Genomic DNA, 230,686 nt, shown 5'->3' on the forward strand with positions numbered 1-230,686 from the left:
GCGGCAACGGCGGGGGAGCGGTCCCCAAGCAGGTCATCCGCTTCCTGAACGAACCGCGCAACCGCTCGCTGCTCCGCGGCGTCATCGGCGCCGGCAACACGAACTTCGGCGAGGCGTACTGCCTCGCCGGCGACATCATCGCGCGCAAGTGCACGGTGCCGCACCTCTACCGCCTCGAAGTATTCGGAACCCCTGACGACGTCCGCGCCGTCGACGAAGGATTGGACACGTTTTGGACGCAGCAGTGATCGACGCTCCCCGCGACGCCGCACAGATGGACTACCACTCGCTCAACGCGATGCTGAACCTGTACGGCCCGAGCGGAGAGATCCAGTTCGACAAGGACCGCGAGGCGGCTCGCGAGTACTTCCTGCAGCACGTCAACCAGAACACGGTCTTCTTCCACACGCTCAAGGAGCGCCTCGACTACCTCGTCGAGAAGGAGTACTACGAGCAGGCCGTGCTCGATCAGTACTCGTTCGACTTCATCCAGGAGCTCAACGACCTGGCCTACTCGAAGAAGTTCCGCTTCGCGACCTTCCTCGGCGCCTTCAAGTACTACACGTCGTACACGCTCAAGACCTTCGACGGGAAGCGCTACCTCGAGCGCTTCGAGGACCGCGTCGTGATGACCGCCCTCGGCCTCGCCCAGGGCGACGAGAAGCTCGCGATCGCCCTCGTCGAGGAGATCGTCGCCGGCCGCTTCCAGCCCGCGACCCCGACCTTCCTCAACACGGGCAAGGCGCAGCGCGGCGAGCTCGTCTCGTGCTTCCTCCTGCGCATCGAGGACAACATGGAGTCGATCGCCCGCGGCATCAACTCCGCCCTCCAGCTCTCCAAGCGCGGCGGCGGAGTCGCCCTCTCGCTCTCGAACATCCGCGAGGCCGGCGCCCCGATCAAGCAGATCGAGAACCAGTCCTCGGGCATCATCCCCGTGATGAAGCTCCTCGAGGACAGCTTCAGCTACGCGAACCAGCTCGGCGCGCGCCAGGGCGCGGGAGCGGTGTACCTCTCGGCGCACCACCCCGACATCCTGCGCTTCCTCGACACCAAGCGCGAGAACGCCGACGAGAAGATCCGCATCAAGACGCTCTCCCTCGGAGTCGTCGTGCCCGACATCACGTTCGAGCTCGCGAAGAACAACGAGGACATGTACCTCTTCTCGCCCTACGACGTCGAGCGCGTCTACGGCGTGCCCTTCGGCGACGTGTCGATCTCGGAGAAGTACCGCGAGATGGTCGATGACCCGCGCATCAAGAAGACCAAGATCTCGGCGCGCGAGTTCTTCCAGACCATCGCCGAGATCCAGTTCGAGTCGGGCTACCCCTACATCGTGTTCGAGGACACGGTGAACAAGGCGAACCCGATCAAGGGCCGCATCAACATGTCGAACCTCTGCTCCGAGATCCTCCAGGTCAACACCCCGACGACCTACAACGAGGACCTGTCCTACGCCACCATCGGCAAGGACATCTCCTGCAACCTCGGCTCGCTCAACATCGCGCTGACGATGGACTCGCCCGACTTCGGCCGCACCATCGAGACCGCGATCCGCGGCCTGACCTCCGTCTCGGACCAGTCGCACATCACCTCGGTGCGCTCGATCGAGGACGGCAACGACAAGTCGCACGCCATCGGCCTCGGCCAGATGAACCTGCACGGCTACCTCGCCCGCGAGCGGATCCACTACGGATCCGAGGAGGGCATCGACTTCACCAACATCTACTTCTACTCGGTGCTGTTCCACGCCCTGCGCGCCTCCAACAACCTCTCGATCGAGCGCGGCACCACCTTCGAGGGCTTCGCCGACTCGAAGTACGCCTCGGGCGAGTTCTTCGACACCTACACCGAGAAGGAGTGGGCGCCCGCGACCGACCGCGTCGCCCGCCTCTTCGCCGAGGCCGGCATCGCCGTCCCCACGCAGGACGACTGGCGTGCGCTCAAGGCCTCGGTCATGGAGCACGGCATCTACAACCAGAACCTGCAGGCCGTCCCGCCGACCGGCTCGATCTCGTACATCAACAACTCGACGTCCTCGATCCACCCGATCGCGTCGAAGATCGAGATCCGCAAGGAGGGCAAGCTCGGCCGCGTCTACTACCCGGCGCCGTTCATGACGAACGACAACCTGGAGTACTACCAGGACGCGTACGAGATCGGCTACGAGAAGATCATCGACACCTACGCCGCGGCGACGCAGCACGTCGACCAGGGACTCTCGCTCACGCTGTTCTTCAAGGACACCGCGACCACCCGCGACATCAACCGCGCGCAGATCTACGCCTGGCGCAAGGGCATCAAGACCATCTACTACATCCGTCTCCGCCAGCTCGCGCTGGAGGGCACGGAGGTCGACGGCTGCGTCAGCTGCATGCTGTAGCGTCCACCGTCCGATCACCCCTCTTGCACGACCGATCCGCACGAAGAAGAGATCATGACTCCCCCTGAGAAGCTCAAGCTGGTCAGCCACGTCAACGCCATCAACTGGAACAAGATCCAGGACGACAAGGACGTGGAGGTCTGGAACCGCCTCACGAGCAACTTCTGGCTGCCCGAGAAGGTGCCGCTGTCCAACGACATCCAGTCGTGGAACACGCTCACCCACGACGAGCAGCAGCTCACGATGCGCGTGTTCACGGGCCTGACCCTGCTCGACACCATCCAGGGCACGGTCGGCGCCGTCTCGCTGATCCCCGATGCGCTCACCCCGCACGAGGAGGCCGTCTACACGAACATCGCGTTCATGGAGTCGGTGCACGCGAAGTCGTACTCGTCGGTGTTCTCGACGCTCTCGAACACGCAGGACATCGACGAGGCGTTCCGCTGGTCGGTCGAGAACCCGAACCTGCAGAAGAAGGCGTCCATCGTCATGGACTACTACCGCGGCGACGACCCGCTGAAGCGGAAGGTCGCCTCGACGCTGCTCGAGTCCTTCCTCTTCTACTCGGGCTTCTACCTCCCGATGTACTGGTCCTCGCGCGCCAAGCTCACCAACACGGCCGACCTCGTGCGCCTGATCATCCGTGACGAGGCCGTGCACGGCTACTACATCGGCTACAAGTTCCAGAAGGGGCTCGAGCTGGTCGACCAGGCCAAGCGCGACGAGATCAAGGACTACACGTTCTCGCTGCTCTACGAGCTCTACGACAACGAGGCGCAGTACACGCAGGACCTCTACGACCAGCTCGGCCTGACCGAGGACGTCAAGAAGTTCCTGCACTACAACGCCAACAAGGCGCTGATGAACCTCGGCTACGAGCCGATGTTCCCCAAGCAGGTCACCGACGTGAACCCGGCGATCCTGTCGGCCCTCTCGCCCAACGCCGACGAGAACCACGACTTCTTCTCGGGCTCCGGCTCCTCCTACGTGATCGGCAAGGCCGTGAACACCGAGGACGAGGACTGGGACTTCTAGGCGCACTCCGATCCGTCACGAAAGGCCCCTCCACCCGCGGGTGAGGGGCCTTTCGTGACGGATGGATCAGAGTGGCAGCCGCATCACGACGCGCGGGAAGCCCGCCAGTACCGAGGTCGTGTCGGCCGCCCAGAAGAAGCCGGCGCGCTCGAACAGGGCGCGCGTGCCGACGTAGGCCATCGTCTGCTCGACCTTCGCTCCGCGGTTGTCGACGGGGTAGCCCTCGATCGCCGGGGCGCCGTGGGCGCGGGCGAAGTCGACGGCGCCGGCGAGCAGGGCGTGCGAGGTCCCGCGGCCGCGGAAGCCGGGGCGGACGCGGATGCACCAGACGGTCCAGACGTCGAGGTCGTCGACGTGCGGGATCCTGCGGTTCTTCGCGTAGCTCGTGTCAGCGCGCGGGTGCACGGCGGCCCAGCCCGCGACGTCGCCGCCGTCGTAGGCGAGCACCCCGGGAGGCGGATCCAGCGCGACGAGCTCGCGCATCCGCTCGCCGCGAGCCGGTCCCCGCAGTGCGTTGTTCTCGGTCGACGAGAGCAGGCGGTAGCTGAGGCACCAGCACGAGTTCGCGTCGGGGCGCTTCGGACCGTTCATCGTCGCCAGGTCGTCGAAATCGGTGGCGGGTCGCACCTCGATCGTCATGGCGGCAGCCTCCCACCGGCCCGGCTCCCCGGCAAGGCGCCGATTCACCACTCCGGCGCATGAATCGCACCAGGACCCGCTGTTGGACGGCGCACAGGCGGCCCGCCTACCGTGGACGAGGTATCCAACGAAGGAGCACTCCCTTGAAGCACGTCCCCCTCGGCACCTCCGGTCCCGACTCCCCGAACGTCGTCCTCGGCGTCATGCGGATCCCCGACATGACCGACGACGCGATCCGCGACCTCGTCCGCTCCGCCCGCGACTCCGGCATCGACTTCTTCGATCACGCCGACGTCTACGGCAACTCTCTGCACCAGTGCGAGGAGCGCTTCGCCGAGGCCCTCGCGCTCACGCCGAGCGAGCGCAGCGAGATCGTGCTGCAGACCAAGGCCGGCATCGTCGGCGACGGCCCGTACTTCGACTTCTCGTACGAGCACCTGATCGAGTCGGTCGAGGGCTCGCTGAAGGCGCTGCGCACCGACTACATCGACGTGCTGCTCCTGCACCGGCCCGACGCCCTCGTCGAGCCCGACGAGGTGGCGCGTGCGTTCGACGAGCTGCACGCGGCCGGCAAGGTGAAGCACTTCGGAGTCTCGAACCAGACGCCGCTTCAGATCGAGCTGCTGAAGAAGTCGCTGAACCAGCCGATCGTCGCCAACCAGCTGCAGCTGTCGATCACGCACTCGCCGATGATCGCCCAGGGCGTCGCGTCGAACATGCTCGCCGAGGACCAGTCGACCATGCGCGACGCGGGCATCCTCGACTACTGCCGCCTGAACGACATCACGGTGCAGGCCTGGTCGCCGTTCCAGAGCGGGTTCTTCACCGGCGTCTTCCTCGACAACCCGCAGTACGCCGACCTCAACGCGGTCATCGACCGGCTCGCGAAGAAGTACGACGTGCCCGCGATCGCGATCGCGACGGCGTGGATCACCCGCCACCCGGCGAAGATGCAGGTCGTGCTCGGCACCACCAACGAGCAGCGCGTGCGCGACGCGGCGCTCGGCTCCGACATCCCGCTCACGCGGCCGGAGTGGTACGAGCTGTTCCGCGCGGCAGGACACATCGTCCCCTAGAGCTCCCACCCCGGAGAAGAAGCGCGTCGGCGCACGGGAGGCACGGATCCGCGAGGGTCCGTGCCTCCTTCTCGTGCTGCGTGTCGTCCGGGCTCAGCCGAGCGTCGGGAGGTCCGGCATCGGGGGAGCCGGGGGCATCTCGAGCGGCTTCACCGGAACCTCGATCCACTCGGGAGCCGCAGGTGCGGGTGCGGGCGCCTGCGCATCCTGATCGCTGAACTCCTCCTGTGCCTCCTCCTCGGCCTCGGACGCTTCGCGGGAGGCGATCTCCGCGCGAGCCTCCTCGACCCGCGCCGCGTGGGAGTCTCGAACGGCTGCGATTCCGGCGAGCGCAGCGGCGGTCGCCGTCGCTGCCTCTGCTCGCGCCGTGAGGGTGTCGCGGAGGGTCGCCGTTGCTGCGAGGAGTCCGTCTCGCGGGCCGGCGTCCGCCGAAGGACTCTCGTCGAGAGCGGCCTGCGCCAGTTCGACGACTCGACCCGAGACGACTTCGCGGGCGGCCACCACGGCGGCGATCGTGGCATCGAAGGTCGAGACGGCATCGGTGTCGAGCGCCGTTCGAAGAGGAGGGATCGCGGAGTCGAGGACCGAGCGTCGCTCCTCGTCCACGACGCCGGCTGACGCGCCGAGTACGGCCGCCGCGTCGGAGAGAAGCGCCTCGCCTCGGGCGCGCTGATCGGCGGAGAGGGTGGGAGCGGCGGTCGGAGCCGCAGCGGCCGTGGTGGTCGAGATCGCAGAGACGGTGTCGGTGGCCGACGGGGTGCAGCCGGCGAGCGCGGAGCCGGTCGAGGCGATCATGAGCACGAGAGCGATGCGGAGACGCGCGGAGGGCATGAGCAGATTCTAGGGAGGGCGCGGTCAACGATCCGACGCCACCGAGTCACGACGCGATGACGAGCCGCAGTCGCACCACGGAGTCGACCTCGACGTCCTCCGCGCGGCGCACGGCGGTCTTGATCGGCACGAGGAAGCCGCCGTCCTTCGGCCAGAGCGACGTCGTCCAGGTGCTCGCCCCGAGCGTCACCGTCGCCGGGATCATGCCCCAGCCGTACGTGACGTGCGCGGCGACGGAGGCGATCGCCCCCGCCTGCTCGCCCGGCACGCTCACGAAGTGCCAGGGCGCCGGCCCCCGCCAGAAGACGACGACGCCCTCGAACTCGAGTTCCACGGGCTCAGCGTAGGACCTCGGGAATAGGACGCCGCCCCCTGCGTTGAACTTGAGCGTAACCGACTCAACTCTCCAGGAGGACTGTTGCCCGACAACTTCAATGAGGCCGGAGCGAGCTCGTTCGACGACTTCCTCGCCCGCTACCTCGACGGTGAGCGCGCTCGCGCGGCGCGCTCGATCGACCTCAGCCGTTTCCTCACCGCGCGCACCCAGAGCATCCTGCAGGCCGCGGGACGCTTCACCCTCGAGCGCGGCCAGACCGAGCTCGACGCCCTGCACGTGCTGCGGGTCCTCGTCGACGACGAGGCCGTCGCACAGGCCGTCCAGCGCATCGGCGTCGACCCGGCTGCCATCGCGACCGCCACCGAGGCGCGCCTTCCGCAGGCGTCCGAGGCCGGCGCCTCGCAGAACGCCGCGACCATCACGAACAGCGCCCAGCGCGCCCTCTTCCACGCCTACCAGGTGGCCCGTTCGAGCGGCTCGACCTACATCGACCCCGAGCACGTCTTCTTCGCGCTCGTCCTCGGTCAGGACGCGCCCGCCGGCCAGGTGCTGGCCCGTGCCGGAGTGACGGCCGAGGCCCTCACGCAGGGCATGCGCGAGACGGTGCCGGCCGGCGTCTCCCCGGAGGAGCCCGCCGCGGCCGCGTCCGAGACCCCGATGCTCGACAAGTTCGGCACCGACCTGACCGAGCTCGCCCGCGAGGGCCGGCTCGACCCGGTGATCGGCCGCGCCGACGAGATCGAGCAGACCGTCGAGATCCTCAGCCGCCGCACCAAGAACAACCCGGTGCTGGTCGGCGAGGCCGGCGTCGGCAAGACCGCGATCGTCGAGGGGCTGGCCCGCGCGATCGTCGCGGGGGAGGTCCCGGAGCAGCTGCGCGGCAAGCGCGTCGTCTCGCTGGATCTGCCGGCGATGCTCGCGGGCACCCGCTACCGCGGCGACTTCGAGGAGCGCCTCACCACGACGATGGACGAGATCGCCGCCCACGCGGCCGAGCTCATCGTGTTCATCGACGAGATCCACACCGTCGTCGGCGCCGGCGGCGCGGGCGAGGGCGGCATGGACGCGGGCAACATCCTCAAGCCCCGCCTGGCCCGCGGCGAGCTGCACCTGGTCGGTGCGACGACGCTGAAGGAGTACCGCACCATCGAGAAGGACCCGGCGCTCGAGCGCCGCTTCCAGCCTGTGCGCGTGGGGGAGCCGGGTATCGAGGACGCCGTCGCGATCCTGCACGGCCTCCGCCCCGCCTACGAGGAGCACCACCGCGTGTCCTTCACCGACGAGGCCCTCCGCGCCTCCGTCGAGCTCTCCGCCCGCTACCTCACCGATCGCGTGCTGCCCGACAAGGCGATCGACCTGATCGACCAGGCCGGGGCGCGCCTGCGCCTGACGCTCGGTGCGGGGGTCGACACCACCGCGCTGCTCGCGAGGCTGGCGACGCTCGAGGCCGACAAGAACGCGGCCGTCTCGGCCGAGCACTACGAGGAGGCGTCGCGCCTGCGCGACGAGATCGTCGCCGTGCAGACCGAGCTCGACGCCGCGACCGGGCACGCGACTCCGGAGGCGGTCGTCGGCGAGACCGAGATCGCCGCGGTCGTCGCCCGCGCCACCGGCATCCCGGTGTCGCGGCTGACCGAGGGGGAGCGCGATCGCCTCGCGCACCTCGAGACCGAGCTGCACCAGCGCGTCATCGGCCAGGACGACGCGGTCACCGCGGTCGCCCGCGCCGTGCGCCGCAGCCGCACCGGTCTGGGCGATGCCTCGCGCCCGGTCGGGTCCTTCCTCTTCCTCGGCCCGACGGGCGTGGGCAAGACCGAGCTGGCGCGGACCCTCGCGGGCTCGCTCTTCGCCGACGAGCAGTCGGTGATCCGCTTGGACATGAGCGAGTTCGGCGAGCGGCACACCGTCTCGCGCCTGGTCGGCGCCCCTCCCGGGTACGTCGGCTACGACGAGGCGGGCCAGCTCACCGAGCGCGTGCGCCGGAACCCCTACTCGGTCGTGCTCTTCGACGAGATCGAGAAGGCGCACCCCGACGTCTTCAACCTGCTGCTGCAGGTGCTCGACGACGGACGCCTGACCGACGGCCAGGGCCGGACGGTCGACTTCCGCAACACGGTGATCATCATGACCTCGAACCTGGGGTCGGAGTTCCTCGCCTCCCGCTCCGGAGCGCTCGGCTTCGTCGCGCAGAGCGACGCCTCGGCCGAGGGCTTCGCCTCGGAGAAGGACCTGCGCGACCGCGTCATGGGGCGCCTGCGCGAGGCGATGCGGCCCGAGTTCCTCAACCGCATCGACGAGATCGTGCTGTTCCGCCGCCTCGGCCGCGAGCAGCTGCGCGAGATCGTCTCGATCGTGCTCGACGCCACCCGGGCCCGCCTCGCGTCGCGCGAGGTCTCGCTCGAGGTGACCGAGTCGGCGATCGACTGGCTCGCCGAGCACGGCTACGAGCCGCAGTACGGGGCCCGGCCGCTGCGCCGCCTGGTGCAGCGCTCGGTCGACGACCGCATCGCCGATCTGTTCGTGAGCGGCGACGTGACCGACGGAGGCGCGGTGCGCGTCGACGCGGTCGGCGGCGAGCTGATCGTCACCTCGGCAGCGCAGCTGCCGCTGGCGGCGTAGTCACCGGACGCCCCGGCCTGCTCCTCGAGCGGGCCGGGGCTTCTGCATGCCCCCTCCCAGGGGCCGAGCGCAATGCGTTGCGGGGGAGGGCGCGGGCGGATAGACACGGAGGGCACGAGAACCGGAGGCCCGATGTCGAACCCGCGCTACTACGACCCCGTGGGCCGGGCGATCCGGTCGCTGCTCTGGCTGAGCCTGGTCTGCTTCGGGCTCGCCATCGGATTCTTCGCCCTCGACGTCGTCACCCCGGGTTCGATGACCGACGCGCAGCGCCCCTACGCCGAGGCGAGCGGGGCGCTGGCGTGCTTCGGTATCTTCGGGCTGTTCGTCCACTTCGCCACGGTGGCGATCGTGGGCGCCATCCGCGGGCGCGGGCAGTAGGCCCGGCTCACCGTTCCTCTGAGCCGGAGCGCTACGGGCACTTCTTCGCCGCGACCGAGACCTTGAGCGCCGCGTCCGGAGCGACGGTCGAGCCGCCCGCCGGATCCTGCGCCGTCACCTGACCGGTGTCCGGCGCCTTCGGGTCCTCGGTGCACGAGAGCGTGATGCTCGCGAAGCCGGCGGCGCCGAACGCGGCCTTGGCCGCCTCCAGCTCCTGACCGACGACGTCGGGCACGGTCTTCTGGTTGCCGTTGCTGGTCCAGAGCGTGATCGCCGACCCGGCCTGCGCGGTGCCGGAGGGATCCTGCCGGGTCACGGTGCCGACCGCCGCATCGCTCGCCTCGGCGCCGCCGTCGACGACGCTGAAGCCCGCAGCCTCGAGCTTGGCCTTCGCGTCGGCGAGGGCGATGCCCGTGACGTCCGGGATCTCGATCTTGGGCACGACCTGGAGCGAGCCGTCCGCCTCCGGGAACGCCTCTCCGCCGTACTTCGCGTTGGCGGCGGCCATCACGACGGGCCAGATGCGGTGGCGGGCGGTCGCCGAGGATCCGGAGTCGAAGAAGTACTGCCTGCTGCGCAGGTTGGCGTCGCCCTGGATGTTGAAGACCCCGACCGCCGTCGCGACGCGGGTGCTCGCTCCGGTCATCCACGTGGCGACCGCGTCGTCGGTGGTGCCGGTCTTGCCGATCAGCGGGATGCTGTCGCGAGTGCGCGATGCGGTCGCCGTGCCTCCCGCGGTGAAGGTCGACTGCAGGGCGACCGCGGCGGTGGCGGCGACGTTGCGGTCGATCGACTGCCGGCAGTTCGCGGGCGGTACCGGCTGGTCGGCGCCCGCCGCGTCGGTGATCCTGTCGATCGCGATCGGGTCGCAGGTGATGCCGCCGGAGGCGATGGTCGCGTAGGCACCGGCCATCGAGAGCGGGGAGACGTAGTTGGTGCCGAGCACCGAGGACGGGTTGTGCTCGAGCTCGCCGTCGCTGCCCTGCACGACTCCCATCGCCGCCGCGGTGTCGCGGATCGCGCAGAGGTCGAGCTGGCGGGCCATGGCGACGAAGCCGGTGTTCAGCGAGGTCTTGGTGAAGGTCACGGGGGTGCCGACCTGGCCGTTGCCGCCCTCGTCGTTCCGAGTGCCGGGGGAGGGGCTGGTCACCGTGCCGCCGGCCTCGCACGAGTCGGTGAACGTGCCCCAGGTCGTCGTCCGGGTCCCGTTCACGGACTCGTTGATGCTGTGGCCCTCCTTCAGCCAGTCGACGAGCGTGAACAGCTTGTAGGTCGAGCCGGGCTGGATGCCGGCCGAGCCGCCGTAGGCCTTGTCGGTGCTGAGGTTGATGGCGCTGTAGGACGGATCCGCCGCGAGGACGTCCGGGTCCTGCGAGTACTTCTTGTTCTGCGTCATCGCCAGGACCCGGCCGGTGCCGACCTCGACGCTCACCGAGACGGCTCCCACGTCGAAGTTCCAGGTCTGGGGCACCTGCGAGTCGACGGCGTTGACGGCCGCGTCCTGCAGGTCGACGTCGAGCGTCGTGTAGACGTCCTGCCCACCGCGGCGGAAGTTGCTCCAGCGGGTGTCCTCGTCGGCGCCGAAGATCTCGTTGTTCTTGAGGACGTTCGTGACGTAGTCGCAGAAGAAGCCCGCGTTGCCGGCGGTCGAGCAGCCGGTGCTGGGCTGGGTGATCTGCGGCTCGACCGGCGTCGCGATCGCGGCGTCGTGGTCCGCCTGCGAGATCTTCCCCTCCTCCAGCATCTTGCCGATGATGTAGTCGCGGCGCTCCTTGTTGCGGGCGTAGCCGTTCGCGACGCCGTTGTCGACGTTGTCCGGCTGGTCGATGCGCAGCGCGGCGGGGTTGTTGACGATCGCGATGAGGCTCGCGGCCTGGGCGATGGTCAGGTTCGCAGCGGTGGTGTTGTAGTAGTAGTTCGCGGCGGTCTCGAGGCCGTAGGTCGTGCCTCCGAAGAACGCGATGTTGAGGTAGCCCTGGAGGATCTGGTCCTTCGTGTACTCCTTCTCGAGGCCGATCGCGAGCTTCATCTCTCGGAGCTTGCGCTCGGGGGAGGTGCGGGTGGCGTCGTCGATCGCGGCGGCGCGCTCGGCCTCGTCGGTGATGTTGCGGACGGCCTTCTCGACGAGGACGTTCTTGACGTACTGCTGGGTGATCGAGGATCCGCCCTGCACGTCGTTGCCGAGCACGTAGGTCTGCGCGACGGCGCGCAGGGTGCCGGGGAGGTCGACTCCGCCGTGCTCGTAGAAGCGGGGGTCCTCGCCCGAGACGGCGGCGTCCTTGGCGAACTGCGAGATCTGGTCCAGCGGGACCTCGATGCGGTTCTCGACGTAGAAGGAGGCGAGCAGCTGCGTCGATCCGTCGGAGCGCGTCGCGTAGATGTTGCTCTTCTCGGAGAGCTTGTCGACCTCGAGGTACTCGGGGAGGCCGTCGAAGACGCCGATCGACTGGTTGGCGGCGACGCCCGCGATGGCGACGGCGGGTGTCACGGTCGCGGTCACCAGGACGCCGGCGACGACGCTCATGCCCAGGAAGCCGACGATCGCCTTGATGACGCCGCCGGTGGTCCTACTGTCGGACGCCACGCATTCTCCTTCGGTTACCCCCTGTCTCGCGCCGATCTCTCCGACGCCCTAGCACGTTCTGCGCCAGGTCAACCTCGACAGACTAACCCGAGAGCTCCGGAAGGCGAAGGCCCGGTCCGGGGGCTGAACGGGGCCTGGGTCCCGGGTGTGCGGTGCTCGGACTGTCGCGGCTCCGCCGGGGGTGCCCGATCACCGCGGCTTCGACTGAGCATGGGATGAGAGAACGCTCAGGTCGAGGGAACGCCCCCGCTGGCGCGGTGACCCCGGGATCGGCGCGATCGCGGCGATGCGCGCGGCGCGGAGGGTCGTCACCGGGGTGCGGTCGTCGTTCCTCCACAGGCGGGTCCGGTTGAGGCATACTCGTGTGGAAACTACCGTGCGAGGAATTCTCATCCCCGACCACCGGAGGTCCTCATGTCCCTTCCCCGGCGCGCCAGCGCACTCCTCCTCGCCGCCTCGGCCCTCGCGACCAGCGCCCTCGTCGCTCCGGCGGCCTCGGCCTCCGAGAGCCAGTGCCCCACCGGCTTCAGCTGCGTCTGGACCGACTCGAACTACAGCAGCAACTACTCGGGCCGGGGGAACGCGGACTACACCGAGTGGTACTCCGTCGGCGGCTACGTCTTCAACGACACGATCTCGAGTCTGAAGAACCGGTACCCGGGCCGGAAGATCTGGTACGAGCACGCCGGTCGAGGGGGAGCGCAGCTCTGGATCACGACGAACTCCCAGATCTCGAATCTCCAGAACGCAGGGACGGGCCTCTCCAGCCATCCGAACTGGAACGACTTCATCTCGAGCGTCGACTGATGGCGGGGTTCCGTCGAGCCGCGAGAGCGGTAGTGGCCGCTGCCTGTCTGCCGCTCACCGCGTGCTCGGCGGGGCTCCCCTCCGGGGGCGCCTCCGGACCGCCCGACGACATCGACATCAGCGGGTACTCCGACGTCCACGCGGTGCTCGACCGATCCGAGGAGTCGATCGTCTATCCGATCGATGCGTTCTTCATCAGTCGTGACGACCTCGGCCGGGTCACCCGGGCGAACGACCTGCTCTGGGACGACTGCATGCGGGAGGGGGGACGCACCTACCCTCCGGCGTCGTTCGATCTGACGCACTCGGTCGACGCGCCGGACACGCCCTTCGGGATCTGGGATCCCGATGGCGCGGCGCGTCACGGGTACGCGCTCGACCCCTCCCTGGACGCCGAGCTCGAGGCTGCGAACGCGGCGATGGTGGCCGCGAGCCAGGCGGATCCGGGGTGGGACGCGGCGCTCGAGGCGTGCCTCGAATCCGTCGACCGCCTTCCCGAGCTCGGACGCGACTTCGCCTGGGAGACTCCGCAGGTCTCCGAGCTGCCGCAGTCGATCCGGAACGATGCCACCTCCCTCGCCATGGCGGACGAGAGGTGGGAGCCTGCCCGGCAGGCGTGGACCGACTGCCTCGTGGCGCGCGGGCTGGCCCTGCAGACCGACGTCGAGTCGCCGTGGGCGCCCCAGGTCCCCGAGGACCCGGAGGCGGCGATCCGGACGGCGGTGCTCGACGTGCAGTGCAAGGAGGAGACGGGCCTCGTCGAGACGCTCAGCTCGCTGCACGCGCAGTACCAGGCCGCCCTGATCGACCGGCACCGGGCGGCGCTCGACGAGGTCGCCGAGAAGGAGCGCGCGATCCTCGCGCAGGCCGACGAGATCATCGCCGGGCACCGGGCCGACCGGTGACGGGACCTGCGCGTGTCCGGCTTCCGGGAGTGGTCCGCCCCGGGATCCTCCTCGCCTTCGTCGTCGTCGTCGCCCTCGTCGGCGCGGCGGGATTCGGCCTCGGCGCGTCGATGCGCACGGCGGCGGCCGTCGACGAGGCGGCAGCGGAGGAACCGCCCGCGGTCGAGGCGGCGGTGGAGCGCCGCTCGATCTCGCCGCCGCGCACGATCCAGGGGGTGGTCGACGCGGGCGACACCGAGACGGTCGGCTTCACGGGGATCAGCGATCCCGCGGTCCTGCCGTACGTGACGGAGGTCGGCGCCGGTGCGGGGGAGGCGCTCGCGAACGGCGGACTGCTCCTCGCCGTGGCCGGGCGGCCGCGCATCGCGCTGCGGGTCTCCGCGCCTCTCTACCGCGACCTGCGCGTCGGAGACGTCGGCGCGGACGTCGAGTCGTTCGAGGCGGCTCTCCAGGCCGCGGTGGGCGGGGACTTCGACGTCGACGAGACGATGACCGCCCGCACCGCGGCAGCGGCGGAGGAGCTGTGGGCGAGCCTCGGCTACGACCTGCCCACCAGGACCGCGGCGGCGAGCGCGGAGACCACGACCCCCTCGAGCCGTGCCGCGCCCGAGCCCTTCGTCGATGTGCGGGAGATCGTGCAGCTCGCCTCCGACACGGTGACGGTCGCGAGCGTCCTCGCGGTCGGCGACAGCGCGACCGCCGACGCACCTCTGGCGACCCTGCAGACGAGCCCGAGGCGCATCGTGGCCCGCGCGACGGTGCTCGACGCCGAGGTGTTCCCGGCGGGGACGCCCCTCCTCCTGCGCGCCGACGGGCGGCCGGAGCAGACCGGTCAGGTCGGTCGTCTGGGCGACTTCGCCGACTCCGACGGGACGGCCGGGAGTGCTGCGGGGCGGGACGTGCACGTGGATCTCCCCGCGGAGTGGTCGGATCTGCCCGAGACGTCGACCGTCACGATGACCACCGTCGCGGCGGGCGAGCCCGTCCTCGCCGTTCCCCTCTCCGCGGTGCACGACGCGTCGACCTCGCCGTTCGTCGTCGTCGCCCACTCGACGCGATTCGCCCGCGGCGACGAGGTCCCGGTCACCGTGCTCGGGTCGGGAGACGGCTGGGTGCGGATCGACGAGGCGTCGGGGCTGGTCGACGGCGACACGATCGTGCTGAGCCCGTGACCGCTCCTCTCCTCTCGCTGCGCGGCGCGACCCGTCGCTACGCCGGCCCGACGGGCACCCGCGCGCTCGACTCCGTCGACCTCGACGTGCAGGCGGGAGAGTTCGTCGCCGTGATCGGCCGCTCGGGCGCCGGCAAGTCGACCCTCCTCAACGTCCTCGGCCTGCTCGACTCCGCCGATTCGGGGGAGTACCGGATCGGGGGCCTCGACGTCTCCGCTCTCTCCGAGACGGAGCGCGACGCCCTCCGCTCCCGGACCTTCGGGTTCGTGTTCCAGGACTCGTTCGTGCTGCCGAGCGAGAGCGTCGCCCGCAACGCGGCTCTCCCGCTCCGGATGCGGGGAGAGGGGCGCGGGAGTCAGATCGACGCCGTGGGCCGCGTCCTCGACGGGTTCGGACTGCTCCCGGTCGCGGAGCAGCCCGCCGGGACCCTCTCCGGCGGGGAGCGCCAGAGGACCGCCGTCGCCCGCGCCGTCGTCGGGCGACCGGCGGTGATCCTCGCGGACGAGCCCACCGGCAGTCTGGACGCCGACACCGGCGCGGGCGTGATGGAGATGCTCGTCGACCTCCACCGCTCCGGGGTCACGGTCGTGGTGATCACGCACTCGGCGGAGGTCGCGGCGATCGCCGACCGGTGCATCCGCCTCGCCGACGGACGCATCGACTCCGACACCGGAGCCGCCTCGTCGGGCGGGTCGCCCCCGGTGCCGCCGGCCGCCGACAGCGCGCCGACCCGATCGCCCCGACCTCGCCGCCGCTCCGGGTGGCTGTTCGGCGACGCCGTGTCGTCGCTGCTGCTCTCCCCGGCCCGCACCGCCGGCGTCCTCGCCGCCTTCGTGATCGCCGTCGCCGGACTCGTGACGTCGGTCGGGATGAGCGCGACGGCGGCCGGTCAGGTCTCGCAGCGACTCGACGCGGCGGCGCTCGACCAGGTGGTGGCGCGGCTCCCCGACACCTCGACCCGGGAGGACCTCCGGCGCGCCGCGGCCTCGGTCGCCGCGCTCGACGGAGTGCTCGCCGCCGGCGCACGCACGACTCTCGCGGCGACGGCCGCCCGGCCCGGGCGCTGGATCGGCGGCTCCGAGGTCTCGTCCGAGGCGCCGGTGCTCGCCGTCGACGCGGACTTCCTCGACGTGGAGCTCGCGTCGGTGGCGCCGGCGACCGCGGCGGCCTGGCTCGACGTCGAGGACGGAGTGCCGGTGGCTCTGCTCGGCGCGGGCGCCGCGGAGGATCTCGGCATCCCGACCACGCGCACCGGCGACACCCTCCGGATCGACGGCCAGTCCGTCGTCGTCGCCGGCTTCGTCCTCTCCTCACCGCGGGACCCCGCTCTCGCCGAGTCGATCCTGGTCTCGGCGACCGACTTCGCCGTCCCGCCGCAGTCGGAGCACCACGTCGTCGCGCGGACCAAGGCGGGGCGCCCCGCGGCGATCGCCGAGTCCGTCCCGCTCGCCGTCGACCCCGGGCACCCCGAGACCGTCGTGGTGCAGACCGTCGCGGATCTGCGGCGGCTCACCCGCGGAGTGAGCAGCGATCTCGCCGCGAACCTGCTCGTCGTCTCGGCGGTGCTCCTGCTCCTCGTCTGCGTCAGCAGCGCCACCTCGATGTTCCTCGCAGTGTCGGCGCGCACCCGCGAGATCGCCCTGCGCCGGGCGGTCGGGGCGACGCGGCGCGACATCCGAGTGCTCTTCCTCCTGGAGGGAACGGCGATCGGGGCCGCGGGCGGGGTCTCGGGACTGGCGCTGGGCACTCTTGCGACGGCGCTGCTCAGCGGGGCTCAGGGCTGGTCGCCGGTACTCGACCCCGTCAGCGCCCTGGTCGGAGTCGCCGCGGGGATCGGGGCCGGCGCCCTCTCGGCCGTCGGCCCCGCCCTCCGCGCCGCCCGCGTCGAGCCCGCGCTCGCGCTCCGAGCCGGGTGACCCGGCCGCGGCACCGGACGGCCACTCCGGCGTCACCGGGATGTCGACGGGGAGCCGTAGCGTCCGGGGCATGACCGGACTCCCCCTCCTCGCCACCGACGACGTCCAGCTGCGCTGGGCCCGTCCCGAGGTGCTCGATTCGTCGCGGCACCGGATGCTCCGCCTCCTCACCCTCGCCGAGCGCCTCCGCTACGAGGCGACCGGACGCCGCGAGACCCGCGACAGCTTCCTCCTCGGCCGGGTCCTCGTCCGCGAGCTCGCCGCGGAGACCCTCGGCATCGATCCGCTCGAGATCACTGTCGACGCCCGCTGCGAGCGCTGCAGCGGCCCGCACGGCCGCCCCGTGCTCGGCGGCGAGCACCCCGCGCTCGAGCGGATGCGGATCAGCATCGCGCACTGCGACGGCGCGGTCGTCGCCGCTCTCGCCACGGGGCGCGACCTCGGCATCGACGCCGCCCGCACCCGCACGGTCCGCGACCGGGTCGCGGCAGGCGACGCGACGGCGGAGCAGGTGCTGCACGAGCTCCGCTCCCAGGCGGTCGCGAAGGCCGACGGGCGAGGGGCGACGAGCGAGGAGCCGGTGCGCTTCCGCACCCGTGAGGGCGCGACGGAGGCGTGGATCGAGGGCTCCGAGCGCTACTTCGCGGTCTCGGAGCCGATCGTGCACTCGGCGCTCGTCGTCACCCTCGCCGTCGCGCAGGACTGAGCGTCCCGCCGCTCACTCGAAGAGCGAGAGGGTCAGCGTCGAGCGGTAGGCGCCGGGGGCGACCGAGCGCTCGGTCACCAGGCGCAGCTCGGCGGTCGCGGACGCCGTGACCGGGCCCTCGGACGCCGCGAGGAGGAGCGCGTCGCGGAGTCCGTCGCCGCCCTCGAGCACGGACGGGGCTCGCTCGCCCGCGCGGGCCCCTGCCGACTCGCCGACCAGCGACGGAGTCCAGCCGAGGTGGTCGGCGCTGATCCGGCCCGAGGCGCTCACGACATCCCCGGCCGAGGCGAGGACGTACCAGGCCCCGGAGGCCCCCGTCTCGCGGGTGTCGGTGACGGTGACCGTGGGGAGAGCGCCGCGGAACTCGCGCCGCTGCGGACCCGCCTCCGACTCGCTCAGCTGCGTCGAGGAGCCCGCCACCGTCAGGGCCAGCGCGCCGGGACCCGCCGTCGGGTCGATCGCGACGCCGACGTCGACGCCCTCGGCGTCCACGACGGCCTCCGCGGGGGCCTCCGACCCCGGGGTCCCGGTCGCGCGCGGAGCGGCGTCGCCGGTCGGCTCCCCGCTGCTCACCTCCGCGCCTCCGCAGCACGGGGTGACGCGCGGCGCCGTCTCGTCGCCCAAGACCGCGGACGTCGGAGTCGGTGTCGGAGTCGGCGTCGGCGTCGGTTCCGGCGTCTCGGCGACCACCGCCTCGGCGCTCGGCTCGGGAGCGGTCGCCGCCTCGGGCGCGAGTGCCGCCGAGGCGAAGACCACGGCCAGTGCCAGAGCGGCGGTGGGGACGGCGGCCGAGAGGGCTGCGCGGGTGGTGCGGATCACAGGGTCTGCCGTTCGTCGAGTCGGGAGGGGCACCGACCTGTGATTCCTATCAGCCGCTCGGACGGCGACGGCACCCCTCGTCCGGGTGGAGGCCGCCGGTGCGCGGGCACGCCGGAAGGAGGGACGGATCGGGACCCGTCCCTCCTCCTCGGCGCTCAGGTCAGCAGGTGCGCGAGGGGTACGCCACCTTCTGCTCGAGCGTGGCTCCGCCTCCTGTCGCGGTCACGACGACCTCGCCGGCCGGCATGCTCGCCTGACGCGTGGTGAAGCCGTGCGTCGCGTTCGACCCGGCGGCGACGGCGGTGAACGACTTCTGTCCGTAGGCCGAACCGAAGGTCATGCCGAGCGGGGCGGTCTCGCCGTTGGTCGCGGTCACCGAGAGGATCGCCTTGCCGGCCACGCACCGCGACGACACGGAGGCGGTGACCTTCAGGGCCGGCGCCGCACTCTCGGGGACCACGATCTCGGAGATCTTGAGGTACGAGTTCGGCGTCGAGAAGGTCAGCTTCAGTCCGGTCGCCGTCACCGCGGTGAAGGGGACGGTCGTCAGCGCTCCGTTCGCCGCCGGGGCGACGTTCTGGGCCGACGTCGGCTTCCACGTGCCGTCCGCTGCGCGGTACGCCACGCTCACCGAGGCGAGGGTGCCCTCGGTGTTGGTGAAGCTCAGACCCGCGACGCGGTGCGCCTCGGTGTTCGTCAGGGTGAAGTCGGCACTGCCCGCGAACGTCCCGTCGGTCCAGGTCGACCACGCGGTGGTGACGTTGCCGTCGCACGCGTTCGCGGCGGGGAGCGTCGCCCACTTCGTCTGGCTGAACGACGCCGAGACGGCGGCGCCCTTCACCCGGCAGACGTTGACCGGGGGCGCGGTGCCCCAGATCTGCACCTCCGAGATCGACTGCCAGGTGTTCGCGGTGCTCGTCAGGTGCAGGCGCAGCCCGGTGGTGTCGGGCAGCGACGACAGGTCGAGCACGACCGTCGGCGCGGCGTCGGTCGCGGCCTGCGAGAGGGTCGCGCCGACCGTGCTCGTGGTCCACGCCCCGTTCACCTGGTACTCCACCTCGATGCGCGAGGGCCAGGTGGCCGTCGCGCCGTCCTTGAAGGCGTGCACCGTCACGGAGTCGAGGTTCTGCGGCGTGCTCCACGAGAACGCGAGGCGGCTGTCGCGCGGGTAGCCCGAGCCCGACCAGTCGTCCCAGCCCTTCGCCTCCGTGTCCCCGTCGATGAGCTTCGGCGCGAGGTCGGCGCGGCTCGAGACCGTCACCGAGGCTCCGGGCGCGAGGTTGGCGATGCCCGGCTCGGCGACCTCGATGGTGCGGGTGAAGGTGCGTCCGGCCGCGAACTCGGAGTCGGCGGCGAGGACGCCGGTGACCTGCAGGGTGCCGAGGGCCGCGGGGCCGGTCGGCTCCCAGGTCACGGCGACGTCGCGCGTGCCGGTGCCGGTCTTCACCGACACGTTCGCGGGGAGCACGGCCGCGACGTCGGCGTTCCGCCGCACCGTGTCGGGCAGGCGGTCGTCGACGACCGACCAGGTGCCGGCTCCGACGCCCTTGTCGTCCCAGTAGGATGCGTCCCAGCCGTCCGCCCAGCGGGCCGGGTCCTCGACGGCGGGGTTGCGCATCTCGAGCCGGCCGTTCTCGCCGATGGTCATCGGGAGCCAGACGTAGGTGGAGTCGGAGGCGCCGTCGTTCCAGCGGTCGCCCATGTAGACGTACTTCCCGGGCGCGAGGGTCAGGACGTTCGTCGACTGCGAGCCGAAGGTGGTGGCCCGCGTGTCTCCGATCGACAGACGCCCGTCGCCGCCCTCGGGGATCGAGTTGTAGGCGACGTTCTCGTTCGCGTCGTCCTTCTCGACTCCGCGGATCCACGAGCCGAGGATCGAGTCGGCGGTGTAGTACGTCTGCTGGTTCGGCGCCCACCCCGTCGCTCCGGAGGCGATCGTGTAGTACTTCCCGCCGTTCGCGAAGATCGCCGGAGCCTCGAGGTGACCGCACTCCTTCACGATCTGGAAGTCGGTGCCGCGGACCGGAGCGCCGGCCTTCCCGTCGGCGAAGACGTAGGGGTACCTCCCGTCGGCCGAGTACTGGTTCGCGTCGAGGGTGTCCGTGGTGGTGGTGCGCTCGACGTTGGTGTAGCTCGCGTCGAGCTTGGCGACGTAGAGCGTGTAGTTCTCCTCGGAGGAGTAGGAGATGTAGGCGGTGCCGTCCCCGTCCTGGAACACGGTCATGTCGCGCGCCTGGCCGGGCACGGCCGACGAGGTGCACGCCTGGTAGTTCGAGCGGTTGTAGAGCCGGTAGACGCCCTGGAGCGTGAAGGGACCGGTCGGGCTGTCCGAGGTCGCGACTCCGGCCATCGACCGCGCGTAGGTGCTGCCGCCCGCCTCGGTGCGCCCGTCGGAGTGCCACCACATGACCCACTTGCCGGTCGTCTCGTTGAAGAGGACCTTGGGCCGCTCGAAGATCGCGGTGTTCGGCGAGGACTGGGTGGTGTCGAGGTGGTAGTCGAGCTCGGCGATGCGGTCGGCGCGGGGCAGGCCCGCATCGTCGACCGTGTCGTAGAGCGCGTCGAAGTACGGCTGCTCCAGATCCGACGGAGTCGAGACGCTGCGCAGCGCGGTGCCCTCGTTCTCCCAGTTGTGGCCGTCGGTCGAGCGGTAGACCGCGACTCCGGGGCTGTCCCAGTAGCCGTTGGTGCGGTCCTCGCCGTACCAGTACTGGACCTGCTGCCCGTCCTCCTCGACGGTGACGATCTGCCCGCCGTGCGCCTGGATGTGGCGGCCGTCGGTGTCGTACCAGTAGGGCTGGAAGTAGCCGGAGGCGCCGCGTCCCGGATCCTGGATCGCGGGATAGTCGGTGTAGACCGGCGGAGAGCTGGTGCGCGGGACCCCGTCGTCCGGGTCGGTCACCACCCCTGCCGCTGCGGCGGGCTGCGCTCCGACTCCGAGGAGTGCCGCGACCAGGAGGGCCGCCACCGCCGCTCCGGCCGATCGTGTACGAGACGTCATGCTGTGCTCCTTTGCACGGGACCTGCGCGGATGTTCACGCAAACATCCGCCTTCACCGTACATGGTGACGTCAACATGCGCGAGGGAGGCCGGCCCTCCTCCCTCAGCGCGGGGCGCACAGCGTCGCGAGCGACTCCTCGTGCAGCGGCACCGTCTCCCACCGCGCCGTGACCGTGCCGCCGGAGAGCGCGAGGTGCAGGCGGTGCGGCGTCTCGAGGAACACCAGGTCGACCAGCAGGACGCCGTCGGAGGATCGACCGGCGCTCGCCGCGATCGCCTCGGTCGTGGTCCACTCGCCCGAGCCCGGCGAGAGCAGCAGTCGGCCCTCGCCCTCGATCAGGGCGAGCGTCCAGCCGTCCGCGGCGGCCGAGACCTCGACGGCGGTGAGCGAGGGCGCGTCGGAGCCGGGCGCGGGCTCGAAGCGGCCGGGCGCGGGAGCCCCGGTGAGGCCCTCGAGCGGCGGGAGAGCGAGGGAGGCGAGGCGCGCGGTGAGGCGCTGGTCCGCCTCCGCCGACGACTCCCGGCCGATCGCGGGCAGCAGGTGCTGCCACACGAGCTGCAGGAGCGTCTCGGTCTCGGCGGTCTGACCCGTCACGGCGACCACGAGGCCGTGCTCGGGCACGATGAGGCTGAACTGCCCGTACGCCCCGTCGGCGCGGTAGCCGTGCAGCGACCGCCAGAACTGGAACCCGTAGCCCTGCTGCCAGTCGGGACCGCCCGCCTCCGCTGTCGCCACGTGCGCGGTCGACGCCTCGGCCACCCACTCCGGCGAGAGCAGCTGCCGCCCCTCCCACCGCCCGTTCTGCAGGTACAACTGCCCGAGCGCGGCGGCCGCCTCGGTCGTGGCGTGCAGCCCGCTGTAGCCGATCTCGCGGTCGGAGGCGTCGCGCAGCCACGCGGTCCGGCCGATCCCGAGCGGATCGAGCAGCCGCGGTCGCAGGTACTCGGTCAGCGAGCCTCCGCTCACCCGCGCGACGATCGCGGCGGCTGCGAAGGTGCACGGCTGGTTGTAGGCGAAGACGCTTCCCGGCTCCTGCTCGGGAGGCGTCAGCAGGAACCCGCGCACCATGTCGACCGGGTCGGCGTCGCGGGCGCGGTCGATGGTCTCGGCGGTGTGGCCGCTCGCCATCGCGAGCACGTGCCGCACGCGGATCGAGCGCGAGCGCGGATCGGTCACCTCGGAGTCGAGCTCGGGGAAGTAGGAGAGCACCGTCGCATCGAGGTCGACGAGGCCCTCGTCCACCGCGAGGCCGATCGCTGTCGCGGTGAAGCTCTTGCTCAGCGAGTAGAAGAGGTGCAGGCTCTCGGCGGTGTAGGGCGCCCACCAGCCCTCGGCGATCACGTGCCCGCCGTGCACGACCATCAGGCCGTGCAGCTCGACGCCGGCCGCGGCCTCGAAGGAGTCGACGAGGTCGAGGATCCCGATCGCGTCGACGGAGCGGGAGGAGGGGGTGCTTCTCGGCAGTGAGCGCGTCATGCTCCGATGCTAGGGCGGGGCGCGCGCTGGCCTCGGGTCCGGTGCCGCCCCGCCGTCGCTCAGCTCTTCTCGCTACGCTTCACCTGTGCCTCTTCCTGCCGCCCGATCCGCGCGCGCCCGCGCGTCGGTGTCGGCCGCCTTCCCGAACCGGCTCCTGCTGACCAAGCGCACCTCGGGGACCAACGGCTGGATGAGCCTGTGGGGGACGAACGCGCACGGCGAGATCGCCGGCTGCCCGCCTCCGCGCGCCTGATCCGCGACCGCCCCTCCTCGGAGCCAGCGGCCGCGCTTCCCCGCGCTCGCCCCCCTTCTTCCGAAACGGACGACCCCTTGGCTCACCACGACCTGCCCTCAGACCAGGCTCCGCACTCGATCTGGCGGGGCCTCCGCCAGACGCTGCGGAAGGACACCGTCGGAGGCGCGTTCCTCCTGACGGCGACCCTCCTCGCGCTGATCATCGCCAACAGCCCCGCCTCGGGCCTCTACGAGGCGGTGCGCGACTTCCGCTTCGGCCCCGAGGCGCTGCATCTGAACCTCAGCGTCGGCTCGTGGGCGGCCGACGGCCTGCTCGCGATATTCTTCTTCGTCGTCGGACTCGAGCTCAAGGAGGAGTTCGTCGCCGGCAAGCTGCGCGACCCGCGCACGGCCCTCGTGCCGATCGTCGCGGCCGTCGGCGGAGTCGCGGTGCCGGCGCTGATCTTCGTGGCCGTCAACCTTCCCCGCGGTGGTGCCGCGCTCGACGGCTGGGCGATCCCCGCCGCGACCGACATCGCCTTCGCCGTCGCGGTGATCGCCGTCGTCGGTCGATTCCTGCCTCCGGCGCTGCGCACCTTCCTGCTGACCCTCGCCGTGGTCGACGACCTCATCGCCATCACGATCATCGCCGTCTTCTACACCGCCGGGATCGACGTCGTGATGCTCGCCCTCGCACTGATCCCGCTCGCGGTCTTCGCGGTGTGCGTGCAGCGCGGGGTCCGCGCCTGGTGGGTGCTGATCCCGCTGGGCGTCGCGACCTGGGCGCTCGTGCACGCCTCCGGCATCCACGCGACGGTCGCCGGCGTCCTGCTGGGCTTCGTGGTCCCCGTGGTCGCGACGAAGCGCGCGCGGGTGCGGGTCGGCTCCGACGCCTCGGGCCGCCCCCTGTACGACGGCCTCGCGGCCCACTTCGCCGACCGGTGGAGCGTGCTGTCCACCGCCTTCGCCGTGCCCGTCTTCGCCTTCTTCTCGGCCGGCGTCACCGTGGGCGGCTTCTCGGGCCTCATCGAGTCGTTCCAGGACTCGATCGCGGTGGGCATCATCGCCGGCCTCGTGCTGGGCAAGGCGATCGGGATCACCGGCAGCACCTTCCTCCTCACGAGGTTCCGCGGGATCTCGCTCGATCCGACGCTCCGGTGGATCGACGTGATCGGGATGGCGTTCGTCGCGGGCATCGGCTTCACCGTGTCGCTCCTGGTCGGCGAGCTCTCGTACGGCGCGGGAAGCGAGTCCGACGACCACGTGAAGGTCGGCGTCCTCGCCGGCTCGTTCCTCGCGGCCCTCATCGGAGGCGGCATCCTCGCCGTCCGCAACCGGCACTACCGCCGGGTCGACGCCGACGCCCAGGACGTCGCGGTCGCGGAACCCGCCGACTGACGCGCTCGCCGAGCGGTCCGCGGGTCAGCTCCGGGAGGGATCGCCGATCGGGCCGCCGGTACCGGCCGCCCCGGGGAAGGGCCCGAGGCCCAGCAGGAACCGGAGGATCTCCTCGACGCCCTCGCGGACGGCGGGGCCCGATCCGAGCTCCCAGGTCGCGTCGACGGGCACGAGGGAGCGGCCGCGCACGGCGGCGCGGATGGCCAGAGGAGCGCGCTGCAGTCTGTCGAGGGCGACGGCGCCCGAGACCCGGTCGGGCAGCGCGACTCCGGTCGAGAGGGCGAGCTCGACGCGCACGACCTCGACCAGCTCGGCGACGCCGTGCGGGCCCTGGCCCGAGCGGCGCGCGGAGGCGAGGGCGGCCAGGGCGGAGGGGATCCCGGCGGGCGGGGGAGGGGACGACGCCTCGCGGGCGCCAAAGCGCGTCGCGAGGCGCTGACCGGTGCTGCTCGAGAGGCGCACCACGAGGTCTCCGAGCAGGGAGACGGCACTGGCCGCCTCACCCTCCGCGAGGGAGGGGGAGGCGGCCAGGACGGCGAGGCGGTCGAGCCGATCCGCCACGAGGGGGCGCCAGTCGTTGCTGACGCCCGACTCGTCGGCCGAGGGCCCGATGCTCAGCGGGAGGAACCGCGACCAGTCGGGCACGGGGCCTAGCGCCCGCCCGAGCGGCGCTTGTTGTAGACGTCGAAGGCGACCGCGAGCAGGAGCACGAGGCCCTTGACCGCCTGCTGCCACTCGATGCCGATGCCCATGATCGACATGCCGTTGTTCAGGACGCCGATGATGAGACCACCGAGGATCGCGCCTCCGATGGTGCCGACACCGCCCTGGACCGCCGCGCCGCCGATGAACGCGGCCGAGATGGCCTCGAGCTCGAAGCCGTCGCCCGCCTTCGGACCGGCGAGGTTGAGGCGCGCGGTGAAGACGAGGCCGGCCAGCGCCGCGAGGACGCCCATGTTGACGAACAGCCAGAAGGTGACGTTGCGGGTCTTGATGCCCGACAGCTCTGCGGCGTGCAGGTTGCCGCCGATCGCGTAGACGTGGCGGCCGAAGACCGAGCGGTTCATGACGACGCCGTAGACCAGCACGAGCACGGCCAGCACGATCAGCGTGACCGGGATGCCCTTGAACGAGGCCAGCGCGAAGGAGAAGGCGCCGATGACGAGCGCGACGAGCACGAGCTTCGTGACGAACCACGCGCCGGGCTCGACGCCCTGGTTGTACTGCTGGCGTCCGCGGCGGGTGCGGATCGACTGCACGGTGAACGCGATGATCGCGAGCGCGCCGACTCCGAGCGACAGCGGGTCGAGGGCGGTCTCGCCGAACAGGTCGGTGAGGAAGCCGTTGCCGAGCGCGCGGTACTCGACCGGGAACGAGCCGATGTTGGCGTTGCCCAGGACGACGAGCGCGAGACCGCGGAAGATCAGCATGCCCGCCAAGGTCACGATGAACGCGGGTATCCCCACGAACGCGATCCAGAAGCCCTGCCACGCTCCGACCAGCGCTCCGATGAGCAGCGACAGGATGATCGAGAGCCACCACGGGAGCCCCATGTTGACGGCGAAGACGCCCGACATGGCGCCGACGAACGCGGCGATCGAGCCGACCGAGAGGTCGATGTGCCCGGCCACGATGACCATCACCATGCCGATGGCGAGGATCAGGATGTAGCCGTTCTGGACGATCAGGTTCGAGATGTTCTGCGGGCGCAGGAGGATCCCGTTGGTCATGATCTGGAACAGCAGCACCACGACGATGAGGGCGAGGAAGATGCCGTTCTTGCCGAGGTCGCTGAGCACGTGGCTGATGCGCGCCGTGAACGCGTTCTCGACGGGCTTCACCTGCGCTCCCGCCGCGGTCGACGGTTCGTTCTGCAGATCGGTCATCGTTGCTTCTCCTGAGTCATGAGGGTGAGGACGGCCTCGGGCGTCGCCTCGGCGATGGGCAGCTCGCCCGTGATGCGGCCCTCCGACAGCGCGTAGACGCGGTCGCAGATGCCGAGGAGCTCGGGCAGCTCGGAGGAGATCACAATGATCCCCTTCCCGGCGGCCGCGAGCCGGTTGATGATCGTGTAGATCTCGTACTTGGCACCGACGTCGATGCCGCGGGTGGGCTCATCCAGGATGAGGACGTCGGGGTCGGAGTAGATCCACTTCGACAGGACGACCTTCTGCTGGTTGCCGCCCGAGAGCTTGCCGGTCTTGGCGAGCACGGTCGGCGACTTGATGTTCATGCTGCCGCGGTACTCGTTGGCGACCTCGAACTCGCGGTTGTCGTCGACGAGCCCGGTCTTCGACACCTTGTCGAGGGAGGCGAGCGAGATGTTCCGCTTGATGTCGTCGATGAGGTTGAGGCCGTAGTGCTTGCGGTCCTCGGTGGCGTAGGCGAGACCGTGCGCGATCGCCTCGGAGACGTTGCGCATCTTGATCTCCTTGCCGGCCTTGAAGACCTGGCCCGAGATCCGGCTGCCGTAGGAGCGGCCGAAGAGGCTCATCGCGAACTCGGTGCGCCCGGCGCCCATGAGCCCTGCGATGCCGACGATCTCGCCGCGGTGCACGTTGAGGTTCACCTTGTCGACCATCACGCGGGTGGGGTCCTGCGGGTGGTGGGCCGTCCAGTCGACGACGCGGAGGATCTCCTCGCCGATGTGCGGCGTGTGGTCCGGGTAGCGGTGGTCGAGATCGCGCCCGACCATGTCCTTGATGATCCGGTCCTCGGTGACGTCGTCGTGCGCGATCGTCTCGATCGTCTTGCCGTCGCGGATGACCGTGACGGTGTCGGCGATCTTCTTGATCTCGTTCAGCTTGTGGCTGATGATCAGCGACGTGATGCCCTGCTCCTTGAGGTGCAGGATCAGGTCGAGCAGGTGGTCCGAGTCCTCGTCGTTGAGGGCAGCGGTCGGCTCGTCGAGGATGAGCAGCTTGACCCGCTTGGAGAGCGCCTTGGCGATCTCGACGAGCTGCTGCTTGCCGACTCCGATGTCCTGGATCTTGGTGGTCGGGTTCTCGCGGAGGCCGACGCGGGCGAGCAGCGCCGCCGCCTCCTGGTTGGTCTTGTTCCAGTCGATCAGGCCCGCGAATCCGCGGACCTCGTTGCCGAGGAAGATGTTCTCGGCGATCGAGAGGTAGGGGCTGAGAGCCAGCTCCTGGTGGATGATGACGATGCCCTTCGCCTCCGAGTCGCGGATGCTGGCGAACTGCATCACCTCGTCCTCGAAGACGATGTCGCCCTCGTACGTGCCGTGCGGGTAGACCCCCGACAGCACCTTCATCAGCGTCGACTTGCCGGCGCCGTTCTCGCCGCAGATCGCGTGCACCTCGCCGCGCTCGGCGTTGAGGGTGACGTCCTGCAGCGCCTTCACGCCCGGGAACGTCTTGGTGATGCCGCGCATCTCGAGGATGTTCGTGGTCACGTACGCCTCCATTCCTTCATAGAGCCGGGCCCCCTCGCGGGGGCCCGGCGGTGTCTTACAGCAGCTTCAGTGCACGTCCCGTGTCGGAGACGTTGTCCGAGGACCAGTTAGCCGTTGACTTCGGCGTCGGTGTAGTAGCCACCGTCGACGAGCACGGACTGGATCTCGTCCTTGGTCACGATGACCGGCTCGAGCAGGTACGACGGGACGACCTTCTCGCCGTTGTCGTAGGTCTCGGTGTCGTTGACCTCGGGCTCGGTGCCCTCGAGGACGGCCTGTGCCATCGACACGGCCTCCTTGGCGAGCTCGCGGGTGTCCTTGTAGATGGTCGCGTACTGCTCACCCGAGATGATCGCCTTGACGGAGTCGAGCTCGGCGTCCTGACCGGTGATGATCGGGAAGTCGGTGCCCACGGTGTAGCCGGCGTCGGTGAGGGCGGAGATGATGCCGCGGCTCAGACCGTCGTAGGGCGAGAGGACGCCCTGGATCTTGGTGCCGTCGGAGTACGTCTTGGTGATGATGTCCTCCATGCGGCTCTGGGCGACCTCGGGGTCCCAGCGCAGCGTGGCGACGGTGTTGAACTCGGTCTCGCCGCTGGCGACGACGAGGGTCTTGTCGTCGATGTAGGGCTGGAGGGTGTCCATCGCGCCGTTGAAGAAGAACGTCGCGTTGTTGTCGTCGGGGCTTCCGGCGAACAGCTCGATGTTGAAGGGACCGGCGGGGGCGTCGGTCGCCTTGTTGCCCTCGAGGTCGGTCAGGCCTAGGCCCGCGAGGAGCGAGGTGGCCTGCTGGACGCCGACCTTGTAGTTGTCGAACGTCGCGTAGTAGTCGACGTTCGCGGAGTCGCGGATGAGGCGGTCGTAGGCGATGACCGGGATGTCGTTCGCGGCCGCCTCCTCGAGCACGCTCGTGAGGGTGGTGCCGTCGATGGAGGCGATGATCAGGGCCTTGGCGCCCTTGGTGATCATGTTCTCGATCTGCGAGACCTGGGTGGGGATGTCGTCCTCGGCGTACTGGAGGTCGACCTGGTAGCCGGCCTCCTCGAGCTGCGACTTCACGTTGTCGCCGTCGGCGATCCAGCGCTCGGAGGACTTGGTCGGCATCGCGACGCCGACGAGGCCGCCGTCGCCCGAACCGGAGCCCGAGTCGCCGCTGCCGGATCCGCCGGCGCAGCCGGCGAGGGAGAGGATCATCGCTCCGCCGGCGATGCCGGCGATGAGAGCGCGCTTCATTGTGGTCACTGTGATTCCTTCGTCATTGAATGCAGTGGGTGGTTCGCCACTGGGAGCAGGTGGGCGGCGATGTGATGGCCATGTGAGCGATCACATTGCGTCATGCTAGCCCCGCTGGCGGGTTTCGTGTCAACGGGTGTGTCTCGACTCGGTAACGGCCGCGCAGCTCGCATCCCCCGGTCCGTCCACGGACCCGTCCGGCGCCGCCGCATCGGCTGTCAAGCCCCGGCGATGAGGAAGCGGGCGGCCGCCGCCGGTGTTGTGGATGGCACTGTCGAAAGGACGAGAAGACATGACCAAGACCTGGTTCATCACCGGCGCCTCGAAGGGCTTCGGCCGCGAGTGGGCCGAAGCGGCACTCGAGCGCGGCGACAACGTCGCCGGCACGGCCCGCCGCCCCGAGACCCTCGACGCGCTCGTCGAGCGCTACCCCGACTCGTTCCTGCCGATCCAGCTCGACGTGACCGACCGCGCCGCCGACTTCGCCGCCGTGCAGCAGGCCGCCGAGCGCTTCGGCCGCCTCGACGTCGTGATCAACAACGCCGGCTTCGGCCACTTCGGCATGATCGAGGAGCTCACCGAGGACGAGGTCAGGGCGCAGCTCGAGACCAACGTGTTCGGCGCGCTCTGGGTCACCCAGGCCGCCCTGCCGATCCTGCGCGAGCAGCGCTCGGGCCACATCATCCAGGTGTCGAGCATCGGAGGCATCAGCGCCTTCCCGTCGATCGGCGCCTACCACGCGTCGAAGTGGGCGCTCGAGGGCTTCAGCCAGGCTCTCGCCGGCGAGGTCGCCGAGTTCGGGATCCACGTGACCCTCGTCGAGCCCGGCGGGTACTCGACCGACTGGTCCGGCGCCTCCGCCTCGCGCAGCGAGCCGATCGCGGCCTACGACGCGGTCCGCGACGCGGCCGCCCGCCGCCCCACCGCCTCCGCGAAGGGCGACCCGAAGGCCTCGCGCATCGGCATCCTCGCGGTCGTCGACGCGGCAGAGCCGCCGCTGCGGATCTTCTTCGGCCGCGCCCCGCTCGGCATCGCCACCGCCGACTACGAGTCGCGCCTGAAGACCTGGAACCAGTGGCAGGACGTGTCGATCGCCGCGCACGGCGAGTAGTCAGAGGCGCGCCGGAGCGGTGAGCGCCCGGGGCACCGCCGTCGATCCGCGGACGAACAGCTGCGGCTCGATCGGCGGTGCCGCCTCCGGCCGCTCGCCCTCGATCAGGCGCAGCAGCGCCGCGACGCAGCGCCGGCCGAGCTCGGCGAAGTCCTGCCGCACGCTCGTGAGCGGCGGCCAGTAGAACGCCGCCTCCGGGATGTCGTCGAAGCCGATCACGCTGACGTCCTGCGGCACGCGGATGCCGCGCTCGTGGAACGCGCTCATCAGGCCGAGCGCCATCTGGTCGTTCGCGGCGAAGACCGCGGTGAAGTCGAGGAACCGCGAGAGCTCGACGCCGACGCGGTGACCGCGCTCGGCGCTCCAGTCGCCCAGGATCGGCGGGCGCAGCGGCACGTTCCGGTGGTCGAGCTCGGCGAGGTAGCCGCGCATGCGCGCCTCCGCCTCGATCCAGTCCTGCGGGCCCGCGAGGTGCACGATCTCGGTGTGCCCCAGGTCGATCAGGTGCCCCGTCGCCATCCGGGCGCCCGCCATCTGGTCGACGTAGAGCGCGTCGTCGCGATCCTGGTCGCTCGTCTGCAGAGTCACGTTCGGGATGCGCAGGGCGACTCCCGAGAGGATGTCGAACACGCGGATCTGCGGCGCGATGACCACGAGACCCTCGATCGCCTGGTTGAGCAGGTGGCGGATCCCGGCCTGGATCGACTCGCCGTCGGTGCCGTCGACGTTCGCCGTGACGACCAGGTAGCCGGCGTCGCGGGCGGCGACCTCGATCGCCTGGATGCTCGATGCGGGGCCGTACTGGAGGCTCTGCGACGAGAGCACGCCGATGGTGCGCGTCCGGCTGGTGACGAGTGCGCGGGCCGCCAGGTTCGGCCGGTAGTCGAGCTCGGCCATCACCTCGAGCACGCGCTTCTTGGTCTCGGCGCGGAGGCTGGGGTGGTCGTTCAGGACGCGCGAGACGGTCTGGTGCGAGACTCCGGCGGCCTTCGCCACGTCGTAGATGCTCGGCGCGCGGGACGCGGGCTTGTCTTCCGGCATCGGGCACCGCGGCTTCCTGTGATCGGGCGGCGCCTCGAGCGGGGGCGTCGCGGCTCGCGGCAGTGCGGGGCCGCCCGTCCGCGGGGCGCGTGTGAGCACACTTTACGTCCCCTTCTCGTCGGCGAACCCCGGTGCGCCGGATCGACCGGCGCTACGGCTCGACGACCTCGTCGCCGTCGCGCGCGCCGGAGAAGGCCGGCTGCCCGCATCTGCTCGCGCGTCGTGGTGGTCCCCGTCGCGCCGCAGACCGTTCCGACGAATGGCGACGCCGGTTCATCACCAGGAGCCGGGAGAGGCACTCACGAAGAGACCGTGGAAAAAGTACCGGACGACTTGTCCGGAGACGCTCAGTGATCTGCGACAAGAGCCGTCCAGGGTCTTGTTCGGACTTCCGGAGAAGTGGCAGATGCGTCGAAAGGCGTTCCGCCGAGCGATGGCCCTGCTCGTCCCAGTGAGGGCGACGCTCAGCAGCGTTTTCTTCCGGGAAGACGGGGCGATTACGGGGAAGCCATCAGCGGTTCGAGGCTGCTTCGAGGACGGAGGAGCGGCCGGTGGTTGCATCGATATCTCCGGAGCGGTGAATCCACAGGGAAGCCCGGACGAAGAGATCCCGTGGTGATTCACCGAATGCTTCGGTGATGTCGGAATCACTTCGAAACACGCCGTGTTCATCGCCCTTAATGGGCGCAAGTCCTCCCTCTCATCTGCTGTGATCAGCTGGTCGAATCGGCCGAAGATCTCGCCGAGTTCGACAGCGAACAGTTCTCCGCCGCCCCGTTCTGCAGGCGTGTGAAGGACTTCGGCAGGAGACCGACCTTCACGGCCCCTTCGAGGCGGCGAGCCCCGGGGCGCCGGATCGACGGGCGCTACGACTCGACGACCTCGTCGTCGTCGTGGGCGCCGTAGAAGGCCGACTGCCCGCGCATCAGCTCGGGCATCGTGGTCGCCCCCGTCGCTCCGTAGACCGTGCCGACGAAGTCGAGCGTGCGCTGGACCGCCCAGATCTCGTCGTGGCGATCGGGGGGCAGGATGCTCGCCGGGGAGCCGACCGCGACCCAGCCGATCGGGACGACGGCGCCCGGCGCGAGCGTGGTGTTCACCTGCACCACGCCGTGGATGCGGACCTCGGCTCCGGCGCCGACGACGCTGCCGGGGAAGAGGGCGGCGCCCGTCGCGATGAAGGCGCCGTCGCCGACGGTGGTGCCGTTGAGATGCGCGTGCGGGCCGACCATCACGGCCGAGCCGATCGAGACCGGGTGGCCGGCGCGTCCGCGGACGACCGCGTTCTCCATGACGACCGTGTCCTCGCCGACGACGATCGCGCCGTCCTCGGCGGTGAGCACGGCGCCGTGCAGGACACGGGCGCCGGCGGCGATGCGGACGTCGCCGATCAGGACGGCGGTGGACGCGACGGACGCGTCGGGGTGGACGACGGGGGAGGCGTCGCGGTGGCGGATGAGCATCCCGGTCTCCGTTCGTCGCGGCCCAGGGTAGCGGGGCGCGGCGGGTAGCGTGGACGGATGCGCCTCCTCCTGATCCGCCACGGCCAGACCCCCTCGAACGTCGCCGGAGTGCTCGACACCCGGATCCCCGGGCCGGGCCTGACGGATCTCGGGCGCGAGCAGGCCGGGGCGCTGCCGGTCACGCTCGCGGGCGAGGGCATCGGCGCGCTCTGGGTGTCGACGATGGTGCGCACGCACGAGACGGCGGCTCCGCTCGCCGCGGCCCTCGGGCTCGAGCCGACCGAGCGCGCCGGCATCCGCGAGATCGCCGCGGCCGCGCTCGAGATGCGCGGCGACGAGGAGGCGGTGACCGAGTACATGGACACCGTGTTCCGCTGGGCGGGCGGCGAGACGTCGCTCCGGCTCGCGGGCGGCGAGACCGGCGACGAGTTCGCGGCCCGGTACGACGCGGTCGTGGCGGAGGCGGAGGCCTCGGGTCACGCTGTCGTCGCGCTGGTCAGCCACGGCGCGGCCATCCGCTGCTGGGCGGGGATGCGCTGCGTCGGGCTCGACGCCCAGTTCATCGCCGACCACCTGCTCGACAACACGGGCGTCGTCGTCGTCGAGGGCTCGGGGTCGAGCTGGGAGCTCGTGTCGTGGGAGGGCGAGCCGGTCAGCGGCGTCGGCGCGGCGGCTCCGTCCGGCCCGGCGGGCGAGACGACGGACTGAACCCGAGCCGCCCGCGCGCACGACGGGCCGCGGGATCCGCGGCTCGAGGCGCGGCGGAGGTCAGAACGGCGGCGGACCGTCCTCGAACCGCGGCCGCGGTGGTGGATCGGGCGGGCGTCCGGGCAGTGCCGGGGGTCGGGTGATGACGCGGCGGCCGGTCGGGGTGGTCCACTCCGCGGTGCCGTCGGGGTGGAGGCGGTAGGTCCAGCGGTCGCCGTGGCGGACGTGGTGGTGCGCCGTGCAGAGCGACGCCAGGTTGTCGAGGCTGGTGTGGCCGCCGTTGCGCCATTCGAGGGTGTGATCGGCCTCGACGGTGGAGGCGGGCCTGGTGCAGCCCGGGAAGCGGCAGGTCTGGTCCCGGAGCTGCAGGTGCAGGCGCATCCGCGAGGGTGGGACGCGGTGGGTGCGGCCGACGGAGACGACGCTTCCGGTGTCCGGGTCGGTGAGGATCCGAGTGAAGGAGGCGCCGACTCCGACGAGTTCGCGCGCGACGCCGGCGGGGATGAGTCCGTAGCCGTCGAGGTGCGCGGGGCTGTCGTCGACTCCGGTGGCGGTGCTCGCCGCGAGCGTCAGGCGCACCTCGGCGCGCACTCCGGGGACGAACGTGGGCGGGACTGTCGGGCCGTCGCCGTCCGGTGTGGTGCCGGCGATGTCGCCGTCGCAGAGCAGGTCCGCGAGGGCGTCGGCGCGCAGCTGAGCCAGGGTCCGCTCGTCGCCCGCGCCGTCGACGGTGGTGTCGCCGGGTGTGCCGTCCCGGAGGGTCCGGGCGATGCGGTCGATGCGATGGAAGGCACCCATCGCGACCTCGGCGGGTAGAAGAGCGCCGAGGGTGGCCATCCCGTCGACCTCCGGACTCACCCACACGCCCCGGTCCGCGCGCGCTCGGACGTGCCGGACGGCGAGGGGTTCGTCGTGCAGCTGGTCCCGCATCCGCGCGACGGCCCGCTGGAGTTGCGTCGGATTCGCGGTGAGCGCGACCTCGGCAGCGCGCTCGTCGAAGACGGCCCGGGATGCGGCCGGAAGAGTGCTCGCCGCGTCGCAGATCACCTGACTCGCCTCCCACAGGATCGCGCCGTCCGCGACCGCCGCGCGGGTGCGCGGGAGGTCCTCGTTCAGCAGCTGCCCGTGCTCGAGGATGCGCGACAGCCTCCGCTCCGTGGTCCGCATCGAGACCGCGAGGTCCGCGCGGATCGACCGCTCGAACAGATCCCGGGACTCGCTGCGGGACAGGCTGCCACCGCGGACGAACGCCTCCGGGATCAACCGCGCCGCGCGGTACGAGGCGTACAGCGCGGTGGCCTTCGCCAACTGCGCCAGCGAAGAGGTCACGTCGGCGCGCAGGGCGATGTCGGCGAGCGCCCTGACCGTGTCAGGCGTCACCTCCGCCGCTGCTTCCGCACCCGTTCTCTCCATACGCATATTGAATCAGGGACCTCCGACACGGAAGCGGCCCCAGCGCCCCAACGAGACAACTCGCCCCCGAATCGCGCCTGTGGAGGAGAGGGGTCGAGTCCGCCCCCAACCCCGTCGCCGAGTGCGGGCAGATCCGGGCATGCGCGGTAACGATCGGGCAACGATCCAGAAACACGCTCCGACCAGCCCTTCTCCAAACCATAGCCCGGCTCTGCACCGCTTCAGCACGCGCCACCGCGCCGCCGAGGTTTGCTCGGTCACCACCGCGCGGCTACCGTGGACGGCGGTCCTCGAGACCCCGATGAATCGGTCCGCGCTCGCGCGGCGTCCACCAGGGCGCGCCGCGAGCGTACGGTCAACGGGAGCGGAGGCGGCCCCGCGGTCGCCTCTCGGACACCGGAATCGCCTCCACCCGGCCGCCCCACGCGGCCCGCGGAGGCTCGACGTACGGTCGTCCCACGCCCCCGACCCGGCACCACGAGATGAGAGTGCAGGGATGCGTCCCTGCGCGCCGACGGAGTGCACGTGCAGCAGAACCACCAGTCCATCAGCGAGCCCGCGAGCGGAGTGACGGCGACCCCCGCCCTCGAGGCGAGGGGCCTGTTCAAGGTCTTCGGCCGACGACCGGAGGAGGTCGTGAAGCGCCTGCGCTCGGGCGCCGAGCGCAGCGAGCTCGCGAGCCTCGGCACGGCGGCCGTGATCGACACCTCGTTCGAGGTCCACCGCGGCGAGATCTTCGTCGTGATGGGGCTCTCCGGATCCGGCAAGTCGACGCTGATCCGCATGCTGAACGGCCTCCAGGAGCCCACGGACGGCGAGGTGCTGATCGACGGCTCCTCGATCACGGGGGTCTCGGAGGCGGAGCTGCGGCGGGTCCGCCGCTCGTCGATCTCGATGGTCTTCCAGCACTTCGCGCTGCTCCCGCACCGCACCGTGCTCGACAACGTCGCCTACCCGCTCGAGATCCAGGGCGTGCCCGCCGCCGAGCGGCGCGAGCGCGCCCTGGTCGCCGTGGAGCGCGCCGGCCTCGCGGGCTGGCACGAGAAGATGCCCGACGAGCTCTCGGGAGGCATGCGCCAGCGCGTCGGACTCGCGCGCGCACTCGCCGCCGACACCGACATCGTCCTCATGGACGAGGCGTTCTCGGCGCTGGACCCGCTGATCCGCCGCGAGATGCAGGAGCAGCTGATCGAGCTGCAGCACGAGCTCGGCAAGACGATCGTCTTCATCACGCACGATCTCAACGAGGCGATGTTCCTCGGCGACCGCATCGCGGTCATGCGCGACGGCCGCATCGTCCAGATCGGCACGCCGGAGGAGATCCTCACCGATCCCGCCAACGACTACGTCGCGCAGTTCGTGCAGGACGTCGACCGCGCCCGCGTGCTGACCGCTGCGGCCGTGATGGAGCCCGCGCGCTCGGTGGTCACCCTCGCGGCCGGCCCCCGGGCGGCGCTGCGCGGCATGCGCGATCTGCAGACCTCGGCGGCCTTCGTCGTCGGCAGCGGCCGGCGGCTGATCGGCACCGTCCGCGACCGCGACGTGATCGAGCAGGTGCGCCGGAGCGAGGTCGACCTCTCGGCCGTCGTCGTCTCGGACGTGGTCACCGTCTCTCCCGACACCGCGCTCAGCGAGATCATCGAGCCCGCCGTCGAGTCGGCGCTCCCCGTCGCCGTGGTCGACGCCGACGGGCGCCTGCTCGGGGCGATCCCGCGGGTGACCCTGCTCGCCGCGCTCGGCAACGTCAGCTCGCAGACGGGGGAGCAGCCGGTGATCGAGCCTCCGGCCACCGTCTCGACCGAGGTCGTCACCGCGACGCTGCACGCGACGGGCGGCCCCGTCGACGACTCCGTGCTCGTGACCGAGGGAGGCGTCCGATGAGCATCCGCCTTCCCCTCGGCGAGGCGGCCGAGTCCGCCGTCGACGTCCTGACCCAGACCTTCCAGCCGCTGTTCGACCTGATCCGCACCGTCTTCGGTGCGCTCTACTCCGGCGTCGACACCGTGCTCGCGACTCCGCCGTTCTGGGTGATCATCGCCTTCATCGCGGTCCTCGCCTACGCCGCGCGCGGCTGGCTGTTCGCGATCGGATCCGCGGCCGGTCTCCTCCTGATCGCGAGCGTGGACCAGTGGGAGAACGCGATGGACTCGCTCGCGCTCGTGCTCGTCGCCTCCGTGATCGCCATCGCCCTGAGCGTGCCGCTGGGGGTGCTCGCGGCGCGCAACCGCACCGCCTCCGCCGTCATCCGGCCCGTGCTCGATCTGATGCAGACCATGCCGGCGTTCGTGTACCTGATCCCGGCGCTGATCCTCTTCCGCGTCGGAGTCGTGCCCGGCATCGTCGCGACGATCGTGTTCGCGATGGCTCCAGGTGTGCGCCTGACCGAGCTGGGGATCCGCGGAGTCGACCCCGAGCTCGTCGAGGCCGGCGAGTCGTTCGGATCGTCGAAGTGGCGGATCCTGCGCCAGATCCAGCTGCCGCTCGCGCTGCCCTCGATCCTCGCGGGCCTCAACCAGGTCATCATGCTGTCGCTCTCGATGGTCGTCATCGCGGGCATGGTCGGCGCCGGCGGGCTCGGCGGCGACGTCGTGGAGAGCATCGGCCGGATCGACATCGCGCTCGGCTTCGAGGCGGGCATCGCCGTGGTGGTCCTCGCGATCATCCTCGACCGGATGACGGGCGCCCTCGGTGCGCCCTCGCCCGCCCGGGTCGCCCGCGCCGGCAGCCGCCGCGCCGTGCTCGCCACCCGCGCTGCCGTCGCGACGGTGTCGATCGCGGTCGTCGCCTCGCTCGGAGCCTCCGCGCTGGCGGCCCCGGCGACCAGCGCCTCCGTCGACAACGGCGACCGGGGCGATGTGACGATCGCGGTGTTCCAGGGCTGGGACGAGGGCATCGCCGTCTCGGCGCTCTGGGAGTCGGTGCTCGAGGAGGAGGGCTACGACGTCACGCTGCAGAACGCCGACGTCGCGCCCGGCTTCTCGGGGCTCGCGAGCGGCGACTACGACCTCGCCCTCGACACCTGGCTGCCGACCACCCACGGCAGCTACATCGAGCGCTACGGCGACGACATCGTCGACCTGGGCGCCTGGAACGACGAGGCGAAGCTGACCATCGCGGTCAACGCCGACGCTCCGATCGACTCGCTCGAGGAGCTCGCGGCGAACCCCGACGTCGTCGGCAACCGCCTGGTCGGCATCGAGCCGGGCTCCGGCCTCAATACGGTCACGTCCGAGGAGGTCATCCCCGGCTACGGCCTGGGCGGGATGGAGTACCTCACGTCCTCGACCCCGGCGATGCTGCAGGAGCTCGCGAGCGCGACCGCGGCGGGCGAGAACATCGCCGTGACGCTGTGGCGCCCGCACTGGGCCTACGACGCGTTCCCGGTGAAGGACCTCGAGGACCCGCTGGGTCTCCTGGGCGACGCCGAGGGACTGCACTCGTTCGGCTCCGCGTCGTTCGAGGCCGACTTCCCGACCCTCTCCACCTGGATGCGCGACTTCCGGATGGACTCGGACACGCTCTACTCGCTCGAGAACGCCCTCTTCAACGACGGCGCCGACGACCAGGACGCGGCCCTCGCCTCCTGGATCGACGAGAACCGCGAGTACGTCGACGGCCTCACGAGCTGAGGCACGAGGCGGGGGCGGTCAGCTCCGGGCCGCCGCGTACTGCTCGCGGATGACCGCGCGGTGGTCCGGCGCCGGCTCGGCCAGCGACGTGACCTCCCACGTCGGCCGCTCGCCGGTCAGCGCCCACGCCGCCTGCACCGCGGCGCCGTCGGCGACGTACTCGCCCGGCGTCGGCACGACGACCGGCACGTCGAACACCTGCGACGCGGCGAGCTGCACGGCGCTGTTCTGCGCCGCGCCGCCGATGAGGAGGATCCGCCGCGCCTCGACGCCCTGCGCCCGCACGGCGTCGAGGCCGTCGGCGAGACCGCAGAGCATGCCCTCGATCGCGGCACGCGCCAGGTTGGGCCGTGTCGTCGAGGCGATCGTCATGCCGTGCAGGCTCGCGGTCGCGTCGGGCAGGTTGGGCGTCCGCTCGCCCTCGAAGTAGGGGACGAGCACCAGGCCTCCCGCGCCGGGCTCGGCCTCGAGCGCCAGTGCGGCGAAGTCGTCGAAGCCGCTGCCGAGCAGCGCCGCGGTCGAGGCGAGCACGCGCGCCGCGTTCAGCGTCGCGACCAGCGGGAGGAAGCGCCCGCTGGCGTCCGCGAACCCCGCGACGGTCCCGGAGGCGTCGCGCACCGGCGAGTCGGTGACGGCGAACACGGTGCCGCTCGTGCCGATGCTGACCACCACGTCGCCCGGACCCGCGCCGAGTCCGAGGGCCGCGCCCGCGTTGTCGCCCGCGCCGGGGCCGACGACGACACCGCTCGGCGTGGTGCCCGCCGCCTCCGACGGGCCGAGTACGCGGGGCAGCAGCGGCCGGTGGCCGAGAGCGCGCTCGAGCAGCTCGAGGTCGTAGCCGTCGGCGCCCCAGTACGAGGTGCCGGAGGCGTCGGAGCGGTCGGTCGTGAGCGCCTCGAGGTCCGGTGCGTCGGGTCCGTAGCCGAGCAGGCGCCAGGTCAGCCAGTCGTGGGGGAGGGCGACGGCGGCGACGCGCGCCGCGTTCTCGGGCTCGGCGTCGCGCAGCCAGCGGAGCTTCGTGGCGGTGAAGGAGGCGACGGGCACGCTGCCGGTGCGCTGGGCCCAGGCCTCGGCGCCGAGCTCCTCGATGAGATCGCGTGCGGCTCCGGCGCTGCGGGTGTCGTTCCAGAGCAGCGCGGGGCGGATGACGCGGCCCTCGGCGTCGAGCACGACCATGCCGTGCTGCTGGCCGCCGACCGAGATCGCGGCGATGTCGTCGAGCCCGCCGGCGTCGGCGATGGCGAGCTGGAGCGCCTCCCACCACGCGGCCGGATCGACCTCGGTGCCGTCGGGGTGAGCGGCGCGGCCCGTGCGGACGACGGCTCCGCTCTCGAGATCGCGGACGACCACCTTGCAGCTCTGGGTGGAGGAGTCGATGCCTGCGACGAGCGTCATCGCCGTCACCTTTCCGTACGGGCGGAGGGGACGCCTCCGCCGGGAGACAGGAGAACGGACGAGACCCCGCGGCAGGCGCGGGATCTCGTCCGTGTCGGGGCCGGGGCCCCGGGGGAGTGGGTCAGCGGGCGCCGAGCAGGTGCTCGGTGGCCAGCTGCTGGAGGCGGACGAAGCCGAAGCCCTTGCCGCCCAGGTAGGCGTCGGTGTCGAAGGTCTCGTACGACGCGGAGTCGGCGAGCAGGTCGTCGTACGACTCGCCCTCGTTCAGCGTCGGCTGCGCGAGCTCGAGGACCTTGGCGGCCTGGAGCGCCTCCTGCACCTCGGGGTCGGCGCGGAAGGCCGCGGCGCGCTCCTTGAGCAGCAGGTAGGTGCGCATGTTGGCGGCGGCCGAGTCCCAGACTCCGGTCTCGTCCTCGGTGCGCGAGGGCTTGTAGTCGAAGTGGCGGGGGCCGTCGTAGGAGGGGACGCCGCCGGGGCCGCCGTTCTCGAGCAGGTCGACGAGCGAGAACGCGTTGTGCAGGTCGCCGTGGCCGAAGACGAGGTCCTGGTCGTACTTGATGCCGCGCTGGCCGTTGAGGTCGATGTGGAACAGCTTGCCGTGGTACAGCGCCTGGGCGATGCCGGCGGTGAAGTTGAGGCCCGCCATCTGCTCGTGGCCGGTCTCGGGGTTCACACCCACGAGCTCGGGACGCTCGAGCGAGTCGATGAACGCGATCGCGTGGCCGAGGGTCGGCAGGAGGATGTCGCCGCGGGGCTCGTTGGGCTTGGGCTCGATCGCGAAGCGGATGTCGTAGCCCTTGTCGGTGACGTAGTCGCCGAGCAGGTTGACGGCCTCGCGGTAGCGCTCGAGGGCCGAGCGGATGTCCTTGGCGGAGTCGTACTCGGCGCCCTCGCGGCCGCCCCACATCACGAACGTCTTGGCGCCGAGCTCGGCGGCGAGGTCGAGGTTGCGGAGCACCTTGCGCAGGGCGAAGCGGCGGACGGCGCGGTCGTTCGACGTGAATCCGCCGTCCTTGAAGACCGGGGCGCTGAAGAGGTTGGTGGTGACCATCGGCACGATGAGGCCGGTCGAGTCGAGGGCGCCCTTGAGGCGGTCGATCTGCGTCTGACGCTCGGCGTCGGTCGAGCCGAACGCGAAGAGGTCGTCGTCGTGGAAGGTGAGGCCGTAGGCGCCGAGCTCGCTGAGCTTCTCGACCGCGTGCACCACGTCGAGCGGCGGGCGGGTGGGGCCGCCGAACGGGTCCGCACCGTTGTAGCCGATGGTCCAGAGGCCGAAGGAGAACTTGTCCTCGCGGGTGGGGGTCAGAGACATGGAACCGATCCTTTCCGGCGACGTCGCCGAATTGTTGTTGCGCCCAACATATCGGGGGCGAGGGCGGCGCGCAATGACACGCGCACCGTGTCGCGACGATATGTGGTGCCGCCGAACGAATTCCTTGCGGAAGCGTTTCGACTGTGCGTACAGTGCACTGCAGCACGATCGGTCGAAGCGCTTCGAAGCGCCGGCCGCACCGACGACGAGGTCCGGCAGGAGGAACGATGGCGACCATCCACGACGTCGCCCGCGCCGCCGGGGTCTCGATCAGCACCGTCTCCTACGCCCTCTCGGGCAAGCGCTCGATCGCCGCCTCCACCCGCCAGCGCGTGGAGGACGCGGTCCGCCAGCTCGACTACCGGCCGCACGCCGGCGCCCGGATGCTCGCCGGGGCGCGGACCCACATCCTCGCGCTCTCGGCGCCGATGCGCGGCGAGCTGCACCTCCCGACCCATATGCGCTTCGTCACCGAGGTGCTCGAGCGGGCCCGCGAGTCCGACTACGACGTGCTGCTGCTGGTCACCGACGAGGCGTCGAGCGGCATCGGCCGCGTCTCGTCCTCCTCCCTCGTCGACGGCATCGTCCTGATGGGCGTCGACGACGACGACCAGCGGGCCACGCTCATCCGCGAGGCCGGCGTGCCCGCGACCTTCATCGGCGTCCCCTCCGACTCCCACGACCTGGCCTGCGTCGACCTCGACTTCGCCGAGGCCGCGCGGCAGAGCGTGCGCACCCTCGCCGAGAACGGCCACCGCTCGATCGGCCTGATCGAGCACCCGCAGTCGTACACCGACCGCAACGCCGGCTTCGTGCGGCGCTACGACGACGCGTTCCGCGGCGAGTGCGCGGCCCTCGGCCTCGATCTCGTCGTCGAGCGGCCGCACCTCGGCCGCGGCAGCGCCGTCGCGGCGATCGACGCGGTCCTCGCCGCCGCTCCCACGGCGCTCGTCCTGCACTGCAACGAGCCGGTGGCGGAGGCGGTGCTCGACCGCGTCCTCGAGCGCGGTCTGTCGGTGCCCGGCGATCTCTCCGTCCTCGCCGCCTGCGCGAGCTACGACGGCGCGACGCTGCCGGTCCCCGTCAGCTCGATCCCGCTGCCTCTGGACGCGATGTGCCGAGCGGCCGTCGCGCGGACCCTCCAGCAGATCGACTCCGGCCGCACCGTCGGCGTCGAGCTGCTCCCGCCCCACTACGTCGACCGCGGCTCCGTCGCGCTCGCTCCGACCGTCGCCCTGGCGCCGCTCGCCCCCTGACCCCCTCCGTCCGCTCCACCGATCCACGTCAATCGTCGAAACGCTTCGAAGCCTCCTCCCTCTGTGAGAGAGCGCTCCACTCGCCTGCACCTCCCACGCCACAGCCACGCGGCACCCATTCAAAGGAGAACACCCGCAATGTCGCTTCGTTCCAGCACTGCCTTCCACCGCCCCAGCGCCTCCTCGGTCGGCGCCCTCAGCCGTCGCGGCCTGATCGCCGGCGGCGTCGGCATCAGCGCCATGTTCGCGCTCGCCGCCTGCTCCGGAGGCGGCTCCGACGCCGGCTCCGACGCCCTCGCGACCACGGTCGACGGCGCGGGCCGCACCCTCACCATGTGGGACTTCGAGACCCCCGACAGCGACCGCGGCATCGCCTGGCTCGCCGCCCGCGACATCTTCACGAAGGAGACCGGAGCCGAGATCGCCTACGAGTTCAAGGCCTTCGAGCAGCTCCGCACCGGCGCCAGCCAGATCTTCAACTCCAACTCGGCCCCCGACGTCGTCGAGTACAACAAGGGCAACGCGACCAGCGGACTGCTCTCGAGCCAGGGCCTGCTGACCAACCTCGACGAGGCGGTCGAGTTCTACGGCTGGGACAAGCTCATCCCCGGCGCTCTCCAGACGACCGCCAAGTACGACGACAAGGGCATCATGGGCTCCGGCTCCTGGTACGGCATCCCCAACTACGGCGAGTTCACGTTCGTCTACTACAACGAGGACGCCTTCGCCGCCAACGGCCTCGAGGTGCCGACCAGCTACGACGAGTTCATCGCCGTGCTCGACGCCTTCGTCGCCAAGGGCATCACCCCGCTCGCCGAGGCCGGCGCCGAGTACCCGCTGCAGCAGCTCTTCTACCAGCTCGCTCTGCTGAAGGCCGACCGCTCCTGGATCACGGACTACCAGACCTACACCGGCGAGGTCGACTTCGAGGACGCGGCGTGGAGCTACGCGGCCGAGCAGCTCAAGACCTACGTCGACAAGGGCTACTTCTCGGCCGACGCCTCCGGGCTCAAGGCCGAGGACGCGGGCACCGCCTTCATCTCGGGCGAGTACCCGATCTTCTTCTCGGGCTCGTGGTGGTTCGGCCGCTTCAAGACCGAGATCACCGGCTTCGAGTGGAACACGTTCCTGTTCCCGGGCGCCGAGTTCACGATGGGCTCGGCGGGCAACCACTGGGTCATCCCCGAGACGGCGAAGAACAAGGACCTCGCCTACAAGTGGATCGACATCACGATGCGCCCCGAGATCCAGAACCTCATCGGCAACAACGGAGGCATCCCGCTGGTCGTCGACGAGTCCGCGATCACCGACGAGAAGAGCAAGGAGCTGCTGTCGCAGTGGAAGACGGTCGTCGACGGCGACCAGCTCTCCTTCTACCCCGACTGGCCCACCGCGACCTTCTACGACGACCTCGTCGCGGCGACGCAGGAGCTCATCAACGGGTCGAAGGACGAGGCCGACATGCTCTCCGAGCTCCAGGAGAAGTACGACGACGGGGTCGACGACATTAAGTAAGACCCCCTTCCGCGCGGGATGCCACTCCACGCCGGTGGCATCCCGCGCCCCCCTCTCTGCACACACCCCCGGACGAAGGACTACGACATGACGACGACCGCCCCGCGTCGCACGGAGAGCGCTCCGCCGCCTCCGGCCGCGAAGGCCCCGCGTGAGAAGCGCGCCGGCGGCTACTGGCTCTACCTGATCCCGGGGTTCGTGCTGTTCACGTTCATCGTGCTCATCCCGCTGATCTGGAACGTGTACATCAGCTTCACCTCGTGGCGCGGCATCAAGCCGCCGATCTTCATCGGACTCGACAACTGGATCGAGCTGATGGGGGACGACCAGTTCTGGACGTCCTTCCTCAACTCCGTCTACATGATCATCGCGATGGTGATCGTCCCGACGATCCTGGGCCTTCTGCTCGCCGCGATCCTGTTCGACCTGGTCGGCAAGAAGTTCGGCGGACGGCTCGCCAGCTTCCTCCGCGCCACCTACTACCTGCCGCAGATCCTGCCCACCGTGATCGCGGCGATCGTGATCGGCTGGATCCTCCGCCCCGACAACGGCGCGCTCAACTCGATCCTCGAGGCCGTCGGTCTCGGCTCGCTGGCGCACGACTGGCTCGGCAAGCCCGACACGGCGATGCTCTCGATCATGGTCGTGATGATCTGGGTGCAGCTCGGCTACCCGGTCGTCATCTTCATGGCCGCCCTCCAGCGCGTCGACCCCGAGCTCTACGAGGCCGCCGAGCTCGACGGCGCCAACTGGTTCCAGCGCTTCCGCTGGATCACCATCTCGATCATCCGCCCCGAGGTCTTCGTGGTCACCCTCACCTGCACGATCGCGGCGCTGAAGGTCTTCGGGCCCATCTACGCGCTGACCCGCGGCGGGCCGGGCGATTCGACGATCGTGCCGAGCTACTACTCCTACACCGAGTTCTTCCAGAAGCAGCAGGTGGGCTACGGCGCCACCATCGCCACCGCGCTCACGATCGTCATCGTGATCCTGGCCGTGCTGTTCATCCGCGCCCAGGAGCGCGTCGAGCGCAGCGAAGGAGCCCGCTGATGTCGGCCATCGAGACCCTGCCCCTCACCCAGGCCGGCACGGAGGACACCGATCTGACCACCCCGAAGAAGGCGCCCAAGGCCTCGAAGGGCACGACCAGGCGCACTCTCGGCGACTGGATGATCCTCCTCGTGGCGGTCGTGATCGGGCTCGTCATCATCAGCCCGGTGGTGCTGATCCTGCTCAACTCGTTCAAGTCCCCGGCCGACTACTCCGCGAACGGCCCGCTGTCGTTCCCGACCGGTCTCTCCTTCGACGGCCTCTCGACCTTCTGGGAGCGCGTCAACTTCCCCGAGAAGCTCGGCAACTCGATCCTGATCTCGGGCTCCGTCGCGATCCTCGCGGTCGTGCTCTCGGTGCTGAACGCCTACGCGATCGGGATCGGACGCGTCCGCGGCCGGAGCTGGATCATCATCCTGTTCCTGCTCGCGAACATGCTGCCCCAGGAGGCGCTGCTCTACCCGCTGTACTACATGTTCAAGGCGGTGGGCATCTACGACAGCCAGCTCTCGGTGATCATCATCTTCACCGTCATCCAGTCGGCGTTCGGCACCTATCTGCTCTCGAGCGTCTACGGGACCTTCCCGAAGGAGATCCTCGAGGCCGCGGCTCTCGACGGCGCCTCGAAGTGGCAGGTGCTCACCCGGGTCATCGTGCCGATCTCGCGGCCGACGCTCTCGGTGCTGATGATCTTCTTCTTCATCTGGACCTGGAACGAGTTCCTCATCCCGCTGGTGTTCCTGGTGAGCGATGCGACGCAGACCGTGCCCATCGCGATCTCGAGCCTGCAGGGCGACAAGATCATGGACGTCACGACGACCAGTGCGAGCGCCCTCCTGGGTCTGCTGCCGACGCTGATCTTCTTCCTGATCTTCCAGCGCACGCTGACCCGCGGCATCACCGCCGGCGCGGTCAAGTAAGACGGATCGCCGCGGGGCGGGCCCCTTCCTCGGGGCCGCCCCGCCGCGCTCGTGATTCGACGCGCTCCGACGCGCCACCACCGCCCCCAGAAAGGCACACGCATGAAGTTCACCGACGGGTTCTGGCAGACGAGGGCCGGATTCACGCCCCTCTTCGCGCAGGAGGCGTACGACATCCGCACCGACGGCTCGACGCTCGAGGTGATCGCCCCGACCAAGGTGATCCAGGGCCGCGGCGACGTGCTCAACCGGCCGACCCTCACCGTCACGATCTCGTCCCCCGCCGAGGGCGTCGCGAAGGTGCGCATCGAGCACTGGCGCGGCACCGCGACCCGCCCCGGCTTCGACCTGGTCGACGGCTCCGTCGGCGAGGCGAGCGTCACGGAGGCGGGCGGCGTGCTCCGCACGGGCGATCTCGAGGTCCGCCTCGCGCAGGGCGCACCCTGGTCGCTCGAGTTCTGGGACACCGCGACCGGCACCCGCCTCACCGGCTCCGGCCACAAGGCGCAGGGCTACCTGACCGGTCCCGACGGCGAGGCGTATGTGCACGAGCAGCTCGACCTCGGCGTCGGCGAGCTCGTGTACGGCCTCGGCGAGCGCTTCGGCCCGTTCGTCAAGAACGGCCAGACCGTCGACGTCTGGAACGCCGACGGCGGCACCTCCTCGGAGCAGGCCTACAAGAACGTCCCCTTCTACCTCTCGAGCCGCGGCTACGGCGTGCTCGTCAACGACCCGGGTCTGGTCTCGTTCGAGATCGGCTCGGAGGCGGTCGAGCGCGTGCAGTTCTCGGTCGGCGGCGAGGCGCTGGAGTACCTGGTCATCCAGGGTCCGACCAAGAAGGACGTGCTGCGCCGCTACACCGGGCTCGCCGGCCGCCCCGCGGTCGTCCCCGCCTGGACCTACGGGCTCTGGCTCACCACCAGCTTCACCACGAGCTACGACGAGGAGACCGTCAACTCCTTCATCGACGGCTTCGCCGAGCGCGAGCTGCCGCTGTCGGCGTTCCACTTCGACTGCTTCTGGATGCGCGAGTTCCAGTGGACCGACCTCGAGTGGGACCCGCGCACCTTCCCCGACCCCGAGGGCATCCTCGCCCGCCTGCACGAGCGCGGACTGCACACCTGCGTCTGGATCAATCCGTACATCGCGCAGGCGTCCGCCCTCTTCACCGAGGGACGCGAGAAGGGCTACCTGCTGCGCACCACGGCCGGCGACGTCTGGCAGTGGGACCTCTGGGTCGCCGGCATGGCGCTGATCGACTTCACCAACCCGGAGGCGACGCGCTGGTTCCAGGACAAGCTGCGCGTCCTCGTGCGCCAGGGCGTCGACTCGTTCAAGACCGACTTCGGCGAGCGCATCCCCTCCGAGGGCGTCGTCTGGCACGACGGCACCGACCCTGAGGCGATGCACAACTGGTACACCCAGCTCTACAACCGCGCCGTCTTCGAGGTGCTCGAGGAGGAGCTCGGCGAGGGCCGCGCCGCGCTCTTCGCCCGCAGCGCCACCGTGGGCGGCCAGGCGCTGCCCGTGCACTGGGGCGGCGACAACACCTCCTCCTACGTCTCGATGGCCGAGACCCTGCGCGGCGGGCTGTCGCTCGCGCTCGGCGGCTTCGGCTTCTGGGCGCACGACATCGGCGGCTTCGAGGGCACGCCCGACCCCGGCGTCTTCAAGCGCTGGCTCGCTTTCGGCCTGCTGTCCTCGCACTCGCGACTGCACGGCTCGTCGTCGGTGCGCGTGCCGTGGGCCTTCGACGAGGAGGCGGTCGAGGTCACCCGCCGCTTCACGATGCTCAAGCTCTCGCTGATGCCCTACCTCTTCGCGGCCGGGGCGGAGGCGGCGCGCGTCGGCACTCCCGTCATGCGCCCGATGACGCTCGAGTTCGAGGACGACCGGAACGCCGCTCACCTCGACACGCAGTACATGCTCGGCCACGACCTGCTGGTCGCTCCGGTGTTCACCGCCGACGGCTCGGTCGAGTTCTACCTGCCCCGCGGGCGGTGGACCAGCTGGTGGACCGGCGAGACGATCGACTCGACGGGGGAGTGGCGCCACGAGGTGCACGGCTTCGACTCGCTGCCGCTGTACGTCCGCGAGGGCGCGGTGATCCCGGTCGGCGCGCGCAGCGACGTCGCCGAGTACGACTACCTCGACGGGCTCGAGCTCCGGGTGTTCCCGGGCGGCGACGGCACGACCGAGGTGCGGGTCGTGGCGCACGACTCCCGGGCCGAGACCGTGTTCACGGTGACCCGGTCCGGAGGCGATGTGGCGGTCGACGCGCCCGCCGGTTCCTGGAGCTGGACCCGCGCCGGAGTCTGAGTCGCGCAACGTCAGCTGAGAGGGCCTCTCGCGCACCATCGTGCGTGACGACTCTTCTCAGCTGACGTTGTGCGCGGCGGGCGGCGTCCGGCCCGCCGATAGGCTGGCTCCGGCCAGCAGAGGAGACCGCGGAATGCCCGACCACGCGACGCGCGGCAACAACCTCGACCGGGTGCGGCGCCACAACCTCGCTGCGATCCTCCGCCTCGTCCACCGCGGCGGCCCGCGCTCCCGCTCGCAGCTGACGCGGGCGACGGGGCTCAACCGCTCCACGATCGCGGCCCTGGTCGGTGAGCTGGTCGAGCTCGGCATCGTCCGCGAGCGCGACCCCGACACCGTCAACCAGGTCGGGCGCCCGAGTCCGATCGTCGAGGCCGATCCGCGGATCGTCGCCCTCGCCGTGAACCCCGAGATCGACGCCGTCACCGTCGCGGTCGTCGGCTTCGACGCCGAGGTGCGCCGCCGCATCCGCCGCACCGCCTCCGTCCCGACCGCCGAGGCCGCCGCGCGCCTCGCGGCCGACGCCGTCGCCGAGCTCCTCGCCGAGCTGCCGGAGGACGCGCGGACCGTCGGGATCGGCGTCGCCGTCCCGGGCCTCGTCCGTGACGCCGACGGACTCGTGAGGGTCGGCCCGCACCTCGGCTGGACCGACGAGCCGTTCTCGCGCATGCTCGCCGAGGCGACCGGCCTGCCGGTCCTCTCGGCCAACGACGCCAACCTCGGCGCGCTCGCCGAGAGCGTCCTCGGCGCCGGCCGCGACGTCTCCCACCTCGTCTACCTCAACGGCGGCGCGAGCGGCATCGGCGCCGGCGTCATCGTCGGAGGCGCTCCGCTGCACGGCATCGACGGCTACGCGGGCGAGATCGGCCACACCCTGGTCAACAGCGCGGGCGTCGACTGCCACTGCGGCGCGATCGGCTGCCTCGAGACCGAGGTGGGCCGCGCCGAGCTGCTCACGGTGCTGGGGCTCGAGGAGAGCGAGCGGCTCGAGGAGGCGCTGGCCGCCTCCGACGACCCGGCCGTGCGCGCCGAGGTCGAGCGCCAGCTCGGACACCTCGCGGTGGCGCTGCGCAACGTCATCAACATCTTCAACCCGCAGCTCGTGGTCCTCGGCGGGTTCCTCGGGGCGCTCGTCGGAGTCGCGCCCGGGTTCCTCGAGGCGCGGCTCGCCCGCGGCGGCCCGTTCCGCGTCGCGCTCGACTCGGTGCGCATCGCCCGCACCGAGCTCGGCGGCGACCTGCTGATGCTCGGTGCCGCCGAGCTCGCGTTCGAGCACCTCCTCGCCGACCCGCTGACGGCGGCGCTGCACCCCGCCTGACGGAGGAGCCGGTCAGCCGGCGCCGACCTGCAGCTGGGTCATGAGGTCGAGCGTGTCGGCATTGAGCCAGTACTCGACGACCTGCCCGTTCGCGATGCGCAGGATGTCGGCGCCGTGGAAGGTCACCCCGGTGCCGACGGCCGCTGCCGCGCCGGGGACGCCTCCGCCGTAGTGCCCCGTCGCCGACCAGCGCAGCGCGATGTGGTCGCCGTCGGCGAGGGGCCCGACCTCGATCGAGAAGTCGAGGTCCGAAATCAGCGACCGCATCTGCGCGACGAACGCCTTCATGCCGGCGGGACCGCGCACGGCGCTGCCGTCGCCGCCGTCGAACATCGCGGCGTGCACGCGGTTGTGGTCCGAGATGATCGCGTCGGTGATCTCCTCGTCGCCGTTCCACATCGCGAGCCAGCTCGCGACCAGTGCGTCGACCTCGTCCCGGTCGGGGACGGTGGTGGGTGCCATGGTGATCTCCTCTGTGCTGGTGGGTGGGTGAATCTGATGGTGGGGGGATCTAGCGGGACGGCCGCGAGGCGGCGGTCTCGGGCCAGTGGTCGAGGGCGACGATGAAGCCCTGGACGAGCCGGTCGAAGCTGCGGTCGACGTCCGCGCTCCACCGGAACGCCCCGGCCGTCTCGTACGAGACGAAGCCGTGCAGGGTGGAGCGGAAGGCGCGGATCGCGTCGCCCGCGTCGTCGCCCTCGAGGCGGTAGGCGGCCAGGACGTCGGCGATCACCTGGATCGCGGCGACGGAGACGGCCTCGTCGTCGACGTCTCCGGGCGCCGGCATCAGGTTCGCCGCCTCGTACCGGGCGGGATGCTCCTTCGCCCAGTCGCGGTAGGCGTTCGACATCGACGCGATCGCGTCAGCCCCGGAGCGGCCGGCGGAGGCCCGGGCGAGGACCTCGCCCAGGGCGCGCTTGGCGTGCACGGCGATGTCGCGGTGCAGGCCCGCCATCGAGTCGATGTGCTTGTAGAGGGAGGGCTGGCGGACGCCGAGGCGCTCCGCGAGGGCCGAGAGGGTGAGTCGGGCGAGACCGACCTCGTCGGCCATCACGGCCGCCTCCTCCGCGATGCGGTCCCTGGTCAGTCCGGCCCTAGGCACGGTGGCCGGCGTTCGTCGAGTTCATGGTCCCGAGCATGCCCCACCATTCGGCTATAAGCAATAGCACACGGCTATTGACTATAGCTAAGCCCGGAGGCAGGCTTGCCCCATCACCCGCCGCACTCGAAGAACGGAAGCCACCATGAGCATCGTCCTCGCCACCACGGTCGACATCAGCGCCACCCCCGACGAGGTCTGGGAGGTGCTCTCCGACTTCTCCGCCTACGGCGAGTGGAGCAACTTCTCCCGCATCGACGGATCCCCGGAGCTCGGCACCACCCTGCGGATGCGGATGCCCGGATTCTGGTTCTCGTCGACGGTCACGGCCGTCGACGAGGGCCGCGAGCTGCAGTGGTCGGCGAAGCTCCTGTCCGCGGGGCTCTTCCTCGGCGAGCACTCCTTCCTCCTCAGCGTCACCGACGAGGGCACCACGCGGGTCCACAACACCGAGACGTTCTCGGGAGCCCTCACCAGGCCGTTCGAGGGCTTCTTCGCCGGGAACCACAGCGACGGTGGCTATGCGGCGTTCAACCAGTCGCTGAAGAGCCGGGTCGAGGCGCGCGTCCTGCAGGCGTCGAGGGCCGGGACCGCGGGTAGTCGAATGGATTCGATGAATCGGGAATAGACGGCTCGCCGCGCCGCTTTCTGTGAGGAGCGGCGCTGATCCGAGGGTCGGCCGCAGCTCCTCCGACCGCTCCGCACTGCCTCCGCGCAGGAAGGCCCTCGTGACCTCGACCACCACCACCTCGACCGCCGTGCACCGCCACCCGGGCGACGCGCTGACGAACCGCCAGCGCCTGATCTACGTGATCGTCCTCGGCGCGCTGACCGCCCTCGGCCCCTTCACGATCGACCTCTACCTCCCCGCGTTCCCCGCTCTGCAGAGCGAGCTGAACGTGTCGGAGGCGGCGGTGCAGCTCACGCTGACCGGCACCACCCTCGGCTTCGCCCTCGGGCAGCTCGTCGTCGGGCCCTGGAGCGATGTGGTCGGCCGGCGGCTGCCGATCCTCCTCGCGACCTCACTGCACGTGCTCGCCTGCATCGGCGCGGCGTTCGCCCCCGAGATCGTCTCGCTCGGCGTGTTCCGCTTCCTGATGGGCGCCGGCGCCGCAGCGGGCGGAGTCGTCGCCATGGCGATGGTCCGCGACCTCTTCGGCGGCCGCCCCCTCGTCAAGATGCTCTCGCGCCTCGCCCTCGTCTCGGGTCTCGCCCCGGTGCTCGCGCCCGTGATCGGCTCGCAGCTGCTGCTCGTGATGGACTGGCGCGGCATCTTCGTCTTCCTCGCCGCGTACGGCGTGCTCGTCATGACCGCCGTCGCGCTGCTGATCGTCGAGACCCGCCCCCGCGAGGCGCGCCGCGACAGCGACGGCCGCACGCTCGTGCAGCGCTACCGGGCCGTGCTCAGCGACCGCACCTTCCTGGGCGTCGCGGTGATCGGAGGCATGACCTTCGCCGGTCTGTTCACCTACCTCTCGAGCTCCGCGTTCCTCTTCCAGGGGCTCTACGGCTTCGACGCGCAGCAGTACGGGCTGCTCTTCGCGGTCAACTCGCTCGGCGTGGTCGCCGGCGTCCAGGCGTCCTCCTACCTGAGCCGCCGGGTCGGCCCGCAGTGGATCCTCGCCATCACCACGATCTCGCTCTTCGTGACCGCGGGGCTGATCGCCCTGTTCGACGTGCTCGACTTCGGCATCTGGGGCACGCTCGTCCCGCTGTGGCTCTTCATCGCGTCGTGCGGCTTCAGCTTCCCGTGCGTGCAGGTGCTCGGCCTCGTGAACCACGGCCGCGAGGCCGGCACCGCCGCCTCGCTGCTCGGCGCCGTCAACTTCGGCACCGCGGGACTGCTGTCGCCGATCTCCGGCATCTTCGGCGCCGAGTCCGCCGTGCCGATGGCCCTGGTGATGATGTCGACCGCCGCGGTGTCGATCCTGGCGCTCTGGCTGATCGTCCGGCCGCGGACGGTGCCCGACCTGCAGGACTGACCTCCCTCAGGCTCGTCGCGGCGACGCAAGCCCCTGCGGTGAACGGCGGGTGACGGCATCATGTCCGGATGGACCCCCGTGACGACCGCCTGTCGACCGAGCCCGGTATCGCCCGACCCGATGCCGTGCAGCGCCAGAGGCTCGGTGAGCTGGTGCCGTCCGAGGACGTCGCCGCCAAGGTCCTCTCGAAGGAGGCGGCGCACCGCGTCTCGCGCCGCTGGCCGCTGATCTCGGCCTCCATCGCGCTGCTCGTCACGATCGTGCTCGCGGTGTTCATCGCGTTCCGGCCCACGTCGGCGTTCGCGTTCGACGTCGAGTGGATGGACGAGGTCGTCGAGCACCGCTCCACCTTCTGGGACATCCCCGCGCTCGTCATGAACACCGTCGGCGCCGGCATCACGGGCACGGCGATCATCCCGCTGGGCATCGTCGTGGTCCTGCTCGTGTTCCGGAGGCGCTGGGCCGCGCTCTACTACGCGGTCGCCGCCCTCGCGAGCGTCGGTCTCACTCAGCTCATCAAGGAGCTGGTGGGGCGCGCCCGCCCCGAGGACATGCTGGTGACCAGCGACTACGGCTCGTTCCCCTCCGGCCACACCGCGAACGCGGCGACCACCGCCATGGTGCTCGCCCTCGTCTTCCCGCTGCTGTGGGTCTGGATCGCGGGCTTCCTCTACTCCGTCGCGATGATGGCCAGCCGCACCTATCTCGGTGCGCACTGGCTGACCGACACCATCGGCGGCCTGCTCCTCGGCGTCGGCGTCGCCCTCGTCGTCTGGGCCCCGCTGGCCGGCCGCCTCCGCACCGAGTCCGAGCTCCCGCACCCGCCGATCTGGGTGCGCGCCGACCGCTGACGCGCTCGAACCCGCGCAGCGGCGCATCGAGCACCCGCAGGCGTCGCCGCCGGACCCCGCTTCAGCCCCCGAACGCCCCCAGACCGTCGAGCTCGTTGAACGTGTACACGTGCAGACCCTCCAGCCGATCACCCGCCGCCGCCTCGAGGCGCCCGACGAACGCCGCCGGGTCGAAGCGCCGCCCGCGCAGCAGTCCGCCGGCCACCGACGAGCTGCGCTTCAGGAACCCGAGCGAGGACCCCACCCCGATCCGCGCCCCGAGGCTCAGGAGCCGCGCGCGCTCCACCGGCCCGGGCACCCCGGCCCAGACCCCGGCGGTGATGCCGCGGCTGCGCAGGCCGTCGGCGTAGCGCACCACCGCGTCGACGTCGAAGCACATCTGGGTGACGATGCTGCGGATGAAGGGCGCGCGCTCGAGCAGGTGCCGCTCGATGCTCTCGTCCGAGAGGTGCGGGTGCCCCTCCGGGTACCCGGCGATGTCGAGCGCGAGGCCGGGGGCGATCTCGACGGCGTCGCGGATGAGCTCGAGGCTCGTCGAGTAGGCGCCGACCGCGCTCGTCGCGTCGCCCGAGATCACGAAGGCCTCGTCGATCCCGGCGTCGCCCAGCCGGCCGAGCGTGCGCTCGAGGTCGGAGCGGCCGCCGAGGTTCCGGGCCGCGAGGTGCGGCACCACGCGGAAGCCGCGCGAGGCGAGGGCGAGCGCGGACTCGACGGTCCGCTCGGTCCCGTGCTTCGGGAGGCTCGTGACGGTGAGGGTGACGGTCGACGGATCCGGGAACGCCCGGGCCGCCCTCTCGCCGATGTCGTCGGTCGGGATGATCTCGAAGCGCGCCCTGGTCACCCGGTCAGCCTCGCACGCGCGGGCGATGTCGGCGGCTCCGCCTAGCCTGAGGGCGTCGTCGCACGACGGCACGGAGGGAGTCGGATGTTCGTCGAGGACGGCCGCGTCATCACCAGTCCCACCGATCTGTCCCTCTGGTCGGCCTGCGAGTGGGCGGTGCTCCGGCGCCTCGACGCCGCCCTCGGCCGTGCTCCGCGCGTCGTCGTCGAGGAGGACGACATGCTCGTCCGCACCGCGCGCCTCGGCGACGAGCACGAGCTCCGCTTCCTCGCCGAGCTCAAGGAGTCGCACCGCGTCGTCGAGTTCGAGCGGCCGGAGCGCTCCGGCTACGAGGCCGCCGCCGAGGCGGCCGTCCAGGCCATGCGCGAGGGCGTCGACGTGCTCTACCAGGCGACCTTCTTCGACGGCGGCTTCATCGGCTTCTCCGACTTCCTGCTCCGCACCGCCGACGGCGCGTACGAGGTCTACGACACCAAGCTCGCGCGCCACGCCAAGATCCCCGCCCTGCTGCAGCTCGCCGCCTACGCCGAGCAGATGGAGGCGCGGGGCGTCCGCGTCGGCCCGCGCGTGCACCTCGTGCTCGGCGACGGCTCGATCACGAGCCACGAGCTCGCGACGATCGCGCCCGTGCAGCGGGTCCAGCGGGCTCGGCTGCGCGCCGTCGTCCACGAGCGGCTCGCCGCCTCCGAGCCGCTCGCCTGGGGCGATCCGCGCTACGTCGCCTGCGGGCGCTGCGCCTACTGCACCCCCGAGGTGCACGCGCACCGCGATCCGATCATCGTCGCGGGGATGCGGGTCGACCAGCGCGCGAAGCTCGCGGCCGCCGGTGTCACGACGATCGACTCCCTGGCGGCGAGCACCGGCGCGGTGCCGGGCATCAGCGCGGGCACCCTCGAGTCTCTGCGCGACCAGGCACGGCTGCAGCTCGCCTCGGAGGCCGCGCCCGGGCGGCCCCCGGTCGTCGAGCTGCTCGACGCCTCCGTCCTCGACGCCCTCCCGCGCCCCGATCCGGGAGACCTGTTCTTCGACTTCGAGGGCGATCCGCTCCACTCGGAGGACGGGCACCAGTGGGGCCTGGACTACCTCTTCGGCCTGGTCGACGTCGACGAGCGCTTCACGGCCTTCTGGGCGCACGACCTCGCCGCCGAGCGCCGTGCCCTCCTCGACTTCCTGGCGCACCTGCGCGAGCGCCGCGCGCAGAACCCGGGTCTGCACGTCTACCACTACGCCTCCTACGAGCGCACGCACCTGCTCTCGCTCGCCCAGCGCCACGGAGTCGGCGAGGAGGAGGTGGACGCGCTGCTGCGCGACGGCGTCCTCGTCGACCTCTACCCGGTCGTCCGCCGGGCGCTGCGCGTGGGGTCGCCGAGCTACTCGATCAAGAAGCTCGAGCCGCTCTACATGGGAGACGATCTCCGCGACGCCGAGGGGGTCACGAACGCGGCGGACAGCATCAGCGCCTACGTCGAGGCGATCGCGCTGCGGAGCGGCCCCGATCCGGCGGAGGGTGAGCGCCGGCTCGCCGAGATCGCCGACTACAACGCCTACGACTGCCGCTCGACCCTGCGCCTGCGCGACTGGCTCCTCTCGCTCGCCCCGGAGCGCGACGATCCCCTGCCCCTCGTCGAGGTCGACCTCCCCGTCCCGCGCGAGCCCGACCCCGTCGCGGTCGCGCTCCTCGCCTCGATCGAGGGCGTCGAGCCGCGCGATCGCACCCCCGACCAGACCGCCCTCGCCCTCGCCGCCGCGGCGATCGACTACCACCGCCGCGAGGCGAAGACCTTCTGGCAGGAGCACTTCGACCGCCTCCGCCAGCCGCTCGACGACTGGGCCGACGCCCGCGACGTGGTCGTCGTCGACCGGGTCGAGGTCGTGCGCGACTGGTCGACGCCGCCGCGAGCGCGCACCCTCTCGCGCGAGCTGCGCGTGCTCGGCCGTCTCGCGCCGGGCAGCCGGCTGAGCGTCGGCGCCAAGCCGTTCCTCGTCTACGACTCGCCGGCGCCTCCCGGCGCGCCCTCGCCCGGCCCGGGGCTGCGAGGCGCCTCCGACCGCAGCGAGATCCTCGCTCTCCACGACGAGGACGACCGCGTCGTGCTCCTGCTCAAGGAGGGGCTGCGCGCGGGGGAGGAGCCGCACGACGATGCACCGGTCGCGCTCGCACCGGCGCCGCCTCCGCGCGCGACCCCGCAGCCCGAGGCGATCGCCGAGTGGGGAGGCGAGGTGCTCGACGCCCTGCCCGAGCTCCGACCCGACCCCGCCCTCGACGTGCTGCGTCGCCGGCCTCCCGCGCACGTCGTCCCCGTCGACGGGGGAGAGGTCGCCGACGCGGTCGTCGCCTCCCTCCTCGCCCTCGAGCGCGCGACCCTCGCCGTCCAGGGCCCGCCGGGCACCGGCAAGACCTTCGTCGGCTCCCACGTCGTCGCCCGCCTCGTCCGCGAGCACGGCTGGCGGGTCGGCGTCGTGGGGCAGTCGCACTCGGTCGTCGAGCACATGCTGGCGGCGATCGTCACCCGCGGAGTCGACCCGGCGCGTGTGCTCAAGGTGCCGAAGGCCGGCTCCATCGCCGAGGTGCTCGCCGCCGCGACCTGGACGCCGGTGAAGAACGGTGCGGCCCTCGCCGAGGCGGCGGCGGCCGACGGCGGCTGCGTGATCGGAGGCACCGCCTGGACCTTCGCGAACGACGGAGCCGTCCCGCGCCGCTCGCTCGACCTCCTCGTCATCGACGAGGCCGGCCAGTTCTCGCTCGCGCCGACCATCGCCGCCTCGACGGCGACGCAGCGCCTCCTGCTCCTCGGCGACCCGCAGCAGCTGCCCCAGGTGAGCCAGGGGTCGCATCCCGAGCCGGTCGACACCTCCGCTCTCGGCTGGCTCGCCGACGGGCACGACGTCCTGCCGCCCGAGTACGGCTACTTCCTCGCGCAGACCTACCGCATGCACCCCGCGCTCACGGCGGCCGTGTCCGAGCTCTCCTACGAGGGCGCCCTCCGCTCGAGGGCGCCCGGCGAGCGCCTGCTCGAGGGGGTCGAGCCGGGCCTGCACGCCGTGCCGGTCGAGCACCACGGAGACACGACCTCCTCGGTCGACGAGGCGCGGCGCGTGGTCGAGATCGCCCGGTCGATGATCGGCCGCTCCTGGGTCGACGAGCACGGCCCGCGGAGTCTCACCGCCGCAGACGTCATCGTGGTCGCCCCCTACAACGCGCAGGGCGGGCTGCTCCGTGCGGCGCTCGACGAGGCGGGTCTCGCCGAGACGATGGTCGGCACCGTCGATCTGTTCCAGGGCCGGGAGGCGGTGGTCGCCATCGTCTCGCTCGCGGCGTCCTCCGGCGCCGACGTCCCGCGGGGCCTCGAGTTCCTCCTGATGCCCAACCGGCTGAACGTCGCGATCTCGCGGGCGAAGTGGGCGGCCTACCTGGTGCACTCGCCGGCGCTCGCCGCCTCGCCGCCCCACTCGATGGTGACCCTCGAGCGGCTGTCCCGGTTCATCCGCCTCCTCGAGGGCGCGGTCGGGTGACGGAATCAGTGGCGACCACGGGTCGTCTGCCTCGTTCTGCTCCGTCCACGGTCTTCTCCGCGGTGGAATCCGTCGCTACGGTGGTCGCATGAGAATCCTCCTGGTCGGCGCCGGCGGCGTCGGCGACGCCATCGCCAAGATCGCCGCGCGCCGCTCCTTCTTCGAGCAGATCATCGTCTGCGACTACGAGCTCGACCGGGCCGAGCGCACCGTCGCCTGGATCGCCGAGCGCCACGGGCAGGAGGGGGTCGAGAACCGCTTCGTCGCCGCCCGCATCGACGCCTCCGACGCCGAGAGCGTCGAGACCGTCGCCCGCGCCCACCGGGCGACCCACGTGATGAACGCCGTCGAGCCCAAGTTCGTGCCGACCATCTTCGCCGGGGCGCTCGCGGCCGGCGCCGACTACCTCGACATGGCGATGAGCCTCTCGCGTCCGCACCCGCTCGAGCCGCACGCGCAGACCGGGCTGAAGCTCGGCGACGAGCAGTTCGCCGCCGCGGGCGCGTGGGAGTCGGCCGGGCGCCTGGCCCTCGTGGGCATGGGCGTCGAGCCGGGGCTCTCCGACGTCTTCGCGCGCTACGCCTCCGACCACCTCTTCGACGAGATCGACGAGCTCGGCGTCCGCGACGGAGCGAACCTGGTGGTCCGCGACGAGAGCGGCGCCGAGATCTTCGCGCCCTCCTTCTCGATCTGGACGACCATCGAGGAGTGCCTGAACCCTCCGGTGATCTACGAGGAGGAGCGCGGCTGGTTCACCACCCCGCCCTTCTCCGAGCCGGAGGTCTTCGAGTTCCCCGAGGGCATCGGCCCGGTCGAGTGCGTCAACGTCGAGCACGAGGAGGTGCTGCTGATGCCGCGCTGGCTCGACGCGAAGCGCGTCACCTTCAAGTACGGACTGGGCGAGGAGTTCATCGGCGTCCTGCGCACCCTGAACCTCCTCGGACTCGACCGCACCGAGCCGATCCGGGTGCGCTCCGCCGAGGGCCCGGTGATGGTCGCGCCGCGCGACGTCGTCGCCGCCGCCCTGCCCGACCCGGCGAGCATCGGCCCGCGGATGACCGGCAAGACCTGCGCGGGCCTCTGGGTCAGCGGCACGAAGGACGGCGCGCACCGCGAGGTGTACCTGTACCACGTGAGCGACAACGAGTGGACGATGGCCGAGTACGGCGCCCAGTGCGTCGTCTGGCAGACCGCGCTCAACCCGGTGGTCGCGCTCGAGATGCTGGCGACCGGTGCGTGGTCCGGCTCCGGGGTGCTCGGCCCCGAGGCCTTCGACGCGGAGCCGTTCCTCGAGCTGATGGCTCGGCCTCTCGCCGACGGCGGCTACGGCCAGTCCTGGCACCTCCGCGAGGACACCGGCGCCGCCGCGACGGCAGGGGGCGGAGCGGGAGCGAGCCGAGCCTAGGCTGGGCGCATGAGCAACGACGACGGGCTCGCCTCGGCGCGGGACGACGCGCGCGCGGCCCTGGAGGCCGCCCGTGCACTGCAGGCCCAGGCCGCGGCGGCACTCGAGCGGGCGGAGGCGGCAGCGGCGGCCCTCGAGGCCGTGAGCGGTCCGGAGGAGGCGGCGGCCGTCGTCGACGACGTGCGGCTGGTCGCAGCGGCCCCGGAGGCGCCTGCCGCGCCGGGCCCGCTCCCCGAGCCGGCGGTCGACTCCGTCCGCGCCGGCTACGCCTTCGCCGGCCCCGACCTCGAGCTCGGCGCCCTCGTCAACGGCGAGGCCCGCATCGACGTGCCGATCCGGATCCCGCTCGGGATGCTCAACCGGCACGGCCTCGTCGCCGGGGCGACCGGAACCGGCAAGACCAAGACGCTGCAGGTGCTCGCCGAGCAGCTCTCGGCGCACGGCGTCCCGGTCTTCGCCGCCGACATCAAGGGCGACCTCTCGGGTCTCGCGACGCCCGGCACCGCGAACGACTCCCTCCTCGCGCGCACCCGCACCATCGGCCAGGACTGGGTCGCGAAGGCGGCGCCCGCCGAGTACTTCGCGCTCGGCGGCATCGGCACGGGCGTGCCCGTCCGCGCGACCGTCACCGGCTTCGGGCCGCTGCTGCTCTCCAAGGTCCTCGGCCTCAACCACACCCAGGAGTCGAGCCTCGGCCTGGTCTTCCACTACGCCGAGTCCGCGGGTCTCCCGCTCGTCGACCTGTCCGATCTCCGCGCCGTCCTCACCTACCTCGTCGGCGACGAGGGCAAGGCGGAGCTCGCCGAGCTGGGCGGCCTGTCGAAGGCGACGGCGGGCGTGATCCTCCGCGAGCTGATCGCGTTCGCCGACCAGGGCGCCGACGTCTTCTTCGGCGAGCCCGAGATCGACACCGCCGAGTTCCTCCGCTCGACGCCCGAGGGCCGCGGGGTCGTCAGCCTGCTCGAGGTGCCCGGAGTCGCCGACCGGCCGGCGCTGTTCTCGACCTTCCTGATGTGGCTGCTCGCCGACCTCTTCAACGACCTGCCCGAGGTCGGCGACCTCGACCGTCCGAAGCTCGTCTTCTTCTTCGACGAGGCGCACCTGCTCTTCCGGGACGCGTCGAAGGACTTCCTCGCGGCGATCACCCAGACCGTGCGGCTGATCCGCTCGAAGGGCGTCGGCATCGTCTTCGTCACTCAGACGCCCAAGGACGTGCCCGGCGACGTGCTCGCCCAGCTCGGCTCGCGGATCCAGCACCAGCTGCGCGCCCACACGCCCGACGACGCGAAGGCGCTGCGCGCGACCGTCTCGACCTACCCCGAGTCCGACTACGACCTCGGCGAGATCCTGCAGGCCCTCCCGATCGGCGAGGCCGTCGTCACCGTGATGAACGAGCGCGGGGCCCCGACTCCGGTCGCATGGACCCGCCTGCGCGCACCGCAGGGCTCGATGTCGCCGACCCCCGAGGCCGAGCGCGAGGCGAGCGTCCAGCGCTCGCCGCTGCTCGCCCGCTACGGCACGCCGCTCGACCGCGACTCCGCCCGCGAGATCCTGACCCGCCGCCTCGACGCCGCCGCCGAGGCCGAGGAGGCGCGGACCGCCGCCGAGGAGCGCGCCGCCGAGGAGGCCCGCGCCGCGAAGGAGCGCGCCCGCGAGGAGGTCCGCCTCGCCAAGGAGCGCGCCACCGCCCAGCGCCGCGCCGACGAGGCCGCCGAGCGCTCCCGCCGCCGCACCGCGCCCCGCTCGACCTCCACCCGCACCCCGCGCCGCGACAAGACCGTCGTCGAGCAGGTCCTCGGCTCCTCGGCCGGCTCCACACTGCTCCGCGAAGTCGTCCGCGGCATCTTCGGCACAGCCCGCCGCCGTCGATGAGCCCCGCGGTCCCTCCTCCCGTTGCCTGCTGATCGAGTAGCCCGCGGAGCGGGCGTATCGAGATCCACCACCGCCGGCAGTCGAGTCGCTCAGCTCCGCCGCCCCACCGGCGCACCCCGCTAACGCCCGCGTGTTAGCGTCGGCAACATGATCGAGAGCCCGACGACCCGCGACCGCATCCTCCGGGCGACCGCCGAGCTCCTGGCCGAGGGCGGGCGCGACGCCGTCTCGACCCGCGCGATCAGCTCGGCCGCCGGCGTCCAGGCGCCCACCATCTACCGCACCTTCGGCGACCTCCGGGGCCTCCTCGACTCCGTCGCCGCCGCCGGGTTCGGCGCGGCGCAGGCCGAGTTCGAGCGCGTGGATCCGCCGGCCGACCCGGTCGACGCGCTGCGCGCCGCGTGGGACCACCACGTCGCCTTCGGTCTCGCGGAGCCCCACCTCTACGCGCTGATGTTCACCGCGCGCCCGGGGGAGGAGTCGGAGGCGGCCCGCCACGCCCGCGGCGTCCTCCTCGCGCACGTCCACGCCGTCGCCGAGGCCGGCCGCCTCACCGTCGACGTCGAGCGCGCGGCGCGCCTGCTGCAGTCCGCCGCCCTCGGCTGCACCCTGACCCTCACAGCCGACGGCGACGACGAGCTCTCGTCGCGCTCCCGCGAGGCGGTCCTCGCCGCGATCACGACCCAGGAGGCGGGCCCCGCCGATCCCGCGGCCCGCGCGGTCGTCGCCCACGCCGTCGCCCTGCGCACCGCCCTGCCGGCGATCGACGCCCTGAGCGCGGGGGAGCGGGGCCTACTCGAGGAGTGGCTCGACCGCCTGGCGCACTGAGCGCCCGGAAACAGCAAACGGCGCCGCGCGCTGGCGAGAGCGTGCGACGCCGTTCGGCGGAGGATGGGGGATTCGAACCCCCGAGGGCTTTCACCCAACACGCTTTCCAAGCGTGCGCCATAGGCCACTAGGCGAATCCTCCAGGCGCGACCGTGATCGCGACCTGAAGCACACTACCCGAAACCGACCGGCGCCGCTGACCACGAGCGTCCGCAGGCCCGCGCGATCGGGTTAGACTGTCTCCCGGCTCCCCGCGTGGCGCCATCCAGGCCAACTCCCCCAGGGCGGAAACGCAGCAAGGGTAACCGGGCTCTGGCGGGTGCGCGGGGGGTCTTCTTCGTTTCTGCGGGCGTCTCCGCGTGCTTCCTCCACAGTCCGCCTCGGCTGCACGCTCTCCCATCCCGGGGCGCCTGCCCAGCCACGCCCGAGGCCCCCTCGGTAGGCTTGCGCCGATGGTTCAGAGCATCTACATCTCGTCCGCCGAAGGTCATTCCGGCAAGTCCACGGTCGCCCTCGGCGTCCTCGACCTGCTCAGCAGTCAGGTGCAGCGGGTGGGCGTCTTCCGTCCGATCGCACGCTCCGCCTCCGAGCCCGACTACGTGCTCGAGATGCTGCTGGGCCACTCCGACTCGGGGCTCGCGTACGACGACTGCATCGGCGTCACGTACGAGGACGTGCACGCCGACGGCGAGGCCGCGCTCTCGCGGATCGTCGAGCGCTACAAGGGCGTCGAGGCGCAGTGCGACGCGGTCGTCATCCTCGGCTCCGACTACACCGACGTCGGCAGCCCCACGGAGCTCGGCTACAACGCCCGTGTCGCCGCCAACCTCGGAGCCCCGGTGCTGCTCGTGCTCACCGGCCGCGACCCGTCCCGCAGCGAGCAGCTCGGTCAGGCGCCGGCGCGCACTCCCGAGGAGATGCGCCAGATCACCGAGCTCGCCGCCGTCGAGCTGCGCACCGCGCACGCGACGCTCATCGGCGTCATCGCCAACCGTGCCGATCCCGAGACCGCTCCGGCGGCCGTGGAGGCGATCCGCTCCGCTCTCCCGGTCCCCGTCCCCGTCTGGGCGATCCGCGAGGACCCGTTCCTCGTCGCCCCGAGCTTCTCGCGCCTCGTCGAGGTCGTCGACGGGGTCGTGGTCGCCGGCGATCCCGACCTGCTCGGCCGCGAGGTGCTCGGCGTCGTCGTCGCCGGCATGTCGATGGTCAACGTCCTGCCCCGCCTCATGGAGGGCGGGGTCGTCATCGTCCCGGGCGACCGCCCCGAGGTGGTGCTCGCCGTGATCATGGCGCACGCCTCCGGCAACTTCCCGACGGTCTCGGGCATCATCCTCAACGGCGGCTTCGAGCTGCAGGAGCCGATCGTCCGCCTCATCGAGGGCGTCGACAACAGGCTCCCGATCGTGATGACCGAGCTCGGCACCTACGACACCGCGGTGCGCGTCACCGCCGCCCGTGGTCGCCTGGCCGCCGACTCGCCCCGCAAGCGCGACACCTCCCTCGCCCTCTTCGAGGAGGCGATCGACGCCGTCGAGCTGCTCACGCTCCTCGACGTCGGCCGCTCCGAGGTCGTCACTCCGCTGATGTTCGAGTACGGGCTCATCGAGCGCGCCCGCATCGCCGACCGGCACATCGTGCTGCCCGAGGGCGGCGACGACCGCATCCTCCGCGCCGCCGCGACCGTGCTCAAGCGCGGCATCGCCCGCCTGACGATCCTCGGCGAGGAGCCCGAGGTGCGCGGCCGCGCCGCCGCCCTCGGCCTCGACATCGACGCCGCCCGCGTGCTCAGCACGCACGACCCCGAGCACCGCGCGCGCTTCGCCGACGAGTACGCGAAGATCCGCGCGCACAAGGGCATCACCTACGACCACGCCTACGACACGGTCACCGACGTCTCGTACTTCGGCACGATGATGGTGCAGCTCGGCCTCGCCGACGGCATGGTCTCGGGAGCCGCGCACACCACCGCGCACACCATCCGCCCCGGCTTCGAGATCATCAAGACCAGCCCCGGCGTCTCGGTCGTCTCGAGCGTGTTCCTGATGGCGCTCGCCGATCGCGTGCTCGTCTACGGCGACTGCGCGGTCAACCCCGACCCCACCGAGGCGCAGCTCGCCGACATCGCCATCTCCTCGGCCGAGACGGCGCAGCAGTTCGGCATCGACCCGCGGATCGCGATGCTCTCGTACTCCACGGGCGAGAGCGGAGCGGGCGCCGACGTCGAGAAGGTCCGCGCGGCCACCGCGCTCGTGCGCGAGCGCCGGCCCGACCTGCTCGTCGAGGGCCCCATCCAGTACGACGCCGCGGCCGATGCGGCCGTCGCCGCGTCGAAGATGCCCGGATCCCAGGTCGCCGGCCGCGCGACGGTGTTCATCTTCCCCGACCTCAACACGGGCAACAACACCTACAAGGCCGTGCAGCGCTCCGCCGGCGCCGTCGCCATCGGCCCGGTCCTGCAGGGGCTCCGCAAGCCGGTCAACGACCTCTCGCGCGGCGCGCTCGTGCAGGACATCGTCAACACCGTCGCGATCACCGCGATCCAGGCGGCGACGCAGGCCATCGTGCCGCCGACCTCCGCCATCCCCGTCGTGCGCTGACGGCCACCCGCCCGAGCGCCCCACCCGACCCCGATCACCCCAGGAGTCCCATCGTGTCCGTCGTCCTCGTCGTCAACAGCGGTTCGTCGTCGTTCAAGTACCAGCTCATCGAGATGACGACGGAGGAGACGCTCGCCAGCGGCCTCGTCGAGCGCATCGGGGAGGAGACCGGTCGCACCAAGCACAGCCGCGACGGCGAGAGCGTCGAGTTCGAGACCCCGATCCCCGACCACACCGCCGGCTTCGACGCGATGATCCGCGCCTTCGCCGAGCACGGACCGAGCCTCGACGAGTTCCCGCCCGTCGCGGTCGGACACCGCGTCGTCCACGGCGGCAAGCGCTTCTACGAGCCGACGCTCATCACCGACCTCGTCAAGATCAACATCGAGGACCTCTCCGACCTCGCCCCGCTGCACAACCCGGCGAACCTCGAGGGCATCGAGGCCGCGCAGAAGGCCTTCCCCGACGTCCCGCACGTCGCGGTCTTCGACACGGCCTTCCACCACACGATCCCCGCGGAGGCGTCCGCGTACGCGATCCCCGCCGATCTCGCCGACAAGCACCGCATCCGCCGCTACGGCTTCCACGGCACGTCGCACAAGTTCGTCTCGGAGTCGGCCGCCGCGTTCCTCGGCCGTCGCCGCTCCGACCTCAAGACCATCGTGCTCCACCTCGGCAACGGCGCCTCGGCGTGCGCGGTCGACGGAGGCGAGTCGGTCGAGACCTCGATGGGCATGACCCCGCTCGAGGGCCTGGTCATGGGCACCCGCTCCGGCGACCTCGACCCCGCGGTCGTCTTCCACCTCGCCCGCAAGGCGGGGCTCTCGATCGACGAGCTCGACACCGTCCTCAACCGCCGCAGCGGCCTCCTCGGCCTCTCGGGCCGCGGCGACATGCGCGACGTGCAGGAGGCGGCCGAGGCCGGCGACGAGAAGGCCCGCGCCGCCCTCGAGGTCTACTACCACCGCCTCCGGCACTACATCGGCGCCTACTACGCGCAGCTCGGCCGCGTCGACGCCATCGTCTTCACCGCCGGAGTCGGCGAGAACGTCGCCGCCGTCCGCGCCGGAGCCCTCCGCGGCCTCGAGGGCCTCGGCATCGAACTCGACCCCGAGCGCAACACCGCCTCCGACCGCGGAGCCCGCCGCATCTCCACCGACGACTCCCGCGTCGCCGTCCTCGTCATCCCCACCAACGAAGAACTCGAGATCGCCCGGCAGTCCTTATCGGTCGTGTAGCGGCTCCGCCGCTACACGACTCGCGGTCGGCTATCAGGGGTGGTTGCGATTCGCAGAGCGGGGAGCGTCGGGCTGCCGGAAATCGCTCGCACGCGATTTCCGGTCGCGCCCTCTGCAGTGCCCATTCCCGAGCCGCTCCCTGCGCGGCTCGGCGCGGTCGGCCCGTTCACGTGGTGCGTTCCGCAGGGCGGGTTCCGTCGAGCTGCCTCGAAACGCTGAAACGCGTTTCTCGCTCGCGCCCTCCTCCGTTGCTGAGGACCGTTCGGGCCGCCCCGTGCCCGCGCATGCTGATCGAGTAGGCCGCGGAGCGGGCGTATCGAGATCCACCAGCGGCGGGAGGAAAGGCCCGGGGTCACCCTCCCGGCGAGCCACCGTTGCCGGCGAGGGAACCCCGAGCCGTCGAGGCCGCCGGGGAGGGCGGGCTCCCTCGACGGTCCGGGGTTCCCTCGGAGTCAGGGCAGGACGCGATCGGCGCCCGCGTAGAGGTTGAAGCCGGAGGCGCGGCTGAAGCCGAGGAGGGTCAGGCCCGACCGGCGCGCCAGGTCGACGGCGAGCGACGACGGCGCTCCGACGGCGGCCAGCAGCGGGATCCCCGCCATCACGGCCTTCTGCACCAGCTCGAACGACGCCCGCCCCGACACCTGCAGCATGCTCCCGCGCAGCGGCAGCCGCCCCTCCCGCAGCCCCCACCCGACGACCTTGTCGACCGCGTTGTGCCGGCCGACGTCCTCCCGCAGCACCAGCAGCGAGCCGTCGGCGTCGAACAGCCCCGCCGCGTGCACCCCGCCGGTCCGCTCGAACACCGCCTGGGCGTCCCGGAGCCGCTCCGGCAGCTCGACCAGCAGCTCGCGCGACACACGCAGCGGATCCTCCGCCACCGTCCACGCCGAGTCCGTCGTCACCGCGTCGAGGGAGGCGAGGCCGCAGACCCCGCACGAGCTCGTCGTGTAGACCGAGCGCTCGCGCTCGAGCAGCACGGCCTCGCGTCCGCCGCGCACGGTCGCGTCGACCACGTTGTACGTGTTCTCGGCGGGACCGGAGCCGCTCGCGCAATACCGCATCGCCGCGAGCTGCTCCGTCGCCGTGAGCACCCCCTCCGACACGAGGAACCCCGCGACGAGGTCGAAGTCGTCGCCGGGCGTGCGCATCGTGACGCTGAACCGGCGCCCGCCGACGCGGATCTCGAGCGGCTCCTCGACCGCGAGCACGTCCTCGCGGACCCGCGGCGGCGCCTCCGCTCGGACGGCGGTCAGGCGGGTGCGGACGACACTGCGGCTCATGGGGCTCCTCCGTGGGTGGGAGTCATCCTCGCACCGCAACCGGAGAGCCGACCGCGACGTACGATGCAGGAATGGTCGACGACGCCGAGCCCCGCGAGAGTCCGATCGACGAGAGTCGACTGACGGTCGCCCGTCCGAAGCGCAAGGCGGTCGGCATCCCCGGCGTCGCTCACGCTCTGCAGATCTCGCTGAAGCAGATGGGTCCGGTGCGCAGCGCCGAGACGCTGCTGCGCGTCAACCAGAAGACCGGCTTTGACTGCCCCGGCTGCGCCTGGCCCGAGGCCGACAAGCGCCACGTCGCCGAGTTCTGCGAGAACGGAGCGAAGGCGGTGGCCGAGGAGGCGACCCTCCGCACCGTCACGTCGGCCTTCTTCGCCGCGCACCCGGTCGCCGAGCTCGAGGAGTGGGACGACTTCGCCCTCGGCCAGCAGGGCCGCCTCACCGAGCCGGTGCTGCTCGACGCGGGGGCGACGCACTACCGCCCGGTCGGCTGGGACGAGGCGCTCGACATCGTCGCCGACGAGCTCCGCGCCCTCGACGATCCCGACCAGGCGATCTTCTACACCTCCGGCCGAACCTCGAACGAGTCGGCCTTCGTCTACCAGCTCCTCGTGCGCGGCTTCGGCACCAACAACCTGCCCGACTGCTCCAACATGTGCCACGAATCCAGCGGCTCCGCACTGACCGAGACCATCGGCATCGGCAAGGGGACCGTGAGCCTCCGCGACGTCGAGCGTGCGCCGCTGCTGATCGTCGCCGGCCAGAACCCCGGCACCAACCACCCGCGGATGCTCACCGCGCTCGAGCGCGCCAAGCGGGCGGGCAGCACCATCGTGGCCGTCAATCCGCTGCCCGAGGCGGGGCTGCTGCGCTTCGAGAACCCGCAGACCGTGAAGGGCATGATCGGCGGTGGCACCGCGCTCGCGGACCACTTCCTCCAGGTGCGCCTCGGCGGCGACCAGGCCCTGTTCCAGGGGCTGGGCAAGGCGCTGCTCGAGGCCGAGGAGGCGCGCGGCGACGTCTTCGACCACGCGTTCATCCGCGAGAGCACCGACGGGCTCGACGGCTACCTCGACGAGCTGCGCTCGACCCCGTGGTCCGAGATCGAGCGGGGCAGCGGGATCGACGAGACGCGCATCCGCACGATCGCCGAGCTGATCGCCGCGGCCGAGGGCACGATCGTCTGCTGGGCGATGGGGCTGACCCAGCACCGCCACTCCGTCGCGACCCTCAAGGACGTCGTGAACGTCCTGCTGCTCACCGGCAACATCGGCAAGCCGGGCGCGGGCGTCTGCCCGGTGCGCGGTCACTCGAACGTGCAGGGCGACCGCACGATGGGGATCTTCGAGCGGATGCCCGACTCCTTCCACGACGCCCTCGACCGGGAGTTCTCGTTCGCCTCCCCGCGCGAGCACGGCACCGACACCGTCGCGGCGATCCGCTCGATGCGCGACGGCACCGCCCGCGTCTTCGTGGGCCTCGGCGGCAACTTCGCCCGCGCGACGCCCGACAGCGGCGTCACGGAGGCGGCGATGCGCTCGCTCGCACTGACCGTGCACATCTCGACCAAGCTCAACCGCTCGCACGTGGTCACCGGCCGCCGCGCGCTGATCCTGCCGACGCTCGGCCGCACCGACTCCGACGTGCAGGCGACGGGCGAGCAGCGCGTCACGGTCGAGGACTCGATGAGTGCCGTTCACGCCTCGCGCGGGCGGTTGAAGCCCCCGAGTCCCGCGCTCCGCTCCGAGGTGGCGATCCTCACCGGCATCGCCGAGCGGCTGCTCGCCGGTCGCGAGAACGCGCCCGCGGTCGACTGGCCGGCGCTGCGCGGCGACTACCGTCTGATCCGCCGCCACATCGAGAACGTGGTTCCCGGCTTCGACGGGTTCGAGCGGCGGATCGACGTGCCGGGCGGCTTCGTACTCCCGAATCCGCCGCGCGACGCCCGGCGCTTCGCCACCCCGTCGGGTCGCGCTCAGTTCACCGCGAACGAGCTCGACTACCCGCGCGTGCCCGAGGGGCGCCTCCTGCTGCAGACCCTGCGCTCGCACGACCAGTTCAACACCACGATCTACGGCAAGGACGATCGCTACCGGGGCGTCCACGACGGCCGCCGCGTGGTCTTCGTGCACGCGGCCGACATCGCCGCGCTGGGCTTCGCCGACGGCGCGATGGTCGATCTCGTGTCGGAGTGGGAGGACGGCGTCGAGCGCCGGGCGGAGGCGTTCCGCGTCGTCGCCTACGACACTCCTCGGGGCTGCGCCGCGGCCTACTACCCCGAGACCAACGTGCTCGTCCCGCTCGACTCGACGGCTCGCGTCAGCAACACTCCCACCTCGAAGTCGGTGGTGATCCGGCTCGAGGCGGCCGCCTGAGCGGCCCGCCTCACCAGGGCAGGCGCAGCAGCGGCACCCGGTCGCCCGCGCACCCGCCCTCGGGCGGGACGACCGCGACGGCCTCGGACGCGGCGAGCCCGGTCAGCATGTGCGAGCGGATCCCCGCGGCCGCCCGCCAGCACCCGCCCTCGCGCCGCACGGGCACGAGGGTCGTCGTGCCGGGCCGCCCGAGGTCCTCGCCGAGCACGCCGTCCTCGAGGGACCCGCCGGCGACTCCGCTCGCCGCGTCGATCGCCGGCGGGAGGAACGACAGCGCCGCGAGCACCGCCGCGAGCGGGTTGCCGGGCAGCGCGATCACCAGCCGGTCTCCGGGCAGGGCCGCGACGAGCGTGGGGTGGCCGGGTCTCATCGCGACGCCGTCGACGATCGTGCGCCCACCTGCCGCGACGATCGCGCGCCGCACCGCATCCGCCCGCGAGCGCCCCGTGCCGCCGGTCGTCACGATGAGGGGAGCCGTGGGGCCGGTCAGCAGCGCGGTGATCGCCGCCTCGTCGTCGCCGAGGCGCGTCACGGAGTCGATCGTGCCGCCGAGGGCGCGCACGAGCGGCGGGAGGAGCGGTGAGAAGGCGTCGCGGACCCGCCCCGGCTCGGGCATCCCGGACGTGTCGATCTCGTCGCCGGTGAAGAGCAGGGCGACCGCGGGCCGAGGGCGCACCCGCACCGCGTCGTGGCCGGCGATCGCCAGCAGGGCGAGCTGCGGCGGGCCGAGACGCGTCCCCGCCTCGACGAGCACCGCGTCCGCCGCGGCCTCGTCGCCCGCGCGGCGGATGTGCCGACCCGGAGCGGGACGCCGCGCGGTCGTGAGGACGCCGTCCCGAGACGTCCCCTCCTCCAGAGGCACGACCGCCTCGCACCAGGCCGGGACGAGCGCGCCCGTGACGATCGGCTCCGCCGTCTCCCCGAGGGTCCACGGTCCGGAGCCGTGCACCGCCCAGCCGTCCATGGCCGATGAGTCGTAGTGGGGGAGCGGCCGGAGTGCGCGGACGGCCTCGGCGGTGACGCTGCCCTCCGCGTCGACCAGAGCCCTTCCGGCGACGGGAAGAGGGGCCGCGCCCTGCGCCACGAGTGCGCGGGCGCGGCCCCAGTCGGTCGCCCGGTGCCCGCTCATCCCCTCATTCTGAGGGGTGCGCGGGCGCCTGCTCAGCCGAGGTAGCCGTTCGGGTTGAGCACGAACTTCTTCGCCGCGCCCTTGTCGAAGTCGGCGTATCCCTGCGGGGCGTCCTCCAGCGGGATCGCCGTGGCCTGCACTGCCTTGGCGATCTGCACCTTGTCGTGCAGGATCGCCATCATCAGCGAGCGGTTGTACTTCATGACCGGGCACTGCCCCGTCGTGAAGGACAGCGACTTCGCCCAGCCGAGCCCGAGGCGGATCGAGAGCGAGCCCTCCTTCGCGGCCTCGTCGACTCCGCCCGGGTCACCGGTGACGTAGAGCCCCGGGATGCCGAGGGCGCCGCCGGCCGCGGTGATCGACATCAGCGAGTTGAGCACCGTCGCGGGTGCCTCGCTGCCCGAGTCGGGACCGTTGCCGTGCGCCTCGAAGCCGACGGCGTCGACTCCGCAGTCGACCTCGGGCACGCCGAGGATCTGCTCGATCTGCCCCGCCGGGTCGCCCTTGGACACGTCGACGGTCTCGCAGCCGAACGAGCGCGCCTGGGCGAGCCGCTCCTCGTTGAGGTCGGCGACGATGACGACGGCCGCACCGAGCAGCTGCGCGCCCACCGCGGCGGCGAGACCGACGGGGCCGGCGCCGGCGACGTAGACCGTCGAGCCGACTCCGACGCCCGCAGTGACCGCGCCGTGGAAGCCGGTCGGGAAGATGTCGGAGAGCATCGTCAGGTCGAGGATCTTCTCGAGCGCCTGGTCGCGGTCGGGGAAGACGAGCAGGTTCCAGTCGGCGTAGGGGACCATCACGTACTCGGCCTGGCCGCCGACCCAGCCGCCCATGTCGACGTAGCCGTAGGCGCTGCCGGGGCGATCGGGGTTCACGTTGAGGCAGATCCCGGTCTTGCGCTCCTTGCAGTTGCGACAGCGGCCGCAGGCGATGTTGAACGGCACCGAGACGATGTCGCCCACCTTCACGAACTCGACGTCGGGGCCGACCTCGACGACCTCGCCGGTGATCTCGTGGCCGAGGACGAGGTCGGACGGGGCCGTCGTGCGCCCGCGGACCATGTGCTGGTCCGAGCCGCAGATGTTCGTCGAGACGGTCTTCAGGATCGCTCCGTGCGGGAGCTTCCGACCGATGTTCGCGGGATTGACCCCCGGTCCGTCCTTCAGCTCGAACGTGGGGTAGTCGATGTCGATCACCTCGACGACTCCGGGGCTCTTGTAGGCGACGGCTCTGTTGCCTGACATGCGGTTCTCCTTCGATGAGGATGACCGCGGCGCGCTCGCGACCGCGGGAGCCGCGTCACGACGGGTCGCTCCCGGGGGAGCGAGGGGCCGCGGCGTCGGGGCTCGAGCGCACCGTACGGCTGCCGGATGTGAGGCAGCGGTGACCGTGCGCGGAAAGCCCGATGGACGGCGCGGACCGTCGCTCAGACGGGTCGCGGGTGGTGCTCGATCGCTCCGCCCGCGGCCTCGACGGCGCGCGCGAGGGCGTCGGAGCCGCCTCCGTCGAGCCCCGCGGCGTAGCCCACGAGGAAGGTGGTGAGCGGGGCGGCGGGGCGGACGACCCCGTGCGCGGCGTCGCCCGCGAGCGAGAGCAGGACGTCGGGGGCGATCGGGACGTCGCCCAGGCCGAGCGCGTCGGTCAGCTCGTTCCACCAGGCGGTGAGGGTCGTGTCGGTGTCAGTCATGAGTCGATTCTGCGCTCCGGGTCGATCCCGCGCCCGGAGTCGGCCGCGCCCGGATCGATCCGTCCCGGGATCGCGATGCCGTGCGCCCGTGCGTCCGCGGGGTCGTCGATGTCGTCGGTCGAGCCGGTCGGCACCGGGACGAGCACCGTCGCCAGCGGGCGGAGGAGGTCGCGGACGGAGGCGTTCTCGGCGCGCTCGAGCAGGCGGAGCGCACGGGCGAGCTCCCGGGTCCGGTGGAGGCCGAGGAGGAGCTGCGTGCGCGCCTCCGCATCGACGGCGAGGAGCGAGGCGGTCGTCGGCTCCGCCTCCCGAGCGGCCGACAGCAGCGTCTCGATCGCCGGCCCCGGGTCCACCAGATCGCCGGCCAACAGCAGCACCCACTCGGGTGCCGCGTCGCGCTCCAGGAGGGGGAGCGCCGCGGCCGCGGCGGCGACCGGACCGCCGAACGGGGGGTCCTCGCGCACCAGTGCGGCGCGTCCGAGCAGCGCGGCGGGCACCGGCGGCCCGACGACGACCACCCGGGCGGCGCCCGCCGTCGCGGCGAGAACCCGCTCGAGCAGGGTGCTCCCGTCGAGCAGGAGGAGCGGCTTCGCTGCTCCGTCCAGACGGCGTGCGCGGCCTCCCGCCAGGATCACCGCGTCGAACGCGCCCGCCGTGCTCTGCTCGGTCACGGTTCCGATCGTAGGCGGGGCCCCGTGCGTTCCGCCGCGAGCGGACCAGGCGTCGGTGTCGGAGGTCGCGGCTACTGTTATCGGGTGGTAGCAGCCCTGTATCGCCGGTACCGGCCCGAGACGTTCGCCGAGATGATCGGCCAGTCGCAGGTGACCGATCCGCTCATGACGGCCCTGCGCACCAACCGCGTCAATCACGCGTACCTCTTCAGCGGCCCGCGCGGCTGCGGCAAGACGACGTCGGCGCGCATCCTCGCCCGCTGCCTCAACTGCGCGGCGGGCCCCACCGACACCCCGTGCGGCGTCTGCGACAGCTGCGTCGAGCTCAGCCGCGACGGTCAGGGCTCGCTCGACGTGGTCGAGATCGACGCAGCGAGCCACAACGGAGTCGACGACGCGCGCGACCTCCGCGAGCGCGCCATCTTCGCCCCGGCCCGCGACCGCTTCAAGATCTTCATCCTCGACGAGGCCCACATGGTCACGCCGCAGGGCTTCAACGCCCTGCTCAAGATCGTCGAGGAGCCGCCGGAGCACGTGAAGTTCATCTTCGCGACGACCGAGCCCGACAAGGTCATCGGCACCATCCGCTCCCGCACCCACCACTACCCGTTCCGGCTCGTGCCCCCCGCGCAGATGCTCGACTACACGCAGGAGCTCTGCGAGCGCGAGGGCGTGAGCGTCGCGGCCGGCGTCCTGCCGCTCGTCGTGCGCGCCGGCGGCGGCTCGGTCCGCGACACGCTGTCGCTGCTCGACCAGCTGATGGCGGGCTCAGAGGCCGAGACGATCGAGTACGAGCGGGCCGTCGCCCTGCTCGGCTACACGCACGGCGCCCTCCTCGACGAGGTCATCGACGCTCTCGCCGAGCACGACTCGGCCGAGGCGTTCGGCGCGGTCGACCGCGTCATCCAGACGGGGCAGGATCCGCGGCGCTTCGTCGAGGACCTCCTCGAGCGCCTGCGCGACCTCATCGTCGTCGCGGCCACCGGAGGCGCCGCCTCCGCCGTCCTGCGCGGCGTCTCGCAGGACGAGCTCGACCGCATGGCCGGGCAGTCGCGCGCCCTCGGGCTCGCCGAGCTCTCGAGGATCGCCGACATCGTCAACGACGCGCTGACCGAGATGACGGGCGCGACCTCGCCGCGCCTGCACCTCGAGCTGATGATCGCGCGGACCCTCGTGCAGTCCGGGGGAGCGGTCGCCGCCCCGGCGCCGATCGCCCCTGCGTCGATCGCCCCCGCGCCGAGCAGGGAGGCGCCGCGGCAGCAGGCGCGCCCCGAGTCGCGACCGGCCGAGACCCGCGCGGCGGAGTCGCCCGTCCCCTCGCGTGCGCCGTCGCCCGCCTCGGTCCCGGAGTCGTTGGCCGCCGCGCCGCGCACCGAGGTCCCCGTCACCTCCGCCGCGGCCGTCGAGCGCGAGCCGGAGGCCGCTGCGGCCGCCGCCGAGCCCGTGACGTCACCGCCCGCTCCGGCCGCGCCCGCTCCGTCCGCCCCGGCCCCGGCCGTCGCGGCCGACGAGGCAGGCGGCGTCACCCTGCAGCGGATGAAGGACAGCTGGCCCGAGATCCTCGAGGTCGTGCAGAAGGCGCGGATGACGGCGTGGCTCGTCGCCTACACCGCTCAGGTCCGCGCCCTCAAGGACGACGTCCTCACGCTCTCCTTCCCGAGCCAGACCGACGTCGACTCGTTCAAGATGCCCGGCACGGCGGGGCAGCCCGGCGTCAGCGAGTACCTCCGCCAGGCGATCCAGCAGGTGCTCGGTCTGCGGGTCAAGTACATCGCTCGCGTCGAGCCCTCCGCCGTCGCCCCCGAGGCCGAGCGCGCCGCGGTCGAGGCTGCGCCCGCCGCTCCTGCGCCGCGGGCGCAGCCGTCCGAGGAGGCGTCGACCGGCTCCGACGGCTGGGCGACCGTCGCGATCCCCGCCGACCCGGTCGCGGCTCCCGATCCCGCGGACGCCGACTCCGTCGCAGCCCCCGAGCCCGCCCGCTCCGCGGCTCCCGCGCCCACCCTGGCCCCCGCCGCCTCCGACGCCCCTCCGTTCGACGAGGAGCCGCCCGAGGAGGACATGCCGCCCGTCGAGCCGCCGATGCCCGACTCCTGGGCGACCGTCGCCCCTCCCGGCGAGCCCGCTGCGGCTCCCGAGCCCGTGCGCGCCCCGGCGCCCGCCCCGGAGCGCCGCGCCCCGGCCGAGCGGCCCGCGACCCGCACCACCCGCGCCTCGACCGCCGACGGCCGGCAGCGCTACGGCGAGGCCGTCGTCCGCGAGATCCTCGGCGCCCAGTTCATCGAGGAGCAGCCGCACGTGCCGCGCGGCCCCCGCGTGACCGGCGCATGACCCGCACCACCGACCCCTCCCGAGAGGAGGCGACCGCATGTACGAAGGCATCGTCCAGGAGCTGATCGACGAGCTCGGCCGGCTCCCCGGCATCGGCCCGAAGTCGGCCCAGCGCATCGCGTTCCACATCCTGCAGACCGAGACGTTCGACGTGACCCGGCTTGCCGAGATCCTCCTCGAGCTGCGCACGCGCGTGCACTTCTGCGACATCTGCGGCAACGTCGCCGAGGAGGCGACCTGCGGCATCTGCCGCGACCCTCGCCGCAGCCGCGCCGTCATCTGCGTCGTCGAGGAGGCCAAGGACGTCCCCGCCATCGAGCGCACCCGCGAGTTCCGCGGCCTCTACCACGTGCTCGGCGGCGCGATCAGCCCGATCGACGGCATCGGACCGGATCAGCTCCGCATCCGCCAGCTCCTCCAGCGGCTCGCCGACGGCGAGGTGCAGGAGGTCATCATCGCCACCGACCCCAACCTCGAGGGCGAGGCGACCGCGACCTACCTCTCCCGCATGCTCGGCACCCTCGGCATCCGCATCACCCGGCTCGCCTCGGGTCTGCCGGTCGGCGGAGACCTCGAGTACGCCGACGAGATCACGCTCGGCCGCGCCTTCGAGGGCCGCCGCCTCGTCGAGAACTGACCGGCGCTCGCGGGGCACGACACATTGCCGCTCCCGCATGCGCCCGCCGGTAGACTCGTCCGTCGGGTCGCGACGGCCCCTGAGCCACTGACCCGGGAGTTGCGCGTGAGCCTGATCGTCCAGAAGTTCGGCGGATCCTCCGTCGCCGACGCGGAGAGCATCAAGCGGGTCGCGAAGCGCATCGTCGCCACCAAGCAGGCCGGCAACGACGTCGTCGTCGCGGTCTCGGCGATGGGCGACACGACCGACGACCTGCTCGAGCTGGCCCACCAGGTCACCCCGATGCCGGCGCCGCGCGAGCTCGACATGCTGCTCTCCTCCGGCGAGCGCATCTCGATGGCGCTGCTGGCGATGGCGATCAAGAGCATGGGCTTCGAGGCCCGCTCCTTCACGGGCAGCCAGGCCGGCATGATCACGGATGCTCAGCACGGCGCTGCGCGCATCGTCGACATCACGCCGGTGCGTCTGCGCGAGGCGCTGGACGAGAACGCCGTCGTCATCGTCGCCGGCTTCCAGGGCTTCAACCGCGACACGAAGGACATCACGACCCTCGGGCGCGGCGGCTCCGACACCACGGCGGTCGCTCTCGCCGCCGGCCTCGGCGCCGACACCTGCGAGATCTACACCGACGTCGACGGCGTCTTCACCGCCGACCCCCGCGTCGTGAAGCGCGCGCGCAAGCTCGAGCGCATCTCGAGCGAGGAGATGCTCGAGCTCGCCGCCGCCGGAGCGAAGGTCCTGCACATCCGCGCCGTCGAGTTCGCCCGGCGTCACGGGGTCACGCTGCACGTGCGCTCCTCCTTCAGCCCCAACGAGGGCACCATCGTCTACAACGCCGCCCCGGACGACGCCGCCGTCGGCACTGCCGTATCGGGCACCGAGAAGAATGGACAGACCGTGGAAGAGCCGATCATCGCCGGAGTCGCGGCCGACCTCAACGAGGCCAAGATCACCGTGGTCGGCGTGCCCGACATCCCCGGCAAGGCCGCGCAGATCTTCACGATCGTCGCCAAGACCGGCTCGAACATCGACATGATCGTGCAGAACGTCTCGGCGGCGGCCACGGGCCGCACCGACATCTCGTTCACCCTGCCCAAGGCCGACGGCCAGACCGTCCTGATGGCGCTCAACGCCGAGAAGGAGGAGGTGGGCTTCGAGTCGCTGCAGTACGACGACCAGATCGCCAAGCTCGCCCTGGTCGGCGCGGGCATGCGCACCAACGCGGGCGTCTCGGCGAAGCTCTTCCGCTCGCTCTTCGAGGCCGGCATCAACATCGAGATGATCTCCACCAGCGAGATCCGCATCTCGGTCGTGACCCGGGCCGACACCGTCGACGAGGCGCTGCGCGTCGTCCACACCGCCTTCGGGCTCGACGGCGAGGACGACGCGGTCGTCTACGCCGGCACCGGTCGCTGAGGGACAGCCTTCCCCGCGATCCTGCCGCGCGGCCCTGCACAGGCGGGCCGCCCGGTACCTTCTCTGTGAGAGCGGCCGCCGCGCCGCACGGACGAAAGAGCACAGCATGAGCAGCACCCCCCTCCACGTCGGCGTCGTCGGTGCGACCGGTCAGGTCGGGAAGGTGATGCGCCGCCTCCTCGAGGAGCGCGACTTCCCCCTCGCATCGATCCGCTTCTTCGCCACCGCCCGCTCGGCGGGCACGACGCTGTCGTTCCGCGGCGAGGACGTCGTCGTCGAGGACGTCGAGACCGCCGACCCGTCGGGCCTGGACATCGCCCTGTTCTCGGCCGGAGCGACGGGATCGCGCGCGCAGGCCCCCCGCTTCGCCGCCGCGGGCGTCACCGTCATCGACAACTCGAGCGCCTGGCGGATGGACCCCGAGGTGCCGCTCGTCGTCAGCGAGGTCAACCCGCACGCGATCGACGAGGCCGTGAAGGGGATCATCGCGAACCCCAACTGCACGACGATGGCCGCGATGCCCATCCTCAAGGTCCTCGACCGCGAGGCCGGCCTCACCCGTCTCATCGTCAGCACCTACCAGGCGGTCTCGGGCAGCGGGCTCGCGGGTGCCAACGAGCTCGCGCAGCAGGTCTCCGCCGCGGTCGCCGACGAGCACCTGCTCGACCTCGTGCACGACGGCTCGGCCGTCGCCTTCCCGGCGCCCGACAAGTACGTCGCGCCGATCGCCTTCGATGTGATCCCCTTCGCCGGGAACCTGGTCGAGGACGGCTCGAACGAGACGGACGAGGAGAAGAAGCTCCGCAACGAGAGCCGCAAGATCCTCGAGCTCCCCGGGCTGCTGGTCTCGGGCACCTGCGTGCGCGTGCCCGTCTTCACCGGGCACTCGCTCTCGATCAACGCCGAGTTCGCCTCCGCCCTCAGCCCCGACCGCGCTCGCGAGCTGCTCGCGGACGCCCCCGGTGTGGTGCTGCGCGAGGTGCCGACGCCGCTCGAGGCCGCAGGCAGCGACCCGAGCTACGTCGGGCGGATCCGCGCCGACGAGGGTGCTCCGGAGGGTCGCGGGCTCGCGCTCTTCATCAGCAACGACAACCTGCGCAAGGGCGCGGCGCTCAACGCGGTGCAGATCGCCGAGCTGATCGCCGCACGCCAGCCGGTCTCCTGAGCCCCGGCGGGTCCGTGCTCGCAGCGCGGACCCGCCGCTCGTGGAAAAGCCGCGAATTTGATGGGCGGGTCGCTCCCCGTCCCGCCTTCGCGGGGCGGCGCGACGGTAAACTCGACTCTCGTGAACTCCTCGGAACCGGTCGACGTCGCCCTCATCGGAGGCGGCATCATGAGTGCCACCCTCGGTGCCCTCCTCACCAAGCTCCAGCCCGACTGGACGATCGCCGCGTACGAGCGCCTCGGCGACGTCGCCCAGGAGTCGTCGAACCCGTGGAACAACGCGGGCACCGGCCACGCCGCGCTCTGCGAGCTGAACTACATGCCGGAGGCGGCTGACGGCTCCGTCGATCCCGCCAAGGCGATCCAGATCAACGAGCAGTTCCAGATCTCGCGCCAGTTCTGGTCGAGCCTCGTCGAGGCGGGCGACATCCGCGAGCCCTCGAGCTTCATCAACCCCGCCCCGCACATGACCTTCGTGCACGGCGAGGCGAACGTCGAGTACCTCCGCAAGCGCTACGAGGCACTGAAGGACCAGCCGCTCTTCGCCGGCATGGAGTTCACCGAGAGCATCAAGACCATCCACGAGTGGGCTCCGCTCCTGATGGAGCAGCGTCCCGCCGGCGGCGGACCCTATGCGGCCACCCGGATCCCCGCCGGGACCGACGTCGACTTCGGCTCGCTGACCCACCAGCTCTTCGACCACGTCGTGGCCCACGGGGGCACTCTCGACACCGGCCACGAGGTCACGAACGTCACCCGCCAGAAGGACGGCACGTGGCGCCTCGACCTCAAGCAGGTCGTCGGAGGCACCCCCAAGCGCGTCACGGCGCGCTTCGTGTTCGTCGGCGCGGGCGGCGGAGCCCTGCACCTGCTGCAGAAGTCGGGCATCCCCGAGATCAAGGGCTTCGGAGGCTTCCCGATCTCGGGCCAGTTCCTCCGCACCGACAACCCCGAGCTCGTCGCGAAGCACCAGGCGAAGGTCTACGGCAAGGCGGCCGTCGGCGCTCCGCCCATGTCCGTGCCGCACCTCGACACGCGCGTGGTCGACGGGCAGGCCTCCCTGCTCTTCGGCCCGTACGCCGGCTTCACGCCCAAGTTCCTCAAGCGCGGGTCGTGGCTCGACCTGCCGCTCTCGATCCGCCCGCACAACATCGGCCCGATGCTGGCGGTCGCCCGCGACAACCTCGACCTGATGAAGTACCTCCTCGGCGAGGTCCTCGCCGGCCGCTCGAAGAAGCTGAAGGCGCTGCGCGAGTTCCTGCCGACCGCGCGCTCCGAGGACTGGTACCTGATCACCGCCGGGCAGCGCGTCCAGGTGATGAAGAAGGACGAGAAGAAGGGCGGAGTGCTGCAGTTCGGCACCGAGGTCATCACCGGCGCCGACGGCTCGATCGCCGGTCTCCTCGGAGCCTCTCCCGGTGCGTCGACGGCCGTGCCGATCATGCTCGACATCGTCAAGCGCTGCTTCCCCGACCGCATGAAGGCGTGGGAGCCGCGCATGCGCTCGCTGGTGCCGAGCTACGGATCGACGCTCAACGACACCCCCGAGGTGGCCGAGCGGACCGTCAGCGCGACCTCGGAGGCTCTGGCGCTGAGCGCCTCCGTCTGACCTCTCGCGCACGGCGGGCGCCCCGGGCGTTCGAACGTATGTTCTAATGGCTCCATGAGGTGGAGCGGACAGTCGGTCGGAGCGCCGGACGACAGCGCCCTCCCCGGGCTGGTCCGGATCTCCGATCTCGTGCGGACGGTCCGGACACCGGAGTTCGACGGCATCACCTTCTACGAGATCCTCGCGAAGTCGGCGCTCAACCGGGTGCACACCTCGTCGAAGATGCCCTTCGGCTGGACCATCAATCCGATGCGGGGCTGCACGCACGCCTGCACCTACTGCTTCGCCCGCCCGACCCACGAGTACCTCGAGTTCGACGGCGGCCGCGACTTCGACTCGCAGATCGTCGTCAAGGTCAACGTCGCCGAGGTGCTCACCCGCGAGCTGGCGCGGCCGAGCTGGGAGCGGCACCCGGTCGCGCTCGGCACCAACACCGACCCCTACCAGCGGGCCGAGGGGCGGTACCGGCTGATGCCCGGCATCATCGCGGCCCTCGCCGCGTCGGGGACGCCGCTGTCGATCCTGACCAAGGGCTCGCTCCTCCGGCGCGACCTGCCGCTGCTGCGCGAGGCGGCCGAGCACGTCCCCGTCGACCTCGGGCTCTCGATCGCCGTCTGGGACGAGGATCTGCAGCACTCCCTCGAGCCCGGCGCGCCCTCGGCCGCCGCGCGGCTCGCCACGGTCACCGCCGCACGGGAGGCGGGGTTCGAGTGCTCGGTGTTCCTCATGCCGATCCTGCCCTTCCTCACCGACACGACAGCGCACCTCGACGAGGCTCTGCGCGCGTGCCGGGCGGCGGGCGCGAGCTCGATCATGTACTCGACCCTCTACCTCAAGCCCGGTGTGAAGGAGTGGTTCCTGCAGTGGCTCGCGCACGAGCACCCCGAGCTCCTCGACCGGTACCGCTCGCTCTACCCGGGGCGCTCCGCCTACGCTCCCGCCGAGTACCGCCGGTGGCTGTCCGCGCGGATCCGCCCGCTGATGCGCGCCCACCGGCTCGAGCAGGGCGAGGAGGACCCGGCGACGGGCTCCGTGCGCTCCTCGGCGCTCGGATCGCTGGGGACGCTCCGGACCCTCGGGGGAGAGCGGCGCTCGCTCCAGCACGACGGGCTCCTCGCCGAGGAGCTCGGAGCCGCCGGCGCGGCGATGCTGCCGGGGGTGGGCCAGCCGACGCTCTTCTGACTCCGGTGCGCCGACTCGACCGCGATTAGGATCGACGCATGGTCACCCGCTCCGGTGAGCCCTCGACGGGCTCCTCCGCCCGGAGCGCCGACGACGACGGGCCCCGCCCCGTGCGGCTCGGGCTCCTCGACGACCACGAGCTGGTCCGCGACAGCATGAGCAGCTGGATCGCGGCGCACGCCGTCGACTTCGAGCTCGTCGTCAGTGCGGGAACGTGGCTCGAGCTCGTGACGAGCACGGTGTTCCCCACGCAGCTCGTGATCATGGACTTCGAGCTGCGCGAGCCGATCTCGATCGAGGCGCGGATCCGCACCTGTCGAGCCGCGGGAGCGACGGTCGTCGTGATCTCCGAGCGCGAGGACGAGGAGACCCGCGAGCGCTCCCTGCGCGCCGGCGCCGCCCGGCACCTGACCCGGTCGCAGCCCATGCGCGAGGTGATGGAGAGCGCGCGGTCGGCGATGCAGATGCGCTCGGACGCCGGGACGACGAGCCAGTGGCGTCCCCTCCCGATCGGCGTCGCCGCACAGCAGCGACCGCGCCTGAGCGCGGGGGAGCTGGAGGCGCTGCGCCTCTACGTCGCGGGCGCGAGCACTCCGGAGGTGGCGGCGCGGATGAACGTGCAGTTCGAGACCGCGAAGACCTACCTGCGCCGCGTTCGCCAGAAGTACGTCAAGATCGGACGTCCGGCCAGTCGCCGGGCCGAGCTGATCCGGCGCGCCGCCGAGGACGGATTCCTCGAGTGAGGCTCCGGATCGGGCTGCGGCCGTCGCGAGAGATCTGAGGAGTCCGATGGCGAAGCTGTACTTCCGGTACGGGGCGATGAACAGCGGCAAGAGCACCTCCCTGCTGCAGGCCGCCTTCAACTACGAGGAGCGCGGGCACCGGGTGCTGCTCGCGAAGCCGGCGGTCGACACGAAGGGCGACGAGCTCATCGTGTCGCGCCTCGGCGTGACCCGTCCGGTGGACATCCTCTTCCACCCGGGCGAGGACCCGGTCGCCGTCTTCACCGCGGCACGGGCCCGCGTGCTCGCGGAATCGGCGCGCGACGTCAGCGCGCTGCTCGTCGACGAGGCGCAGTTCCTGCCCGAGGAGCACGTCGACGATCTGCTGCGGATCGCCATCCTCGAGAACGTCCCGGTGCTCGCCTACGGCATCCGGACCGACTTCAGAACGGCCGCGTTCCCCGGAAGCAGGCGGCTCCTCGAGATCGCGCACAGCCTCGAGGAGCTCAAGACCATCTGCCGGTGCGGGCGCAAGGCGATCTTCAACGGGCGCGTCGTCGACGGCCGTTTCGTCTTCGACGGTGACCAGGTGGCGATCGACGGAGCCGAGGTGACGTACGAGGCGCTCTGCGGATCCTGCTATCTGCAGGAGAGCCGCGGTCGCCTGAGAGGCTGACAGCTGAGGATCCGTCGAGTGCGCGACACCCACCCGAAACGAGGATGTGGGTAGCCTTGCGGGCGTGACATCACGGGAAACGGAAGCACCCCTCTCGCAGCAGCAGGAGGGCTCCGACCATCTCGAGCAGTCGGGTGAGCGCGCGAGGGCCGCTCGTCAGCACGTGAACGCAGGGGGATCGATGACGGCGCAGGGGATCACGCCGAGGCGCCGACCGTCATGGGAGCAGGACTACCGGAGACGGCTCCTCCTCTCGGACGTCATCGCGATCGTCGTCTCCGTCTTCGGGACGCAGCTCGTCTGGTTCGACCTCGACCTCAACTCCGACGTAGGCTTCAACAACCCCGTCGACATCGCCATCAGCTACACCTGGGTCTCCGTCGTCCTGTCGGTCGCCTGGCTGCTCGCACTGCAGGTCTTCGACACCCGCGATCGCCGCATCGTCGGCACCGGCTACGTGGAGTACCGCCGCATCGTCGACGCCTCCATCTGGCTCTTCGGCATCGTCGCGATCATCGCCTACCTGCTGCAGATCCTGCTGGCCCGCGGCTACATCGTCACCGCGTTCCCCTTCGGCATCGTCCTCATCTGCGCGGGCCGGCTGGGCTGGCGCTCGTGGCTCACCCGTCAGCGCCGGCAGGGCCGCTACGCCAGCCAGGTCGTCCTGCTCGGCTCCCGCGCGAGCGTGCTGCACACCGCTCGGGAGCTCCGCCGCGGGACCGAGGCCGGCTACAAGCTGGTGGGCGCCGTCTCGACGTCGCCGGGGGGTGCGGAGGCGCTCCGCTCGGAGGACGAGCTGTCCGGTCTCGCGCTGCACGGCTTCACGGGGATCGACGGCGTCCGCGCCGTGATGGATGCGACCGGCGCCGACACCGTGGTCGTCACGAGTTCCGACGAGCTCGCACCGCAGCGCATCCGCGAGCTGAGCTGGACCCTCGAGCCCGGTCGCGAGCACCTCGTGGTGGCGCCGAGCCTCACCGACATCGGCGGTCCGCGCATCCACACCCGGCCGGTCGCCGGCCTCCCGCTGATCCACGTGGAGACCCCGCGGTTCGACGGTCGTCAGCGCTTCGCGAAGCGCCTCTTCGACATCGCCGCGTCGACGCTGCTCATCATCCTCAGCGCCCCCGTGCTGGTCGTCGTCGCGGTCCTCGTCAAGGCGACGAGCCCGGGGCCGATCCTGTTCCGTCAGGAGCGCATCGGGCTGAACGGCGCGACGTTCGAGATGCTCAAGTTCCGCTCGATGGTCGTCGACGCCGAGGCGCGGCTCGCGGCCCTCGCGGCCCAGCAGCGCGACGAGGGCAACTCCGTCCTGTTCAAGATGGCGAAGGACCCCCGCGTCACGAAGGTCGGCACGGTCCTCCGCCGCTTCAGCCTCGACGAGCTGCCCCAGTTCCTCAACGTCTTCCGCGGCGACATGTCGCTGATCGGCCCGCGCCCTCCGCTGGGTCGCGAGGTCGAGCAGTACGAGGAGCACGTGCACCGGCGCTTCCTGATGAAGCCGGGAATCACGGGCCTCTGGCAGGTCAGCGGACGCTCGAACCTCTCCTGGGAGGACACCGTCCGCCTCGACCTGTACTACGTCGAGAACTGGTCGATGACGGGCGACCTCATCATCCTCTTCAAGACCGCGCGCGCCGTCCTCGCGCGGGACGGAGCGTATTGATCGGCACCACCACGGCCCTCCCGGTGCGGAGCATGTCGGTCACCGTCCTCGAGGTCCCCTTCCGGGTCGACTTCGGCTCCGGGCTCGACGACGCCGACGTCCGGCGGATCACCGCGAGCTGGTCGTCCTGCGCGAGCGCACCGGACGACGAGGCGCGCCTCGTGCACGCGGACGTCGTCGTCGACGGGTCGCACCGGCCGTCCTCAGGAGTCCGAGTGCTCACCCGCTCGGTCGAGCAGCTGGAGGAGTCCCTCACCTCGACGCTCACCGTCGAGGCGATCGGGGTCCGACGGCACGACCTGCTGATGCTCCACGCGTGCGGGATGGCGGCCGAGGACGGCCGGGTGCTCGCCTTCGTCGCCGCCTCCGGCACGGGGAAGACGACCATCGCCCGCGCCCTCGGCACGCGCTTCGGCTACGTGACGGACGAGACGGTCGGCGTGACGCCGTCGGGGCGCGTTCTGCCCTATCCCAAGCCGCTCTCGGTGAAGCCGCTCTCGGGTTCGGCGCCCAAGTCGCAGCTCGGACCGGCGTCGATCGGTCTCCGGCCGATCCCCGACGCGCCCCTGGTGCTCGCCGGCGTGGTGCTGCTCGACCGGCGCGAGCACGTCGAGACGCCGCGCCTCGAGCCCGTCGACCCGGTCGAGGCCGTCGACCTGCTCGTCCCGCAGACCTCCTACCTCTCGGCGCGACCGCGCCCCGTCACCGATCTGGTCGAGACGCTGCGCGCGCTCGGGGGAGTGTCCCGGCTCGTCTACTCGGAGGCGACCAGCGCGGTCGACCTGATCGAGACCGTCTTCTCGCACGGCCCCGCCCCCGCTCCCACCGCCTGGGACGAGATCCACGCGCTCGAGCTCTCCGATCCGCAGCAGGGCGGGACCCTCGTCCGCGCTCCGGTCGACGACGCGGTCCTCCTGGGCGACGGCGAGCTCATCGTGTTCTGCGACAACCGCCTCGTGCGCCTCGAGGGCATCGGACCGACCCTGTGGCATCTCGCGGGCCGGGCGCTCGGTCCCAACGACCTCGTCGAGGCCGTGCTCGCCGAGGTGGGTCCCGCTCCGGAGGGCGTGGATCCGAGGGCCGCGGTCACCGCCGCGATCGCCGAGCTGACCTCACTCGGCGTGATCGCGAGGACGCCTACCTCAACACCCACCCCCGATGGGGTGCACGCATGACGTGCCGGGAAACAGCGCCGATACACGCCTGTGCAATGATTCCAGAGCTATCCGCCCCCGAAGGCCGTACACCGCTCCGAACCAGTGAAGGAACTTGACACTGTGGAACTTAGAGACGTCCTCCGACTTCTCCGCGATCACTGGCTGGCGATCGTCGCGGCGATCCTCCTGGGCACTCTCCTCGCCTTCGGCTGGTCCCTGACGCAGAAGCCGCGCTACGTCGCCGACTCGCAGGGCATCGTCTCGGTGGACGTGGGCTCGGGTGACCCGAGCCAGGCCGTGTACCTCCGGCAGATCTCGGCGACGGTGGCCAACTCCAGTCTCAAGACCTACCTCCCTCTCGCGACCTCCCGCGACACCGCCGAGATCGCGATCGAGAACCTCGGCCTCGACATCAGCCCCTCGGCGCTCATCTCGGCGATCACGGTCGAGTCCGAGACGGACGCCCCGGTGATGAACATCACCGCCAGCGCCTCCACCGCGGAGGGCGCGCAGAAGCTCGCCGACGCCTGGGTGGCGGCGGTCGCGACGCGCATCCAGCAGGTCAACGCCGAGACGGGGGCCGGCGACACCGTCAGCCTCGCCGTCGTGCAGGCCGCCGCCCTCCCGGCGTCGCCGGCCTACCCCAACCTCCGCCTGGTGCTGGCGATCGGCGCCCTCGCGGGCCTCGTGCTCGGCCTGGTCTACGCCTTCGTGCGCAACACCCTCGACCGCCGCATCCGCACCGCCGAGATGGTCGAGCGGCTGTTCGACCTCCCCGTGGTCGGCACCCTCCCGGTCGACAAGCGACTGAACGAGACCAACCGCATCGTCCCCGAGGCGGACACCACCGACTACGTGAAGTCCGACGGCAAGCACGCGCTGGCCGAGGCGCTGCGCGAGCTGCGGACGAACCTGCAGTTCATGAACGTCGACAGCCCGCCGCGCATCATCGTCGTGACGAGCCCGCTGCCCTCCGACGGCAAGTCGACCGTCACGGCGAACCTCGCGGTCACGCTCGCCGCCTCGGGCCAGCGCACGGTCGTCGTCGACGGCGACCTCCGCAAGCCCACCGTCGCCAAGTCGTTCGGACTCGTCCCCGGCGTCGGCCTCACCGACCTGCTGATCGGCAAGGCCGAGCTCCAGGACGTCCTGCAGCCCTGGGGTCCCTCGGGCAACCTCTGGATCCTCGGCGCGGGATCCATCCCGCCGAACCCGAGCGAGCTGCTGGGCTCCAACGGGATGGACATCCTCCTGCACGAGATCGCCCGCGAGGCGATCGTGATCGTCGATGCTCCTCCGCTCCTCCCCGTCACCGACGGCGCCATCCTCACGGCCCGCACCGACGGCGCGCTCGTCGTGATCTCGGCGGGCAAGACCACGACCGACGAGCTCGGCAAGGCGATCCAGAACCTCGAGCGCGTCAGCGGTCACACGCTGGGCGTCATCCTCAACCGGGTGCCCCCTCGCGGTCAGGTCGGACGCGGCTACGGCTACTACTACACGAGTTACTACGGCTCCGAGCGCTCCGGCGCCCGGCCCGAGCCGGTGCCCGAGCCCGCTCCGAGCACCGTCTGAGCGGCGGGCGATGACCTTCCCCGGAGACGACGGCACCCGCCGGGCGCGGCGCGGCTGGCGTCCCTCGGAGCCGGTGGCCGTCTCCGACGCCCCCGTCTTCACCGTCCTCTCGGTGTGCACCGGCAACATCTGCCGCTCGCCGCTGTCCGAGCAGCTGCTGCGCACGGCGCTCGGCGACGACCTCTCGCCCCGCGGCGGAGCGCTCTTCGCCTTCCGCAGCGCGGGAGTCCAGACCCGCGACGGCTACCCGATGGACCCGAACTCGGCTCGGATGTCCACCCAGTACGGGGGTGATCCGACAGGGCACGCCAGCGCGCGGCTCACCGAGTCGCTCGTGCTCGAGGCCGACGTCATGCTCACGATGACGCGCGACCACCTGGTCGACGCCGCGAGGCGCTTCCCGTCGGTCCTCCTGCGCGGGTTCACGCTCCTGGAGTTCGCCCGCGTGCTGCCGTTCGTCGCCGCAGAGCTGCCGATCCCGGCCCTCGAGGATCCGGCCGCACGACTGCGCGCCATCGTGCGTCTCGCCGCCGCCAACCGGGGTCGTGCACCGGCGGGCGAGGGCGGCGACGACATCGACGACCCCATCGGCCGGAGCGAGGCCACGCACGCGCGGGTCGCCGCGGAGATCGCCGCCGCCGTCTCCAGCGTGGCGCGTGATCTGAGAGCATTGGCGCGGTGACGATGCCGAGCACGGCTCGCCGTGACCGGTCCATCGACAGCCTCCCCCCTTCCCGTCGCCGCCGCGACACCTCCCCGCCCACCATTCGGAGAATCCCCTTGAAGCTTGGAGAAGCACTGTGAAGCTTTCTGTCATCGGCTGCGGCTACCTCGGCGCTGTCCACGCGGCCGCGATGGCCGAGCTCGGTCACGACGTGATCGGCATCGACGTCGACCAGGCGAAGATCGACGCGCTCGCCGCCGGCACCGCTCCCTTCTTCGAGCCCGGTCTGCCCGAGCTGCTGTCCGCCGGCGTCGCCTCGGGCCGTCTGCGCTTCTCGACGAACACGGCCGATGCGGCTGACGCCACCGTGCACTTCGTCGCCGTCGGCACGCCCCAGAAGAAGGGCGAGAACGCCGCCGACATGACCTACGTCGACGCCGCGATCGACGGGCTCCTGCCGTTCCTCACCGCCGACTCCCTCGTGGTCGGCAAGTCGACGGTCCCGGTCGGCACCGCGTCCCGTCTCGCCGAGAAGGTCGAGGCGACCGGCGCGACGCTGGCGTGGAACCCCGAGTTCCTGCGCGAGGGCTTCGCCGTCCAGGACACCATCAGCCCCGACCGCCTCGTCTACGGCGTGCCCGCCGGTGATGCCGGGGCGGCCGCCAAGGCCACGCTCGACGAGGTCTACGCGACCGCTCTCGCCGCCGACACCCCGCTGGTCGTCACCGACTACGCGACCGCCGAGCTGGTCAAGGTCTCGGCCAACGCGTTCCTCGCGACCAAGATCTCGTTCATCAACGCGATCGCCGAGATCGCCGAGGTCACCGGGGCGGACGTCACGCAGCTCGCCGACGCGATCGGCTTCGACGCCCGTATCGGCCGCCGCTTCCTCAACGCCGGCATCGGCTTCGGCGGAGGCTGCCTCCCGAAGGACATCCGCGCCTTCGCGGCGCGCGCCGACGAGCTCGGCGTGGGCGAGTCGATCGCCTTCCTCAAGGAGGTCGACGCGATCAACCTCCGCCGCCGCCAGCGCGTCGTCGACCTCGTCGCCGAGGGCCTCGGGGGAGACGTGTCCGGCAAGAAGATCGCCGTCCTCGGCCTCGCCTTCAAGCCGGAGTCGGACGACATCCGCGACTCGCCGTCGCTCGACGTCGCCGCTCGCCTGCACGACCTCGGTGCGACCGTCGTCGCCACCGACCCCGAGGCGATCGAGAACGCCAAGCGCAAGTACCCGGAGATCTCCTACACGACCGACGTCGACGAGGCCCTCGCGGGCGCCGACGCCGTGGTCGTCGTGACGGAGTGGAAGCAGTTCCGGGCACTCGACCCGGCGACCGTCGGTGCCGCCGTCGCGCAGCGCTTCATCGTCGACGGCCGCAACTGCCTCGACCCGGCCGCCTGGCGCGCCGCGGGCTGGGAGTACCGCGGCCTCGGCCGCTGACCCCGATCGACTGAGGGCCGCCCGGGGCGGTCACCGATCACCGACGACGCCGGAGGAGCTGCGGAGCGGGATGTGCGCGAAAGCGAGATCCGACTCCGCCGCCCTCCGGCGTTCGCGTGCCGTCAGCCACCAGCGCAGGATCGCGCCGAGGGCGGCTCCGATCACGGCGCCGAGAGTGTTGGTCAGCACGTCCTGCGCGCTCGCGTAGCGGGCCGACAGCAGGAGCAGCTGCCCCGTCTCGATCGCGATGCTCGTCAGAGCGCCCAGTACGACCACCGCGGGCACCCAGCGGGCGCGCAGCAGCAGTGCGCCGAGCAGGCCGAACGGCACGAAGAGCAGGACGTTGGCGCTCGACTCGACGACTCCGTAGTCGATCCAGCCGAGGCCGTGGCGGCCCAGCCACCCGATCGCGCGCGCCAGGATCCCGGCCGCCGGAGCGTCGACGGGCGTCGGCCAGAACGCGATCGCCGCGAGCAGGCCGAGGTAGAGCACGCCGACGACGACGGTCAGGCGGGTGAGGGACCGGGGCACGGTGGCTCCTCTCGGCGGTCGTGGCGGCAGGCGGTCGTCGGCGACGCGACGTCCAGTCTGACGCCTCGAGCGGCGTGAGCACCGGGCGTTCGGAGAATCGGCGCGCAGCGTCCGCGCGGCGCCGGACGGCGGCCGGAGACGACGGCTCTCGACGTCGGAACGCGGCCGGATCGATGATCGAGTGGAGTTCCTCGGTGCCCTTAACGACGGAACCCGGCCGGATCGATGATCCAGCCGGGTTCCTCACCGGTCGGGGTAGCGGGATTCGAACCCACGACCTCCTCGTCCCGAACGAGGCGCGCTACCAAGCTGCGCCACACCCCGGTGGACTCGAGCGGCAGGACCGCTCACGAGCCTCGACAATGATAGCCGATTTCTGCGGGGCCGCCGCACACGCGGCCCCGAGCGGTCAGCCCACCGGCTCCAGGGTCAGGAGGGTCGCCTCGGGGCGGCAGGCGAAGCGCATCGGCGCGTAGATCGAGGTGCCGAGCCCGGCCGAGACGTTGAGGCGGGCGCTCCGGCGGCCGTTGTGCCACGTGCTGAAGCCCGCGACCTTGTCGCGCGGGATGTCGCAGTTGGTCACGAGGGCGCCGAAGCCGGGAACGCAGAGCTGACCGCCGTGGGTGTGACCGGCGAGGATCAGGTCCGCTCCGCGCGCCACGAAGTCGTCGAGGATGCGCTGGTACGGGGCGTGGGCGACGCCGATGCTGATCTCGGCCGCCTCGTCCTCCGAGGCCCGGAGCTCGTCGACGGCGCCCGCGACGACGTCGATCCTGTCGAGTCCGATGTGCGGGTCGTCGACGCCGAAGAACTCGACCCGGGTGCCGCGGATCGTGAGGCTCTCGGCCCGGTTGTTCAGATCCGTCCAGCCGAGGGAGTCGGCGAAGAAGCCGGTCAACGCCTCCGTGTCGAGATCGGCCTGGTTCGGCTTAGGGTTCCGCGAGGGGCCGCGGAAGTAGCGCAGAGGGTTCTTCACGCGCGGGCCGAAGTAGTCGTTCGATCCGTTCACGAAGACGCCGGGGATGCCGGCGAACGGCTCCAGGGCCCGGCGGATCCCGAGGATCCCGTCGCGGTGACCGAGGTTGTCGCCGGTGTCCACGATCAGGTCGGGTGCGAGGGCGACGAGGGACCGGATCCACTCCTGCTTCTTCGACTGCCACGGCGCCATGTGCAGGTCCGAGAGGTGCAGGATCCGCAGCGGAGGGGCTCCCGCGGGCAGCACGGGTGCCGAGACGCGGCGGACGGTGAAGAGCGTCCGCTCGACGCCGATGCCCCAGACGGCTGCGGCGGTGCCGGCAGCGGCGACGGTCGCGAGTGCGGTGGTCAGGGGGCGTCGGCTCATGTGTCCTTCTCTCGACGGGTCGGGGCTTCATTCTGCCGGACGGCGCCGAACGGACGGCGCCGCTCAGCCTCCGGGCGGAGGGGTGGACGGACCGGAGCTGATCTGCAGCGTGATCGCGGAGCCCCGCGACACTCTCGATCCGGCGGGCGGGTTCGTCTGCGCCACCGAGCCGGCGGGGCGATCGGAGGGGACCCGGTTCGGGTCGACCGTCACCGTGAAGCCGAGGCTCTCGAGCCGGGCCCGCGCGGCGGCGGGACCCTGCCCGGTCACCTCCGGCACCGCCTCCTGGGGTGCCTCGACCAGCGAGCGCTCGGGCGCGGGGAAGGCGGTGCCGCCGTACTTCGCGTCGGCGACCCGCATGATCCGCGGCCAGATCTGGTGGCGCACCTGGCCGGCGTTGACGCCGTTGAGGCGGAAGCCGCGCATGGAGGTGAAGCCGGTCACGTTGCCGACCCAGGTCGCGGTCGCCACCTCGGTGCTCGCGCCGACCATCCAGGTGTGCAGGGCGTCGTCGGTGGTTCCGGTCTTGCCGATGTGCGGCACGCCGGTCTTCGGGTTCGACGGCGTGCCGGTGCCGCCCGTCATCACCTGCTGCAGGGCGAAGCCGGCGGTCGCCGCGACCTGCTCCGACATGCCCTGCGTGCACGCGGAGGCGGGGGGAGCGACGTCCGCGCCGGACCGGTCCACGATGCGGTCGATCGCGATCGGGGTGCAGACCGTGCCCTTGTTGGCGAAGCCGGCGAAGGCGGTCGCCATGGTCAGCGGGGCGATCTCGTTGGTGCCGAGGATCGTCGGAGCGTACTTCTGCAGCTCGGTGCCGTCGGCGCGGTGGACCCCCATCGCGAGCGCGGTGTTGCGGATCCCGCACAGGTCGAGCTGCTGCGCCATCGCCGCGAAGGAGGTGTTGATCGAGCCGGTCGTCGCCTGGAGGGCCGTCGTGACGCCGCCGTTGCCGCCCTCGTCGTTGCCCGGGTTCCACGACTCGCCGTAGTAGACGCCGTCCGGCTCGCAGCTGTCGCGGAACGTCGTGTAGGCGCGGCGGGTGCCGTCGACGCTCTCGCCGAGCGAGCGCCCCTCCTGGAGCCACTCGGCGAGGGTGAACACCTTGTAGGTCGATCCGACCTGGAAGCCGGAGGAGCCGCCGTAGCCGAAGTCGGTGCTGTAGTTGACGCTCGTGTAGTTGGCGCCCGACACGTCGGGATCGTTCGAGTAGTCCTTGTTCTGCGTCATCGCGAGGATGCGGCCGGTGCCCACCTCGACCGAGACGCTCGCGCTGCCGATGTTGACGGTCGACATCGCCTTCGGCACCCAGGCATCGGTCGCCGCGACGGCGGCCGCCTGGAGCTCGGTGTCGAGCGAGGTGTAGATCTGGTAGCCGCCGCGCTTGAAGGTGGCGTCGCGCTCGTCCTGGCTCGCGCCGAACGCGTCGTCGTTCTTGATGACCCAGGTGACGTAGTCGCAGAAGAACGCCGAGATGCCGGCCGTCTGGCAGCCGGTGCTCGGCTCGGTGATCACGGGGGAGACGGGAGTGGCCGCGGCCTCGGCGATCTGCTCGGGAGTCGCCTTCGACTCGAGCCCCATGCGGCCGAGGATGTAGTTGCGCCGGTCGAGCGTCACGGGGTAGCCCGCAGCGGCGGGGTTCGCCTCGTCCGCGGGACGGTCGAAGCGGAACTTCTCGGGGTTGTTGACGATGGCGACCAGCGCGGCCGACTGGGCGAGCGAGAGATCGCGGGCGCTGATGCCGAAGTAGTACTTCGCGGCCGCCTCGATGCCGTACACCGTGCCTCCGAAGAGGGCGATGTTGAGGTAGCCGAGCAGGATGTCGTTCTTCGGGTACTCCTTCTCGAGCCCGATGGCGAGCCGCATCTCGGCGACCTTGCGCTCCGGGGTCGTCTCGGTGGCCTCGCGGTACGCGGCGTCGCGCTCGATGGGATCCGACAGGGCCTCGGCCTTCTGCACGAGCACGTTCTTGACGTACTGCTGCGTGATGGACGACCCGCCCTGCACGCTCCCGCCCATGGCCGTCGTCGCTGCGGCGCGCACCGTGCCGAGCAGGTCGATGCCGCCGTGCTCGTAGAAGCGCGGGTCCTCGGAGGCGACCACCGCGCCCTTCACGAACGGCGAGATGTCGTCCCAGCCCACCTCCACGCGGTTCTGCGCGTAGAAGGAGGCGAGCAGCACGTCGGCGCCGCTCGCGTCCTTCGCGTAGACGTTGCTCTTCTCGGCGAGCGTGCCGATCTCGAGGTACTCGGGGAGGTTGTCGAACATCTCGACGGTGTTGTTCGCCGCCATGCCGCCGAGGGCGATGGCCGGAGTGATCGACGCCGAGACGAGCACCCCTGCGATCACGCTCATCGCGACGATCCCGATGAGTCCGCCGACGGCGCCCCCGACCGACTTGACGACCCTGGTCCCGCGCGCCCCCGACATAGAATCAGCGTAGTCGGCGCACTCGGACGCCTCGCCGCGGCCCGTCCGCCTCTCGGCCCCGATCCGCGCCCCTGCCCTTGAGTACCCTGCCCCTGAGGAGAGCCATGTCCGTCCCCCGCTGGGAGTACGTCACCACACCGCTGATGATCCACAACACCACGGCGATCCTGAACACCTGGGGATCGGAGGGCTGGGAGCTCGTGCAGGTCGTGACCGGCCCCGAGGGCGGGCTCGTGGCCTACCTCAAGCGCCCGATCGCGGAGGCCGGCGCATGATCGCGGAGCGCCTCGCCGAGCTCGGCATCGAGCTCCCCGCCGTCGCCGCTCCGGCCGGCGCCTACGTCCCCGCGGTCGTGAACGGCGCGCTCGTCTTCACGGCGGGCCAGATCCCGTTCGTCGACGGTGCGCTCCCCGCCACGGGCAAGGTCGGCGACGGTGTCTCTCCCGAGGTCGCGAAGGACCTCGCGCGCGTGTGCGCGCTGAACGCGCTCGCGGCAGTGGCCGACGTGATCGGCTCGCTCGACCGCGTGACGCAGATCGTGAAGCTGACCGGCTTCGTCGCCTCCGCGCCCGGCTTCAACGGCCAGCCCGGCGTGATCAACGGCGCGTCGGAGGTGCTCGGCGAGATCTTCGGCGACGCGGGCAAGCACGCGCGCTCGGCCGTCGGCGTCGCCGAGCTGCCGCTCGACGCTCCCGTCGAGGTCGAGCTGATCGTCGCCTTCGCCTGAGCCGCCGGTCGCGGCCGCGCTCAGTCGGCCGCGACGGCGGTGGCGATCACCGACATGACCTGCGTGTCGGCGAGCGTCGTCGTGTCGCCGACCGAGCGGCCCTCCGCGACGTCGCGCAGCAGCCGGCGCATGATCTTGCCCGAGCGGGTCTTCGGCAGCTCCTGCACGAGGAAGATCCGCTTCGGCCGGGCGATCGCGCCGATGTGCTCGGCCACGTGCGCCTTCAGCGTCGCCTCGAGCTCGTCGTGCCCGCCGGCGAGGGCCTCGGCCTGACTCGCCTTCGCGATGACGAAGGCGACCACGGCCTGACCGGTGGTCTCGTCGGCGGCACCGACGACCGCGGCCTCCGCGACCACCGGGTGCGACACGAGCGCCGACTCGATCTCGGCCGTCGACAGGCGGTGGCCGGAGACGTTCATCACGTCGTCGACGCGTCCGAGCAGCCACAGGTCGCCGTCGCGGTCGCGCCGTGCGCCGTCGCCGGCGAAGTACCGGCCGGGGAACTTCGACCAGTAGGTCTCGACGAAGCGCTCCGGATCGCCCCAGATGCCGCGGAGCATCGACGGCCACGGCTCCGTGACCACGAGCAGCCCGCCCGAGTCGGCGCCGACCGGACGGCCCTGCTCGTCGACGACGTCGATCGAGATCCCGGGCACCGGCACCTGCGCGGAGCCCGGCTTCAGGGTGGTGACGCCGGGGAGCGGCGAGACCATGATCGCGCCGGTCTCGGTCTGCCACCACGTGTCGACGATCGGGGTGCGGCCGCCGCCGATGACGTCGCGGTACCAGATCCAGGCCTCGGGGTTGATGGGCTCGCCGACGGAGCCGAGGAGCCGGAGGCTCGAGAGGTCGAAGCGCTGCGGGATCTGCCGGCCCAGCTTCATGAAGGAGCGGATCGCGGTGGGCGCGGCGTAGAGGATGCTGACGCCGTACTTCTCGACGATCTCCCACCACCGACCGGGGTGCGGGGTGTCGGGGGTCCCCTCGTACATGACCTGGGTGGCGCCGTTGCTGAGCGGGCCGTAGACGACGTAGCTGTGGCCCGTGATCCAGCCGACGTCGGCCGTCGACCAGTAGACGTCGGTCTCGGGGTGGAGGTCGAAGACCGTGCGGTGCGTGTAGGAGACCTGGGTGAGGTAGCCGCCGCTGGTGTGCAGGATGCCCTTCGGCTTCCCGGTCGTCCCGCTCGTGTAGAGGATGAAGAGGGGCTGCTCGGCCGGGAACGCGCGGGCGACGTGGTCGGCGTCGACGGCGGTCATCTCCTCGTGCCACCAGAGGTCGCGGCCCTCGCTCCACTCGACGGCGTTGCCGCCGCGGCGGACCACGAGGACGTGCTCGACGCTCGAGCCGCCGCCCTCGAGTGCGAGAGCGGCGTCGACCGCGGGCTTCAGCGGGAAGACCGAGCCCTTGCGCCAGCCGCCGTCGGCGGTGATCACGAGCTTCGCCTCCGCGTCGTCGATGCGGGCGCGCAGGCTCTCGGCGCTGAAGCCGCCGAAGACGACGGAGTGGACGGCGCCGAGGCGGGCGACCGCGAGCATCGCGACGACCGCCTCCGGGATCATCGGGAGGTAGACCGCCACCCGGTCGCCGGCGCGGATGCCGAGGCTCGTGAGGAGGTTGGCGGCGCGCTTCACCTCGGCGGTCAGCTCGGCGTAGGTGAGGGAGCGACTGTCGCCGGGCTCGCCCTCCCAGTGGATCGCGACGCGGTCGCCGTGACCGGCGAGGACGTGGCGGTCGAGGCAGTTGTAGGCGACGTTCAGCTCGCCGTCGTCGAACCACTTCGCGAACGGAGGCTCGCTCCAGTCGAGGGTGCGGGTGAACGGGCGGTGCCAGTGGAGCAGCTCGCGGCTGCGCTCGGCCCAGAAGGCGAGGCGGTCCTCGGCGGCCCGGACTGCGAGCGCCGAGGCATCGGCGGCACCGGCCGCGAACTCGGCGGGCGGCGGGAAGCGGCGCGTCTCGTGGAGCAGGTTATCGATGGCCGACCCGGGGCGTCCGGTCTCGTCGAGGGGAGTGGACATCTGCGATTCGCTCCTTCGCGAGTGCACCGTGCGCCGACCGGCTCGGTCGACCTCGACCACCGTAGCGCCCGGGTCCGACACCGGGGGCGCGGTCCTCGAACCTGGCAGTGACTCCTGGTCCGGATAAGAGTTCGCAGAGAACGCCGATCGGGCTTGGTGATTCGGCCGGGTTCACGTACTCTTTCATACGGCCGAATGAAAGTTCGGTCTCAGCGGCGCAAGTGATTCCCCCCAATCCCGCGCCGCCGAGGCGGCACCTGTTCCCCCCAATGGGTGCCGCCCCCTTCTTCTTCTTCCGCGAGATCTCCGCTCGAGCACCGCCGCTCGCGAGGTCGTCGCCGAGGTGATCCGGCGCTGTTCCCTCGGCGTTCCGCCGAGTCGCTCCTCCACAGGGGCGGCGATCCCGAGCTCTCCACGGATCCGACCGCGCGGCCTCCTGGCGCCGCGGGCTGTGCCTACCGTTCCGGCATGACCGCTGACTTCGTGCCCCGCGTGCCCGACGCCTACCGCCGCGACGACCCGTCTCCCGGAGGCGAGGACCTCGCGCGCACCGCTGCCGTCCGGCCGGGAGCCGCCGCGCTGGGGCTCCTCGCGCCGTTCGCCGCCGATCCGGCGGTGACCGACCTGTTCGTCAACGGGGCCTCCGGGCTCTGGATCGACCGGGGGAGCGGTGCGGTGCGCGATCCGACCTGGACACTCGACGCCGCAGGGGTGCGTCGCCTCGCCGTCTCGCTCGTCGCGGCGGGCGGCCGGCACGTCGACGAGGCGAGCCCGTGCGTCGACGTCCGCCTGCGCCACGGCGTCCGCGTGCACGTCGTGCTGCCGCCGGTCGCGACCGGCGGCACGGTCCTCTCCGTGCGGGTGCCCCGCGCCGACGCCTGGAGTCTCGACGAGCTGCACGCCGCGGGGATGCTCGACGAGCAGGGCCGAGCGCTGCTGCGCCGCGCGGTCGACGCCCGGTGGAACCTCCTGATCTCGGGCGCGGGCGGCTCCGGCAAGACCACCCTCCTCGGCGCCCTGCTCGGCTTCGCGCCCCCGCACGAGCGCATCATCGCGATCGAGGACGTGGGCGAGCTGCGTCCCGCGCATCCGCACTTCGTCGCCCTCGAGTCGCGGCAGCCGAATCTGGAGGGCGCCGGGGGAGTGGGTCTCGACCGGCTCGTCCGCGAGGCGCTGCGGATGCGTCCGGACCGCCTCGTCCTCGGCGAGTGCCGCGGGGTCGAGCTGCGTGAGCTGCTCTCGGCGCTGAACACCGGGCACGACGGCGGCGCCGGGACCCTGCACGCCAACTCCCTCGCGGACGTGCCCGCGCGGCTCGAGGCGCTCGGCGCTCTGGCGGGGATGGGGCAGGAGGCGATCGCCCGCCAGACGGTGAGCGCGATCGACCTGGTCCTGCATCTCGAGCGGAGCGGTGCGAGGCGGCGCCTCGCGTCGTGGGGCCGCTTCGCCCTCGATCGCGACGGCCGCCTCCGGATCGAGGAGGGCGCGCTGCCATGGCGGTCGAGGTCGGGGGCGTGAAGCGGCAGGACGGCCTGGACGAGGTCGCCGCCGTCGTCCAGCGCCTCGCCGTGCTGCTCGCCTCCGGGGTGGCGCCCGGGTCGGCGTTCGAGCAGCTCGCCTCGTCCGCTTCCTCGACCGCGCCGGGTGCCGCCGCTCGGCGCCGCCTGCTCAGGGCGGTCGCGCTCGACGCCGCGCAGGGCGAGGACGTGACGGCGGCCATCCTCCGCGGTGCGCCGGCGTCGAGGGGGCGGCGGGAACGGCGTCGACGACGACGGGACAGCGGGGAGGAGGCGGGGTGGGCGGCGCTCGCCGCGTCCTGGCGGGTCGCGAGCGACTCCGGCGCGCCGATCGCCGCCGCGCTCGGCGAGCTCGCGGAATCGCTCCGGGAGCTGGCGCGGGCGCGGCGCGACATCGACGTGGCTCTGGCCGGTCCGGCGGCGACCGGCCGGGTGGTGAGCGCGCTGCCGCTGGTGGCGCTCGGGTTCGGCAGCCTCCTGGGCTTCGACGTCGCGGGAGTGCTGATCGGCACGGCGCCGGGGCTCGCGTGCCTCGGCGGTGGTGGGGTGCTGATGCTCGCCGCTCAGCTGTGGACGGGGCGCCTGGTGCGCGGGGCGGACCCCGGCGACCCGGCTCCCGGACTGGCTCTCGACCTGCTGGCGGTGGGGCTCGCGGGCGGCGGCTCCATCGACCGGGCGCGCGACCAGGTCGTCGCCGCGCTCGGCGAGTGCGCGCTGGTCGCCGATCCGCGGGCGCTGGAGGCGGCCGAGCCGGTCCTGGCGCTCTCGTCGGCCGCGGGAGTGCCTGCCGGCCGCCTTCTGCGCAGCGAGGCCGCGCTGACGCGGGTGCGGGCGGCGGGGCGCGCCCGGGAGCGGGCGGCGCGCCTCGGAGTCACCCTGATGCTGCCGCTCGGGGTCTGCGTGCTGCCCGCGTTCCTGCTGCTCGGGGTCGCGCCGCTGGTGATCTCGGTGCTGCTGTCGACGTTCTCGGTCGCGGGATGAGCGCGGTCTCGGGCTCCTCCACAGCCGGCGTCTCGCGCGGTCGTCCACCGTTCGGGCCGTCGCCCCTTCGGCGTCCTCGGGACTCCGGGATGCTCGTCGGACGGGGCGGACGATGCGGGGGCGGAGATGGAGCGGACTCGGATGGACGGCACGTGGACGGAGGGGATCCGGCGGAACGGGGCGGAGAGAGGGAACGGGGCGGCGAGAGAAGGAGCGGCACGGCGTGACGGCCTGGGGCGCTGGAGGAGCGGAGCGAGGCCGCCCGGCGACCGCGGAGGAGTGGGGCTGCCGGCCGGGTTCGGCGACGAGGAGGGATCGGCCACGGCCGAGTACGCGATCGCGACGATGGCCGCCGTCGGATTCGCCGGTCTCCTGGTGGTGATCCTGAAGGGGGACGAGGTGCGGGGGATCCTCACCGATCTGGTGACGCGGGCCCTCACCTCGGGCGGATGAGGGCGGTGCGCGGCTCCCTCCGCCGGCTGGCCGGGGCGGAGGGGTCGGCGACCGCGGAGTTCGCGGTCGTGCTGCCCGCGGTGGTCGTCGTGCTCGCGCTCTGCCTGGGCTCGGTGGCGGCGTCGGCGCAGTACGTGCGGCTCGTCGACGCCGCGGCCGACGGGGCGAGGTCGGCGGCGCGAGGCGACGAGGCGGCCCGGCCCGTGCACCGCGTCGATGCGGCGGCGTCGGTCGGCGTCGCGGAGGACGACGGGCTGGTCTGCGTGAGCGTCGAGGCGAGCCTCCGGCCCCTGCCCGGCGTCGCCGTCCCGGTGTCCGTCCGGTCGTGCGCACTCGGAGGCGGGCGGTGACCGGCGTCCCCTCGGGAGAGGAGGGATCGGCGGCGGTCGCGGCGATCTCGGTCGTCGCGGCGACGGTGCTGGTCACCGCGGCCGTGCTGAGCGGCTGCGGTGCGGTCGTCGCGCACCAGCGGGCGGTCGCGGCGGCAGACACGGCAGCGCTCGCCGCCGCGGACACCGCCTCCGGCCTGCTCCCCGGTGAGCCGTGCGCCGAGGCGTCGAGGCTCGCGACCGCGGGCGGTGCCGAGCTGACGACGTGCGCGCTCGACGGGGAGACGGCGAGCGTCGAGGTCGCTGTCGCCGTCGGTCCGCTCACCCTGCGGGCGAGGTCCCGCGCGGGGCCGCCGCCGTGAGCGGGAGCCTCCACCGCGGAGGCACCCCGGGTCGGCGTCGAGCCGGTACCGGCCGGGTCTCAGTCGGAGCTGAGCCGCTGGTACCGGTAGGCCGCAGCGGTCGGGAGTGCACCGGCGCCCTCGTCGTGCTCGAGAGCACCGGAGAAGAGGTAGATGTAGTGGGATCCGGCTCGTGCACCGGGGATCTCGAGGCGGGCGGCGGGAGCCGACGCGCCGTCGTAGGGGCGTCGGATCGTCTTGCCCTCGAGGGGCCCGTCGAGGAGCTTCGCGGTATAGGCGGTGGTGGTGGAGGTCGAGGTCGTGTGCGTCATTGCCATGCCCCTCATCATGCGCCGATCCGCGCTCGGCGTCACCGGCCGAGTCACCATCACGTGGTCGACGTTCACGCGGCGCCGGGCGCGCTCCCAGCCTTCGGGGGGCCGCCGACCGGGAGTGACGCCCGGAGTCAGTGTGTATGGTGTGGCTGTCGGGCGCCCGAAGCCGACAGCGAACCCCAGGCCGCCAGTGCACCGCTCGGACATCGGATCCGGACGGAGCGTGGACGGCGTACCGTTCCTCTCTGCGGTCGCCGCGCACCGCCTCCCCGAAGCAGGGGACCCGTCGGACTCCTGATCGTCCGACCCGACAGCATCAATCGAGGAGAACTGTGTCCGGCACGAAGAAGCTGGTGATCGTCGAGTCGCCGGCGAAGGCCAAGACCATCGCCCAGTACCTGGGCGACGGGTACGAGGTGCTCGCCTCCGTCGGCCACATCCGCGACCTCATCGAGCCCAAGAACCTCCCCCCGGAGCTCAAGAAGGGCCCGCTGGGCAAGTTCTCGGTCGACGTCGACAACGGCTTCGAGCCCTACTACGTCGTCTCGGACCAGAAGAAGAAGACGGTCGCCGACCTCAAGCGCGCACTCAAGAACGCCGACGAGCTCTACCTCGCCACAGATGAGGACCGCGAGGGCGAGGCCATCGCGTGGCACCTCCTCGACGAGCTCAAGCCCAAGGTCCCCGTGCACCGCATGGTGTTCCACGAGATCACGAAGGACGCGATCCAGAAGGCTCGCGACAACACCCGCGACATCGACACCTCCCTGGTCGACGCCCAGGAGACCCGCCGCATCCTCGACCGCCTCTACGGCTACGAGATCTCGCCTGTCCTCTGGCGCAAGGTCGGCCCCGGGCTCTCGGCCGGCCGTGTGCAGTCGGCCGCGACCCGGCTGGTCGTCGACCGCGAGCGCGAGCGCCTCGCCTTCGTGTCGGCGAGCTACTGGGACCTCGCGACGACGCTCGCCCCGGAGTCCGACGCCGACGCCGCGTTCGACGCGCGCCTCGCCCGGCTCGACGGCAAGCGCATCGGAAGCGGCCGCGACTTCGACGACCGCGGACAGCTCAAGGGCGACGTGACCGTCCTCGACGAGACCTCCGCCGCGTCCCTCGCCGATGCGCTGCGCGACTCCGCGACGACGGTGACCGTCTCGAACCTCGAGTCGAAGCCCTACTCGCGCCGCCCGGCGGCTCCGTTCACCACGTCGACCCTGCAGCAGGAGGCGGCGCGCAAGCTCCGCTTCTCGGCCCGGCAGACGATGAGCGTCGCCCAGTCGCTCTACGAGAACGGCTTCATCACCTACATGAGGACCGACTCGCCGAACCTCTCGCAGCAGGCGCTCAACGCCGCGCGCTCGCAGGCGACCGCCCTCTACGGCGCCGAGACGGTGCCCGACAAGCCCCGCCTCTACTCCGGCAAGAACAAGAGCGCCCAGGAGGCGCACGAGGCGATCCGCCCCGCCGGCGAGACCTTCCGCACCCCCGACCAGCTGTCGGGAACGCTGCGCGGCAACGACCTGCGCCTGTACGAGCTCATCTGGAAGCGCACCGTCGCCTCGCAGATGGCCGACGCCAAGGGCTCGACGGCGACGGTGACCCTCGAGGCGCACCCGGCCGGCGACCCGGACCGGCTCGCCGAGTTCACCGCCTCCGGCACCGTCATCACCTTCCGCGGCTTCCTGCTCGCCTACGAGGAGGGCCGCGACGAGGAGCGCCACGGCACCCGCGACGACAAGGACGCGAAGCTGCCCGTCCTCGAGGTCGGCCAGAGCCTCGTCGTCACCGACGTCGAGGCGAAGGGCCACGAGACCTCACCGCCCCCGCGCTACACGGAGGCGAGCCTCGTCAAGTCGCTCGAAGAGCTGGGTATCGGGCGCCCCTCCACCTACGCCTCGATCATCTCGACCATCGTCGACCGCGGCTACGTCACCCCGCGCGGCACCGCCCTCGTACCCAACTGGATCGCCTTCTCGGTGGTGCGGCTGCTCGAGGACTTCTTCTCGGACCTGGTGGAGTACGACTTCACCGCCGAGATGGAGGGCGACCTCGACAAGATCGCCGGCGGCGAGGAGGACCGGGTCGCCTGGCTCAACCGCTTCTACTTCGGCGGCGGCAACCAGCCCGGGCTCCGCCACGTCGTGGACAACCTCGGCGAGATCGACGCGAAGAGCATCAACTCGATCCGGATCACCGACGACATCACCCTCCGCATCGGCAAGTACGGCCCCTACCTCGAGGTCGCCGAGGAGGAGGGGCAGGAGACGCCCCGCCGGGTGAACCTCCCGCTCGAGCTCGCCCCCGACGAGCTGACGCCGGCCAAGGCGCAGGAGCTCATCGACGCACCCGTCCAGACCGACCGCGTGCTCGGCAGCAACCCCGACACCGGCAAGACCGTCGTGGTCAAGGACGGCCGCTTCGGTCCGTACGTGACCGAGACCGACCCGGAGCCCGACACGGTCGCCGACCCCGCCACGGGCGAGGTCGTCGAGCCGGCCCCGGCGAAGCGCGGAGCCAAGAAGCCCGCCGTCGTCAAGCCGCGCACCTCGTCGCTGTTCAAGTCGATGGACGTCGCCTCGATCGACCTCGCGACGGCGCTCCGCCTGCTCGACCTGCCCCGCACGGTCGGCGAGGACCCGGAGTCGGGCGAGCCGATCACCGCTCAGAACGGCCGCTACGGTCCGTACCTGAAGAAGGGGACCGACAGCCGCTCGCTCACGAGCGAGGACCAGATCTTCGAGGTCGACCTGCCCACCGCCCTCGCGGTGTTCGCCGAGCCCAAGTACGGCGCCCGCAAGGCGTCGAGCGCGCTGAAGGAGTTCGACGCCGACCCGGTCAGCGGCAAGCCCATCCGCATCCGCGACGGCCGCTTCGGCGCCTACGTGACCGACGGCGAGACGAACGTCACGATCCCCAAGACGCAGACGATCGAGGAGATCGACTTCGAGCAGGCGGTGCAGATGCTCGCCGACAAGCGCGCGAAGGGACCGGCCAAGAAGGCCCCCGCCAAGCGCGCGCCGGCCAAGAAGCCCGCAGCGAAGACGACCGCGGCGAAGGCCACGGCGGCGAAGACCACGGCGGCGAAGACGACGGCGGCGAAGACCACGGCTGCCAAGACCGCCGCTGCGAAGACCACCGCGGCCAAGACGACGGCGGCGAAGACCACCGCCGCCAAGACCACGATGACGCGGACGACGGCGGCCCGGAAGCCGGCCGCGAAGAAGCCCGCGGCGACGACGGGCGCGACGGAGTCGTGACCGGGCTGTTCGTCACCCTCGAGGGCGGGGACGGAGCGGGCAAGACGACGCAGGCCCGGCTGCTCGAGGAGTGGCTGGGCTCGCGCGGCCGCACCGTCGTGCGCACCCGGGAGCCGGGCGGCACCGAGGTCGGCGTCCAGATCCGCGAGATCGTGCTGCACCACCGCGGCGAGATCGACCCGCGGGCCGAGGCGCTCCTCTACGCTGCCGATCGCGCGCAGCATATCGGCACCCTGGTGCGCCCGGCGCTCGAGCGCGGCGACGTGGTGATCCAGGACCGCTACATCGACTCGTCCGTCGCCTACCAGGGCGCCGGCCGCGTGCTCGACTCCGGCGAGGTCCGCCGGCTGTCGGAGTGGGCGACCCGCGAGCTGCGCCCCGATCTCACCGTGCTGCTCGACCTCGATCCCGCGGCGGCCCGCACGAGGCTCGACGCCTCGCGCACCCGCTTCGACCGGCTCGAGGCCGAGAAGGAGGAGTTCCACGCGCGCGTGCGCCAAGCCTTCCTCGCGATCGCCGAGGCCGACCCCGAGCGCTTCCTGGTCGTCGATGCGAGCCGGCCGATCGAGCGGATCGCCGAGACGGTGCGGCAGCGCATCGCCGGGCTGCTCGATGATCGGCCCGCTGTCAGTGCTCGCGGCTAGCCTGATCCCGTGACCGTCTGGAGCCAGCTCGTGGGGCAGGAGCACGCCATCGGCGCCCTGCAGGACGCGTCGACCCCGCGCGACGGGCAGGGGCGCGAGTCGGCCGCGATGACGCACTCGTGGCTGATCACCGGGCCCCCCGGGTCCGGTCGCTCCAACCTGGCCTACGCGTTCGCCTCCGCCCTGCTCTGCCGCCGCGGCGGCTGCGGCGAGTGCCCCGACTGCCTGCAGGTCGCGGCGCGCTCGCACCCCGACCTCTCGGTGCTCACCACCGAGCGCGTCATCATCTCGATCGACGAGGTCCGCCGCCTGGTCGCGAGCTCGCAGTACTCGCCGTCGGTCTCGCGCTACCGCGTGATGGTGATCGAGGACGCCGACCGCATGGCCGAGCGCACCTCCAACGTCCTGCTGAAGGCGCTGGAGGAGCCGCCGGAGCGCACGGTCTGGATCCTCTGCGCCCCGAGCGAGGCCGACCTGCTGCCGACGATCCGCTCGCGGGTGCGCTCGGTGCGCCTCCGGGTGCCGAGCGTGGACGACGTGGCGGGTCTGCTCGAGCGCCGCGACGGAGTCGACGCGGCGACCGCCGAGCGCGCCGCCCGCCAGGCGCAGAGCCACATCGGCATGGCGCACCGCCTCGCGACGAACTCCGAGGCGCGGGAGCGGCGCGACGAGACCCTGCGGATCGCGCTCCGGCTGCGCGGAGTCTCGGACGCCGTGCTCGGGGCCGCACGGCTCGTCGAGGTGGCCACCGAGGACGCGAAGGCGATCACCCTCGAGCGCGACGAGGTCGAGCGCCAGCAGGCGCTGCGCTCGCTCGGCGTGGAGCCGGGCGGCACCGTGCCCCCGCAGCTCCGGTCGCAGCTGCGCGCCCTCGAGGAGGACCAGAAGCGCCGCGCGACGCGCAGCCTCCGCGACGGCCTCGACCGCATCCTCGTCGACCTGCTCTCGCTCTACCGCGACGTCGTCCGCCTCCAGCTCGGCGCCCCGGGCGGGGTCATCAACGAGGAGGTCCGCGCCGAGATGATCGCGCTCGCCGAGTCCACGACGCCAGAGCGGACGCTCGCGGTCCTCGACGCCGTCCAGGAGGCGCGCCAGCGGATCGACGCGAACGTCTCTCCGGTGCTCGCGCTCGAGGCGATGCTCGTCACCGCCGCGCGTCGTCCGGTGGCCGCGTGAGGCGCGCCCGGCGGGCGTCGGCCGTCGCCGTCGTCCTCGCGGCGTCCGCCCTGCTGACCGCGTGCTTCGCCCCCGGAGGCGCGTCGGCCGACCGCACCTCCACCCCCGCTCCGCAGACGGTCACCGCCGACCTCGAGCCCTACTACGGCCAGGTGCTGGTCTGGGACGACTGCGGCGACGGCGCCCAGTGCACCGACGCGACCGTCCCGCTCGACTGGAGCGATCCGTCGGCCGGCACCGCGTCGATCGCCCTGATCCGCCGGCCCGCGGCGAGCGGCACGGCGATCGGATCCCTCCTCGTGAATCCGGGCGGCCCCGGCGGCTCGGGCGTCGACCTCATCCGCGACAGCGCCGACTACGCGGTCGACGACGACCTGGCGGCCGAGTACGACGTCGTCGGGTTCGACCCGCGCGGTGTCGGGGCCTCGAGTGCCGTGTCGTGCCTCGACGCCGCGGGACTCGACTCCTACCTCTACGACATCGTCCCGGGCGAGCGCGGCAGCGACGAGTGGATCGACGCCCAGCGGGCCGGGTCCGCCGCGTTCGCCGCGGCCTGCCAGGAGCGCACCGGCGCCCTCCTCGGCGAGGTGGGCACCACGAACGCGGCGCGCGATCTCGACGTGCTCCGCGCCGCCCTCGGCGACGAGACGCTGAACTACCTCGGCTACTCGTACGGCACCTTCCTCGGCGCGACCTACGCCGGCCTCTACCCCGACCGGGTCGGGCGTCTCGTGCTCGACGGCGCGATCGATCCGGCCGCCTCCTCGCTCGACGTCGTCCGCGAGCAGTCGAAGGGCTTCGAGAGCGCGCTGCGCGCGTACCTCGCCGACTGCCTCGACTCGGAGGGCTGCCCGTTCACCGGGACCGTCGACGACGGCATGGCTCAGGTGCGCGAGATGCTCGACCGGGTCGACGCCTCTCCGATCCGCGCCGCCGACGGCCGGCAGCTCGGGTCGAGCACGCTGCTGACGGCGATCGTCTACCCGCTGTACGACGCCGCCGGCTGGAGCGCGCTCAGCGAGATGCTCGCCGACGTCCGGCGCGGCGGAGCCGAGATCGCCTTCCAGTACGCCGACGCCTACAACGGGCGCGACACCGACGGGTCGTACAGCGACAACTCGACGGAGGCCTTCCTCGCGATCAACTGCGTCGACTACGCGTACGACGGCGACACCGCCTCGATGCGCGCCGACGCCGCCGCGCTCGAGGAGGCGGCGCCGACGATCGGCTCGTACATGGCCTACGGCGACATCCTCTGCAGCGAGTGGCCGGTGGCCTTCGAGGGGTCGCGTGAGCCGATCGCCGCCGAGGGCGCCGCCCCGATCCTCGTCGTCGGCACGACCAACGACCCGGCGACGCCCTACGTCTGGGCGCAGGCGCTGGCCGGCGAGCTGGCCGACGGCCACCTCGTCACCTACACGGGCGAGGGTCACACCGCCTACAACAAGTCGAACTCGTGCGTGAACGACGCGGTCGACGCGTACCTGCTCGAGGGCGTCGTCCCCCAGGAGGATCCGAGATGCTGAGCGAACAGGGCCGACGAGCCGCGCGGACCACGATCGAAGGGGGAGCGCGGGAGCAGCCCGGCCTGCGCGAGCGCAAGCGGCTCGCCACCCGCCGGAGCATCGAGATCGCGGTCCTGCGTCTCGCGAGCGAGCGAGGACCCGATCGGGTGACGATCGAGGACGTCTCGCGGCTCGCCGACGTCTCGACCCGCACCTTCTTCAACTACTTCGCCTCGAAGGAGGACGCCCTCGTCGGCGGGCTCCCGGTGATCACCGACGAGACGGCGGCGGTGTTCCTCGCCGGCACGGGGCCCGTCCTCGACGAGCTGCAGGCGGTGTTCGTCTCCGCGATGGAGGAGCCGCTGGAGGAGGACCGCGAGCTGCACCTGCTGCGCCGCGCCCTGTTCCGCGACCACCCGCACCTCGTCGGCCTCAAGATCGCCGGCATGCGCGAGTTCGAGGTCGCCGTCGAGGGGCTCGTCGCCGAGCGCCTGCGCCGCGACGAGCCGGACCCGGAGCGGGTGCTGAGCCGGGCCCGGATGCTGACGCTCCTCGGCCTGGCCGCCATGCGGCACGCCTGGGCGGGCTGGGTCGACCACCACGGCCGAGACGCCCTGCCGGGGCTCGCGGCCCGCTCCTTCGACGAGCTGCGCGCCGCCCTCTCCTGAGGCGCGGAGGAGGCGGATCGCGGGATGCGCGCATCGGCCCGCGAGCAGGCTATGCTGTGTAATCGTGTCCGGGGCGAAGCCCCGTGTGCACGCCGCCTTAGCTCAGTCGGCAGAGCGTCTCACTCGTAATGAGAAGGTCGTGGGTTCGATTCCCACAGGCGGCTCCGTTCCCCGCACGCCGGGTCCTCCACAGCCGTGATCCGGACGGGCTCTCCCCGGTCCGGTCTCCCGCCCCAGGGTCCTCAGGACGGCCGCGGTTACCCTGAAGGGGATGACCGACACGCCTCCCCGCCGCCGGCCGTGGCTCCTCGTGGCCGCCGCCGTGCTCGCCCTCGCCCTCCTGGGTGCGGGCGCGTTCGGCGTGGGCACCGCCCTCGGGCGCGACGACTCGTCGAGCGGCACACCGACTCCGACCGCGTCGACGACGCCCTCGAGCACGCCGACGCCGACACCGTCGGTGCGGCCGACGGGGGCTGCGACGGCGCAGGCGCTGAGGACGTGCTCGGTCGCCGAGGCCGCCGCCGACACGCGGCTCGGGTCGATGCAGGCGCGCGTGGTCGACGCGGCGACCGGCGAGGTCCTCTTCGACCGCGGCGGCACGACGGCCTCGCGCACCGCCTCCGCCCTCAAGATCCTGACCGCGGCCTCGGCCCTCGCGGTCCTCGGGCCGGACACCCGCATCGCGACCACCGTCGTCCGGGGCTCCGAACCGGGGAGCATCGTGCTGGTCGGCGGGGGAGACCTCACCCTGAGCCGCCTGCCGAGCGGGCAGGAGTCGTTCTACGCCGGGGCCGCGCACCTCGACGACCTCGCGGCGCAGGTCGAGAGCTCCTGGGACGCGGACCCGGCGACGGCGGGGACGCCGATCACCTCCGTCGTCCTCGACGCCTCCCTCTTCTCGGGCGACACCTGGCAGCCCAGCTGGAACCGCAAGGAGCAGACCGACGGCTACATGCCCGAGATCACGGCGCTCCAGGTCGACGGCGACCGTGCCGATCCCACGGCCTCGACCTCGACCCGCGGCACCGACCCGGTGGGGCGGGCGGGAACGGCGTTCGCATCGGAGCTCTCGGGCGATCCGACCGTCTCCGCCGGAACGGCGCCGGCGGGCGCGACGGTGCTCGGCACGGTCGAGTCGGCGCCGGTGCGCGAGCTCGTGCAGCAGATGCTGCTCGTCTCGGACAACGCGATCGCCGAGATGCTCGCCAGACTCGTCGCGATCCGCACGGGGGCGGGCACCGACTTCGCCGCCGAGCAGGCCGGCGTGCTGCAGGGCCTCGCCGGCTACGGAGTCGACACCGCCGGCATCACGATCGCCGACGGCTCCGGGCTGAGCGACGACAACGCGGTGGCCCCCGCCTACTTCACCTCGCTCCTCCGCAAGATCCAGGCGCGGGAGGGCGAGCTCGGCATCGTCCTCGACGGCCTGCCGGTGTCGGGGCGGACCGGCTCGCTCTCCTACGCCGACCGCTTCGCGGGGGACAACGCCGTCGCCGACGGCGCGGTGCTCGCCAAGACCGGCTGGATCGACACCGGCTACACCCTCGCCGGCGTCGTGACCGCGCAGGACGGCACGGTGCTGACCTTCGCCGTCTACGCGCTCGGCGACGTCTCCGACTCGGCGAAGACCGCGATCGACACGCTGGTCACGGGCTTCTACCGCTGCGGCGGCTCGCTCTCCGACTCCTGACGACCCGACCCGACCCGCTCCCGACCCGATCCCGACCGAGAGGACCCCGATGACCACGGCACTGCTGATCGTCGACGTGCAGAACGACTTCACCGAGGAGGGGGCGCTCGCGGTCGCGGGCGGATCCCGGGTCGCGTCGGGTGTGAACGCGCACCTCATCGCCCACGGCGACCGCTACGACACGGTGCTCGCCTCGCGCGACTGGCACGACGGGGGCGACTCCGACAACGGGGGCCACTTCGCCGAGACCCCCGACTTCGTCGACACCTGGCCGGTGCACTGCGTCGCGGGTACCGCGGGGGCGGAGTACCACCCGAGCCTCGAGCTCGACGCGATCGACATCCACATCCGCAAGGGCCAGGGCCGCCCCTCGTACTCGGCGTTCGAGGGCACGACGACCGACGGCGAGGCCGTGCCGGCGCTGCTGAGCCGTCTCGGAGTGACGCGGCTGGACGTCGTCGGGCTCGCCACCGACTACTGCGTGCGCGCCTCGGCTCTCGACGCCTGGAGCGCCGGGCTCGAGGTGCACGTGCTCGACGATCTCGTCGCGGGCGTCTCACCGGAGGCGAGCGCGGCGGCCCTCCGCGAGCTCGCCGAGGCGGGCGTCGTCGTCGAGCCGTCGGCCTGACGAGGGCCGCCGTAGACTGAGGTCCCCTCCCGCGCGGTCCCGATCCGCGCGCGACTGCCCCCCGAGTCCCGCAGAGAAAGAGCGATACCGTGCCCGCTTCCGTCGAGGCCTCAGAGGCCGCCCTCCTCGCCCGCGTCCCCTCGCAGCTGTTCATCGGCGGAGCCTGGGTGGACGCGGCAGGCGGCGGCACGATCGACGTCGAGGACCCCGCGACCGGCGCGACCCTGCTCACCATCGCCGACGCGACCCCGGAGGACGGACTGCGGGCGCTGGACGCCGCGGTCGCGGCAGGGGAGGCGTGGGCCGCGACGGCGCCCCGGAAGCGCGGCGAGATCCTCCGCCGGGCGTTCGACCTGCTGCAGGAGCGCAAGGACGACTTCGCCCTGCTGATGACCCTCGAGATGGGCAAGCCGTTCGCCGAGGCGCTCGGCGAGGTGGCCTACGGAGGCGAGTTCCTCCGCTGGTTCAGCGAGGAGGCCGTGCGGATCCAGGGGCGCTACGGCGTGAACCCCGAGGGCACCGGCCGGATGATCGTCTCGCAGCACCCCGTCGGGCCCTGCTACCTCATCACGCCGTGGAACTTCCCGCTCGCGATGGCGACGCGCAAGATCGCCCCGGCGCTCGCCGCCGGCTGCACCGTCGTCGTGAAGCCCGCGGAGCTCACTCCGCTGACCACCCTGGCCCTGGCCGCCCTGCTCGCCGAGGCCGGCGTGCCCGACGGAGTCGTCAACGTGGTCACCACCTCGTCGGCCGCCGCGCTGTCGGAGCCGATCATGACCGACCCGCGACTGCGGAAGGTCTCGTTCACCGGATCGACCCCGGTCGGGCAGAAGCTGCTGCAGCAGGCCTCCGCGAACGTGCTGCGGACCTCGATGGAGCTCGGCGGCAACGCCCCGTTCGTCGTCTTCGAGGACGCCGACCTCGACAGGGCCGTGGACGGCGCGATGCTCGCGAAGTTCCGCAACATCGGCCAGGCCTGCACCGCGGCGAACCGCTTCTTCGTCCACGAGTCGATCGCCGAGGAGTTCGCGACCCGCCTCACGGAGCGGGTCGCCGCGCTCCGCGTCGGCCGCGGCACCGAGGACGGCGTGACCATCGGCCCGCTGATCGACGACCGCGCGGTCGAGAAGGCCGGCTCCCTCGTCGAGGACGCCGTCGGCCGCGGAGCGCGGGTCCGCATCGGCGGGCACGGCATCGAGCGCAGCGGTCACTTCTACGAGCCGACGGTGCTCTCGGACGTCGACGGCGCCAGCGAGATCCTGCGCACCGAGATCTTCGGCCCGGTGGTGGCGATCGTGCCGTTCCGCGACGAGGACGAGGCGGTCGCGCTCGCCAACGACACCGAGTTCGGCCTGGTCTCGTACGTGTTCACCCGCGATCTGGCCCGCGGGCAGCGGATGATCGAGCGCCTGGCCACCGGGATGATGGGGCTGAACGTCGGCGTCGTCTCGAACGCCGCGGCACCGTTCGGCGGAGTGAAGCAGTCGGGTCTCGGACGCGAGGGCGGACTCGAGGGCATCCACGAGTACCTCAGCACGAAGTACACGCTGACCCCCGACCCGTTCGCCTGATCCGGTGAACCCGACCGAGGTCCGCTCCCTCGAGGACCCCAGGCTCCGCGACTACGCCCACGCGACCGACGTCGCGCTGAAGAACGCGCGCGGCCCGCACGGGATCTACATCGCGGAGTCGGCGCTCGTGCTCGAGCGCGCGCTCGCCGCCGGCCACCGGCCGCGCTCGGTCCTCGCGCTCGGCGGCTCGGCGGCCGAGGCCGCACGCCTCGTCGACGGGTTCGACGCCCCCGTCTTCACCGGACCCGCCGAGATGCTGGCCGAGCTGACCGGCTGCACCCTGCACCGCGGCCTCATCGCGGCGATGGAGCGACCGCCGCTGCCCGACCCCGCCGAGCTCCTGGCCGGCGCGCGGCGGATCGTGGTGCTCGAGAACGTCGTCGACCCGACCAACGTCGGCGCGATCTTCCGTTCGGTCGGCGCGATCGGAGCCGATGCCGTGCTGGTCACGCCGCGCTGCTCCGACCCGTTCTACCGCCGCGCGATCCGGGTCAGCATGGGGACGGTGCTCCAGGTGCCGTGGACCCGCGTCGACGGCTGGGACGCCACGGCGGCCCTCCTGCACGCGGCGGGCTTCACGATCGCCGCGATGGCGCTCACCCCGGAGGCGGTGCCGCTGCGCGAGTTCGCGGCCTCGGCGCCCGAGCGGGTCGCCCTGGTCCTCGGCACGGAGGGAGAGGGACTGACCGCCGAGGCGCTCGCGGCCGCGGACGTCGCCGTGCAGATCCCGATGCGGCACGGCATCGACTCGCTCAACGTCGCGGCGGCCAGCGCCGTGGCGATGTGGGCTCTGGCGGCCCCCTCCTAGACGGGGTGCGCCGGATCGCGCCCGGCGGCCGCGGGGGACACGCCCTGCGGTACGCTCTCAGCCAATCCTGTCGGCGTCGAATCGAGCGAGGTCCCCGTGCTTGATCGAACCCGCGCACTCCTCGCGTCGTCACTCCTCGTGGCGGTCCTCGCGCTGACGGCCTGCGCCGCGCAGCCCGCGGACGTCCCCGACGACGCCGCGCCGACCACGGGGACGTCCGTACCGCGCGCCACCGTCGGGCCGACCGGCGGGGTGGTCCTCGAGGGCGACGATCTGACGCAGCGGATCACGCTCTGCCTCGCCCGCTACGGCCTCGGCGAACGCCCGTCGCTGCCGGCCGAGACAGCGAGCGCGGACGAGCAGATGTCGGCTCAGCAGGAGATCGACGCGTACGACGCGACCCTGACGAACTGCACGGCCGAGGCGATGGGCACGACCGTGCCGACCACCACTCCCTCCTCCTGACCATGCGGATCGACGGCTGCTCCGCGCTGGTCGCCGGCGGCGCCTCCGGGCTCGGCGCGGCCACGGCGATCGCGCTGCTCGACGCCGGGGCGCGCGTGACGGTGCTGGACCTCCCGGAGGCGGTCGCCTCGGCGACCCTCCCCGGCTCCGTCGCGCTGGTCGCGGGCGACGTGCTCGACTCCGAGGCCGTCGCGCGCGCGATCGAGGCGGCGGGGGAGCTGCGGGTCGCGGTCGTCTGCGCCGGCATCGCGACTCCCGGGCGCCTCCTCGGCCGCGACGGCCCGCTCGCGCTCGAGGCGTTCGAGCGGGTACTGCGGGTGAACACCGTCGGCACGCTGAACGTGCTGCGGCTCGCGGCCGCCTCGATCGCCGAGCGGGAGCCCGTGGACGGCGAGCGCGGCGTGCTCGTCACCACCTCGTCGGTCACGGCGTTCGAGGGGCAGATCGGGCAGGCGGCCTACGCGGCGTCGAAGGGCGCGGTCGCCGCGCTCACCCTGCCGCTCGCACGGGAACTGGCCGAGCGGCTGATCCGCGTCGTCTCGATCGCGCCGGGGACGTTCGACACCCCGCTGCTGGCCGGTCTCCCGGAGCGGGCCCGGACGGCGCTCGGGTCGGCGACGCCGCACCCGGCCCGCCTCGGCCGCCCGGAGGAGTTCGCCTCCCTCGTGCGTCACGTGGTCGAGAACCCGATGCTCAACGGCGAGGTCGTGCGGCTGGACGGCGCTCTGAGGCTGCCTCCGCGCTGACCCCGAACCGCTCAGACCAGGAGCTGGTGCTTCGCGAGATCGCGGTACAGCGGCGTCGACTCGACGAGCTCGGAGTGGGTGCCGACTCCGACGACCTCGCCCTTGCTGAGCACGATGATCCGGTCGGAGTCGACGACCGTCGAGAGTCGGTGGGCGATGACGAGCAGGGTGCGGTTCTCGGCGACGGCGTCGATCGCGAGGCGCAGGCGCTGCTCGTTCAGACCGTCGAGGCTCGAGGTCGACTCGTCCAGCAACAGGATGGGCGGCGCGGCCAGCAGCGCGCGTCCGATCGCGAGGCGCTGGCGCTCGCCTCCCGAGAGCATGACGCCGCTCTCGCCCACCGGGGCGTCGAGGCCGAGCGGGTCGCGCTCGAGCACGTCGGTGAGGTTCACGGCCTCGAGCACGCGGCGGCAGTCGGCGTCGTCGGCGTCGGGCCGGCCGAGGACGAGGTTCTCGCGGATCGTGCCGGCGAGGACGGGCGCGTCCTGCTCGACGTAGCCGATCTGCGCGCGGAGGGCGTCGCGGTCGATCGCGGTGATGTCGACTCCCCCCAGGCGGACGACGCCCGCCTCCGGGTCGTAGAAGCGTTCGATGAGGGCGAGGATCGTGCTCTTGCCGGCCCCGGACGGGCCGACCAGCGCCGTGCGCTTGCCGCGCGGAACGGTGAACGACACACCGTGCAGCACCGTGCGGTCGCCGTCGTGCTCGGTCGGCTCGGCGACGGCGCGGGGGTCGTAGGAGAAGACCACGTCGTCGAACTCGATCGCGTCGGCGGCCACTCCGGCTCCGAGACCGCCCGTGGACGCGTCGCCGTCGCCCTCGATGGGGAGGTCGATGATCTCCTGGATGCGTCCGAGCGCACCGAGGGCCGAGTTGACGGAGGTGATCGCCCCGATGAAGTTGCCCAGCGGCATCACCATCATGAAGAGGAACAGGATGAACGAGACCAGCTGGGCGATGTCGATGGCGCCGGAGGCGACCCGGTAGCCGCCGACTCCGAGGACCGCGAGGAACGCGACCTGCAGGGCGATGCCCGCGACGGGGACGACGAGCGCGGAGACGTGGGCGACGCGGAGGCCGAGGCGGTACGCCTCCGTCGCGTGGCCGTCGACCACGGCGATCTCGCGGTCGGTGGCGCCGGCGGCGCGGATGGTGCGGACGGCGCTGATGGCGCGCTCGACCGAGGCGGCGAGATCGCCGACCTTCTCCTGCGCCTGGCGGCTCGCGGTGCGGATGCCGCGGCCGAGGGTGAGGGCGAGGGTCAGGGCCGCGGCGACGACCGCGACGATGATGAGCAGGAGGACCCAGTCGATGATCGCCATGGCGATGATGGCGCCCACGAAGACGAGCGAGCCGGCGATCGAGTCGACGAGCCCCTGGGTGAGCACGGCGCGCAGGAGGGTCGAGTCGGAGCCGACGCGCGAGACGAGGTCGCCGGTGCGGCGGGCGTCGAACTCGCGGATGGGCAGGCGGAGGAGCCGTGCCACGATCCGGCGCCGGCTCGAGAGCACGATGCCCTCGCCGGTGCGCTGGAGGAGGTAGTGCGCGAAGCCCGAGATGAGTCCGGAGGCGACCACCAGGGCGACGAGGGCCCAGACGAGCGGCCCGAGGTCGAGTCCGCTCTGCACGCGGGTGATGACCTGGCCGACGATCAGCGGCTGCGCGAGGCTCGCCGCGGCGCCGATCAGGCTGAGGACGACGACGACGGACAGGATGCGCTTGTGCTCGAGCAGGTAGGGGACGAGCTGCGAGAAGGAGGCGCGCGGGCCGTCGTCCTTCTTCGGGCGGCCGGACCGCCTCGGGGTGGTGGTGCTCATCGCTCGTCCGTCCTCGCTCGTCGTGCCGTCGTCCATTCTGCCCGCTGATCGCTGCGAGACGGCGGGGTGCGCTCGTGCGGTGGCTCAGACTCGTCGTGCCCCGGAGACGGGTCCGGCCCTCCGGGTGCACCGACGGGCCGGACCGGCAGGAGCGGGTGCCTACGACACGTTGTCGTGGTACGCCGTGTGCTGGGTCTCCTTCGAGAGCAGCAGCGCGATCAGCGTCAGCACGCCGGCGCCGCTGAGGTAGAGGCCGACCAGCACGGGGCTGCCGCCGGCCGACTGCCAGAGCGCGACGGCGATGATCGGCGCGAGCGCCGCTCCGAGGATCGACGCCAGGTTGTAGGCCATCGCCGAGCCGGTGTAGCGGACGTTGGTCGGGAACAGCTCGGGCAGCACGGCGCCCATCGGCCCGAAGGTCAGGCCCATCAGCGTGAAGCCGAGGATGAGCACCGCCATGACGCCGACGAAGCCGCCGCCGAACAGCGGCACGAACAGGAGGCCGAAGACGATGATCGCGGCGGTCACCGTGAGCAGCGTCTTGCGGCGGCCGTACTTCTCCGCGAGCGGACCCGACACCAGCGTGAAGATGCCGAAGAAGACGACACCGACGATGAGCATGATCAGGAAGTCGTTGCGGGTGTAGCCGAGGCCCGGGGTGGGGCCGTCGGTCGCGGCCGTGCCGTAGGTCAGCGTGAACGTGGTCATCAGGTAGAAGAGCACGTAGGTCGCGAGCATGATGAACGTGCCCAGGATGAGCGGACGCCAGCTGGAGACGAAGACGCGGGCGAGGGGCAGCTTGGCCACCTCTCCGCTGTCGACGACCTTCTGGAACGCGGGGGTCTCGACCAGCTTGAAGCGGACGTAGAGGCCGATGATCACGAGCACGGCGCTCGCGAGGAACGGCACGCGCCAGCCCCACGCGGCGAAGGTCTCGTCGTCCATCGTGCTGGCGAGCACGAGGAAGAGCACGTTGGCGACGATGAAGCCGATCGGGGCGCCGAGCTGCGGGAAGGTGCCGTAGATGGCGCGCTTGCCGGCCGGCGCGTTCTCGGTCGCGAGCAGCGCGGCTCCCGACCACTCTCCGCCGAGGCCGAGGCCCTGGCAGAAGCGCATGACGACGAGCAGGAACGGGGCGAGGAACTCCCAGCCCGGCGTCAGCGCGGTCGGCAGGCAGCCGATCAGGAAGGTCGCGACGCCCATCGTGAGCAGGGAGGCGACCAGAGTGCCCTTGCGTCCGACGCGGTCGCCGAAGTGGCCGAAGATGATCGATCCGATCGGGCGCGCGATGAACGCGACTCCGAAGACGGCGAAGGAGGCGAGGAGCGCGACGGCCGGGTCCTCGTTCACGAAGAAGAGGGTCGGGAAGACCAGGACGGCGGCGGTCGCGTACGCGTAGAAGTCGTAGAACTCGATCGACGTGCCGATGAGGCTCGCGAGGATCACGCGTCCCCGGGAGTTCTGCGGGGCGGAGGGAGCGTCGGCTGTGGTGGATGAGGAAGACATGGAAGGCAGGGTGCTCCGGATGACGGGGGCTCCCCTGAACCGGCGGGCGAGGCGTCGATCGGGCGTCGCGGACCGCGGGGGTCGAGGGGGAGGAAGAGTAGAGCCGCTCGTGACGACCCGCCCACTTTACTCCGTGATCTCCCAGCTTGGGGCGGCGACGGCCCTACGAAGGGGGCCGCCGCCGCGGCGGGATCAGCCGCGCAGGTCGCGGAGGAGCAGCGCGGTGGCGACGGCGGCCTCCGCCGCCTCGCGGCCCTTGTCCTCCTTGGAGCCGGGGAGCCCGGCCCGGTCGATGCCCTGCTGCTCGGTGTCGAGGGTCAGCACGCCGAAGCCGACCGGCTTGCCGGTCTGGATCGAGACGTTCGTGAGGCCCGAGGTCGCCGCGTCCGACACGTACTCGAAGTGCGGGGTGCCGCCGCGGATGATCACGCCGAGGGCGACCACCGCGTCGGCGCCCGCCTCGAGCGCGACCTTCGAGGCGACCGGCAGCTCGAACGACCCGGGCACTCGCACGAGCGACCAGGAGGCCCCCGACTCGTCGAGCGCGCGGCTCGCGCCCGCGATCAGCCCGTTCGAGATCTGCTCGTGCCAGGTGCCGGCGATGACGACGATCCGCAGGCCGGAGCCGTCGACGGGGGAGGTGGTGGGTGCGCCGCTACCGGCCATGCTGCTGCTCCTTCGTGGTGGCGCCGGCGATCCCGGCGTCGAGGTGGTCGAGGTGGTCGATCGTGAAGTCGTGGCCCATCCGGTCGCGCTTGGTCGCGAGGTAGTCCTCGTTGAACGCGCCGACGCCGACGACGAGCGGGACGCGCTCGGAGACGGTGATGCCGCGGTCGGTGAGCTGGCGCACCTTCTCGGGGTTGTTCGTCAGCAGGCGGACGTCCGAGACCCCCAGATCCTCGAGGATGCCGACGGCGGCCCCGTAGTCGCGGGCGTCGGCGGGCAGGCCGAGCGCGAGGTTGGCGTCGAGCGTGTCGAGGCCGTCCTCCTGCAGGCGGTAGGCGCGCAGCTTGTTGATCAGGCCGATGCCCCGGCCCTCGTGCCCGCGGAGGTAGACGACGACTCCGCCGTCGCGCTGCACGGTGTCGAGGGCCGCATCGAGCTGCGGACCGCACTCGCACTTGAGCGAGCCGAAGGCCTCGCCGGTGAGGCACTCGGAGTGCACGCGGACGAGCGTCGGGCGCTCGCCGCCGACGGTGCCCGCCACGACGGCGACGTGGTCGGCGCCCGTCTGCCGGTCGCGGTAGGCGCGCACCCGGAACGGGCCGTGCGTGGTCGGCACCGTGGTCTCGACCTCGAAGCTCACCCGCGCGCTCTCGGGCACCGGCACCGCGAGGGGGACGTCGGTGTCGCAGTGGAACTCCTGCAGGTACGCGATCAGCGCGGCGACCGTGGTCACGGGGACCCCCTCGCGCTCGCCGAGGGCGATCAGGCCCGGGAGGCGCATCATCTCGCCGTCCTCCGCCACGATCTCCGAGATGGCGCCGACGGGGTAGAGGCCGGCGAGCTTCATCAGGTCGACCGCGGCCTCCGTGTGCCCGTCGCGCTCGCGGACGCCGCCCTCGACGGCGCGCAGCGGCAGGATGTGGCCGGGGCGGTGCAGTCGTGACGGCGTCGCGTCCGGATCGGCGAGGACCCGGAGCGTGTGCGCGCGGTCGGAGGCGCTGATGCCGGTCGAGAGGCGGTCGGCGGCGTCGACCGAGAGCGTGTACGCGGTGCCGCGCGGATCCTCGTTGTCGACGACCATCAGCGGCAGCTCGAGGCGGTCGGCGATCTCGTTGGTCATCGGCGCGCAGATGAAGCCGGAGGAGTTGCGCACCATCCAGGCGATCGTCTCCTGGCTCGCGAGCTGCGCCGAGACGATGACGTCGCCCTCGTTCTCACGTCCCTCGTCGTCGGCGACGATGACCGGCCGGCCGGCGCGGAGCGCCTCGACGGCCTCGGGGATGCTGGAGAGAGTCATTTCCCACCTCCGGGAAGAGTGACGGCGTGCAGGGCGAGCATCCGCTCGACGTGGCGGGCCAGGATGTCGGTCTCGATGTTGACCCGCTCGCCGACGGCGCGGGCGCCGAGGGTGGTGGCCGCGAGGGTCTCGGGGATGAGCGAGACCTCGAACCACTGGTCGGCCTCGGACGCGGGGCTGATCGCCGAGACGGTCAGCGAGACTCCGTCGACCGCGATCGAGCCCTTGTCGGTGACGAGGGGAGCCGCCTCGGGAGGCAGCGAGAAGCGCAGCACGCGCCACGCGTCTCCAGGGGTGATCGACAGCAGCGTCGCGGTGCCGTCGATGTGGCCCTGCACGATGTGGCCGCCGAGGCGGTCGCCGACCAGGGCGGCGCGCTCCAGGTTCACGGAGTCGCCGACCGTCACGCCGTCGAGCGTCGACATCCGCAGGGTCTGCGCCATGACATCGGCGGTGAAGCCGTCCGCCGACTGGTCGACCACGGTGAGGCAGACGCCCGACACCGCGATGGAGTCGCCGTGCCGCGCCCCCTCGACCGCGAGCGGACCGCGCACCGTCAGCCGGATGGCGTCGGGCCCCGTCTCGATCGCGGTGACGACGCCGATCTCCTCGATGATTCCGGTGAACATCAGGACTCCTTCTGCAGGACGGACTTGGGGCGGGCGGTGACCAGGAGGTCGTCGCCGAGGGTCTCCACGGAGCGCAGCGCGAGGCGGTGAGCGCCGCCGATGCTCTCCACGCCGAGATCGTCGAGCGCCAGGCGCGGGCCGCCGAGCAGCGCCGGCGCGAGGTAGACGAGGAACTCGTCGACGAACCCGCCGGCGACGAGGGCGGAGGCGAGGGTCGGGCCGCCCTCGACGTAGACGTGGCGCACCTCGGCGTCGTACAGGCGGTCGAGGACGGCGGAGAGGTCGCGGGTGCGCTCGAGGACCGGGCGGCGCGGGTGATCGAGCACGCGGGCGCCGGCGGGGATCGCGCGGGTGCCGACGACCACCGGGACGGGCTGATCGGCGAGCAGCTCGCCTCCGTCGCCCCTCGCGGTCAGGCTCGGATCGTCGGCGAGCACGGTGCCGGTGCCGACGAGGATCGCGTCGGCGGTGGCGCGCTGCTCGTGCACCCGCTGCCGGGCGGCGGTGCCCGTGATCCAGCGGCTGCTGCCGTCGGCGGCGGCGGTGCGGCCGTCGAGCGTCGACGCCCACTTGAGCGTCACCCAGGGGCGGCGCCGGCGGGTCGCGGCGAGCCAGACGTGCAGGAACTCCTCGGCCTCCTCGGCGAGGACGCCCTCGACGACCTCGACGCCGGCCGCGCGGAGGGTGTCGGCGCCTCCCGAGGACCGATCGCCCGGATCTCCCACGGCGTAGACGACGCGGGTGATGCCGGCGTCGATCAGGGCCCGGCTGCAGGGGCCGGTGCGGCCGGTGTGGTTGCAGGGTTCGAGCGAGACCACGGCAGTGGCGCCGTCGGCGGCTCCCGGGGCGAGCGCGGACAGGGCGTCGACCTCGGCGTGCGCGGTGCCGGCGCCGTGGTGCCAGCCCTCGGCGAGGGTGCTGCCGTCGGGCGCGAGGACGACGCAGCCGACGCGCGGATTCACTCCGCGGGCGGGCCCGTGCTCGGCGAGGGCGAGCGCCCTGCGCATCGCGTGCTCGAAGTCGATCGTCATTCCCGGTCTTCCGTTCGTCGCCGAACTCCGGGGGTGCGATCGGCGGTGCGCGGGCACCGTCGTTCGGCGCCGCGCTCGCGCGTGACGCTCGTGCTGCCTCCCATCCGGACTTTCACCGTCGGTCCCGGAGTTCCACCAGGTCAACCGCCTCCCACCGAAGTGGTCAGCGGCTCGCGGACTGTCACCGCCGGTTCGGACTCTCACCGACCCCGGAGCACGTTCTTTCGCGTTCAGCCTAGTCAACGCGCCTGGGAGCCCCGTATTCCGGCGTCATCGCGCCGTGCGGCGAGGGTCAGGGGTGGGCGCTACCCTCGGCCAGGTGGATGAGGACAGGTACGGGCGGGACGTGCTCGCGGGCGACTGGCGGGCGAGGAACAAGGTCGAGGTCGCGGTGGTCGAGGCCGTGCGCGATCTCGTGGTCGAGGAGGTCGCCTCCGGGTTCGTGGGCGCCGTGGTGGGCGTCGAGCTGCGGATGGTGAAGCTCGAGGACCGCTTCGGCAAGGTCCGCGTGTTCCCGATCGGCCCCGGGTTCCTCATCGACGGCAAGCCGGTGTCGCTGAAGGCGCCCGGCCTCAAGCGCGACGCGAACCTCGGACGCGCGCGCTCCGCCTCCGGGTCGTTCCACGTCGCCGAGGCGAAGGCGCGCGTCGCCCTGCCGAGCCGCATCTACGTCGAGGGCCGGCACGACGCCGAGCTCGTCGAGAAGGTCTGGGGCCACGACCTGCGCATCGAGGGCGTCGTGGTCGAGTACATCGAGGGCGTGGACAACCTCGACGAGCTGGTGCGCGCGTTCCGCCCCGGCCCCGGGCGCCGCATCGGCGTTCTCGTCGACCACCTCGTCCGCGGCTCGAAGGAGTCGCGCATCGCCGACGCCGTCGCGGCCGGGCCGCACGGCGCGCACGTCCTCGTCGTCGGGCACCCCTACGTCGACGTGTGGCAGGCGGTGAAGCCGGCGCGGGTCGGACTCGAGCGCTGGCCCGAGATCCCGCGCTCGGTCGAGTGGAAGCACGGCATCTGCCAGGCGCTCGGCTGGCCGCACGAGGAGCAGGCCGACATCGCTCGCGCCTGGCAGCGGATCCTCGGGCAGGTCCGCACCTTCCAGGACCTCGAGCCGGCGCTGCTCGGCCGGGTGGAGCAGCTCATCGACTTCGTCACGGAGCCGGCGTGAGCCGCCGGGCACGGCTCGGGCTCGGGCTCGACGTCGTGCTCGTGCTCGTCTTCGTGCTGATCGGGCGGCGGAGCCACGACGAGGGCTCCGAGGTCGCCGGGCTTCTCGTGACCCTCTGGCCGTTCCTCGTCGCGCTGCTCGCGGGCTGGCTGCTCTCGCGCTCGTGGCGCTCGCCCGACCGGCTGGTCCCCTCCGGGATCGTGGTCTGGGCGACGACGGTGATCGGCGGGATGCTGCTGCGGATCGCCTCCGGTCAGGGGGTGCAGTGGAGCTTCGTGGTCGTGACGACGCTCGTGCTTGCGCTGTTCCTGCTCGGGCGGCGGGCGCTCACGCGGCTCGTCGGACGGCGCTGAGGCTCAGCCCAGCACCCGGACCCCGAAGTGCTGCGCGAACAGCGGCAGCATGAGTCCGAGCTGCAGCTCGGTGAGCGCGGCCCCCCGCAGCCCGTCGAGCCCGCCGAGCACGTGCAGCTCGGCTCCGCGCAGGTCGAGGTCGTCGATCCGTGCGCCCGGCAGATCGAGCGAGCGGACGTCGCAGTCGACGAACGCCACCCGCGATCCGCTCGCACCGCCGAGGTCGAGCTCGTCGATGGTGCAGCGCTCGAACACGACATCGCGCAGGGTCGCGCCGCGCAGGTTCACGTAGCCGAGCTTGCAGTCGGCGAGGCGCACCTGCTCGAAGGTGCTCTCGTAGAGCTCGGCCGAGCCCAGGCGGGAGGCGAGCAGCTCGACCGAGCGCCAGCGACTCCGCGGTGCCGAGAGCCCCGGCACGTCGAGGCGCTCGAGGCGCGACTCGACGACGGAGGCGGCGCGCAGCTGGGCCCGGTCGAGCAGCGCGCCCTCGAGCACGCACTCGCTGAAGGAGGAGGCGGTCAGATCGACCCCCGAGAGGTCGACGTCGGTGAAGCGCAGCCCCTCCGCGTGCTCGCGGGCGCCGGTGTCGCCCGCGTACCCCTCGGCGAGGTCGTCGAGGACGAGCGGATCGAGTCGGGGAGCGGGGATCGCGGCGCGCACCCGGGGAGCCTACGCGCCTCGCGGGTCCGAGCGGTGGCACGATGTGGGGATGCCCCGACTCCTCGCCGTGTGCCGCGTCGACCGCCTGCTGCCGGACCCCGGCAGCGTGGGGGTGACCGCGATCGACAAGCGCCCCGTCGAGGGCCCCGTGGTCGTCCGCGATCTCGGTCTCTACGCGGATGTGCAGGCCGACCGCGCCCACCACGGCGGCGAGGCCAAGGCGCTCTACGCCTACGCGGCGGAGGATGCGCAGTGGTGGGGCGAGCGCCTCGGCCGTGACACGCCTCCGGGGTTCTTCGGCGAGAACCTGCGCACCGAGGGCATCGACCTCTCGGCTGCCGTGATCGGCGAGCGCTGGCGCATCGGCGAGCGCGTCGAGGTCGAGGTGACGATGCCCCGGACGCCGTGCGCCACCTTCCAGCGGCACCTCGACGAACCGCAGTGGGTGAAGCGCTTCGCCGAGGCGGGCCGCACCGGCGCGTACCTGCGGGTGCTGCACCGCGGCTCCGTCGAGGCGGGCGACCCCGTCGAGGTGCTCTCGGTCCCGTCGCGGGGCGTCGCGCTCCGCCGCTGGTTCGTCGAGCGCCGCGCCGACGACGCGCAGACCCTCCTCGACGCGGAGGCCGCGGGCGAACTGCGCCTCGCCGACGACCTGCGCCCGTACCTGCACCGCGCGCTGGCCTGACGCGCGATCCGACACGACTGGTCGTCGTCGGTCGGGTACGGCGACCATCCGTGACGGATCGGACTGCGCGGCCGGCCTGTGGAGAACGGCGGGGTCTGTGGAGAACGGTCCTCGGTGGCGCTGCTGGGGCACTGTGTCGGCATGCAGCAGCCTTCGCTCCTCCCGCACGGCCTCCGGGGGCGTCCCTTCACGGTCGCGGAGGCGTCGCGCGCGGGCGTCGCCCGCGGCCGGCTCCGCAGCGGAGACCTCCGTGCGCCCTTCCGCGGGGTGCGCACCGACGTCCTCGAGCAGGGTCTCGAGATCCGCGCGGAGGCGCTCCTCGCCGTCCTCGGGCCGGGTGCGGTCCTCAGCCATCTGACAGCGGCTCGGTTGTGGCAGCTCCCGGTGCCGCAGCCGCTCGGGTCCGAACTGCTCCACGTCAGCGTGCGATCGCCGGCACGGGCTCCCCGGCAGCCGGGGGTCGTCGGGCACGCGATCTCGGATCCGCGAGTGCGGCGCGTCCTCCGGCACGGGCTGCCGATCACCGATGGGGCGTCGGTGTTCTGCCACCTGGGCACGCTGCTCGACCTCGACGATCTCGTCGCGGTGGGTGATGCCCTGGTCCTCACGCCGGCGCGCGGCGATCCGCCGGATCCGCGCCCCTGGGTGCCCCTGGTCGAGCTCCAGGAGCGGGTCGCGTGCTTCCGGGGGCGTGGTTCCGCGCGACTCCGCGAGGCGATCGCGCTGGTCCGCGACGGGGCGGAGTCGCGTCAGGAGACGCGTTTCCGGCTCGCGTCGGTACGGGCGGGGCTGCCTGAGCCGCTGCTCCAGGTGCCGCTGTTCACACCGGCCGGAGTCTTCGTCGGGCGCCCGGACGGCTGGTACCCGCGGGAGCGGGTCTCGTGGGAGTACGAGGGCGACGGCCACCGGTCGAGCAACCGGCAGTTCGCCCGTGACGTCGGTCGCTACGACGACTTCCTGGCGAGCGGCGTGCATCCGGTCCGCATCGTCGCCGCCGAGTTCCTCCCGCACCCCGAGCGCTCCGTGGAGCGCCTCCGCCGCGCCCTCGCCGACCGATCCGTCACGAACGGCTCCCTGGAGTGATCCGAGACGACCATCCGTGACGAGTCGCCGCCGCGGAAGCGGGACGCGGCCGTGCTGACGAGCCGACCGCGCGGAGGGCCGGCGGGGACGCCCCTCCGAGGAAACTCCGGGAGGATGGAGGGATGACCCCGACGCTGCTCGAACGGATGCCGACGCCCGACGCCGACGGGCGCGTCGACGACGACGCGGTGTACCTGGCGTTCACCGAGTGGGCCGAGGCGCGCGGGCTGCCGCTGTACCCGGCGCAGGACGAGTCGATGATCGAGATCGCGTCGGGAGCGAACCTGATCCTGTCGACGCCGACCGGGACGGGCAAGTCGCTGGTCGCGATCGGGGCGCACGCGGCGGCGCTCGCGAACGGGAGGCGGAGCTACTACACGGCGCCGATCAAGGCGCTCGTGTCCGAGAAGTTCTTCGCGCTGGTCGACGTCTTCGGGGCCTCGAACGTCGGGATGGTGACGGGCGACTCCTCCGTGAACCCCGATGCGCCGATCATCTGCTGCACGGCCGAGATCCTCGCGAACCTGGCGCTCCGGCACGGGGCCGACACGGACGTCGACCAGGTCGTCATGGACGAGTTCCACTTCTACGCCGACCCCTCGCGCGGCTGGGCGTGGCAGGTGCCGCTGCTGACGCTGCCGCACGTGCAGTTCGTGCTGATGTCGGCGACGCTCGGCGACGTGACGGCGCTCGCCGCCGACCTCAGTCGGCGCACGGGGCGCGAGACGGCGACGGTCACCGGAGTCGAGCGCCCGGTGCCGCTGCACTTCTTCTACGAGATCGCGCCGATCCACGACTCGATCGAGGAGCTGCTGTCGACGAACCAGTCGCCGGTGTACGTCGTGCACTTCTCGCAGGCGGCGGCGCTGGAGCGCGCGCAGGCGCTGACGAGTGCGAACATCGCCAGCCGCGAGCACCGCGACCGCATCGCGGAGGTGATCGGAGGCTTCCGCTTCACCACCGCGTTCGGCAAGACCCTCTCGCGGCTGCTGCGACTGGGCATCGGCGTGCACCACGCGGGGATGCTGCCCAAGTACCGCCGCCTGGTCGAGCAGCTCGCGCAGCAGGGGATGCTGCGGGTCATCTGCGGCACCGACACCCTCGGCGTGGGCATCAACGTTCCGATCCGCACGGTGCTGCTCACGGCGCTGACGAAGTACGACGGCACCCGGATGCGCCAGCTCTCGGCGCGCGAGTTCCACCAGATCGCGGGGCGCGCCGGTCGCGCGGGCTACGACACCGCGGGGACCGTGGTCGTCCAGGCGCCCGAGCACGAGTCGGAGAACCGGAAGGCCCTCGACAAGATGGGCGACGACCCCAAGAAGCGGCGCAAGTGGGTCGCGAAGCGGGCGCCGCAGGGCTTCGTCAGCTGGGGCGAGCCGAGCTTCCGCAAGCTCGTGGACGCGGAGCCCGAGACGCTCACCTCGCACATGACGATCACCTCGGCGATGCTGCTGAACGTGATCGCGCGCGGAGGCGACGCCTACGCGCACGTGCACTCCCTCGTCTTCGACAACCACGAGCCGTGGCGGAGGCAGCTCCAGCTCGCGCGGCGGGCCCTCGGCATCTACCGCACGCTGCGCGAGGCGGGCGTGGTCGAGCAGAGCGTCGGCGAGGACGGCGTGGTGCGGATCCGCCTCACCGTCGACCTGCAGCCGAACTTCGCGCTCAACCAGCCGCTCTCACCCTTCGCGCTCGCGGTCTTCGACGTCCTCGACCCCGAGTCGCCGAGCTTCGCCCTCGACGTGATCTCGGTGCTCGAGGCGACGCTGGACGACCCGCGGCCGATCCTCGGCGCGCAGCAGTTCCAGGCGCGGGGCGAGGCGGTCGCCGCGATGAAGTCGGAGGGGATCGAGTACGACGAGCGGATGGAGCTGCTCGAGAGCGTCACCCACCCCAAGCCGCTCGAGGAGCTGCTCGAGGCGACCTTCGAGACGTACACGGCGGCGCAGCCGTGGGTGCGCGACTTCGAGCTCTCGCCCAAGTCGGTCGTGCGCGACATGTACGAGCGGGCGATGTCGTTCGGCGAGTACACCGCCTTCTACAAGCTCTCGCGGTCGGAGGGGCTCGTCCTGCGCTATCTGTCCGACGCGTTCCGCGCGGCCCGGCAGACCATCCCCGACGAGCTCAAGAACGAGGAGCTGCACGACCTGATCGAGTGGCTCGGCGAGCTCGTCCGGCAGGTCGACTCGTCGCTCGTCGACGAGTGGGAGGAGCTGATCAACCCGACGCTGCACGCGGCCGACCAGTCGATCGTGCCGCCGGCACCGCGCCGCCTCACCGCGAACCACCGCGCGTTCCGGGTGCTCGTGCGCAACGAGCTGTTCCGCCGGGTGACGCTCGCCGCCCTCGACGACCACGAGGCCCTCGGCGAGCTCGACCCCGGCTTCGGGGCCGACGCGTGGGGCGCCGCGCTCGACGACTACTACGACGAGCACGCTTCGATCGGCACCGACTCCGACGCCCGCGGCCCCTCGATGCTGCTGGTGACGGAGGAGCCGACCCGGTGGCGGGTCCGCCAGATCTTCGCCGACCCGGCGGGAGACCACGACTGGGGGATCTCGGCCGTCGTCGACCTCGCGGAGTCGGACGAGGCGGGCGCGGCGGTCGTCGTCGTCACCTCGGTCGGGCGACTGGACGGCGCGGTCTGAGCGCCCAGGCCCCCCGCCGGGGTGAATTCCTCCCTGGGCGAGGTGCCCCCATACTGGGCACCGTGGTCGGGGAAGCGGAGCAGGTGGCGGGAGCGCGCGAGCGTCTCGCCTGGGTCGACACCACCCGCGGACTCGGCGTCGTCGCGGTCGTCCTGTTCCACGTCCTGATCTGGAACTACGCCGGCCTCGTCGACGGCACCTCGGCCGTGGCCGCCGCCTGGGACCAGGTCGGCAGCTCGCTCGGCCGCATCCGGATGCCGATCCTGTTCGCCCTCTCGGGTCTCCTCGCGCACCGCGGACTCCTCCTCGGCTGGCGGGCCGGCACGGCGCGGCTGCGGCTGGTGTCGAACGCGTACCTCTACGTGGTGTGGGTCGTGCTGTACGGGGTCTTCTTCGCACTGCTCGCGCGCCCGGACTTCCCGCACTCGATCGACACGCTCGCGCAGTTCGCGCTGCAGCTCGTGTTCCCCACGACGACGCTGTGGTTCATCTTCGCGCTCGCGGTCTACCCGCTCGTCCTCGTCGGGCTCCGCGCGCTGCGGGTGCCGGACTGGGCGATCCTGCTGATCGGCGCCGCGGCGTGGTTCGTCGCCGCGAACCTCCGGGTGATCCTCTTCGGCGACGCGCTGCTGCAGAACTTCGTCTTCTTCGCCCTCGGCGTGCTGGGGGCGGAGCAGCTGCGCCGGTTCTCGCGCCCCGGGGTCGTGGTGCTCCTGGCTCCGCTGGGCGTCTTCCTGCTCGCGGTCCTCGGCGGGCACCTGGTCGACGGCTCGGCGGCCGACGTGTTCGGCTTCGTCGCGAGCACCGGAGCGATCCCGCTCGCGGTCGCGTCGGCCGCGCTCCTGTGCCGCTGGGCTCCGGCGGCCCGCCTCGGGTCGGCGATCGGCCGACGCACCCTGCCGATCTACCTCCTGCAGGTGCCGCTGCTCGGGCTGTGGTCGCTCCTCGCGGATCCGGAGGCGGAGTGGCTCGTCGCGCTGCTCCGGAACCCGCTCGCCGAGCTCGCCTACCCGCCGCTGGTCACCGCGGCGATCGTCGCGCTCTCGCTCGGGATCCGCAGCCTGCTCGCGAGGATCCCCTCCGATCCGCTGTTCTCGGTCCCCCGGGCGATCACCGCGCTGGCCCGCCCGACGCGGCGCGGCCGGCACGCCTAGGCGCGAGCGGCCCCGCTCGTCACACCCAGATGCTCGCCAGGTACTCGTCGGTGACCTGGGGGCTGCGCTCGTGCACCTCGTCGGCGCCCCACTCGAGGATGGACGGGTCGACCGTCCACTCGCCCGCGTCGGGGGCCGACGTGCCCTCGTAGCCGACCGTCGAGTCGGTGACCTCGGACCAGCTGGACGCGCCGATCGCTCCGATGAAGATGCTGTCGACGGCCGAGCAGCCCTGATCGGCACCGGGACCGTTCGAGGCGGCGAAGTTGCCCCCGGTGTCCGCTCCGTCCGGGAGCGGGAACACGCGGTGCACCACGTCGCCGCCGACGACCAGGCAGTGCTCGTAGCGCACGTTCGGCGCGGAGCCGATCTGGAAGGCCGTGTTGGTCGAGGCGAAGTCGATGCAGTCGACGCTGGTGAAGTCGCCGTAGTAGTTGTCGCCCTGACCCGAGAACTGGATCGTGTCGGTGTGGGCGTTGGAGTTCTTCTCCTTGTACCCGGGAGCGGTGTAGCAGGCCACGCGCCGCACGTAGCGCAGGCCGCCGTCGCCCTTCGTGGGGGTGCGGAGGCTCGTCACGTCCTCGTCGCGCAGCTGGGCCGCGGGGACCACGACCTCGACGACCTCGACGTTCTCGGTGTACGCGACGCCGTCGGCGCCGTGCACGTTGTAGGCGGCGTCCACCTTGATCCGGGCGAACGCGGATCCCGAGCAGCCGGACACGAGGAAGCCGCCGGTGGTGACGAGTCCGGCGATCGTGACGCCGTTGACGCGCAGCATGCGCCAGGAGTTGTCGGTCGTGACCGTCCCGTAGCCGTCGCGCGGGTAGACGAGGATGCGGTTCTCGCGGTCGAGCGATCCGACGTCCTGCATCACGGGGGTGGAGCTCGCGCCGGCGCCGCCGCCGGAGAGCGCGCCGGGCGCGACCAGGATGCGGATGGTGTCGGCGGGGCCGGCCGTCGTCAGGGCGGTCGTGATCGCCTCGGCGATGGCCGTCCACGAGCAGTCCACCTCGATCTCGGTGTCGACGTCGCCGGTGATCCACGGGGTGCCGGAGGGCCAGTGGGTGCCGTTCGGCCCGAACGACTGCACGGGCTGCGGGACGCCGGGGAGCAGATCGAGCTCCAGGGGCGGAGCGCCGGAGTCGCCCGGCACGCTGGGGGAGTCGTCGGGGCGGAACGCCTGGTAGGCGGTGTAGCCGGCTCCGCCGAGAGCGGCGACTCCCAGACCGGCGCCGACCGCTCCGAGGATCACGGCTCGCCGGCTCGGCCGCTTCCGCGGCGGCACTTCGTCGAAATCGAAAGGGGGCTGGGTGGAGTCGGCCAAAGGTGTCCAAACCGTCAGTGGGCGGTGCCGGAGGCGGAACGCCGCGGGTCCGGCGCGCCACGCTGTGCCGTGAGCGCCGCCGTCGGGTCGCCGGAGCGCTCCTCGGGAGACTAGCAGGCGCTCTCGGCGGTCCCCTGGGACCGGTCGGACTAGTGGCCGCGCAGCTCCCGCTTGCGCATCTCGGCGGCGATGTCGGCCTCGGTGATGTCCTTCTTCATCGGGCCCCAGGTGGACGCGGCCTGGCCGACCACTCCGATGCCGATGCCGATCATCGGCCAGATCGGCCAGAAGTAGCCGTCCGCGCCTCCTGCGACCCAGATGCCGGTGGTGATCGCCGAGACGCTGGCCCACCCGCCGAGGGTGCTGAAGAAGTCGCGGCGCTGCTTGAGGTGCCGGACGGCCTGCGCCCTCTCCGTGTCCTCGACGCGCGCCGGGCTGTCGGCCGTGCGCTCCGACGGCGCCGCCGCTCCGGCGGGCTCGACCTCTCTCCGGGCAGCGGGATCGGGGGATCCCCACACGTCGCTCATCCGGTTCCTCCGCCTGTCGTCGTGGTCAGCCTACGCAGGGGGAGACGGGTTCGCATCGGCGGACGAGCGCTCGTCAGGGTGCGGGCTGGCAGTGCGGGCACCACCAGGTGCGCCGGCGCTCGGGGTCGTCGGGGACCTCGGCCCGCACGAGCACCGTCGTGCCGCAGCGTCGGCAGGGGCGCCCCGCGCGCCCGACCACCCAGTGCCGCTCGCCCCGGCGGGTGTCGCCGGTCGTGGTCTGGAACATGCCGGGCACCGTGACGGAGGCGCGGAGGGCGCGCGCGGCGGTCGCGGTGAGCGCGCGGACGTCGAGCGAGCCGACCGGCCGCCACGGCCACGCACCGCGGAGGTAGCAGACCTCGTTCGCCCACAGGTTGCCCAGCCCCGCGATCAGGCGCTGATCGAGGAGGGCGGCGATCACGGGGCGCTCGGGCGTGAGGGAGAGGCGGCGGACCGCCTCCTCGGCGTCCCAGTCGGAGCGCAGCGGGTCGGGACCGAGGTGGCCGATCGCCCGGTGCTCCTCGCGGGTGGGCAGCAGCTCGACCACGGGGAGGTCGAGGCCCCAGACGGTCGTGTCGTCGTCGAGCCGGAGACGGACGCGGACGTCCTTCTGCAGGTGGCGGGGGACGGCGCGGCCGGGGGCCGTCACCGTCCAGGAGCCCTGCATCCGCAGGTGGGTGTGCAGGGTCGCGCCGCCGTCGAGGCGGGTCAGCAGGTGCTTGCCGTGGGTGACGTGCTCGAGGACCCGGAGGCCGGCGAGGTCGGTGCCCGCCGCGTCGCCCGAGCGCAGCTCGCCCGCGACGATCGTCCGCCCGTCCGCCGCCCGCCTGAGGCGGGCGGCGAGACGGTGGACGCTGTCTCCCTCGGGCATGTCCGCACTCTAGGAGGCGTGCCCGAGGGAGGGGCAGGGGTCGCGCAGGGCTCAGCGGGCGCTGTACGCCTGCTCGTAGGTGCGCTCGGTGCCGTCCTTCGCGGTGACCTCGATCGTGGCGACTCCGGCCTTGATCGGGCGCAGCAGCGTGACGTACGTGGTCGAGAACGACTGGCCGGGCTTCACCGAGCTCTTCGTCCTCGTGCCGTAGGGCGTCGCGATCTCGACGGCGACGGCCTCGGGTCCGTTGTTCACGGCGGTCACCGTCAGCGAGCGCAGGAGGCCGAGGCGCTTGGTCTGCGCACTCGTGGCGACGTCGATCACCGTCGCGGGCGCCGCCTCGGGCAGGTCGAGCCCGACGACGACCGGGTCGTGGTCGCTCGAGCGGAAGGCCGACGTGTCGTAGAAGATCGTCGCGTTGTAGTCGTAGCGGCTGTACTCGAGCGCCACCGACTCCCCGCTGTTGATGTTCCAGGTGTCGACCCCGGTCACCGTCGCGTCGGCGGCGGGGGAGGCGAAGACGTGGTCGAGCGAGCCGACCGCCCCGTCGAAGGCGTAGGAGTACTCGCCGTCCTTGGATCCCTGGTCGACGAAGCCGGCGTCGGTGATGACCGTCACCGGGTCCTCCTTCGAGTAGGCGTTGAAGTCGCCGAGGAGGTAGACGAGATCGGTCGCCTTCTCGGTCTCGAGGCGGTCGGCGAAGGCGACGAGCGCGGTGGCCTGCGCCACGCGCGAGGCGTTGGAGGCTCCCTGGCCGTCGCCCTGGTCGGCATCGGCGCCCTCTCCCGAGCCCTTCGACTTGAAGTGGTTGACGATCGCGACGAACTCGCTCTCGGCGTCGCCGATCAGGCGGAACTCCTGGGCGAGCGGCTTGCGCGCGTTCGAGAAGGCGGTGGAGTCGAGCAGGATCTCGGACTCGCCGACGGGCTCGATGACCGCCTTCTTGTAGATGAACGCGGTGCGGATGACGTCCTCGTCGGCGAGGGCCGGGAGGGCGGCGGGGGAGGGCACGTACGCCCAGACCTCCGAGCCGGCGGCGCTGTTGAGCGCGGCGGTCAGCGTGGCGAGGGCCTCGTCGCGCGGCTTGCCGAACTTCGCCGAGTTCTCGATCTCCTCGAGCGAGACGACTCCGGCGCCGAGGGTGTTGATCGCGGTGACGATCTTGGCCTGCTGGCGCTCGAGGTCGTCGGCGTTCGCCGCTCCGCGGGCGTCGCAGCCGGAGTTCACCGTGACGGGGTCGCCGTCGCGGTCGGTGTAGAAGGTGCAGCCGGTGATCGAGTCGCCCGTGGTGGAGAAGTAGTTGAGCACGTTGAAGGAGGCGATCGAGAAGTCGCCGCCGACGGCCTCGGGGGCCGCCTCGCGGGTGTCCGCGAAGGTCGCGGGCTGCACGGAGTCGGCGTTCTCGACGGTCAGCTGCGTCGTCGGCTGGAGGGCCCAGGCGCTGTTGCGGAAGTCGAGGACGACCGGCCGGGTGAACGTCGCGGGCGCTCCGACCCGGATCGGCTCGGTCGGGGTGAGGTAGGGCAGCGGGATCGCCTTGTTCGCGGCCGAGCCCAGGAAGTTGATCGAGGCTCCGTCGTCGAGCGTGATCGCGCGGGCGGCGTTGTCGGCGACGACGGCGGCCAGCTCGGGCGTGCCGGGGCGCGCGACCTCGGTCGGCGTGAGCAGCGGGGAGTCGCCGGCGGCCAGGCCGATCGAGCCGTAGCTGTTGAGGTCGTAGGTGTCGGTGACCGTGAAGGCGCCCTGGGGCGCGATCAGCATGCTCTCGAGCGTCTCGCGCTCCTCGGCGGTGCGGGGCAGACCGACGGCGGCGGGGACGGGCGCGGCGGCCGGGGAGTCGAGCGTGACGACGGTCGCCGCCGAGGTCGGCGTGAGCTCGGTGAGGCCGTTGAACTCGCTGACGGCGCCGGTGATCTGCAGGTGGTCGCCGATCGCGACCGAGCCGACCGAGGCGGAGGAGTAGACGAAGACGGCGTCGGAGGAGGTGCGGCCCTCGCCCTGCGCGCCCGTGCCGGCGGTCTGGACGACGTAGCCGTTGTAGCCGCCGGAGGGGTAGCGGGCGGTGACCACGCCGGTCGTGGTGACGGTCTGCCCGACGAGCGGGGAGGCGGCTCCGGTGCCCTGGATCTCGGCGATCGTCACCGTCGGCGCGCTCGTCGGGGGAGCGGTCGGGGTCGGGGTGGGGGTCGGGGTGGCCGTCGGGGTCGGCTCGGGCGCGGTGGCGCCTCCGCTGGACTCGGGGGTCATCGCGCCGACGCTGAAGTCGGCGGCGTTGGAGTCGGTGTCGCCGGTGGGCGTGTCGGCGCGCGCGATCGACTCGGTGAGCGTGGGCGCCGTCGCCGCGGCCGACTCGAAGGTGTTCGACGTGCCGTAGCCGAGGAGGTCGAGGACGGCGTCGGGCTGCGCCGCGGCTCCGGTCGGCGGTGCGACGAGGGTCGAGGTGCCCTCGACGAGGAAGAGGGTGCCGCCCGCAGCGGCGATGTTGAGGCCGTTCGCGGTCTGATCGGCTGCGGGGAGCGCGGCGCCGTTGCTGCCGTTGCTGGCGCCCTGGATCAGGAAGTGGCCGTCGGCCGGCACGGTGCCGGACAGCGCGACCGTCGTGGTCGGGTTCGCGGTGCCGGTCGCCGAGCGGTACTGCAGCGAGAGGCCCGAGAGGGCGATGTCGGCCCCGGTCGGGTTGAAGAGCTCGACGAAGCGGTGGGTGTACGCGGCGCCGGCGGACCCGCCGCGGGCGAAGACCTCGCTGATGACCAGCTCGTCGCCACCCGGTGCCGCGGTCGCGGGCGTGGCGACCAGCGGGGCGGCGGCGAGCGAGAGCCCGGCGAGGAGCGCCAGACCGAGACCGCGCCTCGGGCGGTGTCGCGTCGGTGCGGGGGCTGTCGACGCGGGTGCTGTCGACGCGGGGGCGTCCGGCATGGATGGTCCTCTCGATCGCCGCGCCCCGAAAGGGGCACGGAATAGCCACGCTAAGCAGTGCGGGTGCCCGGCACGTGAACCGGGTGTTTCATGAACGTAAACTCACCCACCGACATCGGCCCCGCCGATCGCTTCGCGGCCGACACCCGGGAAGGCGCGCGAGACTCGCAGGATGATCTCCTCCGAGCTGGCCAGGGCCCTGCGGACCGCGGGTGTGCGCTGGACGCCCGTCACCGGCGACCGCTTCCGCATCGAGCGCGAGGGGTTCGACGGCGACGTCTTCACCGTCAGCGACATGACCATCGAGGCGCACGAGTACCCCAGCGGCACGGTGCTCGGCTTCAACGGCACGACGGAGTGGGCGCTCGACTCCGTCTCGGTCGAGGACTCGCTGTGGCTGCCGCGGGAGGACCAGCTCCGCGAGCTGCTCCGGGGCACGTTCCGCTCGCTCCGCCGCACGGCCGGGGCCCGGTTCGAGGTCGAGGTCGAGCTCGGCGGGCGGCCCCGCGTGTTCGAGGACGACGCCGCCGAGAACGCCTACGCGGAGGCGCTGCTCGCGCTGGTCAGCTCGGTCGCGGTCGATCTCGACGACGTCGTCTGACGGGTACCTCTCCCCTCGGGCAGACGTGCCCATTCTTCGGAACCCGGCCGTTCTCCACGATCGGACTCGTCGGAACAGACACCCCGAGTCGAGGAGAACCCCATGCGAGACCTGCAGCAATCCACCCTCCGGCGCACCACCGGACTGATCGGCTCCGGCGGCGTCCCCGTCCCCGGATCCGAGACCGCCTACCGCCGCTTCCTCGAGCTCCGGCGCGAGGTCTACGTCGACGAGAACGGCTTCCTCCCCGCGGCGCGAGCGGCCGACGGGGGCGAGACCGACGCCGACGACGTGCGCTCGCTCGCCTTCGCGGTGGTCGAGGAGTCGGCGGGCGAGGTGCGGATCGTCGCCGCACTCCGCCTGATCGTCAAGGGCCGGGTCATCCGCTCGGTGCCGGACGACCGCCTCCCGGTCGAGCGCTACTGGCCGGAGGTCTTCGGCCCCCGGCCGGCGCCGCAGCCCTCGGTCGAGGTCTCGCGGCTCATCGCCCGCCACGAGGACCGCGCCCACCAGCACGAGAGCGTCCTGGAGCTGTACGCGGCGGTGCTCGCGTTCCTCGACGAGGCCGGGCTCCGCTCCGCCTACGGGCTGGTCGACCCGGTGCTCGAGCGGCTGCTCCGCCCCTCGCTCACCGCGACGAGGATCGGTGAGCGCCGCTGGATCGAGGCCTACCGGAGCGTCAACGTCGCGATCGTGATCGACGTCCCGCCGATCCGTCGGCTCAGCCGCTGGCTCCCCGGCCGCTACCTCACGGCGCGCGACATCCTGGTCGGGCTCGACGGCGATCAGGAGCTGGCGGCGTGAGCGTCGACGTCACGGCACCGAGGTACGCCCGGAACCTCGGCTTCTGGAGCGAGGCGGAGCAGATCGCCCTGTGCTCGGCGAGGGTCGCGCTCGCCGGCGTCGGCGGCGACGGCTTCCAGCTCGGCCTCAAGCTCGCGCAGATGGGAGTGCGATCGTTCTCGGTCGCCGACCCGGAGGTCTTCGAACCCGAGAACGCGAACCGGGTGCCCGGGGCCACGCGGGCGGCGGTGGGACGGAACAAGGCCGAGGTGTTCCGCGAGTCGGTGCTGGCGCTCGACCCGGACGCGACCGTCGACGTCTTCCCCGAGGGGGTCCTCCCGGACACGGCGCTCGAGTTCGCCCACGGCGCGGACCTGGTGATCGACGAGACCGAGGTGACGACCCCCGAGGTGGGCGTCCTGCTGGCGCGCACCGCCCGCGGGCTCGACCTGCCGGTGCTGTGGGTGATGAACGTCGGCTGGGCCGCGCAGGCGACCTCGTTCCACCCGCGCTCGCGGCGCACCGTCGAGCGGATGCTCGGCTTCACCGAGGAGCTGCCGCTCGACGAGATCGCGCGACGCCCGGCCGCGCTCGGCAGGACGCTGCCCGTGATCCCGCCCTACACCGACCTGCGGGTGCTGCGAGCCGTGACGTCGACGACTCCCGCGCCGCTGCCCTCGATCGCGCCCGGCGTCGACGCGGCCTCGGCGCTCGGCTCGGTCCAGGCGTTCCTGCACCTCACCGCCGGCGTCCGCAACCGCCGGCCGCGACCGACCTGGGCACCCGCGTTCGCGCACGTCGACGTCTACGGGCGGACCGCGGGCACCGTGCGTCGGCCCCGGCTGTCGGCGGCGCTCAGCCTCGCCCGGGCGGCGACCCGGGACGCGCTCGCGCTGAACCCCCGGGCCGAGTACACGGACGCGGATCGAGAGCGGCGGCTCGCGGCCTAGACCACCTCGAGGTGCAGGCCCGGCTCGGTGTCGGCCACGATGGTGGCGACCGTGCCGCGGCCGGGGGGCAGGAGCCGGACGGTGACCCGGCCGTAGCCGACCTCCTCGAAGGCGCGCGCGGCGGTGGCGGCGACGCGGTCGAGCGTGGGCTCGTCGAGATCGCCGTCCGAGTCGTCGAGGAGGACCACCTCGACGCCGCGCAGACGCGCCGCCCGGACGCTCGAGGCCAGCGGATCGCGCACGAGACCGAAGGCGCGCAGCCCGTCGCGGATCCCCGCCTCGACGTTCGCCGCGTCGCGGGCGAGGGCGGGGGAGTACGGCTCGCCGGCGGCCACTCTCGCCAGGAGCGGCTCGGCGAGATCCGCGACCAGGCGCACGCGCTTCTCCCGCTCGACGAAGCGCCCGTCGGCCTCGGCCGTGCGGGAGGCGAGGCGCTCGCGCTCGGCCCGCACCTCGCCCATCCTGGTGATCGCGTAGCGCAGGCCGAGCCGGAACAGGATCCCGCAGACGAGCAGGATCGAGTACCTCGACACCGACTCGACACCGACGAGCGCGCTGTGGCCGCCCGTGGGCATCCAGGCGAGGGTCACGGTGCCGACCGCGAGGTGCCCGAGGAGCGCCGCGAGGATCCGGCCGCGGAGGCAGAGGGCGAAGAGCGGGAAGGCGGTCCCGCCGAGGAACCAGGTGGCGAAGCTCCCCTCCCAGCCCCGGGGCTCGAGCGCCCACCAGCCGAGCGCGGTGGCGGCCGGCGCTCCGACCGCGATCACCAGGGTGCTCGGCAGTGGGAGGGGATCGCGGGGTCGGTGGACGACCAGCGCGACGAGGAGGGCGACGATCACCACGGCGGCGAGGGTGCCGGCCGGGCGGCGGGACCAGTCGAGGTTGAGGGCGGCGAGGAGGAGGTTGGCCCCGACGAAGAACACGCCGATCACGCGGACGTGGCCGCCGCCGAAGCCGAGCAGGTCGGAGACGTCGGTGCTCTGCTCGAGGCGCCGCCGGCGGGTCATCGGCGCCACTCCAGCCGGACGACGGTGCCCGCCTCGGCCGCGATCTGCGCGGTCGCACCGGCGATCTGCGCGACGCGGGCGAGGATGCTCGTGGTCAGTCCCATGCGGTCGTGCGGGACCGCGGCGACCACGAACCCTCCTCCGTCGTCGCTGACCTCGATCGAGAGACCGCGGTCGTCGACGACGATCGACGCGCGGACGGCGGCCGGGGCGCCCTCCGCGGAGCGGGCGTGCTGCACGGCGTTGCGCGCGGCCTGGACGGTCGCGTCGATGAGGGCGTCGGCCACGGGGGAGGGGACGGCGGTGGCGCCCGACTCGACGCGCGTGCTGATGGTCGCCAGCGGCGCGGCCTCCGTGACGCGGACTCCGGCGGCACGGACGAACTCGCCCGCGGTCAGCACGGCCCGGCTCGGCGTCGGGCCCGACGGGTCGGTCAGTCGGAGCTCGGCGAGGTGCGCGAGGGCGACCCGCGCCGCCGAGCGGGAGAGCTCGGCCGACTGGCTGATCCGCTCCACGTTGAGCAGGAACGACAGGATCTCGTCGTGCACGAGCGCCCCGACCCGGATGCGCTCGCTGCGCCGCCCGGATCGCCCGGCGGCGCGGGCGGCCGAGAGCACCGACTCCCGTGTCGCCCGCTCGAGCGAGCGACCGGCACCGAGGATCGCCTGGGCGAGCCCCGCGAACACCGTGCCGACCATCGCCATGTCGATCGCCTCCTCGATGGCCACGACGGGCGACCCCGACGTGGCGGCGCGGACGCCGAAGAGCAGCAGGCAGACGGCGGCCACGGCGAGCGGTACGACACGGGCGGGGAACGCGACAGCCGCGGCGGTCATCGCCACCGGGACCGCGTCGATGAGCCAGGACGTGACCGCGCTACCGCTCCCGCGCGGCACGGCGGGGACGAGCGCGAGGACGACGACGGCGAAGAGGACGACGTGCGCGCGGAGCACGATCCGCACGGCGCCGAGCGACCCGCGGGTGGCGACGATCAGGGTCACCAGCGGAGCCGGCAGCACCAGGACGGCGGCGGCGAGGGCCCAGAGCGGCGAGACGGCGCCGCCGTCCTCGGCGAACCCCAGCGCTGCGACGGCGTGGAACGCGATGCCGCCGATGCTGAAGGCGACGACGAAGATCCGCTCGAACCGGTCGCCGATGCCGTAGCTCGGCGCGTCCTCCGGCGCGGCGGCGCCCCGGCTCACAGCGGGCCTTCGAGCAGGCCGTCCTCGATCGCGCGGATGTAGAGCTCGACCTTCGTGCCCGCATGACGGCCGACCCGCGCGTACTTGGCGCGGATCCGCCCGACGTAGTGGGTGACCGTGTCGCGCGACAGCCCGGTGAGGTAGGCGACGCGCTGGGCCTTCTCGCCCGCCGCGTAGAGGGCGAGCACCTCGCGCTCGCGAGCGCTGAGGCCGGCGTCGGCGAGCTCGACGTCGGCGTCGAGCGCGGCGGCCCAGTCGGTCGAGGCGACCGCGACGCCTTGCGCCGCCGAGCGGACGGCGTCGAGGAGCACGGAGTCGTCCTCGGACTTGCGCACCATCCCCAGGGCGCCGGCCCGGGCGGCGGAGCGGACCGAGTCGGGATCGTCGCCGGCCGAGAAGATCAGGACGCGCGTGCCGCGGCGCATCAGCCGCGAGACGTTCTCGCCAGCCTCGCTGCCGTCGCCGAGCCGGAGGTCGAGGATGACGAGATCGAACGCGGCGGCGTCCTCCTCGATCTCGGCGACGGTGGAGGCGACCGCATCGGCCCGCAGATCGGCGGTGCCGCGCAGCAGCTCGGCGATCCCCGACCGCACGATGGCGTGATCGTCGATCACGCAGATCGAGCGCACGGGGTCGTCGGGGAGGGGCGGTGCTGATTCGGGGCTGCGGAGAAGGGTGCTCACGGCGGCGGGCATCGGTGTCCTGGGTCGTCAGGGGAGGGCGGGCCGTCGGGTGGTCGGCATCGGGTGGCCACAGTGTGCGTCTCGCGCCAATTCGTCACAAGGCGGAGAGACACGGCGTCTCATGTCGGGTCCGCGGTGCCTGCGGTGGTATGGGTCCCGCTGAACCGCGGGGGTGGTGCGGGTGGGCGTCCGGGGAGCGCGGGTGGCCGGGTGGTGGCGCGGCGGCCGGTGGGGGTGGTCCACTCCGCGGTCCCGTCGGGGTGGAGTCGGTAGGTCCAGCGGTCGCCGTGCCGGACGTGGTGGTGGGCGGTGCAGAGCGACGCGAGGTTCTCGAGGGAGGTGTGGCCGCCGTTGCGCCATTCGAGGGTGTGGTCGGCCTCGGCGGTGGACGCTCGTCGGGTGCACCCGGGGAAGCGGCAGGTCTGATCGCGCAGCTGGAGGGCGAGGCGCATCTGCGCGGGCGGGACGCGGTGGGTGCGGCCGACCGAGACGACGGCGCCGGTGCCGGGGTCGGTGAGGACGCGGGTGAACGTGGCGGCGACTCCCGCGAGTTCTCGGGCGACGGTCGCGGGGATCGCGCCGTACCCGTCGAGGTCGGCGGGGGCGTCGTCGACCCCGGAGGCGGTGCTCGCGGGAAGCGTCACTCGCACCTCGGCGCGCACTCCGGGGACGAACGTCGGCGAGGCCGTCGGGCCGTCGCCGGCCGGAGTGGTGCCGGCGATGTCGCCGTCGCAGAGCAGGTCGGTGAGGGCGTCGGCGCGCAGCTGGGCGAGCGTGCGCTCGTCGCCGGTGCGGCCGCCGTCGGCGACAGCGCCGTGCTCGTCGCCGCGGAGGGTCCGAGCGATGCGGTCGAGGCGGTGATACGCGCCGAGGGCGAGCGGCGCCGGCAGGTGCGCGGAGAGCGTCGCCATCCCGTCGATCTCGGGAGTGAGCCACACCGCGCGGTCCTGGCGGGCGCGTGCGTGCCGTTCGGCGAGGGGCGTCTCGTGCAGCTCGTCCCGCAGCCGCGCCAGGAGGCGTCGCAGCTGGGCGGGGGTCCTGGTCAGTGCCGCGTCGGCCGCGCGAGCGTCGAACTCGGCGAGGGACTCCTGGGGCAGGGTCGCCGCGACGGAGCAGATGACGATGCCGGTCGTCCACCGCATCCGCGCTTCGGCGAGGGCCGCCCGGGTGGCCGGGAGGTCCTCGACCAGCAGGTGCGCGCGCTCGAGGTCGTGGGCCACATCGCGTTCGGACACTCCGGACCCGACCGCCAGCTCCGCCCGGATCGACCGCTCCACGAGATGGTTCGACTCACGATTCGACAGGCCGCCGCGCGCGAACGAGAGCGGGATCGAGAGCGCAGCCCGGTACACCTGGTACAGGCGGATGTCGGAGGCGAGCAGTGACGGCGACGCCTCGCGGGCGAGCCGGCCGACCTCGTCGGCGCCCTCGCGGATCGCGTCGAGTGTCGCCTCCGCGGGTCTGATCTCTGCTGCTGATGCCATGCGGAGATCGAATCAGCGAGCACCGACACGGGACCGCCCTTCGCGCCACGATCGGACGACTCGTGCCCCGAGAGGACCTGCCGAGGAACGCTGCGATGTTGAGAGCCGCCCGAGGGCTCGGCGTCCGCGCGCCGCATCTGCGGGCGCTCGTGGGTCTCGATACGCCGCCTGCGGCGGCTACTCGACCAGCAGGCGTGCGGGTCGGTGTCTCCTTCTGCCCTCACCGCTGGGACCCGAGCGGCTTCTCCGCGCGACCGGCAGGGGTGACGGGAGCGCGTTCGCGCAGGCGCCCTCCTCCTCGTGGCGGGCTGGAGGGCGTGGCCCCTGGATGGGTGCCGCGAGAAGTGACGGATGGTGGTCGTCGGGGGCGGCGGTCACGATGAGCACGCTCCACCGGACGGTCCGATCCCGGCCCGGCCGACTCTGCTCCACTGCCCCGAGAGGACCGGTCCGAGCGTGTTCTCACGGCTGTCCCGCCGCACCCGTTCCGTCGCGTCCGTCGCGTCGGTGACCGCCGCAGCGCTCGTCGTCTCGACGATGGCCGTGCTCTACCAGGGCGTGACGACCCAGGACGTCGACCTCAACGACGCGGGCGTCTGGGTGACCAAGCCGACCTCACTGCTCGCGGGACGGCTGAACTACCCCTCCGAGGTCCTCGACGCGGGCCTGCGCACCCAGGGGACGAGCTTCGACGTCGCGCAGGAGGGGGGAACCGTCGTCATCCACGACGAGAGCAACGCCACGGCGTCGGTCGTGAACACCTCCTCGGTCACGCTCGGCGAGCCCGTGCCGGTGCCGGCCGACTCGTCCGTCACGCTCGGCGGCGGCGTCCTCGCGATCCTCGACGCGGCCACGGGAGCGCTCTGGGTGCGGGCCGCCGACGCGCTCTCCTCCTTCAGCGCGGAGTCGGACGATCCGACGGCCGAGCTCGGCGCCGATGCGACGGCCACGGTCGCGACCGACGGCACGGTCTTCGCGTACTCGCCCGCCGACGAGGAGCTCGTCACGGTCCGCCGCGACGGCGCCCCGTCGACCTCCACCGTCTCGGGGTTCGCCGACGGAGCCACCCCGGCGATCACCGCCGTCGGCTCGACCCCCGTCCTCCTCGACGCGCGCACCGGCGCGGTCTCGATCGGCGGCGCCGACCCCGTCCAGCTGGGCGCCACCGACGGCCTGACCCTCCAGCAGCCGAGCGCCGGAGGCGAGGACGTCGCGATCGCGACCAGCGGCGCCCTGCGCCTGCAGCCCCTCGACGGCTCGGCCGCGCGCTCCGTGGAGTCGGGCGGCACCGGGACCGCCGTCGCGCCGGTGCGGGTGAACGGCTGCACCTACGCCGCCTGGACCGGATCGGGGCGCTACGTGCGCGACTGCGGCGGGAGCGCGGACGACGTCGCACGAGACGTCCCGAACCTCGCCGGGGACCGGCAGGCCGTGTTCCGCGTGAACCGCAGCGCCGTCGTGCTGAACGAGCTGACCCAGGGCGTCGTCTGGCTGGTCAATCGAGACATGAAGGAGGTCTCGGACTGGGAGGACGTCACCCCTCCCGACGACGAGTCGGAGGAGGAGAACGAGAGCGACAGCAGCACCGAGCAGGTGCAGAACACCACCCCCGAGCGCTCCGCCGAGAACACGCCCCCGGTCGCCGAGGACGACGGGTTCGGCGTCCGGGCCGGGCGCAGCGTCATCCTGCCGGTGCTCGACAACGACACCGACCCCGACGGCGACGTGCTCACCGCCTCCGTCGTCGGCGCGATGCCCTCGATCGGCACCGTCGAGCCGATCTACGGCGGCGGCGCCCTGCAGATCACGGTGCCCGCGGAGGCGAGCGGGACCGCCTCCTTCGCCTACACGGCCGACGACGGCCGCGGCAGGACCGACGACGCCGTGGTCACGCTGACGGTGAAGCCGGCGGGCAGCAACGAGGCTCCCGAGCAGAACCGCGAGGGGCGGATCCTGCTCGAGCAGGGGGCGTCGGTCTCGTACAACGTTCTCCCCGACTGGATCGACCCCGACGGCGACGACCTCTTCCTCCGGTCCGCGACACCGACCAGCGACGACCAGGTCCGCTCGACGGCGGACGGACTCGTCACCTTCGACGCGATCGGCGCCGAGCTCGGCCGCAAGGACGTCGTCCTGATCGTCTCGGACGGCACCGACGACGTCGAGGGCGTGCTGCACATCGACGTCCGCGCGCCCGGGTCGACCGTGCCCGTGACCAACCCCGACCACGTCACGACGCTCGCCGACCGGACCGCGACCGTCGCGCCCCTCGGCAACGACCTGAGCCCGACCGGAGCGCCGCTGATGCTGGCCGACGTCGAGCAGCCCGCCGGCGCGACCGTCACGCCCGACTACACGGCCGGCACCTTCACCTTCTCGTCGCCGACGCCCGGCTCCTACTATCTGCAGTACCTCGCGAGCGACGGACCGAGCTCGACCCCGGGACTCGTCCGGGTCGACGTGCTCCCGGCCTCCAGCGAGGCCAGGGCCCCGGTCGCCGTCCGCGATGTCGCGCTCCTGCCCGCGGGCGGCACGGCCCTCGTCGACGTGCTGCAGAACGACTCCGACCCCAACGGCGGGCTGCTGGTCGTGTCGTCGGTGACGGTCGAGCCGGGAACGGGGGTCGCCGTGGCGATCCTCGAGCACGAGGTCCTGCGCGTCACCGACCAGCCGGGGATCACCGAGCCCGTCACCTTCACCTACACGGTCTCGAACGGCACCGGGACCTCGTTCGGCGAGGTGCTCGTCGTGCCGACTCCGGCCCCGGCGACCCTCCAGCCGCCGGTCGCGACCGATGACTCCGCGGCGGTGCGCGTCGGCGACACGGTCACGATCGACGTGCTCGCCAACGACGTCTCGCCCAGCGGCGACACTCTGACGGTGGTGCCGGAGCTCGTCGCACCCCTGCCCGAGGCCGTCGACGGAGTCGTGTTCGTCTCGGAGGACCGCGTGCGGTTCCGGGCGGGCGACACCGCGAAGACGGTGTACGTCACCTACGAGGCGATCGACAGCTCGGGGCAGAAGGACGCCGGGTACGTCAGCATCCAGATCCTGCCGATGAACCGCGAGGCGAACTCGCCGCCGCGACCCGAGAACCTCGAGGCGCGCACGCTCTCGGGCTCGACCATCTCGATCCCGATCCCGCTCGACGGCATCGACCCCGACGGCGACAGCGTGACGCTGGTCGGCCAGGCGAGCGCGCCGGGCAAGGGGCGGATCGAGGAGGTCGGCGCCGACTTCCTGACCTACACCGCCTTCGACGCCTCCGTGGGCACCGACTCGTTCCGCTACGAGGTCAGCGACTCGCTCGGTGCGCGGGCCACCGCGACGATCCAGGTCGGCATCGCGCCTCCGTCGACGCAGAACCAGGCGCCCGACGCGGTCAAGGACGTCGTGACGGCGCAGCCCGGTCGCAGCATCGCGGTCGACGTGCTCGCCAACGACACCGATCCCGACGGCGACACGCTCTCGCTCGTGGCCGACGGGGTCACGGCCCCCGAGGGCGTGACCGCCCGGCTCTCCGCGGGCCGCGTGCTCGTGACAACTCCGGAGGCGGAGGGCGACTACGCGATCCAGTACACGGTCGGCGACACCCGCGGCGCGACCGCGATCGGCAGCCTGCTGGTGACCGTGGCCGAGGAGGCGGCGCTGCTCGCCCCGATCGCCCGCGACGACTCGGTGACGACCGCGCAGATCACGACGGCCGAGACCGTCGAGGTGCCCGTGCTGAAGAACGACGAGGACCCCGACGGGGTCGCGAGCGAGCTCGAGGTGGCGCTGCTCGGCGAGCCGGCGGGCGCCACCGTCGGCACCGGCGGCGTGGTCACCGTGGTCCCCGGGGACCAGGCGCAGATCATCACGTACACCGCGACCGACGCCGACGGACTCGTCGGCACCGCGTTCCTCCGGGTGCCGGCGCTCAGTGCCACCGGCCCCGCGCTCAAGCCCGGAGTCGCCCCGCTCGAGGTGAAGGCGGGCGAGCAGGCGACCATCCCGCTGAGCGACTGGGTCATCGCCCCCGAGGGCAGGACCGCGCGGCTGACCCAGTCCGACCGGGTGTCGGCGCTGCACTCGGCCGACGGGGTCTTCGTGAAGGACGAGTCGACCCTCCTCTACACGGCGGCGCCCGACTACTTCGGCTCGGACGCGCTGACCTTCGAGGTCACCGACGGCGCGGGGCCCGACGATCCCGCGGGAGTGAAGGCGACGCTGAGCATCCCGATCACGGTGCTGCCGCCCGAGAACCAGCCGCCGACATTCGCCGGGGGATCGATGGAGGTGGCCCCCGGAGAGGAGCCGTCGACCCTCGATCTGCGCACGCTCTCGAGCGATCCCGACAAGGGCGACCTGGAGAAGCTGACGTACAGCGTCTCGGGCGCGCCGAGCGGGATCACGGCGACGGTCTCGGGATCGGTGCTGTCGGTCGCGGCCGACGAGTCGGTCGCGAAGGGCACGCAGGCCTCGCTCGACGTGACGGTGAGCGACGGCACGACGCCGCCCGTGCAGGGCTCGGTGTCGGTGCGGGTGACGGCCTCGACCAGGCCGCTGACGGTGGCGAACGACGACGTCGTCGCGAAGGCACCGCAGGGGAGGCCGACCACGGTCGACGTGCTCTCGAACGACGTGAACCCTTTCCCGGAGACGCCGCTGACGCTCGTCGGCGCGCCGATCGTGGACTCGGGAGCGGGCTCGGCGAGCGTCCAGGGCGACTCCGTCGTGGTCACTCCCGATGCGGACTTCGTGGGGACCATGACGGTGCGCTACCAGGTGGGCGACGCGACCGGAGACGTGGAGCGCCGGGTCTTCGGCACGATCCGGCTCACGGTGCAGGGCACGCCCGCCGCCCCCGGCACGCCGTCGGTCAGCTCGGTGCAGGACCGGACGGTGGTGCTCAGCTGGTCGGACGGCACGAACAACGGCGCCGAGATCACGACCCACACGGTGAAGTGGAGCGGAGGCAGCCAGGACTGCCCGGCGACCACCTGCACGATCACGGGGCTCACCAACGACCGCGAGTACACCTTCACGGTGACCGCGACCAACGAGATCGGCGAGTCGGACCCGTCGCCCGCCTCGGCGGTGGCCCGGCCGGACGCGCGCCCCGGCGCGCCGACGATCACGAGCCTCGACTACGGCGACGGCTCGCTCACGGTGACGTGGGAGGACGGGGCGAACCCGGGCTCGGCGGTGACCGGCTACACGATCCAGCTCAGCGGAGCCGGCAACGGCCAGGTCGAGGTGCCGGGCGGAACGCGCACCAAGCAGCTCACCGGGCTGACCAACGGCGCCAACTACACGGTAGCGGTACGGGCGTCGAACCGCTCGCCGGAGCCGTCGGACTGGTCGGGCCCGATGTCGATGAGCCCGGCGGGCTCGCCGAGCGCCCCGGGAGCGCCCAATGTCGGAGGGTCCGTCCAGCTGGGCACCCAGACGCAGCTCCCGGTGAATTGGAGCCCGCCCGAGACGGTGAACGCGGAGGCGCTGACGGGGTACACCCTGCTCGTGAAGCGGGGCGGTTCGATCGTCTCGACGAATGAGCTCGGAGCGAACGAGACGTCGCAGAACATCACGCTCGACAACTCCGAGTCGGGCTACACGTTCTCGGTGGCCGCGAAGAACAAGTCGACGGACGCAGGGAAGACGGATCCGCAGTTCAGCGCTGATTCCGCAGCACGGCGGGCGGTCGGCAATCCGGGCGCACCGACGATCGTCCTCGCCACCGAGGGGGACAACGCGATCACCGACTTCGAATGGTCGGCCGGTCCGGGCAACGGCGCCGCCGAAGGAGAAGTCGCCTACTTCTACGATCTCAACGGCGACGGAGTCGATCGACCGGCCTCGCCCGTGCTGACTCAGGGCATCTCGAACAACAACACCTACACCGTCCGGCTCCGTTCCATCGCGACCGTCGAGGGAAACGCGTATCCGAGCGAGTGGAGTGCTCCGACGGATCCTCTGGCGCCTTACGGCCGAGTCCAGACGCCGACGGTGTCGGCGGTGGGAGGCGCGAAGAACGTCACCTTCAGCTGGTCGCCTCCGGGACCCAATGGGCGAGCGATCACGAAGATGGTCATCAGCGTCGACGGTGGTGCCTGGGAGGAGCGTCCGGCGGCTTCGGAGTCCCGCTCGGTCGGCGATGCCTACAACCAGGCGCACTCCATCCGGGTCAAGGCGATCGATGCGAACGGCGACGAGAGCGCGGAGGCGTCGGCTCAGGCGACCAGCGGGCCGCAGCCTCCGCCGGTCGTCAGCGCGTCCTGGGGCGGGAGTGCGACTCCGGCCCAGGGCTGCTCCTCCAACAACTGCCCCTTCGTGAACGTGGACGTGGGCAACGCGACCCCCGGCCAGACCTATGACGTCGTCTGGCGCTGCGGTGCCGCGGCACCGGCAGCGAACTGCGGTTCCGGCAACGAGTTCCACAGGGAGTCGAGGACCGCGGACGGTGCGGGCAACTTCTCGATCTACAACAAGGCGTTCTTCGGCTACACCGGCCAGGTCTGGGTCACCATCTACGGCGACCGCGGGCCGGTCCAGTCCAACACTCTCTCCCGCTGACCCTCCGACCCCCTCCAGGAGAAACGACACCATGACCATGACACCCGACCAGGCCGCCTGGTTCGCCGCCACGTTCGACAAGCTCGTGCAGAACGTCGGGCAGGCCGTGCTCGGCAAGTCCGAGGTCGTCTCCCTCGTGCTCACGGCCATGCTCGCCGAGGGTCACGTGCTGCTCGAGGACGCGCCGGGGACCGGGAAGACGAGCCTCGCGAAGGCGATCGCGGCGACCGTGCAGGGCACCAGCAACCGCATCCAGTTCACGCCCGACCTGCTGCCCAGCGATGTCACCGGAGTGACGATCTACGACCAGAAGTCGGGGCGCTTCGACTTCCACCGCGGCCCGATCTTCGCGTCGATCGTGCTGGCCGACGAGATCAACCGCGCGTCGCCCAAGACGCAGTCGGCGCTGCTCGAGGTGATGGAGGAGTCGCGGGTCACGGTCGACGGCGTCAGCCACGAGGTCGGGCGCCCGTTCCTCGTGATCGCGACGCAGAACCCGATCGAGCAGGCCGGCACCTACCGCCTGCCCGAGGCGCAGCTCGACCGCTTCCTCGTGAAGACGTCGATCGGCTACCCCGACACCGCCTCGGCCGAGCGGATCCTCGCCGGGTCCGGCGAGCGCAATCCCTCCGCCGGGCTGCGCGCGATCATCACGACGCAGGCGGTCTCGGACATGGCCGATCTCGCGGCGACCGTGCACGTCGACCCGGCCGTCCTGCGCTACGTCGTCGAGCTGGCGGAGGCGACCCGCGCGGCGACCGAGACCCGCATCGGCGTCTCGGTCCGCGGCTCCATGGCGCTGATCCGCGCGTGCAAGGTGTGGGCCGCGGCCTCCGGCCGGCACTACGTGCTGCCCGACGACGTCAAGCAGCTCGTCGCGCCCGTCTGGCTGCACCGCTTCGTGCTCGATCCCGAGGCCGAGTTCGCGGGAGCCACGGCCGAGGCGGTGCTGGGCCGGATCCTCGCGCAGGTCGCCGCCCCGCAGTCGCGTCAAGCGGCATGAGCGTCGTCGGAGGGCTCCCGCGGGCGGAGCTGGCACGGCGGCTCGGCGCTGCCGTCGAGCGGTCGCGGCACGCGGTCGAGACGGCCGGTGTGCTTCTCGCCCCCGTGCGGGCCCGCGCTCTGCCCGTCGTCTCGGTGGCGAGCTCGTTCGCCTGGGTGCTCCTCGCTCTGGCCGGGGTGGCCTGGATCGTCGGCGCGACGCAGGGCTGGAGCGAGCTGGTGCTGATCGCGCTGCTCGCCCTCGCGGTGCTGGCGCTCGCCGCGCCGTTCATGATCGGCCGCTCCTCCTACTCCGTCGATCTCGATCTCGCCGCCACCCGCGTGGTCGCCGGTGAGCGGGCCGTCGGCCGGGTCGAGGTGCGCAACGCCTCCGCCCGCTCGCTGCTGCCCGCGCGGGTCGAGCTGCCGGTGGGCGGAGGTCTGGCCGTGTTCCCCCTCCCGCGGCTGGAGGCGTCGGCCGCGCACGAGGAGCTGTTCACCATCCCGACCGCGCGGCGCGGCGTCATCCGCGTCGGACCGGTCCGCTCGGTCCGCGGAGACGGACTCGGGCTCTTCCGCCGCGTCGTCCCGCACACCGTCCCGGGCGATCTCTTCGTGCACCCGCGGACCGTCGCCGTCGGCGGCTCCTCCTCCGGATTCCTCAAGGACCTCGAGGGCCGGCCCGCGCCGGAGCTCTCGAACAACGACGTCTCGTTCCACGCCCTGCGCGGCTACGCGCCCGGCGACGACCGCCGCTACGTCCACTGGAAGACCACCGCGCGCACCGGCACGCTGATGGTGCGACAGTTCGAGGAGACGCGGCGCTCGCACCTCGCCATCGGCCTGTCGCTGGACCCCGCCGACTACCGCGACGAGGAGCAGTTCGAGCTCGCCGTGTCGAGCTGCGCCTCCCTCGGCCTGCAGGCACTGCGCGACGGGCAGCAGCTGAGCGTGCTCGTCCAGGGCCGGACGCTGCACGCCGGCATCGGGAAGCGTCTGCTCGACGATCTCGCCGGGGTGGAGCTGGGCGGCGGGCGCGGCGACCTGGTCGGGCTCTCGCGCTCGCTCGCCCGGTCGGTGCCGCAGGCCTCGGTCGTGATCCTCGTCGTCGGGTCGGAGGCGACCGCGCCGCGGTTCCGCTCGGCGGCCCGGCAGCTGCCGCCGGACGCCCGCGTCATCGGGCTCAGCTGCGACGAGGCGCGGCCCGCGGGCCGCCGGAGCATCGGCGAGCTCGCGCTGCTCAGCATCGCGGACCTCGCCGAGCTGCCGGCGGCCGTGAGGCGGGGTGCCGCGTGAGGGGCCGCGCTCCGGCGGCCGTCGCCGTCGATCTGCTGGCCCTCGCGGTGCTGCTCGGTGTCGGAGTGGTCGGCTTCGGCCGGGTCTTCGCCGGCACGGACCACCTCGTCGCGGGCGGCCTGGGGATCGCGGCCGGACTCGCCGTCGGCGCCGTCGCCGCCCGGTACGGCTGGGGGCTGCTGGCCACGACCGGCGCGAGCGCCCTCGTCTACCTCCTCGTCGGCACCGCGGCGGCGTTCCGCTCGGTCGGACTCCTCGGAGTGATCCCGACCCTCGAGACCCTCCTCGGCCTGGCGAGCGCCCTCGTGACCTCGTGGAAGAGCCTGCTCACCGTCGAGCCGCCCGCGAACGGCTTCCCGGAGCTGCTGGTCGTGCCGTTCTGCGCCGCGCTGGTCTGCGCGGTGGTGGCGTCGACCGTGGCGCTGCGGGCGTCCCGGCCGGTCTGGGCGATCCTGCCCGCCGCCGTGCTGCTGCTCGTGTCGATCCTCTTCGGGACCGCGGAGGCCGTCGCTCCGCTCGCGCAGGCACTCGCCTTCGGCGTCGTCGCCCTGGCCTGGGCGGCCTGGCGCCGGCAGTCGGCCCGGACCTCGATCGCGGGTGACGGCGGCACGGCCGACCCGTCTGCGGTGCGCCAGCTGCGGCTGCGCCGGGTCGGCTCGGGAGCGCTCGTGCTGGCCCTCGCGGCGGCGGTCGTGGGCGTCTCGGCGGGCTCCGTCGCTCCGGAGGCCTCGCGCTCGACGCTCCGCGAGGACATCGTGCCGCCGTTCGACCTCGACGACTATCCCACTCCGCTCGCCTCGTTCCGCAAGACCGTCCGCGACCAGAAGGACGCGACCCTCTTCACCGTGTCGGGTCTGCAGGAGGGGATGCGCGTGCGCCTCGCGACGATGGACGCCTACGACGGCACGGTCTACAACGTGTCGGGAGGCGGCGGCGGGTCGGGCAGCTTCGCCCGCGTCGGCAGCACCATCGCCGGCGAGCACGAGGGCAGCAGCGCCACCCTCCGCTTCACCGCGGCCGACCTGGGCGGTGTCTGGCTGCCCGACGCGGGCCACCCGTCGTCGGTCGAGTTCGCCGGCCCCCGCGCCGACGCGCTGAGCGGCTCGCTGCACTACAACGACGAGACGCAGGTCGCGGTCGTGACCTCCCGGCTCGCGGCCGGGGACTCCTACACGCTGACCACCACCCTCCCGCCCGTGCCGAGCGACGAGGAGCTCGCCGACGCCGTCGCGGCTCCCGTCACCGTCCCGGCTCCGGTCGACGTGCCGGAGGCGCTGTCCGACGCGACGCTCACCGCGGTCGGCGAGGCGACGACCGTGCTCGCCCAGGTGCGGGCGATCGCGACCACGCTCTCGACGCAGGGGTTCTTCAGCCACGGCCTCGAGGGCGAGGCCCCCTCGCGGCCCGGCCACGGGTCGGAGCGCCTGCAGCTCCTGCTCTCGGCCGAGGAGGGCATGGTCGGCGACGACGAGCAGTACGCGACGGCGATGGCGCTGATGGTCGACGAGCTCGGACTCCCCGCCCGCGTGGTGATGGGCTACTACCCGGCGGCGGGAGCGGATCTCTCGGGAGACGTCGCCATCACCGGCGACGACGTGCACGCGTGGGTCGAGGTCGCTTTCGCGCAGCACGGCTGGGTCGCCTTCGACCCCACGCCGCCGGAGGACCAGATCCTGCAGGACCAGCGGCCCGAGCCGGCCTCGCAGCCGAAGGCGCAGGTCCTCCAGCCGCCGCCTCCTCCGCAGGAGCCGGCCGTGGTGCCGCCCGACGTCGTCCAGGAGGACGAGACCGAGGACGACTCCGGGATCGATCTGGCCTGGCTGGGCGCGGTGCTCGCGGTCGCGGGAGGGGTGCTCGGCATCGCCGCGGTGCTCTTCGGGCCCGCGCTGCTGATCGCGTTCCTCAAGCGGAGGCGCCGCCGGGCCCGAGCGGGCGCCGAGCGCCCGGTCGACCGCATCAGCGGTGGCTGGGACGAGGTGCTGGACCGCGCGGCCGACCTCGGGACCGTCGTCCCCACAGGGTCGACCCGCCGGGAGGACGCCGAACGGCTGCACTCCGAGTACCCCGGCGCGGGCGTCACCGTGCTGGCGCGCCGGGCCGACGCGGCGGTCTTCGGGCCGCGGGATCCGGCCGAGGCCGAGGTCGCCGCGTTCTGGGAGCAGACCGACGCCCTCATCGCCGAGCTGCACGCGTCCGTCTCTCCCTGGCAGCGCCTGCGGGCGCGCCTGTCCCTGCGCTCACTGCGGCCCGCGTGGCTCGCCCGCGCCTCCGCCGCCGCGACCCGCGGCTCCCGAACGAGAACGACGGGGCGACCCGCGAGGAACGAGGATCCCGATGCCTGACACGACGACCGCAGGCTGGGTCTGCACTCGGTGCTCGACGAGCATGGAGGCGAGCGCGGCGTTCTGCCGGGGGTGCGGGGCGCCCGCCGCGAGCGGCGCGGCGCAGGCGGCGCGGGCGCGGATCGGCGTCCCGGCGACGCTCGGTCGCCGCTTCGGTGCCTACCTGATCGACATGGGGATCGCGACGGCGATCGGGCTCCTCGTGGGCTCCGTGATCGCGCTCGTGGCCGGCTCGATGCTCGCGGGAGCCGCGTACGACGCCTACTACAGCGTCATCGTGTACGGCTCGATCGCTCAGAACGTGGTCGCCCTGGGCTACGGCATCTACTACGTCGCGTCGGTCGGCGGTCGCGGATCTCCCGGGATGCGGCTCCTGGGACTGCGACTGGTGATGTACACGACGGAGGAGGCTCCGGGCTTCTGGCGCGTGGTCGCGCGCAACATCGTGCTCTCGCTGACCGCCCTCATCATCGTCGGTCCGTTCTCGCCGCTGTTCGACAAGACCGGTCGGAACCGCGGCTGGCACGACCAGGCCACCGACACGTGGATGCTCGACATCCGCTCGGCAGGGGGTGCCCGGCCCGCCTCGACGGTCCGCGAGGCTCCTGCACCGACCTCCTCCGTCGCGGTGGTCGCCTCCGAGCTCGAGGCGCCGGCTCTCCCGCACACTCCGGGATCACCGGCCCTTCCGCACACCCCGCCAGCACCGGGCGGGCACTCAGCGCCCGCGGTCGCCGCCGCGAGCTTCACCGCCCCGCCTGCCGCCGGCGTGATCTCGGCCGTCCCCGGGTCGGCGGCCCCGGCTCGCGCGCACGAGCCCGAGGACCTCGAGCTCACCCGCATGAGCGTCGGAGCCCCCGCGCCGCAGCGGACGAGAGCCGTGCGGCTCCGCTTCGACGACGGCACCGTCGTCGTCGTCTCGGACACCGCCCTCGTCGGCCGCAACCCCGCGCCGCGCACCGGTGAGGCGGCCGGCGAGCTGGTGGCGCTCGCCGACACGACCCGCTCGATCTCGAAGACCCACGCTCGTCTGGAGTTCACCGGGGACGAGCTCTCGGTCATCGACCGGCACTCGACCAACGGGACCGCCGTGGTCGTCGACGGGACGGCGACGCCGGTGCCGCCCGGCGGGCGCGCCCCGGTCCCGGTCGGGGCGACGCTGACCTTCGGGGACCGCACAGCGACGGTGGAGTGGGCATGAGCGCGCCGGGGAGTCCGATCGTCGTCCAGTGGGGCAGCGCAACCGACCGCGGGCTGAAGCGGGCGATCAACGAGGACTCGCACGTCGCGGCGCCTCCGGTGTTCGTCGTCGCCGACGGGATGGGCGGGCACGACGCGGGCGAGATCGCCAGCGCCATCGCCGTCGACGCCTTCCGAGCCCTGGTCGGACACGACACGGTGCGCGTCTCCGAGATCGAGGACTGCTTCGCCGGCGCCCACACGCGCATCGCCGAGCTGTCGCTCAGCACGGAGCGCAGCGCCGGGACGACGGTCAGCGGTCTCGCGATCGCCGAGGTCGAGGACCTGGGCTACTGGCTCGTGTTCAACCTGGGCGACTCCCGCACCTACCGGATGGCGCGCGGCGCCCTCGAGCAGGTCAGCGTCGACCACTCGGTGGTGCAGGAACTCGTCGAGGCGGGCGAGCTGGAGGCCTCGGGCATGCAGTCGCATCCGCAGCGCAACGTGATCACCCGGGCGCTGGGCGCGGGGACCGTCGCCGCCCCCGACTTCTGGCTGCTCCCCGCCGCGGCGGGCGACCGGATGCTCGTCTGCTCCGACGGCCTCACCACCGAGCTCGACGACGCCCGCATCGCCCTGGTGCTGCGCGACGAGGCAGACCCGCAGGCCGCCGCGACCCGCCTGCTGCACGAGTCGCTCCTGCACGGCGGCCGCGACAACCTCACCGTGCTGGTCATCGACGCGACGGCGGTCACCGCCCCCTCCGATCTCGACCGCACCATCCCGAGCGACCGCCTGCCGCTCGCCACCGCCGTGAGCGACGACACCGTGCCGCGCGACATCGTGGCGGCGCCTCCCGCCGACGGCGCTCCCGACACCGAGGAGGCTCGCGCATGACCGGGATCCGCTACCGACCGGGCCGCTGGTTCGGCGTCGTCTCCGAGCACGGGATGGCGCTGCTGCCCGACGTGCTGGGGGAGGAGGGCGTCAAGCAGGTCTCGGAGGCGTTCGCCGAGGGCCGCGGCCTCGCGGGCGTCCTCGAGACGCTCACCGGGGTCTTCGGGGCGAGCCTCGTGGCGCTGCCGCCCTTCGCCGTCGTCGCGCTCGAGGGCGGGCTCTCGCGGGTCGCGGTCCGCGGCGACCTCCTGGTCGAGGTGGTCGAGGAGCTCGACGAGAGCGCCCCCGTCCTCGTCCTCTCCGGGGAGGGGGTCACCACCTGGAACGAGCGGATGATCTCCGCTCCCGTCTCGATCAGCCTCCGCGTGAAGGCGGGTCGGCGCGGTGCCGCGCTGAGCCTGCCCATCGGCAGTGGAGTCGTGCTGTGCTCGCGGCTGACCGCGACCTTCCGGGGGGCGACCCTCGAGGCGCAGCCGGTCGGGGCGGAGGCGCCGGAGGCGAGCGAGGAGGGGCCCGACGAGGAGGCGCCGGTGACCGGGGTCGAGGAGGCGCCGTCCGCGCAGCCGGCCGTCGGCGCGGCTCCGGAGTCGCTGCCGCCGGTTCCCGAGCCGCCCGTCGTGCCGTCGTCCGCGGCGCCGCTGCCGGTCGCGCCGCTGCTCGCCGAGCCGCTGCTCGCTGCCGCACCCGCCGCGCCGGCGCCCGCCGCGCCCGCACCGGTCGAGCGTGCTCCCGAGCCCGCCGCCGCCGAGACGGGCGAGCTCGACGAGTGGGGCTACGTCCGGCTCCCGGACGACGTCCCCCTGGTCGAGTCCGCCCGGGAGGCGGCACCCGAGATCCTCCGGCCGGCCCCCGGCCACGACGAGACCCGCGTGCCCGTCTCCGAGACGGTCCGCGCGGCCGACGACGAGTACGACCACCTCTTCGGCGAGACCGTCGCCCGTGTGGTCGAGGACGCCGCGGTCCGCGAGGCGGGGGAGGAGCCCGGGCTGATCGATCTCGTCCCGGTCGCATCGCCGGCCGCGGAGCCGAAGGACGGCGACCACGACGGGCACACCGTCTCGATCGCCGAGCTGCGCGCCCTCGCCTCGGCCCCTCCTGCTCCCGCACCGCCGCCCTCGGGCGCGATCGCGCGGCTCGAGCTCTCCACCGGCGACGTCGTCGAGCTCGACCGCCCCGTCGTGATCGGCCGCCGGCCCTCCGCCGGCCGCGCCGCCGCGCACGAGCTGCCGCACCTCGTCACGGTGCCGAGCCCGCTCCAGGACATCTCGCGCAGCCACGTCGAGGTGCGGGCGGAGGGCCGGTTCGTGGTGGTCCGCGACCTCGCCTCGGTGAACGGCACCGTCCTGCTCCGCTCCGGCCAGGCGCCGGTGCGCCTCACCGGGTCCGAGTCGATGGTGCTCGCCGGTGGCGACGTGCTCGATCTCGGCGACGGCGTCACCGTGACGGTCCGGGAGCGGGCATGAGCGCGCCCCGGTCGTCGCCGCCTCCCGCGATCAGCGGCTTCGAGTACCGCAGCCCGCTCGGCTCCGGCGGCTTCGCCGACGTGTTCCTCTACGAGCAGGCGAGGCCGCGGCGCACCGTCGCGGTCAAGGTGCTGCGCGCCGGGCTGACCACGGATCGCGAGCGCGACGCGTTCGAGGACGAGGCGAACCTCATGGCGTCTCTGTCGACGCATCCGTCGATCGTCACGATCTACCAGGCCGACATCGCCGCCGACGGCCGGCCCTACCTGGCGATGGAGTACTGCCCGAACCCGAACCTCGCGCTGCGGTTGAAGAGCGGCCGGCTGGCCGTGGCCGACGCGCTGCGGATCGGCATCCAGGTGGCGGGAGCGGTCGAGACCGTGCACCGCGCGGGGATCCTGCACCGCGACATCAAGCCCGCGAACGTCCTGGTCACCGCCTACGACCGCCCGGCCCTGACCGACTTCGGCATCGCGGGGGCGCTCCTGGACGGCTCCGCCGATCTCGCCGGTCTCTCGATCCCGTGGTCGCCGCCGGAGGCGTTCGGTGCCGAGATCCCGAACGACGTCGCCCTCGACGTCTACGCGCTCGGAGCGACCGTCTACTCGCTGCTCGCCGGACGCTCGCCGTTCGAGCTCCCCGGCCGCTCGATCAACTCGCACGAGCTGATCGAGCGCATCCGCTCGGCCCCCCTGCCTCCGCTCGACCGGGCCGACGCCCCGGCGTCGCTGGACCGCGTGCTCGCCGTCAGCATGGCCAAGGCGCCGCAGAACCGCTTCTCGACGGCCCTCGAGTTCGGCCGGGCGCTGCAGCGGATCCAGGTCGAGCTCTCCCTCGCCGTGACCACGGCCGACGTGCTCGACGACGCCGTGCCGCAGGAGCGGGTGGAGGAGGAGGACGACGGCAACACGCGCATCCGCGGCATCGTGAGCATCGACCCCGTGCCTCGCCCGATCGCGCCGCGGGCGGCGGCGGCTGCGCCCGCCGAGATCTCCGGAGTCCCGGCCTTCGACGTGGAGCGGACCGTGATGCGCGGGTCCGCCGCCGCCTTCGTCGCCCCCGCCCCGCGGTCGGGGCCGCTCCCTCCGAGCTACGAGGCGCCGCTGCCGCCGAGTGCTCCGGCTCCCGAGCGCCGTCGCCGGCCGTTCGTCCTCGCCGGGATCGCGGTGCTCGTCGCCGCCTCCGTCGCCGGCGGAGCCGCCCTGGTCGCCGGACTGCCGGCCTCGACCGAGGACCCCCGGCGCACCGCTCCGGCGGATGCGCCCGCCGACCCGATCGGGCAGGACGCCGTCCCGCCCGTCACCGGTCTCACCGGCGCGGCCGGGGCCGACGGCGTCACGTTCACCTGGACCAATCCGCAGCCGGAGGCCGGGGACCGGTTCCTCTGGGCCGTCGCCTCGACCGGTTCGATCCCCGATCCGCGAGCACAGGAGGAGAGCACCGTGACCGTCCCCGCCGACCCCTCCGGGACGACCTGCATCGAGGTGACCCTGCTCCGTCTCGACGGGCGGGCCTCGACCGAGACCACGGGGTGCGCGCCGTGAGCGGCACCGTGCCGATGCCGGTCGTCGCCGACGCCGAGCTGAGCGTGGAGTTCTGCGGCGAGTGGTTCCCCCTCGGCGACGAGCCCTTCGAGATCGGCCGCGAGGGCGCCCTGGATCTCGACGACAACCCGTTCCTGCACCGCCGGTTCCTCCAGATCGTGCGCGCCGAGGGACTGTGGTGGCTGTGCAACGTCGGGAGCCGGCTGTCGGCCACGGTCACCGACGGGTCGGGCGGGATCCAGGCGTGGCTCTCACCCGGCAGCCGCCTCCCCATCGTGTTCGGCACCACGATGGTCGTGTTCACGGCCGGCCCGACCACCTACGAGCTGACGCTGTACTCGAGCAGGCCGACCTTCGACTCCGTGCTGGCGCCGCGCGCCCTCACCGGCGCGACCACGATCGGCGTCACTCCGTTCACTGCGTCGCAGCGGCTCCTGGTCATCGCGCTGTGCGAGCCGATGCTGCGCCGGGAGGGCACGGGCACGAGCGTCATCCCGAGCTCGTCGAAGGCGGCCGCGCGGCTCGGCTGGACCCAGACCCGGTTCAACCGCAAGCTCGACAACGTCTGCGAGAAGCTCGCCCGCGTCGGGGTCCAGGGCGTGCGCGGCGAGACCGGTTCGCTCGCCACCCACCGGCGCGCCCGCCTGGTCGAGTACGCGGTCACGAGCCGCCTCGTGACCCGCGCCGACCTCCCGCTCCTCGACGCCCCGCAGGACGAGCCGGACGAGGACGGGACCGACTGATGCGCCTCAAGCTGACCCTCCGCCGTGCCTCCGGGACGGCCACGGACGTCGTCGTGACGGTGGACGCGACCGTCTCGGTCGGCGCGGTGGCCGCCGCCCTGCGGGACGCGGATCCCGAGCGCGCCGCCGGGGCCGACGCGACGCCCGTGACGCTCGACGTGCTCGGCGCGGGTGGCCTCGACCGTCCGCGCTCGATCCACCCCGACCTCGCGATCGTCGAGGCAGGGATCCGCTCCGGCGGGACGGTGCAGCTCTCGCGGGCGGCCCCGCCGGCCGCCGGCGAGGGCCGGGACCGCGGCCCAGCGGTGGCCGTCCTCCGGGTGCTGTCCGGTCCCGACGAGGGCCGCGAGTTCCCGCTGCCCGCCGGTGCCAGCCATCTGGGTCGCGAGCGCGGTGTCGACGTGCGGCTGTCCGACCCCCTGATCTCGAAGCGGCACGCCAGGGTGAGCATCGGCGAGACGGTCGAGATCGTCGACACGAACTCGGCGAACGGCCTCACCATGGGAGGCAGGCTCGTCCAGCGGGCGACGCTCACCCCCGCCGATGTCGTCGTGATCGGCGACAGCGCCGTGAGCGTCGTGCCCCTCGCCCGTCTCGGCGGCGCCCCGCCCAGCACGCCCGTGGTCGAGTTCACCCGCTCCCCGCGGGTCGTCGTGCGGTTCGCGGAGCGAGTGCTCGCCGCGCCCACGCCGCCGCAGCGGCCGTCGCCCCAGCGGTTCCCGCTGCTCGCGCTCGTCGCTCCGCTCGTGATGGGCGCCGTGCTGTACGTCGTCACGCAGCAGCTGCTGAGCGTGATCTTCGTCGCGCTCAGCCCGCTGCTGGCCATCGGCACCTGGATCGACCACACCGTCACCGCGCGCCGCACCAGAAAGGCGCAGATCGCGGTCTTCACGCGCTCACTCGACGCGCTCGAGGAGGACGTCCGCGCCGCGCAGGCCGTGGAGCGCGCCGTGCGCCTCGCCGAGCAGCCGTCGGCGGCGGACGCCGTCGCCGCGATCGCGCAGCGCGGAGAGGACCTGTGGACCCACCGCCCGGAGCACCGCGGCTTCCTCGCTGTACGGCTCGGGGTCGGCTCGCTCCCGTCGCGCTGCCGGATCGAGCTCGCCGGCGGCAACGACACCGAGCCCGAGTTCGTCCGCGAGCTCGCGGCGACCCTCGAGCGGCACCGCCTCGTGCACGGCGTGCCCGTGGTCGCCGAGCTGCGCAGCAGCGGCGCCCTCGGGATCGCCGGACCCGCCGCCGTGCGCGCCGACGTCGCCCGGGCGCTGGCCGTGCAGCTGGTCGGGACGCACTCGCCGGCCGAGCTCGCCGTCGCGGCCCTCACCTCGCCCGCCTCCCGCTCGAGATGGTCGTGGCTCGAGTGGCTGCCGCACACCGGCTCGGTGCACTCGCCGCTCGCGGGGGAGCACCTCGCCGACAACCCGGGATCCGGCGCGTCGCTGCTGTCGCGGCTCGAGGAGCTCGTCGAGCGGCGGTCGGAGGAGGGACCGGTCCTGCGCGGATCCGTCCGCGCCGACGAGCCCGATCGCCTCCCCGACCCCGTGACCCCGTCGCTGATCGTGATCGTCGAGGACGACGCCCCCGTCGACCGGGCCCGGCTGATCCGGCTCGCCGAGCGCGGGCCCGACGCGGGAGTCCACCTGCTCTGGTGCTCGGCGAGCATCGCCGAGCTCCCCGCCGCCGCCCGCAGCTTCCTGCTCGTCGCCGACCCGGGCTCGCCCGCGACGACGGGGCAGGTCAGGCTCGGCGAGCACTCGCACCCCGTGGTCTTCGAGACGGTCGACGCGAGCACGGCCCTCGCCCTGGCGCGCTCCCTCTCGCCCGTGGTCGACGGCGGAGTCCCGGTCGAGGACTCCTCCGATCTGCCCCGCGAGGTCGCCTACGCGGCGCTCGCCGGGCCCGAGATCATCGCGCAGTCCGGCGCGGTCATCGACCGCTGGCGCGAGAGCAACTCCATCACCGTGCGCGACGGGTCCGCGCCGGTGCGGCGCCGTTCCGCGGGCTCGCTGCGGGCTCTCGTCGGCTCGGCCGGCACCGAGCCGTTCTACCTCGACCTGCGCAGCCAGGGGCCGCACGCGCTCGTCGGCGGCACCACCGGCGCGGGCAAGTCCGAGTTCCTGCAGTCGTGGGTGCTCGGCATGGCCGCCGCCTACAGCCCCGACCGCGTCGCCTTCCTCTTCGTCGACTACAAGGGCGGCGCCGCCTTCGCCGACTGCGTGCAGCTGCCGCACACGGTCGGCCTGGTCACCGACCTCTCTCCGCACCTCGTCCGGCGGGCGCTGACGAGCCTCCGGGCCGAGCTGCGGTACCGCGAGCACCTGCTCAACCGCAAGAAGGCCAAGGACCTCGTCTCGCTCGAGAAGACGGGCGACCCCGAGACGCCCCCGAGCCTCCTGATCGTCGTCGACGAGTTCGCGGCGCTGGTGAACGAGGTCCCGGAGTTCGTGGACGGAGTGGTCGACGTCGCCCAGCGCGGCCGCTCGCTCGGTCTGCACCTGATCCTGGCGACCCAGCGGCCGGCGGGCGTGATCAAGGACAACCTGCGCGCGAACACCAACCTCCGCATCGCGCTGCGGATGGCCGACGGCGACGACTCCACCGACATCCTCGGCACGCCGATGGCGGCGTCGTTCGACCCGGCGATCCCGGGGCGGGGCGCCGCCAAGACGGGCCCCGGCCGGATCGCCGGCTTCCAGACCGGCTACGCGGGCGGACGGACCACCGGCGAGGCCCCGCCTCCGCGGATCGACATCGAGGAGATGGCGTTCGGCTCCGGCGTCGCGTGGGAGCAGAGCCGGGCCGAGGCCGAGGAGACCGGCGATCCGGGCCCGACCGACATCGCGCGCATGGTCGCGACCATCGGGCGGGCGGCGACCGAGGCCCGCGTCCCCGCGCCCCGGAAGCCCTGGCTCGACGAGCTGGCCCCCGCCTACGACTTCTCGCGGCTGCCGCACCCGCGCACCGACGACCGCCTCCTGCTCGGGGTCATCGACAGCCCGGAGACGCAGAGCCAGCCGACCGTGTTCTACGAGCCCGACCGCGACGGCAACATGGCCGTCTTCGGCACCGGAGGCTCCGGCAAGTCGACGGCCCTGCGCTCGATCGCGGTCGCGGCGGCCGTCACTCCGCGCGGAGGACCCGTGCACGTGTACGGGCTCGACTTCGGCGCGAACGGCCTGCAGATGCTCGAGGAGCTGCCGCACGTGGGCGCCGTCGTCCGCGGGGACGACGACGAGCGGGTCGTCCGCCTCCTGCGCATGATCCGCGACCTCGTCGACGATCGCGCCGCGCGCTTCGGGGCGGTGAAGGCGTCGACGATCGGGGAGTACCGCGAGCTCGCCGGCCGCCCGGACGAACCGCGCATCCTCCTGCTGGTCGACGGCATCGGCGCCTTCCGCGAGGCCTACGAGTACGCGGGGACCAACGCCTGGTTCAGCGTGTTCACCCAGATCGCGACCGACGGACGCCAGCTCGGGATCCACGTCGTCGTCGCCGGGGACCGGCCCAACTCGGTGCCGACCTCGCTCAACTCGACCATCCAGCGCCGCGTGGTGCTGCGCCTGGCGAGCGAGGACGACTACCTGCTCCTCGGCGTCCCCAAGGACGTGCTCTCGGCGACCTCGCCTCCCGGGCGCGGTGTGAGCGAGGGCAACGAGGTGCAGATCGCCGTCCTCGGCGGCGACGCGAACGTGGCGATCCAGGCCCGCAAGATCGCCAGCCTCGCCGAGGCGATGCGACGGCAGGGCGCCGCGCCCGCCCCCGGCGTCGGCCGGCTGGGCGACGTCGTGCCGCTCGCGGAGCTGCCGGCGACGACGCCCTCGGGAGTGTGCATCGGCCTCGCCGACGAGGACCTCGCGCCGATCGGCCTCGAGGCCGCCGGAGCGTTCCTCGTCGCAGGATCGCCGGGCGGCGGCCGCACGACGGCGCTCGCGACTCTCGCCGCGGCGCTGCGCCGCTCCCAGCGGGGAGCGCGCATCGTCCATCTCGCGGCGAGGCGGACGGGGCTCGGAGCCCGACCCGCCTGGAGCGCGAGCGTCGTGGGCGTCGCCGAGGTCGCCAGGGCGGCCGAGGGGCTCACCGGCGAGGTCGAGCTCGGGCGCTTCGGGCCACCGGGCAGCGCGATCGTGATCGAGGGCCTGACCGACTTCACGGGCACGGAGGCCGAGATGCCGACGGACCGCCTCGTGCGGGCGGCGGTGCGGGCCGGCGTGCTCGTCGTCGGCGAGGGCGAGTCGTCGACGTGGGGCCAGTCGTACACACTCGCGCAGCCCTTCAAGGCGGGCAGGAGGGGACTGCTCGTCGTCCCGGGCGAGATGGACGGCGACACCCTGCTGGGCACCTCGCTCGGCCGGATGCGCCGCGCGGATCTGCCTCCCGGCCGGGGATTCCTCGTCGGCCGAGGCCGCGCGATCAAGCTGCAGGTCGCCACCGATGCCGGCTGAACGGGGCGGCAGGAAGCGGTGGGCAGTGGTGCCCATCGACCCCCTGCACAGCCCTCGATAACTTCTCCACAGGTCGATCGGACCCCCGGGATCCGGGGGTCGGACGGCCGGGGAATCGTGACTCCGGACGCTCCGGAGCACTGACGAAAGGAAGAACACCATGGCCGTTTGGGGACTCGACGTCGAGCAGGTCCGCCAGCTCTCGAGCAAGCTCAACCAGGAGGCGACGGCGATCCAGCAGGTCCTGTCGACCCTCACGAACCAGCTCGGCAACACGCAGTGGACCGGTCCCGACGCGGAGCAGTTCCGCAACGACTGGTCGGGCACGCACACCGCGGCCCTGAACCGCGTCATCAACGCCCTCCAGGAGGCGTCGCAGAAGGCGTCGCAGAACGCCTCCGCACAGGAGAGCGTCTCGAACGGTTGACCTCGCGGGGGCGGGTGCGATCAGGCACCCGCCCCCGGTGGTCGTCCGCGGGAACCGAGGAGGAGAGAGCGATGAGCAGTGGGATGTACGGCGCCGACGTGGCGCAGCTGCGCGATCTGGCGCGACAGCTCCAGTCGGCGAGCGACCGTCTGAACGGAGCGAGGCAGCGCATCGGGAGCGGGATCCGCATCGCCGCCTGGGTCGGCCCGGTCGCCGTCCGCTTCAGGATGCTGTGGGACAGCGAGTACAGCAGGCAGGTGCAGGGGGCGTCCGACGCGCTCGAGCGGATCGCGCGCGAGATCCTGCGCAACGCGGATGAGCAGGAGCGGGCGAGCGCGCGCGACGGCGGGGCGGGGGGCCTCGGCGGAGGACCGTCGGGCCGGACCGCGGGTGGCGGGGTCTCGGTGGCGGACCTCTATGCGGCGATCAAGGCGCTCCTCGGAGTGCAGGGGCTCGTGTCCGACAGCGCCGACTATCTCGAGGCGATACGCAAGATCGGTCCTGGAGTGAGTGGAATCAAGTCGGTCGACGAAGTGCTCGCCGGCTTCAAATCGCTCGGCGGCGTCGCCAGTGCTGTCGGTTTCCTCTTCAACGCGTGGGATTTCGGTACCGCGCTCCGGGAGGGGGACACCGGCGGACAAGTGGAATCCGTCCTCGACGCGGCCGCCGGCGTCGCCGGCCTGTTCATCCCGGGTGCAGGTCTTGCCTGGGAGGGCGGCAAGTTCATCGGCACTGAGCTCTACGAGGGCGTGAACACCTTCTACGACAGCCCGGGAGGCGCTCTGAGCCAGGGTGCTCGTTTCATGTTCGGCGAGGACGCCCGACTGGACACCCTGACTCCGGAGCAGCACATCCAGCTCGCCGAGCGCTACGAGGGCATCGGCGGGTTCGGGCTGTCGATCGTCGACGGAGTGGCGGGGATGACGAACGACTTCTTCTACGCGATGGGGACGGGACGATGAAGACGATCAGTGCACTGTTCGTGCCGGAGCTCCTGTTCCTGGCCGAAGCCGAGGATCGGCGCGAGATTCTCGCTCCGGTGTTCACCAGCGGGCTTTTCGGCAGCGATCGGCTCGCCGCGCAAGCGGTCTCCGACGTGGGCGGGGCGTCACTCGACGCACGCAGTGCGCTCGGAGCGACAGTGGAGGACGCGGCGCTCATCGACGTGCGCTCGGCCCTCCGCGCCCTCCCCGACGCTCCCGATCGACTCCGGGTCGCGCGGGTGCTGGCGAAGTCCGGGACGCGCTCGACCATCCTCATCGGCCTCTCCTCGCGGGACGTTCCCGGCTGCCTCCTGCTCTTCTCGATGCGCCCGGACGGAGCCGTCGACGTCGTGCTCCCCGAGCCGGGCTCGGCCATCGCCTGGTCGACGATCTTCGCTCGATTCGAGAACCCGGAACTCGTCGTGCTCGAGCGCGCCGCGGGCAGGAGCTCCGACGCGTTCGCCTGGGCGAGCGGCATCGTCGGGCAACGCCGGTCCGGCGGCGACTGGGAGGAGAAGGGTCGCGGCGTCTCTCTGTCGAGCTACACCGAGCGCGCGATGTCACTGCTGGGCGAAGCGCGTGCCTGAGCTCGCACGATCGTCGGCCTGACATGGCCGGACGCGCCGTCGCTATCGGGCTCACCGCCGCAGTCGTCGCCCTCGTCGTGGCCGCCGGTGCCTGGGCGGCGATCTCGACGCCCTGGGGCAGCGCGGTCGTGCGCGATGTCGCCTCCGGAGTCGCGCCGGCGAGCCCGGCCGCCCTCACTGGCGACGAGACCTACCTCGCCTCGGAACTGGAGTCGCTCGTGGTCGGCGGAAGCGTGCTCGGCGTCGGAACGGCGGACGGCGAGCTGGGGATCGAGAGGACGACGGACTACCTGACGCCGAGGATCACTCCCGAGGGATGCGAGGCGCTGCTCGACGCCGCGCCGGTCTACCCGTCGGGGTACCGCTCCCGCACCGGGCCCGGCTTCGAGAGCGAGCTGCTCCTCCTGCCCACGGTGTCGGACGCCGCCGATCGGTACGGCGACCTGCTGCGCGCCTCCGGGCGGTGCTTCAGGATCGAGGAGAGATCACAGGCCGACGACCTCGTCCGGACGACCGTCTACACCGAGACGGCGACGGGCTCCGCACCAGTCGAGGGGACAGGAGGTGCGGTCCACTGGTTCGCCGGTGTCCGCACCGACGACGCCGGAGCCGAGACCGCCCTGGTCGTCGCGACCACGGGCAACGTGGTGCAGACCGTCCGCGTCGCGCAGCCGGCGGATGTCCCCGCCCTCGGCCCGGCGGTGGCCGAGCGTCTCGCCGCCTCGGCGCTCCGAACTCTGCAGGAGCGGGCCGACGGTGCGCTCGCCGAGGGCTACGCCTCAGGCACGCCGGTCGCGCCGGACCCGGAGCCCACGAGCCTCTGGGCGCTCGCGCGCGACGGCCTCTCCGACGCGCCTGCGGCCGCGCTCGCGCCCGGCTTCTTCTCTTCCGCTCCCGTGCCGGCGCTCTGCGACTTCGAGGCGGGGACGCTCGTCGACGGCGTGCTGCCGATCACGACGGGAGAGCCGGGCGGCGTGTACCTCCACGACGAGGGCGTGTCGACGGGTGCCCACTTCGCGATCGAGCCGGCGCCGACGGCCTCCGATGCCGCGGGCGTCTCGGTGATCGGCTGCAACCACGGCGGCGTCAACTGGCCCGACTCGCTCGTCTTCTACTCCGCGCACGGCCGCGTCCTCGACGCGATCGGCGTGCCCGAGATCGTCCCCGCCGGCTACCGCGATCAGGTCACCGATCTGACCGCGGTCGACGGCGGCTACCGCGTGGCCTGGTACTGGGAGGACCTCGACGGATCTCAGGCCACGCGTCCCGTCACCGCATCGATGCGCTGGGACGGCACCCGGCTCGTGATCAGCGACGTGCTGATCGGTGAGCGCACGTCATGAACCGAGCCCGATCCGGCCCGAACCCGAGGACACTCCGATGACCCCACGCTCCTCCGGCCCGAAGGCCTGGATGCTCGCGAGCGCCGCCGGCGCGCTCGTTCTTGCGACGATCACGACGGTCGCGGTCGTGACGGTCGTGCCGCTGCTCGGCGACGGCGCCCTCCCCTCGCTCGGCGCGGCGGTCGAGCCGTCGGTCGAGACGACTCCCGGGGCTCCGTCGGCCGACGATGTCCCGACCAGCGCCGCCGCCCCCGTCGCGGCCCCCGACCCCGGCGGCGTGCCGACCATGCTCATCCTCGACGCCTCCGGCTCGATGGTCCGCGACGTCCCGACCGGCGGGACGCGGATGGACGCCGCCCGCGCCGCCGCGACGACACTCGTCCAGGGGCTCGACCCGGCGACCGAGCTCGGGCTGACGGTCTTCGGCACGGGCACGGGCAACTCCGACGCGGAGCGCGCGGCGGGCTGCTCCGACGTCACCACGCTGCAGCCGGTCGGGCCCGTCGACGCGGCCGTGTTCTCGGCGGCGATCGCGGGCATCGCCGAGTCGGGCTTCACTCCGATCGGCCCGGCGCTGCGCTCCGCGGCCGATCAGCTGCCGGCCGACGAGCCCGCGACGATCGTCCTCGTCAGCGACGGCGTCGACACCTGCTCGCCGCCGTCGTCGTGCGAGGTCGCCGGAGTCGTGCTCGACGAGCATCCGCTGCTCTCGATCGAGGTGATCGGCTTCGCGGTCGACGCCGACGAGCAGGCGCAGTCGCAGCTGCAGTGCATCGCGACGCTCGGCTCCGGCAGCTACGTGGACGCCGCCGACGCCGATCAGCTCGCCGCGAGGCTGCGGGCGGCGACCGCGTCCGGCGACGTCGTGACGGCGGAGGGCTACGGCGCGGCGCGGCTCGGCATGACCCTCGAGCAGGCGCGCTTCGCGCTGGACGGCTTCGCGATCACCGAGCAGACGACCGAGATCGTGTACGTCGACTGCACCGACGCGACCCTCGAGTTCCGCTCGGGCGTCCTCACCCTGATCACCCCGAAGGCGACGACGTCGACCGCCGACGGGATCACGGAGGGAGTGGACGTCTCGGTCGCGACCGCGGTCTACGGGACGCCCTCCGCCCCGACCCGCGTCGACGACGGCTGGTCGGTCGACTACGCGTCGGCCCCGGGCAGCGCGACCGGTTACCGCATCGTCTACGACGGCCCCTCCGACAGCACGGTGTCCGGACGCATCCTGCGCATCGTCGTCTGCACCTGCGGGCCCGACGCCTCCGAGGCCAGCCTCACCAGCTCGCTGGTCTCGTCGTGGCAGGTGACGCTCGACGCCGTCGGCCCGATCCGGCTGGGCGAGTCCTTCGACGAGATCGGAGCCGAGATCCCGCTGCTCTCGGAGGGGCTGCCCGAGTACTGCACGTGGGCCCGCTACCTCGACACGGGGACGGACGCGGTGTCGGTCGATCTCGTCGCACGAGGCGACTCCACCGAGAACCGCGTTCTCATGATCGTGATCCAGGGCCCCTCCGCGTCCGCTCCCGCGCCGCGGAGCTGGCGGGACATCGGTTTCGGCTCGTCGCTCCCGCAGCTGCTCGCGGCACATCCGGACGCCTCGGTCATCCGCGACGAGAAGTACGGCGACTACGCGGTGGTGAGCGGTCCTTCCGGGAGCTCCCTGTTCTTCCACCTCGAGCAGGACTACGTCGACGGCATCACTCTCGCCGAGGGGTCGGAGCCGCCCTACGAGTGGTGCGTCTGACGCCGGCCGGGCGCGCAGCTCACGACGCGGCCTTCTTCTCCTCCACGGACTCCGACGCCGCCGCGGCGGGCTTCTTCGCCGACTTCTTCGCCGCCGGCTTCTTCTTCGGCGCGGCCTTCTCCGAAGGAGCCGCCTTCGCCGCAGAAGCGGCCTTCTTCGCGGGAGCCGCCTTCTTCTTCGGCGCCGGCGCCGCCTCCGCCGCCCCCGCCTTCGCCCCGCGGCTGCGCTCCACCGAGCGCTTCAGCGCCTCCATCAGGTCGAGCACCTCGCCGCCGCCCTCCTCCTCGGGCGCCTCGCCGAACGTGGCGGCCGTGTCGAGGGCGTCGCCCTGCTCGATCTTCGCGTCGATGAGGGTGCGCAGCTGCACCTGGTAGGCGTCGGTGAACTTCGCCGCGTCGAAGTCCTCCGAGTAGGAGTCCACGAGGTGCGACGACATCTCGAGCTCGCGCGCGGCGATGCGCGTCGTGCCCTCGAGGGAGGGGAACTCGACCTCGCGGACCTCGTCGGCCCAGAGCAGCGTCTGCAGCATCAGCAGCTTGCCGCGCACGCGCAGCGCCGCGAGCCGGGTCTTCTGCCGGAGGGCGAACTCGACGATCGCGGTGCGGTCCGTCTCCTCGAGCGTGCGCCGCAGCAGCACGTAGGCCTTGGGGGAGGAGGAGTCGGGCTCGAGGATGTAGGCGCGGTCGAACATGATCGGGTCGACCTGGTCGCTCGGCACGAACTGCACGACGTCGATCTCGCGGTCGCGCTCCTCCGGCAGCGCCTTGAGCTCGTCCTTGGAGAGCACCACGGTGCGCTCGCCGTCGTCGTAGGCCTTGTCGATGTGGTCGAAGCTCACGACCTCGCCGCAGATCTCGCACTTGCGCTGGTACCGGATCCGCCCGCCGTCGGCGTCGTGCACCTGGTGCAGGGCGATGTCGTGGTCCTCGGTCGCGCTGTAGATCTTCACCGGCACGTTGACCAGGCCGAAGGTGATCGCGCCCTTCCAGATGGCTCGCATGGGTTCAGTGAACACCGTGCGCCGTGGCGGCGGGAACCCCACCCGCGCCCGCACTCGACGTCCTCACGGCGGGCGGGTGTCGAATGGGTTCCCATGAGCGACGAGAACCGGCCCTCCGACAGGCTCCGCGCGGCCCTGGGCGCCCCCGACGCGTCCTCGAGACTGCAGGCGGCGATGAGCGCCGGCACCCGGCCCGCGGACGAGTACGCCGCGGTGCTGGTCGCGCAGTGCGCCGTCGAGACCGACTTCGGGGTCCGCGAGATGCTGACCTGGGCGCTCACCCGGCACGACCCGGCGGTCACCGTCGAGCTGCTCCTGCCCGAGCTCGAGTCGGAGTCGCCGCAGGCCCGCAGCCAGTCGCTGCACACGCTGTCGAAGGTGGGGGATCCGCGGGCCTGGCCGGCGATCACGCCGGCGCTGCTGCACGACGAGCACCCCGAGGTCGCCCGCGCGGCCTGGCGCACGGCCGCGCGGCTCGCACCCGAGAGCGAGCGGCCGGCACTCGCCCGGCAGCTCGCCGAGCACCTCGGCGAGGGCGACCGGCCGGAGCAGCGGAGCCTGACCCGCGCGCTGCTGATGCTCGGCGATGCGGCAGCCGAACCCCTCGAGGCTGCCGCGCACTCCCCGGAGCAGGCCCGGCGGTTCCACGCCCTCGCGACCCTCCGCCTCCTGGCCGACCCCGACGAGGACGTCGAGGAGGCGTTCGCCCTCGCCCGTCGTCCCTGACGACCCCGCACGAGGGAACCCCGGACCGTCGAGGCGACCAGCTGTAGCCGGCGGCCTCGACGGTCCGGGGTTCCTTCAGGCTGCGGGGCGTCAGCCGATCGGAGTCGGGTTCACCGGGTCCGGAGGCACCGGCAGCGATCCGTTGATGCGGTTCTGCGCCTGGCACTGGCTGGTGCAGTCGGTGGCGCCCTGCGAGAGCTCGATCGCGTCCTCGCCGAGCACGCCGCCGAGGCGGCCGCCGGGCGAGACGGTCCACGTGGTGACGGTGCCGCTCTGGGACGTCTTGGTGGCGACCTGCGGGCTGTCCTTGCCGAGCAGCATCTGGTGGTAGCCCGTCGCGCTCTGCGCGGGGGTCACCGCGTCGACTCCGTTGCCGAAGTTGACCTTGCCGGTGAAGCTGTTCACGAAGTAGAAGAGGCCGGGGCCGAGCGTGTGCACGAGCTCGACATCGCCGGCGAACTCCGGCTCCATCTGGAAGATGCCGCCCTGGGCGCCGTCCTTGGCCTGCACCTTGAGCTTGCCCGCGGCGGTGGTCAGGATCACGACGACACTGCCGTCCTTCACCTCGAGCGAGCTCAGTCGCGCGCCCGAGAGCTGCGCGGCGGTGAGCGTGGGCACCTTCGAGGCGAAGACGACGGTCGGGCTGGTGACCATGCGCTGCGTGTCCGGCGCGCCGGTCAGCGTGTAGTCGTAGACGCCGAGGGTCGAGGGGCGGATGTCGAAGCGGTTGTTCACACCGCGCACGGCGATCGTGCCCGAGACCGCGACGTCCTTGAGCTTCACGTCCTTGCCGGCGGCGGGGTTGTAGGTCGTGCCGTTGACGGTGACGGAGTAGTCGCCGCCGGCCGAGGTGGTCTTGGCCTGGGCGGGCGAGGCGACGAGGCCTGCCAGGAGCAGCGCCGCGGCGGCGACCGCCACGGTGCGGGCAGTGGTGCGGAGGGGGGACATCGGTGACCTTCCTGGTCGGGCGCGAATGCGGAGCGCCGGGGATGTGCCCACTCTCGACCGCGGCCGGGAGGCCGGCAATCGGACCTTGGTACTAGTACCCCGCGAGGTGGTCGCGCACCCAGAGCGCCGCGCTCGTCCGGTCGCGCACGCCGATCCGCGTGAACGCGTGCCCGACGTGCACCTTCACCGTCCGCTCGGCGATGCCGAGCCGCTGCGCGATGGCGCGGTTCGACGCTCCGGAGGCGATCAGCCGCAGCACCTGCTCCTCCCGCGTGCTCAGGGCGGGCAGCGAGGCCGCCTCCGCCCCGGGCAGAAGGGCCCGCGCCGCTCTCGGGTCGAGCGGAGCGTCCCCCGCGGCGGCCGAGCGGACGGCGTCGAGCACGGCGGCCGGGTCGGCGTCCTTCAGCTGGTAGCCCTGCGCCCCCGCGCGCAGCGCCGCCAGCACGCGAGCGCGGTCGTCGAACGAGGTGAGCACCACCACGCGGGTCTCGGGCCGCAGCGCCTTCAGCCGCGCGGTCGCCTCGATCCCGTCCATGCCGGGCATCGAGAGGTCCATCAGCACCACGTCGGGCTCGAGCGCCGGAGCGAGCTCCAGAGCCTCTTCGCCGCTCCCGGCCTGCCCCACCACCTCGAGGTCGGCGCTCGCCGCGACGAGGCCTGCCAGTCCGGCGCGGACCAGCGGGTGGTCGTCGACGATCAGCACGCGGATCATCCCTGCACCACCAGCTGCCAGTGCGTCCCCGCGCCCGGGGCTGTGAGCAGGCGCAGCTCGGCGCCGTGCTCGAGGGCGAGGTCGCGCAGGATCCGGAGGCCGAGGTGCCCCTCCTCCGGCTCGGCGAGGATCCGCGCCGCGTCGAAGCCCGCGCCGTCGTCCACGACGTCGAGGACGACGCGCTGCCCCGTGCGGTCGCGGAGGCGCCGCAGTCGGACGACCGCGCTCGAGGCCTCCGCGTGCTTCACCACATTGGCCAGCGCCTCGTGGGCCACGCGGAAGAGCAGGCGCTCGCCCTCCTGGTCGAGGCCGGTGGCGGCGGGGGCGTCGATCTCGACGGCGACGCCCCGGGCGCGGGTGGTCGCGGCCAGGTCCTGCAGCGCCGCGGCGAGCCCGGCGTCGGCGAGGCTCGGCGGGTAGATGTCGACGAGGAGCGAGCGGAGGCCGCCCAGCCCCGCGCGGATGGTGGCGGCGACGGTGCGCAGATCGTCGGCGAGCGCGGCGTCGCCGTCGGCAGCGGCCCGCTCGCCCCGGCCGTGCACGGCGAAGGACGCGGCCACGAGATCCTGCACGGCGCCGTCGTGCACGGTCGCGGCGATGCGCCGCCGCTCGTCAGCCGACGCGTCGAGAGCGCGCTGCAGCAGCGTCTCGCGATGGCGCCTCGACCGCCCGATGACGGCGAGCAGCCGGGCGAGCACGGGCAGCAGGAGGAGCACCAGCAGCACGGTGCTCGCGAGCGAGACCGCGGCGAAGCTGCGCCAGAGCTCGGTGCTGCGGTCGACGACCTCGTCGTAGCGGAAGTAGCTCTCGAAGAGCAGCGGCGTCCCCGACGGTGTCCTGACCGAGCGGTACGCCTCGAGCAGGCGCTCGCTGTCGCGCTCGTACACGTTCTCGGGCGCCTGCAGATCCGACACCTCGGCGTGCACGTCCTCGTCCTCGAAGGCCTCGAGATCCTCCTCGTCGAGCGCGAACGAACGGCCGGTCAGCCGGGGGTCGTCGGAGTAGAGGATGCGGCCGCTCGCGTCCCACAGCTTCACGCGCACCAGCGAGTCGTCGAGCACGTGGGCTCGGATCTCCCTGTCGACGGCGTCGATCGCGGCGGGATCGCCGGTCAGGATCCCGTCGGTGATCGCCGGCTGCACGATCACCTCGGCGAGCAGGTCGGCGGTGTCGGAGGCGTCGGCCACCGCCTCGGTCTCGGCGAGACCTCGGGCGGCCTGCACCTCGAGCGCACCGAGGGCGACCACGATCACGAGCGCGACGGCGATCACTCCCGCGAACAGCCGCCGGGGCCGGAACTCGGGCTCGCTCGTCCGCCCGCCCGGGGCGGCCACGACGATCCAGGGGGCATCCATCCATCGCGAGGCTATCAACGCCGCCGCGCCACCGGGTTCGCCGGGGTTGATGGACGGAGCCGCCCGCCCGTCGAGAGGATCGACGAGCGGGCGGCTCCGGTGCAGTGCTGCGGATCAGGCGCGGTCGCGCGCCTCCGAGCGCTGACGGCGGACCGTGGCGAGCAGGAGCCCGCCGATGCCGCCCGCGATCAGCAGGCCGCCGATGCCCAGCGGGAGGCCGGTCTCGGCACCCGTCGCGGCGAGGGTCGGCTTCGTGGGCTTCGCCGGAGCGTGCCCCGCGCCCGCGGTGGGCGTCGTGGTCGGGACGGGCGCGGCGGTCGGGGCCGTGGTGGGCTCCGTCGTCGGCTCGGCCGTCGGCTCCGCGGTGGGCTCCGCGGTCGGCTCGGCCGTCGGGGCGACGGTCGGCTCGGCGGTCGGCGTCGGAGTGGGCTCCGGCGTCGTCGGGTTCTTCTCGGCGTCGATGGCCGAGGTGTCCTCGGCGAACGAGGCGGTCACGAACGCGATGGCCTTCGAGGTGATGCCGAGCGCCTCCTGGTTGATGTTGGCGATGTCGTCACCGGCCGAGTGGTAGTTCGGGTCGTGCGTGATGCCGGCGGTTCCGCCGAACAGCGCGGCCTCCTCCTCGGTCTTGACGTCGTCGGCTCCGGTGAAGAGGCCGGACGCGGGGATACCGGCCGAGATGAAGCCGTCGTAGTCGCTGCGTCCGTCGAACGCGGTGTCGATCCACGGCTGGTCGATCGAGTCGAAGTAGTCGGTGAACGCCTTCTCGGTCGCGATCGAGCCCGCGGGGACCTCGACCGGAGCCTCGTAGGTGGACTCGTTCGCGTCGTAGACCGAGATCACGTAGTTGGGGGAGGCGACCATGTCGAAGTTCAGGTAGGTCGCGATCTTGTCCGCGTCCTCCTCCGTCAGCGAGTCGACGTAGGTGTACGAGCCGACGAGTCCGACCTCCTCGGCGCCCCACCAGGCGAAGCGCACCGCGTTGGTGGTCTCGCCCGCGTCGGCGAGCTGGACGGCGGTCTCGAGGAGCGTCGCCGATCCCGAGCCGTTGTCGTTGATGCCGGGGCCCTCGGGAACACCGTCGAGGTGCGCGCCGAGCATCACGACGTTGTCGTGGTCGCCGCCCGGGGTCTCGGTGATGATGTTGAAGGTGTCGGTGTCGGTCGTCGTCTGCTCGAGGACGAGCGTCGCCGTCGTCGGCAGCGCCGCGATCAGCGCCTGGCCCTCTTCGAGGGTGACGCCGACGGAGGGGATGTAGCTGTCGTCGGGCGCGCCCAGGGTCCCGTTGAGGGGCTCCGCGGCGACGTTGTTGTAGACGATGATCGCGGAGGCGCCGGCGGCTCCCGCGGCCGCGCTCTTCTCCGAGAAGCTGCAGGTGCCGCGGCTGACGAGGGCGACCTTGCCGGTCGCGTCCAGCCCGGCCCAGGCGTCGGCGTCGCAGCCCAGCGGGTCGATCGGCTGGATCAGCTCGCCGGTCACGCCGCCCTCGGGAGTGGAGGGGGTGAACGACATCGGGATGCCCTCGACCGCGGGGGTCGTGGTCAGCGAGAACTCGTCGATGGTCTGCGTCGTGGTGGTGAAGTCCTGACGCTCGGTGGTGTAGCCGGCCTCCTTCAGCACCGACTCGACGTACTGCCCGCTGAGCTCGTAGCCCTCGGTGCCGATGGCGCGGTTGCCGTCGTTGGCGTCCGCGATCGCCTGGAACGCCTCCAGGTGGGTCATGATGCCGTCGACCGTGACGGTCTCGGCGAAGTCGACCGGCTCGACGGCGCTCGCCGTCGGAGCGAAGGCGAAGCCGGCGACGATCGCGCCGGCTCCGATCATCGCGCTCGAGCCGATCAGTGAGCGTCGGCGCCGAGCGCCTCCGGCTCCGTGGGTGGTGTCCGCCACAGGTGGTCCCTTTCGTCGATGACAGGGGCCGTCGGATCGACGACCGGCGCCCTCCCGATCCTGGGATCGAGCCGCGCCCTTTGCGAGGCTATTCACAGGATCGGCGGAAGCACACCCTTTCGGGGCAGATTTCACAGGTCGGAAACACCCGGGGACCGCGGCTCAGCCCGTCGCCTCGCTCTCCGCCCACTCGCGGAGCATCGCGATCGTCTCGGCCGGGCGGTCGCGGTGCGGGCTGTGCCCCGAACCGGACACCACCGCGTAGCGGGTCCGCGGGTTGGCCCGGAGCACCTCGGCGGCGAGGCTCGGCGGGAGGAAGGTGAAGACCTCGGGGTCTCCGGCGAGCACGAGCACCGGCGCCCGCAGCGCGGGGACGTCGGCCAGCAGGTCCCACGGGTCGTTCTCGTCCACCGTCGCGGCGACGGCCGCCGGGTCGGCCGCGCGGGCCGCGGCGAGCTTCTCGGCGCGATCGCGCTCGTCCCAGTGCGGCAGCGTCTCGGCGAGCCGCTCAGCGGTCGTGCCGAGATCGGCGAGCTCGCCCTCGCGCACCTCCGCCCGCTGCGCCTGCCCGAGGCGGAGCACCGGATCGAGCAGCGCCAGCCGCTCGGCCCAGCCGGAGTCGCGCGCGGCGGCCCGCACCGCGATCGCCCCGCCGAGCGAGTGCCCGACGACGAGCCCCCACGCCCCGTCGTCGGGCCGCAGCGCGAGCGCGTCGTCGGCGTACGCGTCGTGACGGGAGGAGCCGCCGCGGGGTCCGGCGCCGTGGCCGCGCAGATCCGGGGCGCTCACCCGCCAACCGGCGGTGCGCAGCTCGTCGGCGAGCCGCCACCAGGTTCCGGAGGCGCCGCCGAGGCCGTGCAGGAGGAGAGCGTCGCGGTTCGTCATGCCGCCACGCTAGGGCGCCTCAGTCGAACCGCGGGTCGCGACCGGTGCGCTCTCCGGTCGCGAGAGCGCTGATTCCTGCCAGATCGTCGTCGTCGAGGGTGAAGCCGAGCACGTCGAGGTTCTCGACGATGCGCGCGGGCGTCACCGACTTGGGGATCACGACCACGCCGAGCTGCAGGTGCCAGCGGAGGACGACCTGCGCGGGCGAGACTCCGTGCTTGCCGGCGATCCCTGCGAGCACCGGCTCGTCGAGCAGCCGGCCGCGGGCGAGCGGCGACCACGCCTCGGTGACGATGCCGTGCGCCGCGTCGAAGGCGCGCAGCTCCTCCTGCGGGAGCCTCGGGTGCAGCTCGACCTGGTTGATCGCGGGCACGACCCCGGCCTCGCCGAGGAGCCGCTCGAGGTGCTCGATCGCGAAGTTCGACACCCCGATCGACCGCGCGCGCCCCTCCTGCTGGATGCGCTCGAGGGCGCGGTAGGTGTCGACGTAGCGGTCGCGGGAGGGGATCGGCCAGTGCACGAGGTAGAGGTCGACGTAGTCGGTGCCGAGCAGCTCGAGGCTCCGGTCGAAGGCGGCGAGGGTCTCGTCGAAGCCGTGGTCGTCGTTCCAGACCTTCGTCGTCACGAACACCTGCTCGCGGGGCACGCCGCTCGCACGGATCCCCTCGCCGACGCCGCGCTCGTTGCCGTAGAGCGTGGCGGTGTCGACGTGGCGGTAGCCCGCCTCGAGGGCGGTCGCGACGGTGCGGGCCGCCTCCTCGTCGCCGATCTTGTAGACGCCGAGCCCGATCTGCGGGATCGCGCGGCCGTCGTTGAGGGGGATCAGCGGAGTGCTCATGCCTCCATGCTGACACGCGGCACCGACGTCAGAGACTCCAGTCGAGCTCTCCGTGCGGCCCCACCCGAACCGTGTCCTCGATCAGCGCGGCGAGCCCGGCGACTCCGAACAGGAGGCGGCGCTCGGCCCGCGCCGCGCCGTCGCGCTCGGTGAGGTTCCGCACCGCGAAGTAGGAGTCGTGCCCCGGCTGGAGTCCCTCGACCGGGCCGTGGTCGCCGAGACCGAGGAGTCCGCGCGCGGGCCGACGCCCCGGCCCGGCGCCGAACCACAGCGATCCCGTCTCGAGGACGACCACGGTCGTCGACTCCGTGCCGCCCCCGGCGGTCTCGCGGTGCGCCGTGAGCTGCCAGCCGAAGCCGAGGTGGTGCAGCCGCACCGGGTGCGGTCCGCGCCACGCGTGCGCCGGGTCCTCGGCCCGGAAGTAGACGGGACTCGGGCGGAACGACCCCTCCCACAGGGCGGCCGCCAGCTCGCTGCACCACTCGGGCGTCTCGGGGTCCGCCCACGGCACGAGCACGTGAGCATCGGCCGCGGCGCGCTGATGCCGCCGGACGAGATCCTCCGCCTCTGCGCGCAGTCTCGTCATGCGCACCTCCGGCTCCCCCGTCATGGGGCCAACCCTAGAACGGTGCCCGGGGCCGGGCAACGGCGCGGCGGATCAGGTCGGCAGGTTCACGGGTTCGGTGTCGGGGAGGGGGCTCGCGTCGCGTCCGCGCAGGTCGGGGTGGTAGCGGCGGCCGAGGGCGGGCACGACGAAGCCGACGAAGGCGAAGGCCGCCGCGACGGCGATCGCGGCCGTCGGACCGGACTGGTCGATCTGCACTCCGGCGATCGCCGAGCCGAGCGCGGCGCCGATCAGCTGGCCCGTGCCGACCCAGCCGTACGCCTCCGCCGTGTCCGAGAAGCGCACGCTCGCGGCGGTGATCGTGAACAGGGCGGCGAGGGCCGGAGCGATGCCGACTCCGGCGAGGAACAGGGTCGCCGAGAGCCACCAGAAGTCGCTCGAGAACGCCGCGAGGCCCATGCCGACGGTCACGATCAGCATGCGCCGCGCGGTCGCCCAGCGGCTGATCGGGATGTGCCCGAGCGTCAGGCCCCCCACCAGCGAGCCGGCCGCGAAGATCGCCAGGACCACTCCGGACTCGACGCCGCCCTCGCCGAACACCGCGACGACTCCCGCCTCCACCGCCGCGCAGGCGCCGACGAGCAGGAAGCCGACGACGGTCGCCAGCAGCACCGGCGGCTTCGAGAGCACGACGCCGAGCTTGCGCTTGGAGCGCGGGATGCGCACGCGGCCGACTTCGGGCGACGCGATGAACCAGATGCCGCCCCCGATCAGGAACGCGGCGGCCGTGAGGATGCCGGCGACCGTCGAGATCTGGATCGACACGAACGTGGTCAGCACCGGGCCGAGGACCCAGATGATCTCCTGCGCCGAGGCGTCGAGCGAGAAGAGCGGCGTGAGCTGCGAGCTGGTGACCATCTTGGGGTAGATGGTGCGGACGGCCGGCTGGACGGGCGGCATGCTGAGGCCCGCGATCAGGGCGATGACCACGAACTGCCAGATCTCGAGGTCGAGCAGCGCCATGGCGATGATCGCCGCGGCGCAGACGATCAGGGTGAGGGTGAGCACCCGGCGCATGCCGAGGCGCCCCATCAGCCTGCTCGTCAGAGGGCCGGCGATCGCCTGGCCGATCGACATCGAGCCGAGCACCAGACCGGCCGCCGCGTACGAGTCGTGCACGCGCTCGACGTGGAGCAGGAACGCGAGCGAGAGCATCCCGAACGGGAAGCGCGCCGTGAGCTGTGCCGCGATGATGCGCCCCACGCCGGGGGTCTTCAGGAGTTCGGTGTAGCTGCCCACCGGACGACACTAGCGGCCCGCCCCGGCTCGGTGGACCTCAGCCCGCGAGCACCTTGCGGATGCGCTGCAGCGACACGCTCTCGGCCGTGCCGAGCCCCTGCGCGAAGAAGCTGACCCGCAGCTCCTCGATCATCCAGCGGGCGCGCGCGAGGTTCTCGGGCGCGTGCGGCGGCAGCGGGCGCACGCCGCCGGCCATGCGGTAGAGCTCCTGAGCCGCCTGCACCTCGTTGAGCCACACGCGGTCGCGGCCGACGTTCTCGCCGATCTTGCCGAAGCGCTCGGTGATCGCCGCGAGGTAGCGGGGCAGGTGGCGGAGGCGCTCGACGCCGGTCGCCGACACGAAGCCCGGGTAGACGAGGCCCGAGAGCTGCTCCCGCGCGTCGGTCAGCGCCGGCAGCAGGGCCATGCTCGAGGACGCCTTCAGCGCCTTCTCGACGCCGCGGGCGGTCGTCAGGATCGTGGTGACCGTCTTCACGGTCTCGAACATCGAGTCCATCACGCTCGCCGAGACGCGGTCGCGCACGGCGTCGAACTCGGCGCGGAGGAACAGCATCCCGTCGGGCTTCATCCGCCAGAGCACCGCGTCGACGCAGGCGAGCAGGCAGTCGGTGAACAGCGCCGTGGTGTTCTGGTACGGGCTCTGCGCGAGCACGAGCTTCTCGTGCGAGGTGAGGTGCTGCTGCACGTAGGCGACCGGGCTCGGCGTCGCGAGCAGCAGGAGGCGGCGGACGCCCCGCGGGTGCTCGCGCGCCTGGTCCTCGGCGGTCGCCAGCAGGCGGATCGACACCGAGTCGCCGTCGTCGATGAGCGCCGGGTAGGCGCGGATGGTGTTGCCGCCCTGCCGGGTGTCGGTCGTGCGGGGGAGCTCGGGCATGTCCCAGGTCTTCAGGCCCCGGCGCTCGAGCGCGTCGGGCACGCGCGCCTCGACGACGCGGGCGACCTCGTCGCGGACCCGGCCGCGCAGGCGCTCGGCCAGCGGCGCGAGCTCCTTGCCGGCGGCGAGGGTCCGCCCGCGCTCGTCCGCGATCGCGAAGGTCACCCGGAGGTGCGTGGGGATCCGCTCGAGGTCGAAGTCGGAGGCCTTCACCACGACGCCCGCCTCGCGCTGGATGGCGGCGGCGAGGGTCGCGGCGAACGACTCCGTCGGAGGGTTCGGGACGTCGTGGGGGAGCGCGGCCGTCAGCCGGCGGGCCCAGTCGTTCGCCGGGACGACGTTGCGGCGCAGGTGCTTGGGCAGCGCCTTGATCATGGCGGCCACCAGCTCGTCGCGGAGCCCGGGGACCAGCCAGTCGAAGCCCAGCGGCGAGACGCGGGGCAGGAGGGCGAGGGGCACGTGCACCGTGACGCCGTCCTCCTCGGTGCCCGGCTCGAACCGGTACGAGAGGCGCAGGCGCTGGTCGGCCTGGCGCCACTGGGTCGGGAACGCGGTCTCGTCGATCTCCTCCGCGTCCTCGGGCAGCAGGGTCTGCTGGGTCATCGTCAGCAGGTCGGGCTCGTCGTGCTGCGCCGTCCGCCACCAGGAGTCGAACGAGCGCACCGAGTGGATGTCGCGGGGGAGGCGGCGGTCGTAGAAGTCGAAGACGGCCTCGTCGTCGACGAGGAGGTCGCGGCGCCGGGTGCGCTCCTCGAGCCGTTCGAGCTCGGCGCGCAGGGCGCGGTTCTTGCGGTCGAACGCGTGACGCGACTCCCACTCGCCCTCCACCAGGGCGTGCCGGATGAACAGCTCGCGGGCGTAGGAGGGGTCGATCCGCGAGAACTGCACGCGCCGGCGGGCGATGATCGGCACCCCGAAGAGGGTGACCTTCTCGTACGCGACGGCGGCGCCCTGCGACTTCTCCCAGTGCGGCTCGCTGAACTGCCGCTTCACGAGGTCGCCCGCGATCGCCTCCGCCCACGCCGGATCGATCGCGGCGTTGGAGCGCGCGAACAGGCGACTGGTCTCGACCAGCTCGGCGCTCATCACGGCATCGGGCAGCTTCTTGGCGAGCGCGCTGCCCGGGAAGATCGAGAACTTGGCGTTGCGCGCGCCGACGTACTGCACACTCTGGCGCTCGCGGCTCTTCGCGGCACGCTGAGCCTGCTGCGAGGTGGTGTCCTTGATGCCGAGGTGCGAGAGCAGCCCCGCGAGCAGCGAGCGGTGGATCCCGTCGGGGTCGACCCTGGGCTCGCCGATCTCGAGCTTCAGCGGCCGGGCGAGCTGGCGCAGCTGCCGGAACACGTCCTGCCACTCGCGCACGCGCAGGTAGTTGAGGTACTCGGCCTTGCAGAGCCGGCGGAACGCGCTGGAGGAGAGCTCCTGCTGCTTCTCCTCCAGGTGGTTCCAGAGGTTCAGCAGGGTGAGGAAGTCGCTGGTCGGGTCGACGAAGCGCGCGTGCTGCTGGTCGGCCTGCGCGCGGCGCTCGAGGGGGCGCTCGCGGACGTCCTGGATCGTCAGCCCCGCGACGATCGCCATCACCTCGCGGCTGACGCCGTGCTTGCGCGACTCGATCACCATCCGCCCGAAGCGCGGGTCGATCGGCAGCCGCGCGAGGTCGCGGCCGATGCGGGTCAGCTGCGGCGCCGCGGGCGCGGTGCGCGTGCTCGACTCGCCCTGGGCGCGGATCGCGCCGAGCTCGGTGAGAAGGTCGAGGCCGTCCTTGATGCCTCGCGAGTCCGGAGGCGTCAGGAACGGGAAGGAGGCGATGTCGCCGAGCCCGAGCGAGATCATCTGCAGGATGACCGCGGCCAGACCCGTGCGGAGGATCTCGGGATCGGTGTACTCCGGGCGGCGGAGGTAGTCCTCCTCCGAGTACAGCCGGATCGCGATGCCCGCGCTGGTGCGGCCCGAGCGGCCGGACCGCTGGTTCGCCGACGCCTGCGAGACCGCCTCGATGGGGAGGCGCTGCACCTTGGAGCGCGCGCTGTAGCGCGAGATGCGGGCCGTGCCTCCGTCGATCACGTAGCGGATGCCGGGCACCGTGAGGCTCGTCTCGGCGACGTTCGTGGCCAGCACGACGCGCCGGCGGACGCCCGGGGTGCGCGAGCGCTCGAAGACGCGGTGCTGGTCGGCGGCCGACAGCCGGCCGTAGAGGGGGAGGACCTCGGTGCCCGGCAGGTTCCGGCCGCGGATCGCGTCCTCCGCGTCGCGGATCTCGTTCTCGCCCGAGAGGAAGACGAGCACGTCGCCCGCGTCCTCGCGGGCCAGTTCGGCGAGGGCATCGGCGATGCCCGTCATCAGATCGCGGCTGCCCGCGGTCGCGTCGGGAGTGTCGGTGTCGTCGTCCTCCTCCGGCTCCTCGGCCACCAGGGGGCGGTAGCGGATCTCGACGGGGTAGGTGCGGCCGGAGACCTCGATGACCGGAGCCGGCTTCCCCTCCGCATCGGCGAAGTGCTTCGCGAAGCTCGCGGGGTCGATCGTCGCCGAGGTGATCACGAGCTTCAGCTCCGGCCGCTGCGGCAGCAGGCGGTGCAGGTAGCCGAGCAGGAAGTCGATGTTGAGGCTGCGCTCGTGCGCCTCGTCGATGATGATCGCGTCGTACCGGCTGAGCATCCGGTCGTGGTTCATCTCGTTGAGCAGGATGCCGTCGGTCATCAGCTTGATCCGCGTCGAGGCGCTCGCCTTGTCGGTGAAGCGGACCTGGTAGCCCACGATCCCGCCGACCTCGTCGTCGAGCTCCTCCGCGATGCGCTCGGCGATCGTGCGCGCGGCGATGCGGCGCGGCTGCGTGTGAGCGATGCTGCCGAGGCCGAGCTCGAGCAGGATCTTGGGCAGCTGCGTCGTCTTGCCCGATCCGGTCGCTCCGGCGACGATCACGACCTGGTTGTCGCGGATCGCTGCCGCGATGTCGTCGCGTCGCGCCGACACGGGCAGTTCGGGCGGATAGCGGATGCTGAGGACGTCTGACATGAGCCCTCCATCCTACGGCCGCGTGCGAGAATGCTCCGGCCCACGATCAGAACGGACGACCCGCATGAACCCGCAGTCCCTGCTCGTGGTGCTCAACATCGTGCTGCTGCTGTTCGCGATCTCGGGAGTGCTCTCGAACCAGCGGCTGTCGAAGGTCGCGAAGGTGTCGTGGGTCGCGTTCATCGTGATCGCGCCGTTCCTCGGCAGCATCGCCTACCTCGTGCTCGGGAGGCGCGGCGGGCGCGGCGCGGGCGGCGGGGCCTCCGCGGGCCCGAGCCGCCCCAGCGGCTGGTTCTTCGAGCGCTGATCCACCCCTGTCTCAGGAGAGAACCGTGTCCCGCACTCCTCGCCCCTGGCTGATGCTCTCGCTCGGCGTCGGCGCCCAGGCCGCCACCACCGTCTTCGTCTCGGTGCCGCCGTTCCTGATCCCGCTGCTGCACACCGAGTACGGCTACTCGCTGGCGCAGGCGGGGCTGCTCGCCTCCGCGCCCAACGTCGGTCTGGTGCTGACCCTGGTCGCGTGGGGAGCGCTGGCCGACCGGTACGGCGAGCGCCTGGTGATCGCGATCGGAGTCGGCGCCACCGCGCTCGCGGCCGTCGCGGCGATGCTCACGGGCGATCTGATCGCGCTCGGTGCGTTCCTCCTGCTCGGAGGGATGGCCTCGGGCAGCGTCAACGCGGCCAGCGGGCGCGTGGTGATCGGCTGGTTCCCCCGCCACCGCCGCGGGCTGGCGATGGGCATCCGGCAGATGAGCCAGCCGCTCGGCGTGGCGGTCGCCTCGCTGTCGATCCCGCCGCTCGCCGCGGCCGCCGGCATCCCCGCCGCACTCGCGCTGCCGGCCGTGCTGCTCGCCGTGCTCGCGGTCGCGTGCGGCCTCGGCATCGTCGACCCGCCCCGGCCCGCGCGCGGAGAGGGCGCCCCGGCGGCCGTGAACCCCTACCGGGCGAACGGCGCGCTCTGGCGCATCCACGGCGTCTCGGCCCTGCTGGTGCTGCCGCAGTTCACGCTATCGACGTTCGGCCTGGTCTGGCTCATCGCCGACCAGAGCTGGGATCCGGTCGCCGCCGGCGTGCTCGTCGCGCTCGCCCAGTTCGCCGGGGCGTTCGGCAGGATCGCGGTGGGCGTGCTCAGCGACCGCGTCGGCTCGCGGCTGCGCCCGCTGCGGTGGGTCTCCGCGGTCGGCATCGTCGCCCTGCTGCTGCTCGCCGGCACCAGCGCGGTGCACGCGGGTGTCGCGGTCGCGGCGGTCCTCTTCATCGCCGCGACGACGATCTCGGTCGCCGACAACGGGCTCGCCTTCACCTCGGTCGCAGAGATCGCGGGACCCTCGTGGTCGGGGCGCGCGCTCGGCGCGCAGAACACCGGGCAGTTCGCGGCCGCGGCGATCGCCGCACCGGCCGTGGGGGCGCTGATCGGCCTGGTCGGCTACCCGCTGGCGTTCGCGGCGGTCGCCCTGGCCCCGGCGATCGCCCTCCCGCTGGTCCCGTCCCCGTCGCGCGAGGAGTCGCTGCAGAACGTCGGCTGAGGGCGCTCGTCGCGCGCGAGGGTGCCCGCGGCGCGGTCCCGGCCGGCGTTCTGCGCGCGGGCAAGCCCCTCGGCGCCGCCGACGACCCGGTCTAGCGTGGAGGAATGGCCGAACGACTGCGCTCGAGTGTCAGCCCCTACCTCCGCTCGCACGCGGACAATCCCGTCGACTGGTTCCCCTGGGGCGAGGAGGCGTTCGCCGAGGCGGTGCGCCGCGATGTGCCCGTGCTCGTCTCGATCGGCTACGCGACCTGCCACTGGTGCCACGTGATGGCCCGCGAGTCCTTCTCGGACCCGGTGCTCGCCGCACGGCTGAACTCCGGCTTCGTCGCCGTGAAGGTCGACCGCGAGGAGCACCCCGACGTCGACACGGCCTACCTCACCGCCGCGAGCGCGTTCACGCGCCACCTCGGCTGGCCGCTCACCGTCTTCACCACGCCCGGCGGCGAGGCGTTCTACGCGGGCACCTACTTCCCGCCGCGCGCGGTCGGCGGCACGCCCGCCTTCTCGGACGTCCTCGACGCCGTGTCCGAGGCGTGGCGCCTGCGCCGCGACGAGGTGCACGCGACCGCCGGCTCGCTGGCCACCGCCCTCCGCGAGGCCACCGCCGAGCGCCCCGCCTCGCCCGGCCTCCCCGACGACGCGGCGCTCGACGCCGCCGTCCGGTGGCTCGCGGAGGAGGAGGACCGCGAGCACGGCGGCTTCGGCGGCGCCCCCAAGTTCCCCGTCGCGCCGGTGCTCGGCTTCCTCGCCTCGCGGCCCTCGGGCGCCGCGCTGGCCGAGCGCACCCTCCTCACCCTCGCCCGCTCGCCGCTGCGCGATCGCGACGGCGGCTTCTTCCGCTACGCCACCCGCGCCGACTGGAGTGACCCGCACTACGAGCGGATGCTCTACGACAACGCGCTGCTCCTGGACGTCGCCGCCGTGCTGCTCGGCCGCGACGGCACCGACACCGCCGCGCTGACAGGGGTCGCGGAGGGGATCGCCTCCTTCCTGCTCACCACGCTCCGGCGACCGGGTGGCGGCTTCGCCAGCGCGCAGGACTCCGAGAGCCTCGTCGACGGGCAGCGCTCCGAGGGCGGCTACTACCTCGCGGAGGATCGCGACGGACTCGAGCCGCCGGCGCTCGACGAGAAGGTGGTCACCGGCTGGAACGGCCTCGCGATCCAGGCGCTGGCCCGCGCCGGCCGGGCGCTCGGCCGCGAGGAGTGGATCGACGCGGCCCGGGGTGCGGCCGACTTCCTCCTCGACCGGCACCTGGTCGACGGCGAGCTCGTCGTCCGCGCCTCCCTCGGCGACGCGGTGTCGGCCGCACGCCCCGCGCTCGAGGATCTGGGGATGCTCGCCGGCGGACTCCTGCGCCTCGCCGTCGCCGAGGGGTCGCCCCGCTACGCCTGCGCGGCGCGCACGCTCGTCGACGGCGCGCTCGAGGCGGCGGACTCGTGGCCGCCGTTCGCGCTGCCGGGCGGGGGCGATCCCGCGCTCACCGCGCGCGGCCTGCTGCTGGCGGCCGACCCGTCGGAGGGGGCGTACCCCTCCGGTCTCTCGGCCGCGGCCGATGCCGCCCACGAGCTGTACCTGCTGACGGGCGGGCTGCGCTACCGCGAGGCGGCGGAGGCGGTCGTCGCCGCGGTCGCGCCGGGGGCCGTCGCGCAGCCGATGGGCTTCGGAGCGGTGCTCGCGCTGGCGACACGGCTGGCGCGGCCCGTGACGCAGCTGGTGCTGGTCGCTCCGGGGGAGGCGGCCGGGCTGCTGACGGGCGCGCGTACCGCGGACCTCGGCATCGCGGTCGCCGTGTCGGACGAGGCCGCCGCCGCGTGGGCGGAGGCGGGTTTCGAGCTGTTCGAGGGCCGGGTGTCCCGCGACGCCCTGCCGACCGCCTACGCGTGCGACGCGTTCGTCTGCGCGCTGCCGACGACGAGCCTCCCCTCGGTGCTCAGGCCGCGGTGACCACGAGCGGCGCCTCGGGGTCGGCCGCCCACTCGTTGAGCGAGCCGTCGTAGATCACGACGTCGTCCCGCCCGAGCAGGCTCAGCGCGAGAGCGTCGGCGGCCGCGGCGACCCCGCCGCCGCAGTAGAGGACGATCCGCTCGGCGCCGAGCACATCGGCGAAGAGCTCGCGGAGGCGCGCGGCCGGCAGGATCGTGTTCGCCGTGCGGTCGACGAGGCGCGCCGCGGGCACGCTGACCGAGCCGGGGAGATGCCCCCGGCGCGGCCGCTGGCCGGCCTCGCCGGTGAACTCCTTGGGCGGCACCGCGCAGACGAGGGTGCCGGGCTCGTCGCCCTGCACGATCCGCTCGACGCCGGCCTTGTCGATCCAGAGCGGGCGCTCCTCGCGGACCGTGATGCCCGAGGACGGCGTCGGAGCGACGTGCCCCGTCTCGATCGGCCGCGACTCCTGCCGCCAGGCGGTGAGCCCGCCGTCGAGGACGGCGACGGAGTCGTGACCCGCGGCGCGCAGCAGCCACCAGAGCCGCGACGCCCACTGCCCCACGGCCGAGTCGTAGACCACGACGACCGCGTCGTCGTCGATGCCCAGCGCGCCGAGCGCCGCCGCGAAGCGCTCGGGGGCGAGGCGGCTGAACGGGTACGCCGCCTCGGCGTCCGAGAGGTGCTCGATCAGGTCGGCGAAGACGGCTCCGGGCACGTGGCCCTCGACGAGGTACTGGTCCTCACCGCTGAGGTAGCGGTAGCGGCCGTCGAAGCCGGGCACGAACAGCACGCTGGCGTCGATGACGACGAGGTGCTCGCGCCCCAGCTGGTCGGCCAGCCACTGCGTCGAGACGATCGGCCGGGTCAGGTAGGGCGAGCTGCTCATGCCCTCACGGTAGGCCGCACCCCCGACACCCGCACCCCGGCGCGTAACCCCGCTTCACGCACCGCCCCGCGCCCGCCGACGAGGTGCCGCGTTTCTGCCGAGACGCCGCTCTCGCAGTGGTGTCTCGGCGGCGAGCACGGCGCCTCGACACTTCGAGAGGCGCATGCCGTCGTGCCTCCACAGGTTCACGCCGTCCACAGCCTGCTGATCCGTGCTCCGGGCGCGCGGCAGCGGCGTCAGCATCGGTGCATGACCGAGCTGCCGCTGTTCTTCGTCCGTGATCTGCGTGCTCGTGGCGCCTCGACTGTGCTTGCAGACGCGGGGTGCTTCACGGCGATCCGGCGAGGTGTGCGGGTGCCTGCGGCGGCGTGGCAGGAGGCGGATGAGCGCGCTCGGCAGCACGCGCGCGCTCGAGCGGCGGTGGGGCTCAGACAGGAAGGCGTTCTCGTCGGCGAGTCGGCGGCCCTCCTGCACGGGATCCCCCTGATCGACGGACTCGACTCGCGAGTCCACGTGCTCGCTCGAGCAGGCGTGGGCAGCAGAAGCCGGAACGCCGTCCGGGAGCGCGAGTTCGCGATCGCGCCGGAGGAGGTGCTGGTGGACGGCGTCGTGGTGTCGTCGATCATCGACACGGTGGTCGATGTGGCCCGGTGCTCCGGGTTCCGGCGCGGCGTGGTCGCGGTGGACGACGTGCTGCACCGCGAAGCGCTCGCCGCTCGCGATCCCGAGGTGATGCGCGACCGCCTGACCGAACGTCTGTCGAGGTTCGGGTCGGCGCGCGGTGTCCGGAAGGCGAGAGAGGTGATCGCGTTCGCGGACGCGCGGGCCGAATCTCCGCTGGAGTCCGTCAGCAGGGTGGAGATGGCCGTCGCAGGTCTTCCCGCCCCGCGACTCCAGCATGTCTGGACACTCCCCGGAGGAGGGCGGGCCGTGACCGATTTCGACTGGCCTGAGCACGGCCTCGTCGGAGAAGCGGCCGGACGGGCGAAGTACTCGCTCGGGGCATCGGGGGTCACTGAGGCGATCTTCCGCGAGAAGCGCCGTGAGAACGCGCTGCGCCTGCTCGGCCCGCGCGTGGTCCGGTGGGAGTGGAAGGACGCGATCGCCGGAGCACCCCTGATCGCGCTGCTCCTCGCGGCCGGGCTGCCTCGGGAGCGATGACGGGTGCTCGAGACACCTGCTTCTTCAGCGAGGCGTCCCGGTCATCGTGGCGGCTCGGCGAGAACTGGCCGGTTCGGCGACAGGGTGACCGATCGTCAGCACTCGATGACGTTGACCGCCAGGCCGCCCTCGCTGGTCTCCTTGTACTTCGAGGACATGTCGATGCCGGTCTGCCGCATCGTCTCGATCACCGTGTCGAGCGAGACGCGGTGGATGCCGTCGCCGTGCAGCGCGAGGCGCGCGGCGCTGACCGCGGTCGACGCCGCGATCGCGTTGCGCTCGATGCACGGGATCTGCACGAGCCCGCCGACCGGATCGCAGGTGAGGCCGAGGTGGTGCTCCATCGCGATCTCGGCGGCGTTCTCGACCTGCCGCGGCGTGCCTCCGAGGACCGCGCAGAGCGCACCGGCGGCCATCGCGCACGCCGAGCCGACCTCGCCCTGGCACCCCGCCTCCGCCCCCGAGATCGACGCGTTCGTCTTGCACAGCGAGCCGATCGCCGTCGCGGTCAGGAGGAACCTCCGGACCCCAGCGCGATCTGCGCCCGGCACGAAGCGGAGGTAGTAGTGCGCGACGGCGGGGATGATCCCCGCCGCGCCGTTGGTCGGTGCCGTCACCACGCGCCCGCCCGCGGCGTTCTCCTCGTTCACGGCGAGGGCGAAGGCGTGCAGCCACTCCACCGAGGTGGCGCGGGCGCGGTCGAGCGGGTCGACCTCGAACGCCTCGAGCCGCTCGCGCATCAGCGACGCCCGCCGGCGCACCTCGAGCCCGCCGGGGAGCACGCCGTCGGTCGCGAGGCCGTGCTCGACGCAGGCGGCCATCGCGTCCCAGATGGCGTCCAGGCGCGCGTCGATGTCCTGGTCGGGATGCAGCGCCCGCTCGTTCGCGGCGGCGATCTCGTCGATGCTCGACCGGGTCCGGTCGCAGATCGCGAGCAGATCCACGGCCGAGACGAAGGGGTACGGATGCGCGGCCAGCGCCGCGAGGTCGGCGCGCTCTCCCGCGCGGCGGATGAAGCCGCCGCCGATCGAGTAGTACGTCTCCTCCCACGCCGGCAGCGCCTCGTCGCCCAGCCAGACGCTGAAGGTGAGCGCGTTCGGGTGCTCCGGGAGGCGGGTCCGCGGCTCGAAGGCGACGTCGTCGCGGGTCATCGGCAGCCGCTGCTCGCCGGCCAGCAGGATCTCGGCGTCCTCGTCGAGCCTCCGCCAGGCGCCGCGCACGGCGTCGGGGTCGCAGGTCTCGGGTGCGAGGCCCGACAGCCCGGCGACGACGGCGTCGGGGGTTCCATGGCCGATCCCGGTCGACCCGAGCGAGCCGTACAGCGTGCAGCCGACTCGTGTGACCGTGCCGAGCAGCCCCGCCGCGCGCAGGCGCTCAGCCAGCGCCAGCGCCGCGCGCATCGGGCCGACGGTGTGCGAGCTCGAGGGTCCGATCCCGACGCTGAACAGGTCGAGGACGGAGACGTAGGCACTCATGTCCCGAGACTACGCCGCCGCGCAGAAGGGGTCGTCGACGAGGTCGGACCGCCTCAGCGCAGCGTCTTGCGCGCCGTGATCTGCCCGGTGTCGAAGCCCAGCAGGTGCAGTCCGCCGTGGAACCGCGCGTGCTCGACCTTGATGCAGCGGTCCATCACGACCGTCAGGCCCTTCGACTCGCCGTACTCGGCCGCCTCCTGGTTCCAGATGCCGAGCTGCACCCAGACGGTAGGCGCGCCGATCGCGACGACGTCGTCGATCACCGAGGGGATGTCGCTCGCCTTGCGGAACACGTCGACGATGTCGGGGACGACGGGGAGATCCGCCAGGCTCCTGTAGACCGGCTGCCCGAGGATCTCGGTCGCGTTCGGGTTCACGAAGAACAGCTCGTAGTCGCTCGACTGCTGCAGGTAGGTCGAGACGAAGTACGACGAGCGCGCCGGGTTGGGCGACGCTCCGACGATCGCGACCGTCTTGGCGCGGCGGAGGATGTCGAGGCGCTGCTTCGCGTCGGGGCCGACCCAGGTGCGCTGCGACTTCAGCAGCTTCGCGAGCGGCGAGCTCGCGGGAACGGAGCAGCTCAGCCCGTTGGACAGCTGCGCGACGACGTTCTCATCGGTCGTGCTCATGCTCAGACCTCCACGGTGGGGGAGTCGATGGTGACCGAGACGTCGTCCGGCAACTCGGTGGGCGCCTCGGGGGTGCCGTGCTTCTCGACCGCGCGGGTCAGCGCCTGGTCGAGGTCGTAGATGATGTCGTCCGCGTCCTCGATGCCGACCGAGAGGCGCACGAGACCCGGGAGGACGCCCGCGTGCAGCAGCTGCTGCTCGGTGAGCTGCGCGTGGGTCGTCGAGGCGGGGTGGATGATCAGCGTCTTCGCGTCGCCGATGTTGGCGAGGTGGCTGGCGAGGTCGACCGACTCGATGAAGGTCTGCCCGACCTCTCGGCCGCCCTTCACCACGAAGCTGAAGACCGAGCCGGGGCCCTTCGGCAGGTACTTCTGCGCGCGGGCGTGGTGCGGGTGCTCGGGGAGGCCCGCCCAGTAGACGGCCTCGATCCGCTCGTCGGCGTCGAGCCACTCCGCGACGCGGCGGGTGTTGTCGACGTGGGCCTGGATCCGGTAGGGCAGCGTCTCGACGCCCTGCGCGAGCAGGAACGCCGAGTGCGGGGCGAGCACGGGGCCGATGTCGCGCAGCTGCTCGGCGCGCAGCCGCGTGAGGAAGCCGTACTCGCCGAAGTTGCCGTCCCACGACAGCCCGCCGTACGAGGCGACCGCGTCGTGCAGCAGCGGGAACTTCTCGTGCGAGTAGTGGAAGCGGCCCGACTCGACGACGACGCCGCCGAGGGTCGTGCCGTGCCCGCCGAGGAACTTGGTCGCCGAGTGGATGACGATGTCGGCGCCCCACTCGATCGGGCGCACCAGGTAGGGGGTGGCCACCGTCGAGTCGATGATGAGGGGGATGCCCGCGGCGTGCGCGACCTCGGCGAGGCCCTCGATGTCGGCGATCTCGCCGGAGGGGTTCGCGATGGTCTCGGCGTAGAGCACCTTCGTCTTGTCGGTGATCGCGGCCGCGTAGTCGGCCGGGTCGCTCGACTGCACGAAGGTGGTGTCGACTCCGAAGCGCCGCAGCGTCACGTCGAGCTGGGTGATCGAGCCGCCGTAGAGGTTGGCCGAGGAGACGACGTGGTCGCCGGCTCCGACGAGCGCCGCGAAGGTGACGAACTGCGCCGACAGGCCGGAGGCGGTGGCGACGGCGCCGAGGCCGCCCTCGAGGCTCGCGACCCGCTCCTCGAACGCCGCGACCGTCGGGTTCGACAGGCGGGAGTAGATGTTGCCGTACTTCTGCAGGGCGAAGCGGGCGGCCGCGTCGGAGGTGTCGTCGAAGACGAACGCGCTCGTCTGGTAGATCGGCAGCGCTCGCGCTCCGGTCACCGGGTCGGGGATGTTGCCCGCGTGGATCGCACGCGTCTTGAAGCCGTACTCGCGATCTGCCATGGGATCGACGTTAGCCGCCGCCACCGACACCCCGGGGCCTGCGGTGTCGCATCCCGTAACACTCACACCGAGGCGTGCACCGCCGCGAGCGCCATCGCCGCGATCGCCAGCCACGAGGCGAACGCGACGACCAGCGCGCGCCATCCCGTCGTGACGAGCGAGCGGAGCCGCACCGCGCTGCCGAGCGCGAACAGCGCGGCGGCCAGCAGCCAGGTCTGCGCGACGTCGGCGGCGTCGAGGACCCCCTGCGGCACCGGCAGGAACGACCGCACCAGCACCGCCGCGAGGAAGCCCACGACGAACAGCGGCACGACGGCGGGCCGGGGTCCTCCGCCGTCGCCCCCGCGCCGCGACACCGCCGCCGCGATCGCGACCATCGGCGCGAGCATCACGACGCGCGTCAGCTTCACGACGACCGCGATCGCGAGCGCCGAGGCTCCGGCGACCTGCGCCGTCGCGACCACCTGCCCGACGTCGTGCACCGACGCCCCCACCCAGTGCCCGAACGCGAGGTCCGAGAGCCCGAGCGGATGCTGCAACGCCGGCAGGATCGCGATCGCGAGTGTCCCGCACAGGGTCACCAGCGCGACCGGCACGGCCTGCTCCTCCTCCTTCGCGCGCGTCGCCCCGGCCATCGCACCGATCGCGGAGGCGCCGCAGATCGAGAAGCCCGCCGCGAGCAGCAGAGGCTCCCTGCCCGGCAGGCGCAGCGCCCGCCCGAGCGCATAGGTCAGGGCGAAGGTGGCCAGCACGATCGCGACGACGACGAGGATCGCGAGCCAGCCGAGTGCGGCGATGTCCACGAGCGAGAGCTTCAGCCCGAGGAGCACGATCCCGGTGCGCATCAGGGTCCGCGACGAGAACTTCAGCCCCGGGGACACTCGGCCGAGCGCGGGCCGCGCCGCCGGGACCTGCGCCACGAGGATCCCGAGGGCGACCGCCGCGGTCAGCATCGGCACCGCAGGCACGGCGGTGTGCACGGCGGACGCCAGCAGCGCGGCGAGCGCGCAGACCGCGACTCCGGGGGCGAGACGGCGGAGGGTCAGACCCACGACGGCAGCCACATGTGCGCCTGCCAGAACGCGAACGACGTCTGCTGCCCCGTCCACAGCGGGTAGAAGTAGGCCGTGAGCGCCGCGGCGGCCAGCACGAAGACGCCGACGATCACGATGCCGCGGGTGCGCCGCCTCCTCTCGTCACCGGGGGAGCCGAGCACGATCCCCGCGGTGAGGGCGAGCGCGAGCATCATGTAGGGCTCGAAGACCACGCAGTAGAACTGGAACACCGTGCGGTCGAGGTAGAGCATCCACGGCAGGTAGCCGGCGACGATCCCCATCAGCACGAACCCGGCGCGCCACTCGCGGTAGCGGGCGAAGCGGTAGAGGAGGTAGCCGAGCGCGATCACTCCGGCGTACCAGATCAGCGGATTCGCGACCGAGGTGATCGCCTCGTCGCAGCGCGCGGCCGTGCAGCCGTCCACTCCGGTCGCCTGGTCGACGAAGTACATGCTCGTCGGCCGCTGCATCAGGAGCCAGGTCAGCGGGCTGGCCTGGTAGGGGTGCGTGGCGCGCAGGTTGATCGAGTAGTCGTACATCTGCACGTGGTAGTGCCAGAGGCTCTGCGCCCAGTCCGGGACCCACGCGAGCGCGCCCGTCCAGGCGTTGCCCGGCGCCTCCGTCGCCCACTGCCTCGCCCAGCCTCCGGAGGTGCGGAGCCAGCCGAGCCACGTCGCGAGGTAGGCGACGAGCGCGATCGGGACGACGAGGAGGAAGGTGACCGGGCCCTGCTTGAGGACCGCGCCGCTGCCCCAGAACGGCACGCCCGCCCGGCGGCGCATCATCGCGTCGACGAGGACCGCGTAGAGCCCGTAGGCGCCGAGGAAGTAGATGCCCGTCCACTTCACCCCGGCGGCGAGGCCGAAGAAGACTCCGGCCGTGAGCAGCCACGGCCGCCACCACAGCACAGGACCCCAGCTCGGCAGTGCTCCGGCGGCGACCTTCTCGGCGAGCCGCAGCTCGGCCCAGCGCCGGTCGAGGAGGACCGCCGCGACACCGCAGAGGGCGACGAACATCAGGATGCCGTCGAGCAGCGACACCCGCGACATCACGATCGCGTGGCCGTCCAGCGCGAGGAAGACGCCGGCGAGCGAGGCGATGAGCGTCGAGCGGAAGAGCAGCTTCGCGATCACGATGACGAGAGCGACCGCGAGGATGCCCACGATCGCCGTCGAGATCCGCCAGCCGACGCTGTCGTCCGCACCGAGCGCGCCCATCCCGAGCCCGATGATCCACTTGCCCAGCGGCGGGTGCACCACGAACGAGGGGGCACCGGTGAACGTGTCCACGCTCCCGGCGATGAAGCCCGGGTCCGGGTCCTCGGGCCACGCGCCCTCGAAGCCGAGGTTCCAGAGCGTCCAGGCGTCCTTCACGTAGAAGGTCTCGTCGAAGACGAGCGAGCGCGGGTGGCCGAGGTTCCAGAGGCGGAGGAACGCGGCGAGCACGACGACCAGCAGCGGGAGCCCGAGGTCGTAGATCCGCCGGCGGGCCGGAGTGGCGGTGAGACGGCCGAAGACGTCGTCGAACCACGAGCCGCGGGGCACATCGGGGCGCACCCGCGGGGTCGACGCCGGAGCCTCGGCGGGAACGCGCGACTCCGATCGCGTCGATCCGGCGGAGTCGAGGAGCAGGTCGTCGAAGTCGCGCTGCGGTCGGTCCGTCACCCGGCCATGCTAACGGGGTGTCACGGCACGACGACGGCCCTTCCGCGCACGGTCCCGTCGTGCAGCCGCCGGTAGGCCTCCGGCGCCTCGTCGATCGAGAAGCGCTCGGTGTGCACCCGGACCAGGCCGGCGCGGGCGAGGTCGAGCACCTCCATCAGCTCGGTGCGGGAGCCCCAGTAGGGTGCGCGCACCGAGGCGCCCATGGGTGTCGAGAAGAAACCGGTGGGCAGGACGCCTCCGCCGATGCCCACGATCTGCACCTGGCCGTCGAGGGCGACGGCCTGCCGGGCGATCGCGAGGGTGGGCTCTGCGCCCACGAAGTCGAAGACCGCCTGAGCGCCCTCGCCGCCCGTGAGCTCGCGGATCCGGGAGAGGACGTCGGGGTCGTCGGAGCGGAGGGCCTCATCGGCGCCGACGTCGCGGGCGAGGGCGAGCTTCTCGTCCGAGAGGTCGAGCACGATCACGCGGGCGGGCGTGATCGCCTTCAGGATCTGGATGCCGACGTGACCGAGGCCGCCGCTGCCGATCACGAGCGCCGTCGAGCCGGGCACCAGCACCGAGGCACTCGAGCGGATCGCGTGGTACGGCGTCAGGCCGGCGTCGGTGAGCGACACCGACTCGACCGGGTCGAGGTCGCCGAGCGGCACCAGGTGACGCACGTCGTCGATGAGCACGTACTCGGCCATCGCGCCCGGCGCGCCCAGCCCGGGAGGGGTGATGCCGAGCTCGGCGGCGTGGGGGCAGTAGTTCTCACGTCCTGCGGCGCACGCGCGGCAGGTGCCGCAGCCCCAGGGCCCGTAGACGGCGACGGAGTCGCCCACGTCGACTCCGACGACGCCGTCGCCCAGCTCGGCGACGACTCCTGCGCCCTCGTGACCGAGGGTGAGCGGCAGGCCGTAGCTGTACTGGTCCTCGGGGAGGCCCATGACGAACGAGTCGGAGTGGCAGAGGCCCGCCGCGGTCACCCGCAGCAGCACCTGGCCCGGGCCGGGCACGGGCTTGTCGATCTCGACGACGACCGGCTCGCTGCCGATCTCGCGGTACTGCACTGCCTTCATGGCTCCCCTTCTCCCTCCGGCGACGTCGCCGGAGCCTCCAGAGTCGCCCCCGCGCCTGGACCGGAGGTGAACGCGCCGACCGCGCCGGCCCGCCCGCGGCTGGGAGGATGGCCGCATGATCATCCTCGCCGGCACGCCCATCGGAAACCTCGGCGACGCCTCGAGGCGGCTGGTGGAGGCGCTCTCGACCACGCAGCACATCGCGGCCGAGGACACCCGCGTGACGATCCAGCTGCTGCGCGCCCTCGGCATCGAGAACCGCCCGACCCTCTACGCCCTGCACGACCACAACGAGCGCGAGCGCTCCGCCGAGCTGGTCGAGCTGGCCCGGAGCGAGGACCTCCTCGTCCTCAGCGACGCCGGGATGCCCACGGTCTCGGACCCCGGCTACCACCTCGTCGAGACGGCCGTCGCCGCCGGGGTCGCCGTCACCGCGCTGCCCGGCCCGTCGGCGGTGCTGATGGCGCTCGCCGTCTCGGGCCTGCCGACGGACCGCTTCAGCTTCGAGGGCTTCCTGCCCCGCAAGCACGGCGAGCGCGTGTCGACCTTCCGGGCGCTCGTCGACGAGCGCCGCACCATGGTCTTCTTCGAGTCGCCGCATCGGATCGGCGACGCCCTCGCCGATCTCGTCGAGGTGATGGGCCCGGAGCGCCGGGTGGTCGTCTGCCGTGAGCTGACGAAGATGTTCGAGGAGGTGCGCCGCGGCCCGGCCGCCGAGCTCGCCGAGTGGGCGTCCGGCGGACTCCGGGGCGAGATCTGCCTCGTCGTCGAGGGTGCGCCGGTGCGCGAGGCGTCCCTCGAGGACGCGCTGCTCGCGGTCCTCGAGAGGGTCGCGGCCGGCGCCCGGCTCAAGGAGGCGTCGGCCGAGGTCGCCGAGCACACCGGCCTCTCGCGCCGCGCGCTCTACGAGGCGGCTCTCGCCTCGCGGCGGGGCTGAGAGCGCCCCCGGCCGCTCGGCGAGGGCTGTCCGCGCTCTCCTGAAGAAACCCTCAGAGCGCTGGACCTCGCCTCCATAGGCGTCCTATGGTCGACCCGTTGGCGTCGATGTTGACGTTAACATCGCAACGAAACCGGAGAAAACCATGCAAAGACGCAACCGTCACTCCCTTCGCTCGATCGCCCTCGCCTGCGCCGCCGCCCTGGGCCTCTCGATCGCCGCTCTCGGCGCTGCTGCTCCCGCGAGCGCCGCGCAGGGCGAGATCACCTACACGCTGCACCGCTCGGCGACGCCCACCGCCGACGAGCAGGACGCCTACAGCCGCATCACCGCGGCGATGGACGCGGCCGTCGGCCGCTACAACGCCGGCTCCGACATCACCAAGCAGATCGACGTCTACTACACGCCGGGCGTGCCCACCGCCGAGGCGAGCAACAACGGGACCCTCCGCTTCGGCGAGAACCGCAGCTACATGGTCGAGGGCACGGCCCTGCACGAGATCTCGCACACCATCGGCGTCGGCCAGAACGGCGGCTGGTACGAGCACTGCGTCAACGGTGTGTGGGACGGTGCCCAGGCGACCGCGGTCGTGCGCTCCTTCGACGGCGGCGGCGCCCAGCTCAACTGCGGCGGCTCGCACATCTGGCCCTACGGCCTGAACTACTCCAACGAGTTCTCGGACGCGGCCTTCACCCGCCACGTCGAGGTCGTCGAGGCGATGCTCGCCGACGGCATGTAGGAGGGACGGCGCCGGCGGCGGACTCGTCTCCCGCCGGCGAGGTCGGCCGCCTGCGACCGGTCCGTCACACGGGAGGAGGCGCACCGCGCGAAGAATAGGATGGTCGCCATGTCCGACGGCGCCTCCTTCTACCTCACGACCCCGATCTTCTACGTGAACGACGTCCCCCACATCGGGCACGCGTACACCGAGGTCGCGGCCGACGTGCTGACGCGCTGGCACCGCCAGGCCGGCGACGACACCTGGCTGCTGACCGGGACCGACGAGCACGGGCAGAAGATCCTCCGCACGGCGACCGCGAACGGCACCACCCCGAAGGAGTGGGCCGACCGCCTCGTGCGCACCGCCTGGCAGCCGCTGCTCGAGACCATCGACATCGCCAATGACGACTTCATCCGCACCACCGACGAGCGGCACGAGGTCAACGTGCAGCGCTTCCTCCAGAAGCTCTACGACGCCGGCGCGATCTACACCGGCGAGTACGAGGGCTACTACTGCGTCGGCTGCGAGGAGTACAAGCAGCTCTCGGACCTCGAGGAGGGGACAGGCGACTACACCGGGCAGTACGTCTGCAAGATCCACTCGAAGCCGGTCGAGCTGCTGAAGGAGAAGAACTACTTCTTCACCATGAGCGAGTACACCGAGCGCCTGCTCGCCCTGTACGAGGAGCGCCCCGACTTCATCCAGCCCGAGTCCGCGCGCAACGAGGTCGTCAGCTTCGTGCGGCAGGGGCTCGCCGACCTGTCCATCTCGCGCTCGAGCTTCGACTGGGGCGTGAAGGTGCCGTGGGACGACTCGCACGTCGTCTACGTCTGGTTCGACGCGCTGCTCAACTACATCACGGCGGTCGGTTACGGACAGGACGAGGCGGAGTTCGAGCGCCGCTGGCCCGCCACGCACATCGTGGGCAAGGACATCCTCCGCTTCCACGCGGTGATCTGGCCCGCCATGCTGATGGCCGCCGGGCTCGAGGTGCCCCGGCAGGTGTTCGGCCACGGCTGGCTGCTCGTCGGCGGCGAGAAGATGTCGAAGTCGAAGCTGACCGGCATCGCGCCCGAGCAGATCACCGACACCTTCGGCTCGGACGCGTTCCGCTACTACTTCATGCGCGCGATCACCTTCGGCCAGGACGGCTCGTTCTCGTGGGAGGACCTGTCGGCCCGCTACCAGGCCGAGCTGGCGAACGGATTCGGCAACCTCGCCTCCCGCGTGATCGCGATGCTGCACCGCTACTACGAGGGCGACGTGCCCGAGCCGGGTGCGCCGAGCGAGGCCGAGGAGCGCGTCCGGCGCACCGTCGCGGAGGCGGCGGCCGCGGCCGACCGCTCCATAGACGCCCTCGCGATCCACGACGCCATCACGGCGGTCTGGACGATCGTCGACGAGCTCAACGGCTACATCACCGAGCAGGAGCCGTGGGCCCTGGCGAAGGCGGGCGACCGCGAGCGCCTCGGCACCGTGCTCTACACGGCGTCCGAGGGCCTGCGCGCCCTCGCCGTGCTGCTCTCGCCGGTCGTGCCCCGCGCGACCACCCTGCTCTGGGAGGCGCTCGGCGTCGAGGAGTCGCTCGGCTCCCTCACCGCGCAGCGCCTCCGCGAGGCGGGGGAGTGGGGCCGCCTCCCCGTCGGGACGACGGTCGGCACCCTCGCCCCCCTCTTCCCCCGCATCGAGGCCCCGGTCGCCTGATCGCCGGGAGTCCAGCCCCGGCGGCCTGTCGGGCGCTCCCGCTAGCCTGGAGCGCATGACCGACAGCCAGCACGTCCGCGCCCGCGAGAACACCTCCGGTCGCGACCTGACGTACCCGCCGCTGCCCGAAGCGCTCGTGGTCCCCGTCTACGACAACCACACCCACCTCGAGATCGCGGACGGCCTCGAGCCTCTCGACTACCGCGAGCAGCTCGACCGCGCCTCCACCGTCGGGGTGCGCGGAGTCGTCCAGGTCGGCACCGACGTCGAGACGAGCCGCTGGTCGGCCGAGATGGCCGCCTCCGAGCCGCGCATGCTCGCCGCCGTCGCCATCCACCCCAACGAGGCGCCCGAGCTCGACGCCCGCGGCGAGCTCGACGACGCGCTCGCGGTGATCGCCGAGCTGGCGACGCAGCCCCGCGTGCGCGCCGTCGGCGAGACCGGGCTCGACTTCTTCCGCACGGGCGAGAGCGGCCGGGCCGCCCAGTACCGCTCGTTCGAGGAGCACATCCGCATCGCGAAGGAGACCGGGACGGCGCTGCAGATCCACGACCGCGACGCGCATCGCGAGGTCATGGACACGCTCCGCCGCGTCGGCGCCCCCGAGCGCACCGTCTTCCACTGCTTCTCGGGCGACGCCGAGATGGCGCGGATGTGCGCCGAGGAGGGCTGGTACCTCTCCTTCGCCGGCAACGTGACGTTCAAGAACGCGGAGCCGCTGCGCGAGGCGCTCGCCGCCACTCCGCGGCACCTGATCCTCGTCGAGACCGACGCGCCGTTCCTCACCCCGAGCCCGTTCCGCGGCCGGCCCAACGCGCCGTACCTCCTCCCGCACACCGTGCGGGCGATGGCGGCCTGCCTCGAGACCGATGTCGGCCACCTGGCCGCGACGATCGCCTCCAACACCGAGCAGGTCTACGGCGAGTGGGGCGGCGAGGTCGGCTCGGAGCCGACGGAGCCGGTCGGTCCGCTCGCATGAGCGGGCGCCACGCGGCCGAGCCGGCGCCCGTCGCGATCCCGCGGCTGCTCGGCCCGGCCGAGATCCGCGACCTCGCGCAGATCCTCGACGTCACGCCGACCAAGAAGCTCGGGCAGAACTTCGTCCACGACGCCAACACCGTGCGCCGCATCGTCAAGCTGGCCGGCGTGCAGGCCGGCGAGACGGTGGTCGAGATCGGTCCCGGTCTCGGCTCGCTGACCCTCGGTCTGCTGGAGGCCGGTGCCGGTGTGGTCGCCGTCGAGATCGACGGCCGCCTCGCCGAGCAGCTGCCCCGGACGGTCGAGCTGATGGCCCCGGGCGTCGAGCTCGAGGTGCTGCACGCCGACGCGATGCGCGTGCTCGAGCTGCCGGGAGAACCCGCACGGCTGGTCGCGAACCTCCCGTACAACATCTCGGTGCCGGTCCTCCTGCACTTCCTCGAGCACTTCGCGAGCATCCGCTCGGGCGTCGTGATGGTGCAGGCCGAGGTGGGTCACCGCCTCGCCGCCGCGCCCGGCTCGAAGGTCTACGGCGGACCGAGCGTGAAGGCGGCGTGGTTCGGCTCGTTCACCACCGGCGGCACCGTCTCGCGGCAGGTCTTCTGGCCCGTCCCCAACGTCGACAGCGTGCTCGTCGCGTTCGAGCGCGGGGAGGAGCCGGGCGACGAGACCCTGCGCCGTGCCGTGTTCGCGGTGGTCGACGCGGCCTTCGCCCAGCGGAGGAAGATGCTCCGACAGTCGCTCTCGGGCCTCTTCGGCGACAGTGCCGCCGCGATCGCCGCGCTCGAGGCCTCGGGCGTGCCGCAGACCGCTCGCGGCGAGGAGCTCGGAGTCGAGGAGTTCACCGCGCTCGGGCGCTCGCTCGACCCGTCGCGGGTGCCGGTGCGGGGCTCCTCCGCGCCCGCCGACAGCGACTCGGACGACGGCGACGAGGCCCTCCCGGGCCGGGACGAGACCCGCTCCGCCACCCTGTAGCGTGGGGGCATGGCCCCTCGCGCGACGTCGACCCGGGTCCACGCGCGGGCGCCCGGCAAGATCAACGTCTTCCTCAAGGTGGGCGCCGTCCGCGACGACGGGTACCACGAGCTCGCGACCGCGTTCCAGTCGCTGTCGCTCTACGAGGACGTCTTCGCCAGCGAGGCCCCCGACTTCTCGGTCGAGTTCTCGGGCTCCATCGACACGGCGGATCTCGTCACCGACGGCTCCAATCTCGCCATCAAGGCGGCCAGGGCCCTCGCCCGCGCGACCGGCTACCGCGGCGGAGTGCACCTCGAGATCGAGAAGAACGTGCCGATCGCCGGGGGCATGGGAGGCGGTTCCGCCGACGCCGCCGCGACCCTCCTCGCGTGCGATGCGCTCTGGGGCACCGCGTGCACCCGCGAGCAGCTGCTCGGCATCGCGTCGAGCCTCGGCGCCGACGTGCCGTTCTCGTTCACCGGAGGCACCGCGATCGGCGTCGGCCGCGGCGACGAGCTGAGCCCCGCGCTCGCCAAGGGCCGCTTCGAATGGGTGCTGGTGCTCTCGGAGGAGGGCCTGTCGACTCCCGAGGTGTACCGCGAGCTCGATCGGCACCGCGAGCGACACCTGCACGACTTCCGCCCGATCTCGGCGACCCCGAGCATCGACCCCAACGTGCTGCAGGCGCTGCGAGCGGGCGACGCGGCGATGCTGGCCGACGCGATGCACAACGACCTGCAGGCGCCGGCTCTGCACCTGCAGCCGGGTCTCGCGCGGATCCTCGAGCTGGGGGAGGGGCGCGGCGCGCTCGGCGGGCTCGTCTCCGGATCCGGGCCGACGGTGGCGTTCCTCGCCGCGGACGCCGACGCCGCCGAGGATCTGCACCGCGAGCTGAGCGGCGCGCGCCTGCGCTCCGTCCGGGTGACGGGTCCCGTGCACGGCGCCCGCATCATCTCCGGCTAGGCGAGCCGCCGGCACGATCCGCCGCCCCGCAGTCAAGGCCCGGACTCGTGGCCTAGAGTGCCGCTCATGCCCCCCAGACGAGCCGCACTCCTCGCGATCCTGTCCGGGATCGTCGCCGCCGCAGTCGCCCTCGCGAGCGCCGAGCTCGTCGCCGTGTTCACCGGCGCGGGAGGCAGCCCGCTCGTGGCCGTCGGCGGCTTCGTCATCGACATCGTCCCGCCCGGGGTGAAGGACGCCGTCATCTCTCTGTTCGGCACGGGCGACAAGGTCGTGCTCCTCGTCTCGGTCGGCTTCGGCGTCGCCCTCCTCGCGGTCGCCGCCGGACTGCTCGAGTTCCGCAGGCCTCCGCTCGGAGTGCTCGTGCTCGCGGTCGTCGCGGGCCTCGGTGCCCTGGCCGCCGTCACCCGCGAGGGTGCGCCCGGCCTCGCCGCCGCGCCGAGCGTCGTCGGGATGGTCGCGGGCGCGGCCCTCCTGCGCGCCGCAGCCGCGCGCCTCCGCGGCTGGGAGGAGGAGCCCGCGCGCGGGGCGACCGACCGCCGCTCGTTCCTCCGCCTCGTCGGGATCGCCGGGGCTGCGGCCGTCGTGGTCGGCGTGGGCGCCCGCGTGGTGACCGCCGCCTCCGCCGCCGTCACCGCCGTCCGCGAGGCCGTGAAGCTGCCGGCCCCGGCGAGCACCGCGCCCCCTGTCCCCGCCTCCGCGGTCCTCGACGACATCGAGGGCATCACGCCGTTCCGCACCTCGAACGCCGACTTCTACCGGATCGACACCGCACTGTCGGTGCCGTCCGTCGATCCGGCCGACTGGTCGCTCCGCATCACGGGCATGGTCGAGGAGGAGGTGACGATCACCTGGGACGAGCTGCTCGCGCTCCCGCTCGAGGAGCACCTCGTGACGCTCTCGTGCGTCTCGAACGAGGTCGGCGGCGATCTGATCGGCACCGCGCTCTGGCTCGGCTACCCGATCCGCGATCTCCTCGCCCGGGCCCGGCCGCTCGCGGGGGCCGACATGGTGCTCTCACGCAGCGTCGACGGCTTCACGGCGTCGAGCCCGCTCGAGGTCCTGCAGGACGAGGGCCGGCCGAGCATCGTCGCCGTCGGGATGAACGGCGAGCCGCTGCCCGTCGAGCACGGATTCCCCGCGCGCCTGGTCGTTCCCGGGCTCTACGGCTACGTGTCGGCGACCAAGTGGGTCACCGAGCTGAAGGTGACGACCTTCGCCGACGACGTCGCCTACTGGTCGACGCGCGGCTGGACCGAGCGCGGGCCGATCAAGATCGAGTCGCGGATCGACGTGCCGCGGCAGGGCCAGGCGATCGCCGCGGGCACGGTCGCGGTCGCCGGAGTCGCCTGGGCGCCGCACACGGGCATCGCGGCCGTCGAGGTGCAGGTCGACGGCGGCGCCTGGCAGCCCGCTCGGCTCGCCGAGGCGGTCACCGCCGACACCTGGATCCAGTGGGTCTACGAGTGGGAGGCGATCGCGGGCGACCACGTCCTCGTCGTGCGCGCCACCGACTCCGAGGGTCTCGTGCAGACCTCGGAGGAGGCGCCCCCGGCACCCGACGGCGCCTCCGGCCACCACCTCCGCACGGTCACCGTGGCCTGAGCGACCTCTCCCGCGCTCGTCCCGGCGGCCCGCACCGAGACTCCAGGAGTTGTCGCACCGGGGCGCCGAGTGCGACAACTCCTGAACACTCGCCGCGCACCCGCAGTGGTGGACCGGGTCGAGACTCCAGGAGTTGTCGCACTGGGGCGTCGAGTGCGACAACTCCTGGACACTCGGCGGGGCGAGCCCGGGCGCCGCGACCGCCGCCGCGACGCGAGCGCCTAGGCTGGATCCCTATGGCACATCTGCTGGGCGCCGAGGCGCTCCGACTCGAGTACCCCACGCGGGTCATCTTCGACGACGTCTCCCTGGGCATCGAGGAGGGCGACCGGATCGGGATCGTCGGACGCAACGGCGACGGCAAGTCGACGCTGCTCCGCCTCCTCGCGCAGCGCATCGACCCCGACAGCGGCCGCGTCACGCACCGCCGCGGCGTGACCCTCGGCATGCTCGACCAGGCCGACACCGTCGACGAGGAGCTGACCGTCGCGCAGGCGGTGGTCGGCGGACTCGAGGAGCACGAGTGGGCCGGAGACGCGCGCACCCGCGACGTGATCGCCGGACTGCTGCGCGACGTGCCGTGGGACGGCATCGTCGGATCCCTCTCCGGAGGCCAGCGCCGCCGGGTCGCGCTGGCGAAGCTGCTCGTCGGCGACTGGGACGTCGTGTTCCTCGACGAGCCCACGAACCACCTCGACGTCGAGGGCATCGCCTGGCTCGCCGAGCACCTGAAGCGCCGCTGGGCCGCCTCGTCCGGCGGGCTCGCGGTCGTCACCCACGACCGGTGGTTCCTCGACGAGATCTGCACCGCGACCTGGGAGGTGCACGACCGCATCGTCGAGCCCTTCGAGGGCGGCTACGCGGCCTACATCCTGCAGCGCGTCGAGCGCGACCGGATGGCGTCCACGATGGAGGCCAAGCGCCAGAACCTGATGAAGAAGGAGCTCGCGTGGCTCCGTCGGGGCGCTCCCGCCCGCACCGCGAAGCCCAAGTTCCGCATCGACGCGGCGAACCAGCTGATCGAGGATGAGCCTCCGGTGCGCGACTCGGTCTCGCTCTCGCAGCTCGCCGTCTCGCGCCTGGGCAAGGACGTCGTGGACCTCCTCGACGTCACCGTCCGCTACGGCGAGCGGACCGTGCTGAACCGCATCGAGTGGCGGATCGCCCCGGGCGAGCGCACCGGCATCCTCGGCGTGAACGGCGCCGGCAAGTCGACGCTCCTCGGGCTGGTGGCGGGCACCGTCGAGCCGACGGGCGGCAAGGTCAAGCGCGGCACGACGGTCAGGGTCGCGATCCTCGACCAGCAGCTGCGCGAGCTCACCGAGGTGCAGCACCAGCCGGTCCGCGAGATCATCGCCGAGCAGCGCACCAGCTACTCGATCGGCGGCAAGGAGATGACGCCGGGCCAGCTCCTCGAGCGCCTCGGCTTCTCCAGCGCCCAGCTCTCGACGCCGGTCAAGGACCTCTCGGGCGGGCAGCGCCGACGCCTCCAGCTGCTGCTCATCCTGCTCAGCGAGCCGAACGTGCTGATCCTCGACGAGCCGACCAACGACCTCGACACCGACATGCTGGCCGCGATCGAGGACCTCCTCGACTCCTGGCCCGGCACGCTGCTCGTCGTCTCGCACGACCGGTACCTGCTCGAGCGCGTCACCGACCAGCAGTACGCGGTGATGGACGGCGCGTTCCGGCATCTGCCGGGCGGAGTCGAGCAGTACCTCGAGCTGCGCCGCGCGCTCGAGAAGGGGGCGCCGGCGGCGTCCTCGGGAGGCGCACCCGCCGCCGCTCCGGGTCTCGCGGGGGCCGAGCGCCGCACCGCGACCAAGGAGGTGTCGGCGATCGACCGCCGCCTCTCGAAGCTCACGCAGCTGACGGCCCAGGTGCACGAGAAGATGGCGACGCACGACCAGGACGACTACGACGGCATCCTCGCGCTGAACGCGACGCTCCGCTCCTACGAGGACGAGACCGCCGAGCTCGAGCTGCGCTGGCTTGAGCTCTCGGAGCAGCTCGAGGCCTGAGGCCCGCGCAACATCAGCTGAGAGAGAGGTCCCTCGTCCGACAGAGGAGGGACCCCCCTCTCAGCTGATGTCGTGTGCCGCGCTCAGCCGAAGTCGAGGGAGAGCTTGCGGAGCAGCTGCGCGAGACGCTCCTGCTGCGCGTGCGTGAGCGCGCCGAGCAGCTCCTGCTCCGCATCGACCAGCCGGGTGATGGCCGCGTCCACACGCGCGAGACCGGACGGCGTCATCTGCACGAGCACGCCGCGGCCGTCGTTCGGATCGTCGAGGCGCTCGACGAGGTCGCGCTCGACCAGGCGGTCGATGCGGTTGGTCATGGTGCCGCTGGTGACCATGGTCGCCTGAAGCAGCTGCTTCGGGCTGAGCCGGTAGGGCGCACCCGCCCGGCGCAGCGCCGAGAGCACGTCGAACTCCCACGTCTCGAGCTCCGACCGGCCGAACGCGCTGCCCCGGGCGCGCTCGAGCTGCTTGGCGAGCCTGCGCATGCGCGAGAAGACCTGCAGGGGGGTGAAGTCGAGGTCGGGACGCTCGCGCACCCAGGCGTCGACGATCCCGTCGACCTCGTCATTCGCACTCACCCGTCCATTCTGACGGGTGGCGGGCCGGGAGGCGGCAGAGTGCGGAGCGGGGCGCGGTCGGATGGCAGGATGGACGGCGCGCACGAGCGCGGTCCGCCATGGTGTAACGGCAGCACGGCAGCCTTTGGAGCTGTCCGGTCCAGGTTCGAATCCTGGTGGCGGAGCAGGGGCCACCCACGCGGCGGGCCTCGGAGGAGGACGAGACATGGTCGACAGCACACTCGCGGTGGTGATCCTGGCCGCCGGTCAGGGCACCCGGATGAAGTCCCGCACCCCGAAGGTCCTGCACCGGCTGGCCGGCCGGCCGCTGCTCGGGCACGTCCTCGACACGGCGTCGTCCCTCGACGCCGCGCACGTCGTCACCGTGGTCCGCCACGAGCGGGAGCGGGTCGCGGAGGCGGTCCTCGAGCACAGCCCGGCGGCCCTCGTGGTCGACCAGGACGAGGTGCCCGGCACCGGCCGCGCCGTCGAGCTCGGCCTCGCCGCCCTCCCGGACGACTTCGTCGGCACCGTCGTGGTGCTCAGCGCCGACGTGCCGCTCCTGGACGCGCCGACCCTCCGGCGCCTCGTGGACGAGCACCTCGCCGCCGCGAACGCGCTCACGATGCTGTCGTGCGTGCTCGAGGACCCGACCGGCTTCGGCCGCATCGTCCGCGGCGGCGACGGCGGCTTCGCCTCCATCGTCGAGCAGAAGGACGCGAGCGACGCCGAGCTCGCCCTCACCGAGACCAACGCCGGCGTCTACGCGTTCGACGCCGCCGCCCTCCGCTCGGTGATCGGCGCGATCGGCACCGACAACGCCCAGCGCGAGAAGTACCTGACCGATGCGGCCGCCGCCCTCAAGGCCGCCGGCCGTGCGATCGAGGCGGTCCCCGTGCAGGACCGCTGGCTCGTCGCCGGCATCAACGACCGCGCGCAGCTCGCCGACGCGGCGCTCGAGCTCAACGCCCGCATCGTGCGGCGCTGGCAGCTCGAGGGCGTCACGATCCAGGATCCGGCGACCACCTGGATCGACGTGGACGCCGTCCTCGCGCCCGACGTCGAGATCCTCCCGGGCACCCAGATCAAGGGACCGACCGTGATCGCCTCCGGCGCGGTCATCGGCCCCGACACGACCCTCGACGCGTGCGAGATCGGCGAGGACGCCGTCGTCAAGCGCTCGGACGCGACCCTCGCCGTCATCGGCGCCCGCGCGCAGGTCGGACCCTTCTCCTACCTCCGCCCCGGCACCGTGCTCGGCGAGCGCGGCAAGATCGGCACCTACGTCGAGACCAAGAACGCGACCATCGGCGCCGGCTCCAAGGTGCCGCACCTGTCGTACGTCGGCGACGCGACGATCGGCGAGGAGTCGAACATCGGCGCCGGCTCGATCTTCGCCAACTACGACGGCGTCACCAAGGCCGCCTCGATCGTGGGGTCCCATGTGCGGGCCGGGTCGCACAACGTCTTCGTCGCCCCCGTTAGAATCGGGGACGGAGCGTACACGGGCGCCGGCACGGTCATCCGCAAGGACGTCCCCGCCGGAGCCCTCGGGATCACCGTCGCTCCGCAGCGCAACATGGCCGGATGGGTGCAGACCCACCGTCAGGGCACCGCGTCGGCCACCGCCGCCGAGGCAGCCCTTGCATCGGAACCCACGGGCACCGAGCCGGCCACCGGAGGAAGCGGAGCACAGTGACGGGCATCACCGCCAGCAACAAGAAGAGCCTGGTCCTCGTCTCGGGGAGGGCGCATCCGGCACTGGCGGAGGCGGTCGCCGCCGAACTCGGCACCGAGCTCGTCAACACCGAGGGACGCACCTTCGCCAACGGCGAGCTGTACGTCCGCTACGGCGACAGCGTCCGCGGAGGCGACGTCTTCGTGATGCAGTCGCACACCTCGCCGATCAACGAGTGGCTCATGGAGCAGCTCATCATGGTCGACGCTCTCAAGCGCGCCTCGGCGAAGCGGATCACCGTGGTCGCGCCGTTCTACCCCTACGCCCGCCAGGACAAGAAGGGCCGCGGCCGCGAGCCGATCTCGGCCCGCCTGGTCGCCGACCTCTTCAAGGCCGCCGGCGCCGACCGCATCATGTCGGTCGACCTGCACGCCGCGCAGATCCAGGGCTTCTTCGACGGCCCCGTCGACCACCTCTTCGCGATGCCCGTCCTCCTCGAGCACTTCCGTGAGAAGCTCGACCCGTCGACCCTGACCATCGTCTCGCCCGACATGGGCCGCGTCCGCGTCGCCGACATCTGGAGCGACAAGCTCGGCGTGCCGCTCGCGATCATCCACAAGCGCCGCGACCCCAAGGTCGCCAACCAGGTCTCCGTCCACGAGATCGTCGGAGAGGTCGCCGGCCGCGTCTGCCTCCTCGTCGACGACCTCATCGACACCGGCCGCACCATCGCCAAGGCGGCCGAAGCGCTCAAGAACGCCGGCGCCATCGGCGTCGTCGTCGCCGCCACCCACGCGGTCTTCTCCGACCCCGCCTGCGAACTCCTCAGCTCCGAGTTCATCGACTCGGTCGTCGTCACCGACACCCTCCCGCTCCCGGAGGAGAAGCGCTGGGACCGCCTGACGATCCTCCCGATCGCCCCGCTGCTCGCGCGGGCCATCCACGAGGTCTTCGATGACGGCTCCGTCACCTCCATGTTCGACGGCGACGCCTGAGCCCACCTCGGGACGGCCGCTCGCGGCGTTGTCCTCGGTTGCGATACCTCCGGTATCGCGCCCTCGTCCGCCTTGCGAGCGACCGCCCCGAGGCGCGCTCAGGAGTGCTGGTGGGGCTGCCGCTGCCTGCTGGTGAGGCTGCCGCTGGCTGCTGGGGAGGGCTGCCGCTGAGTGGTGGTGGGGCTGCCGCCGCCTTCGAGCGGGGAGCTACTGCATGCTGATCGAGTAGCCCTCGCAGAGGGCGTATCGAGATCGACCGTCGTCTGGAGAGGTGGGCCGAAGAGCGCTCGTGCTGGGGTCGGTGGGGTCTCGATGCGCCCTGCGGGCGACTCGACCAGCGGGCACACGGCGGTGGCCCCGTCCTCGTGGAGTTCGACGTGCATGCTGATCGAGTAGCCCGCGGAGCGGGCGTATCGAGATCGACCGTCGTCTGGAGAGGTGGGCCGAAGAGCGCTCGTGCTGGGGTCGGTGGGGTCTCGATGCGCCCTGCGGGCGACTCGACCAGCGGGCACACGGCGGTGGCCCCGTCCTCGTGGAGTTCGACGTGCATGCTGATCGAGTAGCCCGCGGAGCGGGCGTATCGAGATCGACCGTCGTCTGGAGAGGTGGCTCGAAGAGCGCTCGTGCTGGGGTCGGTGAGGTCTCGATACGCCCTGCGGGCTACTCGACCAGCGGGCACACGGCGGTGGCCCCGTCCTCGTGGAGTTCGACGTGCCTGCTGATCGAGTAGCCCGCGGAGCGGGCGTATCGAGATCGACCGTCGTCGGGAGAGGTGGCCCGAAGAGCGCTCCTGCTGGGGTCCGTGGGGTCTCGATACGCCCTGCGGGCTACTCGACCAGCGGGCACGCGGCGGTGGCCCCGTCCTCGTGGAGTTCGACCTGCATGCTGATCGAGTAGCCCTCGCAGAGGGCGTATCGAGATCCCGCTCGGAAGGGCGGGTGCCTCGACGGTGCGAGGTTCACTCGGTGCTGCGGTCGGCGAGGGCGAGGGTCGGGGGACCTACAGTGTGCGAGTGGCTGTAGGAGCGGATGAGACCCGGACGGGGGGTGCTGCGCGCGCGTCCGGCGAGCCGGTGTGGGCGGTGGGGCTCGCCGGGCTGTTCCTGGTGTGGGCGCCGGCCGCGCTCGAGGCCGGGTGGTGGCTGCTCCTCGGGCTGGGGATCGCGGTGGCGGCGGCCGCCCTCGGGATCGTCGCCGACGCGGGGCGCGAGGTGCGGGACGGGCCGACGGGGGAGTGGCTGGGACTCGCCGGGCGGGCCCTCGCCTCCGCTGCCGTCGCCCTGACCGCCGCGGAGTCGGTGCTCGGCGCGACCGCGCGGCCCGTGGCGTTCCTCCTCCTGCTCGCGGTGACGCTCTTCGTGGTCCGCGGCGGAGTCCTCCGCCCGCGCCTCGCCGTGACGCTCGGCGCTCTCGTCGGGCTGCTGCTCGCCGCGGCGGTCGTCGTCGTGCTGCTCTCGCCCCCTGCCCCCGCCTCGACCGACCTGATCCTCGGCGGTCCGGAGGGGTCCGTCACCGCCGCCGCCTACCTGCTGTTCCTCGTCGCCCCGCCCTCGGGCGGGCCGACGTCGACCCGCCGCTCCCTGGTCCGCCTCGCCGTCACCGGAGTCGTCGCCGCCCTGGTCGGCACCGGGCTGCTGCTGCTCGTCGGGCCGGAGGCGCTCGCGGCCGCCGCCACCCCGCTCCGCGCCGCCGTGACGGGCACCCCCGCCGCCGTTCCGGTCGCGATCGCAGCGGTCCTCGCCTCCGTGCTGGCGCTCGTCGTGCTGGCCGGGCGCGACGCCTCCGCCCTGGTCCGCCTCGCCGACGAGGGTGAGATCCCCGAGCCGCTCGCGCGCCGCAACCGCCGGACGGGGGCGCCGTCGGCGGCGCAGCTCGTCGTCTGCCTCGTCTCGGTGCTCGCCGTGGTGATCCTCGACGCGGAGGCACTGCTCGCGTTCGCCGTCGGCGCGGCGCTGGTCGCGTCGATCGTGCGCCGGCTCGAGCGGGGAGCCGCCGGTGCGCGCTGGCCGGCGATCGCCGCGGCGGCGGTGGCGCTGCTCCTCCTGCTGGCGCTGCCGTCGGCGACGGCGGCCGCGGTGGCGATCGTGCTGGCGGGCCTGCTGATCGTGCGCGCGTTCCGGCGCTGACCGGGCTCAGGCTCCGGCGGCCGTCACTTCGTCGAGAGCGCGGCCCGGGAGCCGCAGGGCGAGCGGATCGGCGCGCACCCGGTCGAGGCCCGAGCGCACGGCTCCGAGGGCGACGGCCTGGTCTCCGAGGGTCGAGGGGAGGATCCGGGGCGCCGGAGCGTGCACCCGCCCGACGAGCCGCTCCGCCACCTCGGCGAGCAGCGGCCCGGCGGAGGCGGCGAGCGCGCCACCGACGACGATGAGCGAGACGTCGAGCAGGTTCGCCAGGGTCGCCGCCACGTTGGTGAGGCGCTCGGCGAGCCGGTCGACGATGTCGCGGGCGAGCGCATCGCCCGCCTCGGCGGCCGCGAAGACCTGTTCGGCCCCGGGGGCGCCGCTGTGGTCGAGGAGGGTCGCCGGGTGCCCCGGGACGGCCAGCGCCTCGTGCGCCCAGAGCCGGGCGAGCGCCGCGATGCCCTCGGCCGAGCCGACGCCCTCGACGAGGTCGAGGTAGCGCATCTCGCCGGTGAGTCCGCGGGCGCCGCGCAGCAGCCGCCCGCCGAGCACGACGCCTCCGCCGAGGCGCTCGCCCGAGAGCAGGGCGACGTAGTCGTCCGAGGCGACGGCCGCGCCGCGCCAGCCCTCGGCGAGCGCGGCGAGATTCGCGTCGTTGTCGACGACCGCCTGCCAGCCCCGGTCCGCGAAGCGGTCGGCGAGCCCGGGGTTCATCACGCCCCAGAAGTCGTTGTCGCCCTGGGGCGACCGGCCGAGGGCGTCGACCGGAGCGGGGACGCCGAACGTGATGGCGAGGACTCCCGAGTCGGCGATCCCCGCCTCGGCCAGGGTGCGGTCGAGGACCCGCTCGATGTCGGCGAGGCGGCTCCGGCGCGTGACGTCCTCATGGGCGACGTGCTCCGTGCGCCGGGCGAGGGTCTCGCCGAGCAGATCGGCGACGAAGACGCCGACGCTGTGCTGACCCGCGTCGACGCCCACCACCACTCCGGCGTCGCGGCGGAGCGCGTAGCGGCGCGCGGGGCGTCCCTTGACGTAGTCGCCGGCCGCGCGCTGGTTCTCGAGCTCCTGGATCCAGCCGAGCTCGATCAGGTCGTCGCAGACGGCGATCACGGTCGAGCGGGTGAGTCCCGTGCGCTCGATCAGATCGGAGGCGGTGAGGGGCGATCCGCTCCAGGCCTGCCCGAGGACCTCGAGGGCGTTGCGGCGCCTCTGGAACGAGAACGAGGTGCCCTCGGACATCCGCTCCACCTCCCTCTTGACCCCGGACGGATCGGCTGCAACAGTACATCGCGTACTAGATTTTCTCATTAGATTTAGTCCGTTCAACAACTTATCCACGATCCACGGGAGACGACGACGTGCCCCTTGCACCCCCTACCGCCGGCGGACTCAGCCGGCGCGCCCTCCTCGCAGCGGCAGGAGCCGGCGCCGCCGCGCTCGGTCTGTCGGCCTGCGCCTCGCCCTCGGCCTCCGGTGGCGTGACCGAGATCACCTTCTTCCAGTCCAAGCCCGAGGTCATCGGCTACTTCGGCGACGTGATCGAGCGCTTCCACGCGTCGCAGTCGCGGATCCGCGTGGTGCACGACTTCTCCTCGAACCTCTCGGCCGGCTTCGTGCGGAGCAACCCGCCGGACCTCGGCTGCCTGAACTACAACTTCGAGGTGGCGCGCTTCGTCGAGCGTGGGGCGCTCAGCGACCTCTCCGATCTGCCGGAGGCGAAGCGGATCAACCCCGCGATCCAGCCGCTCATCGAGCAGACGGCGTCCTACCCCGATCGCACGAGCGTGCTCCCGTACTCGCTGATGATGGCCGCGGTGCTCTACAACCGCGACATCTTCGCCGCGCAGGGCCTGGAGGTGCCGACGACCTGGACCGAGTTTTTGGCGGTCTGCGACGCCCTCACCGCCGCGGGCATCACTCCGATCTACAGCACCTACAAGGATCCGTGGACGGTCGCGCAGGGCCTGTTCGACTACTCCGTCGGCGGCACCGTCGACCTCGACTCCTTCTTCACGCAGCTGAAGGAGCAGGGAGCCGACGTCGGAGCCTCCTCGCCCGTGTCGTTCGAGAAGGACTTCGCCGCCCCGGTCGACCAGATGCTGCAGGTCGCCGCCTACTCGAACCCCAACGCGGCCAGCCGCGGCTACGGCGACGGCAACCTGGCGTTCTCGAACGGCGAGGCCGCGATGCTCCTCCAGGGCCCGTGGGCGCTCAGCGAGATCGCGAAGACCGCGCCCGACCTCTCGATCGGCGCGTTCCCCCTGCCGATGACCGACGACCCGGACGACCGCCGGGTGCGGGTCAACGTCGACCTCGCGCTCTGGATCCCCGAGGCCTCCGACAAGAAGGAGGCGGCGCGCGAGTTCCTGGCCTTCCTGATGCAGCCGGAGATCATCGACGCCTACAACGCCGACAACAACGCGTTCGGAGTCACGACCGACGCTCCCGCGGTCACCCAGCCGACGCTGGTCGAGCTGCAGGAGTTCTACGACCGGGCCGCCTTCAGCCTCGGCGCCTCGCAGCTCGTGCCGCAGAACATCCCGCTGCAGAACTACCTCCAGGGCATCGTGCTCGGCTCCGACCCCGCGTCGACGCTGCGCACCATCGACGCCGACTGGGCGCGCATCGCGTTCCGCTCCTGACCCTCCCCGCTTTCCAGAACCTCCCCGCTTTCCAGAACCTCTCAGAGACGAGACACTCATGGCACTCTCGACACCCACCCGAGCGGAGGCGCGCCCCACCGAGGCGCCCCGCCCGGCCGCCCCGCACCGGCGCAGGCCGCGCACGGACAGGACCTTCCTCCTGTACCTGCTCCCTGCGCTCGTGCTCTTCACGCTTGCGATCACCCTGCCCGCGCTGATGGGCATCTTCTTCAGCTTCACCGACTCGATCGGCTTCGGCGAGTGGTCCTTCATCGGGTTCACGAACTACGTGGCGCTGTTCTCGGATCCGGCGATCGCCGCCTCCTACGGCTTCACGGTCCTGCTCGCCCTGGTCACCGTCCTGGCGGTGAACGTCGTCGCGTTCCTGCTCGCGATCGCTCTCACCTCGCAGATCCGCGGCAAGGTGGCCCTCCGCGCGGTGTTCGTGCTGCCGATGGTCGTCTCGGGCATCATCATCGCGTTCGTCTTCAACTTCCTCTTCTCGAACTCGCTGCCCGCCTTCGCCGAGTCGATCGCCTTCACCCCGCTCGCGAGCAGCATGCTCGCCGACCCGAACCTGGCCTGGCTCGCGATCGTGATCGTGACCGCGTGGCAGGCGGTCCCCTCCGCGCTGCTGATCTACATCGCCGGGGTGCTCTCCATCCCCGGCGACGTCTACGAGGCCGCCTCGCTCGACGGCGCCTCCAGCTGGGGCCAGCTGCGCTCGATCACGCTCCCGCTCGTCGCGGGCTACGTCGTGATCAACCTCGTGATCGGCTTCAAGAACTTCCTCAACTCGTACGACATCATCGTCGGCCTCACCGACGGCGGCCCCGGAACCTCGACCCGCAGCGTCGCGATGACGATCTTCACGGGCTTCACCAGCGGCGACTACGCCTACCAGATGGCCAACGCCACGATCTTCTTCCTCATCGCGCTCGTGATCGCGCTCGTGCAACTGCGCATCTCGCGCGGAAAGGCGGCCTTCTGATGACCAGCCAGGTCCCCCTCGCCCCGTCCCTGCCCGGCACCCGGGCGGCGGTCGACGCCGACGCCCGCCGCGGCTCCCGACGCACGCGCTCGAGCCTGATCCTCACGCTCGTGCTCGCGATCTGCGCCCTCTCGGTGATCGGCCCGCTGTGGGTCACGCTCACGATGGCGTTCAAGACCACCGCGCAAGCGGTCGACGGCAACGCCTTCTCGATCCCGCTGCCGTTCTCGGTCGACGGCTTCGTGCAGGCGTGGAACCTCACCGACTTCCCCCGCGGCTTCGCGATCTCGGTCCTCGTCTCGGCCATCACGGTCGGCGGCACGATCGTGCTCAGCGCCCTCGCCGCGTTCGCCATCTCGCGCAACTGGAGCAAGCGCTTCTACCGCTGGTCGTTCTTCTACCTGCTGGCGGCGATGTTCCTGCCGTTCCCGGTGCTCGCGCTCTCGCAGGTGTCGCTCACCGGCCTCGTCGGCCTCGACAACCCGATCGGCGTCGCGATCCTGCACGTGATGTTCCAGCTCTCGTTCAGCGTGATGCTGTTCACCGCGTTCCTCCGCTCGCTGCCGGAGGAGCTCGAGGAGAGCGCCCGCCTCGACGGAGCGACGACGAACCAGGTCTTCTGGCGGCTGGTGTTCCCGCTGCTCGCCCCGATGAGCGCGACCGTCGGCATCTTCGCCTTCCTCGCCTCCTGGAACGACTTCATGATGCCGTCGCTGATCACCTCCGACCCGTCGCTGCAGACGCTGCCCGTGCTGCAGAAGATCTTCCAGACGCAGTTCAGCAACGACTACAACGTGGCCTTCGCGTCCTACCTCATGGCGATGGCACCGGCGATCATCGTCTACCTCTTCACCCAACGCTGGGTCATGTCCGGCGTTACGCAAGGCGCGATCAAGTAAGGCTCGCGGGCCTCGGGGCGGCCATCTGCGGCGTTGTCGTCGGTCGCCGTAGCTCCGCTACGACTCCCTCCTCCGCCTTGCAGCTGACCACCCCGAGACCCGCGGGCTCGGCTCCGGGCGGGGGAGCAGGCCGCGCTGCGCGCGAGCCGGCGGGGGAGGGGGGCCGCGCTGCGCGCGAGCGGGCGGGGAGGGGGGGCCGCGCTGCGCGCGAGCGGGCGGGGGAGCAGGCCGCGCTGCGCGCGAGCCGGCGGGGGGAGCGGGGCGCCGCCTGCTGATCGAGGAGGCCGCGCGGCGGGCGTATCGAGATCGACCGGGTTCAGGACGGGCCTCAGGAGCCCGCCCCCCCACAAGACCAACCACACGAACGAGAATCAACGGAAGGAAACACGTGACCGAGACGGTGCTCAGCAGGAGCGGGACGAAGGACGACGCGCTGTGGTGGCGGCAGGCGGCGGTGTACCAGATCTATCCGCGGAGCTTCGCGGACGCGAACGGGGACGGGATCGGCGATCTGGCCGGGATCATCCAGCGCATCTCCTACCTCCGGGAGCTCGGGATCGACGCGGTGTGGCTCAGCCCGTTCTATCCGTCGGCGCTGGCCGACGGCGGGTACGACGTGGCCGACTACCGCGACGTCGACCCGCGGATCGGCACGCTCGCCGAGTTCGACGAGATGACGGCGCTGCTGCACGACGCCGGGATCCGCGTGATCGTCGACATCGTGCCGAACCACTCCTCCGATCTGCACCCGTGGTTCCAGGAGGCGCTCGCCGCGCCGAAGGGATCGCCCGAGCGGGAGCGCTACGTGTTCCGCGACGGCCGCGGCGAGTCGGGGGAGCTGCCGCCGAGCGACTGGGAGTCGGTCTTCGGCGGACCCGCGTGGGAGGCGGTCGGCGACGGCCAGTGGTACCTCCACCTGTTCGCGAAGGAGCAGCCCGACTGGAACTGGGACAACCGCGAGATCCGCGACGACTTCCTCGAGACCCTCCGCTTCTGGTCGGACCGCGGCGTCGACGGGTTCCGCATCGACGTCGCACACTCGCTGGTGAAGGACCTGACGGAGCCGCTCGCCGCCTCCGCCGACCTCGTCGAGCAGCGCCTCGACGGCAGCCACCCCTTCTGGGACCGCGACGCGGTGCACGAGGTGTACGCCGAGTGGCGCGCCCTCTTCGACTCGTACGACCCGCCGCGCACCGCGGTGGCGGAGGCGTGGGTCGACGCGTCCCGGCGCGCCCGCTACGCGAGCCCCGAGGGGCTCGGCCAGGCGTTCAACTTCGACCTGCTCGAGGCCGACCTCGACGCCGACACCTTCCGCCGCCTGATCTCGTTCAACCTCGAGCTGGCCGCGGAGTCGGGCTCGTCGACGACCTGGGTGCTCTCGAACCACGACGTGGTCCGGCACGCGACCCGCTACGGGCTGCCGTCGCAGGGCGGCGCTCCGGTGGCGCCCGCGAAGCAGTGGCTGCTGAGCGGAGGCGAGGAGCCGGCCCTCGACCGCGAGAAGGGACTGCGTCGCGCTCGCGCCGCCACCCTCCTGCTGCTCGCGCTGCCGGGATCGGCGTACCTCTACCAGGGCGAGGAGCTCGGCCTGCACGAGGTCGCCGGCATCCCCGACGCCGAGCGCCAGGACCCGACGTTCTTCCGCAGCGGTGGCAGCGACGTCGGCCGCGACGGCTGCCGTGTGCCGCTGCCGTGGGAGTCGACGGGCACGTCCTTCGGCTTCGGGCCGGGCGGCGCCCACCTGCCCCAGCCCGCCTGGTTCGCCGACGCCTCGGTCGCGGCCGAGGAGCTGCGGGAGGAGTCGACCCTGTCGCTCTACCGCCGCGCGCTCGCCCTGCGGCACGCGCTGCAGACCGAGGAGCAGCTGGAGTGGCGCGACAGCGAGGAGGGCGTGCTGGACTTCGCGCGCCCGAACGGCTGGCGCTCGGTGACCAACCTCGGCGGGACCGACGCCGCCCTGCCCGCGGGGGAGATCCTGCTGGCGAGCGGACCGGTCGACGGCGTGCTGCCTCCGGACACCACGGTCTGGCTGCACTGACCCGGACGACGAAGGCGCCCCCGCACCTGCGTGCGGGGGCGCCTTCGTCGTCGGTGGCGGCTAGTGGGTCGAGGGGTCCTGCTCGACCTCGGTGCGGTCGCCCGACCACAGCGTGTGGAAGGTGCCCTCCTTGTCGACGCGCTGGTAGGTGTGCGCGCCGAAGAAGTCGCGCTGGCCCTGCACGAGCGCGGCGGGGAGTCGCTTCGAGGCGAGCGAGTCGTAGTACGACAGCGCCGCACCGAAACCGGGGATCGGGACGCCCGAGAGCGCGGCGGTCGAGACGATACGGCGCCAGGCCGCCTCGCCGTTCGCGACGGCTTCGGCGAAGTACGGGTCCTCGAGGAGCGTGGTGATGCCCGCGTCCTCGGCGTACGCGTCGACGATCCGGTTGAGGAACTGGGCGCGGATGATGCAGCCCGCGCGCCAGATCTTGGCGACGGCGCCCTTGTCGATCTCCCAGCCGTACTTCTCGGCGCCGGCGATGATCGCGTCGAAGCCCTGCGAGTAGGCGACGACCTTCGAGGCGTAGAGGGCCGCACGGACGTCGTCCTCGAAGCCGTCGTAGAGGGCGACCGGGGTCGGGCGCGAGGTGACGCGCTTCTGCACCGCGGCGCGCTGCTCGGGCTTCGACGAGACGGCGCGGGCGAACACGGCCTCGGCGATGCCGCCGACGGGCACGCCCAGGTCGAGCGCGTTCTGCACGGTCCACACCCCGGTGCCCTTCGAGCCGGCCTGGTCGAGCACGACGTCGATGAAGGGGTTGCCGGTGTCGGCGTCGACCTGGCGGAGGACCTCGGCGGTGATCTCGATCAGGTACGACTCGAGGTCGCCCTTGTTCCAGGCGTCGAAGACCTCGGCGATGGCAGCGGGCTCGTGGCCGCCGACCGTGCGCAGCAGGTCGTAGGCCTCGGCGATGAGCTGCATGTCGGCGTACTCGATGCCGTTGTGGATCATCTTGACGAAGTGGCCGGCACCGTCGGTGCCGATGTGGGTGACGCAGGGCTCGCCCTCGGCGACGGCGGCGATCGACGAGAGGATCGGGCCGAGGGTCTTGTACGACTCGACGGAGCCGCCGGGCATGATCGAGGGGCCCTTGAGCGCGCCCTCCTCGCCGCCCGAGATGCCGGTGCCGACGAAGTGGATGCCGGTCTCGCGGACCGCCTTCTCGCGACGGATGGTGTCGGTGAAGAGGGCGTTGCCTCCGTCGACGATGATGTCGCCGGGCTCGAACACCTTCGTGAGCTGCTCGATCACGGCGTCGGTGCCGCGGCCGGCCTGCACCATGATGATCGCGGTGCGCGGGGTCTGCAGCGACGCGGCGAAGTCCTCGATCGTCTCCGAGGCGACGAAGCCGGCCTCGGGGTGCTCGGTGATCAGCGTCTCGGTGCGGCCGTAGGAGCGGTTGAAGACGGCGACGGTGTTGCCCTCGCGGCTGGCGAGGTTGCGGGCGAGGTTCGAGCCCATCACCGCCAGACCGACGACTCCGATGTTGGCGGTGGCGGTGGGCTTGTCAGACACGGTTCTCCTCGACGTACGCGTTCAGGGTCGGATTCAGGGTATCGCCGGGGTCCGCCGCGGAGCCCGCACGTCCGTCGCGAGCGGGTCGCACGGCTGTGCGCGCTGAGGGAACCCCGGACCGTCGAGGGAGCCCGCCTCGAGCGGCGGCCTCGACGGTCCGGGGTTCCCTCGGCGTCAGGCGCCGTGTCCGGCGGGCACGCGCTCCGAGGGGATCGGGGGCGGCGGAGGAGTGCCGTCGCCGAACGGGCGCCCGCCCAGCTCCTCGCGGCCCGAGGGCACGAGCCAGCCCGACAGGTCGGGGCCCTTGGGCACCACCCCGGTCGGATTGATGTCGCGCTGCACCTCGTAGTAGTGCGACTTGATGTGGGTGAAGTCGATGGTGTCGCCGAAACCCGGAGTCGCGAAGAGGTCGCGCGCGTAGCCCCAGAGCGCGGGCATCGCCGAGAGCAGGTTCCGGTTCGCCTTGAAGTGGCTGTAGTAGACGGCGTCGAAGCGCGCGAGGGTCGTGAAGAGTCGCACATCGGCCTCGGTGATCGTGTCGCCGACCAGGTAGCGCCGGGTCGACAGGCGCTCCTCGAGCCAGTCGAGCCGGGCCCAGAGGCGGTCGTAGGCCCGCTCGTACGACTTCTGCGAGCCGGCGAAGCCGCACTTGTAGACGCCGTTGTTCACGTCGTGGAAGACCAGCTCGGCCACCTCGTCGATCTCGTCGCGGTGCTCCTCGGGGTAGAGGTCCGGTGCACCGTCGCGATGGAACGCGGTCCACTCCGTCGAGAAGTCGAGCGTCATCACCGGGTAGTCGTTGGTGACGACCTCGCCGGTCGGGATGTCGACGATCGCCGGCACGGTGATGCCGCGCGGGTAGTCGGGGAACCGCTTGAGGAACGCGTCCTGCAGGCGGGGGATCCCGAGCACCGGATCCACTCCGCCGGGATCGAGGTCGAAGGTCCAGCTGCGCTTGTCGTGCGTGGGCCCGCAGATGCCCATCGAGAGGGCGTCCTCGAGTCCGAGCAGGCGGCGCACGATCACGGCGCGGTTCGCCCAGGGGCAGGCGCGCGAGACCACGAGCCGGTACCGGCCCGCCTCCACCGGGAAGCCGTCGCGGCCGTCGGCGGTGATGCGCGTGGGGATGTAGTTGGTGTCGCGGTGGAAGCCGTTCTTCTCCACGTACGAGCCGAAGTCGTCAGTCGTCATGCCCGCACGCTAGCCAGGCCGGCTGGGTGCGCGGCCCGAGCTGGCGGCGGGAGGCGATCGACGGTAGTGTCGGCAGCTGAACTTCGGCGAGGGATGCGCGAGTGCATCCGTGATCGACGCGGTGGAAGCAGGCGAAGCGCCCCGAGAGGGTCGCCCCGGACTTTTCCTCACGCTGACATGCGTTCGAGTCGAAACCCCGTCCGTGGCCGTCGGCCACGACCCGATCAGGCGGCGCGCTGCGCCGTCGAGGAGAACATCATGGCTGAACTGACCAACAAGGTCGTCGTCGAGGTCCGCACCTCGTTCGGCAAGGGAGCGGCCCGCAAGATCCGCGCCCAGAACAAGATCCCCGCCGTCCTCTACGGCCACGGCACCGAGCCGCAGCACGTCACGCTGCCCGGTCACCAGATCCTCCTGCTGACCCGCAAGGCGAACGCGATCCTCGAGCTCGACATCGACGGCGTCGCGCAGACCACCCTGGTCAAGGACATCCAGCGCGACCCGGTGCGCCAGATCATCGAGCACATCGACCTGGTCGTCATCCAGCTCGGCGAGAAGGTCACCGTCGACATCCCCGTGCACGTCGAGGGAGACGCCGCCCCCGGCACCCTCGTCTCGCTCGAGGCGAACACCCTCTCGCTCGAGGTCGACGCCACCAAGATCCCGCAGAACATCGTGGTCTCGGTCGAGGGCCTCGAGGAGGGGACCCAGATCCTCGCGAAGGACATCGAGCTCCTCGACAACGCGACGCTGCTCACCGACCCCGACGCGCTCGTGGTCAACGTGACCGCCGAGGTCGAGCAGGACCTGGGCGAGGGCGAGGACGAGGCGCCCGCCACCGGCGACGTCGTCGCCGAGACCGCCGAGTAGTCTCCAGCACTCACACCCGGACGGGCCCGCCGCGATCGCGAGCGGGCCCGTTCCGCGTCCGGGCTCCGGGCGCCACCACGAGAGCTCTGCTCACGAGAGGAACGACATGGGTGACACCTGGCTGGTCGTCGGTCTGGGCAATCCGGGCGCGCAGTACGCCCGCAACCGGCACAACGTCGGCCAGATGGTGCTCGACGAGCTCGCGACGCGGATCGGCGGCTCGTTCCGGCGGCACAACCGCGCGAACGCCGTGGTCGCCGAGGGCTTCCTCCGCCCCGGTGGTCCGAAGCTGGTGCTGGGCAAGCCGAACAGCTTCATGAACCTCTCGGGCGGACCGACGGCGCAGCTGCTCGACTTCTACTCGCTCGAGCCCGCGCGCCTGATCGTCGTCCACGACGAGCTCGACATCCCCTTCGACACCCTCCGGCTCAAGCAGGGCGGCGGGCACGGCGGGCACAACGGCATCCGCGACATCCTCGCGTCGACCGGCGGAGCCGACTTCCTCCGCGTGCGCGTGGGCATCGGCCGCCCACCCGGCCGCCAGAGCGCCGCCGACTTCGTCCTGAAGGACTTCGCCGGCCCCGAGCGCGACACGCTGCCGATCCTCGTCGCCGACGCGGCGGACGCGGTCGAGCTGATCGCCGAGTCGGGAATCGCCGCCGCGCAGCTGAAGTTCCACACGGCGTGACTGCGGGGAGCGCGGAGCGCTCCCCGTCTGCGCCGGTCCCAGCGCAGCGCAGCGCAGTCGGCCCGGTCGCGGTGTGCGTTCCGCAGGGCGGGTCGCGTCGGCTGCTCCGAATCGCTTCGCACGCGATTCGGAGTCGCGCCTCTTCCTCGGGCCGTGGCTGCACATCCCGCTTCACCCGTCCGGGAGAGGAAGCGTTCTCGCGCGCCGGGATCGCCTGCGCCGGTCGAGGTCGGTACCGTGGCCGGAGATCGAGGGGGTCGGGATGAGCGAGTCGTTCTTCCGGGAGGTCGAGCCGCGTCCGTACGACGAGGACGATCACCTTCCCGCGTTCGACATGCCCGCCTGGATCGGCCCGCCCTGGCACCGCGCACCGGGGATCAAGCTCCTCGACCACGAGCTCGGCCGCTCCGCCACGACCGTCGTCGCGCTCGAGTCCGCGCGCTGCTTCGATGAGGGCGTGCTGCTGCGGCTGACCGTGCGCGTCGCCGACACTGGTCGCCGCGCCCGGCAGCGCGTCGTCGAGTACCTCGAGCGCGCGCACGGCCGGGGGCAGCTGGACGAGCGCTTCGCCCCCGACGGCCTGCGCTGGGGAGTCGCGTTCGCCGACGGCCGCACCGTCACGACCCAGGACGAGTCGCCGTGGGCCGGGGCCGAGGACATCCACGACACCCGGATCGCGGGGCCCGTCCTCGAGGGCGGCGGCCGACCCTCCGTCTTCATGGACACGTGGTCGCGCGACGTCTGGCTCTGGCCCCTGCCGCCCCTCCCGACCCTCCGCGTCGCCGTCGAGTGGCCTGCCCGCGGTGTCGAGGAGACGGTCACCTCCCTCGAGGTCGCGCCCCTGCTCGAGGCCTCCGCCCGCTGCCGCCCCCTCTGGCCCGTGCCACCCGCCTGACCCGTGCGTCCTCGGACGAGTCACCCTGCGCGGGCGGTCACTCCGTCCCTCGCTGATCGAGTAGCCCGCGGAGCGGGTGTACCGAGATCCACCAGCTCCGCAGGGCGGGGTCGGACGGTATCCGTGCTGAAGTCGGTCGGTCTCGATACGCCCCTGCGGGGCTACTCGACCAGCGGGTGGGGGAACGGGCCCCGTCCTTTCCCCACCACGGAAACGACGTCGTCCGCCTCCGAGCCGACTCCGCACGTGAGGCTGCAACCCGACCGGCCCACCGAGAGGCGGGGTCGGAATCGCGTGCCGAGCGATTCGGAGCAGCCGACGCACCCCGCTCTGCGGAACGCACCACGCGCTCGAGCCGACTGCGCTGCGCCGGGCGGGGACCGGCGCGGACGACAGGCAGAGGCGCGACTCCGAATCGCGTGCCAAGCGATTCGGAGCAGCCGACGCACCCCGCTCTGCGGAACGCACCACGCGCTCGAGCCGACTGCGCTGCGCCGGGCGGGGACCGGCGCGGACGACAGGCAGAGGCGCGACTCCGAATCGCGTGCCGAGCGATTCGGAGCAGCCGACGCACCCCGCTCTGCGGAACGCACCACGCGCTCGAGCCGACTGCGCTGCGCCGGGCGGGGACCGGCGCAGACGGACCAGCGCAGCTGGTCCGCAGAAGCAATATCAGAGGTCCGCAGTACCATCGCACCGTGCCCCTCAACGAGATCATCTCGGCGCTTGCGCGCGCCTCCACGTTCGACGACGCTCTCGCGTACTCGGTGCGCGATGCCGATTTCTCCGTGGCCGACGGGCTCCGCGTGCCGCTGCTCGCAGGCCTCCTCGAGCGGCGGGCCGAGGCCGGGCGCCCACAGGCCGCCCTGGTCGTGACCGCGACGGGCCGCGACTCCGAGAACATCCGCGCCTCCCTCGGCTGCGTGCTGCCCGAGGCCGAGGTGGTCGAGTTCCCCGCGTGGGAGACGCTGCCGCACGAGCGGCTCAGCCCGAGCGCCGAGATCGTGGGGCGCCGGCTCGACGCCCTGCGCCGGATGAAGCAGTGGACGGGGGAGCGCCCGCTGGTGGTCGTCGCCTCCGTGCGCGCCGCCCTGCAGCCGGTCGCCGACAATCTCGCCGACATCGAGCCGATCCGCCTGGTCAAGGGCACCCGCGGCTACGATCTCGGCCGGATCGCCGCCGAGCTGGTCGATCTCGCGTACGCGCGCGTCGACATGGTGACCCGGCGGGGCGAGTTCGCCGTCCGCGGCGGCATCCTCGACGTGTTCCCGGCGGTCGCCGAGCACCCGAGCCGCGTCGACTTCTTCGGTGACGAGGTCGACTCGATCCGGGGCTTCTCGGTCGCCGACCAGCGCTCGCTGCCGGGGGAGTCCGACTCCGTCGTCCTGCCGCCGAGCCGCGAGCTGCTGCTCGTGCCCGCCGTCCGCCAGCGCGCTCGCGAGATGCTGCACGAGTTCCCGAGCCTCTCGGGCCTGCTCGCGAAGATCGCCGAGGGCATCCCGGTCGAGGGCATGGAGTCGCTCGCGCCCGCGCTCCTCGAGCGCCTCGTCCCGATCTCGCACTACCTCCCCGAGGGGGCGGCGGTCGCCGTCCTCGCCCCCGAGCGCGTCGCGACCCGCGCCATCAGCCTCGCCGAGACGAACCGGGAGTTCCTGCAGGCCGCGTGGAGCGCCGCGACCGCCGGCGCCGAGGCTCCGATCGACCTCGCCTCGGGCGAGTTCATCTCACTCGGCGCCCTGCGCGACGCCGTGAAGTTCAGCGCCCCCGGCGCCGCGGCCCCCGACCACCCGTGGTGGACCATGAGCACGTTCCGCCAGGGGCCGGCCGCGGGCGAGGCCGAGGTGCTCCCGGAGGATCTGGGGATCGACGAGATCCTCGCCGTCCGCGTCGAGGGCGAGCCCGTGCCCGGCTTCGGCGGCAACGTCGAGGGCGCGCTCGCGCACGTCCGCGCCCGCCTCGCCGACGGCTGGACCGTCGTCCTCACCGCGCCGGGACCCGGCACCGTCGAGCGCACCGATCAGGTGCTCGCCGAGCACGAGGTCGCCGCCCGCATCGTCGCCGACCTGCCCGGCACGCTCGACTCCGGTCTCGCCTACGTGCTGCAGGCGTCGGTCGATCACGGCTTCGAGGTCGCGGAGGCGAAGCTCGCCCTGCTCACGGACACCGAGTTCTACGGCCGCACGGTCGGCTACGACTCGCGCGCCGTCAAGAAGCTCGCGTCGCGGCGCAAGAACGTCGTCGATCCGCTGCAGCTCACGCCCGGCGACCACGTCGTGCACGCCACGCACGGCATCGGCAGGTTCGTCGAGCTCTCGCAGCGCGAGGTGTCCAGCGGCGGGCGCAACGCCGTCAAGACGCGCCGCGAGTACCTCGTGCTCGAGTACGCGCCCAGCAAGCGCGGCTTCCCGGGCGACAAGCTCCTCGTCCCCACCGACCAGCTCGACCTCCTCTCCCGCTACGTCGGAGGCGAGGCGCCGGCCCTCAGCAAGATGGGCGGCAGCGACTGGGCGCAGGCCAAGAGCAAGGCGCGCCGCGCGGTCCGCGACATCGCCGTCGAGCTCGTGAAGCTCTACTCCGCTCGGATGGCGTCGCGCGGGCACGCGTTCCCGCCGGACACCCCGTGGCAGCGCGAGCTCGAAGAGGCGTTCCCGTTCGCCGAGACCCCCGACCAGCTCACGGTGATCGACGAGGTGAAGGCCGACATGGAGCGGCCGATCCCGATGGACCGCCTCCTCTCGGGCGACGTCGGCTTCGGCAAGACCGAGGTCGCCGTCCGCGCCGCCTTCAAGGCGATCCAGGACGGCAAGCAGGTCGCGATGCTCGTGCCCACGACCCTGCTCGTGCGTCAGCACCTCGAGACGTTCCAGGAGCGCTTCGCCGGGTTCCCGGTGCATCTGCGCGCGCTGAGCCGCTTCCAGAGCGCGAAGGAGTCGAAGGAGACGATCGACGGCCTCGCCGACGGCACGGTCGACATGGTCATCGCGACGCACCGCCTCCTCTCGGACAGCATCGTCTTCAAGGACCTCGGCCTGCTCGTGATCGACGAGGAGCAGCGCTTCGGCGTCGAGCACAAGGAGAAGCTGAAGGCGCTGAAGAAGGACGTCGACATCCTCTCGATGAGCGCGACGCCGATCCCGCGCACGCTCGAGATGGCGGTCACGGGCATCCGCGAGATGTCGACGCTGGCCACGCCGCCCGAGGAGCGCCACCCGATCCTCACCTTCGTCGGCCCGTACTCCGAGAAGCAGATCTCGGCCGCGATCCGCCGCGAGCTGCTGCGCGAGGGCCAGGTGTTCTTCGTGCACAACCGCGTCTCGACGATCAACCGGGTCGCCTCGCAGCTGGCCGAGCTGGTTCCGGAGGCGCGCATCGCGGTCGCGCACGGCAAGCTCAGCGAGGCGCAGCTCGAGCGCATCATCGTCGACTTCTGGGAGCGCAAGTTCGACGTGCTCGTCTCGACGACGATCGTCGAGACCGGACTCGACATCCCCAACGCGAACACCCTGATCGTCGACCGCGCCGACAAGTACGGCCTCTCGCAGCTGCACCAGCTTCGCGGCCGGGTCGGTCGCGGGCGCGAGCGCGCCTACGCCTACCTGCTCTACGACGAGATGAAGCCGCTCAGCGAGACGGCGCACGACCGCCTGCAGACGCTCGCCGCCAACTCCGATCTCGGCGGCGGCATGCAGATCGCGCTGAAGGACCTCGAGATCCGCGGAGCCGGCAACCTGCTCGGCGGCGAGCAGTCGGGTCACATCCAGGGCGTCGGCTTCGACCTCTACCTGCGGATGATCGGCGAGGCCGTCGACACGTTCCGCGGCGATGTGGCGGAGGGGCAGACGGAGCTCCGGCTCGAGCTGCCGGTCGACGCGCGGATCCCGGAGGAGTACGTCGACAGCGAGCGGCTGCGCCTCGAGGCGTACCAGAAGCTGTCGGCCGCGACCTCGCCGAACGCGAAGGAGGGCAGCGTCGACCTCGTGGTCGAGGAGCTCACCGACCGCTACGGCGAGCTCCCGGAGGCGGTGGAGAACCTGATCCTGGTGTCGCGCCTCCGCATGCGCGCGCAGGCCGCCGGGCTCAGCGACGTCGTCGCGATGGGCTCCAACGTGCGGGTCGCCCCGGCGCACCTCGCCGACTCGATCCAGGTGCGCCTGCGCCGGATGTACCCGAGCGCGAAGTACCTCCAGCAGGCCAACGCGGTCGTCGTGCCGATGCCCGTGATCGACGGCGCGCCGCTGGGCGATCGCGCGCTGATCGAGTGGGTGCGCACGCTCCTCGACGCGCTGTTCCCGGAGCCGGCCACGGTCGCGAGCTGATCGCGCGGAGCCCGCTCGGGGGCGGTGCGGGCCTACTCTGAGCGGACCGCCGACCGAAGGACCAGCCATGCCGACTCCCGACGAGACCCCCGCACCGCACGTCCCCGCGCCCGACGAGCCGAGCATCCCGGAGATCGAGGTCGACGAGACGATCGCCCCGCGCCCCGAGGAGGAGGTCGCCGACATCGCCCGCGCCGAGCCCGACCTCGAGGACCGCACCCCCGACGCCTGATCGCTCCGGTGGGCCTGCGCCGCGTCGACGCAGGCCCACGGGAGTGGTGCCCGAGGGCCCTCAGTGCCCGAAGTGCGCCCGCACCTCCGCCTTCCAGCGGTCGCGGTCGGTCTCCGAGATGAACGCCGCGTCGAACGAGTTCAGCGCGAGCGTCTCGAGCTGAGCGTCGTCCATCCCGAGCTCCTCGACCAGAGCGCGGTAGTTCGCGTCGACGTAGCCGCCGAAGTACGGCGGGTCGTCGCTCGACACCGTCGCGATCAGCCCGGCCTCGAGCATCGCGGGCAGCGGGTGGTCCTTCATCGTGTCGACGGCGCGGAGCGCGACGTTCGAGAGCGGGCACACCGTCACGGGGATCCCCTCGACGCGGAGCATCGTCACGACCGCCGGATCCTCCATCGCCCGGATCCCGTGGTCGATCCGCTCGACCTTGAGCAGCTCGAGCGTCTGGGCGACCGTCTCGGGCCCGCCCTCCTCGCCGGCGTGCGCGACCAGGTGCAGCCCCTCCGCCGCGGCGCGCGCGTACACGTCGACGAACAGCTCCGGGCCGAAGCCGACCTCGTTCGAGTCGAGCCCGACTCCGATGATGTGCTCGCGGTAGGGGAGGATCGCGGTCAGCATCTCGTCGGCGGCCTCGGCTCCGAGGTCGCGCAGGAAGCACATGATGAGGTCGGTCGAGATCCCGTGGGTCTCCTCGCTCCGCCCGAGTGCGCGGGTGAGCCCGGCCATCACGACCTCGAGCGCCGTCCCGTTGCCGAGGTGCGTCTGCGGATCGAAGAAGATCTCGGCCCGGCGCACGTTGGCGAGCTTCGCGCGATCGAGGTAGCCGGTGGCGAGCTCGAAGAAGTCGCGCTCCGTCTTGAGCACGGTGAGGTTCGAGTAGTGCAGATCGAGGAACGAGCCCAGATCGGTGAAGGAGTAGCGCGCGCGCAGGGCCTCGAGGTCCTCCGTCGGCAGCGAGACGCCGTTGCGGCGCGCCATCTCGACGATGTGCTCGGGCTCGATGGTGCCCTCGATGTGGATGTGCAGTTCGGCACTCGGGGGTGCGCCCCGCTCGGAAGAAATGGTGTCGGGCACGGTGATCCTGTTCCTGGGCGCACGGCGCACCCGCCGACACGCTAGCGCTGCCGTGTTACGCGCCGATGACCGACGGGTGTCGCCCGCCGCGCGAGCACCGGTGGTGCCGCGACCGCGGACGTGGCCGAGGATGGTGGACATGCCCCCGCTCCTCGCCGCCCGCCGTCCGGCTCCGGTCCCGCCCGCCGGCGCTCCGCCGATCGACCTCCGGGAGGTCGAGGTGCGGACTGCCGAGAGCGTCCTGCTCGCCCCGGTCTCGCTGCGGGTCGAGCCGGGCGAGGTCGTCGCCGTGACGGGGGCGAACGGCAGCGGCAAGACGACGCTGCTCCGGGTGATCGCCGGGCTCGTCGCCCCGAGTGCGGGCACCGCGCTGATCGCCGGGCGCCCCGCCGACGAGCGCAGCGCCGCGCACCGCCGCACGGTCGCGGCGCTGGTGCAGACGCCTCCGCTCGAGCGCGACCTGACCCTCGAGGAGCACCTCGCGATGGTCGCCGTGTCGTGGGGCGCGAGGGTCCCGGAGGCGCGCGAGCAGGCCGTCGCCGCCCTCGCCGCCCTCGACCTCGCCCCGCTCGCCCGCCGCTTCCCGCACGAGCTCTCCTCCGGCCAGCGGCAGTCGTTCTCGCTCGCGCTGGTGCTCGCCCGCCCCTCCGACGTGCTGCTGCTCGACGAGCCCGAGCAGCGGCTCGACGCCGATCGGGTGCCGCTCGTCGTCGAGGTGCTCCGGGAGGCGGTGGCGGGGCGGGCCGTCGTCGTCGCGACCCACAGCCCCGTGATCACCGAGGGCCTCGCCACCCGCGTCCTCCGGCTGGGAGCGTCGTGACGATCGCCGCCGTCCGCTCGGCCCACCGCTCGCGGGCCGGCCGCCGTCGCGCGGGGGCCTACTCCGGCTACCTGGCCGCCATGCTCCTGCTCGTCGTCGTCCTGCCGACGGCACGGGCGGTCGCGATCGCCCTCGTCGACCCGGCGGTCGGCCGAGCCGTCGCGGCGGTCGACCTCGCCCCGCTCCTCTCCCTCACGCTGCCGGCCGCCGTCCTGCTCGGGCGCGCCCGGGGACCGGCCGTCGACGAGCCCCACCCGACGGCGCTGCTCCTCGCCTCGGCGGCGCGGCGCTGGCACGTCCTGCGGCGCGCGGTGGTCGTCTCGGGGGCCGTGGCCGCGGGAGCGGGCAGCCTCGCCGCCGCGGCACTGGCGCTGGCGTCCGGTTCGGACCTCGGCCCGGCGCTGACGGCCGGTGCCGCCGTCGGCGTCCTCCTCACGGTCGCCGCTCTGGCCGGTCAGTGCCTCCCTCCGTCACGGTCGGCGGCGCTCGCCGCCCTGCTCGCCCTCCCCGTGCTGCTCGTCGCCGTGCTCCCGGTGATCGCGCCGTTCACCCCCGGCGGCCTCGTCGCCCTCGCCGTCGCGGGCGCGCCGTCGGCGGCTCTCGCCCTCGTCGCGCTCGCGGTGCTCGTCACGCCCTTCGCGCCGAGGCTGCTCGACTCGGCGTCCGGTCCGTCGCTCCTGGCGCAGTCGCAGCGCTGGCGGTCCGCCGTGGCCGGCGCCGCCACCGGCGACGTCGCGGACGCCCTCTCGGGCTACCGCTCGCTCCCGCACCGCAACCGGAGGGTTCACGCGGTCCGGGTCGGCCCGTTCCCGGTGACGGTGCCGATCCGCGACGCCGTCGGCGCCCTGCGCACGCCCGGCCGCTCCGCCGCGGCGGGCCTCGCCCTCGTCGCCGCTGGAGTCGCGGTGGCCCTCGCGGCCGTCGCTCCGCCCTCGCTCCTCGCGATCCCGGCCGCCGCCGCCGGCGTCCTCGCCTATCTCGGCGCCGGAGTGTGGAGCGACGGCTTCCGCCACGCCGCCGAGACCGCGGGGCAGGCCGCGTTCGTCGCGCCGCCTCCGTTCGAGCTGCTCCTGCTGCACGGAGTGCTGCCGCTCGTGCTGGCGGTCGCCCTGATGACGGCGGGCGCGCTCCTCCTCCCGGCGGGCGCGCTCGCTCCCGCAGCCGCGGTGGCGCTCGTCGCCGTCGCCGCCCGGGCGATGGACGCCACCCGCGGCGCCCTGCCGCCGGCGCTCCTCTCGCCGATCCCGCTGCCGATCGGCGACGGAGCCGGTGCGGCCGTGCTGCTCTGGAACCTCGCCGCGCCCCTCGTCAGCGCGGGAGCGGCCGTCGCGGTCGTCGCCGCGCCGGCGCTCCTCGCGTCGGCTCCGCTCGTCGCCCTCGTCTGCCTCCTGGTCGCCCGTCACCGCCTCGCGAGCGCCTGACCGGCCTCCGAGGAGCGGATGCGAGGATGTCCCGGTGACCGCCCACCCCCGGCTCGACGAGCTCATCCGCACCGTCCACGTCCTCCGCGCTCCGGGCGGCTGCCCGTGGGACGCCGAGCAGACCCACGAGTCGCTCGTGCGCTACCTGATCGAGGAGTCGCACGAGCTGGTCGACGCGATCGAGGCGGGCGACCGCGCCGATCTCGTCGAGGAGCTCGGCGACGTGCTCTACCAGGTGCTGTTCCACGCCGATCTCGCCGCCGACGGCCCGGAGCCGTTCACCATCGAGGACGTCGCCGCGCACATGAACGCCAAGATGATCGGCCGCCACCCGCACGTCTTCGGCGACGCGACCGCCGAGACCGCCGACGACGTCATCGCCGTCTGGGACGAGCTGAAGAAGGTCGAGAAGCCGCACCGCACGAGCGTCCTCGACGGGATCCCGCAGGGCATGCCCGCCCTCGCCCTGGCCGACAAGGTGATCGGCAAGGCCACGACCCTCGGCATCGTCGACGCGGGGGAGGGGCCGCTCCCGATCGACTCCGAGGACGACCTCGGTCCGCTCCTGCTGGCGATCGTGGCCTCCTCCCGCGCCCGCGGACTCGACGCCGAGCGCGCCCTCCGCACCGCCGTCCGCGACCTGCAGGACGAGATCCGCGCGGTCGAGCAGGAGCGCCGCGAGGAGTGATCGCGCACGACGTCAGCTGAGCGGGGTCCTCGCGCGCGATCGTGCGTGAGCCGGCTTCTCAGCTGACGTTGCGCAGTGCTCAGGCGACCCGCCGCCCGCGGGGCAGGCGCGCGGCCGGCGTCGCCGTGCGCCGGATCGCGCGGAGGATCAGCGCGACCGCCAGCACCACCTGCAGCGCCAGCCCGACGAACCACGACGGCAGCGTCTCGTCGAACACCTCGGCGGGAGTGAGCGTCTGGGAGGAGGAGTAGTCGCTGCAGTCGATCTCGACGACGTCCTGCGGCGCGACCTGCGCCTGGCGCACGAGGAGCGAGATCCCCCCGAAGAGGTCCTCCGGCTCCCCGTACTCGCCGAACTCGGCGGGAACGGCGTCGGCCAGGACGACGAACGGGTTCACGGCGAGCAGACCCCAGTACCGGTCCGGCCGGGCGACCTGCGTCTCGTAGTCCTGCCCGCAGTAGCCCTCGTCACCCACCGTCGCCCCGAGGAACACGGTCCGCTGGGTCGTCGTGGTCACCGCGGTCAGCAGCCCGAACGAGATCAGCGACCCGACGCTCAGGGCCGCCACGACCAGGTAGGTCGTGACCACCGACATCAGCGGCCGGTCGAGGATCCCGCTCAGCCCCACGCCGATCGCTGCGACGACCCCCAGCTGCACCGAGAGGACGAGCACCGACACCACGGCCGAGACGGGCGACACCCCGCCGACCAGCACCGCGATCAGGAGGAACGGCACCGTGCTCGCGAGGAAGGCCAGCGCGACGAGCCACGCCGAGACGAGCTTGCCGATCACCAGCTGCCCCGTGGTGACGAGCGTCACCTGCGTCGTGGCGAGCGTGCCGGCATCGCGGTCGCCGTTGATCGCCGTGCCCGAGAGCGCGGGAGTCACCAGGCTGCCGAGCAGCAGCACGAAGTACATCAGGATCGAGTAGATCCAGCCGCCGACGCTCGCCCCGCTGCCGGTCAGCACCCCGGTCGCGACGATCAGCAGCGCGGTCACGGCGCCGACGAGCACGAAGAACAGCGCGAGCAGCACGAACGACGAGGTGCCGCGCACCCGCTGCGCGAGCTCGAGCCCCAGGACGATCCGCACCCCGCGCAGGAACGGCAGCGGGCGGGCGGTCGTGGCGCTCATCGCCCCTCCTCCGGGCTCGTGGATCGCGTCAGATCCGAGAACGTGTGCTCGAGCTCCCCGACGGCCGGGGCGAAGCGGCTCACCGCGACTCCGGCGGCGACCAGCCGGCCGAGCAGGAGCGCGGCGGCCGCGTCGTCGACGACCGGCACGAGCACGGCGTCGCGCTCGATCTGCACCTCCACTCCCGTCAGCTGCTCGACGGAGGCGGCCAGCTCGGCCCCGCGCGGCGAGACCGCGTCGATCCGCCAGGCGCGGAGCGACCGGGCCGCCCGGGCGACCGCCTCGCTCGTGGCCGTCGCTCCGGCGTCGAGGTAGACCGCCGCCGTCGCCATCTCGTCGAGCTCGGCGAGCACGTGGCTCGACACCAGCACGGTGCGCCCCTCGTCGGCGAGCCGGAGGACGAGGTCGCGCAGCGCGATCCGCGC

The 230,686-nt window shown here is 72.4% G+C and carries 185 protein-coding genes, 4 tRNA genes, 1 other RNA gene and 1 riboswitch (2 of these 191 cut by a window edge); of the genes, 120 read left to right on the top strand and 70 right to left on the bottom strand.

Annotated elements, in window-relative coordinates; all coding sequences use genetic code 11:
* The 3 genes in view from nrdI to nrdF are tightly spaced (at most 54 nt apart) and all read left to right on the top strand, a layout consistent with a single transcriptional unit that may run on beyond the window.
* A protein-coding gene (gene nrdI / locus GSU68_RS04685) for a class Ib ribonucleoside-diphosphate reductase assembly flavoprotein NrdI (RefSeq protein WP_159905921.1) crosses the window boundary here: on the top strand, positions 1-248 show its 3' portion. The gene continues 169 nt to the left of window position 1, outside the view; 248 of the gene's 417 nt are visible here — the last part of the coding sequence; its start codon lies beyond the left edge, outside the window; its stop codon occupies positions 246-248.
* A gap of 26 nt (positions 249-274) precedes the next feature.
* The gene (nrdE, locus tag GSU68_RS04690; RefSeq protein WP_159910129.1) at positions 275-2,380 is read left to right on the top strand and encodes a class 1b ribonucleoside-diphosphate reductase subunit alpha; all 2,106 of its coding nucleotides are present in this window, start codon (positions 275-277) and stop codon (positions 2,378-2,380) included.
* A gap of 54 nt (positions 2,381-2,434) precedes the next feature.
* Positions 2,435-3,415 (top strand): class 1b ribonucleoside-diphosphate reductase subunit beta, encoded by a 981-nt coding sequence (nrdF, locus tag GSU68_RS04695; RefSeq protein ID WP_056041725.1) that lies wholly within the window; start codon positions 2,435-2,437, stop codon positions 3,413-3,415.
* 66 nt (positions 3,416-3,481) lie between these two features.
* On the opposite strand, the gene GSU68_RS04700 is transcribed toward nrdF, so the two are convergent.
* Complete coding sequence (locus GSU68_RS04700) at positions 3,482-4,054, bottom strand: GNAT family N-acetyltransferase (RefSeq protein ID WP_159905922.1); 573 nt, start codon at positions 4,052-4,054, stop codon at positions 3,482-3,484.
* Between the two features lie 143 nt (positions 4,055-4,197).
* Here GSU68_RS04700 and GSU68_RS04705 point away from each other — a divergent pair, with 143 nt between their 5' ends.
* Positions 4,198-5,130, top strand: a complete 933-nt coding sequence (locus tag GSU68_RS04705) for an aldo/keto reductase (protein WP_279631054.1) — start codon at positions 4,198-4,200, stop codon at positions 5,128-5,130.
* Positions 5,131-5,223: 93 nt separating this feature from the next.
* Here the strand turns inward: GSU68_RS04705 and GSU68_RS04710 are convergent, their stop codons facing one another.
* Both GSU68_RS04710 and GSU68_RS04715 read right to left on the bottom strand, forming a co-directional pair.
* Positions 5,224-5,961, bottom strand: a complete 738-nt coding sequence (locus GSU68_RS04710; protein ID WP_159905924.1) for a hypothetical protein — start codon at positions 5,959-5,961, stop codon at positions 5,224-5,226.
* A gap of 46 nt (positions 5,962-6,007) precedes the next feature.
* A complete protein-coding gene (locus GSU68_RS04715) occupies positions 6,008-6,295 on the bottom strand; it encodes a DUF1905 domain-containing protein (protein ID WP_159905925.1) in 288 nt (95 codons plus the stop codon).
* An 84-nt stretch (positions 6,296-6,379) separates the two neighbouring features.
* Here GSU68_RS04715 and GSU68_RS04720 point away from each other — a divergent pair, with 84 nt between their 5' ends.
* Together GSU68_RS04720 and GSU68_RS04725 are read left to right on the top strand one after the other, a co-directional pair.
* Positions 6,380-8,917: an ATP-dependent Clp protease ATP-binding subunit gene (locus tag GSU68_RS04720; protein WP_159905926.1), complete on the top strand. Its 2,538-nt coding sequence runs from the start codon at positions 6,380-6,382 to the stop codon at positions 8,915-8,917.
* A gap of 132 nt (positions 8,918-9,049) precedes the next feature.
* Positions 9,050-9,298, top strand: coding sequence for a hypothetical protein (locus GSU68_RS04725; RefSeq protein ID WP_159905927.1), 249 nt, complete (start codon positions 9,050-9,052; stop codon positions 9,296-9,298).
* A gap of 31 nt (positions 9,299-9,329) precedes the next feature.
* Here GSU68_RS04725 and GSU68_RS04730 read toward each other — a convergent pair whose 3' ends face one another.
* Positions 9,330-11,882, bottom strand: a complete 2,553-nt coding sequence (locus GSU68_RS04730) for a transglycosylase domain-containing protein (protein WP_159905928.1) — start codon at positions 11,880-11,882, stop codon at positions 9,330-9,332.
* A 414-nt stretch (positions 11,883-12,296) separates the two neighbouring features.
* Between GSU68_RS04730 and GSU68_RS04735 the strand changes: the two genes are divergently transcribed.
* From GSU68_RS04735 to GSU68_RS04755, 5 genes are all read left to right on the top strand, one after another.
* Positions 12,297-12,689 carry a peptidase inhibitor family I36 protein gene (locus tag GSU68_RS04735; RefSeq protein ID WP_159905929.1) on the top strand — a complete coding sequence of 131 codons (393 nt, stop codon included), beginning with the start codon at positions 12,297-12,299 and terminating at the stop codon, positions 12,687-12,689.
* A 32-nt stretch (positions 12,690-12,721) separates the two neighbouring features.
* A complete protein-coding gene (locus tag GSU68_RS04740; RefSeq protein ID WP_159905930.1) occupies positions 12,722-13,594 on the top strand; it encodes a hypothetical protein in 873 nt (290 codons plus the stop codon).
* A gap of 29 nt (positions 13,595-13,623) precedes the next feature.
* Positions 13,624-14,766, top strand: coding sequence for a hypothetical protein (locus GSU68_RS04745; protein ID WP_159905932.1), 1,143 nt, complete (start codon positions 13,624-13,626; stop codon positions 14,764-14,766).
* Positions 14,763-16,682 (top strand): ATP-binding cassette domain-containing protein, encoded by a 1,920-nt coding sequence (locus GSU68_RS04750; protein ID WP_159905934.1) that lies wholly within the window; start codon positions 14,763-14,765, stop codon positions 16,680-16,682. Before GSU68_RS04745 ends, GSU68_RS04750 begins: the two co-directional genes overlap by 4 nt.
* A gap of 70 nt (positions 16,683-16,752) precedes the next feature.
* Positions 16,753-17,388: a 4-phosphopantetheinyl transferase gene (locus GSU68_RS04755; protein ID WP_159905936.1), complete on the top strand. Its 636-nt coding sequence runs from the start codon at positions 16,753-16,755 to the stop codon at positions 17,386-17,388.
* A 12-nt stretch (positions 17,389-17,400) separates the two neighbouring features.
* Here the strand turns inward: GSU68_RS04755 and GSU68_RS04760 are convergent, their stop codons facing one another.
* The 3 genes from GSU68_RS04760 to GSU68_RS04770 form a co-directional block, all read right to left on the bottom strand.
* A complete protein-coding gene (locus GSU68_RS04760) occupies positions 17,401-18,207 on the bottom strand; it encodes a hypothetical protein (protein ID WP_159905938.1) in 807 nt (268 codons plus the stop codon).
* Positions 18,208-18,367: 160 nt separating this feature from the next.
* Positions 18,368-21,208: a glycoside hydrolase family 43 protein gene (locus tag GSU68_RS04765; RefSeq protein ID WP_159905940.1), complete on the bottom strand. Its 2,841-nt coding sequence runs from the start codon at positions 21,206-21,208 to the stop codon at positions 18,368-18,370.
* 103 nt (positions 21,209-21,311) lie between these two features.
* Positions 21,312-22,685: a serine hydrolase domain-containing protein gene (locus GSU68_RS04770; RefSeq protein ID WP_159905942.1), complete on the bottom strand. Its 1,374-nt coding sequence runs from the start codon at positions 22,683-22,685 to the stop codon at positions 21,312-21,314.
* 85 nt (positions 22,686-22,770) lie between these two features.
* Between GSU68_RS04770 and GSU68_RS04775 the strand changes: the two genes are divergently transcribed.
* Complete coding sequence (locus GSU68_RS04775) at positions 22,771-22,938, top strand: hypothetical protein (RefSeq protein WP_159905944.1); 168 nt, start codon at positions 22,771-22,773, stop codon at positions 22,936-22,938.
* A gap of 77 nt (positions 22,939-23,015) precedes the next feature.
* A complete protein-coding gene (gene nhaA, locus GSU68_RS04780; RefSeq protein WP_208544651.1) occupies positions 23,016-24,317 on the top strand; it encodes a Na+/H+ antiporter NhaA in 1,302 nt (433 codons plus the stop codon).
* 24 nt (positions 24,318-24,341) lie between these two features.
* On the opposite strand, the gene GSU68_RS04785 is transcribed toward nhaA, so the two are convergent.
* The 4 genes from GSU68_RS04785 to chvE form a co-directional block, all read right to left on the bottom strand.
* Positions 24,342-24,962, bottom strand: a complete 621-nt coding sequence (locus GSU68_RS04785) for a hypothetical protein (protein ID WP_159905946.1) — start codon at positions 24,960-24,962, stop codon at positions 24,342-24,344.
* A 5-nt stretch (positions 24,963-24,967) separates the two neighbouring features.
* On the bottom strand, positions 24,968-26,203 hold the full coding sequence (mmsB, locus tag GSU68_RS04790; RefSeq protein WP_159905948.1) for a multiple monosaccharide ABC transporter permease: 1,236 nt from the start codon (positions 26,201-26,203) through the stop codon (positions 24,968-24,970).
* On the bottom strand, positions 26,200-27,729 hold the full coding sequence (mmsA, locus tag GSU68_RS04795; protein ID WP_056041756.1) for a multiple monosaccharide ABC transporter ATP-binding protein: 1,530 nt from the start codon (positions 27,727-27,729) through the stop codon (positions 26,200-26,202). The genes mmsB and mmsA overlap by 4 nt, the downstream gene beginning before the upstream one ends.
* A 107-nt stretch (positions 27,730-27,836) precedes the next feature.
* Entirely contained in the window at positions 27,837-28,961 is a 1,125-nt protein-coding gene (chvE, locus tag GSU68_RS04800; RefSeq protein WP_159905950.1) for a multiple monosaccharide ABC transporter substrate-binding protein, read from the bottom strand.
* 292 nt (positions 28,962-29,253) lie between these two features.
* On the opposite strand from chvE, the gene GSU68_RS04805 reads away from it, so the two are divergent.
* The gene (locus tag GSU68_RS04805; protein WP_159905952.1) at positions 29,254-30,072 is read left to right on the top strand and encodes an SDR family oxidoreductase; all 819 of its coding nucleotides are present in this window, start codon (positions 29,254-29,256) and stop codon (positions 30,070-30,072) included.
* Here the strand turns inward: GSU68_RS04805 and GSU68_RS04810 are convergent, their stop codons facing one another.
* Positions 30,073-31,113, bottom strand: a complete 1,041-nt coding sequence (locus GSU68_RS04810) for a LacI family DNA-binding transcriptional regulator (RefSeq protein ID WP_159905954.1) — start codon at positions 31,111-31,113, stop codon at positions 30,073-30,075.
* Positions 31,114-31,372: 259 nt separating this feature from the next.
* Between GSU68_RS04810 and GSU68_RS04815 the strand changes: the two genes are divergently transcribed.
* On the top strand, positions 31,373-31,732 hold the full coding sequence (locus GSU68_RS04815; protein WP_159905956.1) for a hypothetical protein: 360 nt from the start codon (positions 31,373-31,375) through the stop codon (positions 31,730-31,732).
* Between the two features lie 247 nt (positions 31,733-31,979).
* Here GSU68_RS04815 and GSU68_RS04820 read toward each other — a convergent pair whose 3' ends face one another.
* Positions 31,980-32,576, bottom strand: a complete 597-nt coding sequence (locus tag GSU68_RS04820) for a gamma carbonic anhydrase family protein (protein WP_159905958.1) — start codon at positions 32,574-32,576, stop codon at positions 31,980-31,982.
* A gap of 57 nt (positions 32,577-32,633) precedes the next feature.
* Between GSU68_RS04820 and GSU68_RS04825 the strand changes: the two genes are divergently transcribed.
* Entirely contained in the window at positions 32,634-33,284 is a 651-nt protein-coding gene (locus tag GSU68_RS04825; RefSeq protein WP_159905960.1) for a histidine phosphatase family protein, read from the top strand.
* A gap of 60 nt (positions 33,285-33,344) precedes the next feature.
* Here GSU68_RS04825 and GSU68_RS04830 read toward each other — a convergent pair whose 3' ends face one another.
* The gene (locus tag GSU68_RS04830) at positions 33,345-34,664 is read right to left on the bottom strand and encodes an HNH endonuclease signature motif containing protein (RefSeq protein WP_159905962.1); all 1,320 of its coding nucleotides are present in this window, start codon (positions 34,662-34,664) and stop codon (positions 33,345-33,347) included.
* A gap of 558 nt (positions 34,665-35,222) precedes the next feature.
* Here GSU68_RS04830 and GSU68_RS04835 point away from each other — a divergent pair.
* On the top strand, positions 35,223-36,578 hold the full coding sequence (locus GSU68_RS04835) for a glycine betaine/L-proline ABC transporter ATP-binding protein (protein ID WP_244259391.1): 1,356 nt from the start codon (positions 35,223-35,225) through the stop codon (positions 36,576-36,578).
* On the top strand, positions 36,575-38,326 hold the full coding sequence (locus GSU68_RS20110; RefSeq protein ID WP_159905964.1) for an ABC transporter permease/substrate binding protein: 1,752 nt from the start codon (positions 36,575-36,577) through the stop codon (positions 38,324-38,326). The genes GSU68_RS04835 and GSU68_RS20110 overlap by 4 nt, the downstream gene beginning before the upstream one ends.
* Before the next feature lie 18 nt (positions 38,327-38,344).
* On the opposite strand, the gene xylB is transcribed toward GSU68_RS20110, so the two are convergent.
* Together xylB and xylA are read right to left on the bottom strand one after the other, a co-directional pair.
* A complete protein-coding gene (gene xylB, locus GSU68_RS04845) occupies positions 38,345-39,721 on the bottom strand; it encodes a xylulokinase (protein ID WP_159905966.1) in 1,377 nt (458 codons plus the stop codon).
* Between the two features lie 121 nt (positions 39,722-39,842).
* On the bottom strand, positions 39,843-41,033 hold the full coding sequence (gene xylA, locus GSU68_RS04850) for a xylose isomerase (protein WP_159905968.1): 1,191 nt from the start codon (positions 41,031-41,033) through the stop codon (positions 39,843-39,845).
* A gap of 227 nt (positions 41,034-41,260) precedes the next feature.
* Between xylA and GSU68_RS04855 the strand changes: the two genes are divergently transcribed.
* From GSU68_RS04855 to GSU68_RS04880, 6 genes are all read left to right on the top strand, one after another.
* Positions 41,261-42,289: a LacI family DNA-binding transcriptional regulator gene (locus GSU68_RS04855; RefSeq protein WP_159905970.1), complete on the top strand. Its 1,029-nt coding sequence runs from the start codon at positions 41,261-41,263 to the stop codon at positions 42,287-42,289.
* 138 nt (positions 42,290-42,427) lie between these two features.
* Positions 42,428-43,804 (top strand): extracellular solute-binding protein, encoded by a 1,377-nt coding sequence (locus GSU68_RS04860; RefSeq protein WP_244259392.1) that lies wholly within the window; start codon positions 42,428-42,430, stop codon positions 43,802-43,804.
* Between the two features lie 87 nt (positions 43,805-43,891).
* Entirely contained in the window at positions 43,892-44,854 is a 963-nt protein-coding gene (locus GSU68_RS04865) for a sugar ABC transporter permease (RefSeq protein ID WP_159905972.1), read from the top strand.
* Positions 44,854-45,774, top strand: a complete 921-nt coding sequence (locus tag GSU68_RS04870; protein ID WP_159905974.1) for a carbohydrate ABC transporter permease — start codon at positions 44,854-44,856, stop codon at positions 45,772-45,774. The genes GSU68_RS04865 and GSU68_RS04870 overlap by 1 nt, the downstream gene beginning before the upstream one ends.
* 102 nt (positions 45,775-45,876) lie before the next feature.
* A complete protein-coding gene (yicI, locus tag GSU68_RS04875; protein ID WP_159905976.1) occupies positions 45,877-48,093 on the top strand; it encodes an alpha-xylosidase in 2,217 nt (738 codons plus the stop codon).
* 133 nt (positions 48,094-48,226) lie between these two features.
* Entirely contained in the window at positions 48,227-49,411 is a 1,185-nt protein-coding gene (locus GSU68_RS04880) for an ROK family transcriptional regulator (protein WP_159905978.1), read from the top strand.
* A 12-nt stretch (positions 49,412-49,423) separates the two neighbouring features.
* Here the strand turns inward: GSU68_RS04880 and GSU68_RS04885 are convergent, their stop codons facing one another.
* Positions 49,424-49,873, bottom strand: a complete 450-nt coding sequence (locus tag GSU68_RS04885; RefSeq protein ID WP_159905980.1) for an ester cyclase — start codon at positions 49,871-49,873, stop codon at positions 49,424-49,426.
* Positions 49,874-49,922: 49 nt separating this feature from the next.
* Positions 49,923-50,513, bottom strand: a complete 591-nt coding sequence (locus GSU68_RS04890; RefSeq protein WP_159905982.1) for a TetR/AcrR family transcriptional regulator — start codon at positions 50,511-50,513, stop codon at positions 49,923-49,925.
* Between the two features lie 142 nt (positions 50,514-50,655).
* On the opposite strand from GSU68_RS04890, the gene GSU68_RS04895 reads away from it, so the two are divergent.
* From GSU68_RS04895 to GSU68_RS04905, 3 genes are all read left to right on the top strand, one after another.
* Positions 50,656-51,138, top strand: a complete 483-nt coding sequence (locus tag GSU68_RS04895) for an SRPBCC domain-containing protein (RefSeq protein WP_159905984.1) — start codon at positions 50,656-50,658, stop codon at positions 51,136-51,138.
* 100 nt (positions 51,139-51,238) lie between these two features.
* Positions 51,239-52,492: a multidrug effflux MFS transporter gene (locus GSU68_RS04900; RefSeq protein ID WP_159905986.1), complete on the top strand. Its 1,254-nt coding sequence runs from the start codon at positions 51,239-51,241 to the stop codon at positions 52,490-52,492.
* A 68-nt stretch (positions 52,493-52,560) separates the two neighbouring features.
* Complete coding sequence (locus tag GSU68_RS04905) at positions 52,561-53,343, top strand: phosphatase PAP2 family protein (protein ID WP_167305275.1); 783 nt, start codon at positions 52,561-52,563, stop codon at positions 53,341-53,343.
* 61 nt (positions 53,344-53,404) lie between these two features.
* Here the strand turns inward: GSU68_RS04905 and GSU68_RS04910 are convergent, their stop codons facing one another.
* Complete coding sequence (locus tag GSU68_RS04910) at positions 53,405-54,184, bottom strand: methylenetetrahydrofolate reductase (protein ID WP_159905988.1); 780 nt, start codon at positions 54,182-54,184, stop codon at positions 53,405-53,407.
* 84 nt (positions 54,185-54,268) lie between these two features.
* Here GSU68_RS04910 and GSU68_RS04915 point away from each other — a divergent pair, with 84 nt between their 5' ends.
* The 4 genes from GSU68_RS04915 (at position 54,269) to GSU68_RS04930 (ending at position 61,802) form a co-directional block, all read left to right on the top strand.
* Positions 54,269-57,697 carry a bifunctional RecB family nuclease/DEAD/DEAH box helicase gene (locus GSU68_RS04915; protein ID WP_159905990.1) on the top strand — a complete coding sequence of 1,143 codons (3,429 nt, stop codon included), beginning with the start codon at positions 54,269-54,271 and terminating at the stop codon, positions 57,695-57,697.
* 88 nt (positions 57,698-57,785) lie between these two features.
* A complete protein-coding gene (locus GSU68_RS04920; RefSeq protein WP_159905992.1) occupies positions 57,786-59,102 on the top strand; it encodes a saccharopine dehydrogenase C-terminal domain-containing protein in 1,317 nt (438 codons plus the stop codon).
* A gap of 9 nt (positions 59,103-59,111) precedes the next feature.
* The gene (locus GSU68_RS04925) at positions 59,112-60,974 is read left to right on the top strand and encodes a helicase HerA-like domain-containing protein (RefSeq protein ID WP_159905994.1); all 1,863 of its coding nucleotides are present in this window, start codon (positions 59,112-59,114) and stop codon (positions 60,972-60,974) included.
* 147 nt (positions 60,975-61,121) lie between these two features.
* Positions 61,122-61,802 (top strand): TetR/AcrR family transcriptional regulator, encoded by a 681-nt coding sequence (locus GSU68_RS04930; RefSeq protein WP_159905996.1) that lies wholly within the window; start codon positions 61,122-61,124, stop codon positions 61,800-61,802.
* A gap of 57 nt (positions 61,803-61,859) precedes the next feature.
* Here GSU68_RS04930 and GSU68_RS04935 read toward each other — a convergent pair.
* A tRNA-Ser gene (locus tag GSU68_RS04935) sits at positions 61,860-61,944 on the bottom strand.
* 100 nt (positions 61,945-62,044) lie between these two features.
* Here GSU68_RS04935 and ffs point away from each other — a divergent pair.
* The 3 genes from ffs (at position 62,045) to GSU68_RS04950 (ending at position 65,637) form a co-directional block, all read left to right on the top strand.
* An RNA gene (gene ffs / locus GSU68_RS04940) (signal recognition particle sRNA small type) lies at positions 62,045-62,141 on the top strand.
* Positions 62,142-62,254: 113 nt separating this feature from the next.
* Entirely contained in the window at positions 62,255-64,399 is a 2,145-nt protein-coding gene (gene pta / locus GSU68_RS04945) for a phosphate acetyltransferase (protein WP_159905998.1), read from the top strand.
* A gap of 53 nt (positions 64,400-64,452) precedes the next feature.
* Positions 64,453-65,637, top strand: a complete 1,185-nt coding sequence (locus tag GSU68_RS04950; RefSeq protein WP_159906000.1) for an acetate kinase — start codon at positions 64,453-64,455, stop codon at positions 65,635-65,637.
* Between the two features lie 452 nt (positions 65,638-66,089).
* On the opposite strand, the gene fdhD is transcribed toward GSU68_RS04950, so the two are convergent.
* Positions 66,090-66,917 carry a formate dehydrogenase accessory sulfurtransferase FdhD gene (gene fdhD, locus GSU68_RS04955; protein WP_159906002.1) on the bottom strand — a complete coding sequence of 276 codons (828 nt, stop codon included), beginning with the start codon at positions 66,915-66,917 and terminating at the stop codon, positions 66,090-66,092.
* 71 nt (positions 66,918-66,988) lie between these two features.
* On the opposite strand from fdhD, the gene GSU68_RS04960 reads away from it, so the two are divergent.
* Positions 66,989-69,292, top strand: a complete 2,304-nt coding sequence (locus tag GSU68_RS04960) for an FdhF/YdeP family oxidoreductase (protein WP_159906004.1) — start codon at positions 66,989-66,991, stop codon at positions 69,290-69,292.
* A gap of 10 nt (positions 69,293-69,302) precedes the next feature.
* On the opposite strand, the gene GSU68_RS04965 is transcribed toward GSU68_RS04960, so the two are convergent.
* From GSU68_RS04965 to GSU68_RS04980, 4 genes are all read right to left on the bottom strand, one after another.
* On the bottom strand, positions 69,303-70,421 hold the full coding sequence (locus GSU68_RS04965; protein WP_159906006.1) for a molybdopterin molybdotransferase MoeA: 1,119 nt from the start codon (positions 70,419-70,421) through the stop codon (positions 69,303-69,305).
* Positions 70,422-70,453: 32 nt separating this feature from the next.
* Complete coding sequence (fdhA, locus tag GSU68_RS04970; RefSeq protein WP_159906008.1) at positions 70,454-71,668, bottom strand: formaldehyde dehydrogenase, glutathione-independent; 1,215 nt, start codon at positions 71,666-71,668, stop codon at positions 70,454-70,456.
* Positions 71,669-71,850: 182 nt separating this feature from the next.
* Positions 71,851-72,111, bottom strand: coding sequence for a DUF6457 domain-containing protein (locus tag GSU68_RS04975; protein ID WP_159906010.1), 261 nt, complete (start codon positions 72,109-72,111; stop codon positions 71,851-71,853).
* Entirely contained in the window at positions 72,108-72,782 is a 675-nt protein-coding gene (locus GSU68_RS04980; protein ID WP_159906012.1) for an NTP transferase domain-containing protein, read from the bottom strand. Before GSU68_RS04980 ends, GSU68_RS04975 begins: the two co-directional genes overlap by 4 nt.
* Positions 72,783-72,866: 84 nt before the next feature.
* On the opposite strand from GSU68_RS04980, the gene GSU68_RS04985 reads away from it, so the two are divergent.
* The 13 genes from GSU68_RS04985 to GSU68_RS05045 all read left to right on the top strand — a co-directional run bounded on the left by GSU68_RS04985 (position 72,867) and on the right by GSU68_RS05045 (position 89,019).
* Entirely contained in the window at positions 72,867-75,110 is a 2,244-nt protein-coding gene (locus GSU68_RS04985; protein WP_159906014.1) for a DNA polymerase III subunit gamma and tau, read from the top strand.
* 37 nt (positions 75,111-75,147) lie between these two features.
* Positions 75,148-75,747 (top strand): recombination mediator RecR, encoded by a 600-nt coding sequence (recR, locus tag GSU68_RS04990; RefSeq protein ID WP_159906016.1) that lies wholly within the window; start codon positions 75,148-75,150, stop codon positions 75,745-75,747.
* Between the two features lie 105 nt (positions 75,748-75,852).
* Positions 75,853-77,163, top strand: coding sequence for an aspartate kinase (locus GSU68_RS04995; RefSeq protein ID WP_159906018.1), 1,311 nt, complete (start codon positions 75,853-75,855; stop codon positions 77,161-77,163).
* Between the two features lie 106 nt (positions 77,164-77,269).
* Positions 77,270-78,328 carry an aspartate-semialdehyde dehydrogenase gene (locus GSU68_RS05000; RefSeq protein WP_159906020.1) on the top strand — a complete coding sequence of 353 codons (1,059 nt, stop codon included), beginning with the start codon at positions 77,270-77,272 and terminating at the stop codon, positions 78,326-78,328.
* Positions 78,329-78,388: 60 nt separating this feature from the next.
* A complete protein-coding gene (locus GSU68_RS05005; RefSeq protein ID WP_159906022.1) occupies positions 78,389-79,936 on the top strand; it encodes a malate:quinone oxidoreductase in 1,548 nt (515 codons plus the stop codon).
* A gap of 54 nt (positions 79,937-79,990) precedes the next feature.
* Entirely contained in the window at positions 79,991-81,118 is a 1,128-nt protein-coding gene (locus GSU68_RS05010) for an Rv2578c family radical SAM protein (RefSeq protein ID WP_159906024.1), read from the top strand.
* 38 nt (positions 81,119-81,156) lie between these two features.
* Entirely contained in the window at positions 81,157-81,861 is a 705-nt protein-coding gene (locus tag GSU68_RS05015) for a DNA-binding response regulator (RefSeq protein WP_159906026.1), read from the top strand.
* 46 nt (positions 81,862-81,907) lie between these two features.
* Complete coding sequence (locus GSU68_RS05020; RefSeq protein ID WP_159906028.1) at positions 81,908-82,516, top strand: thymidine kinase; 609 nt, start codon at positions 81,908-81,910, stop codon at positions 82,514-82,516.
* Positions 82,517-82,580: 64 nt separating this feature from the next.
* Positions 82,581-84,182: a sugar transferase gene (locus GSU68_RS05025; RefSeq protein WP_244259393.1), complete on the top strand. Its 1,602-nt coding sequence runs from the start codon at positions 82,581-82,583 to the stop codon at positions 84,180-84,182.
* On the top strand, positions 84,179-85,357 hold the full coding sequence (locus GSU68_RS05030) for a hypothetical protein (RefSeq protein ID WP_159906030.1): 1,179 nt from the start codon (positions 84,179-84,181) through the stop codon (positions 85,355-85,357). The genes GSU68_RS05025 and GSU68_RS05030 overlap by 4 nt, the downstream gene beginning before the upstream one ends.
* Positions 85,358-85,459: 102 nt before the next feature.
* On the top strand, positions 85,460-86,914 hold the full coding sequence (locus GSU68_RS05035) for a polysaccharide biosynthesis tyrosine autokinase (protein WP_159906032.1): 1,455 nt from the start codon (positions 85,460-85,462) through the stop codon (positions 86,912-86,914).
* Positions 86,915-86,924: 10 nt separating this feature from the next.
* The gene (locus tag GSU68_RS05040) at positions 86,925-87,596 is read left to right on the top strand and encodes a hypothetical protein (protein ID WP_159906034.1); all 672 of its coding nucleotides are present in this window, start codon (positions 86,925-86,927) and stop codon (positions 87,594-87,596) included.
* 118 nt (positions 87,597-87,714) lie between these two features.
* Positions 87,715-89,019 carry a UDP-glucose/GDP-mannose dehydrogenase family protein gene (locus tag GSU68_RS05045; RefSeq protein WP_159906045.1) on the top strand — a complete coding sequence of 435 codons (1,305 nt, stop codon included), beginning with the start codon at positions 87,715-87,717 and terminating at the stop codon, positions 89,017-89,019.
* A 30-nt stretch (positions 89,020-89,049) separates the two neighbouring features.
* Here GSU68_RS05045 and GSU68_RS05050 read toward each other — a convergent pair whose 3' ends face one another.
* From GSU68_RS05050 to GSU68_RS05065, 4 genes are all read right to left on the bottom strand, one after another.
* On the bottom strand, positions 89,050-89,550 hold the full coding sequence (locus GSU68_RS05050) for a VanZ family protein (protein WP_159906047.1): 501 nt from the start codon (positions 89,548-89,550) through the stop codon (positions 89,050-89,052).
* Positions 89,551-89,800: 250 nt separating this feature from the next.
* Positions 89,801-89,874, bottom strand: a tRNA-Pro gene (locus GSU68_RS05055).
* An 85-nt stretch (positions 89,875-89,959) separates the two neighbouring features.
* Positions 89,960-90,892, bottom strand: coding sequence for a metallophosphoesterase (locus GSU68_RS05060; RefSeq protein WP_159906049.1), 933 nt, complete (start codon positions 90,890-90,892; stop codon positions 89,960-89,962).
* A 63-nt stretch (positions 90,893-90,955) separates the two neighbouring features.
* Positions 90,956-93,322, bottom strand: coding sequence for a transglycosylase domain-containing protein (locus GSU68_RS05065; RefSeq protein WP_159906051.1), 2,367 nt, complete (start codon positions 93,320-93,322; stop codon positions 90,956-90,958).
* Between the two features lie 104 nt (positions 93,323-93,426).
* Here GSU68_RS05065 and GSU68_RS19610 point away from each other — a divergent pair, with 104 nt between their 5' ends.
* Positions 93,427-93,597 carry a hypothetical protein gene (locus GSU68_RS19610; RefSeq protein WP_167305276.1) on the top strand — a complete coding sequence of 57 codons (171 nt, stop codon included), beginning with the start codon at positions 93,427-93,429 and terminating at the stop codon, positions 93,595-93,597.
* Positions 93,594-94,049 (top strand): RidA family protein, encoded by a 456-nt coding sequence (locus GSU68_RS05070; protein ID WP_159906053.1) that lies wholly within the window; start codon positions 93,594-93,596, stop codon positions 94,047-94,049. The genes GSU68_RS19610 and GSU68_RS05070 overlap by 4 nt, the downstream gene beginning before the upstream one ends.
* A gap of 20 nt (positions 94,050-94,069) precedes the next feature.
* Here GSU68_RS05070 and acs read toward each other — a convergent pair whose 3' ends face one another.
* Entirely contained in the window at positions 94,070-96,067 is a 1,998-nt protein-coding gene (gene acs, locus GSU68_RS05075; RefSeq protein WP_159906055.1) for an acetate--CoA ligase, read from the bottom strand.
* 468 nt (positions 96,068-96,535) lie between these two features.
* Between acs and GSU68_RS05080 the strand changes: the two genes are divergently transcribed.
* From GSU68_RS05080 to GSU68_RS05100, 5 genes are all read left to right on the top strand, one after another.
* On the top strand, positions 96,536-97,585 hold the full coding sequence (locus GSU68_RS05080) for a TadA family conjugal transfer-associated ATPase (RefSeq protein WP_159906057.1): 1,050 nt from the start codon (positions 96,536-96,538) through the stop codon (positions 97,583-97,585).
* A complete protein-coding gene (locus GSU68_RS05085) occupies positions 97,561-98,565 on the top strand; it encodes a type II secretion system F family protein (RefSeq protein WP_159906059.1) in 1,005 nt (334 codons plus the stop codon). Before GSU68_RS05080 ends, GSU68_RS05085 begins: the two co-directional genes overlap by 25 nt.
* Before the next feature lie 279 nt (positions 98,566-98,844).
* Entirely contained in the window at positions 98,845-99,018 is a 174-nt protein-coding gene (locus GSU68_RS19855; RefSeq protein ID WP_244259394.1) for a DUF4244 domain-containing protein, read from the top strand.
* A 5-nt stretch (positions 99,019-99,023) separates the two neighbouring features.
* On the top strand, positions 99,024-99,368 hold the full coding sequence (locus GSU68_RS05095) for a TadE family type IV pilus minor pilin (protein WP_244259395.1): 345 nt from the start codon (positions 99,024-99,026) through the stop codon (positions 99,366-99,368).
* Entirely contained in the window at positions 99,365-99,709 is a 345-nt protein-coding gene (locus GSU68_RS05100; protein ID WP_159906065.1) for an Rv3654c family TadE-like protein, read from the top strand. The genes GSU68_RS05095 and GSU68_RS05100 overlap by 4 nt, the downstream gene beginning before the upstream one ends.
* A gap of 59 nt (positions 99,710-99,768) precedes the next feature.
* Here the strand turns inward: GSU68_RS05100 and GSU68_RS05105 are convergent, their stop codons facing one another.
* Positions 99,769-100,026, bottom strand: coding sequence for a hypothetical protein (locus GSU68_RS05105; RefSeq protein ID WP_244259396.1), 258 nt, complete (start codon positions 100,024-100,026; stop codon positions 99,769-99,771).
* A gap of 329 nt (positions 100,027-100,355) precedes the next feature.
* Between GSU68_RS05105 and topA the strand changes: the two genes are divergently transcribed.
* From topA to GSU68_RS05165, 12 genes are all read left to right on the top strand, one after another.
* Complete coding sequence (gene topA / locus GSU68_RS05110; RefSeq protein WP_159906067.1) at positions 100,356-103,277, top strand: type I DNA topoisomerase; 2,922 nt, start codon at positions 100,356-100,358, stop codon at positions 103,275-103,277.
* On the top strand, positions 103,274-103,921 hold the full coding sequence (gene tmk / locus GSU68_RS05115; RefSeq protein WP_159906069.1) for a dTMP kinase: 648 nt from the start codon (positions 103,274-103,276) through the stop codon (positions 103,919-103,921). Before topA ends, tmk begins: the two co-directional genes overlap by 4 nt.
* Before the next feature lie 9 nt (positions 103,922-103,930).
* The gene (locus tag GSU68_RS05120; RefSeq protein ID WP_159906071.1) at positions 103,931-105,097 is read left to right on the top strand and encodes a DNA polymerase III subunit delta'; all 1,167 of its coding nucleotides are present in this window, start codon (positions 103,931-103,933) and stop codon (positions 105,095-105,097) included.
* Positions 105,094-106,623, top strand: a complete 1,530-nt coding sequence (locus GSU68_RS05125) for an alpha/beta hydrolase (protein ID WP_159906073.1) — start codon at positions 105,094-105,096, stop codon at positions 106,621-106,623. The genes GSU68_RS05120 and GSU68_RS05125 overlap by 4 nt, the downstream gene beginning before the upstream one ends.
* Positions 106,617-107,270, top strand: a complete 654-nt coding sequence (locus tag GSU68_RS05130; protein WP_159906075.1) for a TetR/AcrR family transcriptional regulator — start codon at positions 106,617-106,619, stop codon at positions 107,268-107,270. The genes GSU68_RS05125 and GSU68_RS05130 overlap by 7 nt, the downstream gene beginning before the upstream one ends.
* A 91-nt stretch (positions 107,271-107,361) precedes the next feature.
* Positions 107,362-107,434 (top strand) — tRNA-Thr (locus GSU68_RS05135).
* A 107-nt stretch (positions 107,435-107,541) separates the two neighbouring features.
* Positions 107,542-108,960 (top strand): D-alanyl-D-alanine carboxypeptidase/D-alanyl-D-alanine-endopeptidase, encoded by a 1,419-nt coding sequence (gene dacB / locus GSU68_RS05140; protein WP_159906077.1) that lies wholly within the window; start codon positions 107,542-107,544, stop codon positions 108,958-108,960.
* A gap of 49 nt (positions 108,961-109,009) precedes the next feature.
* Positions 109,010-109,588 carry an isochorismatase family protein gene (locus GSU68_RS05145; RefSeq protein ID WP_159906079.1) on the top strand — a complete coding sequence of 193 codons (579 nt, stop codon included), beginning with the start codon at positions 109,010-109,012 and terminating at the stop codon, positions 109,586-109,588.
* An 89-nt stretch (positions 109,589-109,677) separates the two neighbouring features.
* On the top strand, positions 109,678-111,159 hold the full coding sequence (locus tag GSU68_RS05150; RefSeq protein WP_159906081.1) for an NAD-dependent succinate-semialdehyde dehydrogenase: 1,482 nt from the start codon (positions 109,678-109,680) through the stop codon (positions 111,157-111,159).
* A gap of 4 nt (positions 111,160-111,163) precedes the next feature.
* On the top strand, positions 111,164-111,967 hold the full coding sequence (locus GSU68_RS05155; protein WP_159906083.1) for an RNA methyltransferase: 804 nt from the start codon (positions 111,164-111,166) through the stop codon (positions 111,965-111,967).
* 96 nt (positions 111,968-112,063) lie between these two features.
* Positions 112,064-112,432 carry a hypothetical protein gene (locus GSU68_RS05160; protein WP_159906085.1) on the top strand — a complete coding sequence of 123 codons (369 nt, stop codon included), beginning with the start codon at positions 112,064-112,066 and terminating at the stop codon, positions 112,430-112,432.
* Between the two features lie 2 nt (positions 112,433-112,434).
* Complete coding sequence (locus tag GSU68_RS05165) at positions 112,435-113,178, top strand: SDR family NAD(P)-dependent oxidoreductase (protein WP_159906087.1); 744 nt, start codon at positions 112,435-112,437, stop codon at positions 113,176-113,178.
* 11 nt (positions 113,179-113,189) lie between these two features.
* Here GSU68_RS05165 and GSU68_RS05170 read toward each other — a convergent pair whose 3' ends face one another.
* From GSU68_RS05170 to ribD, 6 genes are all read right to left on the bottom strand, one after another.
* Positions 113,190-114,995, bottom strand: coding sequence for an ABC transporter ATP-binding protein (locus GSU68_RS05170; protein WP_159906089.1), 1,806 nt, complete (start codon positions 114,993-114,995; stop codon positions 113,190-113,192).
* A gap of 159 nt (positions 114,996-115,154) precedes the next feature.
* On the bottom strand, positions 115,155-116,501 hold the full coding sequence (locus GSU68_RS05175) for an MFS transporter (protein WP_159906091.1): 1,347 nt from the start codon (positions 116,499-116,501) through the stop codon (positions 115,155-115,157).
* Between the two features lie 192 nt (positions 116,502-116,693).
* A complete protein-coding gene (ribH, locus tag GSU68_RS05180) occupies positions 116,694-117,167 on the bottom strand; it encodes a 6,7-dimethyl-8-ribityllumazine synthase (RefSeq protein ID WP_159906093.1) in 474 nt (157 codons plus the stop codon).
* Positions 117,157-118,464, bottom strand: a complete 1,308-nt coding sequence (gene ribA / locus GSU68_RS05185) for a GTP cyclohydrolase II (protein WP_159906095.1) — start codon at positions 118,462-118,464, stop codon at positions 117,157-117,159. Before ribA ends, ribH begins: the two co-directional genes overlap by 11 nt.
* Entirely contained in the window at positions 118,461-119,093 is a 633-nt protein-coding gene (locus tag GSU68_RS05190) for a riboflavin synthase (RefSeq protein ID WP_159906097.1), read from the bottom strand. Before GSU68_RS05190 ends, ribA begins: the two co-directional genes overlap by 4 nt.
* Positions 119,093-120,124 (bottom strand): bifunctional diaminohydroxyphosphoribosylaminopyrimidine deaminase/5-amino-6-(5-phosphoribosylamino)uracil reductase RibD, encoded by a 1,032-nt coding sequence (ribD, locus tag GSU68_RS05195; protein ID WP_244259397.1) that lies wholly within the window; start codon positions 120,122-120,124, stop codon positions 119,093-119,095. Before ribD ends, GSU68_RS05190 begins: the two co-directional genes overlap by 1 nt.
* Positions 120,125-120,211: 87 nt before the next feature.
* A riboswitch (FMN riboswitch) is annotated at positions 120,212-120,345 on the bottom strand.
* Positions 120,346-120,443: 98 nt separating this feature from the next.
* Here ribD and GSU68_RS05200 point away from each other — a divergent pair.
* Entirely contained in the window at positions 120,444-121,292 is an 849-nt protein-coding gene (locus GSU68_RS05200) for a DUF3097 domain-containing protein (RefSeq protein WP_167305277.1), read from the top strand.
* Positions 121,289-121,645, top strand: coding sequence for a DUF3054 domain-containing protein (locus GSU68_RS05205; RefSeq protein ID WP_159906099.1), 357 nt, complete (start codon positions 121,289-121,291; stop codon positions 121,643-121,645). Before GSU68_RS05200 ends, GSU68_RS05205 begins: the two co-directional genes overlap by 4 nt.
* Positions 121,646-121,648: 3 nt before the next feature.
* Here GSU68_RS05205 and GSU68_RS05210 read toward each other — a convergent pair whose 3' ends face one another.
* The gene (locus GSU68_RS05210; RefSeq protein ID WP_159906101.1) at positions 121,649-122,305 is read right to left on the bottom strand and encodes a pentapeptide repeat-containing protein; all 657 of its coding nucleotides are present in this window, start codon (positions 122,303-122,305) and stop codon (positions 121,649-121,651) included.
* A gap of 49 nt (positions 122,306-122,354) precedes the next feature.
* Between GSU68_RS05210 and GSU68_RS05215 the strand changes: the two genes are divergently transcribed.
* The 4 genes from GSU68_RS05215 to GSU68_RS05230 all read left to right on the top strand — a co-directional run bounded on the left by GSU68_RS05215 (position 122,355) and on the right by GSU68_RS05230 (position 127,878).
* On the top strand, positions 122,355-122,990 hold the full coding sequence (locus tag GSU68_RS05215; RefSeq protein ID WP_159906103.1) for an MOSC domain-containing protein: 636 nt from the start codon (positions 122,355-122,357) through the stop codon (positions 122,988-122,990).
* 141 nt (positions 122,991-123,131) lie between these two features.
* On the top strand, positions 123,132-124,073 hold the full coding sequence (locus GSU68_RS05220; RefSeq protein ID WP_159906105.1) for a hypothetical protein: 942 nt from the start codon (positions 123,132-123,134) through the stop codon (positions 124,071-124,073).
* 122 nt (positions 124,074-124,195) lie between these two features.
* Positions 124,196-126,724, top strand: coding sequence for a DEAD/DEAH box helicase (locus GSU68_RS05225; RefSeq protein ID WP_159906107.1), 2,529 nt, complete (start codon positions 124,196-124,198; stop codon positions 126,722-126,724).
* 62 nt (positions 126,725-126,786) lie between these two features.
* Positions 126,787-127,878 carry an acyltransferase family protein gene (locus tag GSU68_RS05230; RefSeq protein ID WP_159906109.1) on the top strand — a complete coding sequence of 364 codons (1,092 nt, stop codon included), beginning with the start codon at positions 126,787-126,789 and terminating at the stop codon, positions 127,876-127,878.
* A gap of 19 nt (positions 127,879-127,897) precedes the next feature.
* On the opposite strand, the gene GSU68_RS05235 is transcribed toward GSU68_RS05230, so the two are convergent.
* The 4 genes from GSU68_RS05235 to GSU68_RS05250 all read right to left on the bottom strand — a co-directional run bounded on the left by GSU68_RS05235 (position 127,898) and on the right by GSU68_RS05250 (position 133,516).
* Entirely contained in the window at positions 127,898-129,130 is a 1,233-nt protein-coding gene (locus GSU68_RS05235; RefSeq protein ID WP_159906111.1) for a hypothetical protein, read from the bottom strand.
* A 221-nt stretch (positions 129,131-129,351) separates the two neighbouring features.
* Entirely contained in the window at positions 129,352-129,729 is a 378-nt protein-coding gene (locus GSU68_RS05240; protein ID WP_159906113.1) for a 2TM domain-containing protein, read from the bottom strand.
* 73 nt (positions 129,730-129,802) lie between these two features.
* Positions 129,803-130,600, bottom strand: a complete 798-nt coding sequence (locus GSU68_RS05245; protein ID WP_159906115.1) for a DNA-formamidopyrimidine glycosylase family protein — start codon at positions 130,598-130,600, stop codon at positions 129,803-129,805.
* A gap of 51 nt (positions 130,601-130,651) precedes the next feature.
* Complete coding sequence (locus tag GSU68_RS05250) at positions 130,652-133,516, bottom strand: ExeM/NucH family extracellular endonuclease (protein WP_159906117.1); 2,865 nt, start codon at positions 133,514-133,516, stop codon at positions 130,652-130,654.
* Positions 133,517-133,688: 172 nt separating this feature from the next.
* Here GSU68_RS05250 and GSU68_RS05255 point away from each other — a divergent pair, with 172 nt between their 5' ends.
* The 3 genes from GSU68_RS05255 (at position 133,689) to GSU68_RS05265 (ending at position 135,850) form a co-directional block, all read left to right on the top strand.
* Positions 133,689-134,117 carry a pilus assembly protein CpaE gene (locus tag GSU68_RS05255; RefSeq protein WP_159906119.1) on the top strand — a complete coding sequence of 143 codons (429 nt, stop codon included), beginning with the start codon at positions 133,689-133,691 and terminating at the stop codon, positions 134,115-134,117.
* 102 nt (positions 134,118-134,219) lie between these two features.
* Positions 134,220-134,921, top strand: a complete 702-nt coding sequence (locus GSU68_RS05260) for a hypothetical protein (RefSeq protein ID WP_159906121.1) — start codon at positions 134,220-134,222, stop codon at positions 134,919-134,921.
* Positions 134,918-135,850, top strand: coding sequence for a ThiF family adenylyltransferase (locus GSU68_RS05265; RefSeq protein WP_159906123.1), 933 nt, complete (start codon positions 134,918-134,920; stop codon positions 135,848-135,850). Before GSU68_RS05260 ends, GSU68_RS05265 begins: the two co-directional genes overlap by 4 nt.
* On the opposite strand, the gene GSU68_RS05270 is transcribed toward GSU68_RS05265, so the two are convergent.
* The 4 genes from GSU68_RS05270 to GSU68_RS05285 all read right to left on the bottom strand — a co-directional run bounded on the left by GSU68_RS05270 (position 135,847) and on the right by GSU68_RS05285 (position 140,226).
* Positions 135,847-136,857 (bottom strand): hypothetical protein, encoded by a 1,011-nt coding sequence (locus tag GSU68_RS05270; RefSeq protein WP_159906125.1) that lies wholly within the window; start codon positions 136,855-136,857, stop codon positions 135,847-135,849. The two genes, GSU68_RS05265 and GSU68_RS05270, sit on opposite strands and share 4 nt — an antisense overlap.
* Positions 136,854-138,059, bottom strand: a complete 1,206-nt coding sequence (locus tag GSU68_RS05275) for a hypothetical protein (RefSeq protein WP_159906127.1) — start codon at positions 138,057-138,059, stop codon at positions 136,854-136,856. Before GSU68_RS05275 ends, GSU68_RS05270 begins: the two co-directional genes overlap by 4 nt.
* Positions 138,056-138,754 (bottom strand): response regulator transcription factor, encoded by a 699-nt coding sequence (locus tag GSU68_RS05280; RefSeq protein ID WP_159906129.1) that lies wholly within the window; start codon positions 138,752-138,754, stop codon positions 138,056-138,058. Before GSU68_RS05280 ends, GSU68_RS05275 begins: the two co-directional genes overlap by 4 nt.
* A 107-nt stretch (positions 138,755-138,861) precedes the next feature.
* Positions 138,862-140,226 (bottom strand): HNH endonuclease signature motif containing protein, encoded by a 1,365-nt coding sequence (locus tag GSU68_RS05285; RefSeq protein ID WP_159906131.1) that lies wholly within the window; start codon positions 140,224-140,226, stop codon positions 138,862-138,864.
* 507 nt (positions 140,227-140,733) lie between these two features.
* Here GSU68_RS05285 and GSU68_RS05290 point away from each other — a divergent pair.
* The 15 genes from GSU68_RS05290 (at position 140,734) to GSU68_RS05360 (ending at position 166,758) form a co-directional block, all read left to right on the top strand.
* Positions 140,734-146,781: an Ig-like domain-containing protein gene (locus GSU68_RS05290; protein ID WP_159906133.1), complete on the top strand. Its 6,048-nt coding sequence runs from the start codon at positions 140,734-140,736 to the stop codon at positions 146,779-146,781.
* 31 nt (positions 146,782-146,812) lie between these two features.
* Positions 146,813-147,784, top strand: coding sequence for a MoxR family ATPase (locus GSU68_RS05295; RefSeq protein ID WP_159906135.1), 972 nt, complete (start codon positions 146,813-146,815; stop codon positions 147,782-147,784).
* Positions 147,781-149,058 carry a DUF58 domain-containing protein gene (locus tag GSU68_RS05300; protein WP_159906137.1) on the top strand — a complete coding sequence of 426 codons (1,278 nt, stop codon included), beginning with the start codon at positions 147,781-147,783 and terminating at the stop codon, positions 149,056-149,058. The genes GSU68_RS05295 and GSU68_RS05300 overlap by 4 nt, the downstream gene beginning before the upstream one ends.
* A complete protein-coding gene (locus tag GSU68_RS05305) occupies positions 149,055-151,400 on the top strand; it encodes a transglutaminase domain-containing protein (protein WP_159906139.1) in 2,346 nt (781 codons plus the stop codon). Before GSU68_RS05300 ends, GSU68_RS05305 begins: the two co-directional genes overlap by 4 nt.
* The gene (locus tag GSU68_RS05310; protein WP_159906141.1) at positions 151,393-152,601 is read left to right on the top strand and encodes an RDD family protein; all 1,209 of its coding nucleotides are present in this window, start codon (positions 151,393-151,395) and stop codon (positions 152,599-152,601) included. The genes GSU68_RS05305 and GSU68_RS05310 overlap by 8 nt, the downstream gene beginning before the upstream one ends.
* The gene (locus tag GSU68_RS05315) at positions 152,598-153,476 is read left to right on the top strand and encodes a protein phosphatase 2C domain-containing protein (protein ID WP_159906143.1); all 879 of its coding nucleotides are present in this window, start codon (positions 152,598-152,600) and stop codon (positions 153,474-153,476) included. Before GSU68_RS05310 ends, GSU68_RS05315 begins: the two co-directional genes overlap by 4 nt.
* Positions 153,473-154,939, top strand: a complete 1,467-nt coding sequence (locus GSU68_RS05320) for an FHA domain-containing protein (RefSeq protein WP_159906145.1) — start codon at positions 153,473-153,475, stop codon at positions 154,937-154,939. The genes GSU68_RS05315 and GSU68_RS05320 overlap by 4 nt, the downstream gene beginning before the upstream one ends.
* The gene (locus GSU68_RS05325) at positions 154,936-156,483 is read left to right on the top strand and encodes a serine/threonine-protein kinase (protein ID WP_159906147.1); all 1,548 of its coding nucleotides are present in this window, start codon (positions 154,936-154,938) and stop codon (positions 156,481-156,483) included. Before GSU68_RS05320 ends, GSU68_RS05325 begins: the two co-directional genes overlap by 4 nt.
* Positions 156,484-156,497: 14 nt before the next feature.
* Positions 156,498-157,226, top strand: coding sequence for a hypothetical protein (locus GSU68_RS05330; protein ID WP_159910138.1), 729 nt, complete (start codon positions 156,498-156,500; stop codon positions 157,224-157,226).
* Positions 157,226-161,668, top strand: a complete 4,443-nt coding sequence (locus GSU68_RS05335) for an FtsK/SpoIIIE domain-containing protein (RefSeq protein WP_159906149.1) — start codon at positions 157,226-157,228, stop codon at positions 161,666-161,668. Before GSU68_RS05330 ends, GSU68_RS05335 begins: the two co-directional genes overlap by 1 nt.
* Positions 161,669-161,828: 160 nt before the next feature.
* The gene (locus GSU68_RS05340) at positions 161,829-162,095 is read left to right on the top strand and encodes a WXG100 family type VII secretion target (RefSeq protein ID WP_159906151.1); all 267 of its coding nucleotides are present in this window, start codon (positions 161,829-161,831) and stop codon (positions 162,093-162,095) included.
* A 71-nt stretch (positions 162,096-162,166) separates the two neighbouring features.
* Positions 162,167-163,057 carry a hypothetical protein gene (locus GSU68_RS05345; RefSeq protein WP_159906153.1) on the top strand — a complete coding sequence of 297 codons (891 nt, stop codon included), beginning with the start codon at positions 162,167-162,169 and terminating at the stop codon, positions 163,055-163,057.
* A complete protein-coding gene (locus GSU68_RS05350; RefSeq protein ID WP_159906155.1) occupies positions 163,054-163,665 on the top strand; it encodes a hypothetical protein in 612 nt (203 codons plus the stop codon). Before GSU68_RS05345 ends, GSU68_RS05350 begins: the two co-directional genes overlap by 4 nt.
* A 23-nt stretch (positions 163,666-163,688) precedes the next feature.
* A complete protein-coding gene (locus tag GSU68_RS05355) occupies positions 163,689-165,008 on the top strand; it encodes a hypothetical protein (protein WP_159906157.1) in 1,320 nt (439 codons plus the stop codon).
* A gap of 37 nt (positions 165,009-165,045) precedes the next feature.
* Positions 165,046-166,758, top strand: coding sequence for a VWA domain-containing protein (locus tag GSU68_RS05360; RefSeq protein WP_159906159.1), 1,713 nt, complete (start codon positions 165,046-165,048; stop codon positions 166,756-166,758).
* Between the two features lie 19 nt (positions 166,759-166,777).
* Here GSU68_RS05360 and GSU68_RS05365 read toward each other — a convergent pair whose 3' ends face one another.
* Positions 166,778-167,758 (bottom strand): Ku protein, encoded by a 981-nt coding sequence (locus GSU68_RS05365; protein WP_159906161.1) that lies wholly within the window; start codon positions 167,756-167,758, stop codon positions 166,778-166,780.
* A gap of 93 nt (positions 167,759-167,851) precedes the next feature.
* Between GSU68_RS05365 and GSU68_RS05370 the strand changes: the two genes are divergently transcribed.
* Entirely contained in the window at positions 167,852-168,484 is a 633-nt protein-coding gene (locus GSU68_RS05370) for a HEAT repeat domain-containing protein (RefSeq protein WP_159906163.1), read from the top strand.
* Between the two features lie 90 nt (positions 168,485-168,574).
* Here the strand turns inward: GSU68_RS05370 and GSU68_RS05375 are convergent, their stop codons facing one another.
* The 9 genes from GSU68_RS05375 to hrpA all read right to left on the bottom strand — a co-directional run bounded on the left by GSU68_RS05375 (position 168,575) and on the right by hrpA (position 180,862).
* A complete protein-coding gene (locus GSU68_RS05375) occupies positions 168,575-169,432 on the bottom strand; it encodes a hypothetical protein (protein ID WP_159906165.1) in 858 nt (285 codons plus the stop codon).
* Positions 169,433-169,523: 91 nt separating this feature from the next.
* Positions 169,524-170,144, bottom strand: coding sequence for a response regulator transcription factor (locus tag GSU68_RS05380; protein ID WP_159906167.1), 621 nt, complete (start codon positions 170,142-170,144; stop codon positions 169,524-169,526).
* Positions 170,141-171,499: an ATP-binding protein gene (locus GSU68_RS05385; RefSeq protein WP_159906169.1), complete on the bottom strand. Its 1,359-nt coding sequence runs from the start codon at positions 171,497-171,499 to the stop codon at positions 170,141-170,143. The genes GSU68_RS05380 and GSU68_RS05385 overlap by 4 nt, the downstream gene beginning before the upstream one ends.
* Before the next feature lie 114 nt (positions 171,500-171,613).
* Positions 171,614-173,389, bottom strand: a complete 1,776-nt coding sequence (locus tag GSU68_RS05390; RefSeq protein WP_244259398.1) for a M28 family peptidase — start codon at positions 173,387-173,389, stop codon at positions 171,614-171,616.
* A 162-nt stretch (positions 173,390-173,551) separates the two neighbouring features.
* A complete protein-coding gene (locus tag GSU68_RS05395; RefSeq protein ID WP_159906171.1) occupies positions 173,552-174,274 on the bottom strand; it encodes an alpha/beta hydrolase in 723 nt (240 codons plus the stop codon).
* Between the two features lie 19 nt (positions 174,275-174,293).
* Positions 174,294-175,112 carry an aldo/keto reductase gene (locus tag GSU68_RS05400; protein ID WP_159906173.1) on the bottom strand — a complete coding sequence of 273 codons (819 nt, stop codon included), beginning with the start codon at positions 175,110-175,112 and terminating at the stop codon, positions 174,294-174,296.
* 28 nt (positions 175,113-175,140) lie between these two features.
* The gene (locus GSU68_RS05405; protein ID WP_159906175.1) at positions 175,141-175,722 is read right to left on the bottom strand and encodes a hypothetical protein; all 582 of its coding nucleotides are present in this window, start codon (positions 175,720-175,722) and stop codon (positions 175,141-175,143) included.
* A 48-nt stretch (positions 175,723-175,770) separates the two neighbouring features.
* A complete protein-coding gene (locus tag GSU68_RS05410; protein ID WP_159906177.1) occupies positions 175,771-176,976 on the bottom strand; it encodes an MFS transporter in 1,206 nt (401 codons plus the stop codon).
* 37 nt (positions 176,977-177,013) lie between these two features.
* Positions 177,014-180,862, bottom strand: a complete 3,849-nt coding sequence (hrpA, locus tag GSU68_RS05415) for an ATP-dependent RNA helicase HrpA (RefSeq protein ID WP_159906179.1) — start codon at positions 180,860-180,862, stop codon at positions 177,014-177,016.
* 64 nt (positions 180,863-180,926) lie between these two features.
* Between hrpA and GSU68_RS05420 the strand changes: the two genes are divergently transcribed.
* The 3 genes from GSU68_RS05420 to GSU68_RS05430 all read left to right on the top strand — a co-directional run bounded on the left by GSU68_RS05420 (position 180,927) and on the right by GSU68_RS05430 (position 184,337).
* A complete protein-coding gene (locus GSU68_RS05420; RefSeq protein ID WP_159906181.1) occupies positions 180,927-181,169 on the top strand; it encodes a PLDc N-terminal domain-containing protein in 243 nt (80 codons plus the stop codon).
* Between the two features lie 25 nt (positions 181,170-181,194).
* Positions 181,195-182,388 carry an MFS transporter gene (locus GSU68_RS05425; RefSeq protein WP_348272513.1) on the top strand — a complete coding sequence of 398 codons (1,194 nt, stop codon included), beginning with the start codon at positions 181,195-181,197 and terminating at the stop codon, positions 182,386-182,388.
* Between the two features lie 104 nt (positions 182,389-182,492).
* A complete protein-coding gene (locus GSU68_RS05430) occupies positions 182,493-184,337 on the top strand; it encodes a DUF255 domain-containing protein (protein WP_159906183.1) in 1,845 nt (614 codons plus the stop codon).
* Here the strand turns inward: GSU68_RS05430 and GSU68_RS05435 are convergent.
* Entirely contained in the window at positions 184,324-185,205 is an 882-nt protein-coding gene (locus GSU68_RS05435; RefSeq protein ID WP_159906185.1) for a rhodanese-like domain-containing protein, read from the bottom strand. The two genes, GSU68_RS05430 and GSU68_RS05435, sit on opposite strands and share 14 nt — an antisense overlap.
* Positions 185,206-185,454: 249 nt before the next feature.
* Here GSU68_RS05435 and GSU68_RS05440 point away from each other — a divergent pair, with 249 nt between their 5' ends.
* Entirely contained in the window at positions 185,455-186,366 is a 912-nt protein-coding gene (locus tag GSU68_RS05440) for a hypothetical protein (protein WP_159906187.1), read from the top strand.
* A 95-nt stretch (positions 186,367-186,461) separates the two neighbouring features.
* Here GSU68_RS05440 and GSU68_RS05445 read toward each other — a convergent pair whose 3' ends face one another.
* The 6 genes from GSU68_RS05445 to GSU68_RS05470 all read right to left on the bottom strand — a co-directional run bounded on the left by GSU68_RS05445 (position 186,462) and on the right by GSU68_RS05470 (position 193,614).
* Positions 186,462-187,841 (bottom strand): L-serine ammonia-lyase, encoded by a 1,380-nt coding sequence (locus GSU68_RS05445; protein WP_159906189.1) that lies wholly within the window; start codon positions 187,839-187,841, stop codon positions 186,462-186,464.
* 53 nt (positions 187,842-187,894) lie between these two features.
* Positions 187,895-188,470, bottom strand: a complete 576-nt coding sequence (locus tag GSU68_RS05450) for a CoA-binding protein (protein ID WP_159906191.1) — start codon at positions 188,468-188,470, stop codon at positions 187,895-187,897.
* 2 nt (positions 188,471-188,472) lie between these two features.
* Positions 188,473-189,837, bottom strand: coding sequence for an O-acetylhomoserine aminocarboxypropyltransferase/cysteine synthase family protein (locus GSU68_RS05455; RefSeq protein ID WP_159906193.1), 1,365 nt, complete (start codon positions 189,835-189,837; stop codon positions 188,473-188,475).
* Between the two features lie 62 nt (positions 189,838-189,899).
* Positions 189,900-190,901, bottom strand: a complete 1,002-nt coding sequence (locus tag GSU68_RS05460; RefSeq protein ID WP_244259399.1) for a putative sulfate exporter family transporter — start codon at positions 190,899-190,901, stop codon at positions 189,900-189,902.
* Positions 190,880-192,556, bottom strand: coding sequence for a phospholipid carrier-dependent glycosyltransferase (locus GSU68_RS05465; RefSeq protein ID WP_244259400.1), 1,677 nt, complete (start codon positions 192,554-192,556; stop codon positions 190,880-190,882). Before GSU68_RS05465 ends, GSU68_RS05460 begins: the two co-directional genes overlap by 22 nt.
* 20 nt (positions 192,557-192,576) lie before the next feature.
* Positions 192,577-193,614, bottom strand: coding sequence for an NAD(P)-dependent alcohol dehydrogenase (locus GSU68_RS05470; protein WP_159906195.1), 1,038 nt, complete (start codon positions 193,612-193,614; stop codon positions 192,577-192,579).
* Between the two features lie 115 nt (positions 193,615-193,729).
* On the opposite strand from GSU68_RS05470, the gene rsmI reads away from it, so the two are divergent.
* From rsmI to GSU68_RS05510, 8 genes are all read left to right on the top strand, one after another.
* Positions 193,730-194,551, top strand: coding sequence for a 16S rRNA (cytidine(1402)-2'-O)-methyltransferase (gene rsmI, locus GSU68_RS05475; RefSeq protein WP_159906197.1), 822 nt, complete (start codon positions 193,730-193,732; stop codon positions 194,549-194,551).
* Positions 194,552-194,696: 145 nt separating this feature from the next.
* Positions 194,697-195,290, top strand: a complete 594-nt coding sequence (locus GSU68_RS05480; protein ID WP_159906199.1) for a hypothetical protein — start codon at positions 194,697-194,699, stop codon at positions 195,288-195,290.
* Between the two features lie 108 nt (positions 195,291-195,398).
* Positions 195,399-196,976 (top strand): methionine--tRNA ligase, encoded by a 1,578-nt coding sequence (gene metG / locus GSU68_RS05485; protein WP_159906201.1) that lies wholly within the window; start codon positions 195,399-195,401, stop codon positions 196,974-196,976.
* A 55-nt stretch (positions 196,977-197,031) separates the two neighbouring features.
* Positions 197,032-197,955, top strand: a complete 924-nt coding sequence (locus tag GSU68_RS05490; protein ID WP_159906203.1) for a TatD family hydrolase — start codon at positions 197,032-197,034, stop codon at positions 197,953-197,955.
* A complete protein-coding gene (rsmA, locus tag GSU68_RS05495) occupies positions 197,952-198,929 on the top strand; it encodes a 16S rRNA (adenine(1518)-N(6)/adenine(1519)-N(6))-dimethyltransferase RsmA (protein ID WP_208544652.1) in 978 nt (325 codons plus the stop codon). Before GSU68_RS05490 ends, rsmA begins: the two co-directional genes overlap by 4 nt.
* Positions 198,930-198,938: 9 nt before the next feature.
* Positions 198,939-199,874 (top strand): 4-(cytidine 5'-diphospho)-2-C-methyl-D-erythritol kinase, encoded by a 936-nt coding sequence (locus tag GSU68_RS05500; RefSeq protein WP_159906205.1) that lies wholly within the window; start codon positions 198,939-198,941, stop codon positions 199,872-199,874.
* A 66-nt stretch (positions 199,875-199,940) separates the two neighbouring features.
* Positions 199,941-201,476: a molybdopterin-dependent oxidoreductase gene (locus GSU68_RS05505; RefSeq protein WP_159906207.1), complete on the top strand. Its 1,536-nt coding sequence runs from the start codon at positions 199,941-199,943 to the stop codon at positions 201,474-201,476.
* Positions 201,477-201,712: 236 nt separating this feature from the next.
* On the top strand, positions 201,713-203,497 hold the full coding sequence (locus tag GSU68_RS05510; protein WP_159906209.1) for an ABC-F family ATP-binding cassette domain-containing protein: 1,785 nt from the start codon (positions 201,713-201,715) through the stop codon (positions 203,495-203,497).
* 83 nt (positions 203,498-203,580) lie between these two features.
* Here GSU68_RS05510 and GSU68_RS05515 read toward each other — a convergent pair whose 3' ends face one another.
* A complete protein-coding gene (locus GSU68_RS05515) occupies positions 203,581-204,072 on the bottom strand; it encodes a MarR family transcriptional regulator (RefSeq protein ID WP_094742810.1) in 492 nt (163 codons plus the stop codon).
* A 92-nt stretch (positions 204,073-204,164) separates the two neighbouring features.
* On the opposite strand from GSU68_RS05515, the gene GSU68_RS05520 reads away from it, so the two are divergent.
* The 4 genes from GSU68_RS05520 to GSU68_RS05535 all read left to right on the top strand — a co-directional run bounded on the left by GSU68_RS05520 (position 204,165) and on the right by GSU68_RS05535 (position 208,849).
* Positions 204,165-204,236: transfer RNA gene (locus GSU68_RS05520), tRNA-Gln, on the top strand.
* A 41-nt stretch (positions 204,237-204,277) separates the two neighbouring features.
* Positions 204,278-205,750, top strand: coding sequence for a bifunctional UDP-N-acetylglucosamine diphosphorylase/glucosamine-1-phosphate N-acetyltransferase GlmU (gene glmU / locus GSU68_RS05525; RefSeq protein ID WP_159906211.1), 1,473 nt, complete (start codon positions 204,278-204,280; stop codon positions 205,748-205,750).
* On the top strand, positions 205,747-206,724 hold the full coding sequence (locus GSU68_RS05530; protein ID WP_159906213.1) for a ribose-phosphate diphosphokinase: 978 nt from the start codon (positions 205,747-205,749) through the stop codon (positions 206,722-206,724). Before glmU ends, GSU68_RS05530 begins: the two co-directional genes overlap by 4 nt.
* A 1,012-nt stretch (positions 206,725-207,736) precedes the next feature.
* Positions 207,737-208,849: a hypothetical protein gene (locus tag GSU68_RS05535; protein WP_159906215.1), complete on the top strand. Its 1,113-nt coding sequence runs from the start codon at positions 207,737-207,739 to the stop codon at positions 208,847-208,849.
* Between the two features lie 6 nt (positions 208,850-208,855).
* Here the strand turns inward: GSU68_RS05535 and GSU68_RS05540 are convergent, their stop codons facing one another.
* Positions 208,856-210,082 carry an ROK family protein gene (locus GSU68_RS05540; RefSeq protein ID WP_159906217.1) on the bottom strand — a complete coding sequence of 409 codons (1,227 nt, stop codon included), beginning with the start codon at positions 210,080-210,082 and terminating at the stop codon, positions 208,856-208,858.
* A gap of 119 nt (positions 210,083-210,201) precedes the next feature.
* Between GSU68_RS05540 and GSU68_RS05545 the strand changes: the two genes are divergently transcribed.
* The 4 genes from GSU68_RS05545 to GSU68_RS05560 all read left to right on the top strand — a co-directional run bounded on the left by GSU68_RS05545 (position 210,202) and on the right by GSU68_RS05560 (position 215,413).
* The gene (locus GSU68_RS05545; RefSeq protein WP_159906219.1) at positions 210,202-211,485 is read left to right on the top strand and encodes an extracellular solute-binding protein; all 1,284 of its coding nucleotides are present in this window, start codon (positions 210,202-210,204) and stop codon (positions 211,483-211,485) included.
* A gap of 58 nt (positions 211,486-211,543) precedes the next feature.
* Positions 211,544-212,476 (top strand): sugar ABC transporter permease, encoded by a 933-nt coding sequence (locus GSU68_RS05550; RefSeq protein ID WP_159906221.1) that lies wholly within the window; start codon positions 211,544-211,546, stop codon positions 212,474-212,476.
* Positions 212,476-213,375 (top strand): carbohydrate ABC transporter permease, encoded by a 900-nt coding sequence (locus GSU68_RS05555; protein WP_159906223.1) that lies wholly within the window; start codon positions 212,476-212,478, stop codon positions 213,373-213,375. Before GSU68_RS05550 ends, GSU68_RS05555 begins: the two co-directional genes overlap by 1 nt.
* 388 nt (positions 213,376-213,763) lie before the next feature.
* Positions 213,764-215,413, top strand: a complete 1,650-nt coding sequence (locus GSU68_RS05560) for an alpha-amylase family glycosyl hydrolase (protein WP_159906225.1) — start codon at positions 213,764-213,766, stop codon at positions 215,411-215,413.
* A 60-nt stretch (positions 215,414-215,473) separates the two neighbouring features.
* Here GSU68_RS05560 and gndA read toward each other — a convergent pair whose 3' ends face one another.
* Together gndA and GSU68_RS05570 are read right to left on the bottom strand one after the other, a co-directional pair.
* Positions 215,474-216,931, bottom strand: coding sequence for an NADP-dependent phosphogluconate dehydrogenase (gene gndA, locus GSU68_RS05565; protein ID WP_159906227.1), 1,458 nt, complete (start codon positions 216,929-216,931; stop codon positions 215,474-215,476).
* A gap of 174 nt (positions 216,932-217,105) precedes the next feature.
* Positions 217,106-218,122, bottom strand: a complete 1,017-nt coding sequence (locus tag GSU68_RS05570; RefSeq protein WP_159906229.1) for a glutathione S-transferase C-terminal domain-containing protein — start codon at positions 218,120-218,122, stop codon at positions 217,106-217,108.
* A gap of 258 nt (positions 218,123-218,380) precedes the next feature.
* Between GSU68_RS05570 and GSU68_RS05575 the strand changes: the two genes are divergently transcribed.
* From GSU68_RS05575 to GSU68_RS05595, 5 genes are all read left to right on the top strand, one after another.
* A complete protein-coding gene (locus tag GSU68_RS05575; RefSeq protein ID WP_159906231.1) occupies positions 218,381-218,992 on the top strand; it encodes a 50S ribosomal protein L25/general stress protein Ctc in 612 nt (203 codons plus the stop codon).
* Positions 218,993-219,098: 106 nt separating this feature from the next.
* Positions 219,099-219,680 (top strand): aminoacyl-tRNA hydrolase, encoded by a 582-nt coding sequence (gene pth, locus GSU68_RS05580; protein WP_159906233.1) that lies wholly within the window; start codon positions 219,099-219,101, stop codon positions 219,678-219,680.
* A 262-nt stretch (positions 219,681-219,942) separates the two neighbouring features.
* Complete coding sequence (locus tag GSU68_RS05585; protein ID WP_159906235.1) at positions 219,943-220,575, top strand: hypothetical protein; 633 nt, start codon at positions 219,943-219,945, stop codon at positions 220,573-220,575.
* 698 nt (positions 220,576-221,273) lie between these two features.
* On the top strand, positions 221,274-224,891 hold the full coding sequence (mfd, locus tag GSU68_RS05590) for a transcription-repair coupling factor (RefSeq protein WP_159906237.1): 3,618 nt from the start codon (positions 221,274-221,276) through the stop codon (positions 224,889-224,891).
* Positions 224,892-224,958: 67 nt separating this feature from the next.
* Positions 224,959-225,123 carry a hypothetical protein gene (locus GSU68_RS05595; RefSeq protein WP_159906239.1) on the top strand — a complete coding sequence of 55 codons (165 nt, stop codon included), beginning with the start codon at positions 224,959-224,961 and terminating at the stop codon, positions 225,121-225,123.
* Positions 225,124-225,183: 60 nt separating this feature from the next.
* On the opposite strand, the gene GSU68_RS05600 is transcribed toward GSU68_RS05595, so the two are convergent.
* Positions 225,184-226,197, bottom strand: coding sequence for an adenosine deaminase (locus GSU68_RS05600; protein WP_244259401.1), 1,014 nt, complete (start codon positions 226,195-226,197; stop codon positions 225,184-225,186).
* Between the two features lie 139 nt (positions 226,198-226,336).
* Here GSU68_RS05600 and GSU68_RS05605 point away from each other — a divergent pair, with 139 nt between their 5' ends.
* From GSU68_RS05605 to GSU68_RS05615, 3 genes are read left to right on the top strand one after another with little or no spacing between them, the layout of a single operon-like run.
* Positions 226,337-227,017, top strand: coding sequence for an ATP-binding cassette domain-containing protein (locus GSU68_RS05605; RefSeq protein ID WP_159906243.1), 681 nt, complete (start codon positions 226,337-226,339; stop codon positions 227,015-227,017).
* Complete coding sequence (locus tag GSU68_RS05610; RefSeq protein WP_159906245.1) at positions 227,014-228,438, top strand: hypothetical protein; 1,425 nt, start codon at positions 227,014-227,016, stop codon at positions 228,436-228,438. Before GSU68_RS05605 ends, GSU68_RS05610 begins: the two co-directional genes overlap by 4 nt.
* Positions 228,439-228,472: 34 nt before the next feature.
* Entirely contained in the window at positions 228,473-229,126 is a 654-nt protein-coding gene (locus GSU68_RS05615) for a MazG family protein (protein ID WP_159906248.1), read from the top strand.
* Positions 229,127-229,205: 79 nt separating this feature from the next.
* Here GSU68_RS05615 and GSU68_RS05620 read toward each other — a convergent pair whose 3' ends face one another.
* Both GSU68_RS05620 and GSU68_RS05625 read right to left on the bottom strand, forming a co-directional pair.
* Positions 229,206-230,261 (bottom strand): ABC transporter permease, encoded by a 1,056-nt coding sequence (locus GSU68_RS05620; protein WP_159906250.1) that lies wholly within the window; start codon positions 230,259-230,261, stop codon positions 229,206-229,208.
* Positions 230,258-230,686, bottom strand: partial view of an ABC transporter ATP-binding protein gene (locus GSU68_RS05625; protein WP_159906252.1) — the 3' portion only. 522 nt of this gene lie beyond the right edge of the window; only the last 429 of its 951 coding nucleotides appear in the window; its start codon lies beyond the right edge, outside the window; its stop codon occupies positions 230,258-230,260. Before GSU68_RS05625 ends, GSU68_RS05620 begins: the two co-directional genes overlap by 4 nt.

The sequence above is a fragment of the Rathayibacter sp. VKM Ac-2759 genome, assembly GCF_009834225.1.
Classification (GTDB): Bacteria; Actinomycetota; Actinomycetes; order Actinomycetales; family Microbacteriaceae; genus Rathayibacter.

Coding starts and splice junctions, on each gene's coding strand:
- nrdE (WP_159910129.1), top strand. CDS start 275: ATGGACTACCACTCGCTCAACGCGATGCTGAACCTGTACGGCCCGAGC.
- nrdF (WP_056041725.1), top strand. CDS start 2,435: ATGACTCCCCCTGAGAAGCTCAAGCTGGTCAGCCACGTCAACGCCATC.
- GSU68_RS04700 (WP_159905922.1), bottom strand. CDS start 4,054: ATGACGATCGAGGTGCGACCCGCCACCGATTTCGACGACCTGGCGACG.
- GSU68_RS04710 (WP_159905924.1), bottom strand. CDS start 5,961: ATGCCCTCCGCGCGTCTCCGCATCGCTCTCGTGCTCATGATCGCCTCG.
- GSU68_RS04725 (WP_159905927.1), top strand. CDS start 9,050: ATGTCGAACCCGCGCTACTACGACCCCGTGGGCCGGGCGATCCGGTCG.
- GSU68_RS04735 (WP_159905929.1), top strand. CDS start 12,297: ATGTCCCTTCCCCGGCGCGCCAGCGCACTCCTCCTCGCCGCCTCGGCC.
- GSU68_RS04755 (WP_159905936.1), top strand. CDS start 16,753: ATGACCGGACTCCCCCTCCTCGCCACCGACGACGTCCAGCTGCGCTGG.
- GSU68_RS04765 (WP_159905940.1), bottom strand. CDS start 21,208: ATGACGTCTCGTACACGATCGGCCGGAGCGGCGGTGGCGGCCCTCCTG.
- GSU68_RS04770 (WP_159905942.1), bottom strand. CDS start 22,685: ATGACGCGCTCACTGCCGAGAAGCACCCCCTCCTCCCGCTCCGTCGAC.
- mmsB (WP_159905948.1), bottom strand. CDS start 26,203: ATGACCGATCTGCAGAACGAACCGTCGACCGCGGCGGGAGCGCAGGTG.
- chvE (WP_159905950.1), bottom strand. CDS start 28,961: ATGAAGCGCGCTCTCATCGCCGGCATCGCCGGCGGAGCGATGATCCTC.
- GSU68_RS04805 (WP_159905952.1), top strand. CDS start 29,254: ATGACCAAGACCTGGTTCATCACCGGCGCCTCGAAGGGCTTCGGCCGC.
- GSU68_RS04810 (WP_159905954.1), bottom strand. CDS start 31,113: ATGCCGGAAGACAAGCCCGCGTCCCGCGCGCCGAGCATCTACGACGTG.
- GSU68_RS04815 (WP_159905956.1), top strand. CDS start 31,373: ATGGCGACGCCGGTTCATCACCAGGAGCCGGGAGAGGCACTCACGAAG.
- GSU68_RS04820 (WP_159905958.1), bottom strand. CDS start 32,576: ATGCTCATCCGCCACCGCGACGCCTCCCCCGTCGTCCACCCCGACGCG.
- GSU68_RS04825 (WP_159905960.1), top strand. CDS start 32,634: ATGCGCCTCCTCCTGATCCGCCACGGCCAGACCCCCTCGAACGTCGCC.
- GSU68_RS20110 (WP_159905964.1), top strand. CDS start 36,575: ATGAGCATCCGCCTTCCCCTCGGCGAGGCGGCCGAGTCCGCCGTCGAC.
- xylB (WP_159905966.1), bottom strand. CDS start 39,721: ATGACGCTCGTCGCAGGCATCGACTCCTCCACCCAGAGCTGCAAGGTG.
- xylA (WP_159905968.1), bottom strand. CDS start 41,033: ATGTCTCTGACCCCCACCCGCGAGGACAAGTTCTCCTTCGGCCTCTGG.
- GSU68_RS04855 (WP_159905970.1), top strand. CDS start 41,261: ATGGCGACCATCCACGACGTCGCCCGCGCCGCCGGGGTCTCGATCAGC.
- GSU68_RS04860 (WP_244259392.1), top strand. CDS start 42,428: ATGTCGCTTCGTTCCAGCACTGCCTTCCACCGCCCCAGCGCCTCCTCG.
- GSU68_RS04865 (WP_159905972.1), top strand. CDS start 43,892: ATGACGACGACCGCCCCGCGTCGCACGGAGAGCGCTCCGCCGCCTCCG.
- GSU68_RS04870 (WP_159905974.1), top strand. CDS start 44,854: ATGTCGGCCATCGAGACCCTGCCCCTCACCCAGGCCGGCACGGAGGAC.
- yicI (WP_159905976.1), top strand. CDS start 45,877: ATGAAGTTCACCGACGGGTTCTGGCAGACGAGGGCCGGATTCACGCCC.
- GSU68_RS04880 (WP_159905978.1), top strand. CDS start 48,227: ATGCCCGACCACGCGACGCGCGGCAACAACCTCGACCGGGTGCGGCGC.
- GSU68_RS04885 (WP_159905980.1), bottom strand. CDS start 49,873: ATGGCACCCACCACCGTCCCCGACCGGGACGAGGTCGACGCACTGGTC.
- GSU68_RS04895 (WP_159905984.1), top strand. CDS start 50,656: ATGAGCATCGTCCTCGCCACCACGGTCGACATCAGCGCCACCCCCGAC.
- GSU68_RS04905 (WP_167305275.1), top strand. CDS start 52,561: ATGGACCCCCGTGACGACCGCCTGTCGACCGAGCCCGGTATCGCCCGA.
- GSU68_RS04915 (WP_159905990.1), top strand. CDS start 54,269: ATGTTCGTCGAGGACGGCCGCGTCATCACCAGTCCCACCGATCTGTCC.
- GSU68_RS04920 (WP_159905992.1), top strand. CDS start 57,786: ATGAGAATCCTCCTGGTCGGCGCCGGCGGCGTCGGCGACGCCATCGCC.
- GSU68_RS04925 (WP_159905994.1), top strand. CDS start 59,112: ATGAGCAACGACGACGGGCTCGCCTCGGCGCGGGACGACGCGCGCGCG.
- GSU68_RS04930 (WP_159905996.1), top strand. CDS start 61,122: ATGATCGAGAGCCCGACGACCCGCGACCGCATCCTCCGGGCGACCGCC.
- pta (WP_159905998.1), top strand. CDS start 62,255: ATGGTTCAGAGCATCTACATCTCGTCCGCCGAAGGTCATTCCGGCAAG.
- fdhD (WP_159906002.1), bottom strand. CDS start 66,917: ATGAGCCGCAGTGTCGTCCGCACCCGCCTGACCGCCGTCCGAGCGGAG.
- GSU68_RS04960 (WP_159906004.1), top strand. CDS start 66,989: ATGGTCGACGACGCCGAGCCCCGCGAGAGTCCGATCGACGAGAGTCGA.
- GSU68_RS04965 (WP_159906006.1), bottom strand. CDS start 70,421: ATGAGCGGGCACCGGGCGACCGACTGGGGCCGCGCCCGCGCACTCGTG.
- fdhA (WP_159906008.1), bottom strand. CDS start 71,668: ATGTCAGGCAACAGAGCCGTCGCCTACAAGAGCCCCGGAGTCGTCGAG.
- GSU68_RS04975 (WP_159906010.1), bottom strand. CDS start 72,111: ATGACTGACACCGACACGACCCTCACCGCCTGGTGGAACGAGCTGACC.
- recR (WP_159906016.1), top strand. CDS start 75,148: ATGTACGAAGGCATCGTCCAGGAGCTGATCGACGAGCTCGGCCGGCTC.
- GSU68_RS05000 (WP_159906020.1), top strand. CDS start 77,270: ATGAGCAGCACCCCCCTCCACGTCGGCGTCGTCGGTGCGACCGGTCAG.
- GSU68_RS05005 (WP_159906022.1), top strand. CDS start 78,389: ATGGGCGGGTCGCTCCCCGTCCCGCCTTCGCGGGGCGGCGCGACGGTA.
- GSU68_RS05010 (WP_159906024.1), top strand. CDS start 79,991: ATGAGGTGGAGCGGACAGTCGGTCGGAGCGCCGGACGACAGCGCCCTC.
- GSU68_RS05015 (WP_159906026.1), top strand. CDS start 81,157: ATGGTCACCCGCTCCGGTGAGCCCTCGACGGGCTCCTCCGCCCGGAGC.
- GSU68_RS05020 (WP_159906028.1), top strand. CDS start 81,908: ATGGCGAAGCTGTACTTCCGGTACGGGGCGATGAACAGCGGCAAGAGC.
- GSU68_RS05040 (WP_159906034.1), top strand. CDS start 86,925: ATGACCTTCCCCGGAGACGACGGCACCCGCCGGGCGCGGCGCGGCTGG.
- GSU68_RS05060 (WP_159906049.1), bottom strand. CDS start 90,892: ATGAGCCGACGCCCCCTGACCACCGCACTCGCGACCGTCGCCGCTGCC.
- GSU68_RS05065 (WP_159906051.1), bottom strand. CDS start 93,322: ATGTCGGGGGCGCGCGGGACCAGGGTCGTCAAGTCGGTCGGGGGCGCC.
- GSU68_RS19610 (WP_167305276.1), top strand. CDS start 93,427: ATGTCCGTCCCCCGCTGGGAGTACGTCACCACACCGCTGATGATCCAC.
- GSU68_RS05070 (WP_159906053.1), top strand. CDS start 93,594: ATGATCGCGGAGCGCCTCGCCGAGCTCGGCATCGAGCTCCCCGCCGTC.
- acs (WP_159906055.1), bottom strand. CDS start 96,067: ATGTCCACTCCCCTCGACGAGACCGGACGCCCCGGGTCGGCCATCGAT.
- GSU68_RS05080 (WP_159906057.1), top strand. CDS start 96,536: ATGACCGCTGACTTCGTGCCCCGCGTGCCCGACGCCTACCGCCGCGAC.
- GSU68_RS05085 (WP_159906059.1), top strand. CDS start 97,561: ATGGCGGTCGAGGTCGGGGGCGTGAAGCGGCAGGACGGCCTGGACGAG.
- GSU68_RS05105 (WP_244259396.1), bottom strand. CDS start 100,026: ATGGCAATGACGCACACGACCTCGACCTCCACCACCACCGCCTATACC.
- GSU68_RS05130 (WP_159906075.1), top strand. CDS start 106,617: ATGCTGAGCGAACAGGGCCGACGAGCCGCGCGGACCACGATCGAAGGG.
- dacB (WP_159906077.1), top strand. CDS start 107,542: ATGACCGACACGCCTCCCCGCCGCCGGCCGTGGCTCCTCGTGGCCGCC.
- GSU68_RS05145 (WP_159906079.1), top strand. CDS start 109,010: ATGACCACGGCACTGCTGATCGTCGACGTGCAGAACGACTTCACCGAG.
- GSU68_RS05165 (WP_159906087.1), top strand. CDS start 112,435: ATGCGGATCGACGGCTGCTCCGCGCTGGTCGCCGGCGGCGCCTCCGGG.
- GSU68_RS05170 (WP_159906089.1), bottom strand. CDS start 114,995: ATGAGCACCACCACCCCGAGGCGGTCCGGCCGCCCGAAGAAGGACGAC.
- GSU68_RS05175 (WP_159906091.1), bottom strand. CDS start 116,501: ATGTCTTCCTCATCCACCACAGCCGACGCTCCCTCCGCCCCGCAGAAC.
- ribH (WP_159906093.1), bottom strand. CDS start 117,167: ATGGCCGGTAGCGGCGCACCCACCACCTCCCCCGTCGACGGCTCCGGC.
- ribA (WP_159906095.1), bottom strand. CDS start 118,464: ATGACTCTCTCCAGCATCCCCGAGGCCGTCGAGGCGCTCCGCGCCGGC.
- GSU68_RS05190 (WP_159906097.1), bottom strand. CDS start 119,093: ATGTTCACCGGAATCATCGAGGAGATCGGCGTCGTCACCGCGATCGAG.
- ribD (WP_244259397.1), bottom strand. CDS start 120,124: ATGACGATCGACTTCGAGCACGCGATGCGCAGGGCGCTCGCCCTCGCC.
- GSU68_RS05215 (WP_159906103.1), top strand. CDS start 122,355: ATGCCCCGACTCCTCGCCGTGTGCCGCGTCGACCGCCTGCTGCCGGAC.
- GSU68_RS05220 (WP_159906105.1), top strand. CDS start 123,132: ATGCAGCAGCCTTCGCTCCTCCCGCACGGCCTCCGGGGGCGTCCCTTC.
- GSU68_RS05225 (WP_159906107.1), top strand. CDS start 124,196: ATGACCCCGACGCTGCTCGAACGGATGCCGACGCCCGACGCCGACGGG.
- GSU68_RS05240 (WP_159906113.1), bottom strand. CDS start 129,729: ATGAGCGACGTGTGGGGATCCCCCGATCCCGCTGCCCGGAGAGAGGTC.
- GSU68_RS05245 (WP_159906115.1), bottom strand. CDS start 130,600: ATGCCCGAGGGAGACAGCGTCCACCGTCTCGCCGCCCGCCTCAGGCGG.
- GSU68_RS05250 (WP_159906117.1), bottom strand. CDS start 133,516: ATGCCGGACGCCCCCGCGTCGACAGCACCCGCGTCGACAGCCCCCGCA.
- GSU68_RS05255 (WP_159906119.1), top strand. CDS start 133,689: ATGATCTCCTCCGAGCTGGCCAGGGCCCTGCGGACCGCGGGTGTGCGC.
- GSU68_RS05260 (WP_159906121.1), top strand. CDS start 134,220: ATGCGAGACCTGCAGCAATCCACCCTCCGGCGCACCACCGGACTGATC.
- GSU68_RS05270 (WP_159906125.1), bottom strand. CDS start 136,857: ATGACCCGCCGGCGGCGCCTCGAGCAGAGCACCGACGTCTCCGACCTG.
- GSU68_RS05280 (WP_159906129.1), bottom strand. CDS start 138,754: ATGCCCGCCGCCGTGAGCACCCTTCTCCGCAGCCCCGAATCAGCACCG.
- GSU68_RS05285 (WP_159906131.1), bottom strand. CDS start 140,226: ATGGCATCAGCAGCAGAGATCAGACCCGCGGAGGCGACACTCGACGCG.
- GSU68_RS05295 (WP_159906135.1), top strand. CDS start 146,813: ATGACCATGACACCCGACCAGGCCGCCTGGTTCGCCGCCACGTTCGAC.
- GSU68_RS05300 (WP_159906137.1), top strand. CDS start 147,781: ATGAGCGTCGTCGGAGGGCTCCCGCGGGCGGAGCTGGCACGGCGGCTC.
- GSU68_RS05310 (WP_159906141.1), top strand. CDS start 151,393: ATGCCTGACACGACGACCGCAGGCTGGGTCTGCACTCGGTGCTCGACG.
- GSU68_RS05315 (WP_159906143.1), top strand. CDS start 152,598: ATGAGCGCGCCGGGGAGTCCGATCGTCGTCCAGTGGGGCAGCGCAACC.
- GSU68_RS05320 (WP_159906145.1), top strand. CDS start 153,473: ATGACCGGGATCCGCTACCGACCGGGCCGCTGGTTCGGCGTCGTCTCC.
- GSU68_RS05325 (WP_159906147.1), top strand. CDS start 154,936: ATGAGCGCGCCCCGGTCGTCGCCGCCTCCCGCGATCAGCGGCTTCGAG.
- GSU68_RS05330 (WP_159910138.1), top strand. CDS start 156,498: ATGCCGGTCGTCGCCGACGCCGAGCTGAGCGTGGAGTTCTGCGGCGAG.
- GSU68_RS05335 (WP_159906149.1), top strand. CDS start 157,226: ATGCGCCTCAAGCTGACCCTCCGCCGTGCCTCCGGGACGGCCACGGAC.
- GSU68_RS05340 (WP_159906151.1), top strand. CDS start 161,829: ATGGCCGTTTGGGGACTCGACGTCGAGCAGGTCCGCCAGCTCTCGAGC.
- GSU68_RS05345 (WP_159906153.1), top strand. CDS start 162,167: ATGAGCAGTGGGATGTACGGCGCCGACGTGGCGCAGCTGCGCGATCTG.
- GSU68_RS05350 (WP_159906155.1), top strand. CDS start 163,054: ATGAAGACGATCAGTGCACTGTTCGTGCCGGAGCTCCTGTTCCTGGCC.
- GSU68_RS05355 (WP_159906157.1), top strand. CDS start 163,689: ATGGCCGGACGCGCCGTCGCTATCGGGCTCACCGCCGCAGTCGTCGCC.
- GSU68_RS05360 (WP_159906159.1), top strand. CDS start 165,046: ATGACCCCACGCTCCTCCGGCCCGAAGGCCTGGATGCTCGCGAGCGCC.
- GSU68_RS05365 (WP_159906161.1), bottom strand. CDS start 167,758: ATGCGAGCCATCTGGAAGGGCGCGATCACCTTCGGCCTGGTCAACGTG.
- GSU68_RS05370 (WP_159906163.1), top strand. CDS start 167,852: ATGAGCGACGAGAACCGGCCCTCCGACAGGCTCCGCGCGGCCCTGGGC.
- GSU68_RS05375 (WP_159906165.1), bottom strand. CDS start 169,432: ATGTCCCCCCTCCGCACCACTGCCCGCACCGTGGCGGTCGCCGCCGCG.
- GSU68_RS05380 (WP_159906167.1), bottom strand. CDS start 170,144: ATGATCCGCGTGCTGATCGTCGACGACCACCCGCTGGTCCGCGCCGGA.
- GSU68_RS05385 (WP_159906169.1), bottom strand. CDS start 171,499: ATGGATGCCCCCTGGATCGTCGTGGCCGCCCCGGGCGGGCGGACGAGC.
- GSU68_RS05395 (WP_159906171.1), bottom strand. CDS start 174,274: ATGACGAACCGCGACGCTCTCCTCCTGCACGGCCTCGGCGGCGCCTCC.
- GSU68_RS05400 (WP_159906173.1), bottom strand. CDS start 175,112: ATGAGCACTCCGCTGATCCCCCTCAACGACGGCCGCGCGATCCCGCAG.
- GSU68_RS05405 (WP_159906175.1), bottom strand. CDS start 175,722: ATGACGGGGGAGCCGGAGGTGCGCATGACGAGACTGCGCGCAGAGGCG.
- hrpA (WP_159906179.1), bottom strand. CDS start 180,862: ATGTCAGACGTCCTCAGCATCCGCTATCCGCCCGAACTGCCCGTGTCG.
- GSU68_RS05420 (WP_159906181.1), top strand. CDS start 180,927: ATGAACCCGCAGTCCCTGCTCGTGGTGCTCAACATCGTGCTGCTGCTG.
- GSU68_RS05430 (WP_159906183.1), top strand. CDS start 182,493: ATGGCCGAACGACTGCGCTCGAGTGTCAGCCCCTACCTCCGCTCGCAC.
- GSU68_RS05435 (WP_159906185.1), bottom strand. CDS start 185,205: ATGAGCAGCTCGCCCTACCTGACCCGGCCGATCGTCTCGACGCAGTGG.
- GSU68_RS05440 (WP_159906187.1), top strand. CDS start 185,455: ATGACCGAGCTGCCGCTGTTCTTCGTCCGTGATCTGCGTGCTCGTGGC.
- GSU68_RS05445 (WP_159906189.1), bottom strand. CDS start 187,841: ATGAGTGCCTACGTCTCCGTCCTCGACCTGTTCAGCGTCGGGATCGGA.
- GSU68_RS05450 (WP_159906191.1), bottom strand. CDS start 188,470: ATGAGCACGACCGATGAGAACGTCGTCGCGCAGCTGTCCAACGGGCTG.
- GSU68_RS05455 (WP_159906193.1), bottom strand. CDS start 189,837: ATGGCAGATCGCGAGTACGGCTTCAAGACGCGTGCGATCCACGCGGGC.
- GSU68_RS05470 (WP_159906195.1), bottom strand. CDS start 193,614: ATGAAGGCAGTGCAGTACCGCGAGATCGGCAGCGAGCCGGTCGTCGTC.
- rsmI (WP_159906197.1), top strand. CDS start 193,730: ATGATCATCCTCGCCGGCACGCCCATCGGAAACCTCGGCGACGCCTCG.
- GSU68_RS05480 (WP_159906199.1), top strand. CDS start 194,697: ATGCAAAGACGCAACCGTCACTCCCTTCGCTCGATCGCCCTCGCCTGC.
- metG (WP_159906201.1), top strand. CDS start 195,399: ATGTCCGACGGCGCCTCCTTCTACCTCACGACCCCGATCTTCTACGTG.
- GSU68_RS05490 (WP_159906203.1), top strand. CDS start 197,032: ATGACCGACAGCCAGCACGTCCGCGCCCGCGAGAACACCTCCGGTCGC.
- rsmA (WP_208544652.1), top strand. CDS start 197,952: ATGAGCGGGCGCCACGCGGCCGAGCCGGCGCCCGTCGCGATCCCGCGG.
- GSU68_RS05500 (WP_159906205.1), top strand. CDS start 198,939: ATGGCCCCTCGCGCGACGTCGACCCGGGTCCACGCGCGGGCGCCCGGC.
- GSU68_RS05505 (WP_159906207.1), top strand. CDS start 199,941: ATGCCCCCCAGACGAGCCGCACTCCTCGCGATCCTGTCCGGGATCGTC.
- GSU68_RS05510 (WP_159906209.1), top strand. CDS start 201,713: ATGGCACATCTGCTGGGCGCCGAGGCGCTCCGACTCGAGTACCCCACG.
- glmU (WP_159906211.1), top strand. CDS start 204,278: ATGGTCGACAGCACACTCGCGGTGGTGATCCTGGCCGCCGGTCAGGGC.
- GSU68_RS05540 (WP_159906217.1), bottom strand. CDS start 210,082: ATGTCCGAGGGCACCTCGTTCTCGTTCCAGAGGCGCCGCAACGCCCTC.
- GSU68_RS05550 (WP_159906221.1), top strand. CDS start 211,544: ATGGCACTCTCGACACCCACCCGAGCGGAGGCGCGCCCCACCGAGGCG.
- GSU68_RS05555 (WP_159906223.1), top strand. CDS start 212,476: ATGACCAGCCAGGTCCCCCTCGCCCCGTCCCTGCCCGGCACCCGGGCG.
- GSU68_RS05570 (WP_159906229.1), bottom strand. CDS start 218,122: ATGACGACTGACGACTTCGGCTCGTACGTGGAGAAGAACGGCTTCCAC.
- GSU68_RS05575 (WP_159906231.1), top strand. CDS start 218,381: ATGGCTGAACTGACCAACAAGGTCGTCGTCGAGGTCCGCACCTCGTTC.
- pth (WP_159906233.1), top strand. CDS start 219,099: ATGGGTGACACCTGGCTGGTCGTCGGTCTGGGCAATCCGGGCGCGCAG.
- GSU68_RS05585 (WP_159906235.1), top strand. CDS start 219,943: ATGAGCGAGTCGTTCTTCCGGGAGGTCGAGCCGCGTCCGTACGACGAG.
- GSU68_RS05595 (WP_159906239.1), top strand. CDS start 224,959: ATGCCGACTCCCGACGAGACCCCCGCACCGCACGTCCCCGCGCCCGAC.
- GSU68_RS05605 (WP_159906243.1), top strand. CDS start 226,337: ATGCCCCCGCTCCTCGCCGCCCGCCGTCCGGCTCCGGTCCCGCCCGCC.
- GSU68_RS05620 (WP_159906250.1), bottom strand. CDS start 230,261: ATGAGCGCCACGACCGCCCGCCCGCTGCCGTTCCTGCGCGGGGTGCGG.